The sequence below is a fragment of the Agrobacterium sp. NPDC090283 genome, from assembly GCF_044769685.1.
Lineage (GTDB): Bacteria > Pseudomonadota > Alphaproteobacteria > Rhizobiales > Rhizobiaceae > Agrobacterium.
In genome coordinates this window covers 1-228691 of record NZ_JBIVYG010000003.1, presented here as the reverse complement: position 1 = coordinate 228691, position 228691 = coordinate 1, and the positions used below count along the sequence as shown (strand labels likewise).

Here is a 228691-nt window from a genome sequence, read left to right as displayed (position 1 = left end):
CGGCGCGAAGATCGAGCCTTCAGCCGGCGCGCCCTTCGAGGCCGTGCGGGTGGCCCGCGATGTGCTGCACACATCCCGCACGGCAGCGCTCGCCACGCTCGATACCGTCAGCGGTTATCCCTATACGACCGCCACCAATATCGGCATCGAACCGGACGGCACGCCGTTCTTCTTCGCAGCCGGACTGACACTGCATGCCCGCAACATGGAGGCCGACCCGCGCATCTCGCTGACGCTCGCCCCTTTTGGCAAGGGTGACGCGCTGACGCTGCCGCGGCTGACGCTGGTGGGCAAGGCGGAACAGATCACCCCGGATGAAGTGCCGCTTGCGCGACAGCGCTACATCGCCCGTTACCCCAAGGCGAAACTTTATCTCTCCCTTCCCGACACGAGGCTTTACCGGCTGCGGACGGAAGGCGTGCAGATCAATGGCGGCCCGGCCCGCAATGCCAGCAACATCACTCCGGCCGATCTGCGCACCGACCTTTCCGGCGCAGATGAACTGATGGCGGCGGCGGAAAGCGAATCGACCCGGCTCAACGCCATCAAGGGCGAAGCGGCCCGGCTGGCGGTTCTGTCCGGCGCAAAGACCGGCCGCTGGACGATCACCTCCATCGACCCTGATGGCGTCGATCTTGCTTCGGCAGGCGATCTGGCGCGGCTGTGGTTTGCGGAACGGGTGACGACGTTGAAGCAGTTTGAGAAGGCGCTTGCCCAGCTTTTGAAGTGAAGGGTTCAAGCGATTCAGATGGAAAGAGAATCCGGCCAATCTGGAACTCTCAGAGCTCACCCTCGCTCTCCTCACTCCTCAACTGCTCTTCCCTCTTCCCTCTTCCTTCTCCCTTCTCTCGCTTATCGCTCGCCCGTCTCACCTCCCGTCATCCTCGCCCTTGAGGCGAGGATCCATGGCCGCGACGTAGAGTGGATCCTCGGATCGAGCCCGAGGATGACGACCGTAGGTGCAAGCGATTTTTCAACGAAAAAGGCCGGGCCGCTTCCGCGACCCGGCCTTTCTCATAAATCAGTCCATTGCTCACAGAGCAGCGGTCACGATGAATTCAACCTTGTAGTCCGGCGTTGCCAGCGCTGCTTCGCTGGTGGCGCGGGCCGGCGGGTTTGCCGGGTCGATCCAGCCTTCCCAGACGGCGTTCATTTCGCCGAAGGTGGACATGTCGGAGAGGTAGATGATGGTCTGCAGGATCTTCGACTTGTCGGAACCGGCAGCGGTCAGCAGGCGCTCGACTTCAGCGAGAGCCGACTTGCTCTGTTCCGTCACGCTGGTACCTTCGCCAACCTGGCCGGCCAGATAAACGGTGTTGCCGTGAACGACGGCGCCGCTCATGCGCTTGCCGGGCTCGATACGCTTGATGGTCATGGAAAACTCCTGTTGATTGGCATTAAAAATCGAAGATGCGCGGAAAATCAGCCGCGCAGGTGATGGGTCTTTTCGTAGATCGCCGTGGAGCGCGCGCCGGAACGGCAATAGCCGAGCATCGGGCGCTGCAATTCGTCCAGCGCATCCACCATGCCGGCAACGGCATCGGCATCGACGCCATAACGGCCGACCGGCACATGCATGATGGTGAGGCCGAGCTGCTCGGCACGCTCGGCAATATCGGCGAAAAGCGGCTGGCCGTCTTCTTCGCCGTCAGGGCGGTGGCAGACGATCGACTTGAAGCCGAGTGCCTTCACCTCATCCAGATCGGCGACGCTGATCTGACCCGTTACCGAATATTCGTCGTCTATGCGCCTGATATCCATGTCATGCCTCCGCTGAAACCGGCGTCCGCGCCGCTGGCTGTCATCCGTGAAATCCGCATCCGATGTAAGCGGTCAAAACCCCTGCGTCAATGACGGGACATCTTCATTCGGTACGGCTCAGAGGATGGAAAAGCGCAGGCCGAAGGAACGGCTTTCGCCTGGCTGGAGAATATTGAACTCGCCGGCCGCCTCAAGCTCGCTCCGCCCCACCCAGCGATGCGAAACCGGTTCGATGCCGAGCACATTGGCCGGGTCCTGCTGGTTCCGCCACATCTGCAGATAGGGCAAGGTCTCGGTGCGAAAACCGACGGTCAGCGTCTTTCCGCCGATGGCCGCAATCGGGCCAAGCTTCAATTCCACCCATTCATCATTGCCGGCGGGAACGCAGAAGACATTGCCCGGCTCCTCGCCAAACCGCCAGCCATGGCCGCCACCATCCAGCATCGCGCCTTCAAGCCGCACGGCATCGTCAAACAGGCGGGCACCGATATTCATATGATACATCAGAAAGACCGGGATCGGCCGCCCCGACATATTGACGATCCTGTCATCGAGACTGACTTCGCCGCTTTCACCATCGATACGCCATGTCCGCTCCAGAAGCGCTGCGCCACCATCGGCAAGCTTCACGGGAACCTCGACGCGCGCCAGCGCATTGGTCTCATGAACGTCGAAGGCGATGATGGTCGCGGGATGTGAGGAGAAGGAGCCATGCAAGGGATACCGACGCCCCTCGCGATCACCATCGATCGGCTCCGGATGACGGATATGGTCGGGACCGCAGGTGAAGAGAAAGCCTTCCAGCGAATGATCGATGCGCGTATCGCCATCGTCGGGAATGGCGCGGCCGGGCGCGATGTCGACGCCATCGACGACGCAGGCGCCGATATCGAAAACGGAAGTTTCATCGAGGAAAATGCGTGGCGATCTGCCGGCCTGAAACGAACGCAAGACAACCTCCCTGTGGCAGTAAAAACGCATGAATCACGGAAACGCTACTAGTCGTGACGGAAATTAAGATTGCATTAACCGCGAATTCACCTTTTTCACAATAGGGTCAAGATTGCGGTGTGTTTATCGGTGAACAAGCAAGGGATAGCAGAATCGTGAAACAGTTTCTTAACGCAGCTCTGGGTCTGACGGTCGCGCTGGCGTCGGTTTTCGCCCCGCTACAGGCTGGCGCGCAGCAGCGTTATGGCGATCAGCAGACGATGCTGGTCACGCCGGACGGTCGCGTGCTCGATTTCATGCCGGAGCGCGGCGATATCGTCATCAGCCGCGATGCGATGGGACGCACGGTGTTTTACGACCAGTACGGCAACCTGCTTGCCACCGAAATGCCCTCCGGTTACCAGCAGCAAAGGCAGCAGGTGCGCCAGCAGCGCGACACCACCTATTATCCGCCCGCCCCCGGCGGCCAGTACCGCGAGCCGCAGCGCGACTATGGTTACCAGGACAATGGTAGCGTGCGCGATTACCGCGAATATCGCGGCGATGGCTCCGACGAGAATTTCTATACCGGTTCCGTTCCCGCACCCGGCGCGGTGGAAAGCGGGCCGCTTGGCCAGCCGATGCCCGGCGAAACCACCACGGCCGCCGTTCCGCAGCCCGATCACCTGATAGAGCGGCATACGCCGGTGACGACGCCGGTCAACCGCTCCCGGCAGGAGATCGTCGCTCTCCAGACCTTCCTCGACCGCGAGGGCATCTCGCCCGGCGTCATCGACGGCAAGATGGGCGACAACGTCAACAAGGCGATTGCCGCCTGGCAGGACATGACCGGCGAAAAGCTCGACCCCAACAATTCCGATGACATTCTGGAGCGTCTGCGCGCTTCCGGCGGCATGCCTATTGTCGACTACACCATCACCGCCGCCGACGCCGCCGGCCCCTATGTCGCCTCCATCCCGGACGACTATGCCGAGAAATCGCAGCTGCCCGCGCTCTCCTTTACCTCGACTTCGGAAGCGCTCGCCGAACGCTTCCACATGGACGAGAACTATCTGAAGGAACTGAACCCCGGCATCGATTTCTCCGTGCCCGGCACCATCATCAAGGTCGTCAATCCGGGCGAGACGAAAAAGGGACAGGTAGCCCGCATCGTCGCGCATAAGGGCATCAAGCAGGTCTTCGCTTACGGTCAGGACGGCAATCTGATCGCCGCCTATCCCGCCACCATCGGCTCCACGGATACGCCTTCGCCAAGCGGCACTCATACGGTCGAGCGGATCGCGCTCAATCCCGGCTACACCTATAATCCGAAGATCAACTTCAAGCAGGGTCAGAACGACAAAATCCTGCAGATCCCGCCGGGCCCGAACGGCCCCGTCGGTACGGTCTGGATCGCCCTGTCGAAACCGACCTACGGCATTCACGGCACGCCGGAACCCTCCAAAATCGGCAAGACCAACAGCCACGGCTGTATCCGCCTGACCAACTGGGATGCGACGGAACTGGCGAAGATGGTCCGGCCGGGCGTTGTGGTCGAATTCGCGGAATAATCGACGGCAAGAAAAGGAAAAGCCCGGCGGATTGCGGTCCGCCGGGCTTTTTCGTTGATGGGGCTTTATCCGCGCTTTTCCGTGAGGAAATAGAACAGGGCGGCCACCGGCAACGCAAAACCGATCCATGAGGCGGCGCTCCATTCACCGACCGCATAGGCCCAGCCGCCCACGGCGGAGCCGATGGCGCCGCCCATGAAGAACGTCGCCATATAGATGCCGTTCAGACGGCTGCGGAATTCCGCCCCGAGCGTGAAGATCGCGCGCTGGCCGAGCACCAGATTGGTGGTGACGCCGAAATCCAGAACGATGGCTGCGACGACCAGAATGGCGAGCGCCAGATGCGAGCCTTCAGGTACCAGATGCGTAACGGCGAAGGAGAGCGCCACCGCCACCAGTGCAAAGAGGGTTGCGACACGCGTCCAGCCACGATCGGCCATCCGCCCGGCAATCGGTGCCGCCACGGTGCCGGCTGCACCGGCAAGCGCGAAGAGCGCGATCTCGCCCTGGCTGAGATTGAAATGCGGCCCGCTCAGATAAAGCGGCGTCGTCGTCCAGAACAGGCTGAAGGCGGCAAAGAGGAAAGCGTGGTAGATCGCCCGCCGCCGCAGGATCGGTGTGTGCAGGGCAAGCCTGCCCATCGAGGCCATCAACGCGCCATAACTCAGCCGCGCCTCGGGCATGCGGACGGGCAGAAGCCGGAAAAGCACCACGGCAAGAAGCGCCATGACCGCCGCCGACGTCAGAAAGACGCCGCGCCAGGAAACCACTTCCGACAACAGGCTGGAAACCGGCCGAGCCAGCATGATGCCGGCCATCAGCCCGCTCATGACATTGCCGACCACGCGCCCGCGAATGGCGTGCGGCGCCATATGAGCGGCATAGGGGACGATGACCTGCACCGCCACAGAACTGACGCCGACCAGAAAGGCGGCGATCAGGAACGGCGCCGCATGCGGCGCAAACGCCGCGGCGGCGAGCGACAACACCGCCATGGAGACCGAACTGACCACCAGCTTGCGGTTTTCAATGAGATCACCAAGCGGCACGACAAACAGCAGGCCGATACCATAACCGATCTGCGTCAGCGTCACGATCAGGCCAGTCGCGCCGGCGGAAAGACCAAGCTCCGTGCCGATAATGCCGGCAAGCGGCTGACCATAATAAAGATTGGCTGCAATCAACCCGCAGGCTGTCGCCAGCAAAAAAGTCAGGGCCGGGGAAATGGATGTTGTCTCGACATCATCCCCGTCAATTACACGCGTCGTCATCATTTTCTCCAATATGGAAACGAATGTTTCCTAAATAGTCACAAAATCAATCGGCAAGCTTCATGGCGATATCCACCACGGTCACCATGTCCTTGAGGCTGCGCCCGGTTTTTCCCACCACGCGCATGCCGTACATCATGCACAGCATCGCGCGGGCAAGATCATCCGGGTCGGCCTTCGAGTGCACCGAACCATCCTTCTGCCCTTCGGTGATGATACGGGCGACGATTCGTTCCCTCGCCTTCACCGCCCGCTCGACCACGACGGCAATGTCGTCATCCAGGGCAGCCAGATCGGCAGCCGCACCCACCACCAGACACCCATCCGAGCCCACACCGCCATGGGATCGTTCGGCATAAAACATGAGGCCCGCTCTCAGACGCTCATAACCGGTCTCGCCACCGGCCACCGCCGCCTCGAAACGTTCGGTCTGCACGATCCTGTAGCGCTCCATCGTGGCGATGAAGATGGCTTTCTTGTCCTTGAAGGCCTTGTAGAGACTGCCCTGCGCCAACTCCATCGCGTCGGTGAGATCACCGACCGAGGTGGCGTGGTAACCGCGCCGGGAAAAAACACGGATCGCGCCGTCAAGCGCACGATCGAGATCGAACTCGCGTGGCCGGCCGCGATGGCGCTGTTCCTGAGCATGGGTGCGGGTCGTATTGGTCATGGCCGCAATATAGGAAACGATCATTTCCAAATCAAGCAAAAAAATTCGCCCCGTGACGAGCCAATGGGAAGAGCCTGATGACGCGCCCTCCCCGACAATCATTTGCAGGGAAATTTATCCAGGAAATCTGGCGATGACGCCGCAAGAACATACGGTCAGTCGAAGCAAAAGCTCAGGCGGCCTTGCGGGTGAAAAGACGTCCGGGCTGCGTTCCGAGCCGCGACAGGCGTTTCGGCATAAGCGCAGCAACCTCATCGGCGAAAGCTTTCGCATTCTCCACAGCTTTGTCGGTATTGCTGACCTTGTCCTTATCGAGACAGAGGAGCGTGCCGCCATAATCGAAAATATCACGATAGGCCGCCCGCTCGACAATCGCCGTGTTGAGCACGGAGACGTTCTTTTCGGCGAGCAGCATCTTGACGAGCAGCAGCGACCGCGTCGCCACCATGGCATTGACCCGCGTCAGCACGATGGAATGGGCGATCTCCTTGCCCATCCTGCAGTTCAGGAATTCGATGTGATCGAGCACTTCGGCGGCACCCCGCGCATCCATGGCCGAGCCCTGAACCGGGATCAGCACATGATCGGAGATACCGAGCGCCATGGTCAGAAGCGGCGTTTTCGCGCCTGGCAGGTCGATGATGAAACAGTCGGTATTGGTTCTATTCTCGCGAATATGGCCCTCGAGCGAAGCCATCGTCACATGCGAAATCACCGAGAGATTTTCGATCTCGCCGGATAAGTCGTGCCAGCGGGAAATCCACAATTGCGGATCGGCATCAAGAACCGTCACGCGGTGGCCGCTGCGGGCCAGTTCGGTTGCCAGAAGCAGCACGGCCGTGGTTTTCCCCGCACCGCCCTTGGTATTGGCAAAAGTGATGACTGACATGATACCCCCTGTTGGTCAGAGCCGTTTCATGCTCATTCACGCACCGACGCCCTCATGGTGCTTTCCACAATCTTAACGAACAGGGTTAACAAATGGCTAAGAACGGTTATGCCGGGCAACAAAAAGCCCGCGATTTGTAACGCGGGCTTCTTCCAGTTCAGTGGATTACGTCAACTTGCGGCAGGAACCCACATCGTCCGCCCGCAGCCGACCGGCTTTGAGATCTTCATATTTGGGCAGATTCAGAGAACCGCCCAGCCTCTTCTCAACGGTATTGCGATCAAGCGAAATCATGCGCCCGGCACTGGTAAAGGACACCATGCCATTCTTTCCGGAATAGGCCATGGTCGCGCGCATCTCGCAAAAATAGCGGTCAGAACCTTTAGACAGGTTCCAGCCCCGAATACCCGCCTTGTTGCTCGAGAGGGCTCCGACTTTGTAGCCCTGCCCTGAAAGTTCCTTAAAAGAAGCAGCCTGCGCAACGACGGGCGACCCCAACAAAGCCACCGCGATCAGTGACGAAAAAAATGAGAATCTCGCAGTCACTCTGCCCACCCTTTAAAAGCAATCCTCGAACAACTTCCTGGTATTTTCCAGCGTCATCGGCACCGGATTGCCGCCGCAGCTCGGATCCTTGATCGCTTCTGCCGCGAGCTCGTCGATCCGGTCCGGCTTGATTCCCATGGCAGTCAGGTTTTCCGGCACGCCGAGTTCCTTGCGAAGCTCCAGCACATAGTCATAGAAGCCATCGAACCCGCCGGAAATGCCGAGATAGGCGGCCGCACGGGCGATCTTGTCTTCGATGGCCGGGCGATTGAAGCGCAGCACCGCCGGCATGACCACGGCATTGGTCATACCGTGATGGGTGTTGTAGACGGCTCCGATCGGATGCGACAGCGAGTGGATGGCTCCAAGACCCTTCTGGAAGGCAACCGCCCCCATCGCCGCCGCCGCCATCATGTTGGTGCGGGCCTCGATATCCGTGCCGTCCTTATAGGCGCGCGGCAGGAATTCCTTGACGAGCCGCAGCCCCTCCAGCGCCACGCCGGCGCTCATCGGATGGAAGAACGGCGACGAATAGGCCTCGAGGCAATGGGCAAAGGCATCCATGCCCGTGCCGGCCGTGATGACCTTCGGCATGCCGACCGTCAGTTCCGGATCGCAGATGACGACGCCGGGCAGCAGCTTCGGATGGAAGATGATTTTCTTCACATGCGTCTTGGAATTGGTGATGACACTGGCGCGGCCGACTTCCGAACCGGTGCCCGCCGTCGTCGGAACCGCGACGATGGGCGCGATCTTGGAAGCGTCCGCCCGAGTCCACCAGTCGCCGATATCCTCGAAATCCCAGACCGGACGCGTCTGCCCGGCCATGAAGGCGATGGTCTTGCCAAGATCGAGACCAGAGCCGCCGCCGAAGGCCACGACACCGTCATGGCCGCCATCGCGATAGACCTTAACACCCGCTTCCATGTTGATTTCGTTGGGGTTCGGATCGACCTCGGCAAAGATCGCCCGGCCGAGGCCTGCCTCTTCCAGCACGTCTAGGGCATGCGCGGTGATCGCCATATTGGCAAGGCCGCGATCCGTGACGAGAAGCGGCTTTTTGATGCCGAGCGTCTTGCAGGCTTCCGCCAGTTCCTTGATCCGGCCACGGCCAAGCTTGACGGCAGTGGGATAGCTCCAGTTGGCGACGATGTTCATTTCGTGACTTTCTTCAGATGGTAGGATTTCGGACGGGTCAGGTTCTGGAAACCGAGGACGGAGAGCGAGCCGCCTCGGCCTGTCTCCTTCACACCGGTCCAGCAAAGTGCCGGATCGAGATAATCCGCACGGTTCATGAACACGGTGCCGGTTTCGATCTCGCGGCCGATCCGTCCCGCGCGGGCGGCATCCTGCGTCCACAGCGACGCAGTCAGGCCGTATTTGCTGTCATTCATCAGCGCGATGGCTTCGTCGTCATTCTTGACCTTCATGATGCCAAGGGCCGGACCGAAGGTTTCTTCGGTCATGAACTCCATGGAATGATCGACATTGACGAGGACCTGCGGCGCGACATAAGCGCTCTCGCCGTCATCGGCGGGAAACTGCTTCGGATCGACCAGTGCCTTCGCACCCTTGGCAACGGCGTCAGCGATCTGCGCACGCACCACCTTGGCGAAACGCTTGTTGGCCATCGGTCCGAGCGTCGTTTCCTGTTCCAGCGGATTGCCGAGCTTGTAATTGGACACCCATGCCACCGACTTCTCGACGAATTCGTCATAGAGGTTTTCGTTGACGTAGATACGCTCGATACCGCAGCAGCATTGCCCGGAATTATAGGTGGCGCCATCCATCAGCGTATCGACAGCAGCGTCGAGATCGGCATCCTCCATCACATAACCGGGATCCTTGCCACCAAGCTCGAGCCCGAGACCGGTAAAGGTGCCGGCAGCGGCGCGCTCGATGGCCCTGCCGCCTTCCACCGAACCGGTGAAATTGACGAAATTGAACAGGCCTTCGGAAATCAGCGCCGAGGTGGTGCCATGGTCGAGGAAGACATTGATGAAGACGTCTTCGGGCACGCCGGCCTCGACGAAAGCCCGCACCATACGTTCGCCGACGAGAAGCGTCTGCGCCGCATGTTTAATGACAACCGTATTGCCGGCCATCAAGGCGGGTGCGACGGTGTTGATCGCCGTCATATATGGATAGTTCCAGGGCGCGATGACGAAAACGACGCCATGCGCCTCGCGCTCGATGCGGCGTTCGAAATTGCCGCTTTCCTCGATGACGAGCGGCGCCAGCGCATCGGCGGCGATGGAGGCGACATAGTTGGAGCGCTCGTTGAAGCCCTTGAACTCGCCGCCGTAACGCACCGGACGGCCCATCATATGCGCCAGTTCCGGCACCACCTCCGCCACCATTTCATTGAGGCGGGCGACACCCTTCAGAACCAGCTGAACGCGGTCCTCTAGCGGACGCCGCGCCCAGTCCTTTTGCGCCTTGCGCGCCTTCGAAACGGCGGCCCGCGCCGCCTCCAGCGACATCGCCTCCCGCTCGGCATAAACCGAGCCGTCGATGGGCGAGATATTCTGGATCATGGTCATGATGTTTTCCCGTAATGATTAGGCTCGTTCGAAACCGCGCGCCACTTCCCAGTCGGTCACGCGGCGGTCGTATTCTTCCTGTTCCCACCGTCCGGCATGGACGTAGTGATCGATCACATCGTCGCCAAAGGCGTTGCGCAGCATTGCCGATCCGTCCAGAAACGCGGTGGCGTCACGCAGGGTCTTGGGTATCTCGCGCACATCCTTGCCGCCATAGGCATCACCGACAAAAGCGGGCTCAAGTTCGAGTTTATTTTCGATGCCGTCAATGCCTGCCGCAAGCAAAGCCGCCATGGCGAGATAGGGATTGAGATCGGATCCGCCGACACGGCATTCGATGCGGATGCCCTTGGTACCTTCGCCGCATAGACGATATCCCGCCGTGCGGTTGTCGAGGCTCCAGATCGCCTTGGTGGGCGCAAACGTGCCGGCCATGAAGCGCTTGTAGGAATTGATGTAGGGCGCCAGAAAATAGGTGATCTCGCTGGCATGGGCCAGAAGCCCGGCAACATAATGCCGCATCAGTTCCGACATGCCGTGCTTGGCGTCCTTGTCGAGGAAGGCCGGCGTCTTGCCGTCGAGGCTCCACAGCGACTGGTGAATATGCGAGGAGCTGCCGGCGGCATTATAGTTCCACTTGGCGAGGAAGGTCACCGCCTTGCCCTTGGACCAGGCGATCTCCTTGGTAGCGTTTTTGATGATGGCGTGCCGGTCGGCCATGGTCAGCGCATCGGCATAACGCACATTGATTTCCGCCTGGCCGGGAGACGCCTCACCCTTGGAGTTTTCGACCGGAATGCCGGCGCCCTGCAGGCCCTTGCGCAGCGCTCGCATGACATCCTCTTCCTTGGTCGTCTGGAAGATATGGTAATCCTCGTTGTAACCGCTGGCGAGGTTCAGCCCCTTGTAGCCGTTGGCGCGCGCCGCATCGAAGGTCTGGTCGAACAGGAAGAATTCCAGCTCGGTCGCCATGAAGGCTTTCAGCCCCATGGCCTCCAGCCGCGCCACCTGCTTTTTCAGCAGCGCGCGCGGCGAATGCGGCACCTCTTCGTGGGTGTGATGATCGAGCACGTCGCACAGCACCAGCGCCGTACCTTCCAGCCACGGCACGCGCCGCAGCGTCGAAAGATCGGGTTTCAGCACATAATCGCCATACCCCTTTTCCCAGCTGGAGGATTTGTAACCGGGAACGGTTTCCATCTCCATGTCGGTGGCAAGCACGTAATTGCAGCTATGGGTTTCCTCATAGGCGCTTTCAACGAAGAACTCCGCCTGAAACCTTTTGCCCATCAGACGCCCCTGCATGTCGACAAGGCAGGCCAGAACCGTGTCGATGCGCCCTTCGGCGACATCCATCTTAAGCGCGTCGAATGTGTAGCTCGTCATTTTGTCCGTTCCCTTTATTGTGGCGACCGGGCGGCCGGAAGACGGCCGCCCGTTTGTTTAAGCATCAGGCCTTTGCAGCCGCTGCGGCAACCGCAGCCTGCTTGTGCTCCAGCGCGAATTCCTCTTCCGGCGACAGGATGAGGCGGTGGCGTCCGACAAAGGCGAAATAGGCGATCGCCACGGCGAACCAGACCGCTACCCAGAGCACGCCCTTGGTGAAGTTCGGGTCCTGGATCTGGTAGAGCAGCGTGATGATGGCGATGATGATCGTCAGCACCGCGCCCGGAATGCCGAAGGGCGAGCGGAACGGCCGCTCTATATGCGGCAGGTTCTTCCGCAGCAGGATGAAGGAGATCGCCTGCATGATGTAGGAGAACATCGCACCGAACACCGCCATGTTCAAAAGCACGCTGCCGATGATGCTGCCGCCCTGTTCCGCACCCAGCGCGAACCAGATGACGAGCATGACCGCAAGACCGACAATCGCGCCGGAAATATTGGCCACATATGGCGTGCGGTATTTGGAATGGGTAATCGACAGCACGGTTGGGAAATAACCCGCACGGGAAAGCGAATAGATCTGCCGGCCCTGCGCGTAGAGGATCGTATGGAAGCTGGCGATCAGGCCGGTAAGCGCAACGAGACCGAGCAGCACAACGCCGCCATCGCCGTAGATCGCCTTGAAACCATCAAGCAGCGGCTCCAGCGACGAACCGAGATGGAAGGCGCCGACGCCCGGCAGGGACGGGTTGAGCAGCACGATCATGAAAGCCGAAACCATCAGCGTCACCATGCCGAGGATGATGCCCTTCGGCATGTCGCGTTTCGGATCGACCGATTCTTCCGCCGCCAGCGGCAGCTGCTCGATGGCGAGGAAAAGCCAGACCGCGAAAGGCAGCGTGGCGAGAACGCCCGAGAAGCCGAAGGGGAAAAAGGAACCGCCGCCCTCTGCCAGTTCCACCGCCTTGCCGTCAGGTCCGACACCGATATTGAGCGCGAAACGCGAAAAATCGATGTTGGGAATGGCGCTGATCCAGAAGAACACCAGAACAGTAAGCGAAATCAGTGTGATAACCAGCGTCACCTTGAAGGAAAGCTCAAGCCCGAAGACGTTGAGCGCCAGAAAGATCGCGTAAAACGCTATCCACACGAAGGGTGAATAGGCAGGATCAAGGCCGAGAATGGAGTTCACATAGGCGGTGATGAAGGTGACGACGACCGCCGGCGTCAGCACATATTCGACATTCTCGCAAAGCCCGGTGATGAAGCCGCCCCAGGGACCCATGGCCGTGCGGGCGAAGGAATAGGCCGCACCGGTATGCGGAAGCGCCGGACTCATTTCCGCGATGGAAAATGTCAGCCCGAGATACATGATGGCGATGATGATGCCCGCCACCAGCATGCCGCCCCAGCCGCCGGTGGAAAAGCCGAAATTCCATCCGGAAAAATGCCCTGATATGACCGCGCCGACGCCGAGCGACCAGAGCGACCACACGCCCGCATAACGGGATAGTCCGCGTTTTTCGAAATAGGATGCATCAGCCTTCTTGTAGCTGACGCCTGACGATGAACTGTCCATGCCCTTCTCTCCTGAATAAGAAAAAAACAAGCCAGTCAGCCGTTATTGGCCGATTGTGCCCCAGTTTTTGGCTTCACCCGGGAGATTTCCCGCGATTGGCCGCACGCACTTGCTGTTCCCTTGCCGCTTCGCGCCTTGTCGGCTTTTTTGAATGGCGGCAGTCTCATTTGGCAGCCGGCCCCGGTGTTTTCACCATCGGCCGGCCATAGCTCCCTCACTCATCGATCGATGAGAGCGCCTTCCCCATAAGCTCGTGGAGAAAAGCGGCAATTGCCGCCTGCTCTCCTTCATTGGTGACGAGATCGTTGCGGATCTCGATCATGACGTTCAAAAGCCCGTCCGGCAGCGCATGCAGCCGCAGCGTATGCGTCACACCGTCTTCCGGGCCATAGGGATCGTTGCGATTGACCGTGAGCGAGGACCCTTCGGCGCCTGCCAGCATCGCATCCGCGAGGCGGCTGTCGCTATCGTGCAGGATGCCGATCTCAACCTTTCGGAACCGGCCGTGATAAACCGGCGTGAAACTGTGGATGGTCACCACCACCACCCTGCGGCCATCCGCCTGCCGCGCGGCGATGATCTCGCTCACCCGATCGTGAAACGGCACATAAAGCGCCGACGTGCGGGCAAACCGCTCCGCTTCGCTAAGATCGAAATTGCCGGGAATATCGTAAATCTCGCTTTTCACCGGCATGGCGGAAGGCGATTCGGGCGGCCGGTTGCAATCATAGACGAGGCGCGAAAACCGCTGATAAACGAGCGTGGCGTCAAACTTTTCCGAAAGCAGCCGGGCAACGGCCAGAGCACCCGGATCCCAGGCCGCATGGCTCGAAAGCACTTCGGGTGAAAGACCCAATGTTCCGTATTTTTGCGGAATGGTGGCGGAGGCATGTTCGCAGACGAGAAGGACATCGCCCTTCCCCGCAGCATTCTCGACGCCGACGGCCTGCCCTTCCGCTTCTGTGAAAAACCGTGACCGCACCGTCATGCACGAACCCCGCCCGGAAACCCCGCTGCCCCGTCAATGGCGAAAAGAATTCTTCACATTATCGCGAGTGTCAAATGGAATTTTGAAATTTTCTCTTCATTTTTCCCATTGACTCGATAGCTGGCACAGATGTTTATTTTAGCCATGCACCGGCAGAAGACCGGAAGGGGAAAAGTTTGCGCAACACGACGGCGACCGTCTCGGATGTCATCCATGCCCATTACGACGCGTTGACCCGTTCGGAAAGGCGGCTGGCGGAAAGCCTGCTCGGCAACTACCCCGTCTCCGGCCTCGGCAGCATCACCACCATTGCGGAAAATGCCGGCGTTTCGACCCCAACGGTGGCGCGCATGGTGCAGAAGCTCGGTTATAAGGGCTATCCGGAATTTCAGGCGCATCTGCACCAGGAACTGGAAGCGACGATCTCCGGCCCCATCGCCAAACATGACCGCTGGGCAACCAATGCGCCCGGCCTGCACATTCTCAACCGCTTTGCCGATGCCATCACCGGCAATCTGCGCGATACGCTTGGTGATCTCGATACCGCCGTCTTCGACAATGCCGCAGCGCTGCTTTCCGACCGCAAGCGCAGCATCTATTTCGTCGGCGGGCGCATCACCGGTGCGATTGCCGAATATTTCTTCACCCATATGCAGGTGATCCGGCCGAAGACGACGCTGATGTCGTCCAATTCCAGCGCCTGGCCGCAATATATGCTGAATATGAGCGCCGGCGACGTTCTGGTTATCTTCGACATCCGCCGCTACGAGCACGACATGACGACGCTGGCCGAGGTGGCCAAGGCAAATGGCGTGCAGATCATTCTCTTCACCGATCAATGGACATCGCCGGTGGCGCGCCACGCGCTGCACACTTTCCGCGTCAGGATCGAAGCTCCCTCGGCATGGGATTCCTCGGTTGTCACGCTGTTCGTGGTCGAAGCGCTGATCGAAGCGGTGCAGAACGGCACCTGGGATGAAACCAGGGAGCGTATGAACGCGCTGGAGGGCCTGTTTGAACAGACGCGGCTGTTCCGCAGGCCGGACAAAACATGAAACTATATAGCCGGCAACTTGCTTGACGCGGATGCCGCTCGCTGATTGGATACCTGTCATCGCTACCAGCACGATAAAACAGGATAAGAAAGCAAGCTGGGGAACATATCTGGCCACCACGGATGACGATGGGAATCTCCCGCAATTGCAGGCAAAAAGCCTGACGATGGCGGAAAACGGGCGTAAAGTGACGGAATCCGGATAAATAAATTGCAATCCAGCCGTCACATTAGCTTCATCGAGAATCCGTATCAGCGTCCGCAATATGAGAACACGAAGAGGAGAAAAAAGTGATCTCTCACTGCCGCCGACTGCTCGCTACGACCACTGCACTGGTCATCGCCTCCACCGCAATTGCCGCCGCTGAACCGAGCGCCGAGCTGATCGCCGCCGCCAAGAAGGAAGGCATGCTGACCACCGTCGCGCTGCCGCACGACTGGTGCGGTTACGGCGACGTCATCGCCGCTTTCAAGGCCAAGTACCCGGAAATCACCGTCAACGAACTGAACCCCGACGCCGGCTCCGCCGATGAAGTCGAAGCCATCAAGGCGAACAAGGACAACAAGGGCCCGCAGGCGCCTGACGTCGTCGACGTCGGTCTCGCTTTCGGCCCGCAGATGAAGGCCGAAGGCCTGCTGCAGCCCTACAAGGTTTCCACCTGGGATGAAATCCCTGACAACGTCAAGGATGCAGACGGCTACTGGTACGGCGACTATTACGGCGTCATGTCGATGTTCGTGAACAAGGACCTCGTCAAGAACACGCCGAAGGACTGGGCCGACCTGCTGAAGCCGGAATATTCCGGTCAGGTGGCACTCGCCGGCGATCCGCGCGCCTCCAACCAGGCGATCCTCGGCGTTCTCGCCGCCGGTCTTTCCACCGGCGCGAAGTCCGGCAAGGAAGCCGGTGAAGCTGGCCTGAAGTATTTCGCCGACCTCAACAAAGCCGGCAACTTCCTGCCGGTCATCGGCAAGGCCGGCACGCTGGCACAGGGCGCAACCCCGATCATCGTCGCCTGGGACTACAATGCCCTTTCCTGGAAAAAGACGCTGAACGACAACCCTCCGACCGAAGTCGTCGTGCCTGAAAAAGGCGTTCTCGCCGGCGTTTACGTTCAGGGCATTTCCGCCTACGCGCCGCATCCGAACGCTGCCAAGCTGTGGATGGAGCACCTCTACTCCGACGACGGTCAGCTCGGCTGGCTGAAGGGTTATTGCCACCCGATCCGCTTCAACGCCATGGTCAAGGCCGGCAAGGTTCCGCAGGAGCTGATCGACAGCCTGCCGCCGGCAGCAGCCTATGAAAAGGCAATCTTCCCGACACTCGAGGAAGTCGATGCCAACAAGGCTGCCGTCACCGGCGGCTGGGACAGCGTCGTCGGCGCAAACGTGAAGTAAACTGCTGAAAATGCACCCCGGCCGATCAAAGGTCGGGGTGCTTCTTTAAAAGCATTTCCAGTAAAAGTGCGTAGCGGTTTTACGTCTGGAAAATGCGCAAGACAAAAATCGAGAGCGCATCCGACATTTGCGTTTTGACCGGATGTGCGCGAGAAAGACCTTTATAGACAGACCGTTTTGAAAACGGCGTTTGGGGACAAGGCATGTCATCAACCAACACCGGCGGACCATCCGACGCGGGCAGAAAATTGCCGCTGCACTGGATAGGCGTCGTACCTTTTGCCGTTTTCGTTCTGCTGTTCCTGATTCTGCCGACGATGAAGATCGTCATCGGCGCGTTTCAACGAACGGATGGCAGCTTCACGCTGGAAAACATTGCCGGGCTTTTCACCTCGTCGATCCTTGCCGCCTACTGGATCTCGATCAAGATCAGCCTCGCCTCGGCAGCACTCGGCTGCCTGATCGGTTTTGCCGTGGCCGCCGCCGTCGTGCTGGGCGGCCTGCCGCAGCGCATCCGCGGCCCGCTTCTCACCTTTTCCGGCGTCGCCTCGCAATTTGCCGGCGTGCCGCTCGCCTTCGCCTTCATCGCCACGCTCGGCCCGGTCGGCCTGCTCACCGTGTTCCTGAAGACGCAAATCGGCATTGATCTGCGGATGCTCGGCTTCAACATCCTCTCCTTCTGGGGCCTCACCGTCACCTATCTGTTCTTCCAGATTCCGCTGATGATCCTCATCATCACGCCGGCACTCGACGGGCTGAAGCGCGAATGGCGCGAGGCGGCGGAGATTCTCGGCGCAACCGGATTTCAATATTGGCGCATGGTGGCCTTCCCGATCCTGCTGCCATCGCTGCTCGGCACCATGTCACTGCTGTTTGCCAATGCCTTCGGCGCGGTGGCCACCGCAATCGCGCTCACCGGCTCCTCGCTCAATATCGTGCCGATCCTGCTTTTCGCGCAAATTCGCGGCGACGTTCTCGGCAATCCGCACCTCGGTTACGCCCTTGCCTTCGGCATGATCGTCGTCACCGGCATCGCCAATGCGCTATATATCTGGCTGCGCGCCCGCAGTGAAAGGTGGCTGAAATGAAGCGTTTCTTCGCCTGGGGCGCGCTGATCTTCGGCCTGCTCTATTTCGCCCTGCCGCTGATCGGCATGACCAACTTTTCGCTGAAGATGCGGCGCGGCGAATATTCCTTCGACGCCTATGGCAAGGTGCTGACCGACCCGCGCTTTCAGGAAACTTTCAGCTATTCGGTGGTGATGGCGCTGTTCACCATCGTCTTCGGTGTTCTGCTCGTCGTGCCGACAGCCTATTGGGTGCGTCTGAAACTGCCGGGCCTGCGCCCCTATATCGAATTCATCACGCTGCTGCCGCTGGTCATTCCGGCCATCGTCATCGTGTTCGGTTATATCAGGCTCTACAACACCTCGAGCTGGCTGCCGCTGACCGGCACGACCTTCGGCACCAACCTTCTTCTGATGTTCGGTTACGCCACGCTTGCCCTGCCCTACATGTACCGCGCCGTCGACACCGGTCTTAGAACCATCGACGTCTCGACGCTCACGGAAGCGGCGCAGAGCCTCGGTGCGGGCTGGACGACCATCCTCTCGCGTATCATCCTGCCCAATGTCCTGGTCGCCGTGCTTTCGGGTGCGTTTTTGACCTTCGCCATCGTCATCGGTGAATTCACCATGGCGGCCCTTTTGAACCGCCCGGCCTTCGGACCCTATATGCAGCTGCTCGGCGCCAACCGCGCCTATGAACCGGCAGCGCTTGCCGTGATTTCCTTCGGCATCACCTGGGGTTGCCTCGGTCTGATCCAACTCGTTTCCCGTTACCAGAAGGGCGCGCCTCCCAAGGCCTGAGGACAAGATTTTCATGAGCTTTTTGACACTTAGCAACATCAAGAAATCCTTCGGCTCCGTGCAGGTCGTGCATGATTTCAACATGGCCATCGAAAAGGGCGAATTCGTCTCCTTTCTCGGGCCCTCGGGCTGCGGCAAGACCACCGTGCTGCGCATGATCGCCGGTTTCGAAACCCCGAGCGGCGGATCGATCGTCATCAACGGCAAGGACCAGACGGCGCTGCGGCCCAACCAGCGCAATATCGGCATGGTGTTCCAGGCCTATGCGCTGTTCCCGAACATGAACGTTTATGAGAACGTCGCCTTCGGTCTGAAGGTCGCCGGCAAACCAAAAGCCGAGATCGACGCCCGCGTTAAGGAAATGCTCCAGCTCATCCATCTGGAACATCTGGCGGACCGTTATCCCTATCAGATGTCGGGCGGCCAGCAGCAGCGCGTGGCGCTCGCCCGCGCATTGGCCCCGAAGCCGGAAGTACTCCTGCTGGACGAACCGCTCTCCGCGCTCGACGCCAAGATCCGCGTCTCGCTGCGCGAGGAAATTCGCCAGATTCAACAGAAACTCGGCATTACCACGATTTTCGTGACCCACGATCAGGAAGAGGCCCTGTCCATCTCCGACCGCATCGTCGTGATGAATGGCGGCCGCGCCGACCAGATCGGTTCGCCCTTCGATATCTATAACAAACCCGCCACCCGTTTCGTCGCCTCCTTCGTCGGCACGCTGAACCTCATCGACGCCACCGTGGTGGATTCCTCGTCCAACACCATTCGTGTCGGGGAGCAGCAGATCACCCTGCCGAAGCCGGTCGATGCGGCGAATGGCGAAAAAATCACGCTGGCGCTCCGCCCGGAAGCAGGCTCGCTCGGCAGCGATGCGAAAGGCGATGTTGCCATTTCCGGCCTCGTCACCTCCAGCCAGTTCCTCGGCTCCGTCATCCGCACCCGCCTCGATCTCGGCGGCTCCACCCTGTCTTTCGACATGTTCAACGATCCCGGCACGGCGCCACCTGCCGTCGGTGAGCAGGTGACGCTGAAATTCGCGGCCGGCGACCTGATGCTCATCAAGGACTAAAGCGCTTTTCCAGACGCAAAACCGCTTCGCCCATTTGCGGGAAATGGTAGAGCAGGTATGACTTCGAACCTGCATACCAACATTATGAGGCCATGATGCGCGCGCTTTATTACGAACGATTCGGCGAGACCCCGGTTGTCGCGTCCCTGCCCGATCCGGAACCGACCGATGGGGGCGTGGTCATAGAGGTGAAGGCGACCGGCCTCTGCCGCAGCGACTGGCACGGCTGGATGGGGCATGATCCGGATATTCGCCTGCCGCATGTTCCCGGCCACGAATTCGCGGGGGTGATCGCCGCTGTCGGCAAGAACGTCACCCGCTTCAAGACCGGTGATCGCGTTACCGTGCCTTTCGTCTCCGGCTGCGGCCATTGCCATGAATGCCGTTCCGGCAACCAGCAGGTTTGCGAGGCCCAATTCCAGCCCGGCTTCACCCATTGGGGTTCCTTCGCCGAATATGTCGCCATCGACTATGCGGATCAGAACCTCGTGCATCTGCCTGATACAATGAGCTACGCCACCGCCGCCGGTCTCGGCTGCCGTTTTGCCACCTCTTTCCGGGCGGTGACGGATCAGGGACGCCTGAAGGGCGGCGAATGGCTGGCGGTCCATGGCTGCGGTGGTGTTGGCCTTTCCGCCATCATGATCGGCGCTGGCCTCGGCGCACAGGTTGTCGCCATCGATATTGCCGAAGACAAACTCGAACTCGCCCGGCAACTCGGCGCGTCCGCGACCATCAACAGCCGCATGGTCGCCGATGTTTCAGAGGCGGTGCGGGAAGTGACGGGTGGCGGCGCCCATGTCTCCGTCGATGCGCTTGGCCATCCGCAGACCTGCTGCAATTCCATCAGCAACCTGCGTCGGCGCGGCCGCCATGTGCAGGTGGGGCTGATGCTGGCCGATCACGCCATGCCCGCCATTCCCATGGCCCGTGTGATCGCGCACGAACTGGAGATTTACGGCAGCCACGGCATGCAGGCATGGCGCTACGAGGACATGCTGGCGATGATCGAAAGCGGCAGGCTCGCGCCGGAAAAACTGATCGGCCGCCACATAACCCTCACCGAAGCCGCAACTGCGCTGCCCGCCATGGACAGTTTCAGGGAAAGCGGCATCAGCATCATCGACCGGTTCGAATAAGCGCCGGTCGCGGCCGTTTCTTCCTTGTCAGACGCTCCTGCGTCCGAAAGCCCGGACAGGAGCGCCTGTCCGGGGTAATGCCGGCACAGTAGCTGGCATCGGGCTGCTCTCGGCATGATTGCTCTCAGTGTCGCTCCACTGGCGTCGCACCAATTGCTTCTTGCGGACCGTCAGCGGATCGACCTCCGCCACCGGGTCATTGTCAATGACAGAAGGCGTCGCCAGCGACCGGGCAACCGCCCGGATGAATTGCAACCCCTTGCGGATGAAGACAAAAAGACCGACCGCCAGCACGGCGATGAAAACCACAAAACCCCAGCGACCGTTCTCCTCCTTACGGGCCGCCCGTTCCATGCGGTGCTTGGTCGTCGGGTCGAAACCAAGTACGGCCTTCAGCCTCGCAATATCTGCGTCGCTGAGTTTGCTGTAGCGGTCGCCGTGATAGAGAACGTAAGCATTGCCATTGCTGCTGTTCAGATAGCCGAGATCGAACGCTTTTCCTTCCCGAAGAAAAGCTGCGGTGTTCGGCAGATCATAAACGAGATCGATCGTCTCGCCGCCGCCAAATCCGGGAATGGCAAATAGTCGAACCTTCCGCGCCTCCGCCTCGCTCGCGGATATCGCGGACAACAAGGAGGCGTAAAAAAATAACACTATATAGTTCATTCATTCTCCACAACAGCAATGAGAATGAGTGACGATTGACACGTCTAGATTAATTCAAAGTATATACTCGAAATAAGCTTTTAATAATGGAATAATTATTCTGATGCACAGGAGAAAAAACTACTATATTAGAGAGACATATTATATTATAATAAATGGAACTATTGCAACAGGCGTATGCGGTGAGGTTTACACCAGCACATGAACACCATTGGCGCAGGCCACACACCCCGTTAAACTCCAGCCACAATCACCCGCTTCAAGCCTTGATGACGAGCCGGGGCGCAACACCTCCGAACAGGACGGATTATTGGCAAGGAACGCGACATGCTGTTTCTCGACAGCGTAACCATGAAAGAGACCCCGGACGGAAGAGACGCCTATCCCTTCTCCGTTCCGGCGCTGCGCCATCTGGAACGCCTCGAATTCAAGACGCCGATCACCTTTTTTGCCGGCAATAACGGCTCCGGCAAATCGACGCTGCTGGAAGGGCTCGCGGCGGGAATGACGGCCTATGCCATCGGCAATCACGGCCAGGTCGCCGGCGACCTCTATCTCCAGCATGCCGAGACCGTGGCGAAGGCGTTTTATTTCGCGCGCAAGAAATATCCGAAAATCCGCATGTTCATGCGCGCGGAGGACGTGCTCGGCTATGTCCGCCGGCAGAACGAGGACGCGCTGGACGATTTTCGCTGGGAGCGGGAAAAGGCCCTCAAGAAGGGCGAAGACTTTCCGGAAGAAACCCCGGATACGTTTCGCAGGATCGTCAGGAACAACGTCATCGACCGGCGTTCGCATGGCGAAGGATTTCTCGATATCATGCAACAGCGGCTGCATGGCGCCGGCCTCTATTTTCTCGACGAACCGGAAAGCCCGCTTTCGCCGCAAAAGCAGCTGGAGCTGGCCGCCCTCATCCGTCACGCCGCCGATAGTGGCGGGCAATTGATCATCGCCACCCATTCACCGGTGCTATTGGCCATTCCCGAAGCCACGATTTATCATTTCGACGCAGATGGCATCACCGAGCGCCTCTATGACGAGCTGGAAAACATCAGTTTCCTGCGCCGCTTTCTCGATCGTCCCTCGAAATACCTGAGCGATTGAACGTCGATAAGGCTTGAAATCGCGCCGCGCTTGCCGCATGCCCATAAGTAATACGTAATTTAGAAAAGAAGCAGCCTCATGTCTCCCACCACCACACCGGCGGCAGCCCGGCCCCTCAACGGTCAGGATTACAGAACTCTTGGCCTTTCGGCCCTCGGCGGCGCGCTGGAATTTTACGACTTCATCATTTTCGTATTTTTCGCCACCGTCATCGGCCATCTGTTCTTCCCGCCGGAAATGCCGGACTGGCTGGTGATGATCCAGACCTTCGGCATCTTCGCCGCCGGTTATCTGGTGCGGCCGCTGGGCGGCATCGTTCTGGCGCATTATGGCGACCGGTATGGCCGCAAGCGCGTCTTTGCCTTCTCCATCCTCCTGATGGCGCTTTCCACGCTGGGCATGGCGCTGATGCCGACCTATGCCACCATCGGCGTGGCCGCCCCCATCCTGCTCATCATTCTGCGCATGTTGCAGGGCGCCGCCATTGGCGGCGAAGTGCCGGGAGCATGGACCTTCGTTGCCGAGCATGTGCCCTTCCGCCGCGTTGGCCTCGCCTGCGGTTTCCTCACCTCGGGTCTCTCTTTCGGCATCATGCTGGGCTCGCTGATCGCCTTTGCGATCAACTCGCTCTTTTCGCCGGAAGACGTGGCCGGTTACGCCTGGCGCATTCCCTTCCTGCTCGGCGGCATTTTCGGCCTGATCGCCGTTTATCTGCGCCGGTGGCTCGAAGAAACGCCGATCTTCACCGAGATGAAGAAATCGAAATCGCTGACGGACAAGCTGCCGCTTGGGCTGGTACTGAAGCACCATATGCGCGGCGTCATCATCTCCGCCCTGCTGACCTGGGTTCTGTCGGCGGCCATCGTCGTGACAACACTGATGACGGCCACCTTCCTGCAGAAGCTTTACGGTTATACCCCGACACAGGCGCTGGCCGGCACCAGCTTCGGCACGCTGTTCCTGATCTTCGGCGTCATCATCGCCGGCGCACTGATCGACCGTGTCGGCTCCGGCATTTTCTTCATGGGTGCCAGCATCTTCTTTGGCGTCGCCACCTTCACCTTCTACAGCTATGCCGGCACCTCGCTCGAAACCATGTTCGTGCTTTATGGCGTCATGGGCCTCTCGGTCGGCATGGCCGGCGCCGTGCCCTATGTCATGGTCCGTGCTTTCCCGGCCTCGGTCCGCTTCTCCGGTCTCTCCTTCGCCTATAACGTATCCTACGCCGTCTTCGGCGGGCTGACGCCCATTGCCGTGACGACCGCACTCGCCGTCAATCCCATGGCGCATGCCTGGTATCTGGTCTTCATCGCCGTCCTCGCTTTCGCGATCGGCCTCTACCTCTATCTGCGCGGCAGCGAGGTCGAGAGCCATGTCGGCATTGAGGAGCTGGCGGCGCTTAGGTCCTAAGTCAAACACGGAACACAAAAAAGCGCGGGACCCGCCCGCGCTTGAAACAACCTTTCCGCCGTCATGCCGGCCCCCGGAACAAGCCCGAGGATGATCCGGCATCCAGCCACGGCGTGTCTGCGTCGTGAAAAGAGTCTTCTGCGATCAAGCACTTGATCGCGCTGGACCCCGGATCAAGTCCGGGGTGACGGATGTCAAGACCTCACGCAGCGCTGTCGATTTTCTCTTCGCCGTTGGTCGGCACGTAATTCAGTACCGGTCCGAGCCAGCGCTCCACTTCCCCCACCGGCATATCCTTGCGGCGCGCATAGTCGAGAACCTGGTCGCGCTCCACCTTGGCAACACCGAAATAATAGCTCTCGGGGTGGCCAATATAAATACCGGAGACGGAGGAGCCGGGCCACATGGCGTAGCTTTCCGTCAGCTCCACACCCGCCGCATTGGTGGCATCGAGCAGGGCGAACAGCGTCTTCTTTTCGGTATGGTCAGGCTGTGCCGGATAGCCGGGTGCCGGGCGAATACCGGCATAGGCTTCCGAAATCAGCTCCTCGCCATTGAAGTTTTCCTGCGGCGCATAACCCCAGAATTCCGTGCGCACCCGCTCATGCATACGCTCGGCAAAAGCTTCCGCGAAACGGTCGGCCAGCGCCTTGACGAGAATGGACGAATAATCGTCATTGGCCCGTTCGAAGCGCTCGGCAATCGCCACTTCCTCAATACCAGCCGTCACCACGAAGCCGCCGACATAATCGGCAACGCCGCTATCGGCGGGCGCAACGAAATCGGACAGCGCCACGTTCGGACGACCATCGCGCTTGGAAAGCTGCTGGCGCAGCGTGAAGAAGGTGGCAAGCTCTTCGCCGCGGCCTTCATCCGTAAACAGGCGGATATCGTCACCGACGGCATTGGCTGGCCAGAAGCCGATCACCGCCCGCGGCCGGAACCACTTTTCCTCGATGATCTTCTTCAGCATGGCCTGCGCATCGGCATAAAGCTGGCGCGCCGCCTCGCCCTGCTTTTCATCGTCGAGAATGGCCGGGAAACGGCCCTTTAATTCCCAGGTCTGGAAGAACGGCGTCCAGTCGATGTAACGGGAAAGCTCCTCCAGATCGTAGGTTTCGAACACCTTGGTGCCGAAGAACTGCGGCTTGACCGGCGCATAGCCAGACCAGTCGATCTTATGCGCATTCTCCCGGGCGCGGGAAAGCGGCAGGCGCTGCTTCTCGCGCTCGTTGCGGGCATGGGCCTCAGCCACCTTGGCATATTCAGTGCGGATGCCATCGATATAAGCGGGCTTCTGCTCTGCGGAGAGAAGCGCGGAAACGACACCCACCGCACGCGAAGCATCGGTGACATAGATCGCCTGCCCCTGCTCGTAACGCGGATGGATTTTGACCGCCGTATGCACGCGGCTCGTCGTTGCCCCGCCGATCAGCAGCGGAATGTCGAAACCCTGACGCTCCATCTCGGCCGCAACATGCACCATCTCATCCAGCGATGGGGTGATCAGGCCGGAGAGGCCGATCACATCAACCTTCTCCGCAATCGCCGTTTCGAGGATTTTCGTCGTTGGCACCATCACGCCGAGATCGATGATCTCGTAATTGTTGCAGGCCAGCACGACGCCGACGATGTTCTTGCCGATATCGTGCACGTCGCCCTTCACGGTCGCCATCAACACCTTGCCTGCGGCACTACGCTCGGCTCCGCCATTCTGACGCTTTTCCTCTTCCATGTAAGGAAGCAGCACGGCAACTGCCTGCTTCATCACGCGGGCGGATTTCACCACCTGCGGTAGGAACATCTTGCCGGACCCGAACAGGTCGCCGACCACGTTCATGCCGGCCATCAGGGGGCCTTCGATAACGTGCAGCGGACGCTCCGCCTTCTGGCGCGCCTCTTCCGTATCGGCCTCGATATATTCGGTGATGCCGTTGACCAACGCATGTTCCAGACGCTTCTCGACCGGCAGTTCGCGCCAGGAAAGGTCCTGCACCTTGGTATCCTTGGCGCCCGTGCCGCGGAAACGCTCCGCGACCTCCAGCAGCCGCTCCGTCGCGTCGTCACGCCGGTTCAGCACCACGTCCTCGCAGGCCTCGCGCAGCTCGGGATCGATATTGTCGTAAACCGCAAGCTGACCGGCATTGACGATGCCCATATCCATGCCGACCTGAATGGCGTGGTAAAGGAACACGGCATGCATCGCCTCACGCACGGGCTCGTTGCCGCGGAAGGAGAAGGACAGGTTGGAGACGCCGCCGGAAATATGCGTGAGCGGCATGGTTTCGCGGATAGTCTTGGTGGCCTCGATGAAGTCCACGCCGTAATTATTGTGCTCCTCGATACCCGTCGCCACCGCAAACACGTTCGGATCGAAGATGATGTCTTCCGGCGACAGGCCAGCCTTTTCGGTCAGGAGCTTATAGGCGCGCGCGCAGATTTCCACCTTGCGCTGATAGGTATCCGCCTGCCCAACCTCGTCAAAGGCCATGACGACAACCGCCGCACCGTAATTGTGAACGAGCCGCGCCTGCTGGAGAAACTTCTCCTCGCCTTCCTTCAGCGAAATCGAGTTCACGATCGACTTGCCCTGAACGCATTTCAGGCCGGCCTCGATGATCTCGAATTTCGAGCTGTCGATCATGACGGGTACGCGGGCGATGTCAGGCTCGGCGGCGATGAGGTTCAGAAACTCCACCATCGCCTTTTCGGAATCGATCAGGCCTTCATCCATATTGATGTCGATGATCTGCGCGCCGTTTTCCACCTGATCGCGGGCAACAGCCAGCGCCGCCGTGTAATCGCCGGCGGTGATGAGCTTGCGGAAGCGGGCAGAACCGGTGACGTTGGTGCGCTCGCCAACATTGACGAAGGGAATATCCTTGGTCAGCACGAAGGGCTCGAGGCCCGAAAGCGACATGAACGGCTTGTGTTCGGGGATCGGACGCGGCTTGTAATCCTTGACCGCTTCGGCAATCGCCCGGATATGCTCCGGCGTGGAACCGCAGCAACCGCCGACGATGTTGACGAGACCGTCGCGAACGAAGCCCTCGACCTGACGCGCCATCATCTCGGGCGTTTCGTCATACTGACCGAATTCGTTCGGCAGGCCGGCATTCGGATAGGCGCAGACGAAGGTATCGGCCACGTCAGACAGCTCCTGCAGATGCGGACGCATCGCGTCGGCACCCAGCGCGCAGTTCAAGCCGATGGTGAAGGGATTGGCGTGGCGCACCGAATTCCAGAAGGCGGACGGCGTCTGGCCTGACAGAGTGCGGCCGGAAAGGTCGGTGATCGTGCCCGAGATCATCACCGGCAGGCGAATGCCCTTCGCCTCGAAACGCTCCTCGCAGGCAAAGATCGCCGCCTTGGCGTTCAGCGTATCGAAGATCGTCTCGATCAGGATGATATCGGCACCGCCGTCAATCAGGCCGTCGATCTGCTCGCCATAGGCAATGCGCAGATCGTCAAAACTGACGGCGCGAAAACCGGGATTGTTGACGTCAGGCGAAATCGAGGCCGTGCGGTTGGTCGGGCCGATGGCGCCCGCCACGAAACGGCGGCGGCCATCCTCGCGCTCGGCGCGCTGGGCAGCGCGGCGGACGATCTGCGCCCCCTCGCGGTTGAGATCGTAGACGGCATTTTCCATCTCGTAATCGGCCTGCGCGATGCGCGTCGACGAAAAAGTGTTGGTTTCGAGGATATCCGCGCCCGCCATGGCGTAACGATAATGGATTTCCTCGATGGCATTCGGCTGGGTCAGGATCAGAAGGTCGTTATTGCCCTTCTGGTGACAGGCGCAGCCGATAAAACGGTCGCCACGAAAATGGTCTTCGTCAAAACCCAGCCCCTGGATCTGCGTGCCCATGGCGCCGTCGAGAATGAGGATGCGTTCGCTGGCGGCCTCGCGCAGCGCCTTGAAAATTTCCGCGCCGTCACGCTTTGCCCCTTCAGGGCCGAACAGATCGTCAAACACGGGCACACTCCTCATTTCGATTTGCAAGATCGCAAGCCGTCAAGTCACATAAAGATATGTTTATGTCAATATATCTTCAAGGAACAGATATGGCTTTGCGTCGTTACACCACGTTACGAAATATCGCTGACAGATGACAGGTTTATACGGCAAGGATATAAGCCGAAGCAGCAAACCGCATGGAGGATGAGAATGCCCGAGGACGATCGCAACAGCCGCAACTGGAACACCCTGCCCTGGCACCGTCAGTGGCTGGTAAAACAGGCCGAGGGACTTTTCGATTTCTTCCAGTACCGCGCCCTCAACCCTGCCGGCGGCTTCTTCGATCTGGATGCCAAAGGCACGCCGCTTCAGGCAAAGGATCCCGTGCGCGGCATCCATGCGTCAGCCCGCATGGTGCATTGCTTCTCCATCGGCCATCTGCTCGGCCGCCCGGGCTGCGGCGATATCGTCGATCACGGCATGACCTATCTCTGGAACAGACATCGCGACGGCGACCATGGCGGTTATTTCTGGCAGGTGAACGATGCCGGCCCGGTGGATGCCACCAAGCAGGGTTATGGCCATGCCTTCGTGCTTCTGGCCGCCTCTTCCGCCAAGACCGTCGGGCATCCGCTGGCTGACAAGATGCTGGCCGACATTACCGAGGTGCTCGAAACCCGGTTCTGGGAAGAAAAACACGGCGCCATCGCCGAGGAATTCCATCGCGACTGGTCACCCATCGAGAATTACCGCGGCCAGAACTCTAACATGCACCTGACCGAAGCGCTGATGGCCGCCTACGAGGCGACAGGCGACAGCAACTATCTCAACAAGGCCGAACGCATCGCCGATCTCGTCATCCGCCGCCGCGCCGGCGAGCTGGATTTCCGCGTGCCGGAGCATTTCGACGAGAACTGGACGCTCGACAAGCAGTATCGCGGCAACGAAATGTTCCGCCCCTCCGGCTCCACCCCCGGCCACTGGCTGGAATGGGCGCGCCTTATCCTGCAACTATGGGTGCTGGGCGAACGCCGCCATGACTGGATGCCGGTTGCCGCGAAATCGCTCTTCGTGCAATCCATGGCGCTCGGCTGGGACCGGGAAAAGGGCGGCTTCTTTTATACGCTCGACTGGAACGACAATCCGGACAAGCGTGCCAAGCTCTGGTGGCCGATGTGCGAAGCGGCGGGCGCTGCCCACTTCCTCAATGAGAACCTGCCGGCGGACAACTTCTACGAAGACAGCTACCGCCGCATCTGGAGCACCATCGCCAACAACTTCATCGACCATGAGAATGGCGGCTGGCATGAGGAACTGACGGAAGATCTGGTTCCCGCCCACACGCTGTTCCCCGGCAAGGGCGATATCTACCACGCGCTCCAGGCCTGCCTCATCCCGCTTTTCCCGGCGACGGGAAGCCTGACGAAAGTGATCGGGGAAAGCGGCGGGGATTATTGAGGCGCGTTGCGGCCAACAGCCCCTCTGCCGTCATGCTCGGGCTTGTCCCGAGCATCTGCAACCTATCCACTCGACACAACATGGTTAGATCCTTGGCACAGGGCCGAGGATGACGCCGCGTATAAAGCGACACTCAAAACCCGATGGTTTCCTCGAAATCATCCCACGACTGGTACATTTCATAACGCCCGATACCGGGGATCGGCACATGCCCGTAATAGGGCGAAAGCTGAAACTCCGCGGCCGCCTCGCTCTTGCCAGCCACGGCGGCCACATAGATGGCGGAGGCGAGCCCGGTGCGGTTCGCGCCATGTTCGCAATGGATGAGGACAGGTTTTTCTGCATTGCGCAGCACGGCCGCCAGCGTTTCCGAATCTTCCACCGAGACCTTTTCGCTTGAACTCAGCGGGTAATCGACAAGCCGGATACCATTATTTTTCGCCGCAAGGCTTTCCGCATCATACCAGCCTTCACGCTTTTCATCGCGCAGGTTGATGATCGTCTTGATGCCATAAGCCTTAGCATAGGCCGCGATATCCTTGCCGCTCGGCTGGGCCGAACGATAGAGTTCGCCGGGAATGACTTCGTGAAAATTTCCGGTGAGTTGGCCGATGCCCATATGCGCACCCGCCAGAACCGGCAGCGCGACAAGGCCGATGGCGGTTATTTTCAGAAGCTTTAGAACAATACGCAAAACATCAACCCGCGACATCAATCGAATGAAGGGGGAGATGGCATCGCAAATGGACGAAAACAAGTCAGCGACGGGCCCGGCCGGTTCCCTTGCGGACGATGAGAATTCGCCCATCCGCCCGGAACCGCTGTGACGCAGGGATTTTCCGGCCGCCGCTCACCGGCGTGAAAATTTTCAAAATACCGTGATAGACGGAAGCCGCCGAACCGCTCAGTCGAATTCCGCGGAAATGACGGTGACACGCCATTCCAGCCGTTGCGGCTCCACCCTTTCATTGTTTCGCATCCGGAACGCCCGGCAGGCCGCGAAAGTCTCACCGGCCTCGATCCGTCTTTCGCTCACCTGATAGGGATCGAAGGAAACGGAGGCGCGGAAGGCCGGTTCGAACCCTTCCAGCGTATAGGTCAGCCGCTGCACCGCGACGTTATTGTCGTTGCGGAAGCTGACGCGGATCGGCAATGCCGCATCCGGGCAGGCCGCGTCGAATTCGGCGCTCGCGACGATATGGTCGAGCCGCTGATTGCCGCGCCGCCAGTCATAAATCACAAAGGCGGCGGTGGTCGTCCAGATCAGCAACAGGCAGATGACGACGGATTTCAGATGCCGCGGAAACGCAATGAGGGTGAGAAGAAGAATGGCGCTGAGAACGGCTCCGACAATCACGTCGCCCCTCCTCCGCTAGAATAAAGCCTCATGCGATCTCATCCTCCCATGCCCTTTCCGCCCGCAACGATCCCCCTCGCCGGGAGGCCGCAACGGTGTAGTCTCAACCGCAACTGATGCCGCCGGCGATGCAGCGCAAAGCACCCGCACCGCCACAGTCTACCACAACTCTATGGTCGCGCCCTGCGCTGTCAAGACAACCAAGCGTGACGTGGGCCAGCCGCCCTGCCGGACTTTCGTCGAAACGCCGAAGGGAACCAAACACGGCCAAAGACGTTCGACGCATCAGAACAGCATGGCGGGGCGATAAAAAGCCGCGATCCGGGGCAAGACGGCCAGCAACGCCGGGAGGACATAAGCGCCTCTTGGAACCGCCGAACCCCGACCCATATTAAAAGCAGCTAATCTATGCTATGGATGTCAGTCAGCTCAGGGAGAAAAACGATGAAAACGCTGATCGTAACGTCACTTCTGGCCCTGTCGGCCAGCACCGCAATGGCCGCGGATGCCGTCTACGAAACGCCCGCACCTCCGGTCGCGCAGGAAACCCTGCCGGTCTTCACCTGGTCTGGCCCCTATCTTGGTATTCAAGGCGGCGCGGGCTGGGCAAATGGCGATTTTTCGGCGGGCGGCCCGGTCGCCTCGGATAATTTCAACGGCGGCATTCTCGGTGCCTTCGTGGGTTACAATTACCAGTTCGACAATAATATGGTCCTCGGCATCGAAGGCGATGTCGATTATAACTGGAACGACAATGACTATGCGGGCACCAAGATCGGCACCGACTGGCAGGGCTCCGTGCGCGGCCGCGTCGGTTATGCCTTCGACCATGCCCTGCTTTATGCCACGGCCGGCTGGACCGCGACACGAGGCTTCATCGAAACGCCCGGTGCCGGCAAGGACAGCACCACCTTCAACGGCTACACCGTCGGCGCGGGTCTGGACTATGCCTTCACCGACAATGTGTTCGGCAGGCTGGAATATCGCTACAACGACTATAGCGACAAGGACATCTTCGGTATCAACACCGATGTCGACCAGCACACTGTGAAAGTGGGCCTCGGCGTGAAGTTCTGATAGCGACCAGTCGATTTCGACAAAAAGCCCGGCCCTCCGCCGGGCTTTTTTTCGCTGAAAGCCTGCACCCACTGCGGCCCTCTGAGACCATAGAAATATGAACCGCATAAAAATGAAATATTCACAGGCCGTTCACCCGTCCCGTGCCATCATCCGGGCATAATGAGCCTCTATCTCCCGAAGCAGGCTTATGGAGTAGCCCCGATGAAAAAGATAATTCTTTCCACTATTGCCGCGCTGGTCGCCACCGGCAGCATTTTTGCATCCTATGGCACCGCTGCCGCGCAGGACTATCCCTATCGCCCGCGCTACGACCGGGGTTACGACCGCGGCGGCCCACCCCCGCCGCCCTACCGCGAACACCGCCGCCACAATGACGGTGCAGCGATTGCCGGCGGCCTCGCCGCAGGCGTCATCGGCGGCCTGATCGGCGGCGCCATCGCCAACAGCAACAACGGCCCACGCTACTACGAGCCGCCACCGCCGCCCCGCCCGCGCTGCTGGTTCGAAGACCGCCGCGTTCCCAATTCCTATGACGGCGGCTGGCATACGGAAAGTATGCGGGTTTGTAACTGACATTAAAGCTTTCTCGATCCGGCTTGCGCCATCGGCACGCCGGATCGACGCCGATATGACAAACTCCACTGCTAGAATTTGTCATCGGCATCGCAGAGATCACGCATCAGACGTGACAGAGGCGCGCTCGCGAAAAGTCGCGAAACATCCCAAACAATTGATCTTGAAAGAAAATGGTGGGCCCGGAGGGACTCGAACCCCCAACCAAGCGGTTATGAGCCGCCGGCTCTAACCATTGAGCTACAGGCCCTTCTCGGAAAAACCAGTCCGAAACACCGGTTTCGCAATGGCTCGAATCCGGTGGGTCACGCTCTAACGTAATTTTTTGAGGCCGACAAGCCAATGATGCTTTCGCAAAGCAGTGCCGCCGTATTAGCTACACAATCTAAGGCAATACCCTTCAAAGGGACTCAATCAACGAGGAAACACCATGAAGACAAAAACGGCCCGCCTTTTCGCACTCGCCGCATTGACCGCGGCGGCCATGATGCCGCTTGCCGCCCAGGTATCTGCGCAGGATGCCAGCCTGCGCGAAGCCACCATCAGTGTTTCCGGCGAAGGCCAGGCGGCCATCGCGCCCGATATGGCTATTCTTTCCTTCAGCGTCGTCAAGCAGGCGGAAACCGCAGCGGCTGCGCTGACTGAAAATTCCAAGGCGCTCGCCGATGTTCTGAAGGCGCTGAAAGAGGCGGCCATCGAAGACCGCGACCTGCAGACGAGTAATTTCTCGTTGCAACCGATTTATAAGCAGAACGAGTCCAAGAACGGCGTTTATGTCGCGCCTGAGATCACCGGATATCAGGTGTCCAACGGCCTGACCGTGCGGGTGCGCGATCTGAAAAAGCTCGGCACCATCCTCGATACCTCCGTCAAGCTCGGCATCAACCAGGGTGGCGATATCACCTTCACCAATGACAAGCCCGAAGCGACGGTGACCGAAGCCCGCAAGCTGGCCGTTGCCGATGCTCTGGCCAAGGCGAAAACGCTGACGGAAGCGGCAGGCGTGAAGCTCGGCCGTGTCATTCAGATCAGCGAAAACTCGCAGCGCCCCATGCCGGTACCGGCGGGCATGATGCGTGCTTCGATGATGAAGGAAGCCGACAGCGTGCCGATCGCTTCGGGCGAGAACAGCTACAGCGTGGTGGTCAACGTCACCTTCGCTCTCGACCAGTAAGATCGACGGCGGGCGGCACCCCGGTGCCGCTCCTGCCCAATCTTGAGTTCAGTCACTTACATAACGCAAAATAAAATGCCCCTCGCCTGCCATTCCGGACAAGCGAGGGGCATTTTTGATCCATCTGCCATACGGGGATATCGGCAGATCGATAAGGGTCGCTGCTGTTAACGGCGGACTACATATTAGCGGCGAATTACGGGGCAGCCGCGCTCATTGGCGAAGACAATGCGATCACGGCCGCGGCGGTCGAAGCCTGCCACCACGACACGGCGCGGCGATACATCAACCACACGGGCGCGGCGTAGACCCATGCGGCTTGCCTTTTCTTCCGCAAGCCAGGGCGAGCAGCCGCGGCTCGGGCGATCCGGGCGACCCCAGCCGGGGCGATGGCCATAGCCATCCTGAACCTGAACTCTGAACTGGACATCCGAGCCTGCGGAAGCCGCTGGCGCAGTGAAGGAAATTCCACCGAGGGCGATGAGGGCAGCCAGGCCGGCTTTTGCGAAGGTGCTGAACATGAACTCACTCCGTTTGTTTCTTTGCCGACAGGGGAACATCCCCCGGCGATTGACGAGACCCTAGACCCGCCCGTCTGAATATCAGCAGAACCGGATGTTCAGCAGGCGTTCAGGGAGGTTAACGCGGAACGCCTCGATCCGGATCCGGATATCACGGCGAGATATGCAGCACGATTTCGCGCCGATGCGGCTGGTCGCGGTGTTCGAAAAGATAAAGGCCCTGCCAGGTGCCGAGCACGAGCCTGCCGTCGCTGATCGGCACACCCATTGAAACCGTGGTGAGCGCCGATTTGATATGGGCGGGCATATCGTCGGGGCCTTCGAGGGTGTGGATGATCCAGCGCATGGAAGGATCGTCCGAAGGCGGCACGAGACGGGAGAAAAACACCGTGAGATCGCGCCGCACATCGGGATCGGCGTTTTCCTGAATAAGCAGCGAGCAGGATGTGTGCCGGACGAAGACCGTCAGCAGGCCTTCTTCCACGCCGGCGTGGCTGACGAATGCCTTGGCCTCGGATGTGAATTCATAAAGACCCTGCCCCCGGGTGGCGACCATCATTTTTCTCTGCGGCACATTTTTTCCTTCAACGGGTTGGAACAAAATCGGCGCTGCCAACGTTTCAACATGTCAAATTGTATCCGATGACGTTAGGGATACGACAATTGCGTGACGACGGCCTATAAAAGCAGAACGGAAAACCGGCGTCACAGTTGCAAAAAACGGGGAAGGGTTGGCACTATCAGAATGAATTATTCAAGCTTACCCGTTCCTCGACGAACACAATATTCCCCGTACAAGACAGGCACAGGGTGCGAAAGACTGATTCATGGCCCCCAGTGACTATCATGTCGACCTGACCAATTGCGACCGCGAACCCATCCACATCCCAGGCTATATTCAACCGCATGGCTGTCTCATCGCTTGCGACAACGCCATGCGCATGGTGCTGCGGCATTCTGAAAACTGCCGCGAACTGCTGGGCGTCCAAGGCGATATCAATGGCAGGACCGCCGAGGAGGTGCTCGGCAAAAAACTCGTCCACGATCTTCGCAATGCGCTCACCGTCACCGGCAGAACCACGCGTCCCGCCATGCTGCCCGCCATGGAAATGAGCGATGGCCGCAGCTTCGATATTTCCCTGCACCGCTACAAATCCACCACCATCATCGAATTCGAACCCTCCCGCAGCGAAACGCAGCCGCTGGGCACCGCGCGCAAGATGGTGGACCGCATCCGCGAGGCGGACAGCGTCGAAAGCCTGATCTCCAGAACGACGCGGCTGATAAAGGCGACGCTCGGTTACGACCGGGTGATGATCTATCGTTTCGAGGAGGATGGCGCCGGCAAGGTCGTGTCGGAAGCGAAGCAGCCGGAGCTGGAAAGCTTTCTCGGTCAATATTTCCCCGCCAGCGACATACCCCAGCAGGCCCGCGCGCTCTATCTCAAGAACACGTTGCGCATCATATCCGACGCCAGCGGCGCCCGGGTTTCCGTCCTGCCGGCGCTTGACGCATCGGGCGAAGCTCTCGATATGTCCTTTGCCCATCTGCGCAGCGTCTCGCCCATCCATTGCGAATATCTTCGCAACATGGGTGTTGCGGCTTCCATGTCGATTTCGGTGATTGTCGACGGTGCGCTATGGGGCCTGATCGCCTGCCATCATTATTCCCCGCGCGTGCTGACGATGCCGGTCCGGATCGCCGCTGAAATGTTCGGAGAGTTTTTCTCCATGCATTTGCAGGTTCTGAAACAGAAGCGCAGGCTCGATACCGTCAACCATGCCCACGCCGCGCTTGACCGCTTCCTTCGGCTTGCCGCCCATCACGCCAACATCGAAGAACTGCTGATCGACAGCTTTCAGGATTTTGCCGATCTGATGCCCTGCGATGGCGTCGGCCTGTGGGTGGGAAACAACTGGCACGGCCATGGCGCAACGCCGCCGCATGACGCCATTCCAAGGCTGGCTCGCTTCGTCGCCTCGGCGTCGGAAGGCAAGGTCTGGGCGACGCACGCGCTGTCGCAAGCCATACCGGAGGCGGAAATCTATGCCGGCACGGCAGCCGGAATGCTCGCCATTCCGCTGTCGCAGGTGAAAAACGACTACCTGCTGTTTTTCCGCAAGGAGATCGTGCAAAATCTGAACTGGGCCGGCAATCCGGAAAAATCCTATGAGACCGGCCCGATGGGCGACCGCCTCACCCCGCGCAAGAGCTTTGCGATCTGGAAAGAGACGGTCCGCCTGCAGGCGCAGCCCTGGTCGGAAGCCGACCGGGAGATCGCGGAAGCGGCGAGGATTGCGCTGGTCGAGGTCGCATTCCATCACAGCGAGCTGATGGCGGGCGAAAGGGAACGCGCGGAAGTGCGCCAGCGCATGCTGAACGAGGAGCTCAACCACCGCGTCAAGAATGTTCTGGCCATCATCAAATCGCTGGTCGGCAATCCCTCGCAGGAGGGCAAGACCCTGCAGGAATATGTGACCGCCCTGAAGGGCCGCATTCAGGCATTGTCCTTTGCCCATGACCAGATCATTCGCGGTGAAGGCGGCGGCGCGCTTCGCGATCTTCTGGATGCCGAACTGTCGCCGCATCGCTCGCCGGAAACCGTTGTGAAACTGACCGGCCCGCAGGTGACGCTCGATTCGCGCGCTTTCTCCGTCATGGCTCTTGTTCTGCATGAGCTGGCGACGAACGCCGCCAAATACGGCGCGCTTTCGCAAAATGGCGGGCAATTGCATGTGCGCTGGACCATCGACGAGAACCGCGATTGCGAGATTGAGTGGCGCGAAATCCTGCCCACCAAACTACCCCCGCCATCGCGCGCGGGCTTCGGCACCGCACTCATCAGCCGCAGCATCCCATACGATCTCGGCGGGCGCAGCACGATACGCTATTTGCCCGACGGGCTGGAGGCGGAAATTCTCCTGCCCTCCCGTCACGTTTCCTCGGCCACGGCAGTCGCCGACACGCAAACCGAAGATGAAACCGCGCCGCAGCCCAGACGCTATAACCGGGAGGAGCCGTTGAAAGTATTACTCGTCGAAGACCAGATGCTGATCGCCATGGATGTCGAGAATATGCTGGAAGACAACGGCATCAAGGCAATCGAAACGGCAACCTCGTCGGCAATGGCCATTGAAAAGCTGAAGACCTATGTGCCGGATGTGGCCATTCTCGACATCAATCTCGGCTCCGATACATCGATCCCCGTCGCCCGGGAACTCCACCGCCGTGGCGTCCCCTTCCTCTTCGCCACCGGTTATGCGGATGGCAGCATGGTGCCGGATGAATTCGGCACCGTGCCGGTGATCAGGAAGCCCTATGATGAGGATGCGCTGATGGCGGGCATTGGGCTGCTGGTGGGGGATGCCGAGCGGGTTTAGGAGACTTATGTGAACGAGGCTTCCTGATTGAGAAAACCCGCCCTCACTGAAATCTCGTAAAGCCGCGCTTTTTTGCGTCTTCCGGACTGACCTCATTTCCGATTTTAAACCGGAATTCCGTCACCGTGTAATTTTCCAGATCGACTTCGCACTGGAACGAGACGTCATGCCAACCATTGCCCGTGTTGAACGCGCCGCCGGAAGCATCGATCGAATTACCGGAAATCCTGCCGCCCGTGTCCGAATAGGGGATCATGCCCCTGGCGGCAAATCCCGCGCCCTGAATCTGGGCCAGGGCTTCGGTGCTGCAAAGCTGAACGACGCGGCGACGCGGTGGCAGATCGCCAAACATCTGGCGTCTCTGGGCCGGTGACAGCATGGACGAAGACAGGAGGTTTTTGGCCGCCGGAAGTTTCGCGGGCTTCTTTTCCGTCACTTCCGCCGGCTTTTCCTCAGTCGGCTTGGCCTGCGGCACTGGCGGCTGATCGGGCTGCGCTTCTTCCTTCACGGGTGAAACCGCGATCTCCCCCTGTGCTGCGGAAGCCTGAAGATCGCTGTTGGCGGCAGGAGCTGCGGGCTTTTCCTCAGCCGTTTTCTCAGGCTGGCTTGCAGGCTCCGCAGAAGGCTCGGTCTTTTCCGCTTCCTCCGTCTTGCCCGGTTTGTCCTCGGGGTCCGCCTGCGTTTCCTCGGGCCTCATGGCTATGGACGGCAACGTCGCCTGCGGCTGCGGCAAAGGTTTTGCCTCTTCCGCCGGAGGAGCGGGCGGCGGCGGTGGAGGTTGCGGCTTTTCCTCTTTCGCCTTCTCTTCACCCGGCGGCGGGGCCTCTTCCGCCTTTTTCTCCTCGGGCGGCGGCACCAGATCGACGCTGATGCTCTCCGGCTCCTGCGGCTCGGCTATGCGCTCCGGCAGCTCGAAAAAGAAAAGCGCGACGACGGCAAGATGCAGCAGCACGGAGACGGGCACAGCCCATCCTCCCCTCCGCCATTTGCTTGCCGAAATCTGTTGCATCTCATCGAACCAAATCGAACCCGGGCTTATCCAGCAAAAGCGGAATGCCTGTTTTCACACATAAGGCTTGTCGCAGAGTTCGCCAGTGCGGGAAACAAAAAACCCGGCCAGCGCGGACTGACCGGGTTCAATTTTAAAGGAAACAAACAGCTTAGCTGTCGAGGAAGCTCCGCAGCTTTCGCGACCGGCTCGGATGCTTCAGCTTGCGCAGCGCCTTCGCCTCGATCTGACGGATACGTTCGCGCGTGACCGAGAACTGCTGGCCGACTTCTTCCAGCGTATGGTCCGTATTCATACCGATGCCGAAACGCATGCGCAGAACACGCTCTTCACGCGGCGTCAGCGAAGCCAGAACACGGGTCGTCGTCTCGCGCAGGTTCGCCTGAATGGCGGCGTCGATAGGCAGCAGCGCGTTCTTGTCCTCGATGAAGTCGCCGAGATGCGAATCCTCTTCGTCGCCCACGGGGGTTTCGAGCGAAATCGGCTCCTTGGCAATCTTCAGAACCTTGCGCACCTTTTCAAGCGGCATGGCGAGCTTTTCGGCCAGTTCTTCCGGGGTCGGCTCGCGGCCGATCTCGTGCAGCATCTGGCGCGAGGTGCGAACGATCTTGTTGATCGTCTCGATCATGTGAACCGGAATACGGATCGTGCGGGCCTGGTCGGCAATCGAACGGGTGATTGCCTGCCTGATCCACCAGGTCGCATAGGTCGAGAACTTGTAACCACGGCGATATTCGAACTTGTCGACCGCCTTCATCAGGCCGATATTGCCTTCCTGAATGAGGTCGAGGAACTGAAGACCACGGTTGGTGTATTTCTTCGCAATCGAGATCACCAGACGCAGGTTGGCCTCGACCATCTCCTTCTTGGCGATGCGCGCTTCGCGCTCGCCCTTCTGCACCATCGAAACGATGCGGCGGAATTCGGCGATGGAAATGCCGGTTTCCGTGGAGAGGTTCTGGATTTCCTGACGGATTTCCCGGATCGTGTTGCTTTCCTCGCGAGCGAATTCCTTCCAGCCGCGCGCAGCCAGATTGGCAATCGACTTCATCCAGTTCGGATCGAGTTCCGCGCCGTGATACTGTTCAAGGAAGCTGTCACGCTTGACGCCATAGGATTCGGCAAGGCGCAGCAGGCGGCCTTCATTCTGCATCAGACGCTTGGAAATGTCGTAGAGCTGCTCGACAAGGCTGTCGATACGGTTCTGGTTCAGCGACAGCGACTTGACGGCCGTGATCAGCTGATCCTTCAGTTCCTTGTAACGACGCTCTTGACCGGAAGACAGGGTGCCGGTGCAGGCAAGACGCGCCTCAACCTGCTGATCCTGAAGCTTGCGCAGCTTCTTGTAGGTGTCGGCGATGGTGTCGAGCGTTTCCATGACCTGCGGGCGCAGTTCGGCTTCCATCGCGGCAAGCGAAAGATTGGACTCGTCGTCGTCCTCTTCTTCCTCTTCCGGCGGCAGGCCATCGCCGCCAACATCCGTCACATCCTCGTCGCCGGTCGGCGCGCGCAGCTTGCGGGTCTTTTCCTTCTCCTCGGCGGCCTTGCGGTCCGCTTCGATCTTTTCAGGGCTCTGGAACTGCGGCGCCGCCTTGGCTTCCGGACCGGAATAGGTGGTTTCGAGATCGATGATCTCGCGCAGCAGCGTCGTGCCTTCGTTGAGTTCGTCGCGCCAGATGATCAGCGCCTGGAACGTCAGCGGGCTTTCGCACAGGCCGGAAATCATCGTTTCGCGGCCGGCCTCGATGCGCTTGGCGATGGCGATTTCGCCTTCGCGCGACAGAAGCTCGACGGAACCCATTTCGCGCAGATACATGCGCACCGGGTCATCGGTACGGTCGGTCGGTTCTTTCTTCTTCGCGGTCGCGAGCGCTGTGCCGCTGGAGGGCGCCAGTTCGCCGCCTTCGGACTCTTCGCCGTCGGAATCGCTGTCGTCTTCGCTGGCGGTCGCCTCCTCGGCATCCTCGTCCTCGATGACGTTGATGCCCATATCGGACAGCATCGCCATCGTGTCTTCGATCTGCTCGGAGGTCACCTCTTCGGACGGCAGGACGGAATTCAGCTCGTCCATCGTCACATAGCCGCGCTTCTTGGCGGCCTTGATCATTTTCTTGACCGCGTCATCCGAAAGGTCGAGAAGCGGGCCGTCCGTCGCACCGTCGCGTTCGTTTTCTGCTTCTTCGTTTTCTTTGACTTTGGTTGCCATCTATCTCGTCGCTTTCCCTGACGCTAACACCTGTTCCGCCGCATCGCCGTCCGCCCCTTGAGCATCCGGCGCATTGCCGCGAATCACTGTCAGACACCTAACGGAGTGATCTTTAATTGCCGATTAACCACGGCAGCCTCAGGCAGAATGCAAAGACAGTGCACCCGGAAATGCTTGCTCATGCAATTTCTATCCGCCAAGGCTCATTCCACCTTACTTTTCCTGAAATGGTGATTCCCGCTATTTCCCCTCCCGTCAAGCCTTTGAGGGCGAGACAGCCAAGGAAATTCTTAAAAAGAGCCGCAATTTGCGGGTTATCACCAGACTATCCCCTATTTAGGACGCCTGCCGCAAAAGGCAACCCCAGACACCTTTCAATTCTGCCGACCATCCTCAGCCATGACCAACGGCCGGCCCCTTAACCCGGCCGGACATGACCCCGAAACCATCGATGATCGCCTCCTGATTTTCCATTCGGCCGATTTCGAGCTGCACTTCTGCCAGCGCCCGCACCAGCAGCGTGCCGCGCTCATCATCCGTCGCCTCGGCGATTTCCCGCTCCAGCTCGCGTTTCTGCCAGAGCAGGGATTTCGTCCGCTTGTGCAGCGAAAGCGCCTGTACATAACCTTCGCGCGCATCCTCCATCGCCGCCTGTTCGGTCGCGGTCCACAGGCGGGCATTGCGCACCTGCTGGTCCATGGCCTTCAAAAGCCCTTCGAAGCCCTGTTGCGACAGGCGCTCGATCAATCCCGCCCGCGATATGTCAGCTGCATTTTCCGCCGCATAGGTCAACACCGTCGACCACAGGCGCTGCAGATCACGGTTTTCGTAATCGATGGCGGCAATCTCGTCATATTCCTCAAGCAACAATTCGGGATGGTTGACGATGGTGATGGCGAGGACGCTTTCGCGCAACGAAGGCTTGGTCTGATAGCCCCGGACAAGCCCCGACTGCGCCAGCCGGTCGGAAATGCTGCTGGCCGGCGCGGCCATGGCCCCGCCCCGCCCCGGCGCATTACGCTGGAAGCCGCGCCCCGCCGGCTGCGCACCATTACGGCGAAAATTGCCGTTCTGCGCCCCACCCTGCTGAAAACGCGGCTGGAAAAAGCCGCTCAGCCTGTCACGCATATCCTGCTGGTAGAACCGCCGCACGGTCTCGTCGCCGATAACCGCCACGATCTGCCGCAAGCGGCTTTCAAGCTGCGCGCGCTTTTCCGGCGTATCGAAAGTGACACCTGATGTCTCGCGGCTCCAGATCATCGCCGCAAGCGGCTTGGCTTCCGAAAGCACCCGGTCAAACGGCGCACGCCCCTCCAGCCGCACGAGATCGTCCGGGTCCTTGCCATCGGGCAGCAGCGCGAAGCTGACGGAGCGATCCGGCTTGATATGCGGCAGGGCGAGATCGGCCGCACGGTTGGCGGCGCGAATGCCGGCACCATCGCCATCAAAGCAAAGGATCGGCTGCGGCGACATTTTCCAGAGGAGATCGAGCTGGCTTTCGGTCAGCGCCGTGCCGAGCGGTGCGACGGCATTTTCAACACCCGCCTGATAAAGCGCGATGACATCCATATAACCTTCGACGGCGATGACCGAACCGCCTGCCGCCTGCGAGGCGCGGCGCGCACGGGCGAAATTGTAGAGAACATTGCCCTTGTGAAAGAGCTCGGTCTCGTTGGAATTCAGATATTTCGCCACCGCATCCGCCGCCATGGCGCGGCCACCGAAGGCGATCACTTTTTCCCGCGACGACAGGATCGGGAACATGATGCGGTCACGGAACCGGTCATAGGAGACCGGCACGTTTTCATGCACCACCAGCCCGCAGGCCTCCATCTGCTCCTTCGTCACGCCCTTGCTTGCCAGATGCTCCTTCAGCGCATTGCGGCTGTCAGGCGCATAACCCAGCCGGAAAGTCTCGATGGTACGGCCGGTCAACCCGCGATCCCGCAGGTAAGCCCGCGCCCGCGCGCCGAGCGCGGTTTGCAACTGATCCTGAAAGAACAGCGTCGCCATTTCCATGACGTCCTGAAGCGAGGTGCGCTCTCGTTCCCGCTTTTCCGCCTGCGGATCGGGTTGCGGCATGGAAATACCAGCCATATCGGCGATCTGCTGCACGGCTTCCGGGAAACTTAAGCCCTCAAGCTCCGTCAAAAAGCGGAAATGATCGCCGGAAACACCGCAACCAAAGCAATGATACCGCCCCTTGCGGTCCTCGCAGTGAAAGCTCGGGCTTTTTTCGCCATGGAACGGGCAGCAGGCCCAATAATCCCCCCGCGACGTATTGGTCTTTTTCTTGTCCCAGGACACACGTCGACCGATCACATCGGAGATGTTCACGCGGTCGCGTATCTCATCAAGGAAAGAATTGGAAAAGCGCATGGGTTACCTGTTCGAGGCCAGTCTTTCATATAAGCGCATAACAGCCGCAATACAAAACACTCCGCAAAGAATACCCGATATTCACAGGCGGCATTGACATAAGTGTATATACAGATGAATATACAAGTGTGGCGCATGAGTGCCCGCAAACTGGAAACAGTCTCGGGTGACTCATGGACATCGTGATGAAAGAGTTCATCTCCTTTGATTGGGATGGAAACAAGCGGCTTATCAATCTGGCTAAGCACGGTATCGACTTCGAGGATGCAGCGGAGGCGCTGTATGAACCACATATCGAAATACCGTCTGACCAAAATGGAGAGGTCCGCATACGCGCCATTTGCCCGTTCATGGGGCGCCTTATAGCTGTCGTTTACACGATGCGGGGCGAGACATGCCGGATCATATCAGTGCGTGCGGCGCGGAAAAATGAGCAACAACTCTATTACGCGAATGACCCTGGAAGAAATACGCGCTAAGCGGTCTCGCGGCGAGAAGAGCGAGACCGACTGGGCGCGTGTCGATGCCATGACCGATGAGGACATCGACCGCGCCACGCGCGACGATCCGGATTGGGCGGGCTTTGAGGATATCGACTGGTCGAAGGCCCAGGTCGTGTTTCCCACCGCCAAAACATCCATTTCCATCCGTGTCGATCAGGATGTCGTGGATTTCTTCAAATCCACCGGCAAAGGTTATCAAACCCGGATGAATGCGGTTCTGCGCCACTATGTGCATGAGCAGAAAAAACGGTCGGGTTGAAGAAGGAGAGCCGCCATTGCGCCAGCTTCCGGCGAATTTATGGCAGTGCAACATCACCAAAAATTATGTTTTTGTAATTTGAGCGACGCGTTGCGGCGATGTAAAAACAAAACACAGTCAAAGGCAGTGTTTGAACATTTACATACACCTGCCGACACCTGCAGGCACGTCCCCCTCGAAAAAAGCCTGCGCGGGAGAGCATTTTGATCCGCCGGAATGCATCTTCGTCGGCAGAAAAAAGGCAGGGTAGCCATGGCTACCCTGCCTTTACTTTTTCAGAAGTGGCGAAAGCTACTTCAGCAGATCCTTGACGACACCGGAGGCTTTCGCGAAGTCGATCTGGCCGGGATAACGTTCCTTCAGCGCATTCATGCACTTGCCCATGTCACGCAGGCCGGATGCGCCGGTCTCGCTGATGACCGCCTGGCACAGTTCGCGCACCTTCTCGGCCGGGATTTCTTCCGGCATGAATTCCTTGATGATGACGATTTCCTCGCGCTCCTGCGCGGCAAGCTCGGGACGGCCGGCACCTTCATAGATGGTGGCGGATTCTTCCCGCTGCTTCACCATCTTCGTCAGGATCTGCATGATATCCTCATCGCTGACGGGGTCCTTGCCCACGCCGCGATTGGCGATATCGCGATCCTTGATGGCGGTCTGGATGAGACGCACGGTCGAGGTGCGGCGTGCATCCCGAGCCTTCAGCGCATCCTTCAAAGTATTAGCGAACGTGTCGCGCAGCATTTTTCTTCTCCTTGGGAAAGCTCACTCCGCAGCTTCCTGACACGGAAACTTTCCGCCTTATTTTTCGCAACGACATAAACGAGCAAACACGCTCAAGCAAATCAATTGCATAAGCCCTTGAATCTACGACAGCTTAAATCCGCGTAAATCTTGGTGCTGCGGTTGACCGCTTGGGCTGCTTTCGTTATTTTCCGGCACCTGCACGAGATTTTAACGAAGGGTCGGAACGCGAGCTTTATCGCGCGCCCCTTTATGTCACGAAGCCTGCGACAAAAATGGCCCCTTACCCCCTGCCTTTCAAGAGGCGGGGTGCGAAGCGGCAGAAACGGAACGAGATGACCGAGACAGCGCCCTGGACTACCCGCAAACCGACCGCAATGCTTGTTCTTGCCGATGGCACAGTGATCGAGGGAACCGGCATCGGCGCAACCGGCAAGGTTCAGGCTGAAGTCTGCTTCAACACGGCGCTGACGGGTTACGAGGAAATCCTCACCGACCCTTCCTATCTCGGCCAGATCGTCACCTTCACCTTCCCGCATATCGGCAATGTCGGCACCAATGAGGAAGACATTGAAGACCTGACACCTGCCGCCCGCCGCGGCGCCGTCGGCGTCATTTTCAAGGCCGACATCACCGATCCGTCGAACTTCCGCGCCATCAAGCATCTGGATGCCTGGCTGAAGGCCCGCGGCGTCATCGGCCTCTGCGGCATCGACACCCGCGCGCTGACCGCATGGATCCGCGAAAACGGCGCGCCGAATGCGGTGATCGCCCATGATCCGAACGGCGTCTTCGATATCGAGGCGCTGAAGGCGGAAGCCAAGGCATGGAGCGGCCTCGTCGGCCTCGATCTCGCCATCGAAGCCACCTCCGGCCAGTCCTCCACCTGGACGGAAACACCGTGGGTCTGGAACAAGGGTTACGGCACGCTCGGCGAAGCCGATGCGAAGTACCACGTCGTCTGCGTGGATTTCGGCGTCAAGCGCAACATCCTGCGCCTCTTTGCCGGTCTGGATTGCAAGGTCACGGTCGTTCCGGCCCAGACTTCGGCCGAAGACATTCTGGCGCTGAAGCCGGATGGCGTGTTCCTGTCCAACGGTCCGGGAGACCCGGCCGCGACGGGCGAATATGCCGTGCCTGTTATCCAGAACCTCATCAAGAGCGAGCTGCCGATCTTCGGCATCTGCCTCGGCCACCAGATGCTCGGCCTCGCCGTCGGCGCTAAGACCGAAAAGATGCATCAGGGCCACCACGGCGCCAACCATCCGGTCAAGGACTTCACGACCGGCAAGGTGGAAATCGTCTCGATGAACCATGGCTTTGCGGTCGACACCAAGTCGCTGCCCGAGGGCGTCGAGGAGACCCATATCTCGCTGTTCGATGGCACCAATTGCGGCTTGCGCATCGTCGGCAAGCCGGTCTTCTCGGTTCAGCACCACCCGGAAGCATCGCCCGGCCCGCAGGACAGCCACTACCTCTTCCGCCGCTTCGTCAACCTGCTGCGCGAGAGACAGGGTGAGGCAGCGCTCGCCGAGCGCTGATAGACCATCCCCATACTCCGCATCATCCTCGGGCTTGACCCGAGGATCCATCGGGACCTGGTGGAATGGATCCTCGCCTCAAGGGCGAGGATGACGACAGAGCATTACATTCCAGAAAGAACACAACGGCCCGCTTTTCAGCGGGCCATTTGCATTTCGCGCTTCACCAGAATGACAAAACGCACGGACAGCAGGACGGCCGCCGTCGAAAGGCCGATCACGAAACCGAACCAGACGCCGCGCCCGCCAAAACCGAGCGGAAAAGCCATGGTCCAGGCAAGCGCCAGCCCGATCGGCCAATAGGAGATCAGCGCCAGCATTGCCGGAATGCGCGCATCCTTCAATCCGCGCAGCAGGCCCGCCGTCACGGCCTGAATGCCATCGACCAGCTGGAAGATGCCGGCAATCACCACGAGGCTGCTGGCATAAGCAAGCACTTCCGCAGCCTCCGGCAATTTCGGATCGAGGAACCATTTCGCCAGAAATTCAGGGACCGCCGCAAACAATATGCCGCCGCAAATGGCGATGCCGCAGGCGATGGCATAAATCATGATCGAGGCGCGGATGAGATTTTTGAAATCCCCCTGCCCCCGCGCCACGCCCACGCGAACCGTCGCGGCCTGGGAAAGACCTAACGGGATCATGAAGGCGATGGAGGCCAGTTGCAGGGCAATGCCGTGGGCGGCAAGCTGCACGGTGCCGATCTGCCCCATCAGGATCGAAGCGGCAGCAAACAACGTCACTTCGGCAAGAATGGTGATGCTGATCGGCAGACCGAGGCGCAGCACTTCGAAAAGCGCATGCCAGTCCGGCCGCCAGAAGCGCACGAACAATTCGTATTTCCTCGTTTCCTCCCGCGTCTGCACATAAGCGACGATGAAGATGAAGCTGAAGGCATTGACGATGACGGCGACGACCGCCGCACCGTTCATGCCCATCGCCGGCAATCCGAAATGGCCGAACACCAGCGCATAGGCAAGCACGCCATTCATCACCAGCATGATGATGGTGACATAAAGAATGATGCCCGCCCGCCCGATGGCGCTGACAAGCCCGCGCAGGACATAAAACAGCAGCGCCGGCAAAAGGCCGAACTTGGCGATGGCGAGATAATGGCCGGTCAGAGCCGCCACATTCGGGTTCTGCCCGAGGGAAACGAGAATACGTTCGGCATTAAAGAAGATCGGCAAGGCGAGCAGCCAATAGGCGATCGCCACCCACATGCCCATGCGCAGCGAACGACGGGCCGCCGTCGCATCGCCCTGGCCATAGGCCTGCGCCACCATCGGCACCACGGCCACGGAAAATCCAGAGCCGAAAATGAAGACGACAAAGAAGAACTGCCCGGCCAGCACCATGGCCGCCAGCTTTTCAGCCCCCAGCTGGCCGACGATGACCATGTCAGTGGTATGGATGCCAAGCTGTGCGAGCTGTGCGCCGATAAGCGGAATTCCCAGCACAAGCGTAGCCTTGAAATGCGAAAACCACGACCCCGATCCGGAAGGAACGGTTCCTGCAACAACCGACGAAGACATTGTAATTCACCTGAACCTTGGCCGTTGCCCGCGAATTGCGCAACGGCAGCACGGTGATGAATAAAATATTCCCTTCCTGCACGCAACCTTTGCAGAGGAATGATCAAAATTTACGCAGCCGCACAACCGGTCCGCGGCACGGCATGACATAAGACAAATTTAGTCGAACTTTACCATTTCTCTTTATTAATTAGAGCATTGAATAGTTCTTTTAAATCATAAGCTGCATGACGCAGAATATTCCCGCCTTTGAGGCATGTTTTCCCCACCATTGTCAAAGATGACCTGAACGGTACATCCGGCTCAAAGGATCTGTAGCTTGTCCAAGAAAACCAATCTCATGACCCGCATCCTGTTTGCGGCGTCATCACTTGTCGTCGCCGCCTTTGCGGGCTTTTCTTTCTACATCGACAGCCTTCAGCACCGTGTCACGACGGAAGCCGTGGCGGAAAATATCGATTCCTCAGGCAAACAGGCCTCCCAAAGCATCGCCAACTGGCTGAACGGCCGCATCATGCTGACCGACACGGTGGCGAAAACCCTCGCCAAGCTTTCAGACGACGATGCCAAGGTGCAGTTCTTGCAGAATGACGTGCTGACGGCGCAGTTCATGTCCACCTATTTCGGCAATGCCGACACCGGCAGCTTCACGACCTTCCCGAAACTGCCGCTGCCGGAGGGATATGACCCGCGCAAGCGCCCATGGTATCTGGACGCCGTCAAGGCCGGCAAGCCGGTTCTGACCGAACCCTACAGCGACGCATCGACTGGCGGTCTCATCATCACCGCCGCCATTCCGGTTTCCGTCGACGGCAAGCTGGCCGGTGTGACGGGAAGCGACTTCTCGCTCGATTCACTGGTCACCATGATCAAGTCCGTGGATGCCGGCCAGGACGGATATGCGTTCCTCGTCAGCAAGGATGGCAAGATCCTCATCCATCCCGATCCGAAATTCGTCGACAAGCCGCTGACCGATCTCTTCAAGGTCAACACACCGGCGATTTCCTCGGCAATTTCGCAAACCGAAATCGACGGCAAGGGCAAGATCACCAGCTTCATTCCGGTTGCCGGCCTGCCCTCGGTTGACTGGTATCTCGGTTTCGTCGTCGATTCCGATGTTGCCTATGGCGCGATCGGCCAATTCCGGCTGGCGGCAACCATCGCCACGGTGCTTGCCGCCGCAATCATGATCGGCCTGCTTGCGACCGTGCTTTCCCGCTTCATCGTGCGCCCCGTCACGCAGATGACCTCGGCCATGGAAGGCCTTGCGGCCGACAATCTCGATGTCGCCATTCCCGGTCAGGAACGTACCGACCAGATCGGCTCGATGGCGGCGGCGGTTGCCGTGTTCCGGTCGAATGCCATGGAACGCCTGCGCCTTGAAGGAGACGCCGAAGAAAACCGCACACTCTCCGAACAGGAGCGTAACGAGCGCGAAAAACTGGCGGCAAAGGACGCGGCGGATATCCAGTTCGCAGTCGATTCGCTTGCCAGGGGACTTGCACATCTTTCCAATGGCGATCTCAATTATCGTATCGATACGCCCTTCGTGACCCGCATCGATCGCCTGCGCGACGACTTCAACAATTCCGTTGCCAAGCTGAACGCAGCGCTCAGCACCGTCGGCCAGAACGCCCGCGCCATCGATGCCGGCGCCGGCGAAATCCGCCAGTCCGCCGACGATCTGGCGCGGCGTACCGAGCAGCAGGCGGCTTCCGTGGAAGAGACCGCGGCGGCGCTTGAGGAAATCACCACGACGGTGAAAGACTCCGCCCGCCGCGCCGAAGAAGTCGGACGTCTGGTCGACCGCGCCCGCAACAATGCCGAACAGTCCGGCGTCATCGTCGAAGATGCGGTTCGCGCCATGGAAGGCATCGAAAAATCGTCGTCCGAGATCAGCAACATCATCGGCGTGATCGACGAGATCGCCTTCCAGACCAACCTTCTGGCGCTGAACGCCGGTGTGGAAGCCGCGCGCGCCGGTGAGGCCGGCAAGGGCTTTGCCGTCGTCGCACAGGAGGTGCGCGAGCTTGCCCAGCGCTCAGCCAATGCGGCGAAGGAAATCAAGACGCTGATCAACGCCTCGACATCGCAGGTACAGTCCGGCGTCGATCTCGTTGGCAATGCCGGCAAGGCGCTGGAAACCATCGTCCGCGAAGTACAGGAGATCAATCGCCACATCGACGCCATCGTGACGTCGTCGCGCGAACAGTCGACCGGCCTTCAGGAAATCAACACCGCCATCAACACCATCGATCAGGGCACACAGCAGAATGCCGCCATGGTCGAGGAACAGACGGCGGCAAGCCACGGGCTGGCTTCGGAAGCGGCGGCGCTCAACGAGTTGCTGGCGCAGTTCCAGCTGGCGACGGCCACGCGGCGGCAGACGGAATATGGGCGGGTTGCTTGAGGAACCGCCTGAAGGCACAGCGCTCAACAGTCGTCACCCCGGACTAGATCCGGGGTCCAGCGCGATCAAGTCATTGATCGCAATAGACTCTTCCCACGGCGCAGACGCGCCGCGACTGGATGCCGGATCAAGTCCGGCATGACGGAGGAGAGGTCTTGCGCCTTTCTCACACTCATGGTCGGAGCAATCCGGCCATTTTTATTTGCCATGCCGACAATAGCCGGTTCCCGCCATCGACCCAATCCGCTAGAGCTTGATCGATCATGATCGTGCGGAGGGATTCATGCTGGAAGTGATTTGGCGCGGCATTGCCATGGGCATTGGCGGCACCGTATTTATGGATATATGGGCGATCGTGCTGCACCGGTTCTTCGGCCAGTCGGCGCCAAACTGGGCGCCGGTCGGACGCTGGTTCTGGCATGTGCCGAAGGGCCGGATATTCCACGACAGCATCGCCACGGCTGAACCCTATGAATATGAACTGGCGCTCGGCTGGATTTCGCATTACGCCGTCGGCATTCTTTATGGCGTCATTCTCGCGCTGGTGGTTCCGGCCGCATGGTTTGCCAATCCCTCCTTCATCGAACCGTGGATCGTCGGCATCATAACGGTCGGTGCGGGCTGGTTCCTGCTGCAGCCGGGGCTGGGCATCGGCTGGGCGGCATCGAAGACGCCGAACCCCACAAAGGTCCGCTTTCTAAACCTTGTGGCCCATACGGTCTTCGCACTCGGCATGTATGCCGTGGCGCTTTTGATACGCTAAATAAAAAGGGGGCTGAAAGCCCCCTCCCTGTCCGGTTCTCAGATATTCGCCGAGAATGTATCGCAATCCTCGACACGGCCGCTCTGGAAACCGCGCTTGAACCATTCCATGCGCTGTGCGGAGGTGCCGTGGTTGAAACTGTCAGGCACCACATAGCCCTGTGTCTGCTTCTGCAGCGTATCGTCGCCGATCTGGTGGGCGGCATTCAGCGCTTCCTCGAGGTCACCGGTTTCGAGAATGCCCTTCTGTTCGGTAAACTTGCCCCAGATACCGGCATAACAATCCGCCTGAAGCTCGACACGCACGGACATCTTGTTCGCATCCGTCTGGCTCATCGACTGGCGGCGGCGGTTGAACTCCGGCAGGACGCCGGTGAGGTTCTGGATGTGGTGGCCCACCTCATGCGCAATCACGTAAGCCTGCGCGAAATCGCCGGCCGCACCGAAACGCTGATCCAGTTCCTTGAAGAAGCTGGTGTCGAGATAGACCTTGCGGTCACCCGGGCAATAAAACGGGCCGCTGGCAGCCGAGGCATAACCGCAGGCGGAAGACACCTGGCCGGAGAACAGAACCAGCGTCGGCTTCTGATAGGTCTCGCCGGCGGACTGGAAAATGCCGCTCCACGTATCTTCCGTCTCAGCCAGCACGGTGCGCACGAAAGCCGTCGTCTCGTCCGACGACTGACCTTGCGGACGCGTGCCCGCCTGCTGGCCGCCGGATTGCTGCGTCGTGCCACCGCCGTCCAGTGAAATATCGCCGCCCGAAAGCAGCGTCAGCGGGTTGATGCCGAGCACCCAGCTTATCAGCAGGATGACCAGAATGCCGCCAATCCCGATGCCACCACCGCGCCGCCCGATCGGCACGCGCATTCCGCCACGGGAAAAAGGATCGCTACCGCCTGGTCCCGATCCCGCCGACATGCCACGCCGGTCCTCGATATTGTCCGACTGGCGGCGCCCTCTCCATTCCATGCTATTCTCCCGGCGGATATCGCCTTAACAAGCTGCCTTATAACGGCACTATAATACATCTTGTTCCGGAAGAAAGCAGAGGCGGCAAACGGAGAGCCTCATGCAGTTCTGCGTCTCTGTTTCAGCACGGTCAGAAACAGGAAGGCAAACACAAGAGCGCCGGCGGAAAGGGCCGCAAAACCGGCCTTGCCGTCTCCGAACGCAACCTCATGCATGATCCGTCCCGGAACGAAGGTGAAGCCGCCGGCAATCACGATACCGCCGAGATAAACGCTCTGCATGATGCGCATATGGCGTCTGATATCACCGCGGCGGGCGAAATAGACCGATTGCAGACACCCGTAAATGGTGGAGATGGAAAGCAGATGGATCGGGCTGAAACCATAAAACACCTTCAGTTCGTGGATGAAGAAGGTCGAAACTGATGTCGTGACCATCAGCAAAACCCAGATCTTGCCGAGCAGCCGGTGGATGGCGGTGCCCTTGGGACGCAGGAAAATGAAGGCGCCGAGAATGGCTGCGGGTATGACGGTGGCGACATGGAATTGCACGGCAAGCGGTGCATCTAACAAAGGCTGGAATGACATGGGCGCTGTTTCGGCTCGGTTGAAATCACCGGCAATTTCGGCAAAACATGCGGAGAAGAAAAACGGATTGGCGCCATTAGCAGGAAAACTTCGTGGATCACCCTTATCTGCAATCCACGCTTCGTGAAATGCACAGCATGCTGCAATCGCGCAGGCTGTGGCTGACATTTCTTGCCGTGCTGGCGATCTTCATCCTGACCGGGCCTTTCGGCACCAGCGAAACCATGAGCTTTGCCGACCGGCTGCTTTACTGGACGATCGTTCAGGGCGGCTCCTGGGGGATCGCGATATCCTTTGCCATCATCGCCAAAACGCTCCTCGCAGGCCACATCAACAGTATACTGGCGCGTATGATGGCCGGCTCGCTCGCCGCATCCCTGCCGATCGGGCTGCTGCTTACCGTCACCAACCATGTTTTTTACGGCAGGGAGATCGACCTCGTATCTTTCCTCAAAAGCGGCCTCACATCCCTGCCGCTCTGCGCGATCTTTTGCCTGCTGAGCTATCTTACCGCCCGCCAGACACTCGAAACTCCGGCGGAGGTTATCGTGGCTGCCGATGGAGGTGCCGGTCACGACATAAAAAGCACCGCGCCGCTGCTGGAGCGGTTGCCGCCGCAAAAGCGTGGCGATCTGCTGCGGCTGTCGGTGCAGGACCACTACACCGAAATCGTCACCACCCGCGGGCGTCAGCTCGTGCTGCTGCGCTTTGTCGATGCGCTGCGCGAAATCGGCGACACGCCCGGCCTGCAGGTACACCGCTCCCATTGGGTCGCCCACGCCAATGTGATCTCATTGCGAAAAGCGGCAGGCCGTTTTTATATCGTGACCCATGACGGCACGGAAATTCCCGTCAGCCGCTCGCGTAACGCCGCCGTTCAGGCCTGTTTCGCCACGCCTGCCCACACCCGTTAAGAGTTTCTGTCGATTCCGGAATTTATGGGGTTCCGTTCTCAAAAACATTTGCCTATAAGCCGCTTCTAGCCTGAAAACATTTGAATTGCGCTCCCCGGCCGGTGATCTTCCACCCTGGCCGGTGTTTTGCGCAACCAAAAAGCGGAACGAGAGAGCCATGCCGAAGCGCCAAGATATCAAGTCCATCCTCATCATCGGCGCGGGACCGATCGTTATCGGTCAGGCATGTGAATTCGACTATTCCGGCACGCAGGCCTGCAAGGCGCTGAAGGAAGAAGGTTACCGGGTCATTCTGGTCAACTCCAACCCGGCGACGATCATGACCGATCCGGGCCTTGCCGACGCCACTTACGTCGAGCCGATCACCCCTGAAGTCGTGGCCAAGATCATCGCCAAGGAGCGCCCGGACGCGCTTCTGCCGACCATGGGCGGCCAGACCGCGCTCAATACGGCGCTTTCTCTCAAGCGCATGGGCGTTCTCGACCGCTACAATGTCGAAATGATCGGCGCCAAGCCCGAAGCCATCGACATGGCGGAAGACCGCGCATTGTTCCGCGAGGCGATGGCCCGCATCGGCCTTGAAACCCCGAAGTCGATGCTCGCCAACGCAACCGAAATCAAGGATGCCGACCGCAAGAAGCACGAAATCGCCCGCACCGAACTGAAGGGCAAGCTTTCCGGTCCTGAACTCGACAAGGCGCTGGACGACCTCGAAAACCAGTGGAACCTCGGAGAGACCGACCGCAAGCAGCGTTACATGGCCCATGCCATGGCGATTGCCGCCCAGGCCATCGACCATGTCGGCCTGCCCGCCATCATCCGCCCGTCGTTTACGCTTGGCGGCACCGGCGGCGGCATTGCCTATAACCGCTCGGAATTTTTCGATATCGTCTCGGGTGGCCTCGACGCCTCACCGACCACCGAAGTGCTGGTCGAAGAATCGGTGCTCGGCTGGAAGGAATATGAGATGGAAGTGGTCCGCGACACGGCGGACAATTGCATCATCATCTGCTCCATCGAAAACATCGATCCGATGGGTGTCCACACGGGTGACTCGATCACTGTCGCGCCGGCGCTGACGCTGACGGACAAGGAATACCAGATCATGCGCAACGCCTCGATTGCGGTGCTGCGTGAGATCGGCGTGGAAACCGGCGGCTCGAACGTGCAGTTCGCCGTCAACCCGAAGGATGGCCGCCTCGTCGTCATCGAAATGAACCCGCGCGTATCGCGCTCCTCCGCTCTCGCCTCCAAGGCAACCGGCTTCCCGATCGCCAAGATCGCCGCCAAGCTCGCCATCGGTTACACGCTTGACGAGCTGGAAAACGATATCACCGGCGGTGCGACACCTGCGTCCTTTGAGCCCTCCATCGACTACGTCGTCACCAAGATCCCGCGTTTCGCCTTCGAGAAATTCCCGGGTGCCTCGCCGATCCTCACCACCGCCATGAAGTCGGTGGGTGAAGTCATGGCCATCGGTCGCACCTTCGCCGAATCGCTGCAGAAGGCGCTGCGCGGCATGGAAACCGGCCTCACCGGTCTCGATGAAATCGAAATCCCCGGTTACGAGGAAGGCGAAGGTTCCAAGAACGCCATCCGCGCCGCCATCGGCACGCCGACGCCGGACCGCCTGCGCATGGTCGCACAGGCGCTGCGCATGGGCATGACCGAAGAGGAAGTCCACGAAAACTCGAAGATCGATCCGTGGTTCATCGCCCAGTTCAAGGCCATCGTCGACATGGAAGCCCGCATCCGCGAGCACGGCCTGCCGCAGGATGCCGAAAACCTGCGCATGCTGAAAGCCATGGGCTTCTCCGACGCCCGCCTCGCCAGCCTGACGTCGAAGCGCCCGAAGGAAGTGGCCGAACTGCGCAACAGCCTGAACGTCCGCCCGGTCTTCAAGCGCATCGACACCTGCGCGGCCGAATTCGCCTCGCCGACCGCTTATATGTATTCGACCTATGAAATTCCCTTCGTGGGCGCCGCACGCTCCGAAGCCCAGGTTTCCGACCGCAAGAAGGTCGTCATCCTCGGCGGTGGTCCGAACCGTATCGGCCAGGGCATCGAGTTCGATTATTGCTGCTGCCATGCTGCCTTCGCGCTGAAGGATGCAGGCTTCGAAGCGATCATGATCAACTGCAACCCGGAAACTGTTTCCACCGACTACGACACCTCCGACCGCCTCTATTTCGAGCCGCTGACGGCCGAAGACGTGATCGAGATCATGCGCGCCGAGCAGGAAAAGGGCGAACTGGTCGGTGTCATCGTGCAGTTCGGTGGCCAGACGCCGCTGAAACTTGCTGAAGCGCTGGAAAAGAACGGCATCCCGATCCTCGGCACCGCACCCGACATGATCGACCTTGCCGAAGACCGCGACCGCTTCCAGAAGCTGCTGATGAAGCTCGATCTCGCCCAGCCGAACAACGGCATCGCCTATTCGGTCGAGCAGGCCCGCCTCGTCGCGTCTGAAATCGGCTTCCCGCTGGTCGTTCGCCCGTCCTACGTTCTGGGTGGCCGCGCCATGCAGATCATCCATTCGGAAGGCCAGCTGCAGACCTATCTGCTCGACACCGTTCCGGGCCTCGTACCCGAAGACATCAAGCAGCGTTACCCCAACGACAAGACCGGTCAGATCAACACCCTGCTCGGCAAGAACCCGCTTCTGTTCGACAGCTACCTGACCAACGCCGTCGAAGTCGACGTCGATGCGCTGTGCGATGGTGAAAATGTCTTCGTTTCCGGCATCATGGAACATATCGAAGAAGCCGGCATCCACTCGGGCGATAGCGCCTGCTCGCTGCCGTCGCGTTCGCTGAGCAAGGAAACTCTCGACGAACTGGAACGCCAGACGACGGCTCTTGCCAAGGCGCTGAATGTCGGTGGCCTGATGAATGTTCAATATGCCATCAAGGACGGCACGATCTACGTTCTCGAAGTCAACCCGCGCGCCTCGCGTACCGTGCCTTTCGTCGCCAAGACCATCGGCGCGCCGATCGCCAAGATCGCCGCCCGCGTCATGGCCGGTGAAAAGCTTGGTTCGGCAATCGCCGCCTATGGCGAAAAGCCCGATCCGCGCAACCTGAAGCACATCGCCGTCAAGGAAGCCGTCTTCCCCTTCGCGCGCTTCCCCGGCGTCGACATCCTGCTCGGACCGGAAATGCGCTCGACCGGCGAAGTCATCGGCCTCGACACGGATTTCGCGCTCGCCTTCGCCAAGAGCCAGCTCGGCGCCGGCGTCGACCTGCCGCGTTCCGGCACGGTGTTCGTTTCGGTGCGTGACGAGGACAAGGAAGGCGTGCTTTCCGCCATCCGCATTCTCGTGGAAAGCGGCTTCAAGGTACTGGCGACCGGCGGCACCCAGCGTTTCCTCGCCGAACAGGGCATCAACGCCGAGAAGATCAACAAGGTGCAGGAAGGCCGTCCGCATATTGAGGACGCCATCCGCAACCGTCAGGTCCAGCTCGTCATCAACACCACCGATAGCAATAAGGCTATCTCGGACTCGAAATCGCTGCGCCGCGCCACGCTGATGCAGAAGGTGCCTTACTACACGACGATGGCCGGTGCGGAAGCAGCAGCCCTCGCCATCAAGGCCCTGAAGGCCGGTAATCTGGAAGTGAAGCCGCTGCAAAGCTACTTCAACTAAGCGTTCTGCGGGAAAGCCCGCAAGATTGAAAACAAGACGCCGCGGGTCGCCATGCCCGCGGCGTTTTGTTTTGCGCAATCCCGCTGCAATCCATTTCCCGTATCAAAACGGCATCATTCTCACACGAGGCTCACGATGTCCTTTTGCATTCCCGAAAAACCCTGCCCCACCGCCAGCCGCGCCGTTCCCCTGAATTCGAGGGTCAACTCATGATCGGACGTCCCCCGGGGCCGCAGCGAGTGGCATTTCCGCTTCGGATCGAACCCGCCATATTGAACGCAATCCGGCAGACCGCGAGCGGCGAGTTGCGCAGCATCAACGCCCAGATCGAAATTCTGCTGAAAGAGGCCTTACGACATCGCGCCGCTGCGGATGCAGCGAACGAGCCGACAGGCTGAGCAGAAGGCTGCCAGCTTGGGAAAACAAGGAGGTTTCAGGCTTTTGCCGCGCCTAGGCGGCCAGCGCCTCGCGAACGCAATTGCGCCCTTCTGTCTTTGCCCGGTAAAGCGCACGATCCGCCATTTCTGCAAGCATCAGAAGATCGCAGCCGACATCACCGCTCGCGGCAACGCCGATACTGATGGTCACACCGACACGCAGACCGCCGCAATCCACCTCCGTAACAGCGACCGCATCGCGAATGCGTTCGCCGATCATGCAGGCCTTGCGAGCCCCGGCGCCCGGCAGGTAAATGATGAATTCCTCACCACCGTAACGCGCCAGCACATCCCCGCCGCGGATACTGCCACCGATGCGCTTCGCTACTTCCTGCAGCACGCTATCGCCGACGGCGTGACCGAAACGATCGTTGATCGACTTGAAGTGATCGATATCCAGCAACATGGCCGCATCGGCGGGATCGGGCGTCGCAGGCATGGTCTGGAAGAAGAACCGCCGGTTCTTCACCCCGGTCAGCGGATCGGTATTTGCAAGAACCAGCAATTTCCGCTCCGACCGCTCAGCCACGAACATCATCACAAACAGGGCGATAGCGAAGTTCAGCATGATGATGAAGAAAAACGCGTTGACCAGATTGATGGTGGCGTAATCCGGGAAAAGCACGCTTTTCATCACCGACAGCGAAATGAGACCGGAGACGCCGGTAATCGCACCCAGCGCCAGACGCGAAAGCAGCGGCTCCCTGCGCCATCCGGTGAAAAGCACCGACGCTCCGGCGAGATAGGCCAGCGCCGCGCAGCCATTGAAGAGCGCCGCGCGAAACGCGTTATTGTCTGCCACCTGTAGCGCGACAACCATCGCCAGCATGGCAATAAGACAGACGAGGGATATGGTTCGCCGGCCGACGGAGCGTCCATCGCTCAACGTCTTCAAGCCGAGCCAGATCAACCCATAACCCACTATACCGAAAACAACACTGCCGAGCTGCCATAAGGCCGACGACACTATTCCCCATTCCCCGTAACCGGCAAGCGTGGAGCCGATCGTCATCGACGCAAAACCCGCGGCAAGCGGGACGGGACCCCGCAGGCCGCGATTGGTCATTTTCAGGTAGATGAAACTCAAAAGCCCAACGATGTAAGAACACTTTTGCATCAGTATGACTGTCGCGAGGTCGAGTTCGCCCAACATGATTTGTCCATACGGTCAATAAATTTGGAGACAACAATTATAATAGCAAGTATAAAATTTCAATAAAAATAACGGAAAACCAATCGTTAAACGATACTACTGCAAGTTATGATTCAAATTTCTCAATAAATCTCCGATACACACATCGAAATCTATTCGAATATTCTAATAAACTTCATATCCTCAACGAACCGCATCACTTCCGCCTCTTTCACCCGCTCATCGGCAAGGCGCAGGAGATAGGAGGGGTGCACGGTCACAAAAAGCGTTCGGCCCTCCTCCATCGGTATGGGACGACCCCTGACCTCCGAGAGCTTACCCTTCTCGCCGGTCAGCGCATAAAGTGCAGTTGCGCCCATGGCAACGATCAGTTTCGGCTGAACAAGCGCGATTTCCTGATTGAGCCACCAGCGGCATTGCTCCACCTCGCCTGCATTCGGCCGCTGATGAATGCGTCGTTTGCCGCGGGTTTCATATTTGAAATGCTTGACCGCATTGGTGACGTAAAGTCTTTTGCGTTCGATACCGATGTCGGCAAGAGTCCGGTCGAAAAGCTGGCCGGCCGGACCGACAAAAGGCTTTCCGGCGAGATCCTCGTGATCACCCGGCTGCTCACCGACGATCATGACATCCGCATCTTCCGGCCCGGAACCGAAAACCGTCTGCGTGGCGCTGCAATGCAAGGAACAGCGGGTGCAATGGCCAGCCTGCCGCGCCAGCGATGCGAGCGTGCCGTCCGCCGCCGGTTGCGGCATCTCCCGGGCAGCGGCCGCCGCCTGCAGACGATGGTGAAAGGGTTGCGGCTGGCTTGCCGCCCTCGCGGCCATTTCCAAGACCCGCGCCTCCGCGCCGAGAATGAGATCGGGAATGAGATCGGCTTCCGGCAGGTTCTTCCAGTATTTCTTCGGCATCTCGGCCGTCATGGCTTTGACCTTGAGGCGGGCCGGATTGAATATATTGGCGTAATAGGTCCGCCAGAGTTCATCTGTCTCATCCGTCAGATCAGGCTTCGCCGCCGCCTCGCGTGACGTCTGCAGCTCGCTTCCATCCCATCGGGCAGACCCTTTGGGCGTGGCGATCAGCCAGTCCATATCGGTAAACCGCCGCTGGAAAAACGCTGCTGTGCGCTCGACGATGAAATGATCCGGCTCGAACCATGCCACGAACCGCCGTCGGCCGCCCTGCCCCTGCGGCAGCGGCAATTCCTTGAAACGGACGAAGGCCGTCATCTTGTGACAGTCGCGGCGCACCGACTTCTCGAGCAGGCGGGCCTCCGCAACATCCGGATCGGACTTGAACTGCAGCAGGGCGCGGTCCCGCTTCAGCCGCCACAGCAACCGATAAAGCAATGCAAAACGGCCGGGATCGCTGTGGCAGATGATGGCCTGCGCCAGCACCACGAACGAGGCCGGAACGGAAATCTGCCCATTGCTTGCATCGACCCTCGGCAACGGCGCACCGGCGAAATCCAGCAGCCCTGCCCCGTCATCCCGCGACCGCCAGTCAATCATCTCCGGCCGAATATCGGCCGCAAGGGCCGCGCGCGCGGCATCGCGCCACTCGCCGAAATCGCCCCGCCCTTCCAGCACCGGGCCATACATCACAACAGCGACAATTGTTCGGGCTGCGGTGCAAACATCGCCCGCAGATCCGGCCGTTCGGTCAGCTTGCCCGGCGTCCAGCCCTCGGCGACGATGAAAGCCTTCACCTTTTTAAGGGACACACCAAAACGGGCAATATCCTCCAGCCGCAGCCGCCGGAACCGCCGCGACGATAGAACAGAGGCCACCGTCTTGGTGCCGAAACCGGGCACGCGCAACAGCATTTCCCGATCCGCCGCATTGACGTCCACCGGGAAACGCTCGCGATGTTTCAGCGCCCAGGCGAGCTTCGGGTCGATATCGAGATCGAGCATGCCGTCGCCGCCGATCGCGGTTATCTCGCCAATGTCGAAACCGTAAAAGCGATAAAGCCAGTCCGCCTGGTAAAGCCTGTGTTCCCGCATCAGCGGCGGCTTGATGAGCGGCAGGTTCTTCGACGAATCAGGAATGGGGCTGAAGGCCGAATAATAGACGCGCCGCAAACCGTAACTGCCATAAAGCCGGGCGCTGGTGGAGAGAATGGTGCTATCGTCAGCGCCGTCGGCGCCAACGATCATCTGCGTGCTCTGGCCGGCCGGCGCAAAGCGTCTGGTCTTTCTTGTCCTGACGGTCGGCTCCCCCGCCTCCTCGATCTTCAAACGGATATCGGCCATGGAACGGCGAATATTGGCGGGCTGCTTTTCCGGCGCAAAGCGACCAATGCCGCTATCGGTTGGCAATTCGATATTGATCGAAAGGCGATCCGCGTAAAGCCCCGCCTCCTCGATAAGCCTGGGCGATGCTTCGGGAATGGATTTCAGGTGGATATAACCGCGAAAACCATGGGTAACGCGCAACTCCCGCGCCACGCGCACCATCTCTTCCATCGTATGATCGGAGGAGCGGATGATGCCGGAGGACAGGAACAGCCCCTCGATATAGTTGCGCCGGTAAAATTCCAGCGTCAGCCAAACCACCTCTTCCGGCGTGAACCGCGCCCGCTCGACATTGCTGGAGGAGCGGTTGATGCAATAGGCGCAATCATAGATACAGAAATTGGTGAGCAGGATTTTCAACAGCGAAATACAGCGCCCGTCCGGCGCATAGGCATGGCAGATGCCCGACCCTTCCGTGGAACCCAGACCGCCTGACGCTGCGGAGTTGCGTTTTGTCGTGCCGCTCGATGCGCAGGAGGCGTCGTATTTCGCCGCGTCGGAGAGAATGGCCAGCCGTTGCCTGATTGACTTCTTCATAATTATGTTCACTATATGTTCCATTGAAAAATGTCAATCATATTGCTTAAGTCTCTGAATAGACGCGGGAATATGCCTTCCTCAAATTTGCTGGCATTTCACTGTCGTCTTCTGATATAGTCGGCTCAGTTATGATTTTGGCATGGTTCCGGAGTTCCCCTCCGGAACCTGTTTCTTTTTGTGTCTGCAAGTAAAGCGACCGGAATGCGAAGGATAAAAAAATGGTAGAAAAAGTACCGATGACTCAGGGTGGATTCGTCAAGCTGCAGGAGGAGCTGCGCTGGCGCCAGCAGGAGGAACGCCCCCGTATCATCGAGGCGATTGCCGAAGCGCGCGCCCATGGCGACCTTTCGGAAAACGCCGAGTACCATGCTGCCAAGGAAGCCCAGAGCCACAATGAAGGCCGCATCACCGAACTCGAAGACCTGACCGCGCGCGCCGAAGTCATCGATCTTTCCAAGATGTCGGGCTCGAAGATCAAGTTCGGCGCCACCGTCAAGCTGGTCGACGAAGACAGCGACGAGGAAAAGACCTATCAGATCGTCGGTGACCAGGAAGCCGATGTGAAGGCCGGCCGCATTTCCATCTCCTCGCCCATTGCCCGCGCCCTTATCGGCAAGGAAGTCGGCGACAGCATCGAAGTCAATGCGCCCGGCGGCGCCAAGGGCTACGAGATTCTCGCGGTTCAGTGGGGCTGATAAGCCCCAACGCGCAATGCGCCCCACGCGGGCGCATTGCTTCTTGACGTATTGCCCCCCAAATTAGCCGCAAAGACGGAAGCCCATCTTGTCCCACGTCAGTCTGAAAGATGTGCAGGTGCTTGCGCCGAACTTCAAACGCAGGCTCTCCGGCGTCACCTCCACCATCGTTCAGCTTATTCCGGTGCAGAACCGGCTGGGACAGAAGGTGGCCGTCATCGGCCCGGGCCTGCCGCCGCATCTGCCGCATGTGCGCTTTCGCCATCTGTGGCGGCTCTGGCAAAACGGCCCGCAGGGCGGCCCGCGCATCTGGCATGCCCGCCGCAACCTCGAAATGTTGCCGGGTCTTCTCCTCCGCGACGTGCTGCGCATGAAGGTGAAACTGCTCTTCACCTCGGCCGCGCAGAGGCGGCATTCCACCTATACCCGCTTCCTGATTTCGAAAATGGATGCGGTGGTTGCGACCAGCACCCGCTCCGGCTCGTTTCTGGAAGTACCCCATCGCGTTGTCATGCATGGCGTCGATACCGACCTGTTTCATCCGGCCACCGGACCCGAGGACACCATCGCCGCAACCGGTCTGCCGGGCCAATATCTGATCGGCTGCTTTGGACGGGTGCGACACCAGAAGGGCACCGACCTCTTCGTGCGCGCTATGATCGAGCTTTTGCCCGCCCATCCGCAATGGACAGCCGTGGTTTCCGGCCGGGTTACGGCGGAACACAAGGCTTTTGCCGAAGCACTCGAGGCCGACGTCAAGGCCGCCGGCCTTTCGGACCGAATCGTGTTTCAGGGCGAGGTGAACGACATCAAGCCGTGGTACCGGCGGCTGACGCTCTATGTCGCCCCATCCCGCAATGAAGGTTTCGGATTGACGCCGCTCGAGGCCATGGCGTCGGAAACCGCGGTCGTCGCCAGCACTGCCGGCGCCTATGAGGAAATGATCATCAAGGGTGAGACGGGCGCGCTCGTTGAAGCGGGTGACTATGAATCGCTCAGGGATGCGATAAAGACCTATCTGGCCGATCCGGCTCTGGCGTTAAACCATGCCCGTGCCGGACTTGCGCATGTGCGCACCACCTTCCCGCTCGAAAAAGAGGCCACGAGTCTCGGCGCTGTTTATGATGCGTTGCGGCGGGGGTGATCCGCCTTAGCAACCGCAAAGCCTGCCGTTCAGATTTCCACCAGGCCGACGCGCTTGACCTGACGGATGGTGAGCATGGTGCGCACCGTATCGACATTCTCATCCGCCGTCAGAACTTCGATGACGAAATCCTGAAACTCCGTCAGGTTTTTCGCCACGCAATGCAGCAGGAAATCGCTTTCGCCCGATACCATCCAGGCCTGACGCACCAGCGACCAGCCGGACGTCGCTGCGGCAAAGGCCTTCAGATTGCTGTCGGACTGCCGCTTCAAACCGACCATGCAGAAGGCGACGAGATCGAAACCGAGCTTCGGTGCGTTCAACATGGCGTGATAACCCTCGATCACGCCAGCTTCTTCCAGCTTGCGGACACGCCGGAGGCATGGCGGCGCGGAAATCCCGACCCTTTCGGCCAGCTCCACATTGGTCATGCGCCCGTCGCGCTGCAATTCGCGCAGGATTTTCAGATCGATGGCATCGAGTTCGACGCTGGTCACGGAGAAGTACCTCGTTAAGCTGGAGAACTTCCTTGTACTATTCGGCACGGGATTCGCAACATTATGCCACCGCCCGGTCACAAAATTGCGCGCGCATCCACAACTGCCTTGTTGGTAACGCAAGGCTGCCCTTGAATAAAGACACTAGACAACCTTAAATACCGGGCAACGAAGGGGTTGCGGCCTGTCCGCCGTGATGCGGCTGGAAGACGCTGGTGCCGAAAGGCACCGCTACTGAAAGACCCCGTTATTGAAAGGAACGTTTCCATGTCTGCCCGCCACACGAAGGTATTGATCATCGGCTCCGGTCCCGCCGGTTATACCGCGGCGATCTACGCGGCCCGCGCAATGCTGAAACCCGTGCTGATCGCCGGCATGGAACAGGGCGGCCAGCTGATGATCACCACCGATGTCGAAAACTATCCGGGCTTCGCCGATCCGATCCAGGGCCCTTGGCTGATGGACCAGATGCTGAAGCAGGCAACCCATGTGGGCGCGGAAATCGTCAGCGATCTCGTCACCGAAGTTGAAACCAATGTGCGGCCTTTCGTGGTCAGGACCGATTCCGGTCAGGTCTGGACCGCCGACACGCTGATCATTGCCACCGGCGCCAAGGCCAAGTGGCTAGGCATCGAGAGCGAGCAGCATTTCCAGGGCTTCGGCGTTTCCGCCTGCGCCACCTGCGACGGTTTCTTCTATCGCAACAAGGATGTGATCGTGGTCGGCGGCGGCAACTCCGCCGTGGAAGAGGCGCTTTATCTCGCCCATATCGCCAGGTCGGTCACCGTCGTGCACCGCCGCGACAGCTTCCGTTCGGAAAAAATCCTGCAGGAACGGTTGTTCGCCAAGGAAAACGTCAAGATCCTCTGGAACACCGAAGTCGCCGAAATCACCGGCGCGCCGGCAAAGCCGCCGATGCCGCCTTCCGTTTCCGGCGTGAAGCTGCGTGACACCAAGACCGGCGCGATCAGCGACATGCCGATCGATGGCGTCTTTGTCGCCATCGGCCACGCCCCGGCGGTCGAGCTGTTCAAGGGCAAGGTGAAGCTGAAGGATAACGGCTATATGTGGACCGCTCCCGATTCCACCGCCACCGACGTGGAAGGCATTTTCGCCGCCGGCGACGTCACCGACGATATCTACCGTCAGGCAATCACCGCCGCCGGCATGGGCTGCATGGCGGCGCTGGAAGCGGAACGTTATCTCACCGCGCATCAACCGCTTGCTGTCGCAGCGGAATAACCGAAAGGCAGGATAGGCATGGCAATGCCATTGGACTGGGATAAACTGCGCATTTTTCATGCCGCAGCCGAAGCGGGGTCTTTCACCCATGCTGCCGACAAGCTGCATTTGTCCCAGTCGGCCATCAGCCGTCAGGTCAGCGCGCTGGAGCAGGATGTCGGCGTCAAGCTGTTTCATCGCCATGCCCGGGGCCTGATCCTCACCGAACAGGGCGAGCTGCTTTATCGCACCGCCCATGACGTGCTGCTGAAGCTCGAAACCGTCAAGATGCAGCTCACCGAAACGACGGAGAAGCCAAGCGGCAAGCTGCGCGTGACGACGACGGTTGGCCTCGGCCAGGGGTGGCTGACGGACAAGGTGCAGGAGTTTCTGCAGCTCTATCCGGAAATGTCGATCCAGCTCATCCTCGACAATGAGGAACTGGACGTGAACATGCGCCATGCCGATTGCGCCATCCGCCTTCGCCAGCCGCAGCAGTCGGACCTCATCCAGCGCAAGCTGTTCACGGTGCATATGCATGTCTATGCCGCGCCGTCCTATATCAACCGCCATGGTGAGCCGCAGTCGGTCGAGGATCTCGACAATCACCGCATCATCTCCTTCGGTGAACCCGCGCCCAACTATCTGCTTGATGTCAACTGGCTGGAAAATGCCGGACGATCTTCCGACAATACGCGTACGCCGCATCTGCAGATCAACAGCCAGACCTCGATCAAGCGCGCCTGCCTGCTGGGAATAGGTATTGCCTGCCTGCCGGATTATATCGTCGGCCGCGATCCGGGCCTTATCCAGCTATCGCTCGCCGCAGACATTCCGTCCTTCGATACCTATTTCTGCTATCCGGACGAGATGAAAAACGCTGCAAAGCTGAAAGCCTTCCGCGACTTCATCGTCGCAAAGGCTCGAAACTGGAACTTCTGACTTTAAAATAATCGACGTCCAGATATAATATTTTAAATTCAAATACTTATGAATGGACGAGCAGGAGGGGCGCAAAGGCGCCCCTCTTCAGCATTGCACATAAAATATACCGGAAATATCGAGGCCTGCATCGCTTGCATGCCTGACCTGCACAAAAAAGAGTTGTTTCGTGCACAAAAAAACACCAAATAGCTCTCAGTTGATGCACACGGTGGCTTTTCCTCCCAGTTCCACCGCATCAGCTGTTCCCCTCTGGAGGTTTTTGACCTTCACACTTAAAGGGCCCTGGATCCATCCGGCGGCCCTCTTTTTTTACCCGCAAGAATTTTCTCCAAATTGGCGAAATATCGCATGATGCAACCTTGTTTTGCATTATTGCCGCTCCCATATTTTAGCTGGCTGTCACGCTCGCCCAAGGCACGCGACAGCTGTTCCCCTCTGGAGGTTTTGACCTTCAAACTTATCAGGCCGCGGAGATATCCAGCGGCCTTCTTTTTTGGAAATCCCTGCCCGCCCGCTCGATCCTCACAGAGACGTGACTTGTATATCGATAGCGATCGATATAAATATCGGACATGTCAGATATTGAAGAAACACCGATGAACCCGGAGGAAATCCTCAAAGCCCTTTCGCACCCCGCAAGGCTGAAATTCCTGGAATGGCTGAAGTCTCCGGAAAGTCACTTCTGCCAGGAGCATCCCCTCAGCATGGGTGTATGCGCCAACCAGTTTCAGATCAGCGGCCTGTCGCAATCCACCGTCTCGTCGCATCTGGCGGTGTTGCAGGCAGCTGGCCTGATAAGGTCGAAAAAGGTCGGGCAATGGGTGTTTTTCGAACGTAACGAGGAAACCATCGACGCCTTCCGCAATTATCTGCAAGCCAATCTCTGAGCCTCCCAAGCTTTGAGCCTCGGGGTGTCGGACCGGAAACCGAAACATGGTTTTCATTCCGGCACCCAGACAGAAAGACAGCGCGTCTCCCGCGCAATTTCGCCAACCGACCAGAAAGTGAAGTCGCATGACCAGTCTTTTCGAACCGGCACAGGCCGGCGATATCGCACTCGCCAACCGTATCGTCATGGCCCCCCTCACCCGCAACCGTTCGCCGGGTGCCATTCCCAACAATCTCAACGCCACCTATTACGAGCAGCGCGCCACCGCCGGGCTGATCGTCACCGAAGGCACGCCGATTTCCCAGCAGGGTCAGGGTTACGCCGATGTTCCCGGCCTCTACAAGCGGGAAGCGATCGCGGGCTGGAAACAGGTTACCGATGGCGTGCATTCGGCAGGCGGCAAGATCGTCGCGCAGATCTGGCATGTGGGCCGCATTTCCCACACCTCGCTGCAGCCGCATGGCGGTCAGCCGGTCGCGCCTTCCGCCATTCCCGCCAAGTCGAAGACCTATATCATCAATGATGACGGCACCGGCGCCTTTGCCGAAACCTCCGAGCCCCGCGCGCTCACCATCGACGATATCGGCCTCATCCTCGAAGATTATCGCAGCGGTGCACGCGCCGCACTGGAGGCCGGTTTCGACGGCGTCGAAATCCATGCCGCCAATGGCTACCTGATCGAGCAGTTCCTGAAATCCAGCACCAACCAGCGCACGGATGATTATGGCGGCTCGATCGAAAACCGCGCCCGCTTCCTGCTGGAAGTTGTCGATGCGGTGGCGGAAGAGATCGGCGCAGGCCGTACCGGCATCCGCCTCTCGCCGGTTACACCTGCCAACGATATCTTCGAGGCCGATCCGCAGCCGCTTTATAATTACGTGGCCGAACAACTCGGCAAGCGCAATCTCGCCTTCATCCATGTCGTTGAAGGCGCGACGGGCGGCCCGCGTGATTTCAAACAGGGCGACAAGCCCTTCGACTACGCGGCCTTCAAGGGCGCCTATCGCAATGCCGGCGGCAAGGGCCTGTGGATCGCCAATAATGGTTACGACCGTGAGAGCGCCATCGAAGCCGTGGAAAGCGGCAAGGTCGATGCCGTGGCCTTCGGCAAGGCCTTCATCGCCAATCCAGATCTGGTGCGCCGCCTGAAAAACGACGCGCCGCTCAACGAACCGAACCAGCCAACCTTCTATGGCGGCGGAGCCGAGGGTTACACCGACTATCCGGCGCTTGCCTGATAAAGGATAAAACAAATACGCCGCACCGGCTGAAAGCGGTGCGGCGTTTTCTTTCAGCGGAGGCTTCGCGCCTGCCGCGCGGCAAAATCGGAAAACGCGCCCATGACGAAGGCGTTGGGCACATGCAGCGCCTGCAGAAAGCCATTGCCCGTTTCCCGGCCGATGCTCATCAGCGCCACCTGAAGACAATAAAGACCAAGCAGGACCAGCGTGCGGACAAGGTTCGGCCGCAGGTCGTCATATAGAGAAGCGAGAACCACCAGCGACAGGATCGGAACGGCGATCAGGAAGCCGAGCCCCTTGTGCAGCGAAAGCAGCGATCCATCGTAATAGATCGACAGCCCGGCCAGCAGCACCTGCGCGAAGATCAGCACCGGCACGCTTGCCGAAATCACGGCAAACACGCGACGCCGAACCGACATCCCATTCGCAACCGCAGCCATCACACCCTGCCCCCGGCATCGGCCGGATGAGAAAGGCTCGAATGCTGCGGCCTCTGTTCGAGGCAGCCGAGGCTCGCCAGTGTCGTCGCCACCGCAATGTCGATCGGTGTTCTGGGTTCCGTCCCGAGGAAATCCACCAGCTTGCGATTGCTCATCCGGATCGGCATCTGCCAGAGATATTGCATTTCCAGCACTTCGCGGAACAGGGGAACGAAGGGGGCGGCCAATTTGATGCCCGACCAGGATAGCTGCCGCCTCTTGACGGGATGACCGACAACGCGCTCGATCGCTTCAACCAGTTGCAGCCCGTCGAAATCCCAGAAGCCTTCCATGTGATAGACGGCGAAAGCCGGAAGCTCGCCAGCGCGGTCAAGCAGCCGGCCAATGGTCTCCGCGACGTCAGGCAGATAGGCCCATTGGTGCCCCGCATAGGGTGCGGCGGGATTCTGGACGCCACGGACCGGCTTTCCAGGCTTCACCAGCATCTGCGAAAACCAGTTGTTTCTCGCATCCGGCCCAAAGAAATCCCCCGCGCGTACGATCAGCACCGGCACGCCGCGCATCGACACCATTTTCAGCCGTCGCTCCATCTCCACACGCAACGCGCCCTTGCGGGTAAAGGGCTTTTGCGGGCTGTCTTCCGTCAGCAGGGGAAAGGCGTCAGGGCCGAAATTATAAACGCTGCCCGGAAAGACGATCCTCGCCCCGCAGGCCTCGGCGGCAGCAATGGTATTGTCGAGCATCGGCAGTACCTGGCTTTCCCAGTTGCGATATCCGGGAGGATTGACGGCATGCACGATCAACGCTGCACCCTTTGCCGCGTCCAGAACGTCCTGCCGGTTCATGGCGTCACCGGTCACGAACTCGATATCACCAGTTGCCGTGGAAGCGGTTTTCTGGCGCGTCATCGCCCTCACCCGCCAGCCGCGCTGCTGCAACATCTGGGAGACCTGGCTGCCGACACCGCCATTCACGCCCAGAATCAGGGCCAGCGGCCGGTCATTCGCCGCTGTATTGGCGTTGTTTTCATATATCATCGTCGTACTCCTTATTGTGGGCTGGAGTATCGTCCCGTTCTGAGATATACGAAATTGTCGAAATGAGTGGAGCAGCTATACAAAATCTTATGACAAGAAGCCGTGACATCAGCTGGGATTTTTATCGCACCTTCCTCAGCGTGCTGAGCGACGGTTCGCTTTCCGCCGCCGCCCGCGAGCTTGGCATCACCCAGCCGACGGCGGGACGCCATATCGGCGCGCTGGAAGAGGCCGTCGGCTTTCCGCTGTTCATTCGTTCGCCGCATGGGCTGATGCCGACGGAAGCAGCGCTTGCGCTCCGCCCCTATGCGGAAAATCTGGCGGCGACAACCGCCGCCCTCATGCGCGCGGCCTCCGGCGAAGTCGGCAAGATCGAAGGCACGGTGCGCATCAGCGCATCCGATATCATCGGTGTGGAAATGCTGCCGCCGATCATCACGGCCATGCAGGAAGTTCACCCGCGGCTTGAAATAGAGCTTTCGCTTTCCGATACGCTGGAAGACCTTTTAAGGCGCGAAGCCGATATCGCCATTCGCATGACCGAACCGCTGCAGGACGCGATCGTCATGCGTTACATCGGCAATTTCCGTCTGGGATTCCATGCGACGCGCGACTATCTGGCAAGAGCCGGCGCCCCGAAGAGCATGGAAGATCTGAACCACCACCGGATGGTCGGTTTCGACCGCAAGACGCCTTTCATCCGGGCCGCCATCCAGCGGATGCGCTCGCTCGATCCGGACATACCCGATATTGAGGAAATTTCCTTCGAAATCCGCGCCGACAGCAATCTCGCCCAGCTTGCCATGATCCGCGCCAGCGCGGGCATCGGCGTCTGCCAGATCGGCCTGGCGCGCAAGGATCCCCGGCTTGTTCAGGTTCTTCCGAAAATCGACATCCCGCTCCACACCTGGGTCGCGATGCATGAAAATCTCAAGACCTCGCCACGATGTCGTGCCGTATTCAGCGCCCTCGTCGAAGGTCTCAAGGGTCACCTCAAGGAAACCGACCCGGGCGCTCCGCCGAAACGGCGCTAGAGTTTATCCATTCACAGCGGACGGGAGGTGCCGCGGCTTTACCCCCCTCTGCCCTGCCGGGCATCTCCCCCTCAAGGGGGGAGATCGGCAAGACGCCGGCCCGCCGCTTCTTTCTCAAACCTTGAGATGGGCGAGACCTTCCCTCAGATCGATCTCCTACCTTGAGGGGGAGATGCCCGGCAGGGCAGAGGGGGATAAAGCTGCACGCGCCTTCGGGGCCGCTGTGAATGGACAACCTCTTGAAAGCCAATATCCAGACCGACGGGCATCATAAGACCGCAGGATAGCTTCTCCGGAAATCCGCAGCCTGCCCGTCAAAACGGTCTGGCCGGCTGTGAGGTCTTGTCGACCACCTCGGCTTCCGGCCGGTCGCCGCCCTGGCTATATTCCTCATGCCAGTGGCCGGTCTCATCCTGATAGCTGATTTCCTCGTCATCGCCCCCAACCTGCTGTTCGGCCGCGACGATGCGCGCAGCTTCGACGGCATCGGCATAGGTAGGAAATGTTTCGGAATAAGCGCCGTTCATGCGGTAGGCGAAGCCTCCGTCATGTTCGACGATTTCATATACCACTTTGGTCATGCATGGTCCTCCTGTCTCGGTAGGCGACATGGCAACCACAACCGCGTTTCAAGCATTGCACCCGATGGGACACCGCGGCATGAGCAGCATGTCCTGCAACAACACTATCCTACCAAAAGCATTCAAGCGCAAATCCTGCTTGATCTCAGGGACGATACGTCACAGCCTAAGCCTGACTGGGGAAGGGAAATCAATGGCGGGTTCTATTCTGAAACAGGAGCGGATGCTGCTCCTGGCGATACCGGCGGCAATCCTCGCCTATCTGGCCGAACATGCAATATTCGAAGCCGGAAAAACGGCGGCGCTCATCGCCGCGGTCTTGCTCATCGGGCTCATCGTTCTCGTCTCGATGCGGGTTGCCCATCACGCCGAAATCCTCGCCGCCAAGGTCGGCGACCCTTACGGCACCATGATCCTGACGCTGTCGGCGGTCGCCGTGGAGGTGCTGATCCTCGCCATCATCATGAGCGAATCCAGTTCGCCCACGCTGGTGCGTGATACGATTTATTCCGCCGTGATGATCGACATCAACGGCATTCTCGGTCTCGCAGCACTTCTCGGCGGTCTTCGCCACGGCGAGCAGCCCTATAATGACGATTCCGGCAAGACCTATGGCGTGATGATCCTCACCGCCATGGGTATTTCGATGATCGTGCCGGAATTCATCCCCAATGAAAGCTGGCATGTCTATTCCGCCTTCACCATCGTCGCGATGATCGCGCTTTATGCGCTCTTCCTCAAAATGCAGGTCGGCCCGCACAGCTATTTCTTCAGCTACGCCCATCCCCGCAAGGCGCATCCGGCCGGCCAGGCATCGGACGGCCATGCGGAAGAGGAGGACGAAGGCAGCGTGCCACTCTCCATCGGCACCATCATCGCCGGCGTGGTGATGATCGGTGTGCTGGCGGAATTCATGTCGGCCTTCCTGAGCGAAAGCCTCGAGGGCACCAGCGCGCCGCCGGCGCTGATGGCGGTGGTGGTGGCGACGATCTCGGCATCGCCGGAAATCCTCACCGCGCTCAGGTCCGCCTTGCGCAACCGCATGCAGGCGGTGGTCAATATCGCCATGGGCGCATCGCTGTCGACGGTGATCCTGACCGTGCCTGTCATGGAAGGTATCGCGCTCTATACCGGCCAGCCCTTCATCATGGCCATGACCCCGGTTCAGACCGTCATGGTCTTCATCACCCTCATCGCCGCCGCCATCAATCTCAATGACGGCGAAACCAATGCGATCGAGGGAATGACGCATTTCATTCTCTTCGCCACCTTCATCATGCTGCTGTTTCTGGGGCTTTAAGGACATCGCCCCGGAATTCCAGGCATCTGACAAGGCGGTCAACCCTCTCCTCCGTCATCCTCGGGCTTGACCCGAGGATGACGTCGAGTGTGTGGAAAGCTGCAACGAAACAAAAAAGCCCGGCATCGCTGCCGGGCTTCTTCATTCAAGATCACAAACCGATCAGCGGCAATCCGCGCAGAAGCGCTGAATGCGCTTGCAGGCCTCTTCCAAGAGCGTTTCCGACGTGGCGTAGGAAATACGGAAGTTCGGGCCGAGGCCGAATGCCGATCCCTGCACGACGGCAACGCCTTCGGCTTCCAGAAGCTCGGAGACGAAATCCGTATCCGTCTCGATGACCTTGCCCGAAGGCGCGGTCTTGCCGATCAGGCCGGCGCAGGACGGGTAAACGTAGAATGCACCTTCCGGTGACGGGCAATTGATGCCCTTGGCCTGATTGAGCATGGAGACGACGAGGTCGCGGCGGCCTTCGAAGATTTTCTTGTTGGCCGGAATGAAATCCTGCGTGCCGTTCAGAGCTTCGACGGCTGCCCACTGTGCGATCGAGCTTGCACCCGAGGTCTGCTGACCCTGGATCATGTCCATGGCCTTGATCAGCGGCAGCGGGCCGGCGGCATAGCCGATACGCCAGCCGGTCATGGCATAGGCCTTGGAGACGCCGTTCATCGTCAGCGTGCGGTCATAGAGCGAAGGCTCGACTTCGACCGGCGTGACGAATTTGAAATCGCCATAGGTCAGGTGCTCATACATGTCGTCCGTCAGCACCCAGACATGCGGGTGCTTGACGAGCACATCGGTCAGCGCCTTCAGTTCGTCATGAGAATAGGCAGCACCCGAGGGGTTGGACGGCGAGTTGAACACGAACCACTTGGTCTTCGGCGTGATCGCCTTTTCCAGCGCTTCCGGCTTCAGCTTGAAATTGTCTTCCAGCGTGGCGTCGACGAATACAGGCGTGCCGCCGCAGATCGCCACCATTTCCGGATAGCTGACCCAGTAAGGCGCCGGAATGACGACTTCGTCGCCCGGATTCAGGGTGGCCATGAAGGCGTTGAAGAGGATCTGCTTGCCGCCCGTGCCGACAATCGTCTGCTCCGGCTTGTAGTCCAGGCCGTTTTCACGCTTGAACTTGTCGGCAATGGCCTTGCGCAGTTCCGGAATGCCCGAAACCGGCGTGTATTTCGTTTCGCCGCGCTTGATGGCGTCGATGGCCGCTTCCTTGATATTTTCGGGCGTATCGAAATCCGGCTCGCCGGCGCCAAGGCTGATCACATCGCGGCCCTTCGCTTTCAGTTCACGGGCTTTCTGGGTAACGGCGATGGTGGCGGATGGCTTTACGCGGGAGAGAATGTCGGCAAGGAAGGCCATTTTTAATCGGTCCTATTGGGGTTGACATCGGCAGAGGCTGGAAATCCTGTTTTCTGCGGCAACTGGTATGTCGAAAGACAGGCGCTCTTTCAAGGTCAAAAGCGGCATATGTGCTATAGCGAAGAATTTAAGCCTTCCTTAACCCGGAAGTAACGCTTGATACGCTATATTCGCGAGCCTAGAGGTCGTGTCTCTATAGCTGGTTGAAAAATGGCGCTCAAAAGCATCTTTTCCAGTCTTGTCCGCGAGGTCGATGGCACATGGTCCACGGCCTATCGCACCTTCAACCTGAAATCGGCCCTGCAGCCCATTTTCCGCCGCACGGCAAGCGGCATGCTCGACATCGATTCCTTCGAGGGTCTGGTGCGTCCCCATCGCAATGGCGAACCGGTGACGCCGGGTGAGTTCTTCTCGCTGGTCGCACCGGAAGACATCGAAAATATCGACAGCATCCTGCGCACGATCCACATTCTCAACACCGGCAGGCTCAACCGGTCCCGCGCCCGCATCTTCGTCAACTTCCATCCGGGCCTGTTCCAGACCCCGGCCAAGATGCGCCAGGAAGTGGAGCGCATGCGTCTCGCCGCCCACGAGGCCGGCATGACGGCGGACCGCATCGTCTGCGAAATCTCCGAGAAAAAAGCCTCCGACACGCAGATGGTAGCCGACTTCGCCTACCACATGCACGATATCGGCTTTCGCGTGGCGCTCGATGACTATGGCGCCGGCGATTCCGACATCGACCGGGTGAAGCTCATCAAGCCGGACTATGTGAAATTCGAAGCCGGCTGGGTGCGCGATTTCATGCAGAATTCGGCGGGCGCCGCCCTTCTGCGCGTCATTGTCAGCCAGTTTCGCGCCGACGGCATAGAGCCGGTCTTCGAAGGGCTGGAAGCCGCGTGGCAGGTCGACCTGTGCGAGGAACTCGGCGTCCTGCTGATGCAGGGCTACGTGCTGGCAAAACCCGAACTTGCCCCGACCAGTTTCGACACACGTTTTCCGGAACTCGGCAGCGAATATTTCGCTCCATCGAGGGCGGAGAGAGGCCCTGCGCCACCGGCATTTTTCCGGGAAGAACGCCCCGCCGATCCGCACCCTTTGCGCCAGACCCGAACCTTCGGAAAACGCGGCCTCTGAGGCCATATCCGGCCAAACGGGGGCCATATCAGGCTTTGCCACAATATTGCCGCAATAAATGCCGCGGAACGCCAGAATTCGGTCTCCAAGCCGTCCATTTCGAAGCCTCTTTTATCCTTTAAGAACAGGGACAAGAGGCGACAGCCATGTTTACCAATGATCGGACTTCCGTTGAAAGGTTAAGGGCGCAGAGAACGCTGTTTTCCCTCTGGATGGCCGTTGCGGCTTTTCTTGTCATCGTCACCATGGCCGCCGGCATCGCAACCTCGGCCAATGCCGCCACGCAGGCGGTCGATACCCTGCATACTTCCGCCATTCCGCAGGTGGCGGCAACGGCGAAAGCCGGCCCTCACCTCCTGCTCATCGTCCTTTCGGCCGCGGCCTTCATCGGCCTCGGCATTGGCGGCCTGACGCTCACCCGGCGCAGCCTGAAGGACGAGGCCCGCCGCTACAAATAAGCGGCCCTCCCCTCGACTTGCGGCATCGCCATGTTGCTGCTAAAGCACCCGGCAACAGTCATCCGCATCGCGGATCGATATTTCAAAAATCCCCTGTTTGCCACGGCCGCGACTGAATGATCTTCCGCTCCTGCCGTGCTGGTGCCAACAATGACGCGTATTCAGGCCAATATGCTGCTTCTGCTCGCCGCAGCAATCTGGGGAGGCGGCTTTGTCGCGCAATCCTCCGCCATGGCCTCCATCGGCCCGTTCTGGTTCGTCGGCCTGCGTTTCGCCATCGCCGCCATCGCCGTGCTGCCCTTCGCGCTCATGGAAACACGGTCGCTGAAATCGCCGCCGCGCCGGCGCGAAATCGGCAGCTTCATTCTGGTTGGTCTTGCCCTGTTCGGCGGCGCCACCACCCAGCAGGTCGGGCTCCTGACCACGACCGTCACCAATTCCAGCTTCCTGACCGGGCTTTACGTCATCTTCGTGCCCGTGATCGCCGTCGTGCTTTACCGCCGTCATCCCCACTGGATCGTCTGGCCATGCGCGCTGATGATGCTGGGCGGCATATTCCTGCTCTCCGGCGGCGCTTTCGAGGCGCTGACGAAGGGCGATATTCTCAGCATCATCTGCGCCTTCTTCTGGGCGATCCAGATCACGCTCGCCGGACGCTTCGTCTCCGAAAGCGGAAGACCGCTGGCGCTTTCCTGCACCCAGTTCGCCGTTTGCTCCCTTCTTAGTTGCATGATCGGTGTCGTGTTCGAACCGATCAGCATGGCCTCCATCGAGGCGTCGCTGGCGGAAATCCTCTATGTCGGCCTCGTCTCCTCCGGCCTCGCCTTCGTGCTGCAGGTCATCGGCCAGCGTTACACCACGGCGCCGCAGGCCGCGATATTCCTGTCCTCCGAGGCGCTTTTCGGCGCTTTGCTGGCCTCGATCTTCCTCAATGAAACCATTTCCCGCGCCGGCTATATCGGCTGCCTGATCATATTCGTGGCGATCCTGATCGTTGAACTGGTGCCGGAACTGACGCGCAAACGGCAAAAATCCATGGCTGGAGCGGCCTGACGCAAAAAGAACTTATTTTTCTTATTCCGTCATAAATGCGGATAGGCCATTTAAATTTTGCCGTGAAATCTCGTGGCAAACGGCAATTATTTCATCAATTGTCGCTTATGCGGAAAAAATATGCGATTGCACGATGTTATTCTACCGCAGGTTTTTTATCTGACAAAAAGCCCGTGAAAACTTTTGCTTGCCAATTTTCGATAAACGCATCACTCTACCGCGGTTCGGGCAATTTGCGAGCATGGGAAGGCCTATAATTTTGCGCACTGGGGACGCTATAAACCTCGGGCGGTGGGACGAAAAACGTTGGATGAGAACGCCATTACTTCCCGCTGCGAAGGTCCATTTTCTCAATAGTCAAAAACTGCCTGCCAACGCCCACGCGGGGCAAAACTGTAATGCTGCCTGTAGCTGAACGCGGGCAGAGCGAAAAGGACCTGATGCATGGCCGAAACTGGCACCGTAAAATTCTTCAATACAGACAAAGGCTTCGGCTTCATCAAGCCAGACAATGGTGGCGCTGATATCTTTGTTCACATCTCTGCCGTACAGGCTTCTGGCCTGTCCGGACTTTCAGAAAATCAGAAAGTGAGCTTCGACACGGAACCGGATCGTCGCGGCAAGGGGCCGAAGGCAGTCAATCTGCAGATTGCTGGCTGACCCTAAAACGGCTTTCTTTTCTAGTTGAAGCCCGGCAGGAATGCCGGGTTTTTTTGTGCGGTCCCGCAAGCCTTAGAGCATCTCCAGGAAAAGTGGAATCCGGTTTTCCGTCCGGAAATGCGCCAAAACAAAGAGTTAGAGTGTTTTCGCGTTTCGAAGAAAAGCGGAAAAACTCTAATGGGCCGACACTCAGAGCCCCTTGAGATAGGGGTTGGTGAGCCGTTCCTCACCCAGCCGTCCACCCGGGCCATGGCCGCAGATGAAACCGACATCGTCACCCAGCGGCAGGAGCTTGTCGCGAATGGACGCCATCAATTGCTCGTGGTTTCCGCCCGGCAGGTCCGTGCGTCCCACCGATCCCGAAAACAGCACATCGCCGACATGGGCGAAGTTCTGGTCGCGATTGTAATAGATGACGTGGCCGGGCGCATGGCCGGGGCAATGATAGACTTCGAAGACATGATCCCCGAATGATACCCTGTCGCCGTCCTTGAGCCATTTGTCGGGCGCAACGTTCCGAAGACCGCTAATGCCGTATTTTTCGGCCTGCGCCTCAACTCTTTCGAGCAAGGGACGGTCGTCCTCATGCGGCCCGATTACCGGCAGCGACAGCTTTTCACGCAGTTCATCCGCACCGCCGGCATGATCGAGATGTCCGTGCGTCAGCCAGATTTCCTTCAGCGTGATGCCGTTTTCAGAGACGACCTGAAGAATGACGTCCACATCCCCGCCGGGATCGACAACGACGCCCTCCTTGGTGTCCTGATCGAACAGGATGGTGCAATTCTGCTCGAATGGCGTGACCGGAATAATGCCCGCCTGCAACTTTCCCATATCCTGTGTCTCCTGTCTGAAAGCTCCTGCCTCCTATAGCCCGCGACCGGTGGCGGCACAATGGCGGCGGAAAAGACCCCGGCTTTCAGCGCCTGAACCATTCTAAAAATCACCGTGGAAACAGCGGGATAACGACAAATCTTCGGCTGGCGGCGGGAATTGCCGGCAAAAAATGTGGAACGCCCCGATGGTTGCGACGTTCTAGCTCCAGTCTTGAAAGGAGTGAGACACATGGACAAGACGCTTAAAATGCTGATCGCTGGCGGCGCCTTCGCCTTGATGGCGGGTTATGCAAACGCCGCCATGGTCGCCACGACAGCATCGGATATTTCCGTTCGCTCGGGCCCCAGTGAAGACTATCCCGAAGTGGGTCTGGCCACCCGCGGCAGCAATGCGGTTCTGGATGGCTGCATGGAAGGCAGCAGCTGGTGCCGCATCGAAGTCAACGGCCTGCGAGGCTGGGCCCATGCGGACTACCTGAATGTCATGTATGAGGGCTCGCCTGTCATTCTAGAGCAGCGCCGCTCGGAACTCAGCGTGCCTGTCGTGACATACGAAACGACCTCGAGCGTGCAGGCGGAACCCAATCCCGGCGACCCGAATCTCGGCCGCGTCGGTGAGGTCGATCCGCCGCAGTCGGTCATCACCTATATGGACGAGCACCCTGCCGATACCGTTACCTATGACGGCGACATCGCCGTGGGCAGCGTTCTGCCCGCAGATACCCGTATGGTTGAAGTCCCTGACTATCAGTATCGGTATGTCCGCGTGAATGACGTACCGGTTCTCGTAGAACCTTCGACCCGTCGTATCGTCTACGTTTACCAGTAACATCGCCGTCACAGCAAAAAATGAAGTAGAGCGCGGAGTTTCCGCGCTCTTTTCTATTTCCGGTAAAGGCCACTCAGGATTCCAGTTGCACGCGCACCCGCGCCATATTATCCACCGCAACAGAAAATGATCGCGGCATTCTCCCGAGCGGACGCATTTTCGGCTATGTTTACAGAATATTGGCGCATCGACGCCTGTCGGCCTATGATCAGACAGCCGCAGAATATGAAGGAACCGCAGTGCCACCGCAATCGCTCAAAACCGCCGCCGCCAGGCAGACACCGGCACTCCCGAAGGTTGACGACGGCAAGATCGACTTCGATACGATCGAGGCGCTGTTTTTCGCCTATCGCGATTTCGTCTCCGACCCCGATGTCATTCTGTCGAAACTGGAATATGGGCGGGCGCATCACCGGGTGGTCTATTTCGTCAGCCGGCAGCCCGGCATGACAGTGGCGGATCTGCTCGACACGTTGCAGATCACCAAGCAGAGCCTTGCCCGCGTTTTGAAACAATTGATCGACGACGGCTACATCCGCCAGATGGCAGGCCCGGAAGACCGCCGCCAGCGCAGGCTTTACCCCACGCTGACCGGCCGCGAACTGGCGCTGGCGCTGAGCGAGCCGCAATCGCGCCGTATCGACCGCGCCCTGGAAGGCCTCGGACCTGATGCCCGGGCCTGCGTGCGCAAATTCCTGGCGCAGATGCGCAGCCCGACAACGACGACGGCCGTGGAGGACGAGTGACGATGGCGACAGCACCGACAAAACGTCCACCGGCGGATGACGATGCGGCCCATCTCCTGATCGTCGACGACGACGCCCGCATTCGCGATCTCCTGCAGCGCTTTCTTGGCGACAAGGGTTATCGCATCTCCGTGGCGGCCGATGCGGCCGAAGCCCGGCGCAAAATGGTGGGCATCCGTTTCGACCTGCTCATCCTCGACGTGATGATGCCGGGCGAAAACGGGCTTTCGCTGACCCGCTCGCTGAACGAGGACAAATCCGTTCCGGTGATCCTTCTGACCGCCCGCTCGGAAGCGGATTCGCGCATCGCCGGGCTGGAAGCGGGAGCGGACGATTATCTCGCCAAACCCTTCGATCCACGCGAGCTTGTCCTGCGCATCAACAATATCCTGCGGCGCAATACCTCGCCCGATACGCCCAAGATCGAACAGATCATGTTCGGCCCCTACAGCTTCTCCATCCCCAAAAAGGAATTGCGGCGCGGCCCCGAAACGATCCGCCTGACGGATCGGGAACAGGAGATCATGCTGCTTTTTGCGCTGCGCGCCGGCGATACCATTCCGCGCCACGAACTGGTGGAAGCGGAATCGGAAGTGGGCGAAAGAACCATCGACGTGCAGATCAACCGTCTTCGCCGCAAGATCGAGGACGACCCTGCCAATCCTGTCTATCTGCAAACGGTGCGCGGCATCGGTTACCGCCTGAGCGTGGACTGACGAGCACTCAACGAAGGGCGAACGCACGGCCATGGCGAGCCTCGATTTTCTCAGCACGGTCAAAAAAAGCGGCGCGGCCAAAGCCTGGCGCATGTCGGGCAGATGGCTGCGCCACTGGCTGCCAACCGGCCTCTATACCCGGTCGCTGCTCATCATCATCCTGCCGATGATCCTGCTTCAGGCCGTGGTCGCGGCCGTCTTCATGGAACGCCACTGGCAGCTCGTGACGGAACGCCTCTCCGCCGCCGTAACACGCGATATCGCCGCGATCATCGAGCTGCTGCAGACGGACCCGGAGGAGGACGACTATCAGCGCGTCATCCGTATCGCCCGCGACAAGCTGGATCTCAGCGTCTATATCGAACCGAAGACGGACCTGCCGGCCCCGAGACCGGAGCCGCTGTTTTCGATCCTCGACCGGATCCTCGCCGATCAGCTGACACAGCAGATCGGCAGGCCGTTCTGGATCGACACCTATGGCAACGGCTCGCTGGTGGAAATCCGCATTCAGCTTGAAGACAAGACCCTGCGCGTCTTCACCCGCCGCAGTTCGGCCTATGCCTCCAACACCCATATCTTCCTTGTCTGGATGGTCGGGGCATCGCTGGTGCTGATCGCCATCTCCATTCTCTTCCTGCGCGGACAGATCAAACCCATCGAAGCGCTTGCCAAGGCGGCCGAAAACTTCGGCAAGGGCCAGAAGATCAGCGGCTATTCCCCGCGCGGCGCGGACGAGGTGCGGCGCGCCGGCCTCGCCTTCATCCTGATGCGCGAGCGCATCGAGCGGCAGATGGAGCAGCGCACCGCCATGCTGAATGGCGTCAGCCACGACCTGCGCACCATCCTCACCCGCTTCAAGCTGCAACTGGCGCTCGCGGGCGACAATCCGGACCTCGAAGGGCTCGACAAGGATGTCGACGACATGCAGTCGATGCTGGAGGCCTATCTGACCTTCGCCCGCACCGATGTCGAGGAGGATGTCGGCACGCTGGAGCTTCCGGCGCTTCTCGAAAAAATCGGCCATGATTTCGAGCTGCACGGCAAGAAATTCAGCTACGAACTCTACAACATCGAGAGGATCATCGCGCGGCCAAACGCACTGTCCCGGCTCGTCGCCAATCTGGCCGAAAATGCTCGGCGCTACGCCGGCAATCTCCACATCGATATCCGCAAGGCGCCACGCTCCATCATCATGACCTTTGACGATGACGGGCCGGGCATTCCGGAGAATTCACGCGAGGATGTGTTCAAGCCGTTTTTCCGGCTGGACGAGGCGCGCAACCTCAATGCTTCGGGCACCGGCCTTGGCCTTTCCATCGTCCGCGATATCGCCCGCAGCCACGGCGGCGATGTGACGCTCGATGAAAGCCCGATGGGTGGATTGCGGGTAATCGTCAAAATTCCGGCCTAACGGCAGACCGGCCTTCAGCACATTTTCTCGCCGTTCGGCACCGGGCGCTCGACGGCGGCAAGCACGATATCGCCATTGGCATCGGCAAAACCGAGCGTCAGCACCTCGGACCGGAAAGGGCCGATCTGGCGCGGCGGGAAATTCACCACGCCCAGAACCTGCCGGCCGACAAGGCTTTCCGGCGTATAATGCACCGTGATCTGCGCCGATGATTTCTTAACGCCGATCTCGGGCCCGAAATCGATCTTCACCTTGAAGGCCGGCTTGCGCGCTTCGGGAAAAGGCTCGGCCTCAATGATGGTGCCGACGCGGATATCGACCTTCTCAAAATCGGCATAGGAAATTTCACCGCTCATGGCATCAGCCCGCCAGCTCTTCAGCGCGCGTTTTCGCGGCAGCGACCGCCCGGTCGAACAGGGGCTGCATGCCGTCTTCGGCCATCAGCACGGACAGAGCCGCAGCCGTGGTGCCGCCCGGCGAGGTCACATTCTGGCGCAGGCGCGCCGCCTCGTCGGAAGACTGATGCAGCAGCTCGCCGGCACCGGCCACGGTTTCGCGCGCCAGACGCATGGCCACATCCGCGGGCAGACCGGCCTTGCGGCCGGCTTCGGCCATGCATTCCACCAGATAGAAGACATAGGCCGGGCCGCTTCCCGAAACCGCGGTCACCGCGTCGATATCGCTCTCGGCTTCCACCCATTCGACCGGGCCGCTGACTTTCAGCAGCCCGTCCACCACATTTTTAAGCTCCGGCGTCACCAGCTCGTTGGCATAGGCTCCCGTTACGCCACGCCCGACCATGGCCGGTGTGTTGGGCATGGCCCGCACGGCGGCAACCGCACCGAAATGCGAAACGAACGTGCCGATGGTGGTGCCCGCCGCAATCGAGACGACGACCGTATTCGGACCGAGCAGGGGTTTCAGCGAGGGCAGCACGGCTTCCATCATCTGCGGCTTCACCGCCACGAAAAGAATACCGGCCTTCACGCCCTCGGGCACGCTTTCACTGTGGGTGGCACCGGCTTCCGCAATCGTCGTCCGCATGGCGTCGGAAGGGCGCGGATCGAGGACAATGACCTGCGATCCCGGCACACCCTTTTTCAGCCAGCCTGAAAGCAGGGCACCGCCCATATTGCCGGCGCCCACCAGGACGAGCGGCCCGGAAGCCTTATACACCATCTTACGCTTCTCCGACGGTCTCGAACATGACCGCTTCGATTGCACTTTTCGCATCCAGCCCGGACCAGACGACGAACTGGAATGCCTGATAATATTGTTCGCAGGCCTCCAGAGCGCTGGAAAGCAGCACTTCCACCTGCTGGTTGTTCGGTTCGGCACCGCCGGCCAGAAGCAGGGACTGGCGGAAGATCACCACATCCTCCTGCCGCCAAAGATCGAAATGCCCCATCAGCACCTGACCATTGACCTGCGACAGCAGGCGAATGACTTCGTTGACGCGCTGGTCCGGCACCTTGATGTCGAAGGCGCAGGCCAGATGCAGTGCCTCGAATTCCTCCATCCATGAAAAGGAGACGTGATAGTCGGCCCAGTGACCGGCGACGGTCATGGCGATCTCGTCTTCGCCCGAACGCTCAAACGACCAGTCGTTCGAGGCGGCGACAATCTCGATCATGTCCACGGGATTGGACTGACGCTCAATTTCAAATTCTATCAGACTCATGCGGCACCTTCTCAGCCGGTAGGGATGTCCTGTTTTGAACGCCGGGCACAAAACGCACATACAAACCGGGATAAACATTTGAGACGATTGCCCGACACCACCAGAATTACGCATTCACCCTGTCTGGAGCTTACCAGGTCTTTTCGAATCATCATTTAAAATCAGTGTATAATGGCCGAGTCCTGCTGCCACCCCTTCCCCGCCATTTTTGCTTTTTGAACAGTGGATATCTCCTCCCCCATCACCTCAGGCGAGATACATAAGCGACTCTGCCGATTGCGTTTTTTGGAAGTGTCCACAGGCCTAAAAAATTCGTGTCGAAGACCCGTTTTTCGCAACCGGGAGTGATTTCGGGCAGAACGCGCCGAAAACAAAAAGTCCCGGAATCGCAAGCGATCCGGGACCCGTCAGAAAAAGTGCTGAAAAAATCAGTCCTTGGCGGCAGAAAGCTTCGCTTCCAGGGCCTCGATGCGGGCGCGCAGCGCGTCGTTTTCATCCCGCGCCTGAATGGCCATTTCACGCACCGCATCGAATTCCTCACGCCGGACGACATCGAGGCTGTTCAGCCAGCGATCCGCCTGAGCGTGAAAAGCGGCTTCGGCTTCCTTGCGCACACCCTGCGCCGCGCCGGCCGCATCGGTCATCAGCTTGGCGAATTCATCCAGAAAACGGTTGGTGCCTGTCGTGCTCATGGCGCTTGTCCTTCGTCGGTTCAGGGGCATCGTCTTGCCCGCTGTTGCTAGCCTTCAGGTAGGCACTCCACCGCCGGCTTGCAAGCAAAATCGAAAAATCGCAACCGCTTGCATCGACCCTGGCATCTTAAGTCGCAGCCTGAAGAATCACCTTGACCGTCGCCACCGCAATCGCCATTTTCCTTTGCGTCAGGGAGACCGGTGAGCATCATCGCCCGGCCCCTTGAGGCAATGGATCCTTCCGTTGTCCGCCCAGCAACGATGACGGAATATATACGGATTGTTAGCCGCCCCCACCCAACTCGCCATCATGCCCTTCCCGAATATCGATCCGGTGGCGTTGTCCATCGGTCCTCTGGCGATCCATTGGTACGGCATTGCCTATGTCGCGGGCATCATGCTCGGCTGGTTTTATGCCCGCCGCCTCGCCCGCACGGATCGTCTGTGGCCGAACGACACCTCGCCGATCTCGGCGCAGCATCTTGACGATTTCATCCTCTGGGCAGCCGGCGGCATCGTGCTCGGCGGGCGCATCGGCTACATCCTGTTTTACGATATGGCAGCCGTCGCCGCTAATCCCATCAGGGCGATCGAGATATGGAATGGCGGCATGTCGTTCCATGGCGGCCTGATCGGCACCACCATCGCCATGATCCTTTTCGCCCGCAAGAACGGCATCCCGGTCTGGAGCATGTTCGACGTCGTCGCCGCCGTCGCACCCATCGGCCTGTTGTTCGGGCGCATCGCCAATTTCATCAATGGCGAATTGTGGGGCCGCATCGCCGATGTGCCATGGGCAGTCGTTTTCCCGACCGGCGGTCCCTTTGCGCGGCACCCGAGCCAGCTTTATGAAGCCGGCCTTGAAGGCCTCGTGCTCGTCATCGTCCTGGCAATCGCCATTTATGCCTTCAGGGCGCTGAAGACACCCGGCGTCGTCACCGGCATCTTCGTCTGCGGTTACGCGCTGTCGCGCATCTTCGTGGAATTTTTCCGCGAGCCGGACGCCCAGATCGGTTATCTCGCCGGCAACTGGCTCACCATGGGCATGGTGCTATCCACACCCATGTTCGCTCTCGGCCTGTGGGCGGTTCTGCGGGCGCGCAGCGCGGCAAAAAGCGCCTGAGCGGTATGATTGCCCATGACGACACCGCTCGCGCAACGCATCAAATCACTTATCCGGCTCAACGGTCCGCTCAGCGTTACCGACTTCTTCTCGCTCTGCCTCGCTGATCCGGAACACGGTTACTACAGAAGCCGCGAGCCCTTCGGCCGTTCGGGCGATTTCATCACCGCGCCTGAAGTCAGCCAGCTTTTCGGCGAAATGCTCGGCGTTTTCGTGGTCCATGCCTGGCAAAGGCACGGCGCCCCCATGGAAACGCAGCTGGTGGAAATCGGCCCCGGCCGCGGCACGATGATGTCGGACATGCTGCGCGTCATCCGCCGCATCGCACCGCCGCTTTACGACACGATGCGGGTGCATATGGTCGAAACCAGCCCCCGCCTTTCCGCCATCCAGAAGGAAACGCTGGCCGCACATACGGACAGGCTGACTTGGCACGACAGTTTCGACGACGTGCCGGAAGGTTTCCTGCTGCTTGTCGCCAACGAGCTGTTCGACGCCATTCCGATCCGGCAATTCGTCAGGACACCGCAGGGTTTCCGCGAAAGGGTCGTCAGCCTTGACGCCAATGACGAACTTGTGTTCTCGACCGGGCTTGCCGGCATAGACCCGACCTTGCTGCCGCCGCAGCCGGAGCGGCAGCCGATTGGCGCCATATTCGAGATTTCGCCTGCCCGCGAAGCCGTGATGACCGCTATCTGCCAGCGCCTCTCTGCCCATGGCGGCACGGCGCTCGCCATCGACTACGGCCATCTGGTCGGCAGCTATGGCGATACTTTGCAGGCCATGCGCAACCACGCCTTCGACCCGGTGCTTGCGCATCCCGGCGAAGCCGATCTCACCAGCCATGTCGATTTCGAAAGCCTCGTCAAAACGGCCGAAGCGACCGGCGTGCATGTCAATGGCACCCTGAGACAGGGTGACTTTCTCTATGGCCTCGGCCTCAAGGAGCGCGCGGCCGCACTTGCCGCCAGGGCCACGCCCGACCAGACGCTGGAAATTGCCGAAGCGGTCAACCGCCTCGCCGGCGAAGGCGCCGGCAAGATGGGGGAACTTTTCAAGGTCATCGCCGTTTCCAGTCCCGCGCTTCATCTTTTGCCGTTTCGCGCGGTGGATTGACAGCGCAATAACCTCTGGGCCAACATCGCCGCGACACACGAAGCAGGCACACTGCATCACACACGCCGCGCAACGCCGCGACAACCGGAAACATCTCGCTAACCGTACCTCACTGGCCAACAGCGATATTCTCCAAGGAACTCCCGCACCATGCAGAACGCAACGCTGCCGCTCCCCATCCAGAGTCCCCTGCTCGCCGACTATAGCAAACAACGCATCCGCCACGGTTTCTTCACCCGGCAGGGCGGCGTCTCGGAGGGGCTTTATCAGGGCCTCAATGTCGGTCTTGGCTCGCATGACGAGCCCGAACGGGTACAGGAAAACCGCCGTCGCGTGACGCAATGGTTCGGCCTGTCGACGGAACGCCTCGCCACCGTCCATCAAATCCATTCCCCCGACGTCCTCGTCGTCGATGAAACCTATGACGGCAGCCGCCCGCAGGCCGATGCCATGGTAACGGCGACACCGGGTTTCGTGCTTGGCGTGCTGAGCGCCGATTGCGGCCCGATCCTGTTTGCCGATGCGGAAGCGGGCGTCGTGGGTGCGGCCCATGCCGGCTGGAAGGGCGCGCTCTTCGGCGTGCTCGAAAACACCATCGAGACCATGACGAAGCTCGGCGCCAGCCGCGAGCGCATCGCCGCCTCGCTCGGCCCCTCCATCAGCCAGAGCAATTATGAGGTCGGGCCGGAATATGTGGCACGCTTCACCGATATCGATCCGGCCTATGCGGATTATTTCGCCGAAACGGAAAAGCAAGGACACGCATTGTTCGACCTCAAGCAATTCACCATCGACCGGCTGACGAAAGCCGGCGTGAAGGCCGAAAATCTCGGCCTCTGCACCTATCCCGACGAACATCGCTTCTATTCTTACCGCCGCACCACCCACCGCGCCGAACCCGATTATGGCCGGCAGATTTCCGCAATCGCACTTCTGGAGGACTGACATGGCCCTGCATTTCGAGCTTACGGAATTCGATGCCCGCCGCGAGCGGCTGCTCGCGAAAATGGCTGAGGAGAAGCTGGACGCCCTTCTGCTTTTCGCGCAGGAAAGCATGTATTGGCTGACCGGCTATGACACGTTCGGCTACTGTTTCTTCCAGACGCTGGTGGTCAAGTCGGATGGCTCCATGACGCTGCTGACCCGCTCGGCGGATCTGCGCCAGGCCCGCAATACTTCCATCATCGAGAATATCCTGATCTGGGTCGACCGGCCCAATGCCGACCCGACGCTCGATCTCAAGAACCTGCTGAGCGATCTCGACCTGCTCGGCGCAAAGATCGGCGTCGAATACGACACGCACGGCATGACCGGCCGTGTCGCCCGCCTGCTGGACAACCAGCTCGCCAGTTTCTGCCAGATGAGCGACGCTTCCTATCTGGTCAGCGCGCTCAGGCTCGTCAAAAGTCCGGCCGAGATCGCCTGCGCCCGCAAGGCGGGCCAACTGGCCGATGCGGCGCTGGATGCGGCGCTGCCGCTCATCAGGCCCGGCGCGGACGAAGCCGCGATTCTCGCGGCGATGCAGGGAGCGGTTCTGGCCGGCGGCGGCGATTATCCCGCCAATGAATTCATCGTCGGTTCCGGCGCTGATGCGCTGCTGTGCCGTTACAAGGCCGGCCGCCGCAGGCTCGACGCCAAGGACCAGCTGACGCTGGAATGGGCCGGTGTCAGCGCCCATTACCATGCCGCCATGATGCGCACGGTGGTGATCGGCGAACAGGATTTTCGCCAGAAGGAGCTTTACAGCGCCTGCCTGCAAAACCTCACCGCCATCGAGGAGGTGCTACGGCCCGGCAAGACCTTCGGCGATGTCTTCGACGTCCATGCCCGCGTGATGGATGAACGCGGATTGACCCGTCATCGGCTGAACTCCTGCGGTTATTCGCTGGGCGCGCGCTTCTCCCCATCCTGGATGGAGCACCAGATGTTCCACGCCGGCAATCCGCAGGAGATCACCGCCGACATGACGCTCTTCGTGCATATGATCGTGATGGATTCCGATTCCGGCACGGCCATGACGCTCGGCCAGACCTATCTGACCACGGACGGCGCGCCGGAGCCGCTCTCACGCCACAACCTCGATCTTCTCACAGCTTAAATCGCCGCCGGGTTTGACAGAGCGGGAAAACCGCCCTTACATTGCGCCACCTTGGGCAAGAAGGAGCGGAACATGAGAGGGAAAATCGCATGAGCCGGACGGGGTTCACCCCCCTTTTTCCGGCCATCATCGTTCCAGCGCTGGTGCTGGCCCTGTCAGGCTGCAACACGACGGAAGCGCTGACACCGCAGGTGGATGTCGGCCATAACACCTCGCAATCGACACCCGTGACCCAGGGCGATCTCGACCAGATGGCCGCCGCCGCCGACCGCGCGCCAACGGGTGCTCCGGCAACCGCAACATCCGTTCCCGCCTATGCACCGCAAAACTCGTTGCAGGCGCAGGCACAGGCGCTATCCAACGGCAGCCAGTATGGCGAGCCGCTTCGCCAGAACCAGACCGCAGCCCAGCCCCCCGCTGCCGCTCAACCCGCACCTTCACAGCAGACGGCATCGCTTGCGCCCGCGGCCTCCGGTAACTCCATCCGCTTCCTGCCGATCATCGGAGCACCGGTTCAGGCGGTCACGCCGCTGTCGCGCCAGCTCGGGGCCGAAGCGCGGGCGAAGGGGCTGACCATCCGGGCCTCCAACGACAATTCCGCCGAAAATATCCTGAAGGGATATTTCTCCGCCTTCGCCGATGGCAGCAAGGTCAACGTCGTCTACGTCTGGGACATTCTGGACGCCAACGGCGTGCGGCTTCACCGCCTGCAGGGGCAGGAAACGGTGGCGGCAAGAGGCAGCGATCCATGGGCTGCGGTAACCGACAGGGTCATGCAGGATATCGCTGCAAAAACGCTCAATGATTATTCGTCATGGAAGCAATCTCAACGGGGATGAGGTGAAACGACGGGAGAAGTCACAGAGATTTCACGAAAATCATTGCGAAAGCGCGGAGTCCTCTTGCAATCGGAAGCAACAGCGCTATTAAGGCGCGCATGGCAACAAGGCGTATCCGGCAAAGGCTTTTCAGCCGGATGTTCCTCCCCTTGAACGACGCTTGGTTACGGTGGATTGAGCCCCGTGACGCAAGGCGATGGCATGGAAACAGGCGGCCGCAATGAAGGTTTTCGCAGGCAATTCGAACCGGCACCTTGCCGAAGCGATCTGCAAGTATCTTAACGTTCCTCTCGGAAATGCCACTGTAAAGCGGTTTGCTGACCAGGAAATATTCGTAGAAATCAGCGAGAACGTGCGCGGCGAAGACGTTTTCATCGTCCAGTCCACCTCCTTCCCGGCAAATGATCATCTGATGGAACTTCTCATCATGATCGACGCGATGCGCCGCTCCTCGGCCAAGCGCATTACCGCGGTGCTTCCCTATTTCGGTTACGCCCGCCAGGACCGCAAGGCCGGCCCCCGCACCCCGATTTCCGCCAAGCTTGTCGCCAATCTGATCACCGAAGCCGGCGCTGACCGCGTTCTCACCCTCGATCTCCATGCCGGCCAGATCCAGGGCTTCTTCGATATCCCCACCGACAATCTCTTCGCTGCGCCCATTCTCGCCCGCGACGTGAAGGACCATTACGACACCAACAATGTCATGGTCGTTTCGCCTGACGTCGGCGGCGTGGTCCGCGCCCGTGCACTTGCCAAGCGTCTCGACTGTCTTCTGGCCATCGTCGACAAGCGTCGTGACCGTCCGGGCGAATCCGAAGTCATGAACGTCATCGGCGATGTCTCCGGCAAGGACTGCATCCTCATCGACGATATCGTCGATTCCGGCGGCACGCTCTGCAACGCCGCTGAAGCGCTGCTGAAAAAGGGCGCCACCAGCGTCACCGCCTATATCACCCACGGCGTGCTTTCCGGCGGCGCGGTGGCCCGTGTTGCCTCCTCGAAGCTGCGCGAACTCGTCATCACCGACAGCATCCAGCCGACCACAGGTGTCCAGTCCGCGCATAATATCCGCGTGGTCAGCACCGCAGGCCTGCTCGGCGAAGCGATCAACCGCACCGCACAGGAACAGTCGGTTTCCGGCCTGTTCGACTGAGAAGCTGCGGAAACCCTCGGCAATCATTTTGGAGCCTGCCGAATTGCCGCCCGGTTTAGATTTCCGGGCAGGTGGCGGTTCGCCTTGAAATCGCTGATTCCCTCGGCATCCTCGGCCCTGTGTCGAGGATCTAGTCACGTAAAATCAATAGGTCCCAGATCCTCGGGATAAGCCCGAGGATGACGCAAGAGTGTCTGGCGCGCTTCGCCATTCACCTCATTGAAGCGAACTTCGAAGTTCCCCTTAAGACGATGCCGCACCCGCATCCGGCGGCCGTTGCAGACGTGAGGCTGCGGCCTTGATTTTCGGCCACCAGCGCCGAACCCGGGTCAGGACGGCATGGCGACCGTTACGCCAGATGCTGACCGCATCGGCTGTGACCGCATCGCCGGTAAACAGATGGCGATGACGTCCGATCACCAGCGCCCGGTAGAGAAACAGGGTCGTGAGGGCGGAAAACAGGATGGACATCACCACATCGCTTAGGAAATGCCCGCCGGCCGCGATGCGCAAACCGGACATGAGGACGATCATGCCGGCGGCGATGCTTCCCATCACCAACCGTCCAAGCCGTTGCAGCCGGGGCCAGACGAGCACACAGAGCGGCAGGAAGAAACTGGCGATCAGCGCGGTTTCGCCGGAGGAAAACGAACAGTTCGAATAACATTGCGCGCTATACTGGAAGGGCGGCGTGAAAAGCTGCTGCCCGCCGAATTCGGTGACGCTGAACGGGCGCGCGCGACCGATAGTCGCTTTCAGCACACCATTGACGAGAAGCCCGGCACAGAGGATCACCGGCCCGCACAGGAAGGCCCAGACCCGCCAGCCGGTTCGCTGCAGAGTGCCCAGCCGAAGATTGCCGACGAGGATCACGAAAGCCAGAAGAGTGGCAAGCTCCGTGCCTTCGCGCAGCGTATCCCGCAGCCATTCGGGAAACGGCTCACGACCGGACCATGGCTGCTCGACGGGCGAGAAAAACAGGGCGGAGAAGCCGAGATCGATGGACGGAAAGGTGGCGAACAGGATGACGAGCGCCAAAGTGGCGAGCGTCACCCAGATCGTGATCCGCATATGCGAAAGATCATTGTCCATTGCTGCCCTCCGGCATGCATCGCGGCAGCAGGCGCCAGAGGCCGATTTCCCGGCCTTCGAGAAAACCCGGCCCGGCGGTCCAGCGCACGACCGGTGCCTCGCCGGCAAGGCAGGCCGGCAGGCCATCCGCACTTGCCAGAAACAGCGGATTTTTCGCCTCGCCGGGTTTCAGCGGATAAAGAAGCGCATAGTGGCTGGACGGCACGCCGGTTTCGGGCAATGCGCGCGTCATTACCTGCTTCTCATCCCGGAGCTGATAAAAAAGCTCGGCGAGTATCGAACGATCGGTAGCGACGATGGCGTCCGCACCCGCCTCGCGCGCCCGTAACAGGCCGGTCGACACCAGCTCGGCACGCCCGAGATACCGCGCCATCGCCAATTCACCTTTCGGCAGACGCAATTGCGTTCCGGCAATGGTCATCAGCGGCAGCGCGACGGCCACGATGCCGCCGAGCACAAGAGTGGACACAATGAGCCAGCGCCGCGACGCCAGGACGGGCACCGCCAGAAGCACGCCGGCCGCATAGGCGCCGACCGCCCAGTTGGCGAGCGCCCGCGACATCAGGCCCTGCGCGGTGATCAGGAGAACGATGGGCACTGAAAGGGCGACCAGCGCCCGGGTTTCAGCAGTCTTCGCACGGATGGTTGCGACGATCATGCCGACAAAAACGAAGGGCCCGACCACGCCCGCCTGCGAGAAAAAGAACTCCAGCGCCGAACCGATCTTCAGCTGCACGCCATGCCAGTTGGCATTGTCAGCCGTATGGCGCGCGGTCATGAAGTCATGCGCAGCATTCCACCACAGATTGGGGGCGATGACGGCAGCGCAGACGAGTGCAGCAATCGCCGCATCACGCAGCCGGATGCGCCATGCCTCGCAAAGCCAGCCGGCGGCGATGAAGCAGGGCAGAAAATAGATCATCGCATATTTCGACATCAGCCCGAGGCCGAAGCACAGACCGAGAGCGATGCTCCAGCCATACGCCGCCCTGCCCTCGCTACGGGCCAGCGCAAGCTTCCGCACGGAGATCATCGACAGCACGATGAACAGCATCATCGGCGTATCGGTCGAGATCAGCAGGCTGCCGAGCGTCATGGCCGGCAAGGTCAGATAGATAAGAGCGGCCAGGGATGCCAGCCTGATATCATAGATCATGCGGCCGAGCGCAAGGATGGCCGCCGCCGCAACGCCATGCACCACGGGCGCGGCCAGCCGCACCTGAAACGTACCTTCGCCGCCGCCCAGAATGGTTGCCGCACGAATAAGCCAGCCGATCAGGGGCGGCTTGGAATAGGCGCCGAGCGCCATTTCCCTGCCCCATAGCCAATATTGCGCCTCATCGACGAAAAGGTCGGTGCGGTTGAAGGCGAGCCCAAGGACGCGCAGCGCCGTCACGAGGACGATCGCTGAAAACGCGAATGTCAGCCATCGGCGCTCATCGCTTGCCTGCGCATAAGGCAGGGCCGCCGCGTCATGCATGCTGGCGGCGTTCTGCATGGATCAACCAGAGATTTCGGGCATAGATGAACAGGCCGGAGGCCTGCCCCAGAATAAAGACCGGATCACGCCGCCAGATGGCATAGGACAGCAGCACCAGACCGCCGAGAACGGAAAAATACCAGAAGGCCACCGGAATGACCGAGCGGTTGGCCCGTTCCGAGGAAATCCATTGAACCAGAAAACGCATGGTAAACAGCATCTGGCCCATGAAGCCGGTGCAGACCCACAGAAATTCCTTCCAGCTGTTCACATGCAGCATGGACCATAAAGCCGGTGCATTCACGGCAATGTCTCCGTTTTGAAAGTTTCAGCCCAGCTTGACCGCTTGCGCCGGCGCAGCAGCCAGGCGACGCCGATCAGATCGTGGATGCCGACAAGCGCACGGCCGATATTGGTGTAGTGGGAATTTCCGTGCAGCCGCGCCCGGTGCGTGACGTCGACATGGGCGACCTGCCAGCCGTCGCGATTGAACAGCGCCGGGAAATAGCGGTGGTGGTGATCGAAATAGGGCAAGGCGAGATAGGCGTCGCGGCGGAAGGCCTTGAGGCCGCAGCCGGTATCGCGCGTGCCGTCCTTCAATATCCGCGCCCGAAGCCCGTTGGCGAAGCGGGAGGAAAGGCGTTTTCCAAGCGTATCACGCCGACCGACGCGCTGGCCGGCCACGAGGCCAAGCCGGCTCGGCGCATTGGCGGAGAGAAGCGGCGCAAGAAGGGCCGGCAGATTGTCCGGCGGGTTTTGCCCGTCTCCGTCAAGCATGCAGATGACCGGCGCACGCGCCGCCTGCACACCGCTGTGGATCGCCGCCGACTGGCCGCCCTGGCGGTCGTGCCGGACGAGCCGCAGCATCGGATAACGATCGCCAAGCGCAAGCACCGCATCGACCGTGCCGTCGGACGATGCATCGTCCACGACCACGATCTCAAAGGCGCCGACCGGCTGGCAGGCAGCAACGATCTCAGCCACGAGCGTTTCCACACTCGCTTGCTCATTGTGCATGGGCACGACAACGGCGAAATCCGGCCTCGGTTTCACGCTGGCTCCGTCATATCCGTCTGCATTCAGTCCGCAGACATCATTGATAGTGGCGAGAGAAGGAGCGCGAAAAGCTTGCATGAACATGAACAGCCGTTGAACTTCACCCGATATGCGCCCGTTCTGTTGCAGTTTTATTACGGGAAACGTGTCAGTGGCGGCCGGCAATTTTCTCACGGTATGCGGGAAATAATCGTACCATTCGCAGGGCTTTTAACGCGACCGTAAACAATTGTTGCGACGCTGCGGCAACGTTTTTTGGGGGGAGGAAACAGGATGCCGGGTGCAAATCCGACTGCTGTCAAAGCTAAATCATTGTCGATCAAGGCCAAATTCGCAGCGCTCGTCACGGGCGCGACGCTGGTTTCATGCCTGTCCGTGGGGTTGTTATCCTACGAGATGGGCAAATCGGGCCTGATCGATGCCAGCGAAATCAGGCTCGAAACGGTTGCAAGCAACCAGTCCAAACAGCTTGATGCCTATACTTTGCGTGTCGAACAGAGCATTTCCGAGCTGTCGCAAAATGCCGCGATCGCCCAGGCGCTGGAAACCATGACCAATGTGGTGCCGACGGAAAAGGACGCGATCATCCAGGCGTTTCGTCGCGAAGGCGTCTCCGAGGAGGAGCGCGCCTCCTTCAACGGCGAAGGGTTGCGGCTGCTTTATGCCATCCGCCACGCCACCATCAACTCCACCATCGCCAGCGTGTGGCGCAACACCCGGGTCAGCGACATCTATGTGATCGACAAGACCGGCCTCATTATCTACACCGTCACCAAGGGGAAGAACTTCCTGACCAGCGTGACGGAACCGCAGAACGCAGCGATCAAGGAACTGTTCGAGCGCATCGAAGCCGGCAAGGACGGCGTCGTCAGCACCACCGGCTTCAGCGGTGGCGCCGATGATTCGGCCATGATCGGCATGCCGCTCGCCGTCTCCAACTGGGGCCAGCTCCAGCGCAAGGGCGCCGTCATCATGCGCATCGCCGCCGATCGCGTCGGCGCCGTGGTGACGCCTGAGGAAACCGGCAAGACCATCGATGACGCCGTTCTTCTTAACGCCGACGGCAAACGCCGGGCCGGCGTTCTTTCGGGCGGCGCGGATGCCGCCGTTTCCGAAAGCCTCGCGGCTCTTTCCAGCGCAAATACCGCCGGAACGGTGATGGCGCAGACGCCCGCGGGCAACATCTTCTATGCCTATCGCCCCGTCTCGGTCTTCGGACAGAAACACCTTCTGGCCATCGGTCAGCAGGAGAGCAAGGTTCTCGCCGCCGCCAACGATCTCGCTTTTTGGGCGACGCTTGCGACACTGGCCGTCCTTGCGATCATGACGCTGATCGGCATTTTCGTTTCCGCGAGCCTCACCAAGCCGCTGACCGGCCTTGCCGGGCTGATGGAACGCCTGAACGGCGGCGAAAACAACATAGAGATCAAAGCGGTTTCCCGTGGCGACGAGATCGGCACCATGGCACGCGCACTGGAATCCTTCCGCCAGGGCATTCTGGACAAGCAGCGCATGGAAGCCGAATCCCATCGCAAGAGCGAAGAGCTGGACGAAGAACGCGCCCAGCGGGAGATGGAAAAGGCAAGAAGCGCGAAGGAACTGGAAGAAGCTGTCGACGCACTTGCCACCGGCCTTGCCAATCTGGCGGCCGGCAGGCTCGATCTCCGCATCGAAAAATCCTTCGTGCCGTCGCTCGATCATCTGCGCATCGACTTCAACAACTCCATGGCGGGGCTGGAAGCGACGATCTCCAACATCGGCGAAAGCGCCAATGCCATCCGTTCCGGCTCCGGTGAGCTGAAAAGCGCATCGGAAGACCTGTCGCGGCGCACCGAACGCCAGGCCGCAGCCCTTGAGGAGGCGGCAGCGGCGCTGGGAGACATGACACAGGCCGTCAATCTCTCTCTGTCGCGCTGCAATGTCGCCGTCGAGGCGACGGCGGGCACGATGCAGGACGCCCACAAGTCCACGGCTGTCGTGAAAGACGCGATCGTTGCGATGGAACGCATCGAGACCTCGTCGGCCAAGATCCGCCAGATCATCGACGTCATCGACCAGATCGCCTTCCAGACCAATCTTCTGGCGCTGAATGCCGGTGTGGAAGCCGCGCGCGCCGGCGAGGCCGGCAAGGGTTTTGCCGTGGTGGCACAGGAAGTGCGCGAACTCGCCCAGAAATCGGCCGCCGCCGCCCGGGACATCACGACGCTGATCGCCACTTCGGCGGGCGACGTGGAAAGCGGTGTGGCGCTGGTGCTGAAGACCGGTGAAAGCCTCGAGCAGATCCAGAAACGCATCCAGTCGGTCAACGACCAGATCGGCGAAATCGCCACCGCATCGCGCGAACAGTCCGGCCGCCTCAGCGAGATCAATGCCTCCGTCAACGAACTCGACCATGTAACGCAGCAGAATGCGGCCATGGTGGAGGAAACGACGGCGGCCGCCTTCTCGCTGTCCAGCGAGGCGGACGGCCTGACCGAACAGGTGGGGCAATTCTCCGTCGGCGGCGCCCGCCAACGGGAACAGCGTTACGCGGCATAAACCGCAACGAAAAAAGGCCGGAGGCAAAACCTCCGGCCTTTCTGTTTGAAGCCGGGCTCCCAGGGGCCGAAGCCCCTGGGAACACGCCGGCGATCTGGCACCACAGCCCCTCGCCGGCTTCCGGGGAGGACCTCAGAAGAAACCAACCTTGTTCGGGCTGTAGGAAACGAGCAGATTCTTGGTCTGCTGGTAATGATCGAGCATCATCTTGTGGGTCTCGCGACCGATGCCCGACTGCTTGTAGCCACCGAATGCCGCACCCGCCGGATAGACGTGGTAGCAATTGGTCCACACGCGGCCCGCCTCGATGCCCCGGCCGGCCCGGTAGGCAATGTTGGTATCGCGGCTCCAGACGCCGGCTCCCAGACCGTAGACCGTGTCATTGGCGATTTCGAGCGCCTCTTCCACCGTCTTGAAGGTCGTGACGGAGACGACAGGACCGAAGATTTCCTCCTGGAAAATCCGCATCTTGTTGTTGCCCTCAAAGACGGTCGGCTGGATGTAATAACCGTCCTTCAGATCGCCCGTCAGCGTCTTGCGGTCACCGCCGGTCAGAACCTTGGCGCCTTCCTTCTTGCCGATGTCGAGATAGCTCATGATCTTGTCGAACTGTTCCTGCGAGGCCTGCGCGCCCAGCATGGTCGACGGGTTGAGCGGATCGTCCTGGCTGATGGCCTGAACCCGCTTGATCGCCTTTTCCATGAAGCGGTCATAGATCGATTCATGCACCAGCGCACGCGAGGGGCATGTGCAGACCTCACCCTGGTTCAGCGCGAAGAAGGCGAAACCTTCAAGCGCCTTGTCGAGGAAGGCATCGTCTTCATTCATCACGTCGGCAAAGAAGATGTTCGGCGACTTGCCGCCCAGTTCGAGCGTGATGTTGGTGACGTTGTCGGCCGCATAACGCATGATTTCCTTGCCGACCGAGGTGGAACCGGTAAAGGCGATCTTGGCGATGCGGTTGCTCTGCGCCAGGGGCTTGCCGGCTTCAAGTCCCGTGCCGTTGACGATGTTGAGGACGCCGGGCGGCAGAAGATCTTCGATCAGCTCCATCACGATGAGAATCGAGGCCGGCGTCTGTTCGGCCGGCTTCAGCACCACGCAGTTGCCGGCGGCAAGCGCTGGCGCAAGCTTCCAGGCGGCCATCAGGATCGGGAAGTTCCACGGAATGATCTGGCCGACGACGCCGAGCGGCTCATGGAAATGATAGGCGACGGTATCGTTGTCGATTTCGCCGATCGTGCCTTCCTGGGCGCGGATGCAGCCCGCGAAATAACGGAAATGGTCGATGGCGAGCGGAATATCCGCATTGGTGGTCTCGCGCAGCGGCTTGCCATTGTCCCAGGTTTCGGCCCGGGCGATGAGATCGAGATTGTCCTCGATGCGCTGGGCGATCTTGAGCAGGATGTTGGAGCGCTCGGTAACGCTCGTCTTGCCCCATTTGTCGCGGGCCTTGTGGGCGGCATCCAGCGCGAACTCGATGTCGGATGCATCCGAGCGCGGCACTTCGCAAATCTTGTGGCCGGTGACCGGGGACAGATTGTCCATGTAGCGGCCGGATTTCGGTTCCACCCATTTGCCGCCGATGTAATTGCCGTATTTCAGCTTGAAGGGCGCTTCGCCCGCTTTCTGCTGAACCTGAATGTTCATGATTTCATCCTCCCTGATGAAAACGATCCGCAGCGGATCGCATGGGAGGAAGGTGGGCCTAGATGGCGCGGTCCGGTAGAGGGGCGGCGCGGTTCCGCAGCGCACATTGTCTCACATCTGCGACAAAGGCGCGTCGATCCGGCATGATTGGCCGGATCGCACCGCGTAAACCTCAATGCACGTCGAATTTCTTCATCTTGCGGTGAAGCGTGGCGCGGCTGATGCCGAGCAGCGAAGCTGCCTGCGTGACATTGCCGTTGGTGCGCGACAACACGCGCCGCAGGGCCGAACGTTCCGCTTCCGCAAGGTCGGAACCGCCATCGTGGCGCTGTTCCTGAAGAATATCGGCGGCGGGCAGGCCCTGCGCGATCCGGGCATCGTCCAGTTTCAGCGCAAGGCGTGCGGCGCGGGTCGCACCCAGCACCAGATCGTCCTGATCGACGGCCAGCAGCGCAAGCGCCGCACCAAAACCGCTCGGCACGACAACGATGCGCGCGCCCGGAAAGGCGCGGCGGAAAAGATTGCCCTCGATGCGCTGCGCCGCATCCTTCACCGCCTGGGTGACGAAGGAGAAAGTCATTTCGTTGATGTCGTTGCGGCAGGTGGAAATATCGAGCGCGCCCGTCACCCGGCCGGTATGGTCGCGGATGGGCGCAGTGGTGCAGCAGAGTTCGGTGTTCGACGTGAAGAAATGCTGGTCGCGATAGACCACCACCGAGCGCTCATCCACCAATGCTGTGCCGATGCCATTGGTGCCCACGCTCTCTTCGCTCCAGACCGCCCCGGACCAGAGCCCGAGCGCCCGGAAATCACGATCATCGCCCGAGGCGCCGCGCCGCTCCAGCGCAACGCCCTGCGCGTCGGTCAAGAGCAGGCAGCAGCCGGATTTACCGACACTTTGGAAAATACGGTCGAGTTCATCCGTGCTTTCGGCAATCAGGCCGGCCGCACTTTCACGGGCGCGGCGGAATTCATATTCGCTGAGAAAGATCGGCTTGCGATTTTCCTCCGGTGCAAGATGATGTTTGACCATGCAGCGACGCCAGGAGGCGACAATCGGAGAACTTGCTGCGGCGGAACGATGGCGCGCGGTTTCATACACGCGTTCCGCATGGGCGATGTCTGTCGGCATACGCTCCTCCCAAAGCTTTTCGGCGATGGTGCGCTGGAAGCGGTCATGTTTCAACAAAAAACTTCGCGACCGGCATTGCCGGGCGCAGCAGCGGGCAACAGCAGACTATCGGGCCGCTTTGAAATAACGCCGGCCGGCGGTCACATCCGTTTCATCCTCGGCCGAGAGGAACGTATCGTCCACGAGATTGGCGATGGAGGTCAGCGGGCCGGGCTTGCCGAAAAAGAAGCCCTGCACCTGCAGGCAGCCTTCACGCCGCAGGAATTCGACATGGGCCTTCGTCTCGACCCCTTCCGCCAGCACCGGAATATTGAGGCTGTGCGCCAGAATGAGCGTCGAACGCACGATCGCCTCCGACTGCACATTGGTCGACAGGCCATCGATGAAGGCGCGGTCGATCTTGATCTTGTCGAAGGGGAAACTCTGCAGTGTCGAAAGCGAGGAGTAACCCGTGCCGTAATCGTCCATGGCGATCTTGACGCCGAGTGCCTTGAGTTTGCGGATGGTGAGGAGCGCGTGGCGATGGTCGGCGATGATGCTGCCTTCGGTGATTTCCAGCTCGAGCCTTTCCGGCGCAAGCCCTGTCTCGGCGAGGATTTTCTCGACCTTTTCGGGGAAATCATTATCCGCAAGCTGCTGCGGCGCGACGTTTACGGCGATGGCGAGCGATTTTTTCCACTGAGCCGCCTGCGCGCAGGCTTCTCTCAGAACCCATTCGCCCAGTTCGACGATGAAGCCGGTCTGTTCGGCAATCGGAATGAATTCGGACGGGGAGACCATGCCGCGTTCCGGATGGTTCCAGCGCAAAAGCGCTTCGAAACCGACGATGCTGCCGCTTCTGGTATCGTTCTGCTGCTGGTAATAAAGCTCGAACTCGTTATTGGCGAGACCGCTGCGCATGGCGACGGCAAGCACATTGCGCTCACGCGCGGCTTCATCCATGGATTTGTCGTAAAAGCATATGGTGTCCGAAGTGCCGCTTTTTGCCCGGTACATGGCGACATCCGCCTGGGCCATCAGCGTATCGGCATCGATGGAGCCGGTATTGCGAACCGATATGCCGACACTTGCGCCAACCGAAAATGTCTGTCCGTTCCATTCCACCGGCTTGCTGATCTGCTCGATCAACCGCTGGGCGAACTCCGCACCGTCGGCGCGGGTGTAATAGGAATGGGTCATCGCCACGAATTCATCGCCACCCATGCGCGCCAGGAACTCCCCGGCCTTCAGCACGGAACTCGCCCGATCAGCGATGGCGCGCAGCACGGCGTCACCCGCCGCATGGCCATGCACGTCATTGATTTCCTTGAAGCGGTCGAGATCGATGGACAGAAGCGCCGTATGCGCGCCCAGCGAGACATGGCGCGTGCGGCGGTTGAGATGTTCGATGAATGCCGCCCGGTTGGGAATGCCCGTCAGCGGATCGTGCAGCGAAAGATGGCGATAGCGGGCAACCGCCTGCTGCGTGGACTGGGCATCGATGACATAGGTGGAAAGCCCGAGCGCCAGAAGCAGAAGCGTCACCGCAATGGCGCCTCCGCCCATGATGGCCGGCGGCAGCAGATTTTCGGGAATGACGACGCGTGGGTCGAAGGCGAAGGACATCGAGGCCATGCCGGTATAATGCATCGAGGCAATGGCCAGGATGAGGAACGCCACCGCGCTATATTGGCAGAAACGGTTGAGAGGTCGGGCAATGCGATTAATCGCAATGGCGCCCAGCACCGCCCCCAATATCAGTGAGGCGATGACATAGGCCTGATCCCAGAAAATCATGCCCTGAACATTATAGGCCGCCATGCCGGTGTAATGCATGGCCGCGATGCCGAGGCCGAGGATGATCCCGCCGGCTTCCACCAGCACGCTGCGCCCGCCATAGGCGGAAATGCCGAAACCGGCAGTCGTCGTGGTAATGGCGATCAGAAGCGACAGCCCGGTCAGATAGGGATCGTATCCCACATCACCCGCCGCCACATAGCCCAGCATCGCCACGAAATGGGTGGTCCATATCGCCGCCCCGCCATTGACGCCCGCCAGAAACAGCCAGTTGACCTTCTGCACCCCCGTCGCCAGACGTGCTTTCGAAAAAAGCCGCATCGAAACGAAACTACCCAGCATGCAGACAAAGACCGCTGCGGCGGTGTATCGATAATCGTGATCAATGGTGAGGCACTGGAGAACTTTGAGCATTGTCATCTACGCAATTGGAATTTTGCGTAGCCTTATCATTCGCCAAGTTTTCACCGGGTTTATGTGCATGGATAAGCATATATTAAAAGTTGCAACAAACGAGTGAATTAGTGAATACTAATTAAATTATAAAGCGGCACCCCTGAAAACAGGGCCGCTCTTGTCTTTGGCTTCCGTTTGTATTATAGCGCCCGCACCCGTGTAGACACCCTTGGAGGCAACGCGGGCGGGATGGCCTTTGGCCTCTCCGGTTCAGGCCGCTTCGTTCGGCATGAACTCTCCATATAACCTCGAAAGGAATTGCCATGAGCAAAGAATCGTATGAGCTCAAGGCCGAGGCGCGCGAACGAGTTGGTAAGGGGTCCTCTCGTGAACTTCGCCGCAACGGTTTGATTCCCGCTGTCATCTATGGTGACAAGCAGGCCCCCATTTCCATCGCCCTGTCGACCAACGAAGTCACCAAGCGTATCCACGCCGGCGGTTTCATGACGACGGTTGCGATCATCGACGTCGACGGCAAGAAGATCAAGGTTCTGCCGAAGGACTACCAGCTTGATCCGGTCCGCGACTTCACCATGCATGTCGACTTCCTGCGCGTTTCGGGCAACACGCTCGTCAACGTCGAAGTTCCGGTTCACTTCGTCAACGAAGAAAAGTCGGACATCAAGATCGGCGGCGTTCTGAACATCGTTCGCCACACGGTGGAATTCCACTGCCCGGCCAACGACATTCCGGAATTCATCACGGTTGATCTCGCTGGCCTGAAGATCGGCGACAACGTTCACATTTCGAATGTGAAGCTGCCGAAGAACATCACGCCTGTCATCGCCGACCGTGACTTCACGATCGCAACGATCGTCGCTCCGGCTGGCGGCGTTGCAGAAGAAACGGCTGAAGAAGCTTCCGAGGAATAATCGGCGGCCGCAAGGCCGGATAGCCTTGAAGAATGAGGCCCGTTCCGTTTTCGGAACGGGCCTTTTAGTTTTTATGAACTTTAAAACCAGAAAGCTTGCCATCCTCACCTGATACGGAACCCGTTTCAGTGTCGATTAACACTTCCATGAAACGATACCCTGGCGCTGTCATGGAACACCGTCGGCTGAGGCAATGCGTGGGAAAACAGGCTTTTGCCGAAAATCTTCGCAAAACCTCGCGGGACGGACGAAACGGCGGCGCAGCAAGTCTGGGGCAAAGGGTAGCTGCAATCGAACATGGCTCATTCCGTCGAAAGTCGCTTTATCGCGATTGTTTCCGGCGCACTTCTTACAGTGGTCGCCCCGCTCTTCACGCTTTTGCTGACGCTTTCCTATAACGAGGCTATCCGCGGCCAGCGTAACCATATCGAAATTCTGCTGTCGACGAATACGCAGGCGCTGGCCCGCCCCCTGTGGGACCTTGATGACGACACCATAAACCAGATTACCGGAACCCTTGTTTCCGATCCCATGATCCGCATGGTCGAGGTCAAGGATACATCCGGCCAGCTCGATGTCGTCCAGACCGCCGGCAGCGACATTATTCAGGATGCCGCCTCGACAACACGCGAGGTGGTCTACAAGACCACCAAGGGGCCGGTCACCGTCGGACAGCTCACTCTCTATTACGACAATGTCAGTCTTCTGACCTCTTTGAGCCGCACCGAACTGGCTTTCATCACGATTTTCATCCTCGCCGTCCTCACCATCGTTCTTGCCGCCATCGCCGGCAACCGCTTCATGGTCATCCGCCCGCTGATGCGGCTCGCGGCCGCTATCGAGGCAACACGGCGCCTCGGCTCGCGCCACCACGTCGACTGGCGCTCGAAAGACGAAATCGGCCGGCTGGCGAAAAGCTTCAACGAAATGCAGACCCAGCTCGAAAAGGAAGAGCTGGAGATCAAGAATGCGCATGAGCGAAAGACGGAAATCTACAACCGGACGCCCGCCATGCTGTTCTCGCTCGACCGGCACGACCGCATCGCCGCCGTCAGTGACTATTGGGTGCAGGCAACCGGTTACGACCGCACCCGGATACTCGGCCTGAATTTCGCCGACCTCATCCATCCCGATGACAGGCTGCTGTTCCAGCAGCGCAGGACGGCGCACCCCCTGCCCGATGTTCCACATAGCGGCATTACCGTGCGTTTCCATTGCAAGGATGGCAGCGTCATGGACGCCCTCATCCTCGAAAAGGCTCTTGATTCCGGCGATGCGGCACATCAGAGCACATGCCTCTGCGTCATGACCGATGTGACCGAACTGCGCCAGTCGGAAAAGCGCAACCGCCAGCAGGCCATTTCCGATCACCTGACCGGCCTTTTCAACCGTCAGGGCTTCGAGGCCATTCTCGACCTGCAGATCCGCGATGCGGACCGCAACGGCAGCGAACTGGCCTGCCTGTTCATCGACCTCGACCGGTTCAAGGCGATCAACGACAATCTCGGCCATGCGGCGGGCGACGCCGTTCTCAAACAATTCACGCTGAAACTCGAGCCGCTGCTGACGCCGCTGGACAGCGCATCGCGGCTCGGCGGCGATGAATTCGCCATTCTTCTGGCCGGCGACAAGGTGGAAGAGCGCGCCCTGCAGTTCTGTGAGCGCATCTGCACCATGCTGGACACGCCTTTCGAGATCGAAAGCAACAGCATCCGCTTGAGCGCCAGCATCGGCATGGCCGTTTATCCCCTGCACGCCTCCAGCGCCTCCGAGCTTTTGCAGAATGCCGATATGGCGATGTATTCCCGCAAAAGGACGGGCAAAAACGGCTCGCAGGTCTTCGACAGCTCGATCATGGACCGGGCGCGCGAGCATGCGGAACTGGAGCGGGATATCGCGCAGGCGCTTTCAGAGGATTGGTTCGAGGCTTATTTCCAGCCGATTCAAGACCTCTCCACCGGCCAGACGGCGGGTTTCGAGGCGCTGCTACGCCTCAACCACCCGGACAAGGGCCTGCTTTCCCCGGCCGCGATCGTCAGCCTTGCGGAGGAAAACGGCACCATCCACCGCATCGGCAATGTCATTCTCGATCAGTCGATTGCCAATCTAGCCAGACTGTCGCGCCTGCCCGGCATGGAGCAGACCTACGTGGCGGTGAATTTTTCGCCGCTGCAATTCGAACCGGGATTGCCGACGCGTATCGCCGGCGTTCTGCACCGCCACGGCATTCTTCCCAGACGGCTGGTCATCGAGATCACCGAAGCCGTTATCATGAAGGACGATCCGCAAATCCGGGCGATCCTCAATGCCATCCATCAGCTCGGCTGCCGCATCGCGCTGGATGATTTCGGCACGGGTTATTCCTCGCTCAGCTATCTCAGCCGTTTCCCGGTCGATATCGTCAAGATCGACCAGTCCTTCACCCGCTCGATCTGCGACGACCGGATGGACATCAGGCAGCGCAACCGCATGCTGGTCGAAGGCATCGCGGCCATCTCGCACAAGATGAACTGCGCCGTCATTGCCGAAGGCGTCGAGACGGAAGAACAGAAGGCGCTTCTGACTGACATAGGCGCGGATTTCGGGCAGGGTTATTTCTTCGCCCGGCCGCAGCCGGTCGAAAGGCTGATCACCTCACTCGACACGGCGTCCGGGCAAAACCACGCCGCTGCGCGGCAAGCGTAAACCGGCAGGAGGCAGCCATGGGATTGATCCGCTTTTGCCTGATCTTTCTTGCTCTTGCCGCTCCGGCCAGCGCCGCCAAGCTCTTCCTGACCACCGAGGTCTACCCGCCCTACAATCTGCAGGCCAGCGACGGCAGCGTGCGGGGTGTCTATTTCGACCAGCTCAAGACCGTGCTTGAGGATACCGGCACCAGTTACGAGGTCGCCGTCATGCCCTGGGCGCGGGCCATCGCACTGGCCAGAACACAGGCAATGCACTGCGTTTTCGCCGCGGCGAGAACGCCGGAGCGGGAAAAACAGTTCAAATGGGTCACGCCGATCCATATAGATCGCAACGTCCTCGTGGCCCGCCGCGAGGCAGATGTCGAAGCCCCCAGCCTGGAGGAGGCCAGGAAATATCGGGTGGGAACCCAGCGGGGAGATTACACCGAAGCGCTGCTGGAAAAGCTCGGCTTCCCGCAGGTGGATGTCGGCGCGGATTTCGAGATCACGCTTCACAAGCTGGAAGCCGGTCGCATCGACCTGATGCCCATGTCTGAAAGCACCTTCAAAAGCCTGCCCGCCCACACGTTCAGGGAAGTGATAACGCTCACGCGGCAACAGCTTGGCCTTGCCTGCAACAAAAGCGTTCCCGACGAGCTCATCGCGAAATTACAGGCCCGGCTGGACAGGCTGATCGCCGATGGAACGCAGCAGCGGATATTCGACCGCTACAACCTCGTCAGCCCCTGAGCGCCCATCCAGAACCCCATAAAAAGCCCTAAATCCATAAAAAGATTGACAGCCGGCGGATTTCGGGGTGGTGACAACAGCATCGTCAGGCAAAACGCGGACATGCCCCATGAAGATCATCGCAGGACTTGGTAATCCCGGCGCGCAATATGCGGGAAACCGCCACAATATCGGTTTCATGGCCGTCGACGCGCTGCAGCGCCTGCCTTCCTTTGCGCCCTGGTCGCGGAAATTCAAGGCGGAGATTTCCGAAGGCGAGATCGGCGGCGAAAAGGTCCTGCTGATGAAGCCGCTGACCTACATGAACCTCTCGGGCGAATCCGTCGGCGAAGCCATGCGCTTCTTCAAGCTTGCACCGGCGGATGTCATTGCCATTCATGACGAACTGGACCTTCCGGCCGGCCGGGCGCGTATCAAGACCGGCGGCGGCCATGGCGGCCATAACGGCCTGAAATCGCTCGACGCCCATTGCGGCAAGGACTACCGCCGCCTGCGCCTCGGCATCGGTCATCCCGGTGACAAGGAGCGGGTGCACGGCCACGTGCTCGGCGATTTCGCCAAGGCCGACCGGGTCTGGCTCGATCCGCTTCTGGACGCCATTGCCGACAATGCCGCCATGCTGGTGAAATCAGAGGATTCGCAGCTGATGAACAAGCTGGCGCTCGCGACGGGCAGCAAGCCGGAAGCCGAGAAGCCGGCCAAGGCAACCAAACCCGCCGCGCAATCCCACATTCATCAGGCACGCAACAGCGCCCAGCCCAAAAAGCTGCCGGAAACCGGCCCGATGGCCGAAATGCTGAAGCGTATGTTCGCCAAGAAGGACTAGTCGCGAGTGTCTTCTGAAACCATCGTCCTGCGCGAGGCGGAAGCCGGCGACCTGCCCGATTTGCTCGAACTCTACCAGGCACTCAATCCGTCCGATCCCGTGTTGTCGGCGCAAGAGGCAGGCGCGGCCTTCGCCGCCATGCTCGCCCAGCCGGGCCTGACCGTGTTTGTCGCAACGGATAACGGGGAAGCCGTCGCGACCGCCACGCTTCTGATTGCTCCGAACCTGACCCGCGCCGCCCGCCCCTATGCCTTCATTGAAAACGTGGTGACACTGGAGGCCCGTCGGGGTCGAGGATACGGCCGCGCGGTCGTTCGCCACGCCATTGAGGTCGCCTTTGCCGCGAACTGTTACAAGGTGATGCTACTCACCGGCCGCCAGCGCCCGGAAGTTCATGCCTTCTACGAAAGCTGCGGTTTTGTTCAGAACAAGACCGGCTTTCAGATCCGGCAAGACTAGGGAGCAAAGCGTCCCTCATCCCTGTGCTTGTCACAGGGATGAGGGTCGAACTCCGCACAATGACCGGACGGCATCCCGCTCGGCACCCGTTACACTGCATAACGCTCACTCTTCCGGCTCGGTCGTAAACATCAGCGGAAATCCCGCTTCCTTGCCGAGATCGGTCGCCTCCTTGGCCTTGGTCTCGGCAATATCGCGCTCACAGACAACGACAACCGCACTGCCGAAGCGATGCGCCGTCATCATCACCCGATGGCCGGTTTCCTCGCTCATGCGGAAGACGGCTTTCAGGACGACGGTAACGAACTCGCGCGGCGTATAGTCGTCATTCAGCAGAATAACCTTGTAGAGCTTCGGCCGCTCCAGCTTTGGTTTGACTTTCGGTTTTGGCTTGAGATCGACAGGACTGTCACTCATCATGGTCGCTCGTGCCTGTCGCTCATCGCGGTTGTTCATGGGAAAACCCCGTTGATGACGAAAGATCGATCGCTTGACCCACTTATATTGCGCCGCAACCGCACCATCGGCAACCCTGCCCGCAATTCCGCACCATTAAAGGGGCTTTGCCCGCACAAATCGGCCCGCGGGCTTGACCTTGCCCTGCCGTTTCCGCAAAAGGCTCCTCAACGAATTCTTTCAAACGGACAGGTTTCAAGCCATGGGCTTCAAATGCGGTATCGTTGGACTGCCAAATGTCGGCAAGTCCACTCTCTTCAACGCGCTGACGAAAACGGCCGCCGCGCAGGCCGCCAACTACCCGTTCTGCACCATCGAGCCGAATACCGGCGAAGTGGCGGTTCCGGATGCACGCATGAAAATCCTCGCCGACATTGCCGGCTCGAAGGAAATCATCCCCACCCGCATCTCCTTCGTCGATATCGCCGGTCTGGTGCGCGGCGCATCGAAGGGCGAAGGCCTCGGCAACCAGTTCCTCGCCAATATCCGCGAAGTCGACGCCGTGGTTCACGTTCTGCGCTGCTTCGAGGATGACGACATCACCCACGTCGAAGGCCGCATCAACCCCGTGGCCGATGCCGAAACCATCGAGACCGAGCTGATGCTTTCCGATCTCGAAAGCCTGGAGCGCCGCACGGAACAGACCCGCAAGCGCGCCACCGGCAAGGACAAGGAATCACTGGCGCAGCTGCCGCTGATGGAAGCTTCGCTGAAGCTTCTCAATGAAGGCAAGCCGGTCCGCACCCTGCTCTCCACGCTCGATGCCGAAGAACTGCGCATCCTTCAGGGTCTCAACCTCCTGACCGCGCATCCGGTCCTCTACGTCTGCAACGTCGCGGAAAGCGACGCCGTCGACGGCAACGAACATACCAAGGCCGTTGCCGAAATGGCCAAGGCCCAGGGCGCAGAATCCGTCGTCATCTCTGCGGCGATCGAATCCGAAGTCGCGCAGCTTCCCGATGAAGAGGCCAAGGAATTCCTCTCCGCCCTCGGCCTCGAAGAGGCAGGCCTCGACCGCCTGATCCGAGCCGGCTACAAGCTGCTCGATCTCATCACCTATTTCACCGTCGGCCCGAAGGAATGCCGCGCCTGGACCATCGAGCGTGGCACCAAGGCCCCGCAGGCCGCCGGCGTCATTCATTCCGATTTCGAACGCGGCTTCATTCGCGCCAACACCATCGCTTACAACGACTATGTCGCCTTCAAGGGCGAAGTCGGCGCGAAGGAAGCCGGCAAGGCCCGTGACGAAGGCAAGGAATATGTCGTGCAGGATGGCGACGTCATCCACTTCCGCTTTAACACCTGATCTGGCCCTTGCGGCCTCGAGAAGGTCGCCAGCAAGGGTAGCCGAACATTGCGGCACGGTTTCTTCTCCCCGCCGGGGAGAAGGTGGCCCGAAGGGTCGGATGAGGGGGCCAGCTCTCCTGATATCTCTACCCTCGCCCCTCATCCCGCTGCCGCGACCTTCTCCCCGGCGGGGAGAAGGCGAAATGCGCGCCCGCTCGCTCCAAACTACCTCTCCAAAAGAAAGACCTCCCCGATTTGACCTTTACGTAAAGGGAAAAATCATTTTAGATGCCGGCGATATTGACTGTGCGAAGGGAGGAAACCATGACGCCGGTCGCAACATATGCCTATGAGGATTTTTCCGTCGGTCGGGAATTTCCCCTCGGACCGCAATCGCTTTCCGCAGCACAAATCATCGAATTCGCCAGCGAATTCGATCCCCAGCCGATGCATCTTTCCGAAGAGGCTGGCCGCCAGAGCATTCTCGGCGGGCTGGCGGCTTCCGGCTGGCACACCTGCAGCCTGCTGATGCGGATGATGGCGGACAGCTATATTTCCAACTCGACCTCGCAGGGCAGCCCCGGCATCGATTATGTCGACTGGAAGAAACCGGTTCTGGCAGGGGATACGCTTTCGGGAAAATCCATCGTGCTGGAACAGCGGCCCTCCGCGTCGCGCCCCGGCATCGGCCTCGTGAAATTTCGCCACGAGCTTTATAACCAGCGCGGCATTCTGGTATCGCACGGGGAAAATACCGTCATGTTCCTGATGCGCGCAAATGGAGGCATTGCGGCATGAGGCTGGCAGAACTTTCTCCCGTCGGCGAACGCGTCACCCTCGATACGCTGCATTTTTCCGCCGAAGATATCGTCCGTTTTGCCCGCGATTTCGATCCGCAGCCCTTTCACCTCGATGCAGAAGCCGCGAAGAACAGCGTTTTCGGCGCGCTTTGCGCTTCCGGCTGGCACACCGGTGCAGGCTGGATGAAATGTTTTCTCTCTCACTGGGCCAAGGAGGTGAAGAGGTTGAAGCAGCAGGGCCTTGAGCCACCCAAACTCGGCCCCTCCCCCGGCTTTCGCGAACTCAAATGGAAAAAACCGGTCTTCGCCGGAGACGATGTCACCTACTTCGTCACCCTGCTGGAGACCCGCCCGCTGGAATCCCGGTCCGGCGTCTGGCTGAACACCACCTTCAATGAAGGTGTGAACCAGTCTGGAGAAACGGTGTTGACCTTCCGCAGCGGTGTTCTGGAGTTCGAATAGAGGCTGGCACATATCCCTCCACCGCGATACCTTCGAAGCGGGATCGCGGCGGGCTGTTAAATATGGATGATATTCTCAAGGGATATGCCGAGGCGGCAACGCCGGACCTGATTTCCAGATTCGATAATCTCGACTGCCCGGAGATTTACGCGCCCGTCATCGACCTGTTGCCGTCGACACCATGCCGCATCGCAGATATCGGCAGCGGCACCGGCCGCGACGCCGCCTGGTTTGCCGCGCAGGGCCACGATGTTCTTGCAGTCGAGCCGGTGCGGGAACTTCGCGAACCCGGCATGCGATTACATCCATCGCAGAGGATAAGCTGGCTGGATGACAGCTTGCCCGGCCTCGTGAAGGCCCGCCAGCAGGGCGTCTTCGATCTCGTCATCCTGTGCGGCGTCTGGCACCACGTCGATCACGGGCTAAGGCAAACCGCCATGGAGAGCCTTTCGGAAATGACGGCGGCGGGCGGCCTGCTGATCATGTCGCTGCGTCACGGCCCCGCGCCTGAAGGACGGCGTGCCTTTGCCATTTCCCCATCGGAAACGACGAGCGAGGCCGCGCGCCTCGGCTTCACGCTGATCCGGCAGGCGGACGTCGCCTCCATTCAGGCGGCAAACCGCGCTCTGGGCGTCCGCTGGACATGGCTTGCCTTGCAGAAAGAGGAGCTGCCGCAGCGGCCCCGATCGGTCTTTCAGCCTTAATGGCCGGAAAATTCCACCAGCGTCCGCACCTCGACACCGAGGTCTTCGAGCTTCTTGCGGCCACCCAGATCGGGCAGATCGATAACGAAACAGGCGGAAACGATCTCCGCACCCATTTGCCGCAGCAGCTTGACCGCGCCTTCGGCGGTGCCGCCCGTGGCAATCAGGTCGTCGACCAGAATGACCTTTTCGCCCGGCTGGACCGCATCCACATGCATTTCCATTTCATCGACGCCGTATTCAAGGCTGTAGGCGACGCGCACGGTAGTGTGCGGCAACTTGCCCTTTTTGCGGATCGGCACGAAACCGGCCGATAGCTGGTGCGCCACCGCGCCACCCAGAATGAAGCCGCGCGCTTCCATGCCGGCAATCTTGTCGATCTTCGTTCCCGCATAGGGCTGCACCAGTTCGTCGACAGCACGACGAAAGGCGCGGGGATTGCCGAGCAGCGTCGTGATGTCCCGGAAGATGATGCCCGGCTTCGGATAGTCGGGAATGGAACGGATGGCGGCAGAAAGCTCCGAAGCAATAACGGTCATGGTATTTCCAGTTGAGACAAGGGAAATGGATGAGATGGTTCGGGCCACCCTATCAATTTGACGGCGGCTGACCAACAAAAAAGGACCGGCACCCTTGCCCGCGCCTCTCCTGTCCTGCGGTAGACCGCTAGCGCGGCCACAGGACTACATGAAAAAGCCCCCACGGAGACCGTGGGGGCCAATGACTGCCGGCAAAAGGATGCCGATCAATGTTCCTTGTTGGCGTAGACCGATTTCTTGGTGAGATAGATCAGCGCCGTGAAGATGAACAGGAACACCATGACCATGAAGCCGGTGCGTTTGCGCTGTTCCAGATGCGGTTCTGCGGCCCACATCAGGAACGCAGCCACGTCCTTGGAATATTGGTCCACGGTCTGCGGTGCGCCGTCGTCGTAAGTCACCTGATCGGCACTGATCGGCGGTGCCATCTTCAGCGCGACCGCGCTGACGAAATACGGGTTGAAATGTGTGCCTTCGGCCACTTCAACACCGGCCGGCGCGTCCTGATAACCGGTCAGCAGCGCATGGATGTAATCCGGACCGCCTTCCTGGTAACCGCCGACGATCGGGATCATGTCGATGAGGAATTGCGGGAAACCACGCTCCACACCGCGCGCCTTGGCCAGCAGCGACATGTCAGGCGGCGCGGCGCCACCATTGGCGGCAGCGGCCGCCTCATGGTTCGGGAATGGCGAGGGGAAATGATCTGATGGTACCGCCTTGCGATTATACATTTCGCCGTCGGCATTCGGGCCGTCCTGCACTTCGTATTCGGCAGCGAAAGCCTTTACCTGCTCGTCCGAATAACCAAGGTCCCCGAGCGTGCGGAAGGAAACGAGGCTCATGGAATGGCAGGCGGAGCAGACTTCCTTATAGACCTTCAGACCGCGCTGCAGCTGGCCCTTGTCGTATTTGCCGAAGGGTCCGGCAAAGGACCAGCTCTGCTCCTCGGGCTTGATGACCGGGAAGTGTCCCCCGGCAACCGCGTGCTCCGTCTGGGCGGCGAGATCATGGCTCTCCTCCGCCGCCGAGGCGACGGTGAAGGAACAGCCGATGGCGGCGATAAACGCGATGCTCGTTACAAGCTTCTTCATTGTCGTCATCCTTCCTTCGCGCTCAGACTTCGGCAGCCGCAGATGCGGCACCCGTCTTGGCGGCGTTCTTTTCGAGAACGGCCTCGGTAATCGAATTCGGAATACGCCGGGGCGTTTCGACCAGACCGAGGATCGGCATGATGACGAGGAAGAAACCGAAGTAATAAAGCGTGCCGAGCTGAGAATAGCCGACATAATTGCCTTTCAGATCGCCGGTGAGCAGGCCGATCAGGCCGGTCCCTTCCGCCGGGCGCGAACCCAGCCAGCCGAGCAGGATGGCATTCACCACGAACAGCCAGAAGAACATCTTGTACCAGGGACGATAGACGGCGGAACGAACCTTCGACGTATCGAGCCAGGGCAGGAAGAACAGCACCACGATCGCGCCGAACATCACGAGAACGCCACCGAGCTTGGAATCGATGATCCAGATATTGAAGGTGATGGCGCGCAGCATGGCGTAGAACGGCAGGAAGTACCATTCCGGGACGATATGCGCCGGCGTCTTCAGCGGATCGGCCATGATGTAGTTGTCGGGATGGCCGAGGAAGTTCGGCATGTAGAACACGAACCAGGCATAACCGATCAGGAACACGGAAACACCGAGCGCATCCTTCAGGGTCGCATAGGGCGTAAACGGCACGGTGTCGGTCTTGCTCTTCACTTCAACGCCGGTCGGATTGGTCTGGCCGGTCACATGCAGTGCCCAGATGTGCAGGATCACGACGCCCGCGATCATGAAGGGCAGAAGATAGTGAAGCGCAAAGAAGCGGTTCAGGGTCGGCTGATCCACGGCAAAGCCGCCAAGCAGGAACTGCTGGATCCATTCGCCGACGGCGGGGAACGCCGTGAAGAAACCGGTGATGACGGTTGCACCCCAGAAGGACATCTGGCCCCAGGGCAGAACGTAGCCCATGAAGCCCGTCGCCATCATCAGCAGGAAGATCACACAGCCGAGAATCCAGAGGATTTCGCGCGGTGCTTTGTAGGAGCCGTAATAAAGGCCACGGGCGATGTGCAGATAAACCGCGATGAAGAAGAACGACGCGCCGTTGGCATGCATGTAGCGCAGCAGCCAACCGTGATTGACGTCGCGCATGATCTTTTCGACGGAATTGAAGGCGACCGTCGTTTCGGCCGCATAATGCATGGCCAGCACGACGCCGGTGAGGATCTGCACCAGCAGCATGACGGAAAGCATCGCACCGAAGGTGTAGGCGTAGTTCAGGTTACGCGGGACAGGATAGGCAACGAAGCTGTCATAGATCATGCGCGGCAAGGGAAGCCGCGAATCGATCCACCTCTCGATGCCGGTGGACGGCTGATAACTGGAATGGCCACTCATGAATATCTGTCCCCTTATCCGATCTTGATCACGGTATCGGATGTGAATGCAAATGTCGGGATGGCGAGGTTCTGCGGCGCCGGACCCTTACGTATGCGGCCCGCCGTATCGTAGTGCGAGCCATGGCAGGGACAGAACCAGCCGCCGAAATCGCCGGCCTGGCCGAGCGGAATGCAACCGAGATGGGTACAGGAACCGACCATGACGATCCAGTTTTCCTTGCCCTCGCCGGCGGAGCGGTCGATATCCGTCGCCTGCGCGTCGGCGGCGATGTTGGCATTGCGTGCCACGGGATCTTTCAGATCGCCGAGAGCGACAGCCTTGGCTTCCTCGATTTCCTTTTCCGTGCGGTTGCGGATGAAAATCGGCTTGCCGCGCCACTTGACGGTGAGCGACATGCCCGGCTCGACGGCCGCGACATCCACCTCGATGGAGGCGAGCGCCAGCGTCGATGCATCGGGACGCATCTGGTCAATAAAAGGCCATGCAACGGCTGCGGCACCGACGGCGCCCGCCATTCCCGTCACTAGATAAAGAAAATCGCGACGGGTCGGTTCACCCGAAGCGTCGTGATTGGTTACGTGCTCGCTCACCGCTACACCATCCTCTGCGCTGTTTTTGCCGTAAATCGCATGAGTCCTCCCGCTATGATTTGATCCAGGACAAACTCCGTCCCATCGTCCTGGACACAACTGCGGCATTAAGAAACCGCGTCACTCTGTTTGATCGCAAAATATTGACTGACTTGGCAAGAGCAAAGCACACAAAGCTGCCGTAATTCTGCCTGAGGGGGCCGATTTGGCTCGCATTTTTTCGCCGTCCTTGGCAGGCGGGCAACATTGTGCGCATCCATGCCCCATGTTAGGAGACTTCAAGGGAGAGCTTGGAAAGCAGGGATTCGGATGACGGCGAAGCTCTCTTGCATGGTCTCCACGGCGGTGGCTGCCGTTCTTGTCATCGCCAGCCTGCGCTACCTCACCGATTTCTGGCTTCTCGCCTTCGTCACCAGCTTCCAGCTGCACATCGCCATCGCCTGTATCCTGCTGTCCTGCCTCGTCTTCTGGCTGACGCGTGATGCGGTTTCAGCCGCACTCCTCATCTGGTCGTTCGCGCTCGCCATCCATGCCGTTGCGATGCTGATGGAATTTTCCACATCCGCCACCGCTGCGCCGGGCGCAAAGCCATTTCGGCTGCTGTCTTTCAACATATTGATGGACAATGCCGCCAATGCGGATGCGATTGCCGACGCCATTGTCGAATCGGGCGCGGATGCCGTCTATCTCTTCGAGGCGGCGGCGTTGCAATCGGCCCTGCCGCGCCTTCAGGAAACCTATCCGCACAGGCTCGGCTGTTATACCGGGACACCGACCTGCGATCTCGTAATCCTGTCGAAGCGGCCATTGCTGGAAGGCCGTTTCCACAGCCTCAGCGATCTTCGGCGGGATCGGTTTGCCATAGCCCATATCGACCTCGACGGCACGGAACTGACGCTCGCCGCAGGCCATATTACCAAGCCCTATTTCGACGATTATCATCGCGATGAGCTGGATGAAGTGAGCGAAATTCTCTTTCGCGTCACCGGCCCGCTCATTCTCGCCGGAGATTTCAATTCGGCCAGTATCGCCCCCGACATGCGCGCTTTTCTCTCCGCCAACGATCTGAAGAAAGCGACCTTCGAACCCGCCACATGGCCAACGGAGGCCGGCCGCTTCGGCATCGCCATCGACCACATCTTCGCCCGCGCACCGGCGACGCTGATAAAAACCACCAGACTGCCCGACAGCCTCGGCTCCAATCATTATGGCCTGATGGCGGATTTCATGATCGGCCGCTAGCGTATTTCCAGCAAAGCAAAAACACGCCAGGGGCTCATGCCCGGCGCCGACGGGGCGGGCCTGCGGAAACGGCGACCCGAAGGCCGCCGCTGCCAGTGTATTTTTTGGAAAGCAACTCCGATGTGCCATCCGGCAACGTGATGAAACACGTCAACGTCCGGGCGGCGAAGCGCCCCTCAGGCCTCGGACCATTCCTTTATCGCCGCGGCCTGTCGGCTGCCCCCGAAGGCGGCGGCAATTTTCTGGCCCATGGCGCGCGCCGGTGAGACCCGCGGAATGGCCGCCGGATCGGCGATGGCGACGGCACCGGACTTTTCCTGCAGGATGAATTGCGAAAGAAGCACGTTGAGAGCGCTTGCCTGCGAGGCCAGACTGTCGCTGGCCGCCGTGGTCTGTTCCACCATGGCCGCGTTTTTCTGGGTGCCCTGGTCCATCAGATTCACCGCCGAGCTGATTTCCGAAAGCCCGGTCGACTGTTCCCGCGTGGAGACGACGATGGACGAGACATGCCGGTTGATTTCCCGCACCTCGTCGACGATTCCCGCAAGCGCCTCCCCGGTCTTGCCAACCAGCGTGACACCCTCGCGCACCTGCTCGCCGGAGCGATGGATGAGAACCTTGATCTCCTTGGCGGCATTGGCGGAGCGCTGCGCCAGTTCGCGCACCTCCTGCGCCACCACCGCAAAACCCTTGCCGGCGGCGCCCGCACGGGCGGCTTCCACTCCGGCATTCAGCGCAAGAAGATTGGTCTGGAAGGCGATTTCATCGATGACGCTGATGATATTGCTGATTTCATTGGCGGATTTCTCGATATCCTGCACCGCCAATACCGTTTGCGAGACGATGTGACCGGACGTTTCCGCACTTTCGCGCGCCCGCTCCACGATCCGGCCGGCCTCGGCGGCACGATGGGCCGAATCCTTCACCGCCGTCGTTACCTGTTCGAGCGCGGCTGCGGTTTCCTCGACCGACGAAGCCTGCTGCTCGGTGCGGCGGGAAAGATCGCCCGCCGCCATCAGGATTTCGCCCGCGCCGGCATCGATCGCCCGGGCGTTTTCACCCACCGAGCGCAGCGCCGCCTGCAGCGTGGCGAGCGATTCGTTGAAATCGCCGCGAAGACCGTCGAGCCGGGGCGCGAAGGCCGCGTCGAGACGAAAGGTCATGTCACCCTGCGAAAGCCTCCGCAGCCCCGCGCCGAGGTTTTCGACCACAAAACGAACCTCCTCGGCCTCACGCGCCTTTTCGGCCTCATGCACCAGCCGCTCCCGCTCGCCAAGGCTGCGATTGGCCTCGGTTTCCCGTTCCAGTCGCTCGCGTTCGATGGCATTGTCACGGAAGACGGCAACGGCGGCGGCCATGTCGCCGATCTCGTCCCGGCGGCCGGAATGCGGAATGGCGCTGCCATTGTCGCCTGCGGCCAGACCATTCATGGCGCGGGTAATATCGTCGATCGGACGCGAAATCCGCAGGAAGCTGAAGAGCGCCGCGGCAAGCGCGACCACGGTGGCGACTAACATTGCGCCAAGCGAGATGAAAAAGGCAAATTGCCCGGCGGCTTCCGCCGCCTGATTGTCCGCAAGGCCCCGCTGGCGATTGTCTTCAATCATCTCCTTCATCAGCGCGCCGGCGGCGTTGCCCACCGGCGTCATGCGGGCGGCCAGCGCCCGCACCGTGTCCGCATCGGCGGCTACGATGGCTTTTTTCAGCTCCGCGCCCATGGTCTCGTAATTCGTGACCATACCAGTCAGACGCTGGAATTTTTCAATTGTGGCAGGTAGCCGTATCTGCGCGGCATAGGCGTCAAAGGCTTCTATGCGCTCCTGCTGTGCTTTGAGGATACGCTGGAACAGGGCGTTCCTGGCCTCCGGTGTTTCGGTGTTCATGACCGCCAGATAATTGCGGCGGATGTCATTGAGCCTGTCGCCGAGATCGGCGACGATGAGCGACCGTTCCATGCGACGAACGATATTGCTGGCCTGCTGCTCCATTTCCCCGACCGATCGCATGCTCGCAATACCCTGGGCGACGGAAAAGAGAATGGTGACGCCGAACAAAGCCGGCAAAAGAAAACGAATTCTGACAATATGCATTGTTTTCGACCCAGAGATTGAGCGGCATGTCCACCGCGGTCCTTGCACGCGTTCACGACCAGGTAACTACCGGGAAATAATGAATTTAAGGTTGAATAATATGACATATAACCGTCATATTCGGCAATATTACAACTTTTGATTTTACTTATATAGCCAGCTCGGGAGTTTTCGCCTGTCGCCGCCGCGCGCTCAGACGGCCTCGTCCGCCGCGAGAAAACCGCCCGATTGCCGCGCCCAGAGCTCGGAATAAAGGCCGCCCCGCGAAACCAGCTCGGAATGGCTGCCCTGTTCGACGATGCGGCCCTGATCCATCACGATCAGCCGGTCGAGAGCCGCGATGGTCGACAGGCGGTGGGCGATCGCCAGAACCGTCTTGCCGTGCATCAGCTCGTCCAGATTGCTCTGGATCGCCGCCTCTACCTCCGAATCGAGCGCCGACGTCGCCTCGTCAAGCACGAGGATGGGTGCATCCTTCAACATCACACGGGCAATGGCGATGCGCTGGCGCTGGCCGCCGGAAAGTTTCACACCGCGTTCCCCCACATGCGCATCGAACCCCTTGCGGCCGCGCTGATCTTCGAGCCTGGCGATGAAATCATCCGCCTTGGCGCGGCGCGTCGCCTCCTGCAATTGCGCTTCGGTGGCGTCGGTGCGACCGAACAGGATGTTGTCTCTGATAGAGCGGTGCAGCAGCGACGTATCCTGCGTGACCATGCCGATATGGGCGCGCAGCGATTCTTGGCGGACAAGGGCGATATCCTGCCCATCGATCAGAATGCGGCCTTTTTCGACATCGTAAAACCGCAGGAGCAGATTGACGAGGGTGGATTTCCCCGCCCCGGAGCGTCCGACGATACCCACCTTTTCACCCGCTCTGATATCGAGATTGAGATGGTCGATGACACCATTCGTCCGCCCGTAATGGAAGCTGACATTTTCGAAACGAATGCTCGGCTTTTTGACCTCCAGCACCGTCGCCGTCGGCGCATCCACGAGACCGATCGGCTGCGAGATCAGCTCGGCGGCATTCTGCACCGTGCCGAAATTGCGCATGATGCCGTTGAACTGCGTCATCAACCGACCGAGCAGGAAGTTGAGCCGCAGCACCAGCGCCAGCGTGAAAGCCACCGCACCCGAACTGATCTTGCCGGATAGCCACAGATCGATGCAGAGCGCCGCCATGGAGGTGATCATCACGCCTGATAGCAGCGCCATGGAGGCGCGCACGCCGGTGATGAACCGGGTGAATGTCATGGTCGCATGCTGGAAAATGTCAAAGCCCTGCCGCATGTAGCGGTCATTGGCATCATCGCGCCCGAACAACCGCAGCGTCTGGATATTGCTATAGGCATCCACCATGCGGCCGGAGAGCATTGAGGCGGCTTCCGCCGTCTCCTTGGAATGGTAGCGGATGCGCGGCACGAAATACCGCGCCAGCAACGAAAAGATCGCCACCCAGAGGACAACGACGACCGCAAGCCGCCAGTCCAGCCCGCCGATCAGGAACAGCATGGAAACCGAGTAGATACCGACGAACCAGACACTTTCCATCAGCGAGGTGACGAGATCGCCCGCCGCCTGCCCGCCGGACCAGACCTTGGTGACGATGCGGCCGGAAAAATCATTCTGGAAGAAGGTCAGCGATTGCCGCGCCACATGCATATAGGATTGCCAGCGCACCAGATTGTAGAAACCCGGCGTAATGATCTGCTGATCCACCAGCGCCGTGATCATGGTGACGATAAACCGCACGATGCCGATCAGCACCAGCATGCCGACGAGTTCACCGCCATGGGCGGCAAGCAGGCCCGCCCAGCCCTCTTCCGGTTTCACGGTGGAGAGAATATCCACCAGCCGCCCGACGAACCAGAACAGTGCCGCCTCGATGGCCGCCGTCAGCCCGCCAAGAACCAGCATGGCGAAAAACGGCGCCTTGGCCTGCGCGATATAAAACCAGATGAAAGCGAATGTGCTTTCAGGCGGCCGCAAATCGTCCTTGCGGGCGAAGGGCTTTATCCAGTTCTCGAAATACTCGAAGATGCGGGTAATGACCATGATCCGGATATAGGCGGATTCCCGGAGCGGGAACAGCCGCGGAGGCTTCGGGAAGAGATTATATTTCGGTAACATTCGGGGAATGCAGGAGGGCGGGGAATGTTCCCCGGACTAAGCCGAGGGCAAATCATCCTTTACGCCAAACGTCATCCTCGGGCTTGACCCGAGGATCTAACCACCTGCCCTCATATCTACCGCAGGCAGATGCCGGGGACATGCCCGAGCATGACGGAGAAGGAGTCTAGCCCAGCGGCCACAAGCAAAAAGGGCGGGATCACCCCCGCCCTCTCGCTTTCCTCACTCAGCCGCCACTTCCGCCTCGTGGTCGGCGATGAAGCCGCCGGACTGGCGCCGCCACAGATCGGCATAGATGCCGCCCATCGCCACCAGTTCCGCATGGCTGCCCGCTTCCACGATCCGGCCCTTGTCGAGAATGATGAGCCGGTCCATTTCGGTCAGCGTCGAAAGGCGGTGGGCGATCGCAATCACCGTCTTGCCTTCCATCAGCGCGAACAGATTCTCCTGGATCGCTGCCTCGACTTCGCTATCAAGCGCCGAGGTCGCCTCATCAAGCACAAGGATCGGCGCGTTCTTGAGGAAGACGCGGGCAATCGCAATGCGCTGGCGCTGACCGCCCGAAAGCTTGACACCACGCTCACCCACCTGGGCATCGAGGCCCTGGCGACCATGCATGTCGACAAGCGCTTCGATGAAGTCCCAGGCATTCGCCCGCTTCGCCGCCGCGATCACCTGCTCGTCGGTCGCCTCGGGATGACCATAGGCGATGTTGTCGCGGATCGAACGGTGCAGCAGCGAGGTATCCTGCGTCACCACGCCGATCAGCTCGCGCAGGCTATCCTGCGACACCCTGGAAATGTCCTGCCCGTCGATGGTGATCCTGCCGCCTTCCAGATCATAGAAGCGCAAAAGCAGGTTCATCAGCGTCGTCTTGCCCGCACCGGAGCGGCCGACAAGGCCGACCTTCTCGCCCGGCTTGATGTCGAGCGTCAGCCCGTCGATCACACCCTTGTTCTTGCCATAGTGGAAGCGGACGTTGTCATAGTGGATGGCGCCCTGCGGGGCGGCAAGCTCAGGTGCCTTCGGAACGTCGACGATATCGTGCGGCTTCGTCATCATCGACATGCCGTCATAGACCGTGCCGATATTTTCGAACAGCGACGTGACTTCCCACATGATCCACTGCGACATGCCGTTGACGCGCATGGCAAGGCTTATGGCGATGGCAACCGAACCGGCCGTCACCGAACCCTGCATCCAGAAATAAAGCCCAAGCGCCGCCGTGGAAAACAGCACCACGGCATTGTTGAGGTCGATCAGGATGTTGAAGCCGGAAATCTTGCGCATCTGGCGGTGAACCGTGCCGAGAAACACGTTCATGCCCTCACGCGCATATCTTTCCTCGCGTCCCGCATGGGAAAACAGCTTGATCGTCGAGATATTGGTATAGCTGTCGACGATCCGGCCCGTCATCATCGAGCGCGCATCGGCCTGCTCCTGCGCCAGCCGGCCGAGCTTCGGCACGAAATAAGCGAGGATACCCATATAGATACCGAGCCAGGCCAGCAGCGGAATGACCAGCCGCCAATCCGCCGCCGCGACCATGAACAGCATCGAAACGACGAAGCTGATCGCGTAGACGAAGACGTCGATCACCTTCAGCGCCACTTCACGGATCGCCAGCGCCGTCTGCATCACCTTGGTGGAAACCCGGCCGGCAAACTCGTTGGCGAAGAAGTTCATGGAATGGCGCAGCAGGAAGCGGTGCATTTTCCAGCGCGCGATCATGCCGAAATTGCCGGCAAGCGTCTGGTGCATCGTCATGGTATGGATCGCACCCATCAACGGCAGCAGGAACAGCACCAGCCCCGCCATGACGATCAGATGCCAGCCCTCATCGGCAAAAAACGTCTCGCGATTGGCCGTGGAGAGCCAGTCGACGATATTGCCGAGGAATTTGTAGAGCATGGCTTCCGCAATCGCGATGCCCATCGACATCAGGCCGAGCAGCAGCAGCCACGGCCAGGCGGGCTTCACATAATGCCACAGGAACGGCAGCAATTTCTTCGGCGGCACGGAAGGCGCCGAAGAGGGAAAAGGATCGAGGCGTTTTTCAAACCAGCCAAACATAGTCCAAGCTCCGGCAATCGATCGCTCCATCGTGACATGGTGAGCGGACACAAATATGGCTCACGACGGAACGGAAAAGTCTTTGAACGTGGCCGCAACAGCCACATGGTGAATCAAACTATGGGAAACGCGGCCAGGCCGCGGAGGTATCACCTAAGCCAGCAGACGAACCGCTGGGGCCGGGAGGCGAATACGAATGTCATTTGGCATGAGAACCTCCCTTGGCTGGTGTTGAAGATATGGCCTTGTAGCGCAAAAATTAAGCAATGACCAGCCGGAAAGACACCGACGTTCGCGAAAACTCAAGATTGTGGCGAGTAGCGCAAAAAGGGCGGATTTACCCGCAAAGGTTTCCGCCCGCCTCTGACCGTGAGGTATCGCCTTATTCGGCTGCGTCCTGCGCCCCGGCGCTCTCATATTCCGTGATCAGCTCGGCCATGCCAGCCTGCGTATGACGCTTCAATTCCCGGCGATCGCTGGGCTGCGGCGCGAAGGTGACGGTGAGGCCCGTATCCCTTATCGTGCCGATGGCGAAGGATGCACCGGACAACATGCGCACGCCTTCATGCAGCCACAGCGGATCGGTGGCGAAATGCTGGCCGATGCCGACCACCACGGGAATGCCCTGCCAGTGCGACATGCGGTCATAATGGATATGGCCCGCCAGAATGCCGATGACATCATGTTCGAACAACAGTTCGTCCAGCGCTTCGGTATCGTCAAAGGACAGGGATTCCCACTCCGCCTCGGGACGGTCGAAATCCAGCGCCGGCGCATGGTGCATCACCAGCAGCTTCGGCAGTTCAGGGTGGTTTTCGAGTTCATCCTCGAGCCACTCGATCTGACCGGGTTCGAAAGCGCCGCCGACCTTGCCCGGAACGCTGGTGTCCATGACGATGACATGGATGCCGGCAACGACCTCGGCATGGTCATAAGGCTCGTCCATATCCTCATGACGGTCGAGCATGACAGGGTAGAACCCGTCGCGGCGGTCATGATTGCCGAGCGCGAAAAGCACCGGCACATCCAGTTCCGCCTCGGCCATCAGCCGCTTGAGTTCTTCATAGCTGCCGGCATCGCCCCGGTTGGTCAGGTCGCCACTGACGACGATGAATTCGGGCGGCGGCACCAGCGCCTTGATCTGCGCGAGCGTTTCGGACAGCGTGGCCGAAGTCTCGGAATAGAGATCGTCATCCTGCACCTGCGGATTGCCGATATGCAGATCGGTCAGATGGACGAAATTGACCCGTTCGGACATGGTTTGCTTCCTGTTTAGCTGCACACAGAAATCCCGCCCGAAACCGCCCCGTCGGCGCTTCCGGACCTTTTGATTTATCTGACGATAGGTTGGTTATTGGGTAGCCTGCCTATGTGTCATGCGAATGAAGATCCCGCGGCCGACCGTCTTAAAAAGGGACTTTTCCCAGCCGTATCTGTCACAGGTCATTCACCCGTGATAATCGGTCCGGCATTGCCGAATGCGAAAAGAAGACCATGCCCGATATTTTGCCTGAAACAGGGTCCAACATCCGGATCGCTCTCTACCAGCCGGATATTCCCGGCAATACTGGCACGATCCTGCGGCTAGCGGCGTGCCTTGGCCTTGGCGTCGACATCATCGAGCCGGCCGGTTTCGATATTTCCGACCGCAATCTCAAACGGGCGGGCATGGATTATATCGCGGCGGCGGCGCTGACGCGCCATGTCAGCTGGGACCGTTTCGAGGAATGGCGGGCAACCACCGGCCGCCGCCTCGTTCTCGCCTCCACCAAGGCCGCCCTGTCCTATACGACCGTCACCTATCGCGCCGATGACATCCTGCTTTTCGGCCGTGAAAGCGCCGGCGTGCCTGATCATGTGCATGACAAGGCTGATGCGCGAATCATCATCCCGATGGTGGCCGGACAGCGCTCCATCAACGTCGCCATGTCAGCCGCGATGGTCACCGGCGAGGCCTTGCGCCAGACGGCGTGGTCTTGACCCGCCATCTTTGTAGCCAATTTTTCAGGCAAACATGAAAATTGACCGTTTTTACCGCGAAACTGTCGCAACCTGGCCTGTACCGAAGGCGCTCACGCTCCTATACTGATTAGCCGGACAATAAAAAATCGCTCTCGCCGGGACCATCCGCCGGCGGGTGTGAGGAGACGTCGCATGCAATCCACCATTGTCATCGTCAACCTTCTCGGCGCTGTTGCGCTGCTGCTCTTCGGCCTTGCCCAGGTGAAGGACGGCGTCACCCGCGCCTTCGGCATGAAACTCCGAAGCGTGCTGGCCACCGGCACCCAGAACGGCCCGCGCTCCTTCTTTTCCGGCTTCTTCGCCACCGTCGCCCTGCAAAGTTCGACGGCGACGGCGCTGACGGTCGCCTCCTTCGCCGAACGGGACCTCATCAAGCCGCGCATGGCGCAGGTGGTGCTGCTCGGCGCCAATGTCGGTACCGCCGTTACCGCCTGGATCGTCGCGGCCGGCGTCGAATGGTTGTCGCCGCTATTGATACTGGCGGGCATCATCCTCAAAAAAGGCAGTTCCAATGCCAGACAGGGCGGCGGAACCGCCGTCATCGGCATCGGTCTGATGCTTCTGTCGCTGCATCTTCTGAGTGGCGCGACCGAACCCATGCGCGCCTCGCCGGCACTCGGCGTCTTCATCGGCCTGCTGGACGGCGCATGGCCCGTCGCGCTGATCTTTTCCGCCGTGCTGGCTTTCGTCTCTTCTTCCAGCCTCGCCGTCGTGGTGCTCATTCTGTCGCTGGCCGCCACCGGCACGCTGTCCACCGGACTCATCATCGTCCTTATTCTCGGCGCCAATCTCGGCGGTGCCATTCCGCCCGTCATCGCCACGCTCTCCGGTCCCGCCTCTGCACGGCGCATCACCATCGGCAATCTTGTCGTTCGCACCATCGGCTGCCTGATTGCCATGCCACTTGCCTCCTATGGCGCAACGTATTTACAGCAATTGCCGCTTTCGCCCGCCAAACTGCCTGTTGATGCGCATCTCATCTTCAACGTCATTCTGGCGACACTCGCCTGGCCCTTCTCCGGCCTGATATCCGATTTGATGGCGAAGCTGGTTCCCGGCGATCCGAAGGCAGAAGACGGCCCGAATTTCCTCGACCAGCAGGCGCTGGACATGCCGGTCGTGGCGCTTGCCAACGCCACCCGCGAAGTCCTGAGCGTCGGCGACAGCATCGAGCGGATGCTGATCCGCGCCGAAAACGCCTTCAAGCACAATGATCTGGCGCCGCTTCAGGAAGTGTCCCTGCTCGAAAAGAAGGTCGACCGCCGCCAGCAGGAGGTGAAGGTCTATCTTTCCCAGCTGGGCCGCAAGGGACTGACCGACGAGGAAGCGCGCCGTTCGATCGCCATCATCGATTATGCGATCAATCTCGAGCATATCGGCGATATCATCGAAAAGGGCATCTGCGAGCAGATCCGCAAGAAGGTGCTGAACAGCTTCAAATTTTCCGATGACGGTTATGAGGAGCTGAAAACCCTGTTCGACATGACCATCGAGAACCTGCGCGCCGCCCAGAGCATTCTGGTGACCGGCGATTTCGAGCTCGCCCGCCGGCTGATGGAGAGCAAGGTGGATATACGCCGCCTCGAAAAACAATCCTCCAACCGCCATCTGGAGCGGCTGCGCGACGGGCTGGCGGAAAGCATGCAGACCAGTTCGCTGCATCTCGACATGCTGCGGGATTTGAAGCGCATCAACGCCCATATCGTGACGGTGGCGCATCCCATTCTGGATGAAAGCGGCGTGCTGATCGAAAGCCGCCTGCGTTACGCGGAGCCGCGCGCCTGATTCTATTTCAATCGGCAGAGGGCAGACGCCGCATGGTGAATTCGATGCGGTCGCCTTCCAGCTGCCGCCAGCTTTCCACTTCCGTCCAATAGGCGGCCTTGGGAAAGCTGTCGAACCATTCGCGCGCCTTGGCGCGGGCCTCTTCGCGGCCGAGACAGAAGGTCTGGCGCACGAACATGCCGTCGCGCTTTTGTTCACCGCCGGCGCTTTCGCGTTCCCTGCGGTGATTGGCGATCCTGCGCTTCAGCCCGTCAAGGGGCGGCGGTCCGGCAAATTTCGTCATGATATTCACCTCTGGCACCTACATCGATAAAGATAGTGTCGGCACGCCGCCTTGGCGAGTCGAATTTGTGCGCGGCGCAAACACCTGCTAGACGCGGCAGGAAACAGACTTCACCGCAGGAGAAAGACGATATGGAACGGCCAATCTTGCCGAAGGGCTTGCCCGAGGACATCGAAGACAAGAAGGCCGCAGCTGAAGCCTGGTTCCAGCATCTGCGCGACACCATCGTCACCTCCTTCGAAACCCTTGAAAATGAGCTCAGCGGCCCTCTTTCCGATCAGGAGCCCGGCCGTTTCGTGCAGAAAGACTGGCTGCGCGACAATGGTGAAGGCGGCGGCGGCAAGATGTCGATGATGGAAGGTCGCGTCTTCGAGAAGGTCGGCGTCCACACCTCCACCGTCTATGGCGAATTCTCGCCCGAGTTCCGCAAGCAGATACCGGGTGCGGAAGAAGACCCGCGTTTCTGGGCCTCGGGCATTTCGCTCATCGCCCATCCCGTTAACCCCAATGTGCCGGCGGTGCACATGAACACCCGCATGGTCGTCACCACCAGCCACTGGTTCGGCGGCGGTGCCGATCTGACGCCGGTGCTCGGCCGCAGGCGGACGCAGCAGGACCCGGATACCCAGCTGTTCCATCGCGCTTTCGAGATCACCTGCAACCGCCACCCCGTCGCTGACTATCCGCGATACAAGACGTGGTGCGACGAGTATTTTTTCCTGAAGCACCGCAACGAACCGCGCGGCACCGGCGGAATCTTCTTCGACTGGCTGCACCCGCAAGAGGAAAAAGGCGGCTGGGAGGCCAATTTCACCTTCGTGCAGGATGTCGGCCGCGCCTTCAATCTCGTTTATCCGAAGATCGTCCGCGCCAATTTCAACCAGAACTGGACGGAAGAGGACCGTGACGAGCAGCTCATCCGCCGTGGCCGCTATGTGGAATTCAACCTGCTTTACGATCGCGGCACGATCTTCGGCCTGAAGACCGGCGGCAATGTCGAATCGATTCTCTCCTCCCTGCCGCCGGTGGTGCGCTGGCCTTAAAAAACCTCACGCAAATTTGACGCTCATCAGCCATTTCGTCGCAAATAGCGCAAATTAGGACTTATGGAAAAACCAAGGCAGTGGTAGTCTCCTCCCGCAGACGTACTGGAGGAGCTATCGTCATGATTACTTCGAACAGCATGCCTATTTCTGCTTCCCCCGAGGCAGCACCGCAATCCATCGATACCCCCGAATTGATCGACCGCCTGGCAGCTGAAATGCGCGCCACGGGCGATCGCGAACTGCCGCATTCCTTTTATGTCGAACAGGTAAAACGCACGCTGGCCGGAAAGACGGTAAAGCGTGCCGACAATGACGAAATGCCTCGTACAAAAATCCCGGCAGCCGGCACATCCTCTGTTTTCCAGTGCTGGGCAATGCCCGAATAGGGGCCCGAATAAGGGCCCGAATAGGGACCTGAACAGGCTCGGCGGACGCCGCTCCGGAACATAAGCGGCGAACGTTCGTTTCCAGTCGGAGGGACAGCATTCACATCAATGCTGTCCCCCGCTTGAACAGGGAGGCAAGACCATGAGACTGTTTGAATGTGGAACGCTTGTGCCCGGCTGCGCCTGGCACACCCGCGCAGACGACGATGCAGAAGTCGTGCGCCGAACCGTCGAACATATGCGCTCGGCCCATGGCGAAACCGTCATCCGCGAAAACATGATCGAAAACATCAAGGCCCGCATCCGCGACGAGGCGAATGCGGCTTAGCGCATGTCTCCCAAAATCGCCATCGGCTTTGGAAAAAGACATTCGTAAAACAAAGAGTTACAAGGATTTTGACGATTCGAGGCGACCCAAAGATTCGGGCCGATGCCTCGGTTGCGGAGTTTGCGGTTTCCGGTTGCGCTCACCGTCCCTCATCCCTGTGCTCGTCACAGGGATCCAGCCAGCCCAAGTCCTTGGGCTGAAAGGGACTCTCCCGCCGCGCAGACGCGCGCCGGCTGGATTCCTGTGACAAGCACAGGAATGAGGTGGAGGGGGAGGCACTGTCCTGCGAATGCCAAAACGACGAAAACCGAAACGCCGCCACTATTGCGGCTTCAATTACCCAGCAAATCCTTCAGCCGGGCGGTCAGCGCTGCCCGGTCCAGCGAAAAATTGACGTCGATCCACTTTTCCTCGAGGCTTTTCAGCACCTCGCCGACCCTCGGACCGGCTTCGATCCCCGCGGCCATCACATCGGCGCCGCTCAGCGGGAAGCCGGGCTTCTGGAATTTCTCCGCTCTCGCCAGCAGTGTCGAAAAACGCGCAACCTTCTGCATAGCCACATCACCGGCCGAAAGATCGGCACGGGCGGCGGCAAGCGCGAGTTTCAGCCGCGCCTTCACGCCTTCAACGCCCTGACGGTAAAGCAACCGGTCAAGCGCCGTTTCCTTCATGTCGGGGTCGGCGGCGGGCGCGGAGGCCCAATGGGTCAGATACCCCGCTTCGGCCTTCGACAGCCTCAGCCTTGAAGCAAGGGTAGCCAGCCTGTCCCGGTCCGGCGGCACGACGGCGGCAAGCCGCAGCATCGGGTCCACCGCCCAGCCGAGTGCCTGTTCCGTCGCCACCAGCCCGTGAATGGCGTCGATGCCCCATTTTTCCGTTTCGGGAAGAATTTCGGCGAGCACACCCGATTGCCGCATCCAGAGAAGAGCGCGCGAGGGATCACGCGCGGAAAGCAGCTTCTTTACCTCGCTCCACACCCGTTCGGCCGAAAGCGTCGCCAGCTTGTCCTTGGCGCGGGCGCTTGCTCTCAGGCCATCGGCATCCGGACGGCCGGAACCGTAATGGGCAAAGAAACGGAAAAAGCGGAGAATCCGCAGGTAATCTTCCGAAATCCGCGTCGCGGCATCACCGATGAAGCGCACGGTTCCGGTTTTAATATCGGGCAACCCATTGATGAGATCGATGATCTCGCCCGTCTCATCGGCATAAAGAGCATTGATGGTGAGGTCGCGCCGCTCGGCATCGGTCTGCCAGTCGGTGCCGAAAGCCACCTGCGCGTGGCGGCCATTGGTCTCCACATCACGGCGAAGCGTGGTGACTTCAAAACCTTCGCCGTCGATCACCAGCGTCACCGTGCCATGCTCGATGCCGGTCGGCACCACCTTGATACCCGCCGCTTTCGCCCGCTCCACCACCACGTCAGGCGTCAGCGTGGTCGCCATGTCGACATCGACCACCGGCAGATCCATCAGCGCATTGCGCACCGCGCCGCCGACGATCCGCACCTCGCCGCCATCGGCATTCAGAAGCGTAAAGATGCGCCTCAGCGCCGGTTTTTCAAACCAGTCCCGCCCGGCAAGGCTATTCATGTATAAAACCTCTCGTAAATCGTTCGCACGATGCCCGCCGTAATGCCCCAAATATAGCGTTCGCCATAGGGCATTTCGTAGAAAAACCGCTCCTTCCCCTGAAAGATGCGGCTGCCGCGACCGTGATTGGCCGGGTCCATCAGGAAGGACAACGGCACCTCGAAAACCTCGTCCACCTCCGTCGGATTGAGCGTCAGGTCAAAGCCCGGACGGACAACCGACAGCACCGGCTTGATGCGAAAACCCGTCCCGGAAATATAATCCGGCAGGCGGCCGACCGTTTCAACGAAAGACCGCGAAAGCCCGATTTCCTCTTCCGTCTCGCGCAGAGCCGCTTCCTCCGGCGTGCGGTCTTCCGCATCGATGCCCCCGCCGGGAAAGGAAATCTGGCCGGAATGCTTGCGCAGGGTTGCGGTACGCTGCGTAAAGATCACCCGCGCATCATTGCCGTCATCGATAACGGGCACCAGCACGGCGGCATCCTTCAGCTTAATGCCGTTTCCAGACAGCACCACGCCCGGATTGAGCACATGGTCCCCATGCTCCCGCTCGGCCACGCCCTCGCCTTCCTGCAACACCCGGCGGCGGAAGTCGGCGGCAGTAAAAGTCTTGAACCCTGTTGTCGTCACATTCCCCATTGTCGTCATCGTCATTGCGAAAGCCGTTCCAATTCATTGGCGGGCATGACCGGAAAAGTCACCCCGCCCGAGCGCACGGCAAACATGTCGACGCCCTCCACGTCGATCACCTCGCCCAGCGCGACAAGATCATACATCACGGCCCGCGAGATGAGCGCCTCCAGCCTGCCGCGCACCAGAAGATAGGGTTTCAATTCGCGGTTCTCACCGAAAATCTCAAAGCGCAGCGGATGCTCCGGCCCCGCCTCCACCACATCGCCGACATTGGTGCGGAAGGTCAGCAGCGGCTCACCACCCTCCTCCCCCGCCGTCACCTTCATTTCCACCGCGACGAAAGGCGCATCCACCACGCGGATGCCGACTTTTTCCACAGGAGTTACGAGATAGGTCCTGCCGTCCTCATCCTTGCGCAGAACGGTGGAAAACAGCCGCACCAAAGGTGCCCTTCCGATGGGGGTGCCGAGGTAGAACCATGTGCCATCGGCGCGGATTTCCATGTCGAGATCACCGCAAAAAGGCGGATTCCAGCGCTCCACCGGGGCCGGCCCGCGCTTGGCATCGCCGCTCTGTTCGGCGGCGCGGGAAATCATCGCCGCAAGCCCCGCCGCATCATCAGCCGAATTTATCGTCTCCGCTGCCATATTCGAGTCTCGCTTTGCCGATAAGGAAATACTAAGTCACGACATAGTCATTCGAATGGCGCTTGTCAGCGGCCAAGAGAGCAATAAGCTAGATGCAGCGCAAAATCCGCCCCGGTTGGCAACCAGCAAAACCGGGATGCGACTGTGACAGCGGCGAAGGTATGAGGAGAGCGACATGGGCGTGATGAATACCGGCGAAACCCTCGATGAAAAGGCCATCGTCGCCTCGGCCGAAAAGGCGCTTTCCGACATAGCGGCCATCCGCACGGAGGTCTCCAAGGTCATTTTCGGCCAGGAAAAAGTGGTGCAGAACACGCTTCTCGCCATCCTCTCCGGCGGCCATGCGCTGCTGGTCGGCGTTCCCGGCCTCGCCAAGACCAAGCTCGTCACCACGCTCGGCACCGTGCTTGGCCTCGATGCCAACCGCATCCAGTTCACACCGGACCTGATGCCTTCGGACATCCTCGGTTCCGAAGTCATGGATCAGGACGAGAACGGCCGCCGTTCCTTCCGCTTCATCAAGGGTCCGATTTTCGGCCAGCTGCTGATGGCCGACGAAATCAACCGCGCCAGCCCGCGCACGCAGTCCGCACTTTTGCAGGCCATGCAGGAATATCACATCACCATGGCCGGCCAGACCTATGAGCTGCCGAAGCCGTTCCACGTTCTCGCCACCCAGAATCCGCTGGAGCAGGAAGGCACCTATCCGCTGCCCGAAGCCCAGCTCGACCGTTTCCTGCTGCAGGTCGATGTCGGTTATCCCGAGCTTGCCGCCGAACGCCAAATCCTGCTCGACACGACGGGCACCGCCTCCGGCGAAGCACGCGGCGTGATCGGTGCTGAGCGCCTGATGGAAATCCAGGCCCTCATCCGCCAGATGCCGGTCAGCGACAAGGTCGTGGATGCGATCCTTTCGCTCGTCCGTTCCGCCCGCCCCGGCCATGGCAACAAATTGACCGACAAACACGTTGTCTGGGGTCCGGGTCCGCGCGCCGGCCAGTCGCTGATGCTGACGGCCCGCGCCCGTGCGCTCTATGAAGGCAGGCTCGCCCCCTCGCTGGACGATGTCCATGCACTGGCCGAACCGGTGCTGGAACACCGCATGGCGCTGACCTTTGCGGCCCGCGCCGAAGGCATGTCGGTGCGCGATGTGATTGCGGCCCTCGTGGAGCAGGCGAAGAATTAAAAGACGCGTGCCTAACCTTTCGCGAAAGGAGTGCCTGTGGCATCCATCGGCCAGATCGTAGACAAGACGCCGGGTAGCGAAGTTCTGGCGCGCGCGCGCCAGCGTGCCGCACTGGTGCCGGACTGCATGGTCGAGGCAAAACGCATCGCCAACACCGTCACCGCCGGCTGGCACGGCCGCCGCAAACGCGGCATCGGCGAAAATTTCTGGCAGTTCCGCCCCTATGCCGAAGGCGAAAGCCTGTCGCGCATCGACTGGCGGCGCTCGGCCCGCGACGACCATACCTATGTACGCGACCGGGAGTGGGAGGCAGCCCACACCATCTGGCTCTGGGCGGACATGTCGCCGTCGATGATGTTCAAATCCACCCTCGGCTCCGTCTCCAAGGAAAGCCGGGCGCTGGTGCTGATGCTGGCGCTGGCGGAAATCCTGGCGCGCTCAGGCGAACGCATCGGTTGCCCCGGCATCATGGAGCCGGTCTCGGCCAGAAACGCCGCCGAACGGCTGGCCGCCGCCATCATGCACGCGCCGCTGACCACGGGCATGCCGGAAACGGGCATGATCCGTGGCGCGAGCGACATCGTCCTCATCGGCGATTTTCTCGATGATGCGAAAAATGTGATGGAGAAGATTTCGCCGCTCGCCCGGCGCGGCCTGCGCGGCCATGTGGTGGAAATCGCCGATCCGGCTGAAGAAACCTTCCCATATTCCGGCCGTACCGAATTTACCGATCCGGAAACAGGCGAAAAACTGGTTTCCGGCCGCGCCGAGACCATTCGCGAGGATTACACCCGCGCCTATCTCGCAAGACGCGAGGCGCTGTCCTCGTCGCTGCGCCGTCTCGGCTGGAACTTCGTCTTCCACCGCACCGATCATCTGGCTTCCGAGGCGCTTGTGGCCGTTCACATGTATCTTTCCGGCGCGCCGGCACAGGGCGGTGGGCACCGATGAGCGCATTGCCTTTCGTCTTCACCAGCCCCTACATCCTCTTCGGCCTGCTGGCGCTGCCCGCCATCTGGTGGCTGCTGCGGCTCACCCCGCCGCGCCCCAAGGCGGAAGTGTTTCCGCCGCTGAAGATATTGGCGACGGTGCTGAAACGCGAGGAAACACCGTCGAAAAGCCCGTGGTGGCTGACCCTTTTGCGCATGGCGCTTGCCGCCGCCGTAATTTTTGCGCTGGCCGATCCGGTGGTGAACCCGCGCAACAACAGCATCGCCGGCAGCGGCCCGCTGGTGCTGGTGGTCGACAATAGCTGGGCCTCCACGCCCGACTGGGAAAGACGCGTGGCCACCGCACAGGCCCTGATCGGCGATGCGGAGCGGGCCGACCGCCCCGTCTCCATCAGCTTCACCGCCGATGCCGAACATGATGCCGTATCGGGAACGACAGCCGTGGCGCTGGAAAAGCTCGCCGCCGCCAAGCCGAAACCGCTGATGCCGGACCGCGTGCGCACGGCCGAAGCCATCACCGAGGCGCTGAACGGCACGACCCCCGGCACGCTCGCTTATATTGCTGATGGTGTTCAGACCGCGCAGGATGAAAACGCGATGAGAACGCTTGCCAGCCTCTCGCCCGCCGAATTCCGCATCGTGAAGGGCGACGGCAAGGCCATCGCCGCCATTACCGGCGCCACCAACAATGCCGATGCCATGAGCGTCACACTTTCGCGGCTCGACACGGCCGAAGCCGCCCGGCTGACCGTCAATGCGCAGGACAGCCAGGGCCGCATTCTCGCCAATGGCACGGCCAGCTTCGCCCCCGGCGAGGCCGAAACAACGGCAACGGTGGAAGCCCCCTTCGAACTGCGCAACGATTTCGCCCGCCTCTCCCTCGAAGGCGTTTCGACGGCGGGCGCCGTGCATCTTCTGGATGACGGTTTCCGCCGCCGCCGCGTGGCCCTGCTCGCCGGCGAAACCGGCAATGATTTCCAGCCGCTGCTGCAGCCGCTTTATTATATCAGCCGCGCGCTTCAGCCTTTTGTCGATCTCATTCCGCAGCGGCAGGCCGATCTGGCGCAGGCAATCCCGGAAATCCTGCAATCCAACCCGTCGGTCATCGTCATGGCCGATATTGGCCGACTGCCACAGGAAACCTATGAGCCGATGCAGCGCTGGCTTGCAGCCGGCGGCACGCTGATCCGTTTCGCCGGACCACGCCTTGCCGCAGCGCCCGCTGACGATCCGCTGGTGCCGGTGACGCTCCGGCAGGGTGAACGCGCGCTCGGCGGCGCGCTCTCCTGGGCCGAGCCGCAGCCACTTGCCGATTTCCCGAATTTCGGCGCCTTTGCCGGCATGCCGAAGGCCGATGGCATTCTCGTCAAACGCCAGGTTCTGGCCGAACCGACACCCGATCTGGCTGAACGCACCTGGGCCAGCCTTGCCGACGGCACGCCGCTCGTCACAACCCGCACTGTCGAGGCAGGCCGCATCGTGCTGTTCCATGTCAGCGCCGAAGCGAGTTGGTCCGACCTGCCGATATCGGGCCATTTCGTCGACATGCTGCGCCGTATCGTGCAGTTGTCCAAGGCGGGCGGCGCTTCGGCCTCCGCCAATGCCCCGGCCGCAGCCCTGCCCCCGTTCCGCCTTTTGACAGCCGAAGGCGCTCTGTCTGCCGAAATCGGCACTGCTCGGCCGCTGGAAATGCGCGCCGGCCAGCCACCGCGCACCGGTTTCGACAATCCACCCGGCCTTTATGGCACAGAGGATGGTTTCGTGGCTCTCAACCTCCTGCCCGCAGGCGCGACGCTGCGCCCGCTCGACACATCCGTCGCCGGCGTCAGCACCACCAGCGAAGCGCTGATCGGCGAAACCGCGAAATCGCTGCGCCCTGCTTTGTTCATCGCCGCTTTCCTGATGCTGATTGCCGACAGCCTGATCGTGCTCTTCATGAACGGCGCCTTCGCGCGCCTGCCAAAAGCCCGCAGCGCGACAGTTGCCACCCTGTTGCTGGCGCTTGGCGCCTTTGCCGCCATGTCGCCAACCGACGCCCGCGCCGACGATCCAAAACCCGGCGACGAGCAGATTTTCGAGCGGTTGGACGCTACCCATCTCGCTTATGTCCGCACCGGCGAGGATGATGTCGACCGCATTTCCGAGCAGGGTCTCCGGGGTCTCAGCGAATTCCTGACCTGGCGCACTACGCTGGAACCCGGCCAGCCAGTCGGCCTCGATATTTCCAAGGATGAATTGTCCTTCTATCCGATCATCTACTGGCCAGTATCGGCGACGGCCCCCATGCCGTCGAGCGCCGCGATTTCGCGCATCGATGCCTATATGCGCGCCGGCGGCACCGTGCTGTTCGATACGCGCGACCAGTTCTCTTCGCTCGACACCGGTGCGACCAGCCCCAATGGCGAACGCCTGCAGGCGATCCTCGCCAATATCGATATTCCGCCGCTGGAGCCTGTCCCGGAAGACCATGTTCTGACACGGTCCTTCTATCTGCTCACCAATTTCCCCGGCCGTTACAATGGTTCGCCGCTCTGGGTGGAATCGCGACAGGGCGCCGCCAAGACCACCTCGGGCCTCTCCTCTTCCGGTGATGGCGTGACGCCGATCATGATAACGGGCAATGATTTCGCCGGCGCCTGGGCCGTCGATCCGCAGGGGGCGCCGGTTCTGCCCACCGTGCCGCCGGATGAGATGCAGCGCGAACACGCCTTCCGCTCCGGCGTCAACATCATGATGTATATGCTGACTGGCAACTACAAGGCCGATCAGGTCCACGTTCCCGCACTTCTCGAACGGTTGGGGCAGTGACATGACATTGACCTTCGCCCCCTTCCTGCCGTGGATCGTGATCGCCGTTCTGGCCGTCGCCGCCCTCGCGCTTTCCTTCATCGGCCTGTGGCGCGGCGTGCGCGGCGCATGGCTGCGCGGGCTGGCACTTGCCGCCTTGCTGGCTGCCATCGCCAATCCGCTTCTGACGCAGGAGGAGCGCGAGCCGCTCTCCACCATCGTCCCCGTCATCGTCGACCGCTCGCAGAGCCAGGACGTGCAGGACCGGCCGCAAATGACCGATACGGCGCTGGAGACGCTGAAAGACCGGCTCTCCCGCTTCCCGCGTATCGAACCGCGCATCGTCGAAGTGCGCGATAATGGCGAGAGCGATTCGCCCTCGACCCAGCTTTTCTCGGCGCTATCCTCCGCCGTTTCCGATGTCTCGCCATCCCGCGTCGGCGGCGCGATCTTCCTCAGCGACGGCCAGATTCACGACATCCCGAATGCCCTGCCCAATGCCGAACAGGCGCTCGGCTTCCGCGCCCCCGTGCATGGGCTGATCACCGGCAAGGCCGATGAATTCGACCGCCGCATCGAGATCGTCCGTGCCCCGCGCTTCGGCATCGTCAACGAGGAACAGCAGCTGACGCTGCGTGTGTTTGACGACGGCCGCCCCGCAGGCGGTGGCTCGGCGGAAGTGACGGTGAAGATGAACGGCGAAGAAATCGCCACGCTTCAGGCCACACCCGGCCAGCCGACGCCGTTCAGTTTCAAGGTTCCGCGTGGCGGCAACAATGTCATGGAATTTTCCGTCGCCGAGCTTCCCGGCGAAGTGACGGCTGCGAATAACCGCGCCGTTCACCTGATCGAAGGCATCCGCCAGAACCTGCGTGTGCTGCTCGTCTCCGGCGAGCCGCATGCCGGTGAACGCGCCTGGCGTAACCTGCTGAAATCCGACGCCTCGGTCGATCTGGTACATTTCACCATTCTGCGCCCGCCGGAAAAACAGGACGGCACGCCGATCAACGAGCTCTCGCTGATCGCCTTCCCGACCCGCGAATTGTTTGTCGAAAAGATCGAGGATTTCGACCTCATCATTTTCGACCGCTACCAGCATCGCGGCGTGCTGCCGATCCTTTATTACGATTACATCGCCCAATATGTCGAAAAGGGCGGCGCGCTCCTGATCGCAGCCGGGCCGGAACATGCCGGTCAGGATTCGATCGCCATGACGCCGCTCGCCTCCGTGCTACCGGCCCAACCGACGGGTCAGGTGCATCAGGCGGCATTCTATCCCCGCCTTTCGGAAGCGGGCAAGAAGCACCCTGTCACCCGCGGGCTGGATGGATCGGCCAACGAGCCACCGCAATGGGGCCGCTGGTTCCGCACCATCAGCGTCGACCCGCCGCAGGGCCAGACGGTGATGCTGGGCGACGGACAGGACCCGCTGCTGGTGCTGAACCGTCAGGGCGAAGGCCGTGTCGCCATGCTCCTGTCGGATCAGGGCTGGCTCTGGGCGCGTGGTTTTGAAGGCGGTGGCCCGCATGTGGCGCTTTATCGCCGCATCGCCCACTGGCTGATGAAGGAGCCCGAGCTTGAAGAAGAGGCGCTGACGGCGCGGGCCAATGGCCGCACATTGGAAATCACCCGCCAGACCATCGGCGACGATCCCGGTCAGGCCACCGTGCGTTTCCCCTCCGGCAAGACCGAAAACATGGCCTTCACCAGCACCGAGCCCGGTCTTTACAAGATCGAGCGCCGCATGGATGAAACCGGACTGTTCGAGATCAAGAATGGTGATTTCACTACTCTCGTCCATGTCGGCGCGGTGGATGCGCCGGAATTCAAGGCGATGATTTCAACGACCGAAACGCTGAAACCGTTGGCCGACGCCACCAAGGGCAGTGTGCACCGGGTGGCCGATAATTCCGGCCGGATCGCCCTTCCCGATATATTGCCGGTGCGAGGGGACATCAGGGTTGCGGACGAGGACCGCATGCTGATACGCCTGACCGACGAGACGGTGCTGAAAGGCGTCAATACCCTGCCGCTGTTTGCCGGTTTTGCCGGGCTTGGCGCGCTGCTGCTTGCCTTCTCCGCGCTCTGGTGGCGTGAGGGCCGGTAAAGGCGCTTCGACCCGGCGGCAGCGCCGGAATTCTCCGTCTCCGATTGAAACTCAAATCGGTCGCCGCCCGGCGTCTGGAGAAGAACAGCATGAATTTCGTTTTGAGTGATGTCGCGGATGCAGAAGCCGAAAAGGCCATCCGCGATCCGCTGATAGCCTATAATCTCGCCCGTTTCGGCGAAAGCGACAAACGCGACCTCAACATCACCATTCGTGACGAGGACAATGCCGTCACCGGTGGTCTGGTGGGATATACCGCGCGCGGCTGGCTTTACGTGCAGCTTCTTTTCGTGCCCGAAGCCATGCGCGGCCAGGGCGCCGGCCCGAAGCTGCTGGCAATGGCGGAGGCGGAAGCAAAAAAACGCGGCTGCATGGGCGCCTATATCGACACGATGAACCCGGACGCCTTGAGGACCTACGAACGCTTCGGTTTCACGAAGATCGGTTCGCTTGCGCCGCTTTCCACCGGCCAGTCGATCACGTGGCTGGAGAAACGTTACTGATAGCGTACGGTCAGGTCAGCGCCACCTGCCGCGTTTCCGCATTGATCATGGTCGCCGCAACGGCGGCCAGCACCAGCAACCCGGCAAAGATGCCGATCGCGACCCCAAAACCCTGCGCAATGGCATAACCGAGCAGTGACGGCGCCAGCAGGCCGCCGAGTCTCGCCATGGCGCCCGCAGCGCCCATGCCGGTCGCGCGTGATTCCGTCGGGTAAAGCTCCGGCGTAAAGGCATAAAGCGCTCCCCAGGTGCCGAGCAGCGCAAAACTCATGATGAGAAGCGAGGCGGCAATCATCCCGCCACCGGTGGCAAGGGTGAAGAGCAGGCAGCCGAGTGCGGAGAGCAGGCAGAAACCGATCAGCGTCGGCTTGCGGCCCCATTTTTCAACACCATAGGCGGCAAGCGCATAACCGGGGATTTGCGCCAGCGCCACCAGCACCAGAAACCCGTAACCGCGCACGAAGCCGAAACCGTCTCCCGCCAATTTCGCCGGCATCCAGGTGAAGACACCGTAATAGGAGACGGAAACGAGAAACCAGATGGCGAGGATCATGATGCTGCGCTGCCGCAGCGCCGGTGAAAATATCCCCTGCCCCTTGGTCACGTCAGGCTGGAAGAGCCCGGTTCCGACATCGAGCGGCGCACGACCATTCACCACCAGCATGCGGTTGACGACGGCCTTGGCTTCTTCGGACCGGCCGCTGCGCAGCAGGTAAAGCGGCGATTCCGGCACCAGAAAGCGAAGCCCGAGACCAAGAACGGCCGGGAAAGCCGTTACGGCGAAAATATAACGCCAGGCATCGGCCACGCCCGCAAGGCTTGCACCCCACGCCGCCAGCGCCACGATCAGCGTCCCGACAGCCCAGAAACCTTCGAGAAAGACCAGCCAACGCCCGCGATTTTTGGCAGGCAGGAATTCGGCCATCATCGCATAATCCACCGGCAAAGTGCCGCCAACCGCAGCTCCGGTAAGAAAACGCAGGACAAGCAGAATGGTGAAATCAGGCGAAAATATCGAAAGCACGCCGAACAGGGCATCGCAGGCCACGGTGATGATCAGCACCCGGCGACGCCCATAACGATCCGCCAGCCGTCCGAAACCGGCAGCGCCTAAAAGCATGCCGAAAAAGAACGCCGTGCCGGTCTGCAGCGCCTGCGGCACCGTCAGGCCGAAGGTTGCGGCAATCGAGGCTGCGGTGAAACCAACGGCCAGAACCTGCATGGCATCCGCCGCCCAGACGAGGCCGAATATGCCCATCAGCCGCCGCTGATAAGCGCCTGCGCCCGCGCGCTCCAGCGCATCGTTCATGGTGATTGCCGTCATGCCCCGCCCCTTTGCAGTAATCGACTTTCACTTGCTATCGTATAGGGGGAGGAAACGGAATTGAATTCTGTGAAGCGCGAAGCGTTGTTTCGAGATAGAAACCCGGCAGAGAGTTTTACCCTACAAGAAGATTGGCACGGCAGTCTTGATGATTGCCACAACGCGCAACGCTCCTTCCGTCATCCCGGCCTCGAGCCGGGATCCTTCCAGCCCAAGTCCTTGGGCTGGAAGGACTCTTCCCGCCGCGCGGACGCGCGTCGGCTGGATTCCGGCTCAAGGCCGGAATGACGGGGTTTAGGTTGCGCTAAAAAGCACAAAGCTCCTCTGATAGCCGCCTCAGCCGTAAACCCTGAGCGGCTCCTCAAAACCCTCATCTTCCGCCGTAGCGGCCGGCATCACGGCCTCGCATTTGCGCCAGCCGATCTTGCCCTTCAGCCGCTGGTGCACGTCGTCGCCAATGGGCACCACCAGCACCCGGTTCGGGTCGACCGGACCCGGAAAATCGAGCGCCGCATAAGCGACCTTTTCGAAGCCGAGCGGCATGTAATAGGGCGGATCGCCGATCAGGATGACGGCCTCGGAGCCCTTCCGCCGAGCCGCCGCAATGGCGATCCGGACGAGTTCCCGGCCGATGCCCATATTCTTGTGCGAGGGCCGCACCGCGAGCGGGCCAAGCATATGGCCCTTCACCCCACCGGCCAGAACCGGCGTCATCCGCACCGAAGCAATCGTTTCGCCATCATCGGCGCAGACGAAGGACAGCGAGCGGTCATGCGGCCCCTGCTCGCGAATGCGCGCCGCCGCACGGGTGTGCCGGCCGGGACCAAATGCTTCTTCGTTGATGACGTCGATGATGGCGTCGTGGGACGCGTCCTCGGTGAGGTAGACAAGATCGTGCTTGGACATGAAGAGACCGAAACTTCCAGAATGCGGATGCGACAATAAATGACGTCTGCGCCGGTAAGGGCGTTCAGGAGCGTCAGCGTCGTCGGAGCATCCGTGGTTCGATCATAATCAAAAATTTCCTCAGATTTGTGAAAATCGCAATTATCAGGAAAATCACCACCCGTCCAGAACAAATCTCGGCGCTTCTTCATTCAGCCTGTGCGTGGCCGGAAACGCATTGTTCAATGCCTTGCGGGTTCGCGGCATGGAGCGAAACGGGTAATATCGCCGCCAGGGAAACAATCAAGGAGATCATCATGGGCATGCTGGTGGAAGGCGTATGGAAAGACATCTGGTACGACACCAAGGAAACCAAGGGCCATTTCAAGCGCAGCGCCTCGCAGTTCCGCAACTGGGTGACGGCCGATGGCGGACCCGGCCCTTCCGGCGAAGGCGGTTTCGAAGCGGAAAAGGGTCGTTACCACCTCTATGTCTCCTTCGCCTGCCCCTGGGCGCACCGCACGCTGATCTTCCGCAAGCTGAAAAAGCTGGAAGATCTGATCTCCGTCTCCGTGGTCGATCCGCTGATGCTGGAAAACGGCTGGGAATTCAAGCCTGAGGGAGAACGCACACCGGGCGCGACGGAAGATCACCTGTTCGGCTCCTCCACGCTCTGGCAGGTCTACACGAAAGCGGACCCCAACTATTCCGGGCGCGTCACCGTGCCGGTTTTGTGGGATAAAAAGCGCGGCACCATCGTCTCCAATGAATCGGCGGAAATCATCCGCATGTTCAACGTGGCCTTCAACGATCTCACCGGATCGGACGCGGATTATTACCCTGAAGCGCTGCGCGCCGAGATCGATGCGCTGAACGACGTCATCTACGACACCGTCAATAACGGCGTCTACAAGGCCGGTTTCGCCACCACGCAGGATGCCTACCAGCAGAATGCCGTGAAAGTGTTCGAAACGCTGGATATGCTGGAAGACCGCCTGAAGGGCCGGCGCTTCCTGTTCGGCTCAGAGCAGACGGAAGCGGACTGGCGCCTCTTCACCACGCTGGTGCGGTTCGATCCGGTCTATGTCGGCCATTTCAAATGCAACATCCGCCGTATCCACGATTATCCGCATCTGACGGGTTACCTGCGCGATCTCTACCAGACGCCGGGCGTGCCTGACACGGTCGACATGCGCCACATCAAGGAGCATTATTACCGCAGCCACCGCACCATCAACCCGACCGGCATCGTGCCCGTCGGCCCGGAGCTGGATCTGACCATGGCCCATGGCCGCGAGACGCTCTGCTGACGGAAAACCTTCCGCCGCTACCAGTGGTCGGCAACCGCCGTTTCGCCGGCAAGTTCGGCAAGCCGGCGGCGGGTGGCGGCCGTCACCCCTTCCGGCAGGCCTGAAAGCTCGAAAAAGCCGCTCTCGGCAATTTCATGGTCAGGCTTTTTCGGCCGGGTCTGGGTGACATCAAGCCGGTAAAGCGCGACATGATCGCGATTGCTGCCCTCCAGATTGAGGTAGACGTGGAAAAGCTCCGGCCTGGAGGCCGCTTCGAGATTGCCTTCCTCGCGGATTTCCTTGTGCAGCGCCTCAAGCAGGGTTTCGCCGCGCTCCACGCCGCCGCCCGGCAGGTACCAGCCGGACAGATAGGTGTGCCGCACCAGAAAAATCCTGCCTTTTTCATCGAAACAGGCAGCACGCACACCAAGAGTTGCGCCGCGCGTGAACAGGAAAACAAAATGCAGGAAGCGGATGAAGACACGCATATGGAACGGACGGGCCTGCCGCCCGGTTGTTTCGTCATTCACCCTGGTTTCTCCCCGCCTGCCGGCTTTTGTTGGACGCGCGGCATATCATAGGTTATCTCTGCCGCCATGTTCAAACTTGCCCATATTTCAGACGTCCATTTAGGGCCACTGCCAAAACTCACTTTCCGGGAACTCGCATCGAAACGGATCACCGGTTTCGTCAACTGGCACCGCAACCGCCGCAAGCATCTCTTCACCGATACGCTGGAAAAGCTGCTCGACGATCTCGAGACAAAATCGCCCGATCATCTGGCTATTACCGGCGATCTCGTCAATCTTGCGACCGGCATCGAAATCCGCGCCGCCGCCGACTGGCTGGAGGAAGTGGGCGACCCTGAAAGAACCTCCGTCGTTCCCGGCAATCACGACGCCTATGTTTCCGGCGCGCATGACAAGGCCATGCAGGCCTGGTACCCCTATGTGCGCGGCGATGGCGATCCGCCGGAATGGGACGACGACCGCAAGATTTTTCCCTATATGCGCGTGCGCGGCCCCGTGGCGCTGATCGGCTGCTCCACCTCTATTGCCACACCGCCCTTTTCGGCCACCGGTTATTTCGGCAACCGGCAGGCGCGCGCCACGGCGGAACTTTTGAAAAAAGCCGGCGAACAGGGGCTATTTCGGGTGGTGATGATCCACCATCCGCCGATCCGCGGTGCGGCCGCCACCCACAAGCGCATGATCGGTATCCGCCGTTTTGCAGCCGCGCTCGGCGTCGGGGGGGCGGAACTCGTGCTGCATGGTCATACGCATTTGAACACGGTCTATTGGCTGAATACGCATCACGGGCTGGACCACATCCCGGTCGTCGGCATCGCTTCGGCCAGCCAGGGGCCGGGTGGGGAAAAACCGCGCGCGGCTTACAATCTTTTCAACATTTCCGGCGGGCCGGGCACGTGGAACGTAACCTGCGAACGGCATAGCCTCGATGAGACGGGGACGGGCGTGGCGCTTGAGGATATCAGGGTGTTTTATGACAACGGGCGGCCGCTAGGGTTTTCGCGGTTGGGGGAATAGAAGCCGGAGTGGTTAGGTTAGTGGGTGGGGTTCACCCCCCCCTCTGCCCTGCCGGGCATCTCCCCCTCAAGGGGGGAGATCGGCAAGAGGCGCTACCGCCACTTCATTCGTAAACGTTGAGATGGGCGAGACCTATCCGCGCGTCGATCTCCCCCCTGAGGGGGAGATGCCCGGCAGGGCAGAGGGGGGTAAAACCCCACCCTCAAGGCCCACTTACTTCGCCCGCTCTTCCAGCACCCGATTGGCCGCCGAAACAATCGCCTCCAGCGACGCCGCCACAATATTCGTATTGACCCCCGCCCCGAACAGCTTCCCGCCCGGATGCTCCATCTCGACATAAGCAATGGCCGAAGCATTCGACCCATGCTGCAGCGAATGCTCCGAATAATCATTCACCGACAGATCAACCCCGAGATAGACCGACAGCGCATTGATGAACCCGTCGATCGGACCCGTCCCCTTGCCCTCGATGCGCTTCACCTCGCCATTATCGGTGATCTCGGCGGCAACGATGCGCACGCCCTTGAAATCGCCGGCCGGATAGGTGTGGTGATCCACGAACTTGATGCGTGCGTTCGGCTGCGTCACATAACGCTCGATAAAGCGCTCGTAGATTCGCTTGGCCGGCAGTTCCACACCCTCTTCATCGGTGATGCGCTGGATGTCTTCGCGGAATTCCACCTGCAGGTTGCGCGGCAGGTTGATGCCGTAATCCTGTTGCAGAATATAGGCGATGCCACCCTTGCCGGATTGCGAGTTGATGCGGATGATCGCCTCGTAGGAACGGCCGACATCCTTCGGATCGATCGGCAGATAGGGCACTTCCCAGACGGGATGATTGGCGACCTTGATCGCCTTCATACCCTTGTTGATCGCATCCTGATGCGAGCCGGAAAACGCCGTATAGACCAGTTCGCCGACATAGGGGTGGCGCTCGGGGATCGTCATCTCATTGGAATATTCATAAACCGACTTGATGCGCTCGATATCGCGGCAATCCAGCTCGGGATCCACGCCCTGCGTATACATGTTCAGCGCCAGCGTCACGACGTCGACATTGCCGGTGCGCTCGCCATTGCCGAACAGCGTGCCTTCGACGCGGTCCGCACCGGCCATCAGGCCCAGCTCGGTCGCGGCGATGCCCGTCCCACGGTCATTATGCGGATGCAGCGAGATGATGACATTTTCGCGATTGTCGATATTACGGCACATCCATTCGATCTGGTCGGCATAGATGTTCGGCGTCGCCATTTCCACCGTCGACGGCAGGTTCAGGATCAGCTTGTTGTCGGCCGTCGGCTTCACCACCTCGACCACGGCGTTGCAGATTTCCAGCGCCACTTCCAGCTCCGTGCCGGTAAAGCTCTCAGGCGAATATTCGAAGCGGTAACCGCCGCCGGCCTTGGCTGCCATGTCGGTGATCATCTTGGCGGCATCGACGGCGATCTGCTTGATGCCGTGCACATCCTTGCCGAACACCACGCGGCGCTGCAGTTCCGAGGTGGAATTGTAAAAATGGATGATCGGCTTGTTGGCGCCTTCCAGCGCTTCAAACGTGCGGGTGATCAGCTCCGGGCGGCACTGCACCAGCACCTGCAGGGACACATCATCAGGCACATTGCCTTCTTCCACACACCAGCGGGCGAAATCGAAGTCCGTCTGCGAGGCGGAAGGGAAACCGATCTCGATTTCCTTGAATCCCATTTCGAGCAGCAGCTTGAACATGCGGGCCTTGCGGTCGTGGCCCATGGGGTTGACCAGCGACTGGTTGCCGTCACGCAGATCCACCGAACACCAGATCGGCGCCTTGTCGATGGTCTTGCCCGGCCAGGTGCGGTCAGGGATGTTGATGGTCGGGTAAGGGCGATACTTCACGCTCGCGTCGGTCATGCCCTTGGAAATATTGGTGATCTTGCCGTCCATTTCGCTTCCTCCTTGCGCAGTCCACGGGCTTCTTCAAGCCATCGACGGATGCGCGGCCCTTGAGGGCCTAAATCCAGTATAAAATGAGATTTCGAGATGAGGAGCGTTTGCACCAGCGGGCTTTCGGCCGCCGGGCGCTCCTCACTGGACCCGGCAACCGCGTGTAAGGTCGAGGCTAAGAAGCGAGAGTGCACCGCACGGCGAGGCCTTCGCAGAAATCTGCGCGCTCATGCCGGAAATGGTTGCGATGCGGTTGCTCATGGCGATGTGTATAAACAGCGGCTGGCGGTCTGACAAGTGATCTTGTGAGGCGCAGACTTATTTTCCGACCCTGCCGGCCTCCAGCCTTTCGGCGATCCATTTAGCCATCAGGGACTGACGCGTCATGCCGAGGCGCGCTGCCTCCGCATCCACTCTGCGCAAAACCTTTTCAGGAAGATCGATATCGACATGCACCATGTCCAACCCGGGACGGCCAGCCTTCGACCAGTCGACATAATCGTCCAAATCTTCGCCATCGTCGAATTTCTTGTCGAAATCTTCAGCGCTGATCGTCTTCATAACGCTGCTTCTCCTTGTCCCTGGAACGCCTGACGGAAATGATTCTCAACCGGTCATTTCTGTAGGTGTAAACCGCGCTCCAGCACTTTCCTCGCAATTGCGCAATCACAATATACCGCTCTTCCGAAGTGGTTTCGAGAGGAACGACAAGTCTTTTCTCGTCCAGCCAAAGCGCTCTTGCCTCGACGAAATCTATTCCATGTTTGTCTTTGTTACTTTCACTTTTGGCAGGATCGAATTCGAAATCCATAAATAATATTTCTTTAAAACAATAAGCATCCTATCTAACCACGCTTCACCACCCGCTGCAACGCCATCATCAACCCGCCGCCAATTAACCCCCAGAAGGCCCCGGAAACGCCGCCGAAGGAAAGGCCGGAAGCCGTGATGAGAAAGGTGATCGCTGCAGCCTCACGGGTCTCGGGTTCCCTGAACGCTGAAACGGCGGAGCCGGAAAAGGCGCCAACCAGCGCCAGCCCCGCCACCGCCTGAATGAGGATGGGCGGCGCCAGCGCCACGAAGGCCGTGACCACGCCGGCCAAAAGCCCGAAGATGATGTAACCGACACCACAGATGATCGCCGCCCAGTAACGCCGCCTGGGGTCCGCATGGGCGTCCTCGCCCGCGCACATGGCCGCCGTGATGGCGGCGAGGTTGACGGCATGGCCGCCAAAGGGAGCGGACAGCAGCGAGAAAAAGCCGGTCGTGGCGAAAAGCGGTCCGGGCTGCGGATCGTAATGATTGACCTTCAAGACCGCGATGCCGGGAATGTTCTGCGAGGCCATGGTGACGATGAAGAGCGGCAGGGCGATGGAGACGACGGCGTGCAGGCTGAAGGTGGGCGTCACCCATTCCATCGGCGGTGTCAGCGATTGCGCCACGCTGTCCAGCGCGCCGGCGGGAATATCGACGCCGAAAATCATCACCAGCACGAAAGCGGCAAGCGCTGCAGGCACGGCAAACAGCCGCTTGAAGGCCCCCACCACGATCCAGGCAAGAATGATCGGCAGGCCGAGTGCCGGGTTGAAACCGATCGCCTTGATGGGGGCGAAACACAGGCCGATGATGACGCCTGACAGCATGGCATTGGCAAGCGGCGCGGGAATGGAGGCGACCGCCTTTCCGAGTGGCCTGAACAGACCCGCAATGATGATTAGGATGGCGCAGATGATGAAACCGCCGACGGCTGCCGGAAAGCCACCCTCGATGACGCCGGTGGTGGCAAGCAGCGCCGCGCCGGGCGTCGACCATGCGATGCTGATGGGAAGCCGGGTGGTGGCGGAAAGAACGATGGCGCAAAGCCCCATCGCCACCGAAAGCGCCATCAGCCCCGACGCCGCCTCGAAATCCGTCGCGCCGACGGCCTTCAAGCCCTGCAGCACGACGGCAAACGAGCTGGCGAAGCCGACAAAGGCGGTGAGGCAGCCCATGAACAGGCTCTGGACGGAAAAATCTTTCAGCATGAAGCACTCTGCGGCCTGCGGCCTGTCGCAAACAACCACAGCGATCCGGATTGGCGACAGGCAGAAACAAAACGGAAGCGTGAGGCGCGAATCCGGGGATGGCGACACGCTTTGGATGAAGCATGATCATATTCAGGATCAAAAAAGACGCCGCTTGGCAAGATGAGCCGCCAGACTTCAGGTACGGCAGCATGGAAAACGTCATCAAAGTTTAGCGGCAGGGCGCTAATCCTCCCTGCATCACAACAGGTCATCCGCCACAAGAGGGACCCTCGCCATGCTCCGCACCGTCACCATCGTCGCCTGCTGTTTTGCGGCTCTGCCAGCCGCCGCCCAGACCCCGCCGCCGCCGGCCTTCCTCGGCCAGATCGTCGTTCCGTCTGGCCTCTCCATCAATGGCGTCACCTTCGGCGGCATTTCCGATCTCGCCTTTGACAGCGAAACCGGTCGTTATCTCGCAATCTCCGATGACCGCGTGGAAAAAGGCCCGGCCCGTTATTACGAGCTGGAACTGGCCGTGACGGAAGGCGCCGCCACGCTTGATATCGCCGCCACCCGCGAGTTGAAAGACGAGACCGGCGCGGCTTTTGCACCCAAGAGCATCGATGCGGAAGGCATCGCGCTCGACCGCAAGGGCGGCAAGCTCTACTGGTCTTCCGAACGCGACCTGAAGAACCAGCCCGCGCTTTATGTGTCAAACCTCGACGGAAGCGATGTCAAACGGCTGGAACTGCCCGCTGCCTATCTCGTCGATGACGCGAAGACCAAGGGCGTGCAGAACAATCTCGGCTTCGAAGGCCTGACGATGACGCCCGGCAGACTGATCGCCGCCACGGAAAATGCACTGACCCAGGATGGCCAGAAGGCGACGCCGCAGGCCGGCAGCCCGGCGCGCATCCTGGTGATCGACACGGCGACGCTGAAGCCGGTCGCCGAACACGTCTATGTTACGGAGGCGATCTCCAAGACACCGGCGGCCGCTGCCGAGCCGAAATATAATGATAACGGCCTCTCCGCCCTCTCCGCCATGCCGGATGGCCGCTTCGTGGCCGTGGAACGCAATTTCGCGTCCGGCGTCGGCAATCATATCCGCTTTTTCATCGTCGACTTCACCGGCGCGGAAAATATCCTCGGCAAGGACAAAATCGACGCGGCAAATGTGCGCGCCGTATCAAAAACGCCGTGGTTCGAAATCAATGAGGGCGATTTCGGCCTCGATATCGATAATATCGAGAGCTTCGCCTTCGGCCCTGTGGTGGATGGCAAGCAGCTCTTCATCATCGCCTCCGACGACAATTTCAATACTGGCAAGCAGTTCACCCAGTTCGCGGCATTCGCAGTTCCCGCCAATCTGGGTCAGTGAAATCCGCCAAAACAGATGCCGGCTCTGGACCATGTCCGGGCCGGCACCGGCAGCCGAGCCGATTTACATCACTCACCAGCGCAGCAGACGCGAACCGACAAAAGCGCCGATGATGCCGGTCAAGAGAATGCCCAGCGAATACCAGATCAATACGAAAGCCATGCCGTTTTCGGTGCAGAACCAGGAATAGACCCACGCCCCGGCCGCACCCGCGGCGATGCCTGCGGCAAAACCCGCAAGCATGGGATCAGCGGGGGCCGAACGCCTGAGAACCGCGAAATTCGCCAGAAACAGCGGCAGCGCGAAAGCAACGATCAAAAATGGGCAATGCAGCGCCGACGATCCGAGAATGAGGGTGTGATAGGTGCCCGGCACGGCAAATCCAAGCTGGACGAGCGCGATCACCGCCATGGCGACAAAAATCACCGCAAGCCAGGCGAACAGCCCCCCCCTTTCACCCTCCGGCCGCGCAAGACGCATGACGGCGGGAAATGCAGTCAGGGCCAGCAGGGCATTATAGGCGGATTTGACCCAGAAACCCGGTTCGGTCATGGCGTCGCTCATGTCGACGCGAAGCCCCAGAATGGCGAACATCAGCAGCAGCGAAACGCCGAGCGCGGGCAAGGCGGCAAGCGCCAGCCTGCGCTCCAGCGCAAAAGCCGGCACGGGCTTCAGATCACCCGCCAGTCGTTCGATGATGTCTTCCGTCTTTCTCACCTGTCCCCCCGCAACTTTGCCGCCAGGACTTTCAGCGTTCTGTGAATACCAACTCTCGCCGCGAGTTCCGTCTGACCGGATTTTTCCGCTGCTTCGGCGATCGACTGACCTTCGAGCTTCACCCTTCGAATGAGATCCCGTTGCCGCTCGGGCAAGCCGTCGAGCAACCGTTCCACATCCATGCGGGCCACGACAGCATCGACGGGAGACTCCGCCTCCAGCGTCTCATCGAGTTCGACTTCCGCCATCATTCGGGAGCCCCTGCCCCGATAGTGATCGATGAGCTTGTAGCGCGCTATCGAGAAAAACCACGCCGTAAACGGTCTCGCACGATCGTAGGTCTCCCGTTTGGCGTGAAGCGACAACAGCGTCTCCTGCACGAGATCTTCGACATCGCCTCTGGCGGCGGCGGCCATGCGCCGGCCGTAATAGGCGATCAGCAGCCGCCTCAGGGCATGAAGCAAATGCCTGTAGGCGCCTTCGTCCCCATCGAGGGAACGCAGCATCAGCATTTTTAATGTCTCTTCCGAAGGGCTGCCTGTCATCGTCACTATCGGGTTATTCGCAATCGGCAGGGTATTGTTACATAGTGGCTTTAAAAAAATCTCGCCCGAACTTGTCCTCACAAGCGCGTGAAGATGTAACGGCCGGCCGTTCCCGGACGAATGGACAATCGTGAGCCCCGGCGCGATGCCGGCGGACATTCAACGACGTCCAGAGGAGACCCTTCATGACCCGCATTTTTACCGCCATTGCCGCCGCTTCCCTTTTGTCCGCTCTTTCCTTCGCAGGCATCGCCCATGCCGACAGCATGAAAACCGATACGATGAAGAAGGATACCATGCATACCGACACCATGAAGACGGAGACGATGAAAAAAGATGGCATGTCCATGGCCAGCAAGAAGGATTGCATGCACAAGGCCGGCATGGAAATGGACAAGATGAAAAAGGCCGACATGATGAAGGCCTGCGACATGATGAAATAACACCGGCCCAAAAGGAAAAAGCCCGCACCGGTTTCCACCGATACGGGCTTTCTCAACTGAAAAATCGAAAACTCAGAGTTCCGACTGGCTCTCGACGATCTTGCCGACGAGGCCGTAATCCTTGGCCTCTTCCGCGCCGAGCCAGTAATCGCGATCGATATCCTTGGCGATCTTTTCTTCGCTCTGGCCGGTGGCCTTGGAGAAGATCTTGATCAGGCGCTGGTTCATCTTGATGATTTCGCGGGCCTGGATTTCGATGTCGGATGCCATGCCGCGCGTACCGCCGGAGGGTTGGTGCAGCAGGAAGCGGGTGTTCGGCAGGCAGAGGCGACGTTCCTTCGGCACCGAAACGTAGATCAGCGCGCCGGCGGAAGCGACCCAGCCCGTGCCGATGATATAGACCTTCGGCTTGATGAACTTGATCATGTCGTGGATGGAATCACCCGATTCGACATGGCCGCCCGGCGAATTGACGTAAACGCGAATGTCGTCGTCGCTGGCGGCGGCAAGAGCCACGAGCTGTGTGCAGACCTTCTGCGCCAGTTCCTGCGTGATGCCACCATAGATGAAGATCGAACGCGACTTGAAAAGATTCGCTTCCGTTTCCTTGCCGATCGGCAGTTCCTTGCTCTTGTCGTCTTCGTCTTCGTTCATCAACGGCTCTCTCCAGCAAAATTCGTGCATGCCCTTCGGACATAGTGCGACTTGTTACGTAAGGCAATGAGAGAAAAAGGCAAGGTTTGCCCGCCAACAATAAACACCACCCCCGGCAGATGACGCATGGACAGCCTGTCGGCCTTCGCGATATCGTCAGTGCCTCATTGCAGCGCCGCCTGCTGCGGGAAGCCCAAGATTCCGTTGCGGACAGCCATAATTTCAAGAGGGAACCATGCTGAAAAGACTAAGCCTCACTGCCGCCGCACTGGGCGTTACCGCCCTGCCCGCTTTCGCCCATTTAAACCCGGAAGAACACGGTTCCTTCATGGCCGGTGTCTCCCACCCCTTCTTTGGTGCGGACCACATTCTGGCGATGGTGGCTGTCGGCATCTGGGCCTCGCAGATCGCCGTGGCGCAGAACGACCGCAAGGCGCTGTGGATCGTGCCTTCCGCCTTCGTCGGCACCATGGCAGCCGGTTTCCTGATGGCGGTTTATGGCATCGGGCTTCCCTTCGTCGAACCGGCCATTCTCGCCTCCGTCATCGGCCTCGGCCTGCTGGTCGCCATGGCGGCAAGGCTTCCCACGGCAGCGGCGGCGGCAATTGTCGGCGCTTTCGCGCTTTTCCACGGCCATGCCCATGGCGGTGAACTCGGCAGCGCCGGCGCGCTTCAATTCGGTATCGGCTTCATGATCGCCACCGCCATCCTGCATGTGGCCGGCATCGCGCTCGGCCTCGGCATTGCCCGTTTCGGTTCGGCAGCCAGCCGCACCGTCGGCGCGCTGACGGCAATTGCGGGTCTCTCGCTTGCCTTCGGCGGCTGACAATCATTACCGAAATTTAAAATTCGGACCGCTTTGAAAAGCCGGAATTGAGGCCTACCTCCTTATCGTGGATTTTCGCTTCACGGTAAGGAGGCAGCATATGTCACCGGAAGAAAGCCAGCTTCTCAAGGGCCTGTTCGAAAGAACCAAGGCCGCATCCGCCACCCCGCGTGACCGCGAGGCGGAAACATTGATCGCAGACGCCGTGCGCGATCAGCCCGCAGCCCCCTATTATCTCGCCCAGGCGGTCATCGTTCAGGAAAAGGGTCTGGAAGCGGCGGCAGCCCATATCAAGCAGCTCGAAGACCGTATCCATACGCTGGAAAGCGGTAACAGCGCCCCACAGGCCGCAGCGCAGGGCGGCTTCCTGAGTTCCATCTTCGGAACCGGCCAGTCACAGCCGCCAGCGCCGACACCCGCCCCTGCCCCGCAAACGTCATGGCGCAACGATACCGCTGGCCAGACGGCCGGCCCCTGGGGATCGCCGGCAGGCCAGCAACCCGGCGGCCCCTGGAGCCAGCAGCAGCCCGCCGCATTCGGGCGTTCTTCAGGCGGTGGTTTTCTGCAGGGCGCGCTCGGCACCGCCGCGGGTGTCGCGGGCGGCATGCTGCTCGCCAATTCGCTGAGCGGCATTTTCGGCAGCCACATGTCGTCGCTCGGCCTTGGCTCGCCCTTCGGCGGCGGTAATGCTGCCGGCAACGCGCCTGTCGAGGAAACCGTCATCAATAATTACTACGGCGACAGCGCCAGCCCGCAGAACAACGACGACGACGATATCCAGCAGGCCGATTACGACGACAGCGCCGACGACATGGATTCCGATTCAGGCGATGACGGTTCGTTCGCCTGAACCTTAAAGCGCGTAAAAAGCCGGATCAGCCGCGGCCCCGATAAGGTGCAACGCCCTGATCCGGTAGCCACACGCCTTCAGGCGCCGGTCCGGTCTGCCAGAACACGTCGATCGGAATACCGCCGCGCGGATACCAGTAGGCGCCGATGCGCAGCCATTTCGGCTGAAGCAGCTCTACCAGGCGCTTGGCGATATAGACCGAGCAATCCTCGTGGAAGGCACCGTGGTTGCGGAAGGACTGCAGGAAGAGCTTCAGCGACTTCGATTCCACCAGAAAATCGCCCGGAATATAATCGATGACGATATGGGCGAAGTCCGGCTGCCCGGTCATCGGGCAAAGCGAGGTGAATTCGGGTGCGGTGAAGCGCACCACATAATCGGTGCCGGCATTGCCATTCGGCACTTTTTCGAGAACGGCCTTTTCCGGGCTCTCAGGCGTATCGACCTTCGTGCCCAGCTGCGACAGGCCGGAAACATCCGTCACGGACATGGAAACTCCTGTTTTTCAAACAATCACTTTGACGCCATGCGCCTTTTCGCCCTCAGGCTCGACGTGAATGGCAAGGCTGGCGCCCGGTATGACGTCCCTTATGGCATCTTCAAGGCGGTCGCAAATATCATGCGCCTCGCGCACCGTCATGACGGCTGGAACAACGACGTGAAAATCGATGAAGGCGGCCGAGCCGGCGCGGCGTGTCCTCAGATCATGGACGCCAATGACGCCGCCGGAATGTTCGGCAATGGCCTTCTTGATCGCCTCGTCCTCTTCTGGCTCCACGGCCCGATCCATCAGCCCGCCCAGCGAATGCAGAATGACCTTGGAACCCTGGAACAGGATGTTGATGGCTACCAGAATGGCGAGCAGCGGATCGAGAATGGCATAACCCGTCAGAAGCGCCAGAATAAGGCCGACGAGAACGCCTGCCGAGGTCACGACGTCGGACATGATGTGATGGCCGTCGGCCGCGAGCGCCGGGGAAGCATATTTTTTACCGACACGGATCAGGATCGTCGCCCAGATGGCGTTGATGACGCCCGCCGCCGCATTGATGGCAAGACCAAGCGCCGGCGCTTCCGGCAGCCTCGGGTTGAAAAGACCGCCCCAGGCCTCCTGCACGATCAGGAGCGCGGCAACGACGATCAGCACGCCCTCCACGACGGCGGAAATATATTCCGCCTTGTGATGGCCGAACTGGTGGTCGTCATCGGCGGGCTTCTGCGCGTAACGAATGACGAAATAGGCGATGAAGGCCGCCACCACATTGACGGTCGATTCCAGACCGTCCGATAAAAGCGCGACCGAGCCGGTGACCCACCAGGCCACGAGCTTGAGGCCCAGCACGCCGAAAGAAAGCGGAATGCTCCAGAATGCCAGTTTCCGGACCAGCGCATTGCCTTCACTGTTCATTTTTGCCCCCGTGCGGATGCGAACGAATTGCATGACCGATTGCCAAAACGCACGAACCGCGCGCACGGGGTCTCCGTGCGCGCGGTTCGCTATTGGCGTCTCTATCGTTCAAACAACCGGCGAGGTCAAGAGCCATGCGGCGCCAGCCTGGATCTCAGTCCTTACCTTTTTGCTCGCAGAAACGGATGCGGTTGCCGAACGGATCAATGACTTCCATGACATCACCCCAGGGCAGTTCTTCGACACCAGGATTGAGGAAGCGATATTTTTTACCCACCAGTTCCTCCTGATAGGCGTGAACTCCCCGCATTGTGACGAAGATATTCGAACCCGGCGTCGCATCGCCGTGATGGCCGCTGAGGTGAAGCCCCATTCCGGCCCGCGAAACCTGCATGTAAAGCGGGAAGTTTTCGCCAAAGCGGTGTTCCCAGTCGACCTCGAAACCGAGAAAGTCGACATAGAACTCCCGTGCCTTGGCCTCGTCGAAAATTCTGACAATCGGGAATATCCGCTCGAAGCCGATTTCCCCGTCCGTTTGCGTTCCCGCATCGGCCATGCTGCCCTGCCTCTTTTCAGACCGTAAAATGAAACCGGCCGCAACGGGTGCGGCCGGTTAGGATCAGCTTATTCGGCTGCGACGATCTTGCCGTCCTGCCACTTGAACAGCGAGAAGGCCTGCGAGGTCAGGTCGCCGCTCTCACCATAGGTGACCTTGCCGATTGCGGTCGGGAAAGCCTCGCCGCTTTTCAAAACCTTGGCGACCGCTTCGGAATCCTTGGCGCTGCCGGCCTTCTCGATACCGCCCTTCAAGACTTCGACGGCGGCATAGGCGTTGAGCGTGAAGGCTTCCGCCGGAATGTTGGCGGCCTTCAGGGCTTCGGCAGCGGCCTTGGAATCGTCGTTCTTCAGCGCGTCGGAAGCATTGGTGAAGATCGTGCCTTCGCCAGCCTGCGAACCGATGTTCCAGAATTCGCTGTTCGACAGGCCGTCACCGCCGATGACGGCAGCCTTGGAGCCGATATCCTTCAGCTGGCGCACCAGAAGACCCGCTTCCGGGTGGTAACCGCCGAAATAGACGATGTCGGCATTGTCGGCCTTCAGACGGGCCGTCAGCGCGCCGAGATCCTTTTCGCCGGGGGTCAGCGCATCATAGAGAACTTCGGTCACGCCGCCGGCATTCAGCGTCGCCTTGAAGGAATCCGCAAGGCCCTTACCGTAAGCGCCCTTGTCGTGAATGATGGCGATCTTCTTGTCCTTGAGGTTGGCGAGAACATATTTCGCCGCAACCTCGGCCTGCTGGTCGTCACGACCGCAGGTGCGGAAAACGTTGGAAAGGCCACGGTTGGTGAGGCCCGGCGCGGTCGCTGTCGGGGTGACCATCAGCACGCCGTTTTCGGCAAAGACATCCGATGCCGGAATGGCGACGCCCGACGTCACCGGACCGACGACGAAGTGGATGCCTTCGGCCACCAGCTGGTTGGCCGCGGAAACGCCCTGCTTCGGCTCGCCGCCATCGTCGGCAAGCTTCAGCACGACCTGTTCGCCGAGGATGCCGCCCTTTTTGTTGATTTCATTGACTGCCGTCTGGGCGCCGTTCTTCACCTGGTCGCCATAGGCGGCGACAGGACCGGTGAGCGGCGCAATCAGGCCGATGACGATCTCGGCATGAGCAAGGGGTGCGAATGCGAAGGACGCTGCAAGCGTCACGCTGGTCAATGTCTTCAGTTTCATCCTGGTGTCTCCTTAAAGGGGGTCGCGGACCCGGTGAGCGCCATGGGCGCCGACCGAATGAAACTATCGGACGCCTCCCGGCGAAAACTCGTTCCATTTTTGAATTCCGAGCCTTCCACTCAACTCATACGGAAGGTTTGATGATTTATGCAAGTCACCTTTGCTGGATTAGGTCTATTAGCGGTAAATCAATCGCCGGATCGGCCCTGATTGCGCCGTCTGAACGGGCAAATCGACCTTCCGTAAACGCTTGGCGTTTGGCCGCCGCTGGAGGATAATACGCCATGATCGCAGCAGATGAAGAATTTCTGGCGGGCCTGCCCGTCTTCCGGCATTTTGAAGACGTGGCCGACCCGACGCTTTATCGCGCCCTGCCGCCGGGATGGGGGCTGGCCATCGCCGATATCATTGATTCGACCACGGCAATCGGCACCGGCCGCTACAAGGCCGTCAACATGGCGGGTGCGGCGGTCATTTCAGGCGTATCGAACAGTCTCGGGCGTCACGACCTGCCCTTCGTTTTCGGCGGCGATGGTGCCGCTGTCGCGGTGCCGCCCCAGGGGCTCTCTGTCGCACGCACCGCGCTTTCGAATGTGCAGCGCTGGGTGAAAGACGATCTCGATCTTGCCATGCGCGTGGCGCTGGTTCCCGTCGAGGATATTCGTCAGAATGGCTTCGATATTCGTGTCGCGCGCTTTCAGGCGAGCGAGGATGTTTCCTACGCCATGTTTTCGGGCGGTGGCAACAGCTGGGCGGAAGCGCGGATGAAGGAGGGGCAATATGCCCTGCCCGCAGCCGAAACGGGCGAGCGCCCCGATCTCACCGGTCTTTCATGCCGCTGGAACCCCATTCCGGCCACCCACGGCAAGGTGGTGTCGATCATCGCCGTGCCGGGTCCATCGCGGGACATGCCGGCATTCCGCAAGCTGGTCATCGATCTCGTCGATCTGGCCGAGCAGGATGCAAGACACGGTCACCCCGTGCCGGAGGATGGGCCGAAACTCGGCTTCGTGCGCGAGGGTCTCGGCCTCGAGGCTCGGGCCGGCGCTGCCTATCACGATGTCTGGGGCAAGGTACGCCGCTCGTTTCGCATTCTCGGCGAGTCCCTGCTCGTCAATCTTTTGAGCGTGACGGGGCTCTCGTTCGGACCGTTCAATGCGATACGCTACCGGCGTTCGGTCGCCAGCAACACCGATTTCAGGAAATTCGATGACGGCCTGAAGATGACGGTGGATATCGACGGCGCACGGCTCGAAAAAATCCGCGCCCGGCTGGAACAGGGCCGTCTCTCGGGAAGCTGTTATTACGGCCTGCATGAGCAGGATGCCGCCTTGATGACCTGTATCGTGCCATCCCCGCTTTCGAAAGACCACATGCATTTCGTGGATGGCGCAGACGGCGGATATGCGGCTGCGGCAAGCCGCCTGAAGCAACAGATGCAATCTGTTGCATTGGGCTGAAAGCGGCGCCGATGCCAAACCTCAACCCCGGTGCCGGATGCACTGCGGCGAAGGCCGTTGAACAGAAAAACCGGCGTCGTGCGCCGGTTTCAATCGGGTGATGCTGCCGGGCCTTAACAGGGCCGTGGGATCAGGCTGCGGTCTTGCTGCTCTTCTGTGTCTGGCAGTAAATTTCCTCGAGGGAGGCGAGGATTTTTTTCACGGATTCGGAATTGCTGGAATAATAGATGGTCTGCGCATCCCGTCGTGTCTTCACCAGCCGCTGGGCACGCAGTTTCGAAAGATGCTGCGAGAGAGCGGACTGGCTGAGACCAACCTGTGAAGCGAGAACACCAACCGGCACTTCCGTATCCACCAGCGTACACAAGATCATCAGGCGCTTGGGATTCGCCATGGCTGAGAGCAAGTCTGCAGCGGCGATGCTATGTTCCGACAGAGATTGGTTATCCATACGCTCAAGTCTCCTGATGACAGTCGAAAAAGACGGTCATGGTGGCTATTATAGGTGTTCCAAAAGGTGTTTTTATAATTCGGCTGATACGTTGTATATACCTAAATCTTGCTTATATCGTGTCCCTTCCAAAGACTATTCTTCATCGGTTATTTACTTAAGACAGTGTGACTAAATTATCAGCTTTTTGCCTGTTTTTTGTCAGTTTAATGATAAATACATGTATTAGCAGCAGTATTTATAAGCAATAAACGATCAAAAGTTGAGCGCTTCAATCTTAATTCCCGACGCCGGTTTTTAGGGTGACAATCTATTACCACCTTAAATTTAGCAGCGAGCTAAAGAATCTAGATTAACTTTGCGCAATTTTCTCTAAGTTTGCAATATGATTTTTATTAGTAATTATTTTCATGCATAACTTATGATATCAAAAATATTCTTTTCTACCGTGGGAAGGTATAACTTGCGCCGCAAATATCTTGCCGGAACAAAAAAGGGCCCTCCGTGACGGAAGGCCCTTTCTTTTTCAGACAGGCGAATCATTATTTTTTGCGGTGACGCGTCAGCCCCGCCACGACTTCATCAGCGGAAATCGTGCCTATGATCGCGCCATTGTCGACGACGCCGATCGCCCCTGAGTGTTTCGACAGCGCGTCGAGAATATCGATCAGCGGCGACGTTGGACGGGCGGTGGCTGCGACAGCCATCTGGCCATTGCGTTCGTCCACGCCCCGCTTCATCACGTCGGCAGCGGTCAGCATGGAGATCGGGTTCATGTTCTGCACGAAATCCGCGACATAGGGCGTGGCCGGCTGCTTGACGATCTGCTGCGGCGTTCCGCACTGGATGATGCGTCCGCCCTCCATCATGGCGATACGGTTGCCGATACGGAACGCCTCGTCCAGATCGTGACTGACGAACAGAATCGTTTTTTTCAACCGGCTCTGGAATTCCAGAAGCTCGTCCTGCAGGCGGCTTCTGATCAGGGGGTCGAGCGCCGAGAACGGCTCGTCCATCAACAGGATCGGCGCTCCGGTGGCAAAGGCTCTCGCCAGACCCACACGCTGCTGCATGCCGCCGGAAAGCTCTCCCACCTTGCGGTCGGCCCAGGCGGAAAGGTTCACCAGTTCCAGCTGCTCGGCCACCATGCGCTTGCGCTCGGCTTCCGGCACGCCGGAAAGTTCAAGCCCGAAGCCGACATTGTCGGCCACATTGCGCCAGGGCAGAAGGCCGAATTGCTGGAAGACCATGGAGACCGTGTGCATGCGAAGGTCGCGCAGCGCTTTCGCCGGACAACGATAGGGATCGACATAACCGGACTTGGTCTTCACGCTGACACTGCCGCGCACGACGGGCGCAAGCCCGTTGACGGCCCTGACCAGGGTCGATTTGCCCGAACCGGAAAGCCCCATCAGCACGAGGATTTCGCCTTCGCTGACCGAGAGCGAGGCATTGGCGACGCCGAGGACCAGCCCGGTCTCGGCATTGATCTCGTCACGCGTGCTGCCCTTGTCGATCATCGGCAGCGCCGCATCGGGCCGGTCGCCGAAAACGATATCGACATTTCCGAAAATGATGGCGTCACTCATAGATCATCCTCCGCGCCGGGAAGGCGGAAAAGCCGGTCGAGAACGATCGCCAAAATGACGATGCACAGTCCCGCCTCGAAGCCCATGGCGATATTGACAGTGTTCAAGGCGCGCACGACAGGCACACCGAGACCATTGGCGCCCACGAGCGCCGAAATGACCACCATCGACAGCGACAGCATGATCGTCTGGGTGAGGCCGGCCATGATCTGCGGCGCGGCGAAGGGAAGCTCCACCTTGCGTAATACCTGCGAAGGCGTCGCACCGAAGGCGACGGCCGCCTCCACCAGCGCCGACGGCGTCGAAACGATGCCGAGGCGGGTGAGCCGCACGGGAGCCGGAATGGCGAAGATGACGGTGGCGATGAGCCCCGGAACCATGCCGAGACCGAACAGCACCAGCGCCGGAATGAGGTAGACGAAGGTGGGGATGGTCTGCATCAGGTCCAGCACCGGGCGCATGCCGGCATAAATCCACTTGCGCCGGGCCGCCAATATGCCGAGCGGTATGCCGATGATCATGCAGACCGCGCTGGCCGCGATGACGAGCGCCAGCGTTTCCGTCGTCGCCTTCCAGTAGCCCAGATTGATGATGAGCAGCAGGCCGAGCGCGGTGAAGACCGGCATGCCGACGGAGCGGCGCGTCCAGGCGGAAAGCGCCGTCAGGATCGCCACGATGATCAGCGGATGCGGCGCCTGCAGCACATAAAGCAGGGCGTTGATGACGCTTTGGAAAATGAAGGAAAGCCAATCGAAGAAAAAAGCGAGATTGCCGGTCAGCCAGTCAATGGCCTCCTTGGCATATCGGCCGACGGGCAGGCGGTTTTCAGGAGCGCTGAGCCATTCCACGGTAAGAAAAGACCTTTCGTGAACTAAAACAATTCCGGCAAAAATGCAGAGCGGTTTTGCGTCCGGAATTGCGCAGACAACAAAGAACTGGAGCATCGTCATCCCGTTTCACCGGAATTGCTCCAATGCAGACATGACGGCCGGCAGCAAAACTGCCGGACGCGGTGCTGGCGCATGACCTACAATGTCTGAAAATTCACAGGCAAGGTCATGCATGGGCATCGTTATTTCCCGCTGATCCGGCCTGCCGCGCAGGCCGGATGCAGTCATGCATCGTCTTGCGGCTTAAAGGCCGAGCGCCTTCTTGGCAGCAGGCAGGGCATCGGCGCTGCCGTCCTTGGTCTTGACGTTGGCGAGCCAGGGCTCGATCGCCGCCGGATTTGCCTTCAGCCAGGCGGTTGCGGCCGCCTCGCCCTCAAGGCCGTCATTCAGGATCTTGCCCATGATCTCGTTTTCCATGGGCAGGGAAAATTGCAGGTTCTTGAGGAAGGCGCCGACATTCGGGCACTCCTCGACGTAACCCTTGCGGACATTGGTATGGATCGTCGCGCCGCCGAGATTGGGGCCGAAGACCTCGTCGCCGCCGGTCAGATAGGTCAGCTTGAAATTCGCATTCATGGGATGCGGTTCCCAGCCGAGGAAGACGATGGGCTCGCCGGATTTTTCGGCGCGGGCCACCTGGGAGAGCATCCCCTGTTCGGAGGACTCGACCACCTCGAATGACTTCAGTCCGAAACTGTCCTTGGCCACCATGTCGAGAATCAGGCGATTGCCGTCATTGCCGGGTTCGATGCCATAGATCTTGCCGCCGAGATCAGCGCTATGGGCGGCGATGTCCTTGAAATCCTTGATGCCGAGTTCCGCACCCTTGGCGTTGGTCGCCAGCGTGTATTTCGCGCCGGTCAGGTTTTCCCTGAGCGTCTCGACGGATTTGTCTTCGCGATAAGGCGCGATATCGCCTTCCATGGTCGGCATCCAGTTGCCGAGGAAAACGTCGATATCCTTGTTTTTCAGCGATGTGTAGGTAACGGGCACCGAGAGCAGCTTGACGTCGGTCTCATAGCCAAGGCTTTTCAGAAGCACGGTGGCGGTCGCCGTCGTGGCAGTGATGTCGGTCCAGCCCACATCGGAAAAGCGCACCGTGCCACAGCTTGCCGGTTCCGCAGCGCCGGCCGCACTGAACGTCATGGAGGAGATTGCTGCGGCGAGCGCCAGACAGCGACTTCTATTTGCAAACATTGTTTGCTCCTTTTTTTTCGTTCCCTTGCCATTATCAATATCTGCCGGCCACAATCAACTCGCGTGCATTTGCGTGCTTTGGCGCACCGTTTGCGACAAAATCGTGAAAATAACCGGATTTCAGCGCCCGGGGCGACGAAAAGGCGGGTTGCGGAAATCTGTGTTTTTCCCATTGCGGCACTTTTCAACCCGCTTCTTCGCCGTCAAAAGACGCTGGCTGCAGCATCGGCATAAACGAGAATCGGTTTTGCGCGGCGTGATGTGCCGATTCAACAGGTTGGAGCATTGTTGCGAAGCGTCGGAAGGACGCGAAGGCGCTCCGGGAGTGGATAATGGCAAAACTCTATTTCAATTATTCGACGATGAATGCCGGCAAGTCGACCATGCTGCTGCAGGCATCCTATAATTATCAGGAGCGCGGCATGCGCACGCTGATCTTTACCGCGGCCTTTGACGACCGGGCCGGCGTCGGCCGTGTTGCCTCGCGCATTGGCCTGTCCTCCGACGCCCTGACCTTCGATGACAGTACCGATTTGTTCGCCGAGGTATCGGCCCTCCACGCCGAAGCGCCGGTCGCCTGCGTTTTCATCGATGAAGCCAACTTCCTCTCCGAACACCATGTCTGGCAGCTTGCCGACATCGTCGACAGGCTGGACATCCCGGTCATGACCTATGGCCTGCGCACGGATTTTCAGGGAAAGCTTTTTCCCGCCTCGAAAGAGCTGCTCGCCATTGCCGACGAGCTTCGCGAAATCCGCACCATCTGCCATTGCGGCCGCAAGGCGACGATGGTGGCCCGCTTCGACAATGAAGGAAAGGTCGTGACGGAAGGCGCGCAGATCGATGTCGGCGGCAACGAGAAATACGTTTCCTTCTGCCGCCGCCACTGGGTGGAGATGTTCAAGGGCGACTGAACATCTGCGTCCGGTTGCCGCATTTGATTTTTCGCAAAGATGGCTCCACCGCTCCTGGGCTAAGACGACGGCGACACATTCGCGTGGATGTGCTTTCTCTCAGGAGCAAAACTATGCAGAACAGAACTGCCAAATTCGCCGGTCTTGCCATCATTGCGGGCCTCTTCGCCTTTCCTGCCCTTTCTGCCGAAATCGAAGTGAAGATGCTCAACAAGGGCAGCGACGGTCAGGCGATGGTCTTCGAACCCGCAACCGTCAAGGCCGCCGTTGGCGATGTCATCACCTTCGTCCCCGTCGACAAGGGCCATGATGCGGCAGCCGTGAAGGACATGATCCCCGAGGGTGTCACCGAATTCAAGGGCAAGATGAACGAGACGGTGAAGGTGACGGTCGAGAAGGAAGGCGCCTACGTCGTCAAATGCACACCGCATCTCGGCATGGGCATGATCGCGCTCGTCGTCGTCGGCGATGCCGCGCCGGCCAATCTGGACGCCGTCAAGAACGGCAAACTGCCGAAAAAGGCACGTGACCGGTTGAACGACGAGATCGCCAAGCTCGGCCTCTAAGCGCATATCCCTTCGGTTCCGCGGCGGCTGCCTTCCATAATCGATATGGAAAGCCATGATGGCCGGCGCGGACCGCAGGTTGAGAAAAGTTTCGCGATCATGTTGTATCCCGGTTGACCGGGACATATCTGGAAGACAGTAAAGGACCGCGGTCTATGCGAAGCGCCGAAGGGCGCGGGCGGACCGCGCGTTTTCTTCCGGCGTCCAGCCCCACGGGCAGAGGAGACTATGACGACATGATCGACCGGATCACCGCTTTGATTCAGGCAGCCTTCAGCGCCATCGGCAGGGCCGCCGGTCTTCTCGTCGCCTGGCTTTTGTGGCCCTTCATGGCCGCCCATGGCTGGTATAGCGGCCGCAACTGGCTCATCAAGGGCCCCATCGCCCTCATCGCCATTCTTCTCGTCGGCTTTTACGGATATTTCATCTGGCAAACCCAGGTCTGGACGAATTTCGACCCGGATTACGTCGCGCGCTACAAGCTTGAAGAGCGCACCGTGCCCGCCGGGCAGGAATTGCCCGCCGCCGCCCCGGCAGGCGGTGCAACCGGCGTTGCCGCAAACACCTCCGCACCCGTGTGCCAGCGTTCGGCCATCGTCGACGCCGCAGCCGACCTCACCGATTTCAACGTCAACCAGAACGCCTGGATTTCCTCCATGCTGCTCTATCGTCTCGGCCTCTTCGGCATGGACTGGGACAGCACGCCGTTTCTGGACAACAAGGCGTCTTTCCAGCGTGGCGTGAACCAGGCCGTGCGCCGCACCTCGGTGGAGCTGGTGGATACGCTCGGCCGCGTGCGCGGAACCTCCGGCATCAACAATAATCTTCAGGAAGCCCGCGGGAACATGCAGTTCAGCGAATATTCCTGGTATTTCGGTCTCGATCCCTTCGGCCCGAAGACGCCGACCCCCAGCTACTACCGCGCCGCCATCCGCAGCTTCCAGGCCTTCAACGGCGAGCTCGCGGCCTGCAAGGCCGTCTTCGATACCCGTGCCGACAACCTCATCCAGTTCATCGACCGTATCGCCGGCGATATCGGCTCCACGTCCGCAATTCTGCGCGAGCGTTCGGAAAACTATAATGGCGGCTGGTTCGACACCCGCGCCGACGACCGCTTCTGGTTCGCTTATGGCCAGCTCTACGGTTATTACGGCGTGCTTTCCGCCGCCGGATCGGACTTCGCGCAGGTCATCCGTGAACGCAACCTGACCAACCTGTGGAACGACACGCTGCTGCAGACCCGAGCGGCCCTGCGCATCCAGCCGGCAATCATCTCCAATGGTGAGGAAAGCGGCTGGATCATGCCGTCGCACCTCGCCACAATGGGATTTTACGTCCTGCGGGTTCGCTCGAACCTCGTCGAGCTTCGTTCCGTTCTCGACCGGTAAGGCAGAGGCCTTCCCAGAGCGACGGGATCGTCACTCTATCAGGCCAAGGCGTATGGTCTTGGCCACGAGCTGCGTGCGGTTGACGCAGTCGAGCTTGCGAATGGCGTTGTTCATATAGGTATTGACGGTATGTTCCGAGATGGACAGAAGCTCGGCGATCTCCACGGAGGTCTTGCCCTGCGCCGTCCAGCGCACCACGTCGAGTTCCCGTTTCGTCAGCGGTGAAGGCCCTCTGGAGCCGGCGCGGCAAAGGCGGTCATAAACCTCCAGCGCATGCAGCACGATCATGCTCAATTCGTTCAGCGAGGCTTGCGGCAGGATATCCCGATCGCCCGCGAAATTCATCAGATGCCGGTTGCCGTACATGCCATGCACCGGCACCATGAGACCGGCCGTGATGCCCATGCTGCTCAGCGAGGCCGCCGCATCGACCAGCGGCCCACAGGCGATATCCGCATCCTGCAGCGACCAATATTGCGGCATCATCGATGACGCGCCACGCTTGATGACGGGACAGTCCCCCAGTGCGCCGTCCTTGGTCATCGCATTCACGACCCAGATGGGCAGGCTGCTTTCGACAACCGTTGGCAAGGTATAGGCATTTGGGCCGCCGGGTAACCGCAAAAGGGTCACATAGGCATAACCGAAGGCGCGCATCACTTCCCGCAGCGCCTCCAGCCATTGGGATTTGTCGGCCGCAGCCGACAGATCGTCGCAAAGTCTGGCCTGACGCTCCGTCTTCACCATTCACGCACCCTCGCCACCCCGGGCGCAGCGCCCGGAGCGAGAAACATGCGGCGTGGCCGGGACGGGGTTGCGACCTTCATATCGGCTGAGCCATCCTAATCAAAGCACCGGCTTTTCGGATTTGTCCTTCGGCTTGGCCATCAGTTTTTCGAGGAAACCGAGCATGACCGCCGAGACGACGAAAGCCAGATGAATGATGGTGAACCACATCAGCTTGCTGTCCGAATATTGACTGGCGTTGAGGAAGATTTGCAGCAGGTGGATCGACGAGATCGCCACGATCGACGATGCGACCTTGATTTTCAGGCTGCCGGAATCGAGCTTGCCCAGAAAGGACACCTCGGCATCGGCATCATCGAAGCGGCTGACGAAGTTCTCATAACCGGAGATCATCACCATGACGATCAGGCTGGCGACCAGCGCCGCATCGATCAGACCCAGCATGGCGAGGATCATGTCCGCTTCGTCGTAGGTGAAAACGTTCTTCGCAACTTTCAGAAACTTGAGCGCGAAGGAAAACGCATAAACCGCCAGTGCCGCGACGAGCCCGAGATAAAAAACGACGAGCAGCCAGCGGCTGGAGAGGATGATCCGCTCGACGAGCAGTTCAAGAGACTTCATTTCCGTATCCGATTAATAATCTGTTTATTGTCAGGTCATGTTGTTTTGCCATGTAAACTGGCTGCGAATATCCTAGCAAGCGGCAATGTCGGGACTTTGACCGCACCGTGGCGTTTTCACACCCATTCACCCGTCAGCTTCGAGGGCGGACAAGCGTAACATTTCTGCAACAAACTGTTATGCTTTAAAACATGATGTAAAAAGTCATATATAATATGTTGACAGTTATCATCATGTTTTTTAGTCCTCGCTTATCGGCTCGCCCGTAACAATCAAAACAGTTTCAGCCGCGGCGGCAAGCGCGGCGTGCTTTCGCACGCCGTGGCCCATTCGCGCGCCTACCCTGGGGGTACTTAATGTCCATTTCGCGCACGCATTCCGCGCTGCTTCTGTGCACTGCCATTTCTCTTCTGCCGCTTGCCGGCCCCGCGCTGGCACAGGATGCCGCATCGCAGGCGGACGGCGCCACCACGCTTGAAAGGATCGTCGTCAAGGGCAAGCGCGTCAAAAGCGCCAATGCCGCCGCCGACACGCCGCTGGCCAGCCAGACCACGGCGGAAGACATCCGCAAGAAAGAAATCAACAATGTTCGCGATTTGGGCAATACCACCGAGCCGGGCGTCGATTTCATCGAATCCAAGCCTGGTAAGCCGGGCGGCCTGTTCATCCGTGGCCTGGGCGGTGCGCGCGTAACAACACTGATCGACAATATTCCCGTTCCGTTCTTCGAGAACTATGCGCGCGGCACCACTGCAACGACCAACACGAGCGACACTAATAACAGCTATGATTTCTCGTCCCTCTCCACCGTCGACGTGGTCCGTGGCGCGGATTCGAGCCGTATCGGCGCCGGGGCTTTGGGCGGGGCGCTGGTGCTACGCACGCTTGAACCAGAAGACGTGATCGGGCCGGGGAGGGATTGGGGCGGCATTGCCAAGCTGACCTATGACAGCGAAGACAAGAGCTTCGGCGGCTCCGTCGCCGTGGCCAAGAAAATCCAGAACACCTCCATCCTGTTCCAAGGCGGTTACAAGAAGGGCCATGAGCGCGACAGCCAGGGTACGGCCGACATCATCGGCGTAAACCGCACCAAGGCCAATCCCCTCGACTACGACCAATACAATCTGCTGTTCAAGATTCGCCAGGACCTCGAAGGCGGACACCGAATTGGGTTTACCGCCGAGCGTTTCAACCTTGACAGCGATTCCAATCTGAAGACATTGCATGGGGTCAGCGCTGGCGGCGCCAATACCTACGCTCGCGACAATTATTGGGGGTACGATGACACCCGCCGCGAACGCCTCTCCCTCGATTATAGCTACGAGGCGCCGTCCACCGACGCGCTGATCGATTCCGCCAATCTCACGCTTTATTGGCAGCGGCTGATCAAGGATGCCGGCTCGTTCGGCGCGCTCTCGAACAATACTCGCTACGAGCGCCATAATGAGATGGACGAAAGCTCCTTCGGTCTTGCGGGCGATACGTTGTCTGAGTTCACGACTGGCAATTTCAACCATCAGATTCGGTTCGGCGGCAATCTGCAGTTCTCTGATACGGAACAGTTCATCAACGCCATTCCCGTCACTGCCTCGCAGGCTGATATCCCGAAAGTCGACGGCAGAAGGCTCGGCCTTTACCTCGATGACCGGATCGGTTTCGGCGATAGCGGCTTTGCACTGACGCCTGGCGTACGTTTCGACTGGTACGATTACGATCCGAAGCAGACCAGCGATTTCAGCCGCAATACAGGCTCCACCCGGTTTGCCTTCCCGGACGGACAGAGCGATTCCCGCTTTTCGCCGAAGCTTCTGGCAACCTATCAGCTGACGCCGGAAGTGGAACTGTTCGGGCAATGGTCTATGGCTTACCGTCCGCCAACCATCAACGAAGCCTATATCAACTTCACCAATGCCAACGGCGGATATGCCAATGTCGGTAATCCCAACCTGAAACCGGAAACCGGAAACGGCTTTGAAATCGGGGCAAATTACGCCGCCGACGACCTGACCGGCAGCCTTACCCTGTTCCATAACCAATACAAGAACTTCATCGACGTCTATCGCACCACAACCACGGCAGTAACGACGCCAGGCGTAGGTACGCCGGGCATGCTGATCACCTGGCGCAATCGCGACAAGGTCGAAATCTCCGGCGTGGAAGCCAAAGCCCGAAAGGACCTCGCCAACGGCATCTTCCTGCACGGCTCGCTCGCCTATGCCTATGGCAAAGACAAGAATACAGGCGAGTTTATCCGCAGCGTCGCACCCTTTAAGTCCATTCTAGGCGTCGGTTACGAGCAGGAACAATGGGGCGTCGATCTTTCGACCATCATCTCCGCCGGCATGCGCGAAGATGGGACGGCGACAAGCATCACCGGCTCCTCGTACCAGACCTTCGATGCACCAGGATATGGGATCGTCAACCTCACCGGTTGGTGGGAACCGGAACAGACCAAGGGCCTACGCATTCAGGCGGGCATCTATAACGTCTTCGACAAGACCTATTGGAATGCAGTCGGCGTTCGCGATATCAGCACCACCGCGACCTCCTCGACGAACCAGCCGGTCGCCTTCTATTCCGAGCCCGGACGCACCTTCAAAATCTCTCTGACCCAGAAATTCTAAAACCGGGCAGAAACATCATCTCCAGTCGGGGCGGCCTTCGGGTCGCCCCTTTTTTGTCAGCGGCAATAGAGATAGCCGCCTTTTCGCTGCAGCACGTCGAGATGCAGGTGGTCCTGATGGGTCGCATCGCTGCCGGGCGAAAGAACGGTGCGAAAGAACAGGCAGGCGGCGGCGGTGATGGTGCGCTGGAAAGCGCCTTCCGGCGTCCCGTCCTCGCCGCGCGGCTTCATCACCAGTGGCTCGCCCTTGTCGAAGGAAATCGTGGAGATATCCACGGCATTGCCCTTGGCATGTTCGGAAATCTTGCCGTTTTCGGCACTATTGCGGTTGCGGCAGATATAGGTCGAGGCATTGGCGATGGCCGTCACCTTTCTCTCCGGCAAAGCCAGGGCCGCCGACGGCAGCATCATCTCCTTTGTCCAGCGGGAAAGCGCAAGCGCGGTTTCGCAGCGCATGGTGCCCGCAGGTTCCAGCTTGATGCCGGGCAGAACCACGGTAAGCTCGACAGGCGCTTCGATGCCGCACCCCTGCTCCGCATCGCGGATCGGTTCAAGCTGCCTGAACTCCGCGCCAATCTCTTTCAACGCGCCAAGGCATGCCTGAAGTGCGGCCGGATCCTCCGGCTTCACCGGCTCAGGCGGCTTCTCGTCGGGTTTGGCCGCCTCGTCGCCGGGTTTCTGCCGCTCACTGCCGTCCTTGCTCTCGCCTTCCTTTCCGGCGTCGCCGGAGCCTCTCTCAGCGGGTGCCTTTTCACCCTCCTGTTTCTGCTCTTCCGAAGCCTGCGGCTTCGAGGCCGGTTTCTGTTCTTCCGAAGCCTGCGGTTTCGGGGCTGGCTTCTGCTCTTCCGGAGGCTCAGGCTTCGGGGCCGGTTTCGGCGCTTCCGCCGGGGTTTGCGGCGTCTCCTCCGATGGCTTTTCCGAGGGGGTGGCGGATTGCCCCTCACCCGGTTTCGGTTGCGGCACCGGCACCTGCGCCGGCGGTTCAGAGGCGGAAATCAATGCGAGGGTGGTTACCAGAAGACACAGGCGATGAAGCATTTTTCGGGGCACTCCTGACCGTTTCGGCAGGAGTGCAACGCCGCGGCGGCCCGTAAGGTTCATTCCCTCACCGAAATCCGCTTGCCAAGGCGGATCGTGCGCGCTAACAATTTTCCCATGAACATCGTGTCTAAGAACATTGCTAACTGGTGGTGGGGCAGCTTTTCGCGGCCTTGACCAGTCATGTCTTCAGACAAAGTCCAAGCCGCCCGAATTTTCAGGCGGCTTTTTTGTTATTTTGCCGCCTGTCATCGGGCTTGAACAACAGAAAGCATGCGCGCAAAAGTGCTTGGCGGTTTTGCGATAACGACATGCGACAAAATGAGTACGAAAGAAATGGTAACGATCATTCAGGATGACGGAGCGGAAACCTACGAGACGAAAGGCGGCATCAAGGTCAGCCGAAAGCGCCGGCCCGCCGATTATGCGAGCGCCATCGATAATTACATCGAAAAGCTCGATTCCCATCGCGGCGCCGTATTCTCGTCCAACTATGAATATCCCGGCCGTTACACCCGCTGGGATACGGCCATCGTCGACCCGCCGCTCGGCATTTCCTGTTTCGGCCGCAAGATGTGGATCGAAGCCTATAATGGCCGCGGCGAAGTGCTGCTCGATTTCATCACCGAAAAGCTGAAGGCGACGCCCGATCTCACGCTCGGCGCTTCCACCACGCGCCGTCTCGATCTTACCGTCAACGAGCCGGACCGCGTCTTCACCGAAGAAGAACGTTCGAAAATCCCGACCGTCTTCACCGCCCTGCGCGCCATCGTCGATCTGTTTTATTCCAACGCGGATTCGGCCATCGGCCTGTTCGGCGCCTTCGGTTACGATCTCGCCTTTCAGTTCGACGCGATCAAGCTGTCGCTGGCGCGACCGGAAGACCAGCGCGACATGGTGCTGTTCCTGCCCGACGAAATCCTCGTCGTTGACCACTATTCCGCCAAGGCCTGGATCGACCGCTACGATTTCGAAAAGGCCGGCGTGACGACCGACGGCAAGTCTTCCGACATCGCGCCCGAGCCCTTCAAGACCACCGATACGATCCCGCCCAAGGGCGATCACCGTCCCGGCGAATATTCCGAACTTGTCGTGAAGGCCAAGGAAAGCTTCCGCCGCGGCGATCTGTTCGAGGTCGTTCCCGGCCAGAAGTTCATGGAGCGTTGCGAGAGCAATCCGTCGGCGATCTCTCGCCGCCTGAAGGCGATCAATCCCTCGCCCTATTCCTTCTTCATCAATCTCGGCCATCAGGAATATCTGGTCGGCGCCTCGCCGGAAATGTTCGTGCGCGTCTCCGGCCGCCGCATCGAGACCTGCCCGATCTCGGGCACCATCAAGCGCGGCGACGATCCGATTGCCGATAGCGAGCAGATCCTGAAACTGCTCAACTCGAAAAAGGATGAATCCGAACTGACCATGTGCTCGGATGTGGACCGCAACGACAAGAGCCGCGTCTGCGAGCCGGGTTCGGTGAAGGTCATCGGCCGCCGCCAGATCGAAATGTATTCGCGCCTCATCCACACGGTGGACCACATCGAAGGCCGCCTGCGCGACGACATGGATGCCTTTGATGGTTTCCTCAGCCACGCCTGGGCCGTCACCGTCACCGGTGCACCGAAGCTCTGGGCCATGCGTTTCATCGAAGGTCATGAAAAGAGCCCGCGCGCCTGGTATGGCGGCGCGATCGGCATGGTCGGCTTTAATGGCGACATGAATACCGGCCTGACGCTGCGCACCATCCGCATCAAGGACGGCATCGCCGAAGTGCGTGCCGGCGCGACCCTGCTCAACGATTCCAACCCGCAGGAAGAAGAAGCCGAAACCGAACTGAAGGCCTCCGCCATGATCGCCGCCATCCGTGACGCGAAGGGCACCAACGCCACTGCCACCAAGCGCGATGCCGCCAAGGTGGGCACCGGCGTCAAGATCCTGCTCGTCGATCATGAGGACAGCTTCGTGCACACGCTGGCGAATTATTTCCGCCAGACGGGTGCGACCGTCTCGACCGTCAGAACCCCGGTCGCGGCCGATGTGTTCGATCGTTTCCAGCCCGATCTCGTCGTCTTGTCTCCCGGACCGGGCAGCCCGACCGATTTCGACTGCAAGGCAACGATCAAGGCCGCCCGCGCCCGTGACCTGCCGATCTTCGGCGTCTGCCTCGGCCTTCAGGCTCTGGCGGAAGCCTATGGCGGCGAGCTTCGCCAGCTTGCGGTGCCGATGCACGGCAAGCCCTCACGCATCCGCGTGCTGGAACCGGGTCTCGTCTTCTCCGGTCTCGGCAAGGAAGTGACTGTCGGGCGTTACCACTCGATCTTCGCCGATCCCTCCACCCTTCCGCGTGATTTCATCATCACGGCGGAAAGCGAGGATGGCACCATCATGGGCATCGAACACGCCAAGGAACCGGTGGCTGCCGTTCAGTTCCACCCGGAATCGATCATGACGCTTGGCCAGGACGCCGGCATGCGCATGATCGAAAATGTCGTGGTGCATCTGACCCGCAAGGCGAAAACGAAGGCGGCATGATGGTTGCTGCCGACGCCATCAGCATCGAGCCCATCCGGGCGGAGCACGTTGAAAGCTTTCACCGTGCTCTCGATGCGGTGTCGCGCGAGCGGAAATATCTGAGCTTTCTGGAGGCGCCGCCGCTCGATTCGGTTCGCGCCTTCGTTCTCGACATGATCGAAAACGACCATCCGCAATTCGTGGCGATTGCGGATGGCGAGGTGGCCGGCTGGTGCGATATTCGCCGCCAGGACAGGGCAACCCGCGCCCATTGCGGCACGCTCGGCATGGGCATCCTGCCCGCCTATCGCGACAAGGGGCTGGGTGGACGGCTGATGCGGCAGACGCTCGATGCCGCGCGCGAATTCGGGCTGCATCGTGTGGAACTGAGCGTGCATGCGGACAATGCGAGAGCAATTGCGCTTTATGAAAAAATCGGCTTCGTGCATGAGGGCCGGGCCCGTGATGCAGTTTCGATCGATGGGCGTTACATAGACAGCCTGAACATGGCGATCGTCTTCGGCAACTAAAGCGCGTCGCGTTTGACCGGATTCATGCGACGCGCTTTATCTCTTTGTTTTTATGCATGTCGTGATCCCGAAACCGCTGCACACTTTCGGGCGACATGCATCAACCCCTCGGCAGCGAGGCGGAAATGCACAGGGCGAATTTCTTCAGCAACTGCATGTCGAAATGCCCTTCCCGCCGCAGCATCCACGTCAGCGCGTCATTCGCCGTCCATGGCTTCTTGTAGGGTCTGACGGAGGTGACGGCGTCATAGACGTCGCAGATCGCCGCGATACGCGCGTAAAGGCTGATCTCGCTGCCCGCACGGCCGCTCGGATAACCGCCGCCGTCCATCCGCTCATGATGATTGAAACAGACATCGAGCACCATGTCAGGCATCTGCGGGTTGCGCGATACTATATCCCGGCCGAATGCGGGATGAAGATTGATGATCTCCCGCTCGCTGGCACTCAGCCCTTCCGCCTTGTTGAGGATCGAAGAGGGGATTTCTACCTTGCCGATATCGTGCAGCAACCCGCTGATGCCAAGCAGATTGACCGTTCCCCTGTCGAGCCCGAGATAATTACCGAAGAGGATCATCAGCCCGCTGACGGAGACCGAGTGTACGAAGGTCGTTTCGTCTTTCGATTTCAGTCGGGTAACACCGATGAAAATCGCCGGATTCGACTGCACGGCATCGGAAATCTTGCCCGCAGCCGCAGCCATGCCCTTCAGCGAAACACTGCCGCCAGCTTCCGCGGCGGCAAAGGTCTCGGCTATCGTATCGGCAGCCGAACGTACGGCATGCGTAATGGCGGCGATGGTTTCCGGGCAATTGTCCGATTGTGGCGAAACGGCTGGGGAACGCCTGCCGGCCTCGGTGTCATATCCCTTGGCTGTGTTGATGACGATGCTTTCAGCGCCACTCAATTTCAATTGACGCATCAATTCCTCATGCCGCAAAAGAAAGCGGTGCCCCTTAAAAAATCCCTGGTTCGAAAGCGTTCCTTCGACCGCTTCGATAAACATGCCAAGCGTCAGTTGCTGGGTGGAAATTCGTTTGAGCATCAGATGCTTTTATTTTCCTTCCCGGGAATGATAACCTGAAACCGTAATTCGTAAAAATGTCGGTGCATAACCGGCTAAACTATAAAGGTGAAGTCAAGCCTTCCCAAACCTGCCTAAACTTGCACCTTGAAAGATTAGATAACACAAATATGAAAATTTTTTACTCTGGATATATTTAAAACTCAAAGAATCAATCCGAATAGGCCAAGAAACAACCTTAGAATGTAAATAGTGAAAATTCTCGCATACGACGTAAATCAGGAGCCGAAGAAACCCGCATGAATTCCAGACTTGAAACGCGCATCGATCAGGGTACCGGCCGTGAACCGGCGGACATGGTTCTCAAGGGCGGACGCTTCTTCGACCTCGTGACCGGAGAACTCGTCGCTTCGGATATCGCCATCTGTGGCGACACCATCGTCGGCACCGGCGAGAACTACAAGGGGCGACAGGAAATCGACATTTCCGGAAAGATCGTCGTTCCGGGTTTCATCGATACGCATCTCCATATCGAATCGTCGCTGGTGACACCGCACGAATTCGACCGCTGCGTTTTGCCCTATGGCGTTACCACCGCCATTTGCGATCCGCATGAGATTGCCAATGTTCTCGGTGTGGAGGGGCTTCAGTTCTTCCTCGACAGCGCCATGGAAACCATCATGGACATCCGCGTGCAACTCTCCTCCTGCGTGCCCGCGACCCATCTGGAAACATCGGGCGCCGATCTGCCGATCGAAAAGCTGCTGCCGTTCCGGGATCACCCAAAGGTCATCGGGCTTGCCGAATTCATGAATTTTCCTGGTGTCATCCACAAGGACCCGGTGTGCATGGCGAAGCTCGAGGCCTTTCAGGGCCAGCATATCGACGGGCATGCACCGCTTCTGTCCGGAACGGCGCTGAACGGTTATCTCGCCGCCGGCATCCGCACCGAACATGAATGCACGGGCGCGGCAGAAGCGCTGGAGAAAATCCGCAAGGGCATGCATATTCTGGTGCGCGAGGGCTCGGTCTCGAAAGATTTGCACGCCCTGATGCCTGTTATCACCGAGCGCCTGTCGCCCTATCTGGCGCTTTGTACGGATGATCGCAATCCGCTCGATATCGCCGAACAGGGCCATCTCGACTATATGATCCGCACGGCGATCGCCAGCGGCGTGGAACCGCTCGCCATTTACCGCGCCGCCTCGATTTCCGCCGCAAAAGCCTTCGGCCTGCGCGATCGCGGTCTCGTCGCACCGGGCTGGCGCGCCGATCTCGTGGTGGTCGACAGCCTGCAGAACTGCAAGGCCAGCATGGTGCTTTCCGGCGGCCGGATCGTCGATGACGCCCTCTTCGCCACACGCAAGCCGGTCGCGCCCGTCGGCCTCGACAGCGTCAAGGCAAGGCCGGTGCTGGCGGCTCATTTCGGCGTGCCGGTCACGGAAGGCGAAAGCCCCGTCATGGGTGTGCTTCCCGGCAAGATCATTACCGAGCACCGCCGTTACAGGCTGCCGACGGATGGCAACCAGACCACCGTCGATCTTGAGAACGACATCATCAAGGTCGCCGTCATCGAACGCCACGGCAAGAACGGCAACCACGCCAATGGTTTCGTGCAGGGCTTCGGCCTGAAGAAGGGCGCCATCGCCTCCACCATCGGCCACGACAGCCACAATATCTGCGTCGTCGGTGTCAATGAAGACGACATGGCGCTGGCGGCCAACCGGCTTGGCGAAATCAAGGGCGGCTTCGTGGTGGTGGAAGATGGCAGGGTGACCGGCGAGATCGCGCTCCCCGTCGCCGGGCTGATGAGCCTCGAACCCTATGAGACGGTGCGCGATACGCTGCACACCCTGCGCAAGGCCGCATATGCGCTCGGCACGACGCTGGAGGAACCCTTCCTGCAGGTGGCCTTCCTGCCGCTGCCCGTCATTCCGCATCTGAAGATTTCGGATATGGGCATGGTGGATGTGGACCGGTTTGCGCTGATCTGACGATGCTTTACCGGCGGCAAACCGCGGAAAACGCTCTGCTTTGAGGCCGTAAATGCGGCCTCATGCTTTGGTCTCTACGGGCCATGTCACATAATAATATTTGCCGGCGACCCTGCCGAAATAGGCGTTGCCGCCCGTCGCTTTGTCGACATAGCTGCCGTTACCGTCCCTGGAAAGCGTACCGTTCTCATTGCGCTTGAGTTGGGTGTTCAGGAAATCCACCCAGTTGGTCTTGGCAATGTCCGTGGCAACTGTGGGCTTGGCGTTTTTCTGGCTCGGATCCCACGCACTGACCGATTTACCCTGCGTCGGGTCCGAAACTTTCAGGCGCCCGCGCTCGAGAGCGTCCATCATCGCACGTGCACGCAGATATTGCGCGGGATCATCCCCCGCCGTCGAAAGCTTGACCTTCAGATTCCGCATGAAGGCGGATGAGGTTATATAGCCGCTTGAAGAGGTTTTCGGTGCCTGAACCGTGGTCGATGCGCGGGCCGATGACTGCCCGGCAAGGAAAACCTCCCTGACGGATGGAAGGGCGGGCTTGGCCTTGGCGCGGGAAGATCCGGAATTGCCAGCAGGAGACTGGCTGAAATTATTGATTGAAACGGACATGACAAGGATCCTTGCTCCGCCTCATCGTTGGCGGCTGAAAAATCTGTGATGCCTGAATATTTGGCAGGTAAAGCTTGCCCAAAGCTCGCGAGACAATCGAATAACCCAATAAATACTTTGTGTACTCAATAAACATCAGAAATAATAGGATTTATGCACGTTTTAATAAAATATATTCGTGTTCAAATATATAATTATACTTTAATCATATTATTTTCAGCCTGCAAGCCCAATCGCCTGCCACCCGTCGTCATCTGCCTGCACTCAGACGCCTGCGGAAATAAACCACCCGCTCCGTTTCCTCAAATCCCAGCGCCGCATGCATGCGATGGGAATCGATATTTTTAATATCGGCATCGGACGCCAGCTCGCTGACGCCCTGGCCGATGGCCCAGCGGGTCACTTCGGCCACGAGTGCTGATGCAACGCCCTGCCTGCGAAACGCCTCCTCGACATAAATTCCCTCAAGAAACGCCACGGGCGAGGTATCGCAGCCGTTGACGTAATCCCGCCGCAGACTGACCTCGGCAAAACCGATGGCCACGCCGGCGGGATCGTGGACAATCAATCCAGCCCCGGTTTCTGAAACGTCCTGCAACTCGGCCATATGTTCGGCGGGCGAAGTATCTGGCCACAGGCGGTGCCGCAACAGGCACCAGTCGTCCCGATGGTCGGCGGCGTTTCCGATGGCAAATTGACCGCTCATGCAATGATCCCGCAAAACACATCCAGCCCCTCGAGCTTCACAATACCCGCATCGAACAGCGGTGTGAAACCCGGCATCGGCACTATATCCGTGACGTGCATGGCCTTCGGTATCGGGAATTCCACCGCATCACGGGTCAGATTAAAAACGAACAGCAGTTTTTCATCGCCCTTCTGGCGCGTGAAGGCCAGCACATCGAGATTGGTCTTGATGAAATGCATATCCCCGTCGCGCAGCGCGCCATGGCTTTTGCGGAAGGACAGAACGGCGCGATAATGGTTGAGAACCGAATCAGGCCTGCGCTCCTGCGCATCCACGGCCTGCATCGCATGAAGGTAGGGCACCGGCAGCCAGGGTTTTTCAGCACTGGAAAAACCGGCATTCGGCTTGCCGGTCTCCCACACCATCGGTGTGCGGCATCCGTCCCGCCCCTTGAAGGCGGGCCAGAAGCGGATGCCATAGGGATCGCGCAAATCCTCGAAGGCAAGCTCGGCCTCGGTCAGCCCCAGTTCTTCACCCTGATAGAGGCATATGGAGCCGCGCAGGCTGGCGAGAACGCAGAGGGCGAGCTTCGCCACCCGCACCTGCTCCTCTGCGCTTTCGGCAAAACGGCTGAGATGGCGCACCACATCGTGGTTGGAAAAGGCCCAGCAGACCCAACCATCCTTGACCGCCTTGCCGAAGGTCTCGACCGAGCCGCGCAGGTGTTTCGCGCTGAAATCCGGCCCCAGCAGATCGAAGGTGTAGCACATGTTGAGCTTGTCATTGCCGGACGTATAGGCCGCAACCGTCTTCAGCGACCGAGCCCCGTCGCCCACCTCGCCCACGGTGGCGCGGCCCTCATATTCATCGAGCAGCACGCGGAAACGCTTGAGGAAAGCGACGTTTTCCGGGCGCGTCTTGTCGTAGAGGTGATCCTGCATGCCATAGGGATTGACGTCGGACGCATCGAGGCCAAAGCTTTCCTCGTCGAAAAGCGGCGGGTTGTCGCGCAAAAGCCTGTCGTGGAAATAATGGTTGACGGTATCGAGCCGGAAACCATCCACGCCGCGATCCAGCCAGAAGCGCACCGTTTCGAGAAGCGCGTCCTGAACGTCCGGATTGTGGAAATTCAGATCCGGCTGCGAGGCGAGGAAGCTGTGCATGTAATATTGCTTGCGCACGCCGTCCCATTCCCATGCCGGCCCGCCGAACACGGAAAGCCAGTTTGTCGGCGCCGTGCCGTCCGGCTTGGGATTGGCCCAGACATACCAGTCGGCCTTGCTGTTCGTCCGGCTTGCCCGGCTGTCCACGAACCATGGGTGCTGATCTGACGTGTGCGAAATGACCTGGTCGATGATGACCTTCAGCCCCAGCCGATGCGCTTCGGCCATCAGCGCGTCAAAATCGGCAAGCGTGCCGAACATCGGATCGACATTGCAATAATCGGAAACATCATAGCCCATATCGGCCATGGGCGAGGTGAAGAAGGGCGAAAGCCAGATGGCATCGACGCCGAGCGAGGCGATATAGGGCAGACGTTTCGTCACCCCGGCAAGATCGCCATAACCGTCCCCCGTCGTATCCTGAAACGAGCGTGGATAGACCTGATAGATCACCGCCCCCTTCCACCAGTCCGATTGCGCTTGAGGTTTGTGGACCGGGGCATGGGGCAGCGTCATCGGCGATCTCCTGAGGGTGTCTGGCCGGAGAATATAAAGCCATCGCGGCCGCGTAAACCGGAACTTCGCACATGCACAAACGGCTCGAACCGCCCTTGTCAGCGGCGCGCACTCGTCGTAAGCCGCATGGCTGGAAAAAACGGGAGGATGACGGCGTGGGCGGACGGTTTCTGTCGATTGGCGAATGCATGGTGGAACTGTCGCAGGCCGGCAACGGGCTGCTGCGCAAGGGTTTCGCCGGTGATACCTTCAACACCGCCTGGTATGCCCGCGCCTGCCTGCCGCAAGACTGGTCCGTCGATTATTTCACCGCGCTCGGCGACGATCCGCTTTCCGAAGACATGCTGGCCTTCATTTCGGAAGCCGGCATCGGCACGGAAAAAATCCGCCGCATCAAGGGTGGAACGCCCGGCCTTTACCTCATCAACCTGAAGGACGGCGAACGCACCTTCAGCTACTGGCGCAACGCCGCCGCGGCAAGACAGCTGGCCGCGGACGCGGATCACCTGCGCAGGACGGTGGAAAGCGCCGATGTGGTCTATTTCTCCGGCATCACGCTCGCCATCCTCGCCTCCGCCCATGATGTCGATACGTTTCTGGCGGAGCTGCGTCGCGCCAGGGCGGCGGGCAGGCTGGTGGTCTTCGATCCCAACATCCGCCCGCGCCTCTGGGCCGACAGGGATACGATGCTTGAGACGATCTCCAATGGCGCGCGCGCGGCAACACTCGTCATGCCGAGCTTCGATGACGAGGCGAGCCATTTCGGCGACGGGTCCGTGGAGGCGACCATCGACCGCTACCGCTCGCTCGGCGTCGAGAACGTCGTCGTGAAAGATGGCGCCAAGGGTGCGACGCTCGATTTTGCCGGCAGCCGCAGCCATGCGCCGGCGGTGAAGGCCGTCGATGTGGTGGATACGACAAGTGCCGGCGACAGCTTCAACGGCGCCTTCCTCGCCCGTTACGTGACGGGCAGCTCTCCCGAAGAGGCCGCCACCTTCGCGGCAAGGGCTGCGGCAACCGTCATCGGCCATCATGGCGCGCTGATCAGCCCGGAGCTGCTGCCGCTGATGGGATAGGCCCCGGACGCACCTCATTCCTGTGCCTGTCACAGGAATCCAGCCGACGCGCGTCTGCGCGGCGAGAAGTGCCCTTTCAGCCCAAGGACTTGGGCTGGCTGGATCCCTGTGACAAGCACAGGGATGAGGAAAAAAGGAGCGCCGCGGACGACCGCAAACTTCTGCATAAAAACCCCACTTCCCCACCGTCACAGACCCTGACATGATCCTGTAACACGCACGCCGCATATACGGGCAGAAGCCGGGCAATGGGGATTCGCCCGTGCGCAGATGAGCAGGATCAGTGTTTCATGACGAGAATCACGATTGTCACAGATGCCTGGCACCCGCAGGTCAACGGCGTGGTTCGCTCGATAGAAAACACCAATACCGAACTGGCGCGGCTGGGCGTCGATGTGCGCATGGTCACGCCGCAGAGTTTCTACAGCATTCCCTGCCCCACCTATCCGGAAATCCGCCTGTCGGTCGCCAGCTATCGCCGTGTGGCGGCGGAGATCGAAAAAAGCCAGCCATCCTTCGTGCATATTGCCACGGAAGGGCCGCTGGGTTTCATGGCGCGGCGCTGGTGCGTGAAGAACCACATGCGGTTTTCGACCAGCTATCATACCCGCTTTCCCGAATATGTGGCGGCGCGTTTCCCCGTTCCGGAAAGCTGGCTCTATGCTTTCGTGCGCTGGTTCCATAATGGCGGCAACACCTGCATGGTGGCCACCCCGAGCCTTGAGACCGAACTGGAAGCGCGCGGCGTTCGCAACCTGAAGCGCTGGAGCCGCGGCATCGATGCCGAGCTTTTCCACCCTCGTCCGAAAGCAAAACTGCCCTTCGACCTGCCGCGCCCGATCTTCATGACGGTGGGCCGTGTGGCGGTGGAGAAGAACCTGCCGGAATTCCTGGAACTGGACCTGCCGGGCTCGAAGATCGTCATCGGCGACGGCCCCGCCCGTCAGGAGTTGCAGGAAAAATATCCTGACGTCCTCTTCACCGGCGTCAAGACCGGTGAGGAGCTGGCCGACGCCTATGCGCAGGCCGATGTCTTCGTTTTCCCGTCGAAGACGGACACCTTCGGCAATACCATTCTCGAAGCGCTGGCAAGCGGCGTGCCCGTGGCCGCCTTCCCCGTCACCGGGCCGATCGATATCCTCGGCGGCAACCCCGCCGCCGGCGCGCTGGACAATAATCTGCGCGATGCCTGTCTTGCCGCACTTCATTGCTCGCCGCAGGCGGCGCTGGCGCTGTCCAAGAGCTACAGCTGGGAAAAGGCCTCTCGGCAATTCCTCGACAATGTCATCCACGCCGCCGGAAAATCGCTGCCGCTGCTGTCCCGTTCGCAGCTTGCCTGAAGCCATCCACGGGATTCTGTTCGGCAATGGTGGACGAAACGGCGCGGGAATGTCACAAGGCGATCAGGACGCGACTGCCGTTATCTTTAGAACGGGGTCGGGCTGCTGATTGACGTCAGGCGGCTGCCGCGAGACCACGCTGGCCGTCCTGTTTCCGGATGATACCTCGCACAGCCCCTTGAGATGCCGCTTCATGACAAAGGAAGAAGTTCCTTTTGCTGGGCCGCGCACCATTGATTGATTTTCTCGACAACATCCTTTGACGCCATCGGCAAAGCGCTGTCGGGTATGACCACCACCGTGCCGTGGAAAACCAGCACCAGACTGTCCGGCGGCGTGATGGCGAGATGATAACGTGCCCAGCTCAGCTGCACCGTGTCCAGTCGTGTGACCTGCTTGTAGCCCTCGGGCCCGATCTCGATCTGTGTGTGAGGCGAATACATCAGCTCGTTGGCGATATTCCAGTGTGCCAGGGCCTCGTAGTAGGATTTCATCTCCCTTCTAGAGCCCCGCCAGATAATAAGCCAGACGGCGAGGGCCACAAACGGTGCCGGGGCAAACACCCAATAACCGACCACCGGCCAGACGCCCGGAAACCTCGGCAGGCTTAGGGAATAGATGAAACCGGCAGCCAGTCCCGCAAACAAGGATAGATGCGCTCTTGCCGAGGCAAAATGGCGCTTCCAGGACTTGTCGAAAATCATGCTGTAATTTTCATAGGCCTGATTTTGATAGCCGTAGACATAGGCAGGGACATGTTTCGGGTCTGGCGTGAAGCTTATTGAAATAGTGTCATCAGCCATCGGAGCACGTCCATCCCGTCCCTGTTGCAGCCCGGTCTTTGTAACAGCCATTGCCCCTTTAAATCAAAAGGCCTTTTGCTGCCAAAACCGTCGGGATCGACATCGTGCGACGGAATCTGCCGTCACCATGCCCCGGCGAGTGTTTGACCGGACAGGGGCACGGTCCGCGCCTTGCCCTCCCGGTCGGTCACCGAAAGCGATGCAGCCATCTGCTTCGGTGACTTGCGGAACCAGTTGGCGGCAACGCTCGCCATGTCACCGATCATCGCCTGTTTGTGCCAGTCGGCAAAACGTCTGGCCGTGGCCTCCGGCTCGGAACGGTAGAAGAAATCGCCGGATCGCCCGAGATCGTTGATGGACGTCGCCATGGCGACAAGCGGCCGCTGGAACATCTTTGCCGGCACCGAAAGCCCATCGGCACCCTCAGAAAAAGCGGGCGCCATGAAATCGATCGCCCAGCCATCCGCTTCCACCCAGCAATGGAAGTTCTCGCCCGCACCCGTCACATAACCGTCTTCGCGATGATCTGCGAACAAGAGAACCGTTCCACCGAGATTATAGGCGGCAAGCCCGCCCTTCGGCACCGCCTTCACCTTGTAGTGCTGCTGCAGGATGAAGGCACCGAAGGTGCTGAAATACATGGAGGCCGAGGCGGGATCGGCATTCTGGCTGACGAGCAGGCTGTTGATGACCCGGTAAATCCGGTGATAGTCGGTCTGCTTGATCAACATGGTCTTTTACTCTTCAAAGCCGGACAGTGAAATTGGAACGAGCGGGTGCCCCTTGTTTCTTCTCCCCGAGGGGGAGAAGTCCGCGGTAGCGGGATGAGGGGGCGAGGCCAACAGTATACGGAGAGCTAGCCCCCTCATCCGACCCTGCGGGCCACCTTCTCCCCGCCGGGGAGAAGAAATATGCCGCGACCCTTCACGTCAAAATCAACGCCGCTTCTTCGCCTTGCTCTCGAACGGATTGTCCGACCCGCGATAATGCACCCGGATCGGCACGCCCGGCATGTCGAAATCCTTGCGCAGGCCATTGACCAGATAACGCGTATAGCTCTCCGGAATGGCTTCCGGCCGCGTGCAGGAAATCATGAAGGCCGGCGGACGGGCCTTGACCTGCGTCATATATTTCAGCTTCAGGCGGCGGCCGGAAACGGCCGGCGGCGGATGCTGCGTGGTCTGCCCATCCAGCCAGCGGTTGAGCCTGGCGGTCGAGATGCGGCGGTTCCAGACCTTGTCCGTATCGATGATGTTCTGCATCAGCCGGTCGAGGCCATAACCGGTCTGGCCGGAAATCGGCACGGCGCGGATGCCGCGCGCCTGCGGCAAGAGACGCTCGGTCTTTTCGCGCAGGTCGGCCAGATAGGCCTGCGGGTCTTCGACCAGATCCCATTTGTTGAAGGCGAGCACGGCGGCCCGGCCTTCGCGGATGACGAGATCGACGAGCTGCAGATCCTGCTTTTCAAACGGGATGGTGCTGTCGAACACGATGACGACGGTTTCGGCAAAGCGGATGGAGCGCAGCGAATCCGCGACCGAAAGCTTTTCCAGCTTCTCCGTCACCTTGGCCTTGCGGCGCATCCCGGCTGTGTCGAACATCTTGATGGTGCGGCCGCGCCAGTCCCATTCGACCGAGATGCTGTCACGGGTGATGCCGGCTTCCGGGCCGGTCAAAAGGCGGTCTTCACCGAGGAAACGGTTGATCAGCGTCGACTTGCCCGCATTCGGCCGGCCGATAATGGCGACGCGCAGCGGCTTGGTCTCATCATAAACCGGCTCTTCGTCTTCCTCGTCCTCGCTGCCCGGCTCGCTGCGTGGCAGAACGATATCCGTCTCCGCCTCATCCACTTCAGGCGGGAAGGCCACGTCTTCGCCGATTGCCTCGACGATGGCGTCGCGCAGGTCGATCATGCCCTGGCCGTGCTCCGCCGAGATCGGGCAGGGATCACCGAGACCGAGCGTGAAGGCATCGTAGAAACCGGCATCGGAACCGCGCGCCTCGGACTTGTTGGCCACCAGCACCACCGGCTTGCCGCGACGGCGCAGCATTTCCGCCAGCGTCTCGTCGGCCGGCGTCAGGCCCGCCTTGGCGTCCACGACGAACAGCGTCACATCGGCATCGTCGATCGCCGCTTCGGTCTGCGCCCACATGCGGCCCTGAAGCGTTTCCGGCCCGGATTGCTCCAGACCGGCGGTATCGATGATGGTGAAACGCAGGTCGACGAGCTTTGCCTCGCCGGGGCGGCGGTCGCGGGTCACGCCCGGCGTGTCATCCACCAGCGCCAGCTTCTTTCCGACGAGACGGTTGAAAAGCGTGGACTTGCCGACATTGGGGCGCCCGACTATGGCGATGGTGAAGCTCATTGATCCTGATTCCCTAAAGCACGTCTGCCCAAAACGTTACCTGTTTTGGGCAAAGGACATGCGTAAAATAATGAGTTGGATCGCTTTGGCAATGCAAAGAAATGCCGGAGCGATCTCGCGTGGCGAAGCGGCTTAAGCAGCCTTGCCCGAAGCGGTGATGTTGTCGAGCATGATCTGCGCGCGGTTCGTCACGTTGCGCGGGGCCTGCGTGTCGCTGACGATCTGTTCGAACCATTGTTTGGCCTTGGCGAAATCGCCGGCCTTGTAGGCGGCGAGACCGAGAGCCTCACGCGCGGAAGCGCGCATGGTCTGGCCTTCAGTGCTGAGCGGCTCGGCAAGCGCCACGACCTGATCGTAGGTGCCGTTGTCGACCAGCAGCCAGGCGGCGCGCACCCTGGCGGTGTCGCGGAAGACCTGCGGTGCGGAGGTGTCGTTGCCGATGGCGGTGAAGGCGGCAATCGCGCCGGCCGCATCGCCCTTCTGCGACAGCAGCGTCGCCGAACGGAACTTCGCCAGCACGGGATAATTGCCGTGACCGGAAGTTTCGAGATCGGCGAAGGCCTTCAGCGCCTCATCCGTCTTGTTTTCCGAAGCGAGCTTCAGCGCCGCCAGGAACTGGTCGCCGGAATTGGAAGCACGGCTGGTGTTCCAATATTCGTAGATGCCGGCACCGGCAGCGCCGACAACCACGAGAATGGCGGCGCCCACGACCACGATACCGTACCGGCCCCAGAAGCGCGACAGCTGCTCGGAGCGGATCTGCTCGTTCACTTCGCGGATAAAGGTATCATTTTCGTTTGCCATCAAATTCTCCGTTACCCGCGCGGAGATCGCATCCGATCCATCCGTCCGCGGACATACCAAGCCGCTTACCCGGATCAACAAAAAAGCGGCCGACCGGGTCTTGGTCGGCCTTCTAGCCTATTTTGCCTGATATGTAAGGGGGAAACGTCGATTTCCTACATCGCGATGGGCTGAACGCCGATCAACCATTCGTGCAGTTTCAGGATGAAAGCCCCCCAGAGAACGATGCCGCCGACAACAGCCACCAGATCGTAGCGGCTTGAAACGAAGTCCCGGACCACTTTTTCACCCGCTCGCTCCCGTCGCTTCAGCGAAATCCGCATCACCACGCCCCAGGCAAGGAACGACGCGAAGAGCAGGATCGAAGACGTTTCGCCATTGGCCAGGAGATGCGCAAGCGCCCAGATCTTGACCGAAAGAACCATCGGATGCTTGGTCTTGGTTGCGATATGGCCAGCCGGGATAAGGCTGGCGATAAGACAGATCATCGCCGGCAGCATCAGGGTCACGGCGAGATGGCTCGTCCAGACCGGCGGATACCAGAGCATGCCCGTCTCCTGCCGCGCTTCGCCGAAGGCGTAGATGACGAGGCCGAGCGTGATGAGGCTGACGAGGGAATAAACGCCCTTGAAGGGCCCCTCCCCCATCGTCGCGATCATGCGGGCGCGAAATTGCGGCGCGACCACCTTCAAAAGGTGGGTCAGCAGGAACAAGGCAAGACAGAGTGCGAGAAAAAGCATGGAACACGGTCCCCCGGTGGAACGAAGCGGCCCTATCACCGCGGTTAAGACAGGAATTAGGCTGAAAGTCATGAAAACGCCAGACTATTCAAAGCTTCGCCTTATTCCACCCGCAAAAGGCCACGGTGTTCATATGACGGATGACTGATGTTTCGCCCATTTACCGCCTTTTCCCTGTCGCTTCTCGCCGCCCTTCCCGCTCTTGCGCAAGAGGCTGAGAAGCCGAAGCAGCTCGTCATCGTGTCCTTCGACGGTGCGGGCGACAATACGCTGTGGGAAAGAAGCCGGGCGACGGGCAAGCAGGTCGGCGCGCATTTCACCTATTTTCTCGCCTGCACGCTTGTCATGGACAGGAAGACCAGCGCCAAGACCTATCAGGGACCCGGCCAGAAGGCTGGCCGCTCCAATGTCGGTTTCGGCCAGTCGCCGGAAGAGGTGGAGGCAAGGCTCAGGAACATCTGGGCCGCCTATCGCGAAGGTCACGAGATTGCCAACCACACCTGCGGCCATTTCGATGGCGGGCAGTGGACCGCCGAACAATGGGACGGTGAATTCACCACCTTCACCAGCACGCTGGAAAATGCCTGGCAGATGATCGGCAAGAAGGGTGAAGAGCCCGAAGGCTGGCGCGAGATGGTGAAGAAGATCAACGGTTTCCGCGCGCCCTATCTGTCGCAGGGTCCGGCGCTGACCTCAGCGCAGAAAAAGCACGGCTTCGTTTACGATGCCACCAGCATCACCAAGGGGCCGGAATGGCCGGTGGAGCGCGAAGGCATCCAGCATTTCGGCCTGCCGCTCATTCCCGAAGGACCGGGCAACCGCCCGATCATCGCAATGGATTACAATCTCTTCATCCGCCACTCCATCGGCATCGAAACGCCTGACCGTGCCGGGGAATTTGAGGAGCGGGCCTATACGGCCTTCCGCAATGCATTCGACAGGCAATATAATGGCGAGCGCATTCCGCTGCAGATGGGCTTTCACTTCGTGAAGATGAATGGCGGCGCCTATTGGAACGCCTATGAGCGGCTGCTGCGCGAAGTCTGCCAGAAGCAGGATGTCGCTTGTGTGAGCTATGCCGAGGCGATGCCGATGATCGAGGCGCGCAAGAAGCAGAAGACTGAGGGTTAGGCGGCTGCCGCTTCATGAAAAAGGCGGCCGATCGGCCGCCTTTTTATATGTTTTTAGGGCTTATTTGCCGCCAGTTCACCAGCTTCCGCTTCCCGTTGCAGATAGCGCTCATCGATATCCGGCAGGGGCTTGTCGTCGATCGCTGCTTCGAACGCCACGAGACGTTTATGAATGGAAAGCAACTCGATGATCGTCGTCCAGGAATTGACCAGATACTGGAACGAATTGCTGACCTGGCCGAAGGCCGTAGCGATCTGCTGGTAGATACCGTAGGTGATTTTGCCCGCCACGATGGTTGGAACAAGCATTAAAAGCAGGAACACCGCATCGGCCTGAATGTAGAAATACCGTGCGACGTTGAAATAGAGATAGTGCCAATACATGCGGAAATAGTTTTTCCGCACATTGGAATACAGTTCCTTCACTGTCGGCGGCTGGGCACGGTCGGCGTGGTCCTCGCCATAGACAAGTTCCTTACGATAGGCGGCTTCCACACGCTGATTGCGGAAGTTCAAGCCGGGCAGTTTGATGCCGACCGTCGCCAGAAGCACCGTACCGAATATCGACCAGACGATCGCCAGCCAAAACAGCGCATGCGGCACTTCACCGATGATCGGCAATTCGGAGACGTAGGACGACAGCGCAAACAGGATCGGCAGGAAAACGACGAGCGTCATCACCGAATTGATCAGGGTGATGCCCAATGCCTCCAGCGTGGAGGAGAACCGCATCGTATCTTCCTGAACACGCTGGGAAGCACCTTCGATGTGACGCAGCTTTTCCCACTTGGACATGTAGAAGTCGTTCATCGCGGTTCGCCAGCGGAAGATGTAATGGCTGGTGAAGAAATCTGTCAGGATCGAAACCGCCATGCTGAGAAAGGCAATCTTGGCGAAGACTATCTGGAGGCTGTAGAAATCCCAGACTTCGATACCCGGTTGTTTGGAAAGGGCATTTTGCAGAAGGTCACCGAAAGGCCGCCGGAAATTGTTGATGACGACGGAAATCTGAACGCCGAAATAGGTCACCGCGATAATCAGCAGCGATCCCCAGATAGACCAGAGCTTCCAGGGGTGATCCTTGGCTATGACGGTCCAGACAACGCCGAATAACGCCAGGCACGATGCGAGATAGCCGTAAAAGAACAGATTTGCTGGAACCAGAAAATAGCTGAGATCGTAGGGTTCCTGCTCGGGCATTACATAACCCCAGGACGCCCCTAGCCTTTCAAAGATGAAATACCAGGCAAGAATGGCGAAGAAGGCCCAAACGATGGCGGAGGTAAAGAAGGCTTTCGGCCTGGGAAAGAAGGAATGAAACACGTTTTCGAACTCACGCGCGTTTGAAATCAGCCATTATTGGCGAAGCACTCGATGGCCCGAACCTAGGGCAGAAATTTGTGCACAGCAACGGAGAAGCGCTGACCTTAACAAGATGTAAGGCGCAGTTGTCGAAACGAACCGTGATGAAACACCGGTGAAAGACCGAAAAGACGACCGATGGCCTAGCGCCGCCCTTCCATGGCAAGCACCGGCAGCATCAGGAGAATACTGACGACGAGCACGGCGGAAGCGAGAATGCTGGGTGCGGTGAAACTGCCCGTCACCTCGGCAATCCAGCCGGCGGCAAGCGGCCCGACGATCTGGCCCGTTCCGAAGGCGGCCGTCATCAGCGCGAAGGCGCGACGCGGGCTCGGTCCGGCAAATTCCCGGCCGAGCTGCAGGCCATAGGCGGTGATGACCATGAAGGTCAGCCCGAGAAGCAGGCCGCCGGCCAGCACGCCGGCCACCGGCGGCAACATAACGGAGGCGAAAACACCCACGGCTTCCACGGCGAGAACGATGACGAAGGCCCGTTTCAGCCCCTGCGACCTCGACACCGGTTTCCAGAGGAAAAGCGAAACGGCGGCGGCGCAGCCGGTGATGAACCAGGCGAGGAACTCCACGAAAGCACCGGCGGCCGCCATGCGGGCAATCGCCACGATGAAGGTGGCGGTGATGACGTAACCGAAACCGAACAGCCCATAGGCCAGCGTCGTCAGGAACAGCGGCCGCGTCCAGCGAAGCGGCGGTTCCGCTGCGGAAGATGCATGCCGCGGCGGGCCTGCGGGCAGCACCCGGAAGACGAGAAGAAATGTAACGAAGGAAAAGATGGCACCGGCGATCCATTCCTCTCTCCATGAGGACCCGCCGCCATCAAAAACGACGCCGATCAGATAGACCGCCAGCGAGGAAATCGCGATGCCGGCCCCGACACCGCCATAATGCAGCGCCTGCACACTGTCCCTGCCGGCTTTTGCGGCATGGCCGATGACGATCTGCGAGGTGAAGATCATGGTCATCGCACTGGCGACGCCCGCCAGAAACCGGATGACGGTGAAGGCCGCGACCGAGTTGAAGGCGGCCATGGCAAGCAGCAGCGCAGCCGTGGAAAACAGGCCGCAAAGGGCAACCAGCCGCTCCCGCCCCGATCCCCAGGAAGAGGCGGCGAGAACCGCACCTGCGAGATAACCGGCGAAATTTCCGGCCGCGACGATCCCCGCATCCCCCGCCGAAAGCGGCACATCGGCCATCATGCCCGGCAGGATGGGGGTAAAGGAAAAACGGCCGAAACCCATGGCGGAGGCCATCATGAGGGCGCCTGCGAAACCGAGCGCGGTCAGATGTCTGGCGGAAAGTGGCTTGTCGATGCTCATGCATGGCTTATCGCAACCGGGCGGATAAGCGACAAGCGAGTTATTTTGATCGGCGTTATAAGCGGTCGTTATCGGTCGAGTGGCAGACGTCGGTGTGTTCCAATGTCGCCGCGTATTTCTTCTCCCCGCCGGGGAGAAGGTGGCCCGAAGGGTCGGATGAGGGGGCAACGTTGCCGTATCTCACTACCCTTGCCCCCTCATCCCGCTGCCGCGGACTTCTCCCCGGCGGGGAGAAGAAACACGTTGCAACCACTCGCTCCAACGTTGGGAGCAAGAGTGACGGAGAGGAGGTTAGCTGTCACTCCGCAAGCGTCAGCACCAGCGGCCCGTTCTTCGTCGCCACCACCGTATGTTCATATTGCACCGTCGGCGCGCTCGGGTCGCTGTAGAGCGTCCACGGATCATCGTCGCCATCCTCGGCCCAATAAGCGCCCGTCGAAAGAAACGGCTCGACGGTGAACACCATACCTTCCTGCATGATGCGGCGCTCGTCCTTGTCCGGCCAGGTCGCCAGCTCCTTCGGCTCCTCATGCAGCGAACGGCCGATGCCGTGGCTGGCGAGATTGGTGATCAGCGTATAGCGGTTCTTTTTGGCAAAAGCGCCGATGGCATTGCCGATATCGGCGAAGGGCCGCCCCGTTTTCACCTGCTGCAGACCGGTCCACATGGCGCGTTTGCCATCGCGGCACAGTCGCTCGATTTCCTTTTTCACCGGCGGCACGGCGAAGGACGAACCCGTATCACCGAAAAAGCCGTTCTTCACCGCCGAGACATCGATATTGACGAGATCGCCCGCCTTGATGATGCGCGGGCCGGGAATGCCGTGGGCCACTTCCTCGTTGACGCTGATGCAGGTCGCACCGGGAAACTTGTAGCAGAATTCCGGCGCCGATTGCGCACCGTTATCCTCCAGCACCTTGCGGCCGATCGCATCCAGCTCGGCCGTGGTGATGCCGGGTTCCAGCGCGTCCGCCATGGTCTGCATGGCAACGGCGCACAAACGGCCGATATCCTTGAGCAAAACCAGTTCTTCTTCGGTGGAAATGACCATGTCTCTGTCCGTCGTTCTAAATGGCGGGTCTGAAAACGCCCGCCTTGGTAATCATCAGGCCGTGGCTTTCACCGGATCGGCACTCCCCGTCAATTCTTTTCTGACGATAGGGGCGACTTTCGTACCATAAAGCTCGATGCCGCGCATGATCTGGTCGTGCGGCATCAGGCCGATGGCCATCTGCAGCAGAAAGCGATCATTCCTGAACACGCCATGCGCCTTGATGATCTTTTCCGCCACCAGTTCCGGCTCACCGAGGAAGAGATTGCCCTCCGGCCCGCGCGCCGCATCGAAATGCGCGCGGTTCGTCGGGCCCCAGCCGCGCTCGCGACCGATGCGGTTCATCACCTCCGCCTGCGGGCCGTAAAACTGATCCGCAGCCTTGTCGGTCGTATCGGCAATGAAACCATGGACGTTGATGCTGGTGCGCAGTTTCGTCTTTTCCTGGCCCGCCCGGCGCGCAGCCTCATGGTAGAGATCAAACAACGGCGCAAAACGGCGATATTCGCCGCCGATAATGGCAAGCGCCACCGGCAGACCCATGGCCCCGGCCCGCGCCACCGATTGCGGCGTGCCGCCAACGGCGATCCACACCGGCAGACGCTCCTGCAGCGGACGCGGATAAACGCCGCGCCCGTTGATCGCCGGGTGTTTGGTGCCGGACCAGGTGACGATTTCCTGTTCGCGCAGCGCCAGAAGCAGATCGAGCTTTTCAGCGAAGAGCACGTCGTAATCTTCGAGATCGTAACCGAACAGCGGATAGGATTCGATGAAGGAACCGCGCCCGGCCATGATCTCGGCACGACCGTTCGACAGGAGGTCGACAGTCGAGAATTGCTGGAACACCCGCACGGGATCGTCCGAGCTCAGCACCGAGACGGCACTCGTCAGGCGAATGTTCTTCGTCTTCACCGCCGCAGCCGCAAGCACGGTCGAGGGAGAGGAAACGACATAATCCGGGCGGTGATGTTCCCCCAGCCCGAACACATCGAGCCCGACCTGATCGGCGAGTTCGATTTCCTCGATGAGTTCCCGCAGCCGGCGCGCGCCTTCCGGCCCGCGGCCATCGGCGGGATTGGGATTGACATCCGCGAATGTGTAAAGACCGAGTTCCATAGATGATACCTCTGTTTGCTTGTCTGAGAGATAGGGACGGAGACCCCCGCAGACAAACGCAAAATCTGGAAGCTTAGCTTCGAGAAATTGGATGGGCGCAGCCGGATTCTCCACTGTGACACCCTCCCCCGAAATGGCGATTGCCAGCCAGCCCCCTTTGGGCATACCCTGCCTAAACATGTGCGAAGTAATGCAAAAAGGGGAAAGCATGCATCGGACAGTTATCGTGACAGGCTCCACAAGCGGTATTGGCCTCGGCATTGCCCAGCGATTTGCGCGCGACGGCGCCAATATCGTGCTGAACGGCTTCGGCGACGAAGACGAGATCGAAAAACTGCGCCTTCTGCTGGAAGCCGAAAGCGGCGGGCGCGTGCTTTACCACCCCGCGGATATGACGAAACCGGACGAGATCGCCGATCTCATCCAGTCCTCGCACGAAAAACTCGGCTCGGTGGATGTGCTCGTCAACAATGCCGGTATCCAGCACATCGCGCCCATCGAAGAGTTCCCGACGGAAAAATGGGACTGGATCATCGCCATCAATCTGACCAGTTCCTTCCATACCATGCGGGCCGCGATACCGCTGATGAAGAAGGCCGGCAAAGGTCGCATCATCAACATTTCCTCGGCCCACGGCCTTGTCGCCTCGCCGTACAAATCGGCCTATGTGGCGGCCAAACACGGCATCATGGGCCTGACGAAGACGGCAGCGCTGGAGCTTGCGCAGACCGGCGTCACCGTCAATGCCATCTGTCCCGGTTACGTGCTGACGCCGCTGGTTGAGAAGCAGATACCCGAGATGGCCAAGGTGCGCGGCATCAGCGAAGAAGCGGTGAAGAACGACGTGATGCTGGAATTGCAGGCGACCAAACAATTCGTCACCGTCGATGACGTGGCCGCCGCCGCCCTGTTTCTGGCAAGCGAGGCGGCAAGCAACATAACCGGCACGCATATTTCCGTGGATGGCGGCTGGACGGCGCAATAATTGCCGCATTTTCTTTCCGTTATGGAAACAATGAATTGCCAAAACGGAAATCGATATACGCGCGCGGGCGTGCATAGATGTGCACAGATAATCACAAGAAACCGGCTCGGCAGCCGGACAAAAAGCAAGGCATTGCATGAAAGACGCGATCAGCTTCATCCTCAACAGCGAAACCGTTTCGCTTAAGGATTTCGGACCGACAGATACGCTTCTCGATTACCTCCGCATCGGCAAGCGGTTGATGGGGACGAAGGAAGGCTGCGCCGAAGGCGACTGCGGCGCCTGCACCGTGCTGGTCGGGCGGCTGCTTGATGGTTCGCTGCGTTATGAAAGCGTCAATGCCTGCATCCGTTTTTTAGGCTCGCTGCACGGCACCCATATCGTCACGGTGGAGCATCTGGCCGCCCGCGACGGCACGCTGCACCCCGTGCAGCAGGCCATGGTGGATTTCCACGGTTCGCAATGCGGTTTCTGCACGCCGGGCTTCATCATGTCGCTTTATGGCCTCTGGCTATCAAGCGAAAACCCCGGCCGCGCCGATATCGAAAAGGCGCTGCAAGGCAATCTCTGTCGATGCACGGGCTATGAGCCGATCGTGAAGGCCGCCGAAAAAATCGCCGCGGCCCGCCCGAGCGCACTGTTCGACCCGCTGCAACGGGACCGCACAGACATCATGGCGAGGCTCTGGGCGATCCGCGAAAACGAAACGATCACCGTGGTCAGAGGCGAGGATCGCACGATTATTCCCGCAACGCTTGCTGATTTGACCGAGATTTACGCCGCTGAACCGAAAGCCACCATCGTCGCCGGCTCCACCGATGTCGGCCTGTGGGTGACGAAGCAGATGCGGGCGCTGAACCCTGTCATCTTCATCAACAATCTCGGCGATCTGCAAACCATCACCGTGGATGAGGAGGGCGTGACACTCGGTGCAGGCGTCACCTACAGCCAGGCCTTCAAGACCATCGCAGAGCACTTCCCGCCCCTTGCCCGGTTGTTTGACCGCCTCGGCGGCGAGCAGGTGCGCAATATGGGCACCATCGGCGGCAATATCGCCAACGGCTCGCCCATCGGCGACACACCGCCGGCGCTGATCGCGCTTGGCGCGACGCTCACCCTGCGCTCGTCTTCCGGTAATCGCAGCCTGCCGCTGGAAAGCTATTTCATCGATTATGGCAAACAGGACCGGCTGAGCGGCGAATTCGTCGAAAAGCTCTTCATTCCGTTCCAGAAGCCGGAGAGCCACTACGCCGTCTACAAGATTTCCAAGCGCCGCGACGAGGATATTTCCGCGCTGTGTGCCGCCTTCAATCTGATGCTCGATGCCGAGGGCATGGTCGAAGACATCCGCATCGCCTTCGGCGGCATGGCGGGTACGCCGAAACGGGCTGCACATCTGGAGGCAGCCCTGCTCGGCAAGGCGTGGTCGCAGGACACCATCGATGCCGCGCGAGACACGCTGGATGAGGATTTCACCCCGCTGACGGACTGGCGTGCGACTGCCGAATATCGGCAGCTGACGGCCAAGAACCTGCTGACGCGGTTCTTTCTGGAGACTTCCGGAGAGAAGCAGGAACTCAGCCGTTTCTCGCTGGAGGAGGCGTGATGATGTCGATGGCGATGGCGATGGCGAAACCTACAACCTTCCTCATTCCTGTTCCCCGGAACAAGCCCGAGGATGTCACAGGAATCCAGCCGGCCCAAGTCCTTGGGCCGGAAGGACTCTCTCGCCGCGCAGACGCGCGTCGGCTGGATTCCTGTGACAAGCACAGGAATGAGGGTGGATCGGCATTGTCGCTGCCCCATGCCATCATTCACCAAGAAGGAGCTTGAACCATGGACACCACAAGCTTCGACAAGACCAAGACCGAAATCGACGGCCCGATGCACGCCTCGCTCCGGCATGATTCCGCCCATAAACATGTCACGGGCAGCGCCGAATATATCGATGATATTCCCGAGCCCGCCGGCCTGGTCCACGGCGCACTCGGCCTTGCCGACCGTGCCCACGCGGAACTCATCTCGATGGACCTGTCCGAAGTGGAAGCAACGCCCGGCGTGCTGTGGGTGATGACCGGTAAGGACGTGCCCGGCGAAAACGACATCTCCTCCGGCGGTCGTCACGATGAGCCGCTGCTGGCCGAAACAAAGGTCGAATTCCACGGCCAGCCGATCTTCGCGGTCTTCGCCGAAACCCGCGATATCGCCAGAAAGGCGGCCCGCAAGGCGAAGATCACCTATAAGGACCTGCCGCATTTCACCGATATCGATACGGCGATTGAAAATGGCGGCGCGCTCGTCATCGATCCCATGACGCTGAAACGCGGCGATGCCAAGATCGAAATGGATGTCGCACCCCGCCGCCTCACCGGCACGATGCGGATCGGCGGACAGGAGCATTTTTATCTCGAAAGCCACATCGCCATGGCCGTGCCGGGCGAGGATGACGAGGTGACGCTGTGGAGTTCCACCCAGCATCCGAGCGAAATCCAGCACATCGTCAGCCACATCCTGCAGGTGCCGTCCAATGCCGTCACGGTGCAGGTGCGCCGCATGGGCGGCGGTTTCGGCGGCAAGGAAACGCAGGGCAACCAGTTCGCGGCCCTCTGCGCCATCGCCGCCAAGAAGCTGAACCGGGCCGTCAAAATCCGCCCGGATCGCGACGAGGATATGAGCGCCACCGGCAAGCGCCATGATTTCCGCGTCGATTACGAACTGGGTTTCGACGAGGAAGGCCGCATCCACGCCGTCGACGCCACCTATGCCGCGCGCTGCGGCTTTTCCTCCGATCTGTCCGGCCCGGTCACGGATCGCGCACTGTTTCACGCCGATTCCAGCTATTTCTATCCGCATGTGCACCTCACCTCGCGGCCGCTGAAAACCCACACGGTCTCCAACACCGCCTTTCGCGGTTTCGGCGGCCCGCAGGGCATGCTGGGGGCGGAACGGTTCATCGAGGAGATCGCCTATGCCGTTGGCAAGGACCCGCTCGATATCCGCAAGCTGAATTTCTACGGCGAGATCGGCTCCGGCCGCACCACGACGCCCTATCATCAGGAGGTCGAGGACAACATCATCGCCCGCGTTGTCGAGGAGCTGGAGACTTCCAGCGACTACCGCGCGCGGCGAGAGGCGATCATCGAGTTCAACAAAACGAGCCCGGTCATCCGCAAGGGCATTGCGCTTACCCCTGTCAAATTCGGCATCTCCTTCACCATGACCGCCTTCAACCAGGCGGGCGCACTGGTGCATATCTATAATGACGGCTCCATTCACCTGAACCATGGCGGCACCGAAATGGGCCAGGGCCTTTACACCAAGGTGGCGCAGGTGGTGGCCGATGCCTTCCAGGTGGATATCGGCCGGGTGAAGATCACAGCCACGACCACGGGCAAGGTGCCGAACACGTCAGCCACCGCCGCCTCCTCCGGCACTGACCTCAACGGCATGGCGGCCTATGACGCCGCCCGCCAGATCCGTGAGCGGCTGATCAAATTCGCCGCCGAGAACTGGAAGGTGCCGGAAGAGGAGGTCGTTTTCCTGCCGAACCGGGTGCGCATCGGGCTTGAGGAAATCGCCTTCAACGATTTCATCAAAAAGGCCTATTTCGCCCGCGTGCAGCTTTCCGCCGCCGGTTTTTACAAGACCCCGAAAATCCACTGGGACCGCGCCGCCGGCCGTGGCACGCCGTTTTATTATTTCGCCTATGGCGCGGCCTGCTCGGAAGTATCGATCGATACGCTGACCGGCGAATACCTGATGGAGCGCACCGATATCCTCCACGATGTCGGCAAGTCGCTGAACCCTGCCATCGATATCGGCCAGATCGAGGGCGCCTTCGTGCAGGGCATGGGCTGGCTGACCACGGAGGAATTGTGGTGGGACGGCAAGGGGCGGCTGCGCACCCATGCGCCTTCTACCTACAAGATCCCGCTCGCCTCCGACCGGCCGAAAAGCTTTAACGTCAGGCTGGCGGAATGGGCGGAAAATGCCGAACCCACCGTCGGCCGCTCCAAGGCCGTGGGCGAGCCACCCTTCATGCTGGCGATCTCGGTTCTTGAAGCCCTCTCCATGGCCGTCGCCTCCGTCGCCGATTACAAGGTCTGCCCGCGCCTTGACGCGCCGGCAACGCCGGAGCGGGTGCTGATGGCAGTGGAACGGCTGAAGAAGGTGTGAGGGAGGACGTACCCATGCGGCCGAGCCCCCTCATCCGGCCCTTCGGGCCACCTTCTCCCCGGCGGGGAGAAGAAATATGCCGCGCCGTCGCAAATTTCCGCAAAGTTGATGAGGTAAGCGAAAACATCGCTCCGGGTTTCTTCTCCCCGCCGGGGAGAAGGTGGCGCGCAGCGCCGGATGAGGGGGCCAGCCCCAATGCCTGACACCTCCCTGCCCACTTTCCTCGCCCGCTCCCCCGCAATCCTCGTGGAAATCGAGGCCGTGAAAGGTTCCTCGCCGCGCGAGGCCGGCACCTTCATGCTGGTCAGCCAGGAAGCCCTGTGGGAAACCATCGGCGGCGGGCAGTTCGAATATATGGCGATAGACCACGCCCGCGCCATGTTGCGAACCGGCACTGCCGAAGACCGCATGGACATCCCGCTCGGCCCGGAGATCGGCCAGTGCTGCGGCGGCCGCACCTTGCTCCGCTTCCAGCTGATAACGGCGGAAATCGCCGCCGCACTTGAAGCGCGGATCAAGGGCGAAACCGAACAGCAGCCCGCCGTGTTCATTTTCGGGGCCGGTCATGTCGGCAAGGCGCTGGCCGAGGCCCTGTCGCTGCTGCCTTTGACGCTGACCGTGGTGGAAACCCGTGAAAGTGAGCTGCGCGACCTTCCATCGGCGGTGGCCTCCGTGTTGACACCCGTGCCGGAAGCGCTCGTTACGAAAATCCCGGCAAACGGGGCGGCCATCATCGTCACCCACGATCACGCGCTCGATTTCCTCATCGCGAAGGAAGCGCTTGCCCGCGACGATCTCGCCTATGTCGGCATGATCGGTTCGAAGACCAAACGCGCCACCTTCGCCCATTGGCTGGCGGATCAGGGAGAGGCCCCTTCCCGCCTTGCAAAACTCATCCTGCCCATCGGCGGCAACAGCGTCAGGGACAAGCGGCCCGCCATCATAGCGGCCCTTGTGGCAGCCGAGTTGCTGCAAGCATTTTCCGCTGCCGAAACCCGTCGCAACGAAAATCGACACGGCCATCCTCAAGGCCAAGATCACGCCTGAGCCCCTCCGGCAGGCTTTCGTCGGCCAGATTGTCGGGTTGAAGGCTTTCAAGAGTAAAGCGTTCCGCTGTCCGCAGGCCCGCGCGCAGGCGGGACCACGCGTGCAAGAGTGCTGTGCGCATGTTCGTCTCCATTCAAAAATGTCAGAAGCTCAGTTGATGAATTGGGCTAAAAATGCTCTGTTTTCCGGATAAAAACCAATGAAACCTTTGGCAATTGGCATAAAGAGAACTTATCCATGAAAATGTCCCGCCAGTTCCCCCTGAACGCCCTGCGCGTGTTCGAAGCCGCAGCCAGACATCTGAGTTTCACCAGGGCCGGCGAAGAGCTGGGCATGACGCAGACGGCGGTCAGCTATCAGGTGAAACTGCTGGAGGAGAATATTGGCGAGCCGCTCTTTATCAGAAAGGCGCGGCAGGTCTCGCTGACAGAGGCGGGGCAAAAACTTGCGCCGAAAGTCGCGGAAGCCTTCAATAATCTGCGGGAAGCCGTCGACAATGTGCGCGACACGTCCGACGCGACACTGACAATTCATTCCACCGCCACCTTCGCCTCACGCTGGCTTTCGCGGCATCTGGGTGCTTTCCAGCTCGAACATCCCTCGATTGCCGTGCGGCTCGATACATCAAGCGCATTGATCGATTTTTCCCAGTCCGACTGCGATGTCGCCATTCGCTGGAGCAAAGATAACGGCAAAGGGCTGATCTACCATCAATTGCTGCGCGGCGTTTATACGCCAATGCTGCATCCCGGCCTTGCCGAAAGCATCGGCGGATTGCACAAACCGGAAGACCTGCTGCGCCTGCGCATCATCGATCCCGGCGACATCTGGTGGAGCCAATGGTTTCGGGAAGTGGGCGTTGAAAATCCGGGCCTCGACCGTTATCCCCGCAGCCGCCTCAATGTGCAGGCCTTCGAAGCCGCCGCCGCAATTGCCAGCCAGGGGGTGGCCATGCTCACCCCTGAACTCTATGCCGACGAGATTGCGCTTGGCCGCCTTTATCAACCCTTCGAGCACCTCAGCAGCGAAGGAAAGAACTACTGGCTGGTCTATCCCGAAAACCGCAAGAACATTCGTAAGATCAGGCTGTTCCGCGACTGGATATTGAAGCGGATCGAGGAAAGCCGGCAGCAACAACCGCCTCAATACCCCATATCCGGCGCGTAGAAGCAGCGGGGCGTATCCTCGTCCGGAAACAGACAGAGATGATATTCGCCATCCTCGGACCGTCTTGCCTCGCGCTGCGACCAGCTGAACACGTGGCGTCGCGTGACCATGCGGTGATCGCCAGGGGCGAGCGAGACCTCGTAACCGTCAGGCGTGACACGAACGCTGCGCGTGGGGATCATCTGGCAGTCGCCGGTTTCGGCGTCGCCATTGCAACAGTAGCTTTCATATTTGAACCCCTTGTGGGATTCATGGGCAAGTGCCGTGGCGCTGAACGCCAGAGATAGGAAGAGGACTGTCAGAACAAGGCGCATCGGCATGGTCTCCGTTGAAACAACGGCGGCTGCCGGAAGATCATTGCGTCCCTTTATTCAAATTTCACATCAACACCCACCCGGACACAACGGCACCGGGAACTGCGATACCTGCCCCCTGATCTGCCCCCACCCAGGGTTCGCAGCGCCCGCTTTCGGAATAACCGCCAGCGAAACATGTCATCAAAGCCCAGTTCTTCGGCGCGAAAACCGGAATCGATTTTCGACGAGGCGCCCCAAGGCTCCGCAGCCCTATATTTTAGCACATCGGCTGACTGCACAAAGGATAATAGCTGAGTCGCGTTAGCCAGCTAAGCACAAACTATGCGACAGGAATGAGCTGCTGCAACTTTACCGGGCCAACTCATGCACAGGGACGAACGCAAGCAAGATTGCGGACACAAAGGCACCGGATTGTGAACAATCGTGCCCCGACCTTTGCTTTTCCCTTTCCTAACGGTCAAATTTCTCGCAAGGTGCGCTGCACAAGGATCAGGGGAACCGCATGTACGAATACGCCATTGCGTGGGAATGGATGGCCTTTGCCGTTCGCTGGCTCCACGTCATCACCGCCATCGCCTGGATCGGCTCGTCCTTTTATTTCATCGCGCTCGATCTCGGGCTGGTCAAACGGGCGCATCTGCCGCCGGGGGCCTATGGCGAGGAATGGCAGGTGCATGGCGGCGGTTTTTACCACATCCAGAAATATCTGGTTGCGCCTGCCCAGATGCCCGAACACCTGACGTGGTTCAAATGGGAAAGTTACGTCACCTGGCTCTCCGGTTTCGCCATGCTCTGCATCGTTTATTATGGCGGGGCGGATCTCTTCCTCATCGATCATTCCGTGCTTGATCTCACCCAGCTCCAGGCCATCTGTCTGTCGCTCGCTTCGCTGGCCATCGGCTGGCTGTTTTACGATTTCCTCTGCAAATCGCCGCTCGGCAACAATACCTGGGGCCTGATGATCGTGCTTTATGTCGCGCTGGTGGCGATGGCATGGGGTTACACACAGGTTTTCACCGGCCGCGCCGCCTTCCTGCATCTCGGTGCATTCACCGCCACCATCATGTCGGCGAATGTGTTCTTCATCATCATCCCCAACCAGAAGATCGTCGTCGCAGACCTGATTGCCGGGCGCACGCCGGACCCGAAATATGGCCGCATCGCCAAGCAGCGCTCGTTGCACAACAACTACCTGACGCTGCCCGTCATCTTCTTCATGCTGTCGAACCACTATCCGCTGGCCTTCGCCACGCAGTTTAACTGGATCATCGCAGCACTGGTCTTCCTGATGGGCGTCACCATCCGCCACTGGTTCAACACCACCCATGCCCGCAAGGGCAAGCCGACATGGACCTGGCTTGCGACCGTCCTGATCTTCATCGTCATCATGTGGCTTTCCACCGTGCCGAAAGTGCTGACCGGCGAGGAGGAACAGAAGGCCGCCACCCTCTCCCCCATGCAGCAGCAATTCGTCAGCGACGCTCACTTTACCAAGGCGCGCGATGTGGTTCAGGGCCGCTGTTCCATGTGCCATGCGGCCGAGCCTGTCTGGGAAGGCGTGCCCTTCACACCAAAATCGGTGAAGCTCGAAACCGACGAGCAGATCGCCGCCCATGCGCGCGAAATCTATTTGCAAGCCGGGCGCAGCCATGCCATGCCTCCCGGCAACATCACCGCCATCACCCCGGATGAGCGCAAGCTGCTGACCGCATGGTATGAAAGCGCGGTTTCCGGGGCCGGAAAAGCCGAAGGAAAGACTGAATGAGCATGGTTCTGCTGCGTGGCCGCCTGCTGAGCTTCCGCCGCGCGCCGCTCGCAATCGACGATACGCAAAGCTATCTCTATATCGAAGACGGTGGCCTGCTGATCGAAAACGGCAGGATCGCCGCCATCGGCGACTACGCCGATATCCGTAAGACGGCACCGGAAGAGATTGAGGAAAAGGACCACCGGCCGCATCTCATCGTGCCCGGCCTCATCGACATGCACCTGCATTTTCCGCAAATGCAGGTCATCGGCTCCTATGCCGCCAACCTGCTGGAATGGCTGAACACCTACACCTTCCCGGAAGAATGCCGTTTCGTCGAAAGCGCCCATGCCCAGCGCATCGCCACGCATTTTTACGACGAGCTGCTGCGCCACGGCACCACCACGGCCGCTGCCTATTGCTCCGTGCACAAGACCTCCGCCGACGCCTTTTTCACGGAGGCCATGAAGCGCAACATGCTGATGGTGGGCGGCAAGGTGATGATGGACCGCAACGCCCCGCAGGGCCTGCTGGACACGCCGGAAACCTCCTATGACGAGACGCGCCAGGTGATTGCCGACTGGCACGGCAAGGGCCGCAACCACGTCGCCATCACGCCGCGCTTCGCCATAACCTCCACCCCGAAGCAGATGGAGGCCGCCCAGGCGCTGGCGCAGGAGTTTCCCGATCTCTTCATCCAGACGCATCTGTCCGAAAATCTGGACGAGATCAAATATACCTGCGAGCTTTACCCCGAAGCGACCGACTATACCGATATCTATGTGCGTTACGGCCTGATGGGCAACAAGACCCTGCTCGGCCACGCCATCCACCTCTCCGAGCGCGAGGCGGACGTGCTCTCGGAAACCGGCGCGGTGGCGGTGCATTGCCCCACCTCCAACCTCTTCATCGGCTCCGGCCTGTTCCCGATGAAAAAGCTGCAGCGGCGCGAAAAGCCTGTTCGTATCGCGGTCGCGACCGACATCGGCGGCGGATCGAGCTATTCCATGCTGCGCACCATGGACGAGGCCTACAAGATCCAGCAATTGCTGGGCGAACGCCTCAACCCGCTGGAAAGCTGGTATCTGATGACCCGCGGCAATGCCGAAGCGCTTTCCATGGTCGACCGTATCGGCACGCTGGAGGCCGGCACGGATGCCGACATCACCGTGCTGAATGCTTCCTCGACGCCCGCCATGGCCCTGAAAATGGAAGTGGTGAAAAGCCTGACGGAAGAACTGTTCCTGATGCTGACCATGGGCGACGACCGCACGGTGGTGGAGACCTATGTGGCCGGCAGGGCGATGAAGAGCGTGCTGGCATAGTTCGGCTGCGGCCGAAACATAGGATCACAACGTCGTTTATATAAGGCTTTCTATGGAGCGAGCGGTCGCCGCTTGTTTCTTCTCCCCGCCGGGGAGAAGTCCGCGGCAGCGGGATGAGGGGGCAAGCTCTCCGAAATCCGGCAACGTTGCCCCTCATCCGACCCTTCGGGCCACCTTCTCCCCGGGGGGGGGGAGAAGAAAAGAACCGCACCGCTGTGCTTCAAATGATTGCCGGACACCATCCCGGCTGAAACGCGAATGACCTCTGGAGTGCCCCGTGCCGGCTTTAGACACAACCACCCTGCTCATGGTTCTCGCCACCTTCACCGTCGCGGGAATCGTCAAGGGCGTGACCGGCATGGGATTGCCCACCGTCGCCATGGGCATGCTCGGCCTCTTCATGCCGCCGGTCGTCGCCGCCGGCCTGCTTATCCTGCCTTCCTTCATCACCAATATCTGGCAATTGCTGGCCGGACCTGATTTCCGGGCCATCGTGAAGCGGCTGTGGCCGATGATGATCGCCATTACGGTCGGCACCCTCATCGGCATCCGGCTGATGACGGCAGGCACCGGCGTCTGGACCACCTCGGCTCTCGGCCTGTGCCTTGCGGCTTACGCCGCCTACAGCCTGTTTGCCAAACCCCTATCTGTTCCGGCAAAGCTGGAACCAAAACTCTCTCCGGCCATAGGGCTGACAACCGGCCTGCTGACCGGCGGCACCGGAATTTTCGTTGTGCCCGCCGTACCCTATATCCAGTCGCTCGGCTTCAACCGCGACGATCTCGTCCAGGCTCTCGGCTTTTCCTTCACCGTTTCGACCATTGCGCTCGCCGCCGGCCTTGCCTCGCAAGGTGCCTTCCGTGTCGAGCACCTGTCGCTTTCCGCACTCGCCGTCCTGCCCGCACTTCTGGGTATGTGGCTCGGCCAGAAAATCCGCAACATCGTCAGCCCGGCAACATTCCGACGCTGGTTCCTCATCTGCCTGCTTGTCTTGGGCGCTGAGCTGTTCCTGCGGGCTTTCTGGTGATCAAACCGCGTCGATTTTAATGTCGCAGCCGTGACATTCGTGCTATGTGAAGCCGTCATTCAAATGTGAAGGCTTTATCCATGGGCAAAATCCTGACCATAGCGGACCTGAAAAAACAGGCGCAGCGCCGTGTACCGAAGATGTTTTTCGACTACGCCGATAGCGGCGCCTGGACCGAAGACACCTACCGCGCCAATGAAGAGGATTTTTCGAAGATAAAGCTGCGCCAGCGCGTGCTGGTGGACATGACCGACCGGTCTCTCGCCACCGAGATGATCGGTGAAAAAGTCTCGATGCCGGTAGCGCTCTCCCCCACCGGTCTCACGGGTATGCAGCATGCCGATGGCGAAATGCTGGCTGCCAAGGCGGCGGAAGAATTCGGCGTGCCTTTCACGCTTTCCACCATGAGCATCTGCTCCATCGAAGATGTCGCCTCCGTCACCTCGAGACCCTTCTGGTTCCAGCTTTACGTGATGAAGGACCGGGATTTCGTCAATAATCTCATCGACCGCGCCAAGGCCGCCGGATGCTCGGCGCTGGTGCTGACACTCGACCTGCAAATCCTCGGCCAGCGTCACAAGGATCTGCGCAACGGCCTGTCCGCACCACCGAAATTCACCCCGAAGCACATCTGGCAGATGGCGACCCGGCCGCAATGGTGCCTGGATATGGCGCGCACCAAACGCCGCAGCTTCGGCAATATCGTCGGCCACGCCAAAAATGTCTCGGACCTCTCGTCGCTCTCTTCATGGACGGCGGAGCAGTTCGATCCGCGCCTCTCATGGAAAGACGTCGAATGGATCAAGGAACGCTGGGGCGGCAAGCTGATCCTCAAGGGCATCCTTGACGAGGAGGATGCACGTGCCTCGCTCGACACCGGCGCCGACGCCATCATCGTTTCCAACCATGGCGGCCGCCAGCTTGATGGCGCCCATTCCTCCATCGCCATGCTGCCGAAGATCGTCGATGCCGTCGGCGACAGGGTCGAGGTACACATGGATGGCGGCATCCGCTCGGGTCAGGATGTGCTGAAGGCCGTGGCGCTCGGCGCCAAGGGCACCTATATCGGCCGACCCTTCCTCTACGGCCTCGGCGCTGATGGAAAGCAGGGCGTGACGACAGCGCTGGAGATCATCCGCAAGGAGATGGATATCAGCATGGCGCTTTGCGGCAAAAGGCTGCTGACGGATGTGGACCGCAGTATTCTGGCGTGATGTTGGACAAGGCAGAAGGCATTCCGGAGATGCATCGGAGGCCGCTCCATTCTCTGCCGTCATGCCGGACTTGATCCGGCATCCAGCCACGGCGCGTCTGCGCCGTGAAAGAGTCTCCCGCGATCAAGGACTTGATCGCGCTGGACCCCGGATCAAGTCCGGGGTGACGGCGTGCGGATGTTGCCCTCGCGAACGACCTCCGCAGCCAGTCTCAATGCCCCACGGTCTTCGAAAACACATTCACAATCACCACCCCGGTAATGATGAAACCGAGACCGACAACGGCGGCGAGATCCAGCGTCTGGCGAAACACGAAATAGCCGATCCCGGAAATCAGCACGATGCCGAGCCCGCTCCAGATCGCATAGGCCACACCCACAGGCAGCGCCCGTAGCGTGAAAGACAGCAGATAAAAAGCCGCACCGTAAAACAGCGCCATCAGCACCGTCGGCAATAGCCGGGTGAATTGCTGCGACTGCTGCAGGAACGAGGTGGCGATGACCTCGCAGACAATGGCCGCGACAAGCGCCCCATAGGTAAAAATTGCCGCGTTCATTGTTCCATTTCCTTTTTCGTCTGCGCGATCATCCGGGCTCGGAGAGCCGCCCTGTCGCCACCTGCCCTGCCGTCATCGGCCAGCAGATCGGCAAACCAGATGCCGTCAGCCGCAAGCCGTATGAGTTCCAATACCACCCCCTCATCCGTTTCCTTATGACGGATGAGACGCCCTTCGAACCAGCTGGTCCACATGCGCCGAAGCGACGGTTCCCCGACCATCGACACCGATAACGCCGCCCATTGCCTGCCCGATTCCCGGTCGCGATCGGCAAAAACCGCGTTCACATAGGCCCGCGTGAAGCATCCGTAGGTTTCACAATCCTGTGAGATGAGCGTGTCGATTTCCGCGTCCAGCGCCGAAAGAAGGTCCGCCATCACCGCCTCCAGCAGGGCCTGCTTGGAAGCGAAATGATGAAACAACCCACCCTTCGTCACCCCGGCGGCATCGGCCACCGCCTGCACGGAAAGTGCCGCAACACCCTGCTCGGCAGCGAGTTTCGCCGCGCAGTCGAGAAGACTGCGACGAACGATCTCAGGCTGCTTTTTCCGTTCATGTGCATTTTTCATGTTTCAAAACATACCGGATGGTTGGTTTCTTTGCAAGGAAATTGTGAGGGCGGCCATCGGCTTGAAATTCATAATTAATTAAGCATGAAAGCGATCTCTAAAGTTTTAGCGGTTTTGTTGCCGGAAAGTGTCAGTAAAACTTCGCTCATCGTGGCGGTCGAACAAAAGGGGCGGATTATGTCGGGAACGGTCAAACGGGGAATGGCGGGTGCATGGGTCTTCGCACTCACCTTCTTTTGCGCGATCCTTTCATTGCAGGCATCGCCTGCCCAGGCCGGTTACGCCCATTTCATCATGGATGCCAATACCGGCAAGGTTCTGGCCGCCCGCAATGCCGATGTGCTGAACCACCCGGCCTCGCTCACCAAGATGATGACGCTTTACATGACCTTCGAGGCCCTGCATGCCGGCCGGCTTCGCTGGGACCAGAAAATAACGATGTCCAGGAACGGCGCAGCCGTTATCCCCTCGAAGCTCTATGTGCGCCAGGGACAGACCTTCACGGTGCGCGAGGCGGTCTACGGCATGATCGTCAAATCCGCCAATGACATGGCGGAAGGCATGGGCGATCATCTCGGCGGCTCCGAGGCAAGGTTCGCCGAGATGATGACCCGCAAGGCCCGCCAGCTCGGCATGACGAAAACGGTCTTCCGCAACGCGTCGGGCCTGCCGAGCAAATCGCAGGTGACGACGGCCCGCGACATGGCGAAGCTCGGCCTTGCGCTGCAGCGTGACTTTCCCAAGGAATACGACCTCTTCGCCATGCAATCCTTCAGTTTCCGGGGAAAGCGCATCCGTGGCCATAACAATCTGATGTATCGTTATCAGGGCATGGACGGCATCAAGACCGGTTATACCAACGCCTCCGGCTTCAACCTCGTCAGCGCCGTCAATCACAATGGCCGCCGCGTCGTCGGCGTCGTGCTCGGCGGCAAGACCGCACGCAGCCGCGATGCCCAGATGGCCGCCCTTCTCGACAAGGCAGTGCCGCAGGCATCGAGAAGCCGTAACACCGAGCAACTCGTTGCCAGCGCCAATGTCAGCCGCACCTTCGCCGTGACGCCCGCAGCCGCGCCCACCGCTTCCGTACCCCCCGCCTCCGTACCATTGCCGATGTTCGCCGAACGCCGCGCCGATCCGGTCGCCATGCAGATCGCCACGGCGAACAACCAGATGGCCGACATGATGCAGGTTTCAGCCATTCCGCGGCCGGCTCCCGCTGCGGCCTCCGCCGGCCAGAGAAGCCGCTGGGAAGTGCAGATCGCCGCCACCGACAGCGAAGCCGCCGCCCGCTCGCTGCTCGCCAATGCCCGCTCCAACATCGCCGGAAATTATGCCGGGATCGCTCCCTACACAGAAGCCGTGCAAAGCGGATCGGCAACCCTCTACCGCGCCCGTTTCACCGGCTTCGAAGACCAGTCTTCGGCGGTTTCCGCCTGCAAGGAACTGAAGGCGCAATCTTATTCCTGCGTGGTTATGACCAGCGAGGGGTGATTCAGCGCTTGAGCCACCCGTCCGTCAGCGCATCGGCGAGATAGGGAATGCCGTTGACCTTCGCCATCTCCGCCATGGCCAGATTGTCGTAACGGATATTGCGGAAATAGACCTGCCAGCCGCGCCCGGCCTCTTCCAGCACCGCATAGGTGGCGAGCGGATGACCGGCCTCGACGTGATGGTCGAAAGGTGTGTCGTCCTTCCAGCCGGGGCAGCCGACGCTGCCGGGATTGACGATCAGCCGGCCATCGGAAAGCTGCACCGCGCGAGGGATATGGGTATGGCCACACAGCATCAGCGGCTGGGCGATGCCATCGGCCATGGCTTCGATTTCGGCCAGCGGCCGCAATTTCAGAACGCCTTCCGGCGACAGCGTTTCCAGCCAATATTCCAGATCGTCCCGCGGCGAGCCATGGCAGCAATAGGCGACATCCTTGAACACCATGCTGAACGGCAGGGTCTGCAGCCAGTCCAGATGCGCGGCACTCAACTGCGCATGCGCCGGCTTCTCCCAGCTCCCCATCTCCTCCGGGGCACGATCGATCAGTTCCCGGTCATGATTGCCGCGAATGCTCGGAATCCAGTTGCTAACAAGCACATCGCCGGTAAAGCCCGCTTCCAGCGGACCGCTGAAACAATCGCCGAGATTGACGATGTCCTTGATGCCGAGCCTGGCGATATCCTCCAGCACGGCTTCGAGCGCTGCGCAGTTTCCGTGAATATCGGCAATGGCGGCAAAGATCATGGCAATCAGCTTCCTCGATAGGTGGAGTAGCTATAGGGCGAAAGCAGCAGCGGCACATGGTAATGGCCGCTCTCATCGGCAATACCGAAGCGGATGGGGATGATGTCGAGAAAGGCCGGTTCCGCCAATTGAACGCCCCTGCCACGCAGATAATCGCCGGCATGGAAAACCAGCTCGTATTCGCCGGCCTTGAAACTGTCGCCGACAAGCAGCGGCCCGCCATCGACACGGCCGTCGCTGTTGGTTTTCACGGTCTTCAGCTTCTCACGACGATCACCGGAGAGCCGGTAGAGCTCGATCGTCAGCCCTTCGGCCGGCGTGCCATGGGCGGCGTCGAGAACATGGGTGGTCAAACCGGTCATGGCTTGGGCTCCGCGATCATGAAGGGCTTATCGAAAAAATACTCTTCCAGATTGTTACCCGGCCCATCGCGGTCGGCAACCAGAAAATCCGAAACCGTCTGCAATGGCATCAGCGGATAGTGCCAGACATTGCGACGGTAATTCACGCCCTGATCGCCACGCGCCAGAAACACCTGCGGTCGGCCGGGCCGGCCGCCATCGTCATCGGCAACGACCACGAGGAAGGGCCGGCCGGAAAGCGGCGAAAAACTCTGGCTGCCGAGCGGATGCCGCTCCATCATTTCAATCTTATGCGGAAAGGCCCGCGGCTGCCCACGAAAGATGTTGAGAATGATACGCGCCCCCTCGCCCGCCGCCTCCGGGGCTGCAAGCGCATGATACCGCTCGGTCTGGCCGCCATTGATGTGCCGCATCGAAGAGGGTGTCGTTTCGATCACATCGCCGAAGGATGCGAACGCCTCCCTGGTGAGAGGTTTTATGTCGAGAAAATCAGTCAAATGTCATTCACCTTGGGCATGCCAGTTTTGCAAAAGTGAGAGTCTATCCAGAAGATCCGGTATCGCCGTCTGTGTCGTATCCCAGACGGTTTCCAGATTGAAGCTCATATAACCATGCGCGATCCTGTTTCGCATTCCGCGCATCTTGACCCACGGAATATCAGGGAAATCCGCCACGAAAGCGGGAAACTCTTCCATGATGCGCGCGGTGGTTTCGCCGATAATCAGGAGGTTCATCGCAACCGCCCGTTGGCGGACAAGATCAGCCAGAAACTCATCCTTCGTTTTCAGTCGAACAAAGTCGATGGTTTCCGAAGCTACCTGCCTGATATCCTGAAGATAAACGTGCAGCCGCTCGACGCTCATACAGGCTTCGCTTCCTGCAGAACCTTCACACGAACGCGCTCGGGAAAGTCCCCCGGCGTCAACAGATGAATTTCCGTGCCGCGCATGATGGCCGATAACTCTTCCAACAAGCCGCCCAGATCAAACAAGGTTGCCCCCGGCAGCGCATCCACCAGAATATCGAGATCGCTGTCCGGCCGGTCCTCGCCGCGGGCGACGGAACCGAACACGCGCGGGTTTGCCGCATTGAAGCGTGTCGTCGCTTCGCGGATCGCTTCCCTGTTCTTTTCCAGCACCTCGGAAGGTCTCATGATCTTCATCTCCAGACGGCGCGATTCTAGCAGAACGGCCACCGCTCGCCAATTCAGCCTTCCGGCAGCATCGAGGAAAGACGCAGCCAGGCAATCTTTTCCACCTGCGCCGTCGCGGTCTCAAATTCTTCAGCTGCACCGTTGCCGATGCGCGTCTCGAAGGCGGAAAGAATATCGTGCCTGTTCAACCCCTTGACCGCGATGATGAAAGGAAAGCCGAATTTTTCGGTATAGGCGCCGTTCAATTCGGTAAAACGGCCGTGCTCTTCCGTGGTAAGCCGGTCCAGCCCCGCACCGGCCTGTTCGTTGCGGCTGTCGGCGGTCAACTCGCCCGCGATCGCCAGCTTGCCGGCAAGATCGGGATGCGCCCGCAACACGCCGAGCCTTTCCGCTTCGGAAGCCGCGCGAAACTGTGCGCTAAGCGCGGCATGAACCGCCTTCGCCGTCAGTTCCAGGCCCGCTCCGCCGGCGTTATAGGCCCGTTCGGCGATGAAGGGCGAATGCTCGAACACGCCGCCGAAACGGCTGACAAAATCCTCACGCGTCACCATCAAAACGTCTCCGGCCTGTGATGTTCATGCCAGTGACGGGCGATCTCGATGCGCTGCGGGATCCACACTTTCTCGTGGCCGAGCACATATTCGATGAAACGGCGAAGTGCCGCCGCCCGGCCGGGACGGCCGACAAGACGGCAATGCAGGCCAACGCTCATCATCTTCGCCGCGCCTTCAACACCCTCCTGATAAAGCACGTCGAAAGCATCCTTCAGATAGGTGAAGAACTGGTCGCCGGAATTGAAACCCTGCGGCGTGGCAAAACGCATATCGTTGGTTTCAAGCGTATAGGGAATGATCAGGAAAGGCTCGTCGCCTGCGCCCTTCACCCAATAGGGCAGATCGTCGGCATAGGAATCCGACGAGTAGAGGAAACCGCCCTCTTCCATGACAAGGCGCAACGTATTGTCCGAAGGCTTGCCCTGATACATGCCGTAGGGACGCTCGCCGGTGACCTCCGTGTGCAGACGCACGGCTTCCATTATATGCTTGCGCTCTTCCTCTTCGGAAAAATCCTTGTATTCCAGCCAGCGATAGCCGTGGCTGGCGATTTCCCATCCCGCTTCCTTCATCGCCGCAACGGCTTCCGGGTTGCGGGCCATGGCGGCGGTCACGCCATAAACGGTGGTGGTGACGCCGAGACCCGTGAACATGCGCCACAGCCGCCAAAAACCGGCGCGCGAGCCATATTCATAGATCGATTCCATATTCAGGTTGCGCTGACCCGGCCAGGGCTGCGCACCGACGATTTCCGACAGCAGCGATTCCGACGCCTTGTCATTGTCGAGAATGCAGCTTTCGCCGCCCTCCTCGTAATTGATGACGAATTGCACGGCGATGCGCGCGCCGCCCGGCCATTTCGGATCGGGAACATTGCGGCCATAGCCCACCAGATTGCGGGAGTAATTTTCGGAAATCATTCAGCCACCCAGACCATCTCTCCCGAGGCGGAAGCCGATTTCGGGAGACATAAAACAGACCTCCGAAGCGCGACGACCCCGAACGGGCACAACACACGCTTCAGATATGCGATATCCGAACGGTAGCATCCGCAACCGGAATGTCGAGATCAATCTTGCCGACATTCCGATGCTTTTTTGTATACGATTGCGCCGACGTACCCTTCAGGCAATCTTTCGGGCGGAAACACGGCCCATGGGGTGAAGCGAGTGCACGCGGAAAGGCGCGCCCGGTTCATCCTCGATGAAAAGCGCAAGGCTGGAAAACTGCAGGGACCGGGTCAGCAGCGGCTCGAAAACCTTGCGCACGGCCCGCTCGATCCTCTGGCTGCTGGACGCTTCCACACCGCCGGTCAGCGACATCTGGAACCGGAACTCATCCATCACATGCGGGCTGCCCCAGCGATGCAGATTGGTGAGCTGCGAGGCCGAAAGCCGGTCCGGATCCGCACGCTCGATTTCCGCGTCGGAGAGCGGCGCCCGGTAACGGTCGAATTCCTGCACCACGCGGGCGGCGAAAAAATGCAGCACTTCGCAGGGACGCTCGGGAACGAGGCTGAAGACATTCTCATGCCTTGCCACCACCAGTTGTGGCAGCGTGAAGGGCTCCTGCCGGCCGGAAAAATACATCAGGTCGCGCAGAAGCGCGGCTTCGGAATGCCCCTCCGCAAGACGGAAGGGAGCTTTGATCGTGCCATGGAAACCATAACGGCGCGGCAGGGCCGTATGGTAGGAAATCTCCTGCATGCCGAGATCGATCATGCCCGGCGGCTCCACCGCCTGACCGGAATAGGCATCGCGCCCCAACCACGCGGCAGCCGCCTGCGTCAGGGGGTCATTGGGGGAAGGCGTGAAATGAATGGCGTATCGCATGCGCTGTCACCTCGCCGCAAATGCGGACAAACCGGCCTCGTTGCAGGCCAGCAGATAAGTGATTTGCGTGACAGATTAACGACGTAAGCGGCCTGATCAGAACTTTCTAAAGTCCGCGGCGGCAATATTCACGTGTTGTTGAAGGCGAAAGCCCGGGGGGATGACAGGCGCGTGACCGCAGACGGTTTGCAACGCCGCATCGGCGAGAAAATGCGCAAGCCCGAAGCTGACCTTGAAGCCGCCGGTCAGCGCCACGAGCTTTGGATGGGCGTCGAGAGCCCCCACCATCGGGTCCCTCCCGACCGCTTTCGGACGCAGCCCGGCCCAGCGCTCGAGCACCGGTGCACGGGCAAGCGAGGGCACCACCGCGCAGGCATCCGCAAGCAGTTTTTCCAGCTTTTCATCGGTGCCGGAAGGGTCGGAAAAACAATCTTCGCTGGTACTGCCGATCGCGACCGTGCCATCCTCGTGCGGAACGATATAGAGGCCGTTCAGGAACACGACCGGCATTGCCGGGTCGACAGCCGCATCGAGACGTGCGGCCTGTCCCTTCACCGCCTGCCCGAGTGTCAAGCCGGCCTCCAGGCCGAGGGCATCGCGGATCAGGGGAAAGGAATCGTGCCCGTTGGCGACGATGACATGGCCGAAAGAAACCGCGTCGCCCGACGACAACACCGCCCGCCCGGCATCCGCATCGAGCGAAAGAACGCGGCAACCTTCCACCAGCCGCGCATGCCGCGCCTTGTCCAGAAAAGCCGAAAGAAGGGCGATCATCGCACGCGGCGAGACCCGCGCCGCCAGCGTATCGAACACGAAACCCGCCTCACCCGCAGCACCATCCACCCAGCCGGCGACCAAAGGGCTGTCGCCGACATGCCAATGGAACCGGCGCTCGCCCGACACCCAGTTCTCCAGCGCATCCCGTTCATGCCGTTCGGCAATGGTGCGCAGATGCGGCTTCGGCAGCGGGATGATCCGGCCCGAGCGGCGGTAGCCGGCGGAAAGCCCGGTTTCCGCCTCCAGCCCGGCAATCTCTTTTTCCAGCGCAACGAGGGCATCGAACTGGAACTGCTTCTTGTCCGACCAGCGGTCCGGCATGTGCGGCATCAAAGCGCCCAGCAGCCCGCCGCTGGCGCCGCCGCCGGGGCGATCCGCCTCCACCAGCAAGGTGTCGATGCCGAGCCGTTCCGCCTTGACGGCCGCCCACAGCCCCATGATGCCGCCGCCGACGATAAGGAGAGGCACGGAAGCCGGCAATCTTGGAGATTGACCCTGTTCGAAAGCGGGATTATCGGCTTTAGCCATGAAACATTCCAACGACACTATCACAGAGACTGGCCCAGAGACCGGCGCAGCAACCGGTTCACCGGCCGGAGAAACCCCCACCGCGCTCGACTGGCGTGACGGGGATATGCCCTATTCACTGGCCTTTGACGACCATTTTTATTGCCAGACGGATGGCCGGCTGGAATGCGGCCATGTCTTCCTGTCCGGAAACGGCCTGCCAGAGCGTTGGCTCGAACGGGAGGGCACATTTCGCATCGGCGAACTGGGCTTCGGCACCGGGCTTAACCTCTGCGAGACATGGCGCCAGTGGAAAGAGATACGGAAAGAGATGCGCAACGGCCGCTCCACGCTGCATTTCATCTCCTTCGAACTCTATCCGATGAAGGCCGAGGAAATCGACCGGGCGCTTTCCCGCTGGCCGGAAGTGGATGCCGAACGCAAGGCGCTTACCGCCCTCTGGCCCGCCGATCCGAAAGGACGGGTCGAGATCCAGCTCGATGACGCAACGCGGCTGACGGTGGTCTGCGGCGAGGCGCTCGCCGGCATTTCCGCAAGCGAGGAAAGTTTCGACGCCTGGTTTCTCGATGGCTTCGCGCCGGCCCGAAATCCGGACATGTGGTCGCTGGACATCATGCAGGCGCTTTTCGCAAAGACGGCGCCCGGCGGTACATTCGCCACCTACGCCGCCGCCGGCTTCGTTCGCCGCAACCTCATCGCCGCCGGTTTCGAGCTGGAGCGCCGGAAAGGATTTGCCGGAAAGCGGGAAATGCTCTGCGGAACCAAGGCATTTTCAGCAAAAGCGTGATGCGGTTTTGCGCCTGAAAATGCGTCATGGAAGATAGCGCTCCGGCTGAAGCAATTCAGAGACCCGCAGTCGCGGCGGATATTCACACGCCCGGTACGTCGCGGCGCGGCATGTTTTCGCCCAGCCATTGCGCGATCTTGTCTTCGAGCGTTTCCGGGCTGATGGGCTTCGACAGATAATCATCCATGCCCGCCTCCAGGCACAGCTCCCGATCCGCCTCCTGCGTATGGGCGGTAACACCGATGATCGGCACATGCCGGCCGTCGGCGGCGGTCTGTTCTGCGGCGCGGATCGCCTGCGTCGCCTGATGCCCGTTCATGACCGGCATCGAGACATCCATCAGGATGAGGGCGGGATTATTCTCCTGCCATGCCTGCACGGCTTTTTTGCCATTGCCGACGATCAAAAAGCGCAGGCCCGCCTGCTGCAATATCTGGGTGAAGACAATCTGGTTGACGTCATTGTCCTCGGCCACCAGCACATCGACAAGGCTGGGCCGATGCCGCGCCGGCACCGGCGTATCAGCCCGCTGTTTCTTTTCGACGGAGCCTTTTTCCGGCCGTACTGCGCCGTCACCACGGCCTGTTTCATGCGGGGACGGAGCTTGCCGGGCACGTTTCAGCCGCACATCCCGCACCACATCGAACAGGGTGGAGCGCAACAGCCGCGCCCGCGCCGGCTTCATCAGATGCGCCTGCACATTGAGATCGGTGAACAATGTCTCGTCACCGACAACATCCATCGAGGTCAGGAAAACAATGGCGATGTCGTCGAAGCGCGCATCCGCCCGGATCCGCTCCACCACATCCAGCCCGTTCATGACGGGCATATGATAATCGAGAATGATGGCGTCGATGGAAAAACCGAGCGACGCCGCCTCCTCAAGAACGGCGATGCCGGAAGGTCCATCCTCCACCGCATGGCCGTCTATTCCCCAACTGCGCAATTGCTCCGTCAATATGCGGCGATTGACGTCGTTATCGTCGATGACGAGCACGTGGATATCGTCGATGGCCACGGAAAGAAGCGGGAGGTCGCGCTGTCTCTCGGTGACCTGAAACGGAATATTGACCTCGAAGGTCGATCCCTTGCCGACGTCGCTGACAACGTTGATTGCGCCGTCGAACAGGCCGACGAGACCGACCGTGATCGCCAGCCCCAGCCCCGTTCCCTCGTGCCGGCGCGTGGCGGAACCGTCGACCTGGCTGAACTTGTCGAAGATGGTTTCGAGCTTGTCGGCCGGAATGCCGATACCGCTGTCTTCGACGCGCAATGACAGGATGGCTTCGGAGGCTTCCGCCGAACGCGCCGAAAGCTCGACCAGCACATGCCCCATTTCCGTGAACTTGACGGCGTTTCCAACGATATTGGTGACGATCTGGCGAAACCGCCCGGCATCGCCGATGACCTTGCCGAAGACAGAAGCATCGATCCGGACGATCAGCTCTATGTCCTTTTCCAGCGCCGCCGAAGACAGCAGGGACACCACATCCTCGACCGCCTCCGCCGGATCGAAAGGCACGCTGCGCAGTTTCATCTGCCCGGCCTCGATCTTCGAGAAATCGAGAATATCGTTGATGATCGTCAGAAGCGCATTGCCTGACTTGACGATGATATCGGTAAAAGTCTTCTGGCGCGTATCCAGATTGGACTTGGCCAGAAGCTCCGCCATGCCGAGCACGCCGTTCATCGGCGTGCGGATTTCATGGCTCATATTGGCCAGGAATTCCGATTTGGCCCGATCCGCCGCTTCCGCGCGTGACAAAAGCCGCTGCAATTCCTCTTCACGCAACTTCATCTCGGTCACATCGGTGACGATGATGAGCCAGTAATTGCCGGAACTGTTGGTGGCCTCCAGATTGAGCCAGCTCTTGCCGGCGACATGGATGAGCCAGGAAAACGGCCGATTGGCGGCGATATTCTCTCTCCAGGCGCGCAGCGTCTCGGCAGCCTCATCCGCCGTGCCGAAATCCCCGCGTCCGGCGCAATGGGCAAAGAAACCCGACCAGTTGCGGCCCTTTTCCAGGAGATGCGGCGGCACGTCGAACATGCGCGCCATCGCCTCGTTGGACATGATGATCGTGCCCTGCTCGACCAGCACCAGCCCCTGCGCCATGGCGCGCGTGGCGCCCTGCATATATTCGCCGACCCGCTCCAGTTCGGCCTTCGCCTTGCTGATCTCGACATCGCGCATGCGTACATCGGTGACATCGGCATAGGTGCTGAGGATTTTCCCGCCTTCGAGCCGGGTTTTCGAAATGACGGTGACCTTGCCGCTTTTGCTGCGCACCTCGCGGGACGCAAAGACCTCCTCTTTCAGAAGCCGCTGCACCCGCTCGCCATAGACCTCATCGAAAGGCCTGTCGCCATAGTCATAAAGGCCGCTCTCGAAATTCATCTCCATGAATTCACGATAACTTTTGCCGACGAGCGACTTCTCGCCGCCGATCTCGCCCCAGACCTCATAAAAGAACGGATTGACATATTCGATGACGAGATCGGCGCTGAGCAGCAGCACACCGACCGGCAGGGCATGAAGAACCGCTTCAAGCTGGCGGTGCAGCGCCTCAGCCTCGGCCTGCGCGGCGATCAGCGCCTTTTCCCGGTCCTGCAGCAGGCTGGCATCGGTGACCGAGCCCACCAGATAATATTCGTCGTCCGGCGTCGCGACCCGGCCGAGCCTTGTGATGACGGGAATGGCGCCGCCATCCGAAAGCGGAACGCTACCCGTCTTTTCAATGGCTTCCCCGGTTCGCAGAATATGCTCGTTTTCCCGCTGGAACTGCGGGCCTTGCTCCGGAAACATCTCGCATTCGGTCTTGCCGATATGGTCGGCGAAACTGCCGCCCAGAAATTTCTCATAGGCCGCATTGGCAAAGGTCAGCCGCCTGTCCTGATCCCTCAGGAACACGCCCACCGGCAGTTGCTCCAGCGCAGCGCGCAGCAGCCAGGTCTCGCGAATCTGCGTGCTCAGCAGCGTCTCATGCGCCTTGAACTCGGTGACATCCACCCGCAGCCCCACCAGCATGCCGTTTTCCAGCCGCTTGTTGACCATGCGCACCCAGCGGCCATCGGCAAACTGCTCCACCCTTTCGAGATAGGGCAGGGAAAAATCCCGTAACTGCTCCTGCATCCACCCTTCGAAGGCCGGATCGTCGTCCTGCGCGTCGCGATAACCGCTCGAAAAATAAATCGCCCTCATCAGCGTCTCGAGCGGCACGCCGGCCTTCAGTTCGACACCGAGCGCGCTGTAGAATTCCCTGAAGCGGGTATTGCAGTAAACCAGCCGGTTTTCCCGGTCATAAATCACGATACCCGCGTCGACGAGATCGATCACGCCGCTGCCGAACAGCAGGTCCGAAGCGCTGTCGGCGTGCGGGAAAACCGCGGCGGCGGCGGATGGCATGTCCTCGAACGCTTCGAACAGGAACAGATTGCCGTCGTCACCGGTGAAACGCTCGCAGCGAAGCGTATATGGCCCGGACGAACCCCCGCCATGGCAGGCAATCATCTCATCCGTGGCGAAGACCAGCGAACGGCGCTCCCTGTCCTCACGCTCGGCGTCGCGAATATCGGCGGAAAGGGAAAGGCTGGTGTGTCCTTGGAATGCCCCGGACGGACGCCCCATGACCCGGGCATAGGCGGAATTGACCGCAACATAGCGCAGCTCGCTGTCCTTGATGCACGCGGGCAGGTCCAGGGCGGCCACGGCCCTGCAAGCCTTTTCCAGCAACCCGCAGCCTTCGGTCAATCGATACTCCACACCCTGCAGTCCATTCCTGTCGAATCAAATATTTCCGGACGCCATCTCAAAAAACGTTATGTGAGAAAATCGATCTTTGCTATGTATCCGACGGTACCGTTACCCTTTTTTAACCATAATTCTTCGCCGGCACCCACGCCGTCCCGGCAATCGCCGGCTACCGATACGCATGGCTGCCATGCACCCTCCGGTGGCAGCGTTACAAAACTATTGCTTGACTTTGACGCACAAAACGCCCACATGGCCCTCAAGCTTTCACCTTCGGCAGCCGCGTGAGCTGCAGCGTATGACCGGAAAACGTCCTTGGAAAAGGAAACTGGCCCGCATGAAGGAAAAGCGCAGAGAATACAGAAGACGGCATATGCCGCACTGATGCGCAGAAAGTTATTCCAACCCACAAGTTCCCAATTCACGCGGGGTTCTTGACGCCGAAACCGCCGGACAGCAGCCCTGTTCCGGACGATTGGTTTTTGGCGCCCCGAAAGGCATTATATTGACCAGTTTTAGCGAACTCGGCCTCTCCGAAAAGATCGTGGCCAGCGTTACCCAGCTTGGCTATACGACCCCTACTCCCATTCAGGCAAAGGCCATTCCGCTGCTGCTCGAAGGCCGCGACCTGATCGGCCTCGCACAGACCGGCACCGGCAAGACCGCCGCTTTCGGCCTGCCGATCATCGAAATGCTGATGAAGCAGGCGGACCGCCCGGCAAACCGCACCTGCCGCACCCTCATCCTCGCCCCCACGCGCGAGCTGGTGAACCAGATCGGCGAAAACCTGCGCTCCTTCGTGAAGAAGACGCCGCTGCGCATCAACCAGGTGGTCGGCGGTGCGTCGATCAACAAGCAGCAGCTGCAGCTCGAAAAGGGCACGGATATTCTGGTGGCGACCCCCGGCCGCCTGCTTGACCTCATCGCCCGCAACGCCATCTCGCTCTCCAAGGTCACCTATCTGGTGCTGGACGAGGCCGACCAGATGCTCGACCTCGGCTTCATCCACGATCTGCGCAAGATTTCGAAGATGGTGCCGGCCAAGCGCCAGACGCTGCTCTTCTCCGCCACCATGCCGAAGGCGATTGCCGATCTGGCCCATAGCTACCTGACCGATCCGCTCAAGGTGGAAGTGACCCCGCCCGGCAAGGCAGCCGACAAGGTGGAGCAATATGTTCACTTCGTCGCCGGCAAGAACGACAAGACCGAGCTTCTGAAGAAGTCGCTCAACGAGAACCCGGATGGCCGCGCCATCGTGTTCCTGCGCACCAAGCACGGTGCCGAGAAACTCTACAAGCATCTCGAACATATCGGCTTCAAGGTCGCCTCCATCCACGGCAACAAGAGCCAGGGCCAGCGCGAGCGCGCTCTGAAGGGCTTCAAGGATGGCGAGATCAAGGTGCTGGTGGCAACCGACGTTGCTGCCCGTGGCATCGACATTCCGGCCGTCACCCACGTCTTTAACTACGACCTGCCGGAAGTGCCCGACGCCTATGTCCACCGCATCGGCCGTACCGCCCGCGCCGGCCGCGACGGCATCGCCATCGCGTTTTGCGCACCGGACGAAACCCGCCTGCTGCACGACATCGAAAAACTGATGAAGATCGATATTCCGGTCGCCTCCGGCGAACGCCCGGCCGGTCTCGCGAGCCCGACGCGCCCCAACAACAACCGCGGCGGCCGCAACAACAATGGCGGCCAGCAGCGTGGTCCCCGCGAAGGCGGACGTCACAATGGCGAATCCCGCCCGTCGCGCCACCATGCGCCGCGCGATGCGGACAACGATCTGGAAGTCACCTCCGACTTCAAGCGCGTCAAGCAGGCTGAAGGCGAAGCAGGCCGCCCGGCCGGCCCGCGCAAGCACCGCCGCCCGGCCCGCAAACCCGGCGGCAGCGGCGCCAACCGCCACGCCCCGGCCGGCGGCAACGGCCAGGAAAAGCGCGCTTCCGGCAACGGCCATCGCGGCCGCAACCGCTAAGAGACGTTAATCGTTAAGCCGGGCTTTCGCCCGGCTTTTTCGTTTGTAAGGCGCAAAAATCGGCCTCGTTCCGGGGAACAGGAATGAGGGAGTGCATGCAGAGGCCACCCGGTAGCGGGGCTTTTTCTTTCCCCTCACCCGCCCTGCGCGGCCGGCCGACGCCTTGACGGCAGGGTCATGGCCAGCACCCCGGCAATGACGCAGACGAGCCCCACCCACATGGCAGGCGTTGGCATTTCCCCCAGAAACGCCATGCCGATGGCGACGCCGACCGGCACCCTGAGATAGGCCTGCGAGGTGGTGCCGACGGAGCCCAGCGTCTGCATCAGCCGGAAATAGATCATGAAGGCGAGCGCGGTCGAAAAGACGCTGAGGCAGAGGAGCGCCGTCAGTGACGCGGCCGAAGGCGACAATGTCCAGGGCCGGTCGACGATCAGGCTCACGGGCAACAGGAAAACAGCGCCGCAGATGAGCGAGCCGGCGGCCGGCATGATCGGATCGAGCCCCTTGAAGTTTTTACTGAAAATGGCCGCACAGGCATAAGAAAAAGCCGCCGTCAGCACGGCGAGCTGGCTCCATATCGCCTCGCCCGCGCCGCTTAGGGCTTCGACGCCGATGATGAGGCACACACCCGTCATGCCGGCAATGGTGCCGAACAGCTTGCGCCCGCTGACCGGCTCGTGCCGGATAACGAGTGCGGTGAGAAGAAAGGTGAAGATCGGCGTCGTTGCATTGAGAATGACGGCGAGACCGGCATCGATGCTCTGTTCCGCCCAGGCGATCAGCGTGAAGGGCAGAACGCTATTGATGCAGGCCTGAATGAAGAACAGCCACCACGTCGCCAAATCCCTGGGCAGGCGCAACCCGCGCAACCGGATCACCGCAAGGAGCAGCAGACCGGCGATCAGGGTTCTCGACGCGATGAAGGTGATGGGCGGTATCGTCTCCACCCCGATCTTGATGAAGGTATAGGATGCGGCCCACAGCGTGGACAACAGGGCGAGAAGCAGCAATTCGCGGGCGATGGGGTTTTGAGAGGTCACGGATCGTTTTTCCAACTGCGTTCAGGATGACCCGTTCTTAACCCGAAAACAAGCATCTATGCTTCGGCCACGGCCGAAGTTTCAATCCTTCCCTCAAAAAAGAAGCTCCGCACGGCGTGACCATGCGGAGCTTCGGCAAGAGAGATCGATGACGGGTCGGGCAATCAGGCCCGGCGCTCATCCACCGAGAAAGCGCCCGGACCGGCAACGAACAGATAAAGGAAGATGAAGCAGAACAGGATGGCGGCATCGCCACCGTTCAGGGCCGGGAAGAAATTGCTCGGCGCATGCGCCATGAAATAGGCGACCGCCATCTGGCCGGACAGGATGAAGGCGACGGGACGCGTGAACAGCCCGATCAGCACGAGAATGCCGCCGACGAATTCCAGCAGCGCGGCTACAAGCATCAGGGTCGGCAGCGAGCCTTCCATCTGCGATGCCGGAAAGCCGAACAGCTTCTGCGTTCCATGCGCCATGAAAAGCAGCGCCGTCATGATGCGCAGCGCCCCGAGTGCCTGCGGGCGATAGCGGGAGAGAGAGTCGAAAGTTGCCATGTTCATGTGTCCCCGTTGAAGTGGTGCCGCGCTCGATACAGTGCATTTACGCCTTTATGGATACACGTCTCGAACACCGGAAATCACGTTTCCGATATAGCAGAACTCCCTTAAATACAGAAAGGGAGGCATTCTACACATGGTTGATTTTCAAGCATAAAATTGACCTTCTGCCGAAAAAATCAACTCAAGGATACAGGCATTTCCCGGCGTGGCAAAGGCGGAAAAATCCGCCTCTTCCTCACGCCTGCAGGACGACGACCTTCGAACCGACCGGCACGCGGCTGTAAAGATCGATGATATCGTGGTTCAGCATGCGGATGCAGCCGCTCGACATGGCATGGCCGATGGATTGCGGCTGGTTGGTACCGTGCAGACGGAACATGGTGTCGTTGCCGCCGCGATAGAGATAGAGCGCGCGTGCGCCGAGCGGATTGTTCGGGCCGCCCGCCATACCGCCGGCGAATTTCAGGTTGCGCGGATCGCGGCGCATCATGTTCGCGGTCGGCGTCCAGGACGGCCATTCGGACTTGCGGCCGATATAGGCGTCGCCCTTCAGCGCAAGCCCCTGCCGGCCGACACCGACACCGTAACGCATGGCGCGACCATCGCCCATCACGTAATAGAGACGTCGCGCCGGCGTATCCACCACAACCGTTCCGGCCGGATGCCGGGTATCGTAGGTGACTTCCTGCCGGCGAAGCTCCGGCTTGACCTTGTCGAGATGCATGGCGGGAAGCGGGAATTTCTCCTCCGGCTTTGCCGCATAATTCAGCCTCTGCTGGCCGATGCCGGTATTCGCGCAGCCAGCCAGAAACAGCGGCAATCCGAACAGAACACCACGACGTGAAATAGACATGTAACCCCCGCCAAATCTTTGGATTAACGAGAGGTATAATTTTATGGTTAACAAACCCCTAATATGAGGTTGTGGTAATGAGAGCATTTCCAGGAAAAGTGGAGGCCGGGTTTCCGTCCGGAAATGCGGCAAAACAAAGAGTTGAGCGCTTTCGCCATTCGAAGAAAAGCGAAAACGCTCTAACGTGCGACAACCGCTGCGGCAGGTCTGCGATTGGCGAGATAAACCCCCGTCACCGCCAGAACAGTGCCGGCAATCATGGCGGGTGTCAGCGTTTCGCCGAATAGCAGTGCTGCTTCCACGGCCGCAAGCGGCGGCACGAGATAGATCAGCGAGGCGGCCCGCGAGACCTGCCCGCGCCGGATCAGATAAAGAAGCAACGCCACGGCGCCGATGGAGATCGCACCCACCGACCAGGCGAGCGTGGCGGCAAGGCCGAGGCTCCAGTCCACATGCCCATCCTCCAGCAGAAGCGCGAAGGGCACGGTCACCAGCAGCGCACCGACATATTGCAGCGTGGCCACCGCCATGATGTTTCCGCCATGGACGTATTTCTTCTGGTAGAGCGTGCCATAGGTCACCGACGTCATGCCCAGCACATTCACCGCCACGGCGTAAAGCGGCACCGACAGGCCGACAGCACCGGTGGCCATGACCTTCGGCAGCACGGCAATGGCGATGCCGGCAAAACCGATGAGCAGGCCGGCGCGCTGCAAGGGCGAGATCCTTTCGCCGATCATGTAGCGGGCCGCAACCGCCGTCATCAGCGGCTGCAGACCGGCGATAATACCGCCGATCGCCGCCGGCACGCCCTGCCCTATCGCCCACCAGATCATGCCGAGATAAAGACCGTGCAGGAAGACACCGGACAGGATCGCCCGGAAGACATCGACGCGCCGCTCAGGCCACTGGATGGAGGAAAAGCGGCAGATCGCCCATAGCAGCGCGCCCGCCAGGAGATAACGCAGACAGAGAAAGGTCAGCGGCCCGGTATAATAGACGGCATATTTGGCGGTGACCCAGCCGGTCGACCAGAGAAAGACGAAGATGGCCGGAGCCAGACGGTCGAGCGACATGGGAACATCCCCTGTGCCGCACGATGCCCGTAACCGCACACGATGCGGGAAAGGCGGCGAATTGATATTTCTGCGGCTTCACGCAAACCGGCGAATGATCGAACCGGGTGTTCAGCAAGGCGGTATCCGCATCCCGACAAAAGGTCAAAGGTGTTTTCGTGATCGCATCTTTCAGATTTTCTGATGCGACGCCCGATATTCATCAACCGAAAGCGACCGACCAAAATTTATGCATTCGCCCACGGCGCACACAGCACCATCATACCGCTACCGCCTTTGCCACCGCGCAACCAATTTGCCAATGCCGCATTTATAGGCTGAAACCGAAAAAACGCTTCTTTTTTAAAACTCTAGAGTGGTGAAAAATCTTCGCAGGGAGGTCCGCATAGTTCTTGCATTGCATTTGGCGTTGTATTCATATGGCAAAAAAGGGGACATCGAAGTTGGCATTTGACGAAATGATAAATGCGGACAACACGCCGCGAAGCCCATATGAAAACTATAACGAGTGGTACAGCCGACAGGACAGGGCGCACCTGATCCAGAAATCAAAAGACGCGGAAAACATCTTTCGAAAAACCGGTATTACTTTCGCAGTCTATGGTCATGCCGACAGTTCAGAAAAACTGATCCCCTTCGATATCATCCCGCGCATCATCTCCGGACGGGAGTGGCGCAAACTGGCCCAGGGCATCGAACAGCGCGTCCTCGCCCTCAATGCTTTCCTCGACGATATCTACCACAAGCAGGAAATCATCCGCGCCGGGCGCATTCCCCGCGAAATCATCGAGAAAAACGAAGCCTTCCTGCCGGAGATGATCGGTTTCACCCCGCCCGGCGGCGTCTATACCCACATTGTCGGCACGGATATCGTCCGCACCGGCGAAGACCAGTTCTACGTTCTGGAAGACAATGCCCGCACGCCCTCCGGTGTCAGCTACATGCTGGAAAACCGCGAAACGATGATGCAGATGTTCCCGGAACTCTTCCACGAAAACCGGGTGCGGCGGGTGGAGGACTACCCCTATCTGCTGCGCCAGTCGCTCGCCTCGCTCGCCCCGCCCGGCTGCTCCGGCAAACCGCGCGTCGCGGTGCTGACGCCCGGCATCTATAATTCCGCCTATTACGAACATTCCTTCCTCGCCGACATGATGGGCGTGGAGCTGGTGGAAGGATCCGACCTGCGCGTCATGGACGGCAAGGTCAAGATGCGCACCACCCGCGGTTATGAGGCGATCGACGTGCTTTACCGCCGCGTCGACGACGACTTCCTCGATCCGCTGACCTTCCGACCGGATTCGGCGCTCGGCGTTCCCGGCATCATGGATGTCTACCGCGCCGGCAACATCACCATCGCCAACGCTCCCGGTACCGGCATTTCCGACGACAAGGCGATCTATTCCTATATGCCCGAGATCGTCGAATTCTACACCGGCCGCAAGCCGCTTCTCGAAAACGTGCCGACCTGGCGCTGTTCGGAGCCGGACAGCCTGAAATATGTGCTCGACAACCTTGCCGACCTCGTCGTCAAGGAGGTCCATGGTTCGGGCGGTTACGGCATGCTGGTGGGCCCCACCGCAACGAAGAAGGAACGGGCGCTTTTTGCCGAAAAGCTGAAAGCCCGCCCCTCCAATTACATTGCGCAGCCGACGCTGTCGCTCTCCACCGTGCCGATCATGGTCAAGAACGGCATCGCGCCGCGCCATGTCGATCTGCGCCCCTATGTTCTGGTCTCGGACAAGGTGCAGATCATTCCCGGCGGACTGACCCGCGTTGCCCTCAAGCAGGGTTCGCTGGTGGTCAATTCCAGCCAGGGCGGCGGCACCAAGGATACCTGGGTACTGGAGGATTAAGCCATGCTGGGCAGAACGGCAAACGGGCTCTACTGGATGTTCCGGTATATCGAGCGCGCTGAAAACATCGCCCGGCTGATCGATGCGGGCCTGCGCGTTTCACTGACGCGCAGCGGCAGCGGCGATGAGGACTGGGATGGCGTGTTGCAGAGTGCAGGCGTGCGCGAAGCCTTTCTTGAAATGCACAAGAAGGTGACGGCGGCGGATGCGATCGATTATCTGCTTCGGGAAAAATCCAACCCTTCCAGCGTCATGTCCTGCATCGAGGCGGGCCGCAACAATGCCCGCATGGTGCGCACGGCGCTGACGCGCGAGACATGGGAAGCCACCAATGAATTCTGGATCGAGCTGAAGAACATTCTCGGCCGCAAGCTCAACCATGCCGAACTGCCGCAGACCATCGATGTCATCAAACATCGCGCCGGTCTGGTGCGCGGCGCCTTCCACGGCTCGATGCTGCGCAACGATCTCTACAACTTCTCCCGCATCGGCACCTTCATCGAGCGCGCCGACAACACGGCCCGTATTCTCGACGTCAAATATTACGTGCTGCTGCCGGCGGTGGCGCATGTGGGGTCGTCGCTGGACAATGCGCAGTGGGAATCCATCCTGCGTTCGGTCTCTGCGCACCGCTCCTATGGCTGGGTCTATGATGCGGAATACAAGCCCTCCAACATTGCCGACTTTCTCATTCTCAATGGCCGCATGCCGCGCTCGCTGGCCTATTGTTATGAAAAAATCGCCAGCAACCTCAATTACATCGCCGAGGATTACGATGAGAGGCACAAGGCGCACGACACGGCCGAGAGCATTCGCGACAGCCTGCGCGCGACCACCATCAGCCGGGTGATGGATGAAGGCTTGCACGAATTTCTGGAGAGATTTGTCAACCGCAACGGACAATTGGGACAGGAAATCACGGAAGGCTACCGCTTCTATCAATAAGCGCGTGGACGGGGACAGCTTATGCGTCTGAAAATCACCCATACGACGGAATATGTCTATGACGAACCGATGCCCTATGCGTTGCAGCGGCTGCGCCTGACGCCGCAGACCGGCCCGGGCCAGACGGTGGAGAACTGGGATGTCTCGGTCGATGGCGCCACCGTCGAAGTGACCTATGACGACCATTTCGGCAATCGCGTTGCGCTGGTGGAAACGGAAGGCCCGCAGCAGCGGGTGAAGGTGGTGGCGAGCGGCACCGTCACCGCCGAGGACAAGGCAGGCGTGTTCGGTTTCCACATCGGCAATGCGCCGCTGTGGCTTTTCCTGCGCGAGACGCCGCGCACCAAACCGGGAAAGCTGGTGCGCGAACTGGTAAAGGCAAGCGCCGGCGACAGCGAGCTTGCCCGCCTGCACGACCTGATGGAAAATATTCACCGCAAGGTGGAGTATGTGCCGGGCGCGACCGACATCGAAACCACGGCGGAAGCCGCACTGGAAGCCGGCAAGGGCGTCTGCCAGGACCACGCCCATATCCTGATTGCCGCCGCACGGCTGATGGGCCTGCCGGCCCGTTATGTCTCCGGTTATCTGATGATGGAAGAGGTGGAGGAACAGACGGCCACCCATGCCTGGGCCGAAGTGCATCTTCAAGGGCTGGGCTGGGTGGGCTTCGACGCCGCCAACAATATCTGCCCCGATGACCGTTATGTGCGCATCGCATCGGGCCTCTGCTACCGCGACTGCGCGCCGATATCGGGCATGCGGATCGGCCCGGCGGGCGAGACACTGAGCGTTTCGGTCACCGTGCAGCAGTCGCAGAGCCAGAGCCAGTCGCAAAGCTGAAACAATGGCAGGCAAAGACGACGACACAATCGGCTTTTATACCGATAATGCCACCACCTACACCTCGCGAGGACAGGCGGCGGATCGCCCGCATCTGGAGACATTCCTGGCCCGGCTGCGAGACGGCGCAAGCATCCTCGAACTGGGATGCGGCGGCGGGCAGGACAGCGAATTCATGCTGGCCGCCGGTTTCGAGGTGCACCCCACCGACGGAACGCCCGAAATCGCCAAAGCGGCGCAAACCCGGCTCGGCATTCCCGTCAGGACGTTGCTGTTCGAGGATATCGATGAAACTGAGCGCTATGACGGCGTCTGGGCCAATGCCTGCCTGCTGCATGTGCCCCGCCCTGCCCTGCCGGGCATTATCGGCCGCATCCACACGGCGCTGAAGCGGGGCGGCGTTTTTTATGCCAGCTTCAAGGCTGGAGAAGTGGAAGGCCGCGACATGTTCGGCCGTTATTACAATTACCCTTCGAAGCCCTGGCTGGAAGAGATTTACGGACAGTTTGGCTGGGCGGCCGTGGAGATCGAGGCAAGGCAGGGCAGCGGTTACGACCAGCTCCCGACCGCGTGGCTGCATGTGACGGCGACGAAACCCCGATCCGCCGCGACAACTTGACGGTTGCGAAACCCCGTCCCACCCGGTTTAATCCCCGCATCGATTTGAAAGCATGATCCGGCTTCAGCCTGCGGGAGGAAAGCCGGTCGGGAGACGGCCTTGTACAGCATTTCCGACTATCGCGACTGCCAGTCGCATGGACCCGTCATCGCCGAACGGGTCTGGACGGCATGGTGGCAGGATAGCGGCCTTGAGGTGGGCGACGTCACCGAGCACCTGAAGGACATGACCAACCCCGATAGGTTGCCCACCGGCTTTGTCGCCCATGACGGCAACGACTATGTCGGCTCCGCCTTCCTCATCCATTGCGATCTGGAAGAGCGTCCGCAATATCTGCCCTGGGTCGCAGCCCTGTGGGTGGAAAAAGACCGCCGGCGCTCAGGCGTGGCGCGAGCCTTGATGCAGGCCGCGACGCAAAGGGCCGCCGAACTTGGCCACGAGACCAGCTATCTCTGCTGCCAGCGCGATCTGGAAAGCTATTATACCAATTGCGGCTGGGCCGTTCTGGAACGTGGCGTCGGCAAACACGACCTGACGGTGCTCACCTATACAACAGGCAAATAGGTTTCCGCCGCGATCCGCCGGAAACCCCTGAACCACCGGGAGGAACCATGCGACCGCCAGCCGCCATTATGGAAACCGCACTCTACGTGGATGATCTCGATGCCGCCGAAGCCTTTTACCGGGATGTCTTCGGGCTGGACGTGGTGCGCAGGCTGCCGGGGCAATTCATCTTCTTCAGATGCGGGCAGCAGATGCTGCTGATCTTCGATCCCGAACAATCCCGCCGGGCCGACCCCGACAATCCCATCCCCCGCCACGGCGCGGTGGGGCAAGGCCATTTCTGCTTTTATGCAAAGGACAAGTCGGAGGTGGACGGCTGGAAGGCCCACTTCGAATCGCTCGGAATTCCCGTCGAGCACTATCACCGCTGGCCGAATGACAGCTATTCCGTCTATATCCGCGATCCCGCCGGCAATTCGGTGGAGGTTGGAGAAGGCAAGCTGTGGGGTGTCTGATCCCCCCGGGATTACGCCTTCAGCCAAGGCAGCAATGACGCACGGAGCAGCGGAAAGCTCCTCCTCCGTCATCCTCGGGCTTGATGTAAAGACCGGAGACATCCCTGACAGATGTTCGGAGACATCCCTGACAGTTTCATGGGTTTTCGAGGTTTATTTCTGCGACCTGAGTTGCGCCGAAGAAGACGCCGTATAGGCCGGTTTGGTTGAGGGATCGTATGGCGAGACGTTCGTTCCGAAAGGCGTTCGGCACCCGCCAGGCTTTGCCCTTGAAACTGACATAGCCCTTTGTTGAGCTGACGCATCGGATGGTTTCGCTGCTGTCGTAGGCCGGCTCTGGAAGTGCATCTGGAAAAGGACGCGGTGACTGTCGATAGCGACTGGCAGGCACGGCCATGTCGATGGCCTCATGTGGGCGGTGATGATTGTAGATGTCGCGCCAGCGGTCGAAGGCTTTTTGGGCGTGGGCCTGATCCGAAAACGTGGCAAAGTCCGTTACCTCGGCCTTGAGGCTGCGATGGAACCGTTCGTTCTTGCCGCGTCCCTGCGGGTGGTAGGGCCGTGAATGGATCAATTCGATGCCGAGCTTCAACAGCCAGACCCGCAACTGTGTCCACTGATTGGG

At 60.0% G+C, this 228691-nt stretch carries 211 protein-coding genes, 1 tRNA gene and 1 pseudogene (1 of these 213 cut by a window edge); 102 read left to right on the top strand and 111 right to left on the bottom strand.

The window, feature by feature from the left end; genetic code table 11:
- Nucleotides 1–730, top strand: partial view of a HugZ family protein gene (locus tag ACIQUH_RS06595; protein WP_400813278.1) — the 3' portion only. The gene continues 35 nt to the left of window position 1, outside the view; 730 of the gene's 765 nt are visible here — the last part of the coding sequence; its start codon lies beyond the left edge, outside the window; it ends in the stop codon at nucleotides 728–730.
- Between the two features lie 303 nt (nucleotides 731–1033).
- On the opposite strand, the gene ACIQUH_RS06590 is transcribed toward ACIQUH_RS06595, so the two are convergent.
- From ACIQUH_RS06590 to ACIQUH_RS06580, 3 genes are all read right to left on the bottom strand, one after another.
- Nucleotides 1034–1375 carry a RidA family protein gene (locus ACIQUH_RS06590; RefSeq protein ID WP_400813277.1) on the bottom strand — a complete coding sequence of 114 codons (342 nt, stop codon included), beginning with the start codon at nucleotides 1373–1375 and terminating at the stop codon, nucleotides 1034–1036.
- 47 nt (nucleotides 1376–1422) lie between these two features.
- The gene (locus ACIQUH_RS06585; RefSeq protein ID WP_046798035.1) at nucleotides 1423–1761 is read right to left on the bottom strand and encodes a TIGR01244 family sulfur transferase; all 339 of its coding nucleotides are present in this window, start codon (nucleotides 1759–1761) and stop codon (nucleotides 1423–1425) included.
- Nucleotides 1762–1878: 117 nt separating this feature from the next.
- Nucleotides 1879–2712, bottom strand: coding sequence for an aldose 1-epimerase family protein (locus ACIQUH_RS06580; protein WP_400813276.1), 834 nt, complete (start codon nucleotides 2710–2712; stop codon nucleotides 1879–1881).
- Between the two features lie 155 nt (nucleotides 2713–2867).
- Between ACIQUH_RS06580 and ACIQUH_RS06575 the strand changes: the two genes are divergently transcribed.
- Nucleotides 2868–4262: a L,D-transpeptidase family protein gene (locus tag ACIQUH_RS06575; protein WP_400813275.1), complete on the top strand. Its 1395-nt coding sequence runs from the start codon at nucleotides 2868–2870 to the stop codon at nucleotides 4260–4262.
- Between the two features lie 65 nt (nucleotides 4263–4327).
- On the opposite strand, the gene ACIQUH_RS06570 is transcribed toward ACIQUH_RS06575, so the two are convergent.
- The 9 genes from ACIQUH_RS06570 to ACIQUH_RS06530 all read right to left on the bottom strand — a co-directional run bounded on the left by ACIQUH_RS06570 (nucleotide 4328) and on the right by ACIQUH_RS06530 (nucleotide 14134).
- Nucleotides 4328–5533, bottom strand: a complete 1206-nt coding sequence (locus tag ACIQUH_RS06570; RefSeq protein WP_400813273.1) for an MFS transporter — start codon at nucleotides 5531–5533, stop codon at nucleotides 4328–4330.
- A gap of 46 nt (nucleotides 5534–5579) precedes the next feature.
- Nucleotides 5580–6227, bottom strand: a complete 648-nt coding sequence (locus ACIQUH_RS06565; RefSeq protein WP_400813272.1) for a TetR/AcrR family transcriptional regulator — start codon at nucleotides 6225–6227, stop codon at nucleotides 5580–5582.
- A 148-nt stretch (nucleotides 6228–6375) separates the two neighbouring features.
- Complete coding sequence (locus ACIQUH_RS06560) at nucleotides 6376–7092, bottom strand: AAA family ATPase (RefSeq protein WP_400813271.1); 717 nt, start codon at nucleotides 7090–7092, stop codon at nucleotides 6376–6378.
- Nucleotides 7093–7257: 165 nt separating this feature from the next.
- The gene (locus tag ACIQUH_RS06555) at nucleotides 7258–7638 is read right to left on the bottom strand and encodes a hypothetical protein (RefSeq protein ID WP_400813270.1); all 381 of its coding nucleotides are present in this window, start codon (nucleotides 7636–7638) and stop codon (nucleotides 7258–7260) included.
- A gap of 12 nt (nucleotides 7639–7650) precedes the next feature.
- Nucleotides 7651–8796, bottom strand: a complete 1146-nt coding sequence (locus ACIQUH_RS06550) for an iron-containing alcohol dehydrogenase (protein ID WP_269340613.1) — start codon at nucleotides 8794–8796, stop codon at nucleotides 7651–7653.
- Entirely contained in the window at nucleotides 8793–10181 is a 1389-nt protein-coding gene (locus ACIQUH_RS06545) for an aldehyde dehydrogenase family protein (RefSeq protein WP_400813269.1), read from the bottom strand. The genes ACIQUH_RS06550 and ACIQUH_RS06545 overlap by 4 nt, the downstream gene beginning before the upstream one ends.
- Before the next feature lie 18 nt (nucleotides 10182–10199).
- Complete coding sequence (locus ACIQUH_RS06540; protein WP_400813268.1) at nucleotides 10200–11567, bottom strand: glutamine synthetase family protein; 1368 nt, start codon at nucleotides 11565–11567, stop codon at nucleotides 10200–10202.
- Nucleotides 11568–11631: 64 nt separating this feature from the next.
- Nucleotides 11632–13146, bottom strand: a complete 1515-nt coding sequence (locus ACIQUH_RS06535) for an amino acid permease (protein WP_400813267.1) — start codon at nucleotides 13144–13146, stop codon at nucleotides 11632–11634.
- 214 nt (nucleotides 13147–13360) lie between these two features.
- Nucleotides 13361–14134, bottom strand: a complete 774-nt coding sequence (locus tag ACIQUH_RS06530; protein WP_400813266.1) for an N-formylglutamate amidohydrolase — start codon at nucleotides 14132–14134, stop codon at nucleotides 13361–13363.
- Nucleotides 14135–14310: 176 nt separating this feature from the next.
- Between ACIQUH_RS06530 and ACIQUH_RS06525 the strand changes: the two genes are divergently transcribed.
- The 6 genes from ACIQUH_RS06525 to ACIQUH_RS06500 all read left to right on the top strand — a co-directional run bounded on the left by ACIQUH_RS06525 (nucleotide 14311) and on the right by ACIQUH_RS06500 (nucleotide 20664).
- The gene (locus ACIQUH_RS06525; RefSeq protein WP_400813265.1) at nucleotides 14311–15189 is read left to right on the top strand and encodes a MurR/RpiR family transcriptional regulator; all 879 of its coding nucleotides are present in this window, start codon (nucleotides 14311–14313) and stop codon (nucleotides 15187–15189) included.
- Between the two features lie 290 nt (nucleotides 15190–15479).
- A complete protein-coding gene (locus ACIQUH_RS06520) occupies nucleotides 15480–16586 on the top strand; it encodes an ABC transporter substrate-binding protein (RefSeq protein WP_400813264.1) in 1107 nt (368 codons plus the stop codon).
- A gap of 203 nt (nucleotides 16587–16789) precedes the next feature.
- Nucleotides 16790–17674: an ABC transporter permease gene (locus tag ACIQUH_RS06515; RefSeq protein ID WP_400813263.1), complete on the top strand. Its 885-nt coding sequence runs from the start codon at nucleotides 16790–16792 to the stop codon at nucleotides 17672–17674.
- Nucleotides 17671–18453, top strand: coding sequence for an ABC transporter permease (locus tag ACIQUH_RS06510; protein WP_400813261.1), 783 nt, complete (start codon nucleotides 17671–17673; stop codon nucleotides 18451–18453). Before ACIQUH_RS06515 ends, ACIQUH_RS06510 begins: the two co-directional genes overlap by 4 nt.
- 13 nt (nucleotides 18454–18466) lie before the next feature.
- Nucleotides 18467–19525, top strand: a complete 1059-nt coding sequence (locus tag ACIQUH_RS06505; RefSeq protein ID WP_400813260.1) for an ABC transporter ATP-binding protein — start codon at nucleotides 18467–18469, stop codon at nucleotides 19523–19525.
- Between the two features lie 95 nt (nucleotides 19526–19620).
- On the top strand, nucleotides 19621–20664 hold the full coding sequence (locus ACIQUH_RS06500; protein WP_400813258.1) for a zinc-dependent alcohol dehydrogenase family protein: 1044 nt from the start codon (nucleotides 19621–19623) through the stop codon (nucleotides 20662–20664).
- Nucleotides 20665–20691: 27 nt separating this feature from the next.
- On the opposite strand, the gene ACIQUH_RS06495 is transcribed toward ACIQUH_RS06500, so the two are convergent.
- Complete coding sequence (locus ACIQUH_RS06495) at nucleotides 20692–21330, bottom strand: hypothetical protein (RefSeq protein ID WP_400813257.1); 639 nt, start codon at nucleotides 21328–21330, stop codon at nucleotides 20692–20694.
- Nucleotides 21331–21657: 327 nt separating this feature from the next.
- Between ACIQUH_RS06495 and ACIQUH_RS06490 the strand changes: the two genes are divergently transcribed.
- A complete protein-coding gene (locus tag ACIQUH_RS06490; protein WP_400813256.1) occupies nucleotides 21658–22434 on the top strand; it encodes an AAA family ATPase in 777 nt (258 codons plus the stop codon).
- Between the two features lie 78 nt (nucleotides 22435–22512).
- On the top strand, nucleotides 22513–23844 hold the full coding sequence (locus ACIQUH_RS06485) for an MFS transporter (RefSeq protein WP_400813254.1): 1332 nt from the start codon (nucleotides 22513–22515) through the stop codon (nucleotides 23842–23844).
- A 202-nt stretch (nucleotides 23845–24046) separates the two neighbouring features.
- Here ACIQUH_RS06485 and metH read toward each other — a convergent pair whose 3' ends face one another.
- Nucleotides 24047–27820, bottom strand: coding sequence for a methionine synthase (gene metH / locus ACIQUH_RS06480; RefSeq protein WP_400813253.1), 3774 nt, complete (start codon nucleotides 27818–27820; stop codon nucleotides 24047–24049).
- A 192-nt stretch (nucleotides 27821–28012) separates the two neighbouring features.
- On the opposite strand from metH, the gene ACIQUH_RS06475 reads away from it, so the two are divergent.
- Nucleotides 28013–29260 carry an AGE family epimerase/isomerase gene (locus ACIQUH_RS06475; RefSeq protein WP_400813252.1) on the top strand — a complete coding sequence of 416 codons (1248 nt, stop codon included), beginning with the start codon at nucleotides 28013–28015 and terminating at the stop codon, nucleotides 29258–29260.
- 133 nt (nucleotides 29261–29393) lie between these two features.
- Here the strand turns inward: ACIQUH_RS06475 and ACIQUH_RS06470 are convergent, their stop codons facing one another.
- Nucleotides 29394–29954, bottom strand: coding sequence for a dual specificity protein phosphatase family protein (locus tag ACIQUH_RS06470; RefSeq protein WP_400813251.1), 561 nt, complete (start codon nucleotides 29952–29954; stop codon nucleotides 29394–29396).
- 210 nt (nucleotides 29955–30164) lie between these two features.
- Nucleotides 30165–30617 carry a hypothetical protein gene (locus ACIQUH_RS06465; protein WP_400813250.1) on the bottom strand — a complete coding sequence of 151 codons (453 nt, stop codon included), beginning with the start codon at nucleotides 30615–30617 and terminating at the stop codon, nucleotides 30165–30167.
- A 444-nt stretch (nucleotides 30618–31061) separates the two neighbouring features.
- On the opposite strand from ACIQUH_RS06465, the gene ACIQUH_RS06460 reads away from it, so the two are divergent.
- Nucleotides 31062–31694, top strand: a complete 633-nt coding sequence (locus ACIQUH_RS06460; RefSeq protein ID WP_400813249.1) for an outer membrane protein — start codon at nucleotides 31062–31064, stop codon at nucleotides 31692–31694.
- Between the two features lie 204 nt (nucleotides 31695–31898).
- Complete coding sequence (locus ACIQUH_RS06455) at nucleotides 31899–32270, top strand: hypothetical protein (protein WP_035261012.1); 372 nt, start codon at nucleotides 31899–31901, stop codon at nucleotides 32268–32270.
- Nucleotides 32271–32444: 174 nt separating this feature from the next.
- Here the strand turns inward: ACIQUH_RS06455 and ACIQUH_RS06450 are convergent.
- A tRNA-Ile gene (locus tag ACIQUH_RS06450) sits at nucleotides 32445–32520 on the bottom strand.
- A 180-nt stretch (nucleotides 32521–32700) separates the two neighbouring features.
- Between ACIQUH_RS06450 and ACIQUH_RS06445 the strand changes: the two genes are divergently transcribed.
- Nucleotides 32701–33444, top strand: coding sequence for an SIMPL domain-containing protein (locus ACIQUH_RS06445; protein ID WP_400813248.1), 744 nt, complete (start codon nucleotides 32701–32703; stop codon nucleotides 33442–33444).
- Nucleotides 33445–33629: 185 nt separating this feature from the next.
- On the opposite strand, the gene ACIQUH_RS06440 is transcribed toward ACIQUH_RS06445, so the two are convergent.
- Nucleotides 33630–33965 carry a hypothetical protein gene (locus tag ACIQUH_RS06440; RefSeq protein ID WP_400813247.1) on the bottom strand — a complete coding sequence of 112 codons (336 nt, stop codon included), beginning with the start codon at nucleotides 33963–33965 and terminating at the stop codon, nucleotides 33630–33632.
- Between the two features lie 151 nt (nucleotides 33966–34116).
- Nucleotides 34117–34524, bottom strand: coding sequence for a secondary thiamine-phosphate synthase enzyme YjbQ (locus ACIQUH_RS06435; protein ID WP_400813455.1), 408 nt, complete (start codon nucleotides 34522–34524; stop codon nucleotides 34117–34119).
- Between the two features lie 268 nt (nucleotides 34525–34792).
- Between ACIQUH_RS06435 and ACIQUH_RS06430 the strand changes: the two genes are divergently transcribed.
- Entirely contained in the window at nucleotides 34793–37345 is a 2553-nt protein-coding gene (locus ACIQUH_RS06430; RefSeq protein ID WP_400813246.1) for an HWE histidine kinase domain-containing protein, read from the top strand.
- A 43-nt stretch (nucleotides 37346–37388) separates the two neighbouring features.
- On the opposite strand, the gene ACIQUH_RS06425 is transcribed toward ACIQUH_RS06430, so the two are convergent.
- The 3 genes from ACIQUH_RS06425 to dnaG all read right to left on the bottom strand — a co-directional run bounded on the left by ACIQUH_RS06425 (nucleotide 37389) and on the right by dnaG (nucleotide 42939).
- Nucleotides 37389–38309 carry a DUF930 domain-containing protein gene (locus ACIQUH_RS06425; RefSeq protein WP_400813245.1) on the bottom strand — a complete coding sequence of 307 codons (921 nt, stop codon included), beginning with the start codon at nucleotides 38307–38309 and terminating at the stop codon, nucleotides 37389–37391.
- A gap of 196 nt (nucleotides 38310–38505) precedes the next feature.
- Nucleotides 38506–40560 carry an RNA polymerase sigma factor RpoD gene (gene rpoD / locus ACIQUH_RS06420; protein ID WP_386904202.1) on the bottom strand — a complete coding sequence of 685 codons (2055 nt, stop codon included), beginning with the start codon at nucleotides 40558–40560 and terminating at the stop codon, nucleotides 38506–38508.
- A 393-nt stretch (nucleotides 40561–40953) separates the two neighbouring features.
- A complete protein-coding gene (gene dnaG / locus ACIQUH_RS06415) occupies nucleotides 40954–42939 on the bottom strand; it encodes a DNA primase (RefSeq protein WP_400813243.1) in 1986 nt (661 codons plus the stop codon).
- A gap of 173 nt (nucleotides 42940–43112) precedes the next feature.
- On the opposite strand from dnaG, the gene ACIQUH_RS06410 reads away from it, so the two are divergent.
- Nucleotides 43113–43418, top strand: coding sequence for a BrnT family toxin (locus ACIQUH_RS06410; RefSeq protein ID WP_400813242.1), 306 nt, complete (start codon nucleotides 43113–43115; stop codon nucleotides 43416–43418).
- Nucleotides 43369–43701 (top strand): BrnA antitoxin family protein, encoded by a 333-nt coding sequence (locus tag ACIQUH_RS06405; protein WP_400813241.1) that lies wholly within the window; start codon nucleotides 43369–43371, stop codon nucleotides 43699–43701. The genes ACIQUH_RS06410 and ACIQUH_RS06405 overlap by 50 nt, the downstream gene beginning before the upstream one ends.
- Nucleotides 43702–43992: 291 nt before the next feature.
- Here the strand turns inward: ACIQUH_RS06405 and ACIQUH_RS06400 are convergent, their stop codons facing one another.
- Nucleotides 43993–44445 (bottom strand): GatB/YqeY domain-containing protein, encoded by a 453-nt coding sequence (locus tag ACIQUH_RS06400; protein WP_400813239.1) that lies wholly within the window; start codon nucleotides 44443–44445, stop codon nucleotides 43993–43995.
- A gap of 335 nt (nucleotides 44446–44780) precedes the next feature.
- Here ACIQUH_RS06400 and carA point away from each other — a divergent pair, with 335 nt between their 5' ends.
- Entirely contained in the window at nucleotides 44781–45986 is a 1206-nt protein-coding gene (carA, locus tag ACIQUH_RS06395) for a glutamine-hydrolyzing carbamoyl-phosphate synthase small subunit (RefSeq protein WP_400813238.1), read from the top strand.
- Between the two features lie 137 nt (nucleotides 45987–46123).
- Here the strand turns inward: carA and ACIQUH_RS06390 are convergent, their stop codons facing one another.
- Complete coding sequence (locus ACIQUH_RS06390) at nucleotides 46124–47521, bottom strand: MATE family efflux transporter (RefSeq protein WP_400813237.1); 1398 nt, start codon at nucleotides 47519–47521, stop codon at nucleotides 46124–46126.
- A gap of 319 nt (nucleotides 47522–47840) precedes the next feature.
- Here ACIQUH_RS06390 and ACIQUH_RS06385 point away from each other — a divergent pair, with 319 nt between their 5' ends.
- Together ACIQUH_RS06385 and ACIQUH_RS06380 are read left to right on the top strand one after the other, a co-directional pair.
- Complete coding sequence (locus ACIQUH_RS06385) at nucleotides 47841–49931, top strand: methyl-accepting chemotaxis protein (RefSeq protein ID WP_400813236.1); 2091 nt, start codon at nucleotides 47841–47843, stop codon at nucleotides 49929–49931.
- A 283-nt stretch (nucleotides 49932–50214) separates the two neighbouring features.
- Nucleotides 50215–50694, top strand: a complete 480-nt coding sequence (locus tag ACIQUH_RS06380; protein ID WP_400813234.1) for a DUF2938 domain-containing protein — start codon at nucleotides 50215–50217, stop codon at nucleotides 50692–50694.
- Nucleotides 50695–50732: 38 nt separating this feature from the next.
- On the opposite strand, the gene ACIQUH_RS06375 is transcribed toward ACIQUH_RS06380, so the two are convergent.
- Nucleotides 50733–51665: a neutral zinc metallopeptidase gene (locus ACIQUH_RS06375; RefSeq protein ID WP_400813233.1), complete on the bottom strand. Its 933-nt coding sequence runs from the start codon at nucleotides 51663–51665 to the stop codon at nucleotides 50733–50735.
- 98 nt (nucleotides 51666–51763) lie between these two features.
- A complete protein-coding gene (locus tag ACIQUH_RS06370; protein WP_400813232.1) occupies nucleotides 51764–52252 on the bottom strand; it encodes a DUF2306 domain-containing protein in 489 nt (162 codons plus the stop codon).
- Between the two features lie 92 nt (nucleotides 52253–52344).
- Between ACIQUH_RS06370 and ACIQUH_RS06365 the strand changes: the two genes are divergently transcribed.
- The 3 genes from ACIQUH_RS06365 to ACIQUH_RS06355 all read left to right on the top strand — a co-directional run bounded on the left by ACIQUH_RS06365 (nucleotide 52345) and on the right by ACIQUH_RS06355 (nucleotide 57210).
- Complete coding sequence (locus ACIQUH_RS06365; RefSeq protein WP_400813231.1) at nucleotides 52345–53166, top strand: LytTR family DNA-binding domain-containing protein; 822 nt, start codon at nucleotides 52345–52347, stop codon at nucleotides 53164–53166.
- A 157-nt stretch (nucleotides 53167–53323) separates the two neighbouring features.
- On the top strand, nucleotides 53324–56812 hold the full coding sequence (carB, locus tag ACIQUH_RS06360) for a carbamoyl-phosphate synthase large subunit (protein ID WP_400813229.1): 3489 nt from the start codon (nucleotides 53324–53326) through the stop codon (nucleotides 56810–56812).
- 239 nt (nucleotides 56813–57051) lie between these two features.
- Nucleotides 57052–57210, top strand: a complete 159-nt coding sequence (locus ACIQUH_RS06355; protein ID WP_400813228.1) for a hypothetical protein — start codon at nucleotides 57052–57054, stop codon at nucleotides 57208–57210.
- Between the two features lie 52 nt (nucleotides 57211–57262).
- Here the strand turns inward: ACIQUH_RS06355 and ACIQUH_RS06350 are convergent, their stop codons facing one another.
- From ACIQUH_RS06350 to ACIQUH_RS06340, 3 genes are all read right to left on the bottom strand, one after another.
- Complete coding sequence (locus ACIQUH_RS06350; RefSeq protein ID WP_400813226.1) at nucleotides 57263–58402, bottom strand: GGDEF domain-containing protein; 1140 nt, start codon at nucleotides 58400–58402, stop codon at nucleotides 57263–57265.
- A gap of 152 nt (nucleotides 58403–58554) precedes the next feature.
- Complete coding sequence (locus ACIQUH_RS06345; RefSeq protein WP_400813224.1) at nucleotides 58555–60003, bottom strand: UdgX family uracil-DNA binding protein; 1449 nt, start codon at nucleotides 60001–60003, stop codon at nucleotides 58555–58557.
- Entirely contained in the window at nucleotides 60003–61235 is a 1233-nt protein-coding gene (locus tag ACIQUH_RS06340) for a putative DNA modification/repair radical SAM protein (protein ID WP_400813223.1), read from the bottom strand. Before ACIQUH_RS06340 ends, ACIQUH_RS06345 begins: the two co-directional genes overlap by 1 nt.
- Before the next feature lie 221 nt (nucleotides 61236–61456).
- On the opposite strand from ACIQUH_RS06340, the gene greA reads away from it, so the two are divergent.
- Nucleotides 61457–61933 (top strand): transcription elongation factor GreA, encoded by a 477-nt coding sequence (greA, locus tag ACIQUH_RS06335; RefSeq protein WP_003522847.1) that lies wholly within the window; start codon nucleotides 61457–61459, stop codon nucleotides 61931–61933.
- A gap of 88 nt (nucleotides 61934–62021) precedes the next feature.
- Complete coding sequence (locus ACIQUH_RS06330) at nucleotides 62022–63077, top strand: glycosyltransferase family 4 protein (protein ID WP_400813222.1); 1056 nt, start codon at nucleotides 62022–62024, stop codon at nucleotides 63075–63077.
- Nucleotides 63078–63106: 29 nt separating this feature from the next.
- On the opposite strand, the gene ACIQUH_RS06325 is transcribed toward ACIQUH_RS06330, so the two are convergent.
- Nucleotides 63107–63574, bottom strand: coding sequence for an Lrp/AsnC family transcriptional regulator (locus ACIQUH_RS06325; RefSeq protein ID WP_400813220.1), 468 nt, complete (start codon nucleotides 63572–63574; stop codon nucleotides 63107–63109).
- Between the two features lie 267 nt (nucleotides 63575–63841).
- Between ACIQUH_RS06325 and trxB the strand changes: the two genes are divergently transcribed.
- From trxB to ACIQUH_RS06305, 4 genes are all read left to right on the top strand, one after another.
- On the top strand, nucleotides 63842–64816 hold the full coding sequence (gene trxB, locus ACIQUH_RS06320; protein ID WP_400813218.1) for a thioredoxin-disulfide reductase: 975 nt from the start codon (nucleotides 63842–63844) through the stop codon (nucleotides 64814–64816).
- A 24-nt stretch (nucleotides 64817–64840) separates the two neighbouring features.
- Nucleotides 64841–65737, top strand: coding sequence for a LysR family transcriptional regulator VtlR (locus ACIQUH_RS06315; protein ID WP_034498849.1), 897 nt, complete (start codon nucleotides 64841–64843; stop codon nucleotides 65735–65737).
- Nucleotides 65738–66336: 599 nt separating this feature from the next.
- Nucleotides 66337–66627, top strand: a complete 291-nt coding sequence (locus ACIQUH_RS06310; protein ID WP_003522852.1) for a helix-turn-helix transcriptional regulator — start codon at nucleotides 66337–66339, stop codon at nucleotides 66625–66627.
- Between the two features lie 127 nt (nucleotides 66628–66754).
- Nucleotides 66755–67867, top strand: coding sequence for an alkene reductase (locus tag ACIQUH_RS06305; RefSeq protein ID WP_400813217.1), 1113 nt, complete (start codon nucleotides 66755–66757; stop codon nucleotides 67865–67867).
- Nucleotides 67868–67920: 53 nt separating this feature from the next.
- Here ACIQUH_RS06305 and ACIQUH_RS06300 read toward each other — a convergent pair whose 3' ends face one another.
- A complete protein-coding gene (locus ACIQUH_RS06300) occupies nucleotides 67921–68310 on the bottom strand; it encodes a DUF6220 domain-containing protein (protein WP_400813215.1) in 390 nt (129 codons plus the stop codon).
- Entirely contained in the window at nucleotides 68310–69347 is a 1038-nt protein-coding gene (locus ACIQUH_RS06295) for an NAD-dependent epimerase/dehydratase family protein (RefSeq protein WP_400813214.1), read from the bottom strand. The genes ACIQUH_RS06300 and ACIQUH_RS06295 overlap by 1 nt, the downstream gene beginning before the upstream one ends.
- A gap of 89 nt (nucleotides 69348–69436) precedes the next feature.
- On the opposite strand from ACIQUH_RS06295, the gene ACIQUH_RS06290 reads away from it, so the two are divergent.
- A complete protein-coding gene (locus tag ACIQUH_RS06290; protein WP_400813212.1) occupies nucleotides 69437–70381 on the top strand; it encodes a LysR family transcriptional regulator in 945 nt (314 codons plus the stop codon).
- 314 nt (nucleotides 70382–70695) lie between these two features.
- Here ACIQUH_RS06290 and ACIQUH_RS06285 read toward each other — a convergent pair whose 3' ends face one another.
- Nucleotides 70696–70962: a DUF2188 domain-containing protein gene (locus ACIQUH_RS06285; RefSeq protein WP_400813210.1), complete on the bottom strand. Its 267-nt coding sequence runs from the start codon at nucleotides 70960–70962 to the stop codon at nucleotides 70696–70698.
- A 193-nt stretch (nucleotides 70963–71155) separates the two neighbouring features.
- Here ACIQUH_RS06285 and ACIQUH_RS06280 point away from each other — a divergent pair, with 193 nt between their 5' ends.
- The gene (locus tag ACIQUH_RS06280; protein WP_400813209.1) at nucleotides 71156–72262 is read left to right on the top strand and encodes a calcium:proton antiporter; all 1107 of its coding nucleotides are present in this window, start codon (nucleotides 71156–71158) and stop codon (nucleotides 72260–72262) included.
- Nucleotides 72263–72424: 162 nt separating this feature from the next.
- Here ACIQUH_RS06280 and ACIQUH_RS06275 read toward each other — a convergent pair whose 3' ends face one another.
- The gene (locus ACIQUH_RS06275; protein ID WP_400813207.1) at nucleotides 72425–73627 is read right to left on the bottom strand and encodes a pyridoxal phosphate-dependent aminotransferase; all 1203 of its coding nucleotides are present in this window, start codon (nucleotides 73625–73627) and stop codon (nucleotides 72425–72427) included.
- Between the two features lie 210 nt (nucleotides 73628–73837).
- On the opposite strand from ACIQUH_RS06275, the gene ACIQUH_RS06270 reads away from it, so the two are divergent.
- From ACIQUH_RS06270 to ACIQUH_RS06255, 4 genes are all read left to right on the top strand, one after another.
- Nucleotides 73838–74764, top strand: a complete 927-nt coding sequence (locus ACIQUH_RS06270) for an EAL domain-containing protein (RefSeq protein WP_400813206.1) — start codon at nucleotides 73838–73840, stop codon at nucleotides 74762–74764.
- A 146-nt stretch (nucleotides 74765–74910) separates the two neighbouring features.
- A complete protein-coding gene (locus ACIQUH_RS06265; RefSeq protein ID WP_400813204.1) occupies nucleotides 74911–75222 on the top strand; it encodes a hypothetical protein in 312 nt (103 codons plus the stop codon).
- 150 nt (nucleotides 75223–75372) lie between these two features.
- A complete protein-coding gene (locus ACIQUH_RS06260) occupies nucleotides 75373–76275 on the top strand; it encodes a DMT family transporter (RefSeq protein ID WP_400813203.1) in 903 nt (300 codons plus the stop codon).
- Between the two features lie 444 nt (nucleotides 76276–76719).
- Nucleotides 76720–76935 carry a cold-shock protein gene (locus tag ACIQUH_RS06255; protein WP_003494703.1) on the top strand — a complete coding sequence of 72 codons (216 nt, stop codon included), beginning with the start codon at nucleotides 76720–76722 and terminating at the stop codon, nucleotides 76933–76935.
- 189 nt (nucleotides 76936–77124) lie between these two features.
- Here ACIQUH_RS06255 and ACIQUH_RS06250 read toward each other — a convergent pair whose 3' ends face one another.
- On the bottom strand, nucleotides 77125–77769 hold the full coding sequence (locus ACIQUH_RS06250; protein WP_003522863.1) for an MBL fold metallo-hydrolase: 645 nt from the start codon (nucleotides 77767–77769) through the stop codon (nucleotides 77125–77127).
- 231 nt (nucleotides 77770–78000) lie between these two features.
- Between ACIQUH_RS06250 and ACIQUH_RS06245 the strand changes: the two genes are divergently transcribed.
- The 4 genes from ACIQUH_RS06245 to ACIQUH_RS06230 all read left to right on the top strand — a co-directional run bounded on the left by ACIQUH_RS06245 (nucleotide 78001) and on the right by ACIQUH_RS06230 (nucleotide 81473).
- Nucleotides 78001–78600, top strand: coding sequence for a DUF1236 domain-containing protein (locus ACIQUH_RS06245; protein WP_400813200.1), 600 nt, complete (start codon nucleotides 78001–78003; stop codon nucleotides 78598–78600).
- 239 nt (nucleotides 78601–78839) lie between these two features.
- A complete protein-coding gene (locus ACIQUH_RS06240; RefSeq protein ID WP_400813199.1) occupies nucleotides 78840–79346 on the top strand; it encodes a MarR family winged helix-turn-helix transcriptional regulator in 507 nt (168 codons plus the stop codon).
- Between the two features lie 2 nt (nucleotides 79347–79348).
- A complete protein-coding gene (locus ACIQUH_RS06235) occupies nucleotides 79349–80062 on the top strand; it encodes a response regulator (protein WP_003522866.1) in 714 nt (237 codons plus the stop codon).
- Between the two features lie 31 nt (nucleotides 80063–80093).
- Nucleotides 80094–81473 (top strand): ATP-binding protein, encoded by a 1380-nt coding sequence (locus ACIQUH_RS06230; protein WP_400813198.1) that lies wholly within the window; start codon nucleotides 80094–80096, stop codon nucleotides 81471–81473.
- Between the two features lie 14 nt (nucleotides 81474–81487).
- Here ACIQUH_RS06230 and ACIQUH_RS06225 read toward each other — a convergent pair whose 3' ends face one another.
- From ACIQUH_RS06225 to ACIQUH_RS06210, 4 genes are all read right to left on the bottom strand, one after another.
- Nucleotides 81488–81829 carry a tRNA-binding protein gene (locus tag ACIQUH_RS06225; protein ID WP_400813196.1) on the bottom strand — a complete coding sequence of 114 codons (342 nt, stop codon included), beginning with the start codon at nucleotides 81827–81829 and terminating at the stop codon, nucleotides 81488–81490.
- 4 nt (nucleotides 81830–81833) lie between these two features.
- Nucleotides 81834–82652, bottom strand: a complete 819-nt coding sequence (gene proC, locus ACIQUH_RS06220) for a pyrroline-5-carboxylate reductase (RefSeq protein ID WP_400813195.1) — start codon at nucleotides 82650–82652, stop codon at nucleotides 81834–81836.
- Nucleotide 82653: 1 nt separating this feature from the next.
- Nucleotides 82654–83154 (bottom strand): YbjN domain-containing protein, encoded by a 501-nt coding sequence (locus ACIQUH_RS06215; RefSeq protein WP_003522870.1) that lies wholly within the window; start codon nucleotides 83152–83154, stop codon nucleotides 82654–82656.
- 428 nt (nucleotides 83155–83582) lie between these two features.
- The gene (locus ACIQUH_RS06210; protein WP_003522871.1) at nucleotides 83583–83846 is read right to left on the bottom strand and encodes an accessory factor UbiK family protein; all 264 of its coding nucleotides are present in this window, start codon (nucleotides 83844–83846) and stop codon (nucleotides 83583–83585) included.
- A gap of 310 nt (nucleotides 83847–84156) precedes the next feature.
- Between ACIQUH_RS06210 and lgt the strand changes: the two genes are divergently transcribed.
- From lgt to ACIQUH_RS06180, 6 genes are all read left to right on the top strand, one after another.
- A complete protein-coding gene (lgt, locus tag ACIQUH_RS06205; RefSeq protein WP_400813453.1) occupies nucleotides 84157–84969 on the top strand; it encodes a prolipoprotein diacylglyceryl transferase in 813 nt (270 codons plus the stop codon).
- 15 nt (nucleotides 84970–84984) lie between these two features.
- Complete coding sequence (locus tag ACIQUH_RS06200) at nucleotides 84985–86085, top strand: class I SAM-dependent methyltransferase (protein WP_400813194.1); 1101 nt, start codon at nucleotides 84985–84987, stop codon at nucleotides 86083–86085.
- A 150-nt stretch (nucleotides 86086–86235) separates the two neighbouring features.
- The gene (gene pgeF, locus ACIQUH_RS06195; protein ID WP_400813193.1) at nucleotides 86236–87030 is read left to right on the top strand and encodes a peptidoglycan editing factor PgeF; all 795 of its coding nucleotides are present in this window, start codon (nucleotides 86236–86238) and stop codon (nucleotides 87028–87030) included.
- A 1-nt stretch (nucleotide 87031) separates the two neighbouring features.
- Nucleotides 87032–88183: a M24 family metallopeptidase gene (locus tag ACIQUH_RS06190; RefSeq protein WP_400813191.1), complete on the top strand. Its 1152-nt coding sequence runs from the start codon at nucleotides 87032–87034 to the stop codon at nucleotides 88181–88183.
- An 89-nt stretch (nucleotides 88184–88272) separates the two neighbouring features.
- The gene (locus ACIQUH_RS06185; RefSeq protein WP_400813190.1) at nucleotides 88273–89022 is read left to right on the top strand and encodes a hypothetical protein; all 750 of its coding nucleotides are present in this window, start codon (nucleotides 88273–88275) and stop codon (nucleotides 89020–89022) included.
- 220 nt (nucleotides 89023–89242) lie between these two features.
- A complete protein-coding gene (locus tag ACIQUH_RS06180; protein ID WP_003522877.1) occupies nucleotides 89243–90175 on the top strand; it encodes a ribose-phosphate pyrophosphokinase in 933 nt (310 codons plus the stop codon).
- A gap of 243 nt (nucleotides 90176–90418) precedes the next feature.
- Here the strand turns inward: ACIQUH_RS06180 and ACIQUH_RS06175 are convergent, their stop codons facing one another.
- Genes ACIQUH_RS06175 through ACIQUH_RS06160 form a run of 4 tightly spaced genes read right to left on the bottom strand, consistent with a single transcriptional unit; the run spans nucleotide 90419 to nucleotide 93887 of the window.
- A complete protein-coding gene (locus tag ACIQUH_RS06175; RefSeq protein WP_400813189.1) occupies nucleotides 90419–91267 on the bottom strand; it encodes a phosphatase PAP2 family protein in 849 nt (282 codons plus the stop codon).
- The gene (locus ACIQUH_RS06170) at nucleotides 91257–92765 is read right to left on the bottom strand and encodes an ArnT family glycosyltransferase (protein ID WP_400813188.1); all 1509 of its coding nucleotides are present in this window, start codon (nucleotides 92763–92765) and stop codon (nucleotides 91257–91259) included. The genes ACIQUH_RS06175 and ACIQUH_RS06170 overlap by 11 nt, the downstream gene beginning before the upstream one ends.
- Complete coding sequence (locus tag ACIQUH_RS06165; RefSeq protein WP_031233742.1) at nucleotides 92740–93027, bottom strand: lipid-A-disaccharide synthase N-terminal domain-containing protein; 288 nt, start codon at nucleotides 93025–93027, stop codon at nucleotides 92740–92742. Before ACIQUH_RS06165 ends, ACIQUH_RS06170 begins: the two co-directional genes overlap by 26 nt.
- A 20-nt stretch (nucleotides 93028–93047) precedes the next feature.
- Entirely contained in the window at nucleotides 93048–93887 is an 840-nt protein-coding gene (locus ACIQUH_RS06160) for a glycosyltransferase family 2 protein (RefSeq protein ID WP_400813186.1), read from the bottom strand.
- Nucleotides 93888–94076: 189 nt separating this feature from the next.
- Between ACIQUH_RS06160 and ACIQUH_RS06155 the strand changes: the two genes are divergently transcribed.
- Nucleotides 94077–96341, top strand: a complete 2265-nt coding sequence (locus ACIQUH_RS06155; protein WP_400813185.1) for a methyl-accepting chemotaxis protein — start codon at nucleotides 94077–94079, stop codon at nucleotides 96339–96341.
- A gap of 132 nt (nucleotides 96342–96473) precedes the next feature.
- On the opposite strand, the gene adh is transcribed toward ACIQUH_RS06155, so the two are convergent.
- The 3 genes from adh to ACIQUH_RS06140 form a co-directional block, all read right to left on the bottom strand.
- Complete coding sequence (gene adh, locus ACIQUH_RS06150) at nucleotides 96474–97991, bottom strand: aldehyde dehydrogenase (RefSeq protein ID WP_400813184.1); 1518 nt, start codon at nucleotides 97989–97991, stop codon at nucleotides 96474–96476.
- 172 nt (nucleotides 97992–98163) lie between these two features.
- A complete protein-coding gene (locus ACIQUH_RS06145; protein ID WP_400813452.1) occupies nucleotides 98164–99123 on the bottom strand; it encodes a helix-turn-helix domain-containing protein in 960 nt (319 codons plus the stop codon).
- Between the two features lie 105 nt (nucleotides 99124–99228).
- On the bottom strand, nucleotides 99229–101313 hold the full coding sequence (locus ACIQUH_RS06140) for a putative bifunctional diguanylate cyclase/phosphodiesterase (protein WP_400813183.1): 2085 nt from the start codon (nucleotides 101311–101313) through the stop codon (nucleotides 99229–99231).
- A 305-nt stretch (nucleotides 101314–101618) separates the two neighbouring features.
- On the opposite strand from ACIQUH_RS06140, the gene ACIQUH_RS06135 reads away from it, so the two are divergent.
- The 5 genes from ACIQUH_RS06135 (at nucleotide 101619) to ACIQUH_RS06115 (ending at nucleotide 106928) form a co-directional block, all read left to right on the top strand.
- Complete coding sequence (locus ACIQUH_RS06135) at nucleotides 101619–102227, top strand: 50S ribosomal protein L25/general stress protein Ctc (RefSeq protein WP_400813181.1); 609 nt, start codon at nucleotides 101619–101621, stop codon at nucleotides 102225–102227.
- Between the two features lie 297 nt (nucleotides 102228–102524).
- Nucleotides 102525–104912, top strand: a complete 2388-nt coding sequence (locus tag ACIQUH_RS06130) for an EAL domain-containing protein (RefSeq protein ID WP_400813180.1) — start codon at nucleotides 102525–102527, stop codon at nucleotides 104910–104912.
- Nucleotides 104913–104929: 17 nt separating this feature from the next.
- Nucleotides 104930–105643, top strand: a complete 714-nt coding sequence (locus ACIQUH_RS06125; protein WP_400813178.1) for a substrate-binding periplasmic protein — start codon at nucleotides 104930–104932, stop codon at nucleotides 105641–105643.
- 109 nt (nucleotides 105644–105752) lie between these two features.
- Nucleotides 105753–106469, top strand: coding sequence for an aminoacyl-tRNA hydrolase (pth, locus tag ACIQUH_RS06120; protein WP_400813176.1), 717 nt, complete (start codon nucleotides 105753–105755; stop codon nucleotides 106467–106469).
- Between the two features lie 6 nt (nucleotides 106470–106475).
- Entirely contained in the window at nucleotides 106476–106928 is a 453-nt protein-coding gene (locus ACIQUH_RS06115; protein WP_400813174.1) for a GNAT family N-acetyltransferase, read from the top strand.
- Nucleotides 106929–107033: 105 nt separating this feature from the next.
- Here ACIQUH_RS06115 and clpS read toward each other — a convergent pair whose 3' ends face one another.
- The gene (clpS, locus tag ACIQUH_RS06110) at nucleotides 107034–107345 is read right to left on the bottom strand and encodes an ATP-dependent Clp protease adapter ClpS (RefSeq protein ID WP_035260429.1); all 312 of its coding nucleotides are present in this window, start codon (nucleotides 107343–107345) and stop codon (nucleotides 107034–107036) included.
- A gap of 241 nt (nucleotides 107346–107586) precedes the next feature.
- Between clpS and ychF the strand changes: the two genes are divergently transcribed.
- From ychF to ACIQUH_RS06090, 4 genes are all read left to right on the top strand, one after another.
- Complete coding sequence (ychF, locus tag ACIQUH_RS06105; protein ID WP_035260423.1) at nucleotides 107587–108690, top strand: redox-regulated ATPase YchF; 1104 nt, start codon at nucleotides 107587–107589, stop codon at nucleotides 108688–108690.
- A 305-nt stretch (nucleotides 108691–108995) separates the two neighbouring features.
- Nucleotides 108996–109469: a MaoC family dehydratase gene (locus ACIQUH_RS06100; protein WP_400813172.1), complete on the top strand. Its 474-nt coding sequence runs from the start codon at nucleotides 108996–108998 to the stop codon at nucleotides 109467–109469.
- A complete protein-coding gene (locus tag ACIQUH_RS06095) occupies nucleotides 109466–109933 on the top strand; it encodes a MaoC family dehydratase (RefSeq protein WP_400813170.1) in 468 nt (155 codons plus the stop codon). The genes ACIQUH_RS06100 and ACIQUH_RS06095 overlap by 4 nt, the downstream gene beginning before the upstream one ends.
- A 62-nt stretch (nucleotides 109934–109995) precedes the next feature.
- Nucleotides 109996–110637 carry a class I SAM-dependent methyltransferase gene (locus ACIQUH_RS06090; protein WP_400813169.1) on the top strand — a complete coding sequence of 214 codons (642 nt, stop codon included), beginning with the start codon at nucleotides 109996–109998 and terminating at the stop codon, nucleotides 110635–110637.
- Here ACIQUH_RS06090 and ACIQUH_RS06085 read toward each other — a convergent pair.
- From ACIQUH_RS06085 to petA, 4 genes are all read right to left on the bottom strand, one after another.
- Nucleotides 110634–111176 carry an adenine phosphoribosyltransferase gene (locus ACIQUH_RS06085; RefSeq protein WP_003494623.1) on the bottom strand — a complete coding sequence of 181 codons (543 nt, stop codon included), beginning with the start codon at nucleotides 111174–111176 and terminating at the stop codon, nucleotides 110634–110636. The genes ACIQUH_RS06090 and ACIQUH_RS06085 overlap by 4 nt on opposite strands.
- 206 nt (nucleotides 111177–111382) lie before the next feature.
- Complete coding sequence (locus tag ACIQUH_RS06080) at nucleotides 111383–112270, bottom strand: cytochrome c1 (RefSeq protein ID WP_400813166.1); 888 nt, start codon at nucleotides 112268–112270, stop codon at nucleotides 111383–111385.
- Between the two features lie 22 nt (nucleotides 112271–112292).
- A complete protein-coding gene (locus tag ACIQUH_RS06075) occupies nucleotides 112293–113615 on the bottom strand; it encodes a cytochrome bc complex cytochrome b subunit (RefSeq protein ID WP_400813164.1) in 1323 nt (440 codons plus the stop codon).
- A gap of 14 nt (nucleotides 113616–113629) precedes the next feature.
- Nucleotides 113630–114208: a ubiquinol-cytochrome c reductase iron-sulfur subunit gene (gene petA / locus ACIQUH_RS06070; protein WP_196379203.1), complete on the bottom strand. Its 579-nt coding sequence runs from the start codon at nucleotides 114206–114208 to the stop codon at nucleotides 113630–113632.
- 309 nt (nucleotides 114209–114517) lie between these two features.
- Between petA and ACIQUH_RS06065 the strand changes: the two genes are divergently transcribed.
- Nucleotides 114518–115450 (top strand): endonuclease/exonuclease/phosphatase family protein, encoded by a 933-nt coding sequence (locus ACIQUH_RS06065; RefSeq protein ID WP_400813162.1) that lies wholly within the window; start codon nucleotides 114518–114520, stop codon nucleotides 115448–115450.
- Between the two features lie 176 nt (nucleotides 115451–115626).
- Here ACIQUH_RS06065 and ACIQUH_RS06060 read toward each other — a convergent pair whose 3' ends face one another.
- From ACIQUH_RS06060 to ACIQUH_RS06045, 4 genes are all read right to left on the bottom strand, one after another.
- Nucleotides 115627–117540: a methyl-accepting chemotaxis protein gene (locus ACIQUH_RS06060; protein WP_400813161.1), complete on the bottom strand. Its 1914-nt coding sequence runs from the start codon at nucleotides 117538–117540 to the stop codon at nucleotides 115627–115629.
- A 192-nt stretch (nucleotides 117541–117732) separates the two neighbouring features.
- Nucleotides 117733–119673, bottom strand: coding sequence for an ABC transporter ATP-binding protein (locus tag ACIQUH_RS06055; protein WP_400813159.1), 1941 nt, complete (start codon nucleotides 119671–119673; stop codon nucleotides 117733–117735).
- A 222-nt stretch (nucleotides 119674–119895) separates the two neighbouring features.
- The gene (locus ACIQUH_RS06050) at nucleotides 119896–121746 is read right to left on the bottom strand and encodes an ABC transporter ATP-binding protein (RefSeq protein WP_400813157.1); all 1851 of its coding nucleotides are present in this window, start codon (nucleotides 121744–121746) and stop codon (nucleotides 119896–119898) included.
- A 382-nt stretch (nucleotides 121747–122128) separates the two neighbouring features.
- Nucleotides 122129–123004, bottom strand: coding sequence for a phosphodiesterase (locus ACIQUH_RS06045; protein ID WP_400813155.1), 876 nt, complete (start codon nucleotides 123002–123004; stop codon nucleotides 122129–122131).
- 236 nt (nucleotides 123005–123240) lie between these two features.
- Here ACIQUH_RS06045 and ACIQUH_RS06040 point away from each other — a divergent pair, with 236 nt between their 5' ends.
- Together ACIQUH_RS06040 and ACIQUH_RS06035 are read left to right on the top strand one after the other, a co-directional pair.
- Nucleotides 123241–123726, top strand: coding sequence for a tRNA (cytidine(34)-2'-O)-methyltransferase (locus ACIQUH_RS06040; RefSeq protein ID WP_400813154.1), 486 nt, complete (start codon nucleotides 123241–123243; stop codon nucleotides 123724–123726).
- Between the two features lie 174 nt (nucleotides 123727–123900).
- Complete coding sequence (locus ACIQUH_RS06035) at nucleotides 123901–125553, top strand: Na/Pi cotransporter family protein (protein ID WP_400813152.1); 1653 nt, start codon at nucleotides 123901–123903, stop codon at nucleotides 125551–125553.
- Between the two features lie 7 nt (nucleotides 125554–125560).
- Here ACIQUH_RS06035 and ACIQUH_RS06030 read toward each other — a convergent pair whose 3' ends face one another.
- Nucleotides 125561–125836: a hypothetical protein gene (locus ACIQUH_RS06030; RefSeq protein WP_080790104.1), complete on the bottom strand. Its 276-nt coding sequence runs from the start codon at nucleotides 125834–125836 to the stop codon at nucleotides 125561–125563.
- A 131-nt stretch (nucleotides 125837–125967) separates the two neighbouring features.
- Between ACIQUH_RS06030 and hemF the strand changes: the two genes are divergently transcribed.
- From hemF to ACIQUH_RS06015, 3 genes are all read left to right on the top strand, one after another.
- The gene (hemF, locus tag ACIQUH_RS06025) at nucleotides 125968–126879 is read left to right on the top strand and encodes an oxygen-dependent coproporphyrinogen oxidase (RefSeq protein ID WP_400813151.1); all 912 of its coding nucleotides are present in this window, start codon (nucleotides 125968–125970) and stop codon (nucleotides 126877–126879) included.
- Nucleotides 126880–127001: 122 nt separating this feature from the next.
- Nucleotides 127002–127268, top strand: a complete 267-nt coding sequence (locus tag ACIQUH_RS06020; protein WP_400813150.1) for a hypothetical protein — start codon at nucleotides 127002–127004, stop codon at nucleotides 127266–127268.
- A gap of 142 nt (nucleotides 127269–127410) precedes the next feature.
- Nucleotides 127411–127596 (top strand): DUF1059 domain-containing protein, encoded by a 186-nt coding sequence (locus ACIQUH_RS06015; RefSeq protein ID WP_004442982.1) that lies wholly within the window; start codon nucleotides 127411–127413, stop codon nucleotides 127594–127596.
- Nucleotides 127597–127928: 332 nt separating this feature from the next.
- Here the strand turns inward: ACIQUH_RS06015 and ACIQUH_RS06010 are convergent, their stop codons facing one another.
- The 3 genes from ACIQUH_RS06010 to ACIQUH_RS06000 are packed head-to-tail and all read right to left on the bottom strand — an operon-like array spanning nucleotide 127929 to nucleotide 130464.
- Entirely contained in the window at nucleotides 127929–129185 is a 1257-nt protein-coding gene (locus ACIQUH_RS06010; RefSeq protein ID WP_400813147.1) for a CCA tRNA nucleotidyltransferase, read from the bottom strand.
- Nucleotides 129182–129823 (bottom strand): NUDIX hydrolase, encoded by a 642-nt coding sequence (locus tag ACIQUH_RS06005; protein ID WP_400813450.1) that lies wholly within the window; start codon nucleotides 129821–129823, stop codon nucleotides 129182–129184. Before ACIQUH_RS06005 ends, ACIQUH_RS06010 begins: the two co-directional genes overlap by 4 nt.
- An 11-nt stretch (nucleotides 129824–129834) precedes the next feature.
- Nucleotides 129835–130464 carry a DUF1285 domain-containing protein gene (locus ACIQUH_RS06000; RefSeq protein ID WP_400813144.1) on the bottom strand — a complete coding sequence of 210 codons (630 nt, stop codon included), beginning with the start codon at nucleotides 130462–130464 and terminating at the stop codon, nucleotides 129835–129837.
- A 175-nt stretch (nucleotides 130465–130639) separates the two neighbouring features.
- Here ACIQUH_RS06000 and ACIQUH_RS05995 point away from each other — a divergent pair, with 175 nt between their 5' ends.
- The 5 genes from ACIQUH_RS05995 (at nucleotide 130640) to ACIQUH_RS05975 (ending at nucleotide 137997) form a co-directional block, all read left to right on the top strand.
- Nucleotides 130640–131650 carry a MoxR family ATPase gene (locus ACIQUH_RS05995; protein ID WP_065113889.1) on the top strand — a complete coding sequence of 337 codons (1011 nt, stop codon included), beginning with the start codon at nucleotides 130640–130642 and terminating at the stop codon, nucleotides 131648–131650.
- Nucleotides 131651–131686: 36 nt separating this feature from the next.
- Nucleotides 131687–132601 carry a DUF58 domain-containing protein gene (locus tag ACIQUH_RS05990; protein WP_174034300.1) on the top strand — a complete coding sequence of 305 codons (915 nt, stop codon included), beginning with the start codon at nucleotides 131687–131689 and terminating at the stop codon, nucleotides 132599–132601.
- Nucleotides 132598–135408 (top strand): DUF4159 domain-containing protein, encoded by a 2811-nt coding sequence (locus tag ACIQUH_RS05985; protein WP_400813142.1) that lies wholly within the window; start codon nucleotides 132598–132600, stop codon nucleotides 135406–135408. Before ACIQUH_RS05990 ends, ACIQUH_RS05985 begins: the two co-directional genes overlap by 4 nt.
- A gap of 1 nt (nucleotide 135409) precedes the next feature.
- The gene (locus ACIQUH_RS05980; RefSeq protein ID WP_400813140.1) at nucleotides 135410–137494 is read left to right on the top strand and encodes a hypothetical protein; all 2085 of its coding nucleotides are present in this window, start codon (nucleotides 135410–135412) and stop codon (nucleotides 137492–137494) included.
- A gap of 89 nt (nucleotides 137495–137583) precedes the next feature.
- Entirely contained in the window at nucleotides 137584–137997 is a 414-nt protein-coding gene (locus ACIQUH_RS05975; RefSeq protein ID WP_400813138.1) for a GNAT family N-acetyltransferase, read from the top strand.
- A 10-nt stretch (nucleotides 137998–138007) separates the two neighbouring features.
- On the opposite strand, the gene ACIQUH_RS05970 is transcribed toward ACIQUH_RS05975, so the two are convergent.
- Nucleotides 138008–139321, bottom strand: a complete 1314-nt coding sequence (locus ACIQUH_RS05970; RefSeq protein ID WP_400813136.1) for an MFS transporter — start codon at nucleotides 139319–139321, stop codon at nucleotides 138008–138010.
- Between the two features lie 60 nt (nucleotides 139322–139381).
- Between ACIQUH_RS05970 and ACIQUH_RS05965 the strand changes: the two genes are divergently transcribed.
- Nucleotides 139382–139609: a hypothetical protein gene (locus ACIQUH_RS05965; RefSeq protein WP_400813134.1), complete on the top strand. Its 228-nt coding sequence runs from the start codon at nucleotides 139382–139384 to the stop codon at nucleotides 139607–139609.
- 48 nt (nucleotides 139610–139657) lie between these two features.
- Here the strand turns inward: ACIQUH_RS05965 and ACIQUH_RS05960 are convergent, their stop codons facing one another.
- Nucleotides 139658–140227, bottom strand: coding sequence for a GNAT family N-acetyltransferase (locus ACIQUH_RS05960; protein ID WP_400813131.1), 570 nt, complete (start codon nucleotides 140225–140227; stop codon nucleotides 139658–139660).
- Between the two features lie 296 nt (nucleotides 140228–140523).
- Here ACIQUH_RS05960 and ACIQUH_RS05955 point away from each other — a divergent pair, with 296 nt between their 5' ends.
- Entirely contained in the window at nucleotides 140524–141516 is a 993-nt protein-coding gene (locus ACIQUH_RS05955; protein WP_400813449.1) for a glutathione S-transferase family protein, read from the top strand.
- A gap of 17 nt (nucleotides 141517–141533) precedes the next feature.
- Here ACIQUH_RS05955 and ACIQUH_RS05950 read toward each other — a convergent pair whose 3' ends face one another.
- Nucleotides 141534–142025, bottom strand: coding sequence for an NUDIX domain-containing protein (locus ACIQUH_RS05950; protein WP_400813129.1), 492 nt, complete (start codon nucleotides 142023–142025; stop codon nucleotides 141534–141536).
- A gap of 66 nt (nucleotides 142026–142091) precedes the next feature.
- On the opposite strand from ACIQUH_RS05950, the gene ACIQUH_RS05945 reads away from it, so the two are divergent.
- Complete coding sequence (locus ACIQUH_RS05945; RefSeq protein WP_400813126.1) at nucleotides 142092–143042, top strand: metallophosphoesterase family protein; 951 nt, start codon at nucleotides 142092–142094, stop codon at nucleotides 143040–143042.
- A 213-nt stretch (nucleotides 143043–143255) separates the two neighbouring features.
- On the opposite strand, the gene leuA is transcribed toward ACIQUH_RS05945, so the two are convergent.
- From leuA to ACIQUH_RS05925, 4 genes are all read right to left on the bottom strand, one after another.
- Nucleotides 143256–144965: a 2-isopropylmalate synthase gene (gene leuA / locus ACIQUH_RS05940; RefSeq protein ID WP_400813123.1), complete on the bottom strand. Its 1710-nt coding sequence runs from the start codon at nucleotides 144963–144965 to the stop codon at nucleotides 143256–143258.
- 318 nt (nucleotides 144966–145283) lie between these two features.
- A complete protein-coding gene (gene brnA / locus ACIQUH_RS05935) occupies nucleotides 145284–145526 on the bottom strand; it encodes a type II toxin-antitoxin system BrnA family antitoxin (RefSeq protein WP_400813121.1) in 243 nt (80 codons plus the stop codon).
- Complete coding sequence (locus ACIQUH_RS05930) at nucleotides 145507–145776, bottom strand: BrnT family toxin (protein WP_400813120.1); 270 nt, start codon at nucleotides 145774–145776, stop codon at nucleotides 145507–145509. The genes brnA and ACIQUH_RS05930 overlap by 20 nt, the downstream gene beginning before the upstream one ends.
- A gap of 34 nt (nucleotides 145777–145810) precedes the next feature.
- Nucleotides 145811–146989, bottom strand: a complete 1179-nt coding sequence (locus ACIQUH_RS05925) for a benzoate/H(+) symporter BenE family transporter (RefSeq protein ID WP_400813117.1) — start codon at nucleotides 146987–146989, stop codon at nucleotides 145811–145813.
- 277 nt (nucleotides 146990–147266) lie between these two features.
- Here ACIQUH_RS05925 and ACIQUH_RS05920 point away from each other — a divergent pair, with 277 nt between their 5' ends.
- Nucleotides 147267–148352: an esterase-like activity of phytase family protein gene (locus ACIQUH_RS05920; RefSeq protein ID WP_400813115.1), complete on the top strand. Its 1086-nt coding sequence runs from the start codon at nucleotides 147267–147269 to the stop codon at nucleotides 148350–148352.
- 72 nt (nucleotides 148353–148424) lie between these two features.
- Here the strand turns inward: ACIQUH_RS05920 and ACIQUH_RS05915 are convergent, their stop codons facing one another.
- Entirely contained in the window at nucleotides 148425–149069 is a 645-nt protein-coding gene (locus ACIQUH_RS05915; protein ID WP_400813112.1) for an NrsF family protein, read from the bottom strand.
- Complete coding sequence (locus ACIQUH_RS05910) at nucleotides 149066–149614, bottom strand: sigma-70 family RNA polymerase sigma factor (protein WP_400813110.1); 549 nt, start codon at nucleotides 149612–149614, stop codon at nucleotides 149066–149068. Before ACIQUH_RS05910 ends, ACIQUH_RS05915 begins: the two co-directional genes overlap by 4 nt.
- Before the next feature lie 185 nt (nucleotides 149615–149799).
- Here ACIQUH_RS05910 and ACIQUH_RS05905 point away from each other — a divergent pair, with 185 nt between their 5' ends.
- Nucleotides 149800–150057 (top strand): pentapeptide MXKDX repeat protein, encoded by a 258-nt coding sequence (locus ACIQUH_RS05905; RefSeq protein ID WP_400813109.1) that lies wholly within the window; start codon nucleotides 149800–149802, stop codon nucleotides 150055–150057.
- Between the two features lie 72 nt (nucleotides 150058–150129).
- Here ACIQUH_RS05905 and ACIQUH_RS05900 read toward each other — a convergent pair whose 3' ends face one another.
- The gene (locus tag ACIQUH_RS05900) at nucleotides 150130–150711 is read right to left on the bottom strand and encodes an ATP-dependent Clp protease proteolytic subunit (protein ID WP_003523060.1); all 582 of its coding nucleotides are present in this window, start codon (nucleotides 150709–150711) and stop codon (nucleotides 150130–150132) included.
- A 235-nt stretch (nucleotides 150712–150946) separates the two neighbouring features.
- Here ACIQUH_RS05900 and ACIQUH_RS05895 point away from each other — a divergent pair, with 235 nt between their 5' ends.
- Both ACIQUH_RS05895 and ACIQUH_RS05890 read left to right on the top strand, forming a co-directional pair.
- On the top strand, nucleotides 150947–151537 hold the full coding sequence (locus ACIQUH_RS05895; protein WP_400813106.1) for a HupE/UreJ family protein: 591 nt from the start codon (nucleotides 150947–150949) through the stop codon (nucleotides 151535–151537).
- 100 nt (nucleotides 151538–151637) lie between these two features.
- A complete protein-coding gene (locus tag ACIQUH_RS05890; RefSeq protein ID WP_400813104.1) occupies nucleotides 151638–152387 on the top strand; it encodes a DUF2076 domain-containing protein in 750 nt (249 codons plus the stop codon).
- A 25-nt stretch (nucleotides 152388–152412) separates the two neighbouring features.
- On the opposite strand, the gene queF is transcribed toward ACIQUH_RS05890, so the two are convergent.
- The 4 genes from queF to ACIQUH_RS05870 all read right to left on the bottom strand — a co-directional run bounded on the left by queF (nucleotide 152413) and on the right by ACIQUH_RS05870 (nucleotide 155526).
- Entirely contained in the window at nucleotides 152413–152877 is a 465-nt protein-coding gene (gene queF, locus ACIQUH_RS05885; protein ID WP_400813101.1) for a preQ(1) synthase, read from the bottom strand.
- A gap of 15 nt (nucleotides 152878–152892) precedes the next feature.
- Nucleotides 152893–153795, bottom strand: coding sequence for a cation diffusion facilitator family transporter (locus ACIQUH_RS05880; RefSeq protein WP_400813098.1), 903 nt, complete (start codon nucleotides 153793–153795; stop codon nucleotides 152893–152895).
- Between the two features lie 154 nt (nucleotides 153796–153949).
- The gene (locus tag ACIQUH_RS05875) at nucleotides 153950–154351 is read right to left on the bottom strand and encodes a glyoxalase superfamily protein (RefSeq protein ID WP_400813096.1); all 402 of its coding nucleotides are present in this window, start codon (nucleotides 154349–154351) and stop codon (nucleotides 153950–153952) included.
- Nucleotides 154352–154419: 68 nt separating this feature from the next.
- The gene (locus tag ACIQUH_RS05870; protein WP_400813093.1) at nucleotides 154420–155526 is read right to left on the bottom strand and encodes a branched-chain amino acid ABC transporter substrate-binding protein; all 1107 of its coding nucleotides are present in this window, start codon (nucleotides 155524–155526) and stop codon (nucleotides 154420–154422) included.
- Nucleotides 155527–155810: 284 nt separating this feature from the next.
- On the opposite strand from ACIQUH_RS05870, the gene ACIQUH_RS05865 reads away from it, so the two are divergent.
- Entirely contained in the window at nucleotides 155811–156986 is a 1176-nt protein-coding gene (locus tag ACIQUH_RS05865) for a DUF3095 domain-containing protein (protein ID WP_400813091.1), read from the top strand.
- Nucleotides 156987–157116: 130 nt separating this feature from the next.
- Here ACIQUH_RS05865 and ACIQUH_RS05860 read toward each other — a convergent pair whose 3' ends face one another.
- From ACIQUH_RS05860 to ACIQUH_RS05845, 4 genes are all read right to left on the bottom strand, one after another.
- Nucleotides 157117–157437, bottom strand: a complete 321-nt coding sequence (locus tag ACIQUH_RS05860; RefSeq protein WP_400813088.1) for an ArsR/SmtB family transcription factor — start codon at nucleotides 157435–157437, stop codon at nucleotides 157117–157119.
- A 542-nt stretch (nucleotides 157438–157979) separates the two neighbouring features.
- Nucleotides 157980–159026, bottom strand: coding sequence for a choline ABC transporter ATP-binding protein (gene choV, locus ACIQUH_RS05855; RefSeq protein ID WP_400813086.1), 1047 nt, complete (start codon nucleotides 159024–159026; stop codon nucleotides 157980–157982).
- On the bottom strand, nucleotides 159023–159874 hold the full coding sequence (choW, locus tag ACIQUH_RS05850) for a choline ABC transporter permease subunit (RefSeq protein ID WP_400813083.1): 852 nt from the start codon (nucleotides 159872–159874) through the stop codon (nucleotides 159023–159025). The genes choV and choW overlap by 4 nt, the downstream gene beginning before the upstream one ends.
- Nucleotides 159875–160159: 285 nt before the next feature.
- Nucleotides 160160–161062, bottom strand: a complete 903-nt coding sequence (locus tag ACIQUH_RS05845) for a choline ABC transporter substrate-binding protein (protein WP_400156389.1) — start codon at nucleotides 161060–161062, stop codon at nucleotides 160160–160162.
- Between the two features lie 383 nt (nucleotides 161063–161445).
- Here ACIQUH_RS05845 and ACIQUH_RS05840 point away from each other — a divergent pair, with 383 nt between their 5' ends.
- The 3 genes from ACIQUH_RS05840 (at nucleotide 161446) to ACIQUH_RS05830 (ending at nucleotide 163981) form a co-directional block, all read left to right on the top strand.
- Entirely contained in the window at nucleotides 161446–162027 is a 582-nt protein-coding gene (locus ACIQUH_RS05840; RefSeq protein ID WP_400813081.1) for a thymidine kinase, read from the top strand.
- A gap of 113 nt (nucleotides 162028–162140) precedes the next feature.
- Nucleotides 162141–162593 (top strand): pseudoazurin, encoded by a 453-nt coding sequence (locus ACIQUH_RS05835; RefSeq protein WP_400813078.1) that lies wholly within the window; start codon nucleotides 162141–162143, stop codon nucleotides 162591–162593.
- Between the two features lie 236 nt (nucleotides 162594–162829).
- Nucleotides 162830–163981, top strand: a complete 1152-nt coding sequence (locus ACIQUH_RS05830) for a DUF2333 family protein (protein WP_400813075.1) — start codon at nucleotides 162830–162832, stop codon at nucleotides 163979–163981.
- Nucleotides 163982–164011: 30 nt separating this feature from the next.
- Here the strand turns inward: ACIQUH_RS05830 and ACIQUH_RS05825 are convergent, their stop codons facing one another.
- The gene (locus tag ACIQUH_RS05825) at nucleotides 164012–164728 is read right to left on the bottom strand and encodes a helix-turn-helix transcriptional regulator (protein ID WP_400813074.1); all 717 of its coding nucleotides are present in this window, start codon (nucleotides 164726–164728) and stop codon (nucleotides 164012–164014) included.
- 99 nt (nucleotides 164729–164827) lie between these two features.
- On the bottom strand, nucleotides 164828–165349 hold the full coding sequence (locus ACIQUH_RS05820; RefSeq protein WP_003524933.1) for a TIGR00645 family protein: 522 nt from the start codon (nucleotides 165347–165349) through the stop codon (nucleotides 164828–164830).
- A gap of 356 nt (nucleotides 165350–165705) precedes the next feature.
- Here ACIQUH_RS05820 and ACIQUH_RS05815 point away from each other — a divergent pair, with 356 nt between their 5' ends.
- Complete coding sequence (locus ACIQUH_RS05815) at nucleotides 165706–167973, top strand: TonB-dependent hemoglobin/transferrin/lactoferrin family receptor (RefSeq protein WP_400813071.1); 2268 nt, start codon at nucleotides 165706–165708, stop codon at nucleotides 167971–167973.
- Between the two features lie 56 nt (nucleotides 167974–168029).
- Here ACIQUH_RS05815 and ACIQUH_RS05810 read toward each other — a convergent pair whose 3' ends face one another.
- Nucleotides 168030–169010 (bottom strand): extensin family protein, encoded by a 981-nt coding sequence (locus ACIQUH_RS05810; RefSeq protein WP_400813070.1) that lies wholly within the window; start codon nucleotides 169008–169010, stop codon nucleotides 168030–168032.
- 336 nt (nucleotides 169011–169346) lie between these two features.
- Between ACIQUH_RS05810 and ACIQUH_RS05805 the strand changes: the two genes are divergently transcribed.
- Nucleotides 169347–171536: an anthranilate synthase gene (locus tag ACIQUH_RS05805; protein WP_400813448.1), complete on the top strand. Its 2190-nt coding sequence runs from the start codon at nucleotides 169347–169349 to the stop codon at nucleotides 171534–171536.
- Complete coding sequence (locus ACIQUH_RS05800) at nucleotides 171533–172045, top strand: GNAT family N-acetyltransferase (protein WP_400813069.1); 513 nt, start codon at nucleotides 171533–171535, stop codon at nucleotides 172043–172045. The genes ACIQUH_RS05805 and ACIQUH_RS05800 overlap by 4 nt, the downstream gene beginning before the upstream one ends.
- 100 nt (nucleotides 172046–172145) lie before the next feature.
- Here the strand turns inward: ACIQUH_RS05800 and ACIQUH_RS05795 are convergent, their stop codons facing one another.
- Nucleotides 172146–173090 (bottom strand): HD-GYP domain-containing protein, encoded by a 945-nt coding sequence (locus tag ACIQUH_RS05795; protein ID WP_400813068.1) that lies wholly within the window; start codon nucleotides 173088–173090, stop codon nucleotides 172146–172148.
- 278 nt (nucleotides 173091–173368) lie between these two features.
- Between ACIQUH_RS05795 and ade the strand changes: the two genes are divergently transcribed.
- Nucleotides 173369–175063 (top strand): adenine deaminase, encoded by a 1695-nt coding sequence (ade, locus tag ACIQUH_RS05790; protein WP_400813067.1) that lies wholly within the window; start codon nucleotides 173369–173371, stop codon nucleotides 175061–175063.
- 60 nt (nucleotides 175064–175123) lie between these two features.
- Here the strand turns inward: ade and ACIQUH_RS05785 are convergent, their stop codons facing one another.
- From ACIQUH_RS05785 to ACIQUH_RS05775, 3 genes are all read right to left on the bottom strand, one after another.
- Nucleotides 175124–175675: a hypothetical protein gene (locus ACIQUH_RS05785; RefSeq protein ID WP_400813066.1), complete on the bottom strand. Its 552-nt coding sequence runs from the start codon at nucleotides 175673–175675 to the stop codon at nucleotides 175124–175126.
- Between the two features lie 250 nt (nucleotides 175676–175925).
- Nucleotides 175926–176381, bottom strand: coding sequence for an aminoglycoside 6'-N-acetyltransferase (gene aac(6') / locus ACIQUH_RS05780; RefSeq protein ID WP_400813064.1), 456 nt, complete (start codon nucleotides 176379–176381; stop codon nucleotides 175926–175928).
- Nucleotides 176378–178042: an alpha-glucosidase gene (locus ACIQUH_RS05775; RefSeq protein WP_400813063.1), complete on the bottom strand. Its 1665-nt coding sequence runs from the start codon at nucleotides 178040–178042 to the stop codon at nucleotides 176378–176380. Before ACIQUH_RS05775 ends, aac(6') begins: the two co-directional genes overlap by 4 nt.
- Nucleotides 178043–178197: 155 nt before the next feature.
- Here ACIQUH_RS05775 and ACIQUH_RS05770 point away from each other — a divergent pair, with 155 nt between their 5' ends.
- Together ACIQUH_RS05770 and ACIQUH_RS05765 are read left to right on the top strand one after the other, a co-directional pair.
- A complete protein-coding gene (locus ACIQUH_RS05770; protein ID WP_400813446.1) occupies nucleotides 178198–179118 on the top strand; it encodes a sugar kinase in 921 nt (306 codons plus the stop codon).
- 290 nt (nucleotides 179119–179408) lie between these two features.
- Nucleotides 179409–180458: a bifunctional monoglucosyl/glucuronosyl diacylglycerol synthase gene (locus tag ACIQUH_RS05765; protein ID WP_400813062.1), complete on the top strand. Its 1050-nt coding sequence runs from the start codon at nucleotides 179409–179411 to the stop codon at nucleotides 180456–180458.
- Between the two features lie 191 nt (nucleotides 180459–180649).
- Here ACIQUH_RS05765 and ACIQUH_RS05760 read toward each other — a convergent pair whose 3' ends face one another.
- From ACIQUH_RS05760 to ACIQUH_RS05740, 5 genes are all read right to left on the bottom strand, one after another.
- Entirely contained in the window at nucleotides 180650–181261 is a 612-nt protein-coding gene (locus tag ACIQUH_RS05760) for a hypothetical protein (protein WP_400813060.1), read from the bottom strand.
- Nucleotides 181262–181383: 122 nt separating this feature from the next.
- Nucleotides 181384–181992, bottom strand: coding sequence for a DUF2026 family protein (locus ACIQUH_RS05755; protein WP_400813059.1), 609 nt, complete (start codon nucleotides 181990–181992; stop codon nucleotides 181384–181386).
- A gap of 204 nt (nucleotides 181993–182196) precedes the next feature.
- Complete coding sequence (der, locus tag ACIQUH_RS05750; RefSeq protein ID WP_400813057.1) at nucleotides 182197–183627, bottom strand: ribosome biogenesis GTPase Der; 1431 nt, start codon at nucleotides 183625–183627, stop codon at nucleotides 182197–182199.
- A gap of 132 nt (nucleotides 183628–183759) precedes the next feature.
- Nucleotides 183760–184431, bottom strand: a complete 672-nt coding sequence (locus ACIQUH_RS05745; protein ID WP_400813056.1) for a tetratricopeptide repeat protein — start codon at nucleotides 184429–184431, stop codon at nucleotides 183760–183762.
- Nucleotides 184432–184586: 155 nt separating this feature from the next.
- Nucleotides 184587–185171, bottom strand: a complete 585-nt coding sequence (locus tag ACIQUH_RS05740) for an NnrU family protein (RefSeq protein WP_400813055.1) — start codon at nucleotides 185169–185171, stop codon at nucleotides 184587–184589.
- 147 nt (nucleotides 185172–185318) lie between these two features.
- On the opposite strand from ACIQUH_RS05740, the gene ACIQUH_RS05735 reads away from it, so the two are divergent.
- On the top strand, nucleotides 185319–186302 hold the full coding sequence (locus ACIQUH_RS05735; RefSeq protein ID WP_400813054.1) for a polysaccharide deacetylase: 984 nt from the start codon (nucleotides 185319–185321) through the stop codon (nucleotides 186300–186302).
- Nucleotides 186303–186355: 53 nt separating this feature from the next.
- Here ACIQUH_RS05735 and sbmA read toward each other — a convergent pair whose 3' ends face one another.
- From sbmA to ACIQUH_RS05715, 4 genes are all read right to left on the bottom strand, one after another.
- Nucleotides 186356–187624: a peptide antibiotic transporter SbmA gene (gene sbmA, locus ACIQUH_RS05730; RefSeq protein ID WP_269701989.1), complete on the bottom strand. Its 1269-nt coding sequence runs from the start codon at nucleotides 187622–187624 to the stop codon at nucleotides 186356–186358.
- 182 nt (nucleotides 187625–187806) lie between these two features.
- Complete coding sequence (locus tag ACIQUH_RS05725) at nucleotides 187807–188997, bottom strand: MFS transporter (protein WP_400813053.1); 1191 nt, start codon at nucleotides 188995–188997, stop codon at nucleotides 187807–187809.
- A 298-nt stretch (nucleotides 188998–189295) separates the two neighbouring features.
- Complete coding sequence (gene map, locus ACIQUH_RS05720; RefSeq protein ID WP_003510360.1) at nucleotides 189296–190048, bottom strand: type I methionyl aminopeptidase; 753 nt, start codon at nucleotides 190046–190048, stop codon at nucleotides 189296–189298.
- 54 nt (nucleotides 190049–190102) lie between these two features.
- Nucleotides 190103–191164, bottom strand: coding sequence for an LLM class flavin-dependent oxidoreductase (locus ACIQUH_RS05715; RefSeq protein ID WP_003524232.1), 1062 nt, complete (start codon nucleotides 191162–191164; stop codon nucleotides 190103–190105).
- A gap of 208 nt (nucleotides 191165–191372) precedes the next feature.
- On the opposite strand from ACIQUH_RS05715, the gene ACIQUH_RS05710 reads away from it, so the two are divergent.
- The 5 genes from ACIQUH_RS05710 to ACIQUH_RS05690 all read left to right on the top strand — a co-directional run bounded on the left by ACIQUH_RS05710 (nucleotide 191373) and on the right by ACIQUH_RS05690 (nucleotide 198539).
- A complete protein-coding gene (locus ACIQUH_RS05710) occupies nucleotides 191373–192149 on the top strand; it encodes a 3-hydroxybutyrate dehydrogenase (RefSeq protein WP_400813052.1) in 777 nt (258 codons plus the stop codon).
- 136 nt (nucleotides 192150–192285) lie between these two features.
- Nucleotides 192286–193755: a xanthine dehydrogenase small subunit gene (xdhA, locus tag ACIQUH_RS05705; protein ID WP_400813051.1), complete on the top strand. Its 1470-nt coding sequence runs from the start codon at nucleotides 192286–192288 to the stop codon at nucleotides 193753–193755.
- Nucleotides 193756–193985: 230 nt separating this feature from the next.
- Nucleotides 193986–196325 (top strand): xanthine dehydrogenase molybdopterin binding subunit, encoded by a 2340-nt coding sequence (gene xdhB / locus ACIQUH_RS05700; RefSeq protein WP_400813050.1) that lies wholly within the window; start codon nucleotides 193986–193988, stop codon nucleotides 196323–196325.
- 195 nt (nucleotides 196326–196520) lie between these two features.
- Nucleotides 196521–197372 (top strand): xanthine dehydrogenase accessory protein XdhC, encoded by an 852-nt coding sequence (gene xdhC, locus ACIQUH_RS05695; RefSeq protein ID WP_400813049.1) that lies wholly within the window; start codon nucleotides 196521–196523, stop codon nucleotides 197370–197372.
- Between the two features lie 237 nt (nucleotides 197373–197609).
- A complete protein-coding gene (locus tag ACIQUH_RS05690; RefSeq protein WP_400813048.1) occupies nucleotides 197610–198539 on the top strand; it encodes a LysR substrate-binding domain-containing protein in 930 nt (309 codons plus the stop codon).
- On the opposite strand, the gene ACIQUH_RS05685 is transcribed toward ACIQUH_RS05690, so the two are convergent.
- Nucleotides 198515–198853: a hypothetical protein gene (locus ACIQUH_RS05685; protein ID WP_400813047.1), complete on the bottom strand. Its 339-nt coding sequence runs from the start codon at nucleotides 198851–198853 to the stop codon at nucleotides 198515–198517. The two genes, ACIQUH_RS05690 and ACIQUH_RS05685, sit on opposite strands and share 25 nt — an antisense overlap.
- A 505-nt stretch (nucleotides 198854–199358) precedes the next feature.
- On the opposite strand from ACIQUH_RS05685, the gene puuD reads away from it, so the two are divergent.
- The 4 genes from puuD to ACIQUH_RS05665 all read left to right on the top strand — a co-directional run bounded on the left by puuD (nucleotide 199359) and on the right by ACIQUH_RS05665 (nucleotide 204169).
- Nucleotides 199359–200621 carry a urate hydroxylase PuuD gene (gene puuD, locus ACIQUH_RS05680; RefSeq protein ID WP_400813046.1) on the top strand — a complete coding sequence of 421 codons (1263 nt, stop codon included), beginning with the start codon at nucleotides 199359–199361 and terminating at the stop codon, nucleotides 200619–200621.
- The gene (gene guaD, locus ACIQUH_RS05675; RefSeq protein WP_400813045.1) at nucleotides 200618–201928 is read left to right on the top strand and encodes a guanine deaminase; all 1311 of its coding nucleotides are present in this window, start codon (nucleotides 200618–200620) and stop codon (nucleotides 201926–201928) included. The genes puuD and guaD overlap by 4 nt, the downstream gene beginning before the upstream one ends.
- Before the next feature lie 307 nt (nucleotides 201929–202235).
- Nucleotides 202236–202955, top strand: coding sequence for a sulfite exporter TauE/SafE family protein (locus ACIQUH_RS05670; RefSeq protein WP_400813445.1), 720 nt, complete (start codon nucleotides 202236–202238; stop codon nucleotides 202953–202955).
- A gap of 80 nt (nucleotides 202956–203035) precedes the next feature.
- The gene (locus ACIQUH_RS05665; protein ID WP_400813044.1) at nucleotides 203036–204169 is read left to right on the top strand and encodes an L-lactate dehydrogenase; all 1134 of its coding nucleotides are present in this window, start codon (nucleotides 203036–203038) and stop codon (nucleotides 204167–204169) included.
- Between the two features lie 211 nt (nucleotides 204170–204380).
- Here ACIQUH_RS05665 and ACIQUH_RS05660 read toward each other — a convergent pair whose 3' ends face one another.
- Nucleotides 204381–204725 carry a multidrug efflux SMR transporter gene (locus ACIQUH_RS05660; protein WP_003509523.1) on the bottom strand — a complete coding sequence of 115 codons (345 nt, stop codon included), beginning with the start codon at nucleotides 204723–204725 and terminating at the stop codon, nucleotides 204381–204383.
- A complete protein-coding gene (locus ACIQUH_RS05655) occupies nucleotides 204722–205294 on the bottom strand; it encodes a TetR/AcrR family transcriptional regulator (protein ID WP_400813043.1) in 573 nt (190 codons plus the stop codon). Before ACIQUH_RS05655 ends, ACIQUH_RS05660 begins: the two co-directional genes overlap by 4 nt.
- A gap of 201 nt (nucleotides 205295–205495) precedes the next feature.
- On the opposite strand from ACIQUH_RS05655, the gene ACIQUH_RS05650 reads away from it, so the two are divergent.
- The gene (locus tag ACIQUH_RS05650; RefSeq protein WP_400813444.1) at nucleotides 205496–206788 is read left to right on the top strand and encodes a serine hydrolase; all 1293 of its coding nucleotides are present in this window, start codon (nucleotides 205496–205498) and stop codon (nucleotides 206786–206788) included.
- Nucleotide 206789: 1 nt separating this feature from the next.
- Here the strand turns inward: ACIQUH_RS05650 and ACIQUH_RS05645 are convergent, their stop codons facing one another.
- The 9 genes from ACIQUH_RS05645 to ACIQUH_RS05605 form a co-directional block, all read right to left on the bottom strand.
- On the bottom strand, nucleotides 206790–207533 hold the full coding sequence (locus tag ACIQUH_RS05645; RefSeq protein WP_400813042.1) for a metallophosphoesterase family protein: 744 nt from the start codon (nucleotides 207531–207533) through the stop codon (nucleotides 206790–206792).
- A 5-nt stretch (nucleotides 207534–207538) separates the two neighbouring features.
- Nucleotides 207539–207895: a hydroxyisourate hydrolase gene (gene uraH, locus ACIQUH_RS05640; protein WP_400813041.1), complete on the bottom strand. Its 357-nt coding sequence runs from the start codon at nucleotides 207893–207895 to the stop codon at nucleotides 207539–207541.
- On the bottom strand, nucleotides 207892–208392 hold the full coding sequence (locus ACIQUH_RS05635) for an ureidoglycolate lyase (protein WP_400813040.1): 501 nt from the start codon (nucleotides 208390–208392) through the stop codon (nucleotides 207892–207894). The genes uraH and ACIQUH_RS05635 overlap by 4 nt, the downstream gene beginning before the upstream one ends.
- 3 nt (nucleotides 208393–208395) lie before the next feature.
- Entirely contained in the window at nucleotides 208396–208758 is a 363-nt protein-coding gene (locus tag ACIQUH_RS05630; RefSeq protein WP_400813039.1) for a DUF86 domain-containing protein, read from the bottom strand.
- Complete coding sequence (locus tag ACIQUH_RS05625) at nucleotides 208755–209048, bottom strand: nucleotidyltransferase family protein (RefSeq protein WP_400813038.1); 294 nt, start codon at nucleotides 209046–209048, stop codon at nucleotides 208755–208757. Before ACIQUH_RS05625 ends, ACIQUH_RS05630 begins: the two co-directional genes overlap by 4 nt.
- Before the next feature lie 53 nt (nucleotides 209049–209101).
- A complete protein-coding gene (uraD, locus tag ACIQUH_RS05620) occupies nucleotides 209102–209599 on the bottom strand; it encodes a 2-oxo-4-hydroxy-4-carboxy-5-ureidoimidazoline decarboxylase (RefSeq protein WP_400813037.1) in 498 nt (165 codons plus the stop codon).
- The gene (gene puuE / locus ACIQUH_RS05615; RefSeq protein WP_400813036.1) at nucleotides 209599–210522 is read right to left on the bottom strand and encodes an allantoinase PuuE; all 924 of its coding nucleotides are present in this window, start codon (nucleotides 210520–210522) and stop codon (nucleotides 209599–209601) included. Before puuE ends, uraD begins: the two co-directional genes overlap by 1 nt.
- Before the next feature lie 204 nt (nucleotides 210523–210726).
- On the bottom strand, nucleotides 210727–211434 hold the full coding sequence (locus tag ACIQUH_RS05610; RefSeq protein ID WP_400813035.1) for a DUF1045 domain-containing protein: 708 nt from the start codon (nucleotides 211432–211434) through the stop codon (nucleotides 210727–210729).
- A gap of 96 nt (nucleotides 211435–211530) precedes the next feature.
- Nucleotides 211531–212739 (bottom strand): NAD(P)/FAD-dependent oxidoreductase, encoded by a 1209-nt coding sequence (locus ACIQUH_RS05605; protein WP_400813034.1) that lies wholly within the window; start codon nucleotides 212737–212739, stop codon nucleotides 211531–211533.
- Here ACIQUH_RS05605 and mnmD point away from each other — a divergent pair.
- Nucleotides 212738–213526 (top strand): tRNA (5-methylaminomethyl-2-thiouridine)(34)-methyltransferase MnmD, encoded by a 789-nt coding sequence (gene mnmD, locus ACIQUH_RS05600; RefSeq protein WP_400813033.1) that lies wholly within the window; start codon nucleotides 212738–212740, stop codon nucleotides 213524–213526. The genes ACIQUH_RS05605 and mnmD overlap by 2 nt on opposite strands.
- Nucleotides 213527–213608: 82 nt before the next feature.
- On the opposite strand, the gene ACIQUH_RS05595 is transcribed toward mnmD, so the two are convergent.
- The gene (locus tag ACIQUH_RS05595) at nucleotides 213609–217277 is read right to left on the bottom strand and encodes a response regulator (protein WP_400813032.1); all 3669 of its coding nucleotides are present in this window, start codon (nucleotides 217275–217277) and stop codon (nucleotides 213609–213611) included.
- Between the two features lie 505 nt (nucleotides 217278–217782).
- Here ACIQUH_RS05595 and ACIQUH_RS05590 point away from each other — a divergent pair.
- Complete coding sequence (locus tag ACIQUH_RS05590) at nucleotides 217783–219255, top strand: DEAD/DEAH box helicase (protein ID WP_400813031.1); 1473 nt, start codon at nucleotides 217783–217785, stop codon at nucleotides 219253–219255.
- A 134-nt stretch (nucleotides 219256–219389) separates the two neighbouring features.
- Here ACIQUH_RS05590 and ACIQUH_RS05585 read toward each other — a convergent pair whose 3' ends face one another.
- From ACIQUH_RS05585 to ACIQUH_RS05570, 4 genes are all read right to left on the bottom strand, one after another.
- Nucleotides 219390–220298 (bottom strand): DMT family transporter, encoded by a 909-nt coding sequence (locus ACIQUH_RS05585; protein WP_400813030.1) that lies wholly within the window; start codon nucleotides 220296–220298, stop codon nucleotides 219390–219392.
- A gap of 164 nt (nucleotides 220299–220462) precedes the next feature.
- The gene (locus ACIQUH_RS05580; RefSeq protein ID WP_031234117.1) at nucleotides 220463–220852 is read right to left on the bottom strand and encodes a DoxX family protein; all 390 of its coding nucleotides are present in this window, start codon (nucleotides 220850–220852) and stop codon (nucleotides 220463–220465) included.
- Between the two features lie 241 nt (nucleotides 220853–221093).
- Nucleotides 221094–221711 (bottom strand): L,D-transpeptidase, encoded by a 618-nt coding sequence (locus tag ACIQUH_RS05575; protein WP_400813029.1) that lies wholly within the window; start codon nucleotides 221709–221711, stop codon nucleotides 221094–221096.
- A gap of 179 nt (nucleotides 221712–221890) precedes the next feature.
- Nucleotides 221891–222787, bottom strand: a complete 897-nt coding sequence (locus ACIQUH_RS05570) for a DMT family transporter (RefSeq protein WP_400813028.1) — start codon at nucleotides 222785–222787, stop codon at nucleotides 221891–221893.
- A gap of 443 nt (nucleotides 222788–223230) precedes the next feature.
- Between ACIQUH_RS05570 and ACIQUH_RS05565 the strand changes: the two genes are divergently transcribed.
- The 6 genes from ACIQUH_RS05565 to ACIQUH_RS05540 all read left to right on the top strand — a co-directional run bounded on the left by ACIQUH_RS05565 (nucleotide 223231) and on the right by ACIQUH_RS05540 (nucleotide 228066).
- Nucleotides 223231–224640, top strand: coding sequence for a circularly permuted type 2 ATP-grasp protein (locus ACIQUH_RS05565; RefSeq protein WP_400813027.1), 1410 nt, complete (start codon nucleotides 223231–223233; stop codon nucleotides 224638–224640).
- 3 nt (nucleotides 224641–224643) lie between these two features.
- The gene (locus tag ACIQUH_RS05560; RefSeq protein WP_400813026.1) at nucleotides 224644–225585 is read left to right on the top strand and encodes an alpha-E domain-containing protein; all 942 of its coding nucleotides are present in this window, start codon (nucleotides 224644–224646) and stop codon (nucleotides 225583–225585) included.
- Between the two features lie 21 nt (nucleotides 225586–225606).
- On the top strand, nucleotides 225607–226428 hold the full coding sequence (locus ACIQUH_RS05555; protein ID WP_400813025.1) for a transglutaminase domain-containing protein: 822 nt from the start codon (nucleotides 225607–225609) through the stop codon (nucleotides 226426–226428).
- A gap of 4 nt (nucleotides 226429–226432) precedes the next feature.
- The gene (locus ACIQUH_RS05550) at nucleotides 226433–227047 is read left to right on the top strand and encodes a class I SAM-dependent methyltransferase (RefSeq protein WP_400813024.1); all 615 of its coding nucleotides are present in this window, start codon (nucleotides 226433–226435) and stop codon (nucleotides 227045–227047) included.
- Nucleotides 227048–227146: 99 nt separating this feature from the next.
- Nucleotides 227147–227611 (top strand): GNAT family N-acetyltransferase, encoded by a 465-nt coding sequence (locus ACIQUH_RS05545; RefSeq protein WP_400813023.1) that lies wholly within the window; start codon nucleotides 227147–227149, stop codon nucleotides 227609–227611.
- 47 nt (nucleotides 227612–227658) lie between these two features.
- Complete coding sequence (locus ACIQUH_RS05540; protein ID WP_400813443.1) at nucleotides 227659–228066, top strand: VOC family protein; 408 nt, start codon at nucleotides 227659–227661, stop codon at nucleotides 228064–228066.
- 93 nt (nucleotides 228067–228159) lie between these two features.
- On the opposite strand, the pseudogene ACIQUH_RS05535 reads toward ACIQUH_RS05540, so the two are convergent.
- Nucleotides 228160–228691 (bottom strand): annotated as a pseudogene (locus ACIQUH_RS05535) (integrase core domain-containing protein); the annotation flags it as partial.

Excerpts from the sequence above, each read along its gene's own strand:
- ACIQUH_RS06590 (WP_400813277.1), bottom strand. The coding sequence starts at position 1,375 with ATGACCATCAAGCGTATCGAGCCCGGCAAGCGCATGAGCGGCGCCGTC.
- ACIQUH_RS06585 (WP_046798035.1), bottom strand. The coding sequence starts at position 1,761 with ATGGATATCAGGCGCATAGACGACGAATATTCGGTAACGGGTCAGATC.
- ACIQUH_RS06570 (WP_400813273.1), bottom strand. The coding sequence starts at position 5,533 with ATGACGACGCGTGTAATTGACGGGGATGATGTCGAGACAACATCCATT.
- ACIQUH_RS06565 (WP_400813272.1), bottom strand. The coding sequence starts at position 6,227 with ATGATCGTTTCCTATATTGCGGCCATGACCAATACGACCCGCACCCAT.
- ACIQUH_RS06560 (WP_400813271.1), bottom strand. The coding sequence starts at position 7,092 with ATGTCAGTCATCACTTTTGCCAATACCAAGGGCGGTGCGGGGAAAACC.
- ACIQUH_RS06550 (WP_269340613.1), bottom strand. The coding sequence starts at position 8,796 with ATGAACATCGTCGCCAACTGGAGCTATCCCACTGCCGTCAAGCTTGGC.
- ACIQUH_RS06545 (WP_400813269.1), bottom strand. The coding sequence starts at position 10,181 with ATGACCATGATCCAGAATATCTCGCCCATCGACGGCTCGGTTTATGCC.
- ACIQUH_RS06540 (WP_400813268.1), bottom strand. The coding sequence starts at position 11,567 with ATGACGAGCTACACATTCGACGCGCTTAAGATGGATGTCGCCGAAGGG.
- ACIQUH_RS06535 (WP_400813267.1), bottom strand. The coding sequence starts at position 13,146 with ATGGACAGTTCATCGTCAGGCGTCAGCTACAAGAAGGCTGATGCATCC.
- ACIQUH_RS06530 (WP_400813266.1), bottom strand. The coding sequence starts at position 14,134 with ATGACGGTGCGGTCACGGTTTTTCACAGAAGCGGAAGGGCAGGCCGTC.
- ACIQUH_RS06515 (WP_400813263.1), top strand. The coding sequence starts at position 16,790 with ATGTCATCAACCAACACCGGCGGACCATCCGACGCGGGCAGAAAATTG.
- ACIQUH_RS06510 (WP_400813261.1), top strand. The coding sequence starts at position 17,671 with ATGAAGCGTTTCTTCGCCTGGGGCGCGCTGATCTTCGGCCTGCTCTAT.
- ACIQUH_RS06505 (WP_400813260.1), top strand. The coding sequence starts at position 18,467 with ATGAGCTTTTTGACACTTAGCAACATCAAGAAATCCTTCGGCTCCGTG.
- ACIQUH_RS06500 (WP_400813258.1), top strand. The coding sequence starts at position 19,621 with ATGCGCGCGCTTTATTACGAACGATTCGGCGAGACCCCGGTTGTCGCG.
- ACIQUH_RS06495 (WP_400813257.1), bottom strand. The coding sequence starts at position 21,330 with ATGAACTATATAGTGTTATTTTTTTACGCCTCCTTGTTGTCCGCGATA.
- ACIQUH_RS06490 (WP_400813256.1), top strand. The coding sequence starts at position 21,658 with ATGCTGTTTCTCGACAGCGTAACCATGAAAGAGACCCCGGACGGAAGA.
- ACIQUH_RS06485 (WP_400813254.1), top strand. The coding sequence starts at position 22,513 with ATGTCTCCCACCACCACACCGGCGGCAGCCCGGCCCCTCAACGGTCAG.
- ACIQUH_RS06475 (WP_400813252.1), top strand. The coding sequence starts at position 28,013 with ATGCCCGAGGACGATCGCAACAGCCGCAACTGGAACACCCTGCCCTGG.
- ACIQUH_RS06460 (WP_400813249.1), top strand. The coding sequence starts at position 31,062 with ATGAAAACGCTGATCGTAACGTCACTTCTGGCCCTGTCGGCCAGCACC.
- ACIQUH_RS06455 (WP_035261012.1), top strand. The coding sequence starts at position 31,899 with ATGAAAAAGATAATTCTTTCCACTATTGCCGCGCTGGTCGCCACCGGC.
- ACIQUH_RS06445 (WP_400813248.1), top strand. The coding sequence starts at position 32,701 with ATGAAGACAAAAACGGCCCGCCTTTTCGCACTCGCCGCATTGACCGCG.
- ACIQUH_RS06440 (WP_400813247.1), bottom strand. The coding sequence starts at position 33,965 with ATGTTCAGCACCTTCGCAAAAGCCGGCCTGGCTGCCCTCATCGCCCTC.
- ACIQUH_RS06435 (WP_400813455.1), bottom strand. The coding sequence starts at position 34,524 with ATGATGGTCGCCACCCGGGGGCAGGGTCTTTATGAATTCACATCCGAG.
- ACIQUH_RS06430 (WP_400813246.1), top strand. The coding sequence starts at position 34,793 with ATGGCCCCCAGTGACTATCATGTCGACCTGACCAATTGCGACCGCGAA.
- rpoD (WP_386904202.1), bottom strand. The coding sequence starts at position 40,560 with ATGGCAACCAAAGTCAAAGAAAACGAAGAAGCAGAAAACGAACGCGAC.
- dnaG (WP_400813243.1), bottom strand. The coding sequence starts at position 42,939 with ATGCGCTTTTCCAATTCTTTCCTTGATGAGATACGCGACCGCGTGAAC.
- ACIQUH_RS06410 (WP_400813242.1), top strand. The coding sequence starts at position 43,113 with ATGGACATCGTGATGAAAGAGTTCATCTCCTTTGATTGGGATGGAAAC.
- ACIQUH_RS06405 (WP_400813241.1), top strand. The coding sequence starts at position 43,369 with ATGAGCAACAACTCTATTACGCGAATGACCCTGGAAGAAATACGCGCT.
- ACIQUH_RS06400 (WP_400813239.1), bottom strand. The coding sequence starts at position 44,445 with ATGCTGCGCGACACGTTCGCTAATACTTTGAAGGATGCGCTGAAGGCT.
- carA (WP_400813238.1), top strand. The coding sequence starts at position 44,781 with ATGACCGAGACAGCGCCCTGGACTACCCGCAAACCGACCGCAATGCTT.
- ACIQUH_RS06390 (WP_400813237.1), bottom strand. The coding sequence starts at position 47,521 with ATGTCTTCGTCGGTTGTTGCAGGAACCGTTCCTTCCGGATCGGGGTCG.
- ACIQUH_RS06380 (WP_400813234.1), top strand. The coding sequence starts at position 50,215 with ATGCTGGAAGTGATTTGGCGCGGCATTGCCATGGGCATTGGCGGCACC.
- ACIQUH_RS06375 (WP_400813233.1), bottom strand. The coding sequence starts at position 51,665 with ATGGAATGGAGAGGGCGCCGCCAGTCGGACAATATCGAGGACCGGCGT.
- ACIQUH_RS06370 (WP_400813232.1), bottom strand. The coding sequence starts at position 52,252 with ATGTCATTCCAGCCTTTGTTAGATGCACCGCTTGCCGTGCAATTCCAT.
- carB (WP_400813229.1), top strand. The coding sequence starts at position 53,324 with ATGCCGAAGCGCCAAGATATCAAGTCCATCCTCATCATCGGCGCGGGA.
- ACIQUH_RS06350 (WP_400813226.1), bottom strand. The coding sequence starts at position 58,402 with ATGTTGGGCGAACTCGACCTCGCGACAGTCATACTGATGCAAAAGTGT.
- ACIQUH_RS06345 (WP_400813224.1), bottom strand. The coding sequence starts at position 60,003 with ATGTATGGCCCGGTGCTGGAAGGGCGGGGCGATTTCGGCGAGTGGCGC.
- ACIQUH_RS06340 (WP_400813223.1), bottom strand. The coding sequence starts at position 61,235 with ATGAAGAAGTCAATCAGGCAACGGCTGGCCATTCTCTCCGACGCGGCG.
- greA (WP_003522847.1), top strand. The coding sequence starts at position 61,457 with ATGGTAGAAAAAGTACCGATGACTCAGGGTGGATTCGTCAAGCTGCAG.
- trxB (WP_400813218.1), top strand. The coding sequence starts at position 63,842 with ATGTCTGCCCGCCACACGAAGGTATTGATCATCGGCTCCGGTCCCGCC.
- ACIQUH_RS06315 (WP_034498849.1), top strand. The coding sequence starts at position 64,841 with ATGCCATTGGACTGGGATAAACTGCGCATTTTTCATGCCGCAGCCGAA.
- ACIQUH_RS06310 (WP_003522852.1), top strand. The coding sequence starts at position 66,337 with ATGAACCCGGAGGAAATCCTCAAAGCCCTTTCGCACCCCGCAAGGCTG.
- ACIQUH_RS06305 (WP_400813217.1), top strand. The coding sequence starts at position 66,755 with ATGACCAGTCTTTTCGAACCGGCACAGGCCGGCGATATCGCACTCGCC.
- ACIQUH_RS06300 (WP_400813215.1), bottom strand. The coding sequence starts at position 68,310 with ATGGCTGCGGTTGCGAATGGGATGTCGGTTCGGCGTCGCGTGTTTGCC.
- ACIQUH_RS06295 (WP_400813214.1), bottom strand. The coding sequence starts at position 69,347 with ATGATATATGAAAACAACGCCAATACAGCGGCGAATGACCGGCCGCTG.
- ACIQUH_RS06290 (WP_400813212.1), top strand. The coding sequence starts at position 69,437 with ATGACAAGAAGCCGTGACATCAGCTGGGATTTTTATCGCACCTTCCTC.
- ACIQUH_RS06285 (WP_400813210.1), bottom strand. The coding sequence starts at position 70,962 with ATGACCAAAGTGGTATATGAAATCGTCGAACATGACGGAGGCTTCGCC.
- ACIQUH_RS06280 (WP_400813209.1), top strand. The coding sequence starts at position 71,156 with ATGGCGGGTTCTATTCTGAAACAGGAGCGGATGCTGCTCCTGGCGATA.
- ACIQUH_RS06275 (WP_400813207.1), bottom strand. The coding sequence starts at position 73,627 with ATGGCCTTCCTTGCCGACATTCTCTCCCGCGTAAAGCCATCCGCCACC.
- ACIQUH_RS06270 (WP_400813206.1), top strand. The coding sequence starts at position 73,838 with ATGGCGCTCAAAAGCATCTTTTCCAGTCTTGTCCGCGAGGTCGATGGC.
- ACIQUH_RS06265 (WP_400813204.1), top strand. The coding sequence starts at position 74,911 with ATGTTTACCAATGATCGGACTTCCGTTGAAAGGTTAAGGGCGCAGAGA.
- ACIQUH_RS06260 (WP_400813203.1), top strand. The coding sequence starts at position 75,373 with ATGACGCGTATTCAGGCCAATATGCTGCTTCTGCTCGCCGCAGCAATC.
- ACIQUH_RS06255 (WP_003494703.1), top strand. The coding sequence starts at position 76,720 with ATGGCCGAAACTGGCACCGTAAAATTCTTCAATACAGACAAAGGCTTC.
- ACIQUH_RS06250 (WP_003522863.1), bottom strand. The coding sequence starts at position 77,769 with ATGGGAAAGTTGCAGGCGGGCATTATTCCGGTCACGCCATTCGAGCAG.
- ACIQUH_RS06245 (WP_400813200.1), top strand. The coding sequence starts at position 78,001 with ATGGACAAGACGCTTAAAATGCTGATCGCTGGCGGCGCCTTCGCCTTG.
- ACIQUH_RS06235 (WP_003522866.1), top strand. The coding sequence starts at position 79,349 with ATGGCGACAGCACCGACAAAACGTCCACCGGCGGATGACGATGCGGCC.
- ACIQUH_RS06230 (WP_400813198.1), top strand. The coding sequence starts at position 80,094 with ATGGCGAGCCTCGATTTTCTCAGCACGGTCAAAAAAAGCGGCGCGGCC.
- ACIQUH_RS06225 (WP_400813196.1), bottom strand. The coding sequence starts at position 81,829 with ATGAGCGGTGAAATTTCCTATGCCGATTTTGAGAAGGTCGATATCCGC.
- proC (WP_400813195.1), bottom strand. The coding sequence starts at position 82,652 with ATGGTGTATAAGGCTTCCGGGCCGCTCGTCCTGGTGGGCGCCGGCAAT.
- ACIQUH_RS06215 (WP_003522870.1), bottom strand. The coding sequence starts at position 83,154 with ATGAGTCTGATAGAATTTGAAATTGAGCGTCAGTCCAATCCCGTGGAC.
- ACIQUH_RS06210 (WP_003522871.1), bottom strand. The coding sequence starts at position 83,846 with ATGAGCACGACAGGCACCAACCGTTTTCTGGATGAATTCGCCAAGCTG.
- lgt (WP_400813453.1), top strand. The coding sequence starts at position 84,157 with ATGCCCTTCCCGAATATCGATCCGGTGGCGTTGTCCATCGGTCCTCTG.
- ACIQUH_RS06200 (WP_400813194.1), top strand. The coding sequence starts at position 84,985 with ATGACGACACCGCTCGCGCAACGCATCAAATCACTTATCCGGCTCAAC.
- pgeF (WP_400813193.1), top strand. The coding sequence starts at position 86,236 with ATGCAGAACGCAACGCTGCCGCTCCCCATCCAGAGTCCCCTGCTCGCC.
- ACIQUH_RS06190 (WP_400813191.1), top strand. The coding sequence starts at position 87,032 with ATGGCCCTGCATTTCGAGCTTACGGAATTCGATGCCCGCCGCGAGCGG.
- ACIQUH_RS06185 (WP_400813190.1), top strand. The coding sequence starts at position 88,273 with ATGAGCCGGACGGGGTTCACCCCCCTTTTTCCGGCCATCATCGTTCCA.
- ACIQUH_RS06180 (WP_003522877.1), top strand. The coding sequence starts at position 89,243 with ATGAAGGTTTTCGCAGGCAATTCGAACCGGCACCTTGCCGAAGCGATC.
- ACIQUH_RS06175 (WP_400813189.1), bottom strand. The coding sequence starts at position 91,267 with ATGGACAATGATCTTTCGCATATGCGGATCACGATCTGGGTGACGCTC.
- ACIQUH_RS06170 (WP_400813188.1), bottom strand. The coding sequence starts at position 92,765 with ATGCAGAACGCCGCCAGCATGCATGACGCGGCGGCCCTGCCTTATGCG.
- ACIQUH_RS06165 (WP_031233742.1), bottom strand. The coding sequence starts at position 93,027 with ATGCTGCATGTGAACAGCTGGAAGGAATTTCTGTGGGTCTGCACCGGC.
- ACIQUH_RS06160 (WP_400813186.1), bottom strand. The coding sequence starts at position 93,887 with ATGTTCATGCAAGCTTTTCGCGCTCCTTCTCTCGCCACTATCAATGAT.
- ACIQUH_RS06155 (WP_400813185.1), top strand. The coding sequence starts at position 94,077 with ATGCCGGGTGCAAATCCGACTGCTGTCAAAGCTAAATCATTGTCGATC.
- adh (WP_400813184.1), bottom strand. The coding sequence starts at position 97,991 with ATGAACATTCAGGTTCAGCAGAAAGCGGGCGAAGCGCCCTTCAAGCTG.
- ACIQUH_RS06145 (WP_400813452.1), bottom strand. The coding sequence starts at position 99,123 with ATGCCGACAGACATCGCCCATGCGGAACGCGTGTATGAAACCGCGCGC.
- ACIQUH_RS06140 (WP_400813183.1), bottom strand. The coding sequence starts at position 101,313 with ATGCTCAAAGTTCTCCAGTGCCTCACCATTGATCACGATTATCGATAC.
- ACIQUH_RS06135 (WP_400813181.1), top strand. The coding sequence starts at position 101,619 with ATGAGCAAAGAATCGTATGAGCTCAAGGCCGAGGCGCGCGAACGAGTT.
- ACIQUH_RS06130 (WP_400813180.1), top strand. The coding sequence starts at position 102,525 with ATGGCTCATTCCGTCGAAAGTCGCTTTATCGCGATTGTTTCCGGCGCA.
- ACIQUH_RS06125 (WP_400813178.1), top strand. The coding sequence starts at position 104,930 with ATGGGATTGATCCGCTTTTGCCTGATCTTTCTTGCTCTTGCCGCTCCG.
- pth (WP_400813176.1), top strand. The coding sequence starts at position 105,753 with ATGAAGATCATCGCAGGACTTGGTAATCCCGGCGCGCAATATGCGGGA.
- clpS (WP_035260429.1), bottom strand. The coding sequence starts at position 107,345 with ATGAGTGACAGTCCTGTCGATCTCAAGCCAAAACCGAAAGTCAAACCA.
- ychF (WP_035260423.1), top strand. The coding sequence starts at position 107,587 with ATGGGCTTCAAATGCGGTATCGTTGGACTGCCAAATGTCGGCAAGTCC.
- ACIQUH_RS06100 (WP_400813172.1), top strand. The coding sequence starts at position 108,996 with ATGACGCCGGTCGCAACATATGCCTATGAGGATTTTTCCGTCGGTCGG.
- ACIQUH_RS06095 (WP_400813170.1), top strand. The coding sequence starts at position 109,466 with ATGAGGCTGGCAGAACTTTCTCCCGTCGGCGAACGCGTCACCCTCGAT.
- ACIQUH_RS06090 (WP_400813169.1), top strand. The coding sequence starts at position 109,996 with ATGGATGATATTCTCAAGGGATATGCCGAGGCGGCAACGCCGGACCTG.
- ACIQUH_RS06085 (WP_003494623.1), bottom strand. The coding sequence starts at position 111,176 with ATGACCGTTATTGCTTCGGAGCTTTCTGCCGCCATCCGTTCCATTCCC.
- ACIQUH_RS06080 (WP_400813166.1), bottom strand. The coding sequence starts at position 112,270 with ATGAAGAAGCTTGTAACGAGCATCGCGTTTATCGCCGCCATCGGCTGT.
- ACIQUH_RS06075 (WP_400813164.1), bottom strand. The coding sequence starts at position 113,615 with ATGAGTGGCCATTCCAGTTATCAGCCGTCCACCGGCATCGAGAGGTGG.
- ACIQUH_RS06065 (WP_400813162.1), top strand. The coding sequence starts at position 114,518 with ATGACGGCGAAGCTCTCTTGCATGGTCTCCACGGCGGTGGCTGCCGTT.
- ACIQUH_RS06060 (WP_400813161.1), bottom strand. The coding sequence starts at position 117,540 with ATGCATATTGTCAGAATTCGTTTTCTTTTGCCGGCTTTGTTCGGCGTC.
- ACIQUH_RS06055 (WP_400813159.1), bottom strand. The coding sequence starts at position 119,673 with ATGTTACCGAAATATAATCTCTTCCCGAAGCCTCCGCGGCTGTTCCCG.
- ACIQUH_RS06050 (WP_400813157.1), bottom strand. The coding sequence starts at position 121,746 with ATGTTTGGCTGGTTTGAAAAACGCCTCGATCCTTTTCCCTCTTCGGCG.
- ACIQUH_RS06045 (WP_400813155.1), bottom strand. The coding sequence starts at position 123,004 with ATGTCCGAACGGGTCAATTTCGTCCATCTGACCGATCTGCATATCGGC.
- ACIQUH_RS06040 (WP_400813154.1), top strand. The coding sequence starts at position 123,241 with ATGCCCGATATTTTGCCTGAAACAGGGTCCAACATCCGGATCGCTCTC.
- ACIQUH_RS06035 (WP_400813152.1), top strand. The coding sequence starts at position 123,901 with ATGCAATCCACCATTGTCATCGTCAACCTTCTCGGCGCTGTTGCGCTG.
- ACIQUH_RS06030 (WP_080790104.1), bottom strand. The coding sequence starts at position 125,836 with ATGACGAAATTTGCCGGACCGCCGCCCCTTGACGGGCTGAAGCGCAGG.
- hemF (WP_400813151.1), top strand. The coding sequence starts at position 125,968 with ATGGAACGGCCAATCTTGCCGAAGGGCTTGCCCGAGGACATCGAAGAC.
- ACIQUH_RS06020 (WP_400813150.1), top strand. The coding sequence starts at position 127,002 with ATGATTACTTCGAACAGCATGCCTATTTCTGCTTCCCCCGAGGCAGCA.
- ACIQUH_RS06015 (WP_004442982.1), top strand. The coding sequence starts at position 127,411 with ATGAGACTGTTTGAATGTGGAACGCTTGTGCCCGGCTGCGCCTGGCAC.
- ACIQUH_RS06010 (WP_400813147.1), bottom strand. The coding sequence starts at position 129,185 with ATGAATAGCCTTGCCGGGCGGGACTGGTTTGAAAAACCGGCGCTGAGG.
- ACIQUH_RS06005 (WP_400813450.1), bottom strand. The coding sequence starts at position 129,823 with ATGGGGAATGTGACGACAACAGGGTTCAAGACTTTTACTGCCGCCGAC.
- ACIQUH_RS06000 (WP_400813144.1), bottom strand. The coding sequence starts at position 130,464 with ATGGCAGCGGAGACGATAAATTCGGCTGATGATGCGGCGGGGCTTGCG.
- ACIQUH_RS05995 (WP_065113889.1), top strand. The coding sequence starts at position 130,640 with ATGGGCGTGATGAATACCGGCGAAACCCTCGATGAAAAGGCCATCGTC.
- ACIQUH_RS05985 (WP_400813142.1), top strand. The coding sequence starts at position 132,598 with ATGAGCGCATTGCCTTTCGTCTTCACCAGCCCCTACATCCTCTTCGGC.
- ACIQUH_RS05980 (WP_400813140.1), top strand. The coding sequence starts at position 135,410 with ATGACATTGACCTTCGCCCCCTTCCTGCCGTGGATCGTGATCGCCGTT.
- ACIQUH_RS05975 (WP_400813138.1), top strand. The coding sequence starts at position 137,584 with ATGAATTTCGTTTTGAGTGATGTCGCGGATGCAGAAGCCGAAAAGGCC.
- ACIQUH_RS05970 (WP_400813136.1), bottom strand. The coding sequence starts at position 139,321 with ATGACGGCAATCACCATGAACGATGCGCTGGAGCGCGCGGGCGCAGGC.
- ACIQUH_RS05960 (WP_400813131.1), bottom strand. The coding sequence starts at position 140,227 with ATGTCCAAGCACGATCTTGTCTACCTCACCGAGGACGCGTCCCACGAC.
- ACIQUH_RS05955 (WP_400813449.1), top strand. The coding sequence starts at position 140,524 with ATGGGCATGCTGGTGGAAGGCGTATGGAAAGACATCTGGTACGACACC.
- ACIQUH_RS05945 (WP_400813126.1), top strand. The coding sequence starts at position 142,092 with ATGTTCAAACTTGCCCATATTTCAGACGTCCATTTAGGGCCACTGCCA.
- leuA (WP_400813123.1), bottom strand. The coding sequence starts at position 144,965 with ATGGACGGCAAGATCACCAATATTTCCAAGGGCATGACCGACGCGAGC.
- brnA (WP_400813121.1), bottom strand. The coding sequence starts at position 145,526 with ATGAAGACGATCAGCGCTGAAGATTTCGACAAGAAATTCGACGATGGC.
- ACIQUH_RS05930 (WP_400813120.1), bottom strand. The coding sequence starts at position 145,776 with ATGGATTTCGAATTCGATCCTGCCAAAAGTGAAAGTAACAAAGACAAA.
- ACIQUH_RS05925 (WP_400813117.1), bottom strand. The coding sequence starts at position 146,989 with ATGCTGAAAGATTTTTCCGTCCAGAGCCTGTTCATGGGCTGCCTCACC.
- ACIQUH_RS05920 (WP_400813115.1), top strand. The coding sequence starts at position 147,267 with ATGCTCCGCACCGTCACCATCGTCGCCTGCTGTTTTGCGGCTCTGCCA.
- ACIQUH_RS05910 (WP_400813110.1), bottom strand. The coding sequence starts at position 149,614 with ATGACAGGCAGCCCTTCGGAAGAGACATTAAAAATGCTGATGCTGCGT.
- ACIQUH_RS05905 (WP_400813109.1), top strand. The coding sequence starts at position 149,800 with ATGACCCGCATTTTTACCGCCATTGCCGCCGCTTCCCTTTTGTCCGCT.
- ACIQUH_RS05900 (WP_003523060.1), bottom strand. The coding sequence starts at position 150,711 with ATGAACGAAGACGAAGACGACAAGAGCAAGGAACTGCCGATCGGCAAG.
- ACIQUH_RS05895 (WP_400813106.1), top strand. The coding sequence starts at position 150,947 with ATGCTGAAAAGACTAAGCCTCACTGCCGCCGCACTGGGCGTTACCGCC.
- ACIQUH_RS05890 (WP_400813104.1), top strand. The coding sequence starts at position 151,638 with ATGTCACCGGAAGAAAGCCAGCTTCTCAAGGGCCTGTTCGAAAGAACC.
- queF (WP_400813101.1), bottom strand. The coding sequence starts at position 152,877 with ATGTCCGTGACGGATGTTTCCGGCCTGTCGCAGCTGGGCACGAAGGTC.
- ACIQUH_RS05880 (WP_400813098.1), bottom strand. The coding sequence starts at position 153,795 with ATGAACAGTGAAGGCAATGCGCTGGTCCGGAAACTGGCATTCTGGAGC.
- ACIQUH_RS05875 (WP_400813096.1), bottom strand. The coding sequence starts at position 154,351 with ATGGCCGATGCGGGAACGCAAACGGACGGGGAAATCGGCTTCGAGCGG.
- ACIQUH_RS05870 (WP_400813093.1), bottom strand. The coding sequence starts at position 155,526 with ATGAAACTGAAGACATTGACCAGCGTGACGCTTGCAGCGTCCTTCGCA.
- ACIQUH_RS05865 (WP_400813091.1), top strand. The coding sequence starts at position 155,811 with ATGATCGCAGCAGATGAAGAATTTCTGGCGGGCCTGCCCGTCTTCCGG.
- ACIQUH_RS05860 (WP_400813088.1), bottom strand. The coding sequence starts at position 157,437 with ATGGATAACCAATCTCTGTCGGAACATAGCATCGCCGCTGCAGACTTG.
- choV (WP_400813086.1), bottom strand. The coding sequence starts at position 159,026 with ATGAGTGACGCCATCATTTTCGGAAATGTCGATATCGTTTTCGGCGAC.
- ACIQUH_RS05845 (WP_400156389.1), bottom strand. The coding sequence starts at position 161,062 with ATGACGTTCAGTGCGGCCGGCGCTGCGGAACCGGCAAGCTGTGGCACG.
- ACIQUH_RS05840 (WP_400813081.1), top strand. The coding sequence starts at position 161,446 with ATGGCAAAACTCTATTTCAATTATTCGACGATGAATGCCGGCAAGTCG.
- ACIQUH_RS05835 (WP_400813078.1), top strand. The coding sequence starts at position 162,141 with ATGCAGAACAGAACTGCCAAATTCGCCGGTCTTGCCATCATTGCGGGC.
- ACIQUH_RS05830 (WP_400813075.1), top strand. The coding sequence starts at position 162,830 with ATGATCGACCGGATCACCGCTTTGATTCAGGCAGCCTTCAGCGCCATC.
- ACIQUH_RS05825 (WP_400813074.1), bottom strand. The coding sequence starts at position 164,728 with ATGGTGAAGACGGAGCGTCAGGCCAGACTTTGCGACGATCTGTCGGCT.
- ACIQUH_RS05820 (WP_003524933.1), bottom strand. The coding sequence starts at position 165,349 with ATGAAGTCTCTTGAACTGCTCGTCGAGCGGATCATCCTCTCCAGCCGC.
- ACIQUH_RS05815 (WP_400813071.1), top strand. The coding sequence starts at position 165,706 with ATGTCCATTTCGCGCACGCATTCCGCGCTGCTTCTGTGCACTGCCATT.
- ACIQUH_RS05810 (WP_400813070.1), bottom strand. The coding sequence starts at position 169,010 with ATGCTTCATCGCCTGTGTCTTCTGGTAACCACCCTCGCATTGATTTCC.
- ACIQUH_RS05805 (WP_400813448.1), top strand. The coding sequence starts at position 169,347 with ATGGTAACGATCATTCAGGATGACGGAGCGGAAACCTACGAGACGAAA.
- ACIQUH_RS05800 (WP_400813069.1), top strand. The coding sequence starts at position 171,533 with ATGATGGTTGCTGCCGACGCCATCAGCATCGAGCCCATCCGGGCGGAG.
- ACIQUH_RS05795 (WP_400813068.1), bottom strand. The coding sequence starts at position 173,090 with ATGCTCAAACGAATTTCCACCCAGCAACTGACGCTTGGCATGTTTATC.
- ade (WP_400813067.1), top strand. The coding sequence starts at position 173,369 with ATGAATTCCAGACTTGAAACGCGCATCGATCAGGGTACCGGCCGTGAA.
- ACIQUH_RS05785 (WP_400813066.1), bottom strand. The coding sequence starts at position 175,675 with ATGTCCGTTTCAATCAATAATTTCAGCCAGTCTCCTGCTGGCAATTCC.
- ACIQUH_RS05775 (WP_400813063.1), bottom strand. The coding sequence starts at position 178,042 with ATGACGCTGCCCCATGCCCCGGTCCACAAACCTCAAGCGCAATCGGAC.
- ACIQUH_RS05765 (WP_400813062.1), top strand. The coding sequence starts at position 179,409 with ATGACGAGAATCACGATTGTCACAGATGCCTGGCACCCGCAGGTCAAC.
- ACIQUH_RS05760 (WP_400813060.1), bottom strand. The coding sequence starts at position 181,261 with ATGGCTGATGACACTATTTCAATAAGCTTCACGCCAGACCCGAAACAT.
- ACIQUH_RS05755 (WP_400813059.1), bottom strand. The coding sequence starts at position 181,992 with ATGTTGATCAAGCAGACCGACTATCACCGGATTTACCGGGTCATCAAC.
- der (WP_400813057.1), bottom strand. The coding sequence starts at position 183,627 with ATGAGCTTCACCATCGCCATAGTCGGGCGCCCCAATGTCGGCAAGTCC.
- ACIQUH_RS05745 (WP_400813056.1), bottom strand. The coding sequence starts at position 184,431 with ATGGCAAACGAAAATGATACCTTTATCCGCGAAGTGAACGAGCAGATC.
- ACIQUH_RS05740 (WP_400813055.1), bottom strand. The coding sequence starts at position 185,171 with ATGCTTTTTCTCGCACTCTGTCTTGCCTTGTTCCTGCTGACCCACCTT.
- ACIQUH_RS05735 (WP_400813054.1), top strand. The coding sequence starts at position 185,319 with ATGTTTCGCCCATTTACCGCCTTTTCCCTGTCGCTTCTCGCCGCCCTT.
- ACIQUH_RS05725 (WP_400813053.1), bottom strand. The coding sequence starts at position 188,997 with ATGAGCATCGACAAGCCACTTTCCGCCAGACATCTGACCGCGCTCGGT.
- map (WP_003510360.1), bottom strand. The coding sequence starts at position 190,048 with ATGGTCATTTCCACCGAAGAAGAACTGGTTTTGCTCAAGGATATCGGC.
- ACIQUH_RS05715 (WP_003524232.1), bottom strand. The coding sequence starts at position 191,164 with ATGGAACTCGGTCTTTACACATTCGCGGATGTCAATCCCAATCCCGCC.
- ACIQUH_RS05710 (WP_400813052.1), top strand. The coding sequence starts at position 191,373 with ATGCATCGGACAGTTATCGTGACAGGCTCCACAAGCGGTATTGGCCTC.
- xdhA (WP_400813051.1), top strand. The coding sequence starts at position 192,286 with ATGAAAGACGCGATCAGCTTCATCCTCAACAGCGAAACCGTTTCGCTT.
- xdhB (WP_400813050.1), top strand. The coding sequence starts at position 193,986 with ATGGACACCACAAGCTTCGACAAGACCAAGACCGAAATCGACGGCCCG.
- xdhC (WP_400813049.1), top strand. The coding sequence starts at position 196,521 with ATGCCTGACACCTCCCTGCCCACTTTCCTCGCCCGCTCCCCCGCAATC.
- ACIQUH_RS05690 (WP_400813048.1), top strand. The coding sequence starts at position 197,610 with ATGAAAATGTCCCGCCAGTTCCCCCTGAACGCCCTGCGCGTGTTCGAA.
- ACIQUH_RS05685 (WP_400813047.1), bottom strand. The coding sequence starts at position 198,853 with ATGCGCCTTGTTCTGACAGTCCTCTTCCTATCTCTGGCGTTCAGCGCC.
- puuD (WP_400813046.1), top strand. The coding sequence starts at position 199,359 with ATGTACGAATACGCCATTGCGTGGGAATGGATGGCCTTTGCCGTTCGC.
- guaD (WP_400813045.1), top strand. The coding sequence starts at position 200,618 with ATGAGCATGGTTCTGCTGCGTGGCCGCCTGCTGAGCTTCCGCCGCGCG.
- ACIQUH_RS05670 (WP_400813445.1), top strand. The coding sequence starts at position 202,236 with ATGGTTCTCGCCACCTTCACCGTCGCGGGAATCGTCAAGGGCGTGACC.
- ACIQUH_RS05665 (WP_400813044.1), top strand. The coding sequence starts at position 203,036 with ATGGGCAAAATCCTGACCATAGCGGACCTGAAAAAACAGGCGCAGCGC.
- ACIQUH_RS05660 (WP_003509523.1), bottom strand. The coding sequence starts at position 204,725 with ATGAACGCGGCAATTTTTACCTATGGGGCGCTTGTCGCGGCCATTGTC.
- ACIQUH_RS05655 (WP_400813043.1), bottom strand. The coding sequence starts at position 205,294 with ATGAAAAATGCACATGAACGGAAAAAGCAGCCTGAGATCGTTCGTCGC.
- ACIQUH_RS05650 (WP_400813444.1), top strand. The coding sequence starts at position 205,496 with ATGGCGGGTGCATGGGTCTTCGCACTCACCTTCTTTTGCGCGATCCTT.
- ACIQUH_RS05645 (WP_400813042.1), bottom strand. The coding sequence starts at position 207,533 with ATGATCTTTGCCGCCATTGCCGATATTCACGGAAACTGCGCAGCGCTC.
- uraH (WP_400813041.1), bottom strand. The coding sequence starts at position 207,895 with ATGACCGGTTTGACCACCCATGTTCTCGACGCCGCCCATGGCACGCCG.
- ACIQUH_RS05630 (WP_400813039.1), bottom strand. The coding sequence starts at position 208,758 with ATGAGCGTCGAGCGGCTGCACGTTTATCTTCAGGATATCAGGCAGGTA.
- ACIQUH_RS05625 (WP_400813038.1), bottom strand. The coding sequence starts at position 209,048 with ATGAGACCTTCCGAGGTGCTGGAAAAGAACAGGGAAGCGATCCGCGAA.
- uraD (WP_400813037.1), bottom strand. The coding sequence starts at position 209,599 with ATGGTGACGCGTGAGGATTTTGTCAGCCGTTTCGGCGGCGTGTTCGAG.
- puuE (WP_400813036.1), bottom strand. The coding sequence starts at position 210,522 with ATGATTTCCGAAAATTACTCCCGCAATCTGGTGGGCTATGGCCGCAAT.
- ACIQUH_RS05610 (WP_400813035.1), bottom strand. The coding sequence starts at position 211,434 with ATGCGATACGCCATTCATTTCACGCCTTCCCCCAATGACCCCCTGACG.
- mnmD (WP_400813033.1), top strand. The coding sequence starts at position 212,738 with ATGAAACATTCCAACGACACTATCACAGAGACTGGCCCAGAGACCGGC.
- ACIQUH_RS05605 (WP_400813034.1), bottom strand. The coding sequence starts at position 212,739 with ATGGCTAAAGCCGATAATCCCGCTTTCGAACAGGGTCAATCTCCAAGA.
- ACIQUH_RS05580 (WP_031234117.1), bottom strand. The coding sequence starts at position 220,852 with ATGGCAACTTTCGACTCTCTCTCCCGCTATCGCCCGCAGGCACTCGGG.
- ACIQUH_RS05575 (WP_400813029.1), bottom strand. The coding sequence starts at position 221,711 with ATGTCTATTTCACGTCGTGGTGTTCTGTTCGGATTGCCGCTGTTTCTG.
- ACIQUH_RS05570 (WP_400813028.1), bottom strand. The coding sequence starts at position 222,787 with ATGTCGCTCGACCGTCTGGCTCCGGCCATCTTCGTCTTTCTCTGGTCG.
- ACIQUH_RS05560 (WP_400813026.1), top strand. The coding sequence starts at position 224,644 with ATGCTGGGCAGAACGGCAAACGGGCTCTACTGGATGTTCCGGTATATC.
- ACIQUH_RS05555 (WP_400813025.1), top strand. The coding sequence starts at position 225,607 with ATGCGTCTGAAAATCACCCATACGACGGAATATGTCTATGACGAACCG.
- ACIQUH_RS05550 (WP_400813024.1), top strand. The coding sequence starts at position 226,433 with ATGGCAGGCAAAGACGACGACACAATCGGCTTTTATACCGATAATGCC.
- ACIQUH_RS05540 (WP_400813443.1), top strand. The coding sequence starts at position 227,659 with ATGCGACCGCCAGCCGCCATTATGGAAACCGCACTCTACGTGGATGAT.